The 230,686-nt window shown below is 55.1% G+C and carries 208 protein-coding genes, 4 tRNA genes, 1 other RNA gene and 1 pseudogene (2 of these 214 running past the window's edge); 72 read left to right on the plus strand and 142 right to left on the minus strand.

Going from position 1 to position 230,686, the window contains the following annotated elements:
* Positions 1–324, plus strand: the 3' end of a protein-coding gene (locus tag ACXAE6_RS15225) for a heparan-alpha-glucosaminide N-acetyltransferase (protein ID WP_475150322.1). 408 nt of this gene lie to the left of the window's left edge; only the last 324 of its 732 coding nucleotides appear in the window; the start codon falls outside the window, past its left edge; its stop codon occupies positions 322–324.
* A gap of 47 nt (positions 325–371) precedes the next feature.
* A complete protein-coding gene (locus ACXAE6_RS15230; RefSeq protein WP_475150327.1) occupies positions 372–2,603 on the plus strand; it encodes a patatin-like phospholipase family protein in 2,232 nt (743 codons plus the stop codon).
* A 40-nt stretch (positions 2,604–2,643) separates the two neighbouring features.
* On the opposite strand, the gene ACXAE6_RS15235 is transcribed toward ACXAE6_RS15230, so the two are convergent.
* Positions 2,644–4,290: an AMP-binding protein gene (locus ACXAE6_RS15235; RefSeq protein WP_475150331.1), complete on the minus strand. Its 1,647-nt coding sequence runs from the start codon at positions 4,288–4,290 to the stop codon at positions 2,644–2,646.
* Positions 4,291–4,475: 185 nt separating this feature from the next.
* On the opposite strand from ACXAE6_RS15235, the gene ACXAE6_RS15240 reads away from it, so the two are divergent.
* Complete coding sequence (locus ACXAE6_RS15240; RefSeq protein WP_475150336.1) at positions 4,476–4,964, plus strand: hypothetical protein; 489 nt, start codon at positions 4,476–4,478, stop codon at positions 4,962–4,964.
* Positions 4,965–4,970: 6 nt separating this feature from the next.
* On the opposite strand, the gene ACXAE6_RS15245 is transcribed toward ACXAE6_RS15240, so the two are convergent.
* The 8 genes from ACXAE6_RS15245 to ACXAE6_RS15280 form a co-directional block, all read right to left on the minus strand.
* Positions 4,971–6,623: an AMP-binding protein gene (locus tag ACXAE6_RS15245; protein ID WP_475150339.1), complete on the minus strand. Its 1,653-nt coding sequence runs from the start codon at positions 6,621–6,623 to the stop codon at positions 4,971–4,973.
* A gap of 451 nt (positions 6,624–7,074) precedes the next feature.
* The gene (locus tag ACXAE6_RS15250) at positions 7,075–7,632 is read right to left on the minus strand and encodes a CBS domain-containing protein (protein ID WP_475150344.1); all 558 of its coding nucleotides are present in this window, start codon (positions 7,630–7,632) and stop codon (positions 7,075–7,077) included.
* Positions 7,633–8,166: 534 nt separating this feature from the next.
* Positions 8,167–10,014, minus strand: a complete 1,848-nt coding sequence (locus ACXAE6_RS15255; RefSeq protein WP_475150347.1) for a dihydroxy-acid dehydratase domain-containing protein — start codon at positions 10,012–10,014, stop codon at positions 8,167–8,169.
* A gap of 791 nt (positions 10,015–10,805) precedes the next feature.
* A tRNA-Ala gene (locus ACXAE6_RS15260) sits at positions 10,806–10,881 on the minus strand.
* A 121-nt stretch (positions 10,882–11,002) separates the two neighbouring features.
* On the minus strand, positions 11,003–13,636 hold the full coding sequence (gene pepN / locus ACXAE6_RS15265) for an aminopeptidase N (RefSeq protein WP_475150351.1): 2,634 nt from the start codon (positions 13,634–13,636) through the stop codon (positions 11,003–11,005).
* 65 nt (positions 13,637–13,701) lie between these two features.
* On the minus strand, positions 13,702–14,556 hold the full coding sequence (locus tag ACXAE6_RS15270) for a DUF2797 domain-containing protein (protein WP_475150355.1): 855 nt from the start codon (positions 14,554–14,556) through the stop codon (positions 13,702–13,704).
* Positions 14,553–14,831 carry a YeaC family protein gene (locus ACXAE6_RS15275; RefSeq protein ID WP_392800807.1) on the minus strand — a complete coding sequence of 93 codons (279 nt, stop codon included), beginning with the start codon at positions 14,829–14,831 and terminating at the stop codon, positions 14,553–14,555. The genes ACXAE6_RS15270 and ACXAE6_RS15275 overlap by 4 nt, the downstream gene beginning before the upstream one ends.
* Before the next feature lie 30 nt (positions 14,832–14,861).
* Positions 14,862–15,764 (minus strand): NAD(+) kinase, encoded by a 903-nt coding sequence (locus ACXAE6_RS15280; RefSeq protein WP_392800804.1) that lies wholly within the window; start codon positions 15,762–15,764, stop codon positions 14,862–14,864.
* Between the two features lie 35 nt (positions 15,765–15,799).
* On the opposite strand from ACXAE6_RS15280, the gene ACXAE6_RS15285 reads away from it, so the two are divergent.
* The 3 genes from ACXAE6_RS15285 to ACXAE6_RS15295 are packed head-to-tail and all read left to right on the plus strand — an operon-like array spanning position 15,800 to position 18,174.
* Positions 15,800–16,693 (plus strand): DUF1853 family protein, encoded by an 894-nt coding sequence (locus ACXAE6_RS15285; RefSeq protein WP_475150361.1) that lies wholly within the window; start codon positions 15,800–15,802, stop codon positions 16,691–16,693.
* Between the two features lie 12 nt (positions 16,694–16,705).
* The gene (locus tag ACXAE6_RS15290) at positions 16,706–17,566 is read left to right on the plus strand and encodes a D-hexose-6-phosphate mutarotase (protein WP_475150364.1); all 861 of its coding nucleotides are present in this window, start codon (positions 16,706–16,708) and stop codon (positions 17,564–17,566) included.
* The gene (locus tag ACXAE6_RS15295) at positions 17,566–18,174 is read left to right on the plus strand and encodes a DNA-J related domain-containing protein (protein ID WP_475150367.1); all 609 of its coding nucleotides are present in this window, start codon (positions 17,566–17,568) and stop codon (positions 18,172–18,174) included. The genes ACXAE6_RS15290 and ACXAE6_RS15295 overlap by 1 nt, the downstream gene beginning before the upstream one ends.
* Before the next feature lie 15 nt (positions 18,175–18,189).
* Here ACXAE6_RS15295 and ACXAE6_RS15300 read toward each other — a convergent pair whose 3' ends face one another.
* The 4 genes from ACXAE6_RS15300 to nfuA all read right to left on the minus strand — a co-directional run bounded on the left by ACXAE6_RS15300 (position 18,190) and on the right by nfuA (position 21,544).
* A complete protein-coding gene (locus ACXAE6_RS15300) occupies positions 18,190–19,488 on the minus strand; it encodes a DUF2254 domain-containing protein (protein WP_475150371.1) in 1,299 nt (432 codons plus the stop codon).
* Positions 19,489–19,642: 154 nt separating this feature from the next.
* Complete coding sequence (locus ACXAE6_RS15305; RefSeq protein ID WP_475150376.1) at positions 19,643–20,104, minus strand: hypothetical protein; 462 nt, start codon at positions 20,102–20,104, stop codon at positions 19,643–19,645.
* Positions 20,105–20,134: 30 nt separating this feature from the next.
* The gene (locus tag ACXAE6_RS15310) at positions 20,135–20,413 is read right to left on the minus strand and encodes an ElaB/YgaM/YqjD family protein (RefSeq protein WP_475150379.1); all 279 of its coding nucleotides are present in this window, start codon (positions 20,411–20,413) and stop codon (positions 20,135–20,137) included.
* 537 nt (positions 20,414–20,950) lie between these two features.
* A complete protein-coding gene (gene nfuA / locus ACXAE6_RS15315) occupies positions 20,951–21,544 on the minus strand; it encodes a Fe-S biogenesis protein NfuA (RefSeq protein ID WP_475150382.1) in 594 nt (197 codons plus the stop codon).
* A gap of 389 nt (positions 21,545–21,933) precedes the next feature.
* Here nfuA and metH point away from each other — a divergent pair.
* Positions 21,934–25,666, plus strand: a pseudogene (metH, locus tag ACXAE6_RS15320) (methionine synthase).
* Between the two features lie 24 nt (positions 25,667–25,690).
* Here metH and ACXAE6_RS15325 read toward each other — a convergent pair.
* The gene (locus ACXAE6_RS15325; RefSeq protein ID WP_475150387.1) at positions 25,691–26,389 is read right to left on the minus strand and encodes a hypothetical protein; all 699 of its coding nucleotides are present in this window, start codon (positions 26,387–26,389) and stop codon (positions 25,691–25,693) included.
* A 250-nt stretch (positions 26,390–26,639) separates the two neighbouring features.
* Between ACXAE6_RS15325 and ACXAE6_RS15330 the strand changes: the two genes are divergently transcribed.
* From ACXAE6_RS15330 to ACXAE6_RS15355, 6 genes are all read left to right on the plus strand, one after another.
* A complete protein-coding gene (locus ACXAE6_RS15330; RefSeq protein WP_475150392.1) occupies positions 26,640–28,202 on the plus strand; it encodes a cytochrome ubiquinol oxidase subunit I in 1,563 nt (520 codons plus the stop codon).
* Positions 28,199–29,341 (plus strand): cytochrome d ubiquinol oxidase subunit II, encoded by a 1,143-nt coding sequence (gene cydB, locus ACXAE6_RS15335; protein WP_475150396.1) that lies wholly within the window; start codon positions 28,199–28,201, stop codon positions 29,339–29,341. The genes ACXAE6_RS15330 and cydB overlap by 4 nt, the downstream gene beginning before the upstream one ends.
* A gap of 11 nt (positions 29,342–29,352) precedes the next feature.
* Complete coding sequence (gene cydX / locus ACXAE6_RS15340) at positions 29,353–29,472, plus strand: cytochrome bd-I oxidase subunit CydX (protein WP_392800773.1); 120 nt, start codon at positions 29,353–29,355, stop codon at positions 29,470–29,472.
* A gap of 42 nt (positions 29,473–29,514) precedes the next feature.
* Positions 29,515–31,206 carry an ATP-binding cassette domain-containing protein gene (locus tag ACXAE6_RS15345; protein ID WP_475150403.1) on the plus strand — a complete coding sequence of 564 codons (1,692 nt, stop codon included), beginning with the start codon at positions 29,515–29,517 and terminating at the stop codon, positions 31,204–31,206.
* A complete protein-coding gene (locus ACXAE6_RS15350; RefSeq protein ID WP_475150409.1) occupies positions 31,193–32,782 on the plus strand; it encodes an ATP-binding cassette domain-containing protein in 1,590 nt (529 codons plus the stop codon). The genes ACXAE6_RS15345 and ACXAE6_RS15350 overlap by 14 nt, the downstream gene beginning before the upstream one ends.
* 68 nt (positions 32,783–32,850) lie before the next feature.
* Positions 32,851–34,170, plus strand: a complete 1,320-nt coding sequence (locus tag ACXAE6_RS15355; protein ID WP_475150415.1) for a YihY/virulence factor BrkB family protein — start codon at positions 32,851–32,853, stop codon at positions 34,168–34,170.
* Between the two features lie 4 nt (positions 34,171–34,174).
* Here the strand turns inward: ACXAE6_RS15355 and ACXAE6_RS15360 are convergent, their stop codons facing one another.
* The 4 genes from ACXAE6_RS15360 to ACXAE6_RS15375 all read right to left on the minus strand — a co-directional run bounded on the left by ACXAE6_RS15360 (position 34,175) and on the right by ACXAE6_RS15375 (position 36,744).
* Positions 34,175–35,317 (minus strand): trans-sulfuration enzyme family protein, encoded by a 1,143-nt coding sequence (locus ACXAE6_RS15360; protein ID WP_475150420.1) that lies wholly within the window; start codon positions 35,315–35,317, stop codon positions 34,175–34,177.
* Positions 35,318–35,362: 45 nt separating this feature from the next.
* Complete coding sequence (locus ACXAE6_RS15365) at positions 35,363–35,818, minus strand: FAD-binding oxidoreductase (protein ID WP_475150424.1); 456 nt, start codon at positions 35,816–35,818, stop codon at positions 35,363–35,365.
* The gene (locus ACXAE6_RS15370; protein WP_475150427.1) at positions 35,815–36,291 is read right to left on the minus strand and encodes an N-acetyltransferase family protein; all 477 of its coding nucleotides are present in this window, start codon (positions 36,289–36,291) and stop codon (positions 35,815–35,817) included. Before ACXAE6_RS15370 ends, ACXAE6_RS15365 begins: the two co-directional genes overlap by 4 nt.
* Before the next feature lie 81 nt (positions 36,292–36,372).
* Positions 36,373–36,744, minus strand: a complete 372-nt coding sequence (locus ACXAE6_RS15375) for a GNAT family N-acetyltransferase (RefSeq protein WP_475150431.1) — start codon at positions 36,742–36,744, stop codon at positions 36,373–36,375.
* A 376-nt stretch (positions 36,745–37,120) separates the two neighbouring features.
* Here ACXAE6_RS15375 and phnD point away from each other — a divergent pair, with 376 nt between their 5' ends.
* The 6 genes from phnD (at position 37,121) to ACXAE6_RS15405 (ending at position 42,327) form a co-directional block, all read left to right on the plus strand.
* Positions 37,121–38,131, plus strand: a complete 1,011-nt coding sequence (gene phnD / locus ACXAE6_RS15380; protein WP_475150436.1) for a phosphate/phosphite/phosphonate ABC transporter substrate-binding protein — start codon at positions 37,121–37,123, stop codon at positions 38,129–38,131.
* Between the two features lie 67 nt (positions 38,132–38,198).
* A complete protein-coding gene (gene phnC / locus ACXAE6_RS15385) occupies positions 38,199–39,002 on the plus strand; it encodes a phosphonate ABC transporter ATP-binding protein (protein WP_475150440.1) in 804 nt (267 codons plus the stop codon).
* Positions 38,999–39,817 carry a phosphonate ABC transporter, permease protein PhnE gene (gene phnE / locus ACXAE6_RS15390; RefSeq protein WP_475150444.1) on the plus strand — a complete coding sequence of 273 codons (819 nt, stop codon included), beginning with the start codon at positions 38,999–39,001 and terminating at the stop codon, positions 39,815–39,817. Before phnC ends, phnE (ACXAE6_RS15390) begins: the two co-directional genes overlap by 4 nt.
* The gene (gene phnE, locus ACXAE6_RS15395) at positions 39,811–40,620 is read left to right on the plus strand and encodes a phosphonate ABC transporter, permease protein PhnE (RefSeq protein WP_475150446.1); all 810 of its coding nucleotides are present in this window, start codon (positions 39,811–39,813) and stop codon (positions 40,618–40,620) included. Before phnE (ACXAE6_RS15390) ends, phnE (ACXAE6_RS15395) begins: the two co-directional genes overlap by 7 nt.
* A gap of 66 nt (positions 40,621–40,686) precedes the next feature.
* A complete protein-coding gene (locus ACXAE6_RS15400) occupies positions 40,687–41,481 on the plus strand; it encodes an HAD-IIB family hydrolase (protein ID WP_475150448.1) in 795 nt (264 codons plus the stop codon).
* Between the two features lie 36 nt (positions 41,482–41,517).
* The gene (locus ACXAE6_RS15405) at positions 41,518–42,327 is read left to right on the plus strand and encodes a DeoR/GlpR family DNA-binding transcription regulator (protein WP_475150451.1); all 810 of its coding nucleotides are present in this window, start codon (positions 41,518–41,520) and stop codon (positions 42,325–42,327) included.
* An 8-nt stretch (positions 42,328–42,335) separates the two neighbouring features.
* Here ACXAE6_RS15405 and ACXAE6_RS15410 read toward each other — a convergent pair whose 3' ends face one another.
* Together ACXAE6_RS15410 and ACXAE6_RS15415 are read right to left on the minus strand one after the other, a co-directional pair.
* Positions 42,336–43,007: a hypothetical protein gene (locus ACXAE6_RS15410; RefSeq protein WP_475150454.1), complete on the minus strand. Its 672-nt coding sequence runs from the start codon at positions 43,005–43,007 to the stop codon at positions 42,336–42,338.
* A 114-nt stretch (positions 43,008–43,121) separates the two neighbouring features.
* Positions 43,122–43,493: a VOC family protein gene (locus tag ACXAE6_RS15415; protein ID WP_475150456.1), complete on the minus strand. Its 372-nt coding sequence runs from the start codon at positions 43,491–43,493 to the stop codon at positions 43,122–43,124.
* A 282-nt stretch (positions 43,494–43,775) separates the two neighbouring features.
* Between ACXAE6_RS15415 and ACXAE6_RS15420 the strand changes: the two genes are divergently transcribed.
* The gene (locus tag ACXAE6_RS15420; RefSeq protein ID WP_475150460.1) at positions 43,776–44,450 is read left to right on the plus strand and encodes a DUF4396 domain-containing protein; all 675 of its coding nucleotides are present in this window, start codon (positions 43,776–43,778) and stop codon (positions 44,448–44,450) included.
* Between the two features lie 13 nt (positions 44,451–44,463).
* Here the strand turns inward: ACXAE6_RS15420 and ACXAE6_RS15425 are convergent, their stop codons facing one another.
* The 6 genes from ACXAE6_RS15425 to ACXAE6_RS15450 all read right to left on the minus strand — a co-directional run bounded on the left by ACXAE6_RS15425 (position 44,464) and on the right by ACXAE6_RS15450 (position 48,316).
* Positions 44,464–44,868 carry a GFA family protein gene (locus ACXAE6_RS15425; RefSeq protein ID WP_475150463.1) on the minus strand — a complete coding sequence of 135 codons (405 nt, stop codon included), beginning with the start codon at positions 44,866–44,868 and terminating at the stop codon, positions 44,464–44,466.
* Between the two features lie 93 nt (positions 44,869–44,961).
* Positions 44,962–45,327: a cupin domain-containing protein gene (locus tag ACXAE6_RS15430; protein ID WP_475150465.1), complete on the minus strand. Its 366-nt coding sequence runs from the start codon at positions 45,325–45,327 to the stop codon at positions 44,962–44,964.
* A gap of 27 nt (positions 45,328–45,354) precedes the next feature.
* Positions 45,355–45,789, minus strand: coding sequence for a hypothetical protein (locus ACXAE6_RS15435; protein WP_475150470.1), 435 nt, complete (start codon positions 45,787–45,789; stop codon positions 45,355–45,357).
* 176 nt (positions 45,790–45,965) lie between these two features.
* Positions 45,966–46,841 carry a hypothetical protein gene (locus ACXAE6_RS15440; RefSeq protein WP_475150475.1) on the minus strand — a complete coding sequence of 292 codons (876 nt, stop codon included), beginning with the start codon at positions 46,839–46,841 and terminating at the stop codon, positions 45,966–45,968.
* A 66-nt stretch (positions 46,842–46,907) separates the two neighbouring features.
* Positions 46,908–47,594 (minus strand): ankyrin repeat domain-containing protein, encoded by a 687-nt coding sequence (locus ACXAE6_RS15445; RefSeq protein ID WP_475150480.1) that lies wholly within the window; start codon positions 47,592–47,594, stop codon positions 46,908–46,910.
* A 104-nt stretch (positions 47,595–47,698) separates the two neighbouring features.
* On the minus strand, positions 47,699–48,316 hold the full coding sequence (locus tag ACXAE6_RS15450; RefSeq protein WP_475150486.1) for a hypothetical protein: 618 nt from the start codon (positions 48,314–48,316) through the stop codon (positions 47,699–47,701).
* 305 nt (positions 48,317–48,621) lie between these two features.
* On the opposite strand from ACXAE6_RS15450, the gene ACXAE6_RS15455 reads away from it, so the two are divergent.
* The gene (locus ACXAE6_RS15455) at positions 48,622–49,086 is read left to right on the plus strand and encodes a hypothetical protein (protein ID WP_475150490.1); all 465 of its coding nucleotides are present in this window, start codon (positions 48,622–48,624) and stop codon (positions 49,084–49,086) included.
* A gap of 79 nt (positions 49,087–49,165) precedes the next feature.
* Here ACXAE6_RS15455 and gltX read toward each other — a convergent pair whose 3' ends face one another.
* The 4 genes from gltX to ACXAE6_RS15475 form a co-directional block, all read right to left on the minus strand.
* On the minus strand, positions 49,166–50,659 hold the full coding sequence (gltX, locus tag ACXAE6_RS15460; RefSeq protein WP_475150494.1) for a glutamate--tRNA ligase: 1,494 nt from the start codon (positions 50,657–50,659) through the stop codon (positions 49,166–49,168).
* Positions 50,660–50,722: 63 nt separating this feature from the next.
* The gene (locus ACXAE6_RS15465) at positions 50,723–51,472 is read right to left on the minus strand and encodes an SDR family oxidoreductase (protein ID WP_475150504.1); all 750 of its coding nucleotides are present in this window, start codon (positions 51,470–51,472) and stop codon (positions 50,723–50,725) included.
* A 55-nt stretch (positions 51,473–51,527) separates the two neighbouring features.
* Positions 51,528–52,550: a GGDEF domain-containing protein gene (locus ACXAE6_RS15470; protein WP_475150507.1), complete on the minus strand. Its 1,023-nt coding sequence runs from the start codon at positions 52,548–52,550 to the stop codon at positions 51,528–51,530.
* A 61-nt stretch (positions 52,551–52,611) separates the two neighbouring features.
* The gene (locus tag ACXAE6_RS15475) at positions 52,612–53,163 is read right to left on the minus strand and encodes a cysteine hydrolase family protein (RefSeq protein ID WP_475150512.1); all 552 of its coding nucleotides are present in this window, start codon (positions 53,161–53,163) and stop codon (positions 52,612–52,614) included.
* A 250-nt stretch (positions 53,164–53,413) separates the two neighbouring features.
* On the opposite strand from ACXAE6_RS15475, the gene ACXAE6_RS15480 reads away from it, so the two are divergent.
* Entirely contained in the window at positions 53,414–53,908 is a 495-nt protein-coding gene (locus tag ACXAE6_RS15480) for a DoxX family protein (RefSeq protein WP_475150518.1), read from the plus strand.
* Positions 53,909–53,987: 79 nt separating this feature from the next.
* Here ACXAE6_RS15480 and ACXAE6_RS15485 read toward each other — a convergent pair whose 3' ends face one another.
* The 17 genes from ACXAE6_RS15485 to leuC all read right to left on the minus strand — a co-directional run bounded on the left by ACXAE6_RS15485 (position 53,988) and on the right by leuC (position 74,436).
* The gene (locus tag ACXAE6_RS15485) at positions 53,988–55,439 is read right to left on the minus strand and encodes a glyceraldehyde-3-phosphate dehydrogenase (RefSeq protein ID WP_475150522.1); all 1,452 of its coding nucleotides are present in this window, start codon (positions 55,437–55,439) and stop codon (positions 53,988–53,990) included.
* A 399-nt stretch (positions 55,440–55,838) separates the two neighbouring features.
* Positions 55,839–57,443, minus strand: a complete 1,605-nt coding sequence (locus ACXAE6_RS15490) for a GGDEF domain-containing response regulator (protein ID WP_475150527.1) — start codon at positions 57,441–57,443, stop codon at positions 55,839–55,841.
* Between the two features lie 79 nt (positions 57,444–57,522).
* Positions 57,523–58,719: an O-succinylhomoserine sulfhydrylase gene (locus ACXAE6_RS15495; RefSeq protein WP_475150532.1), complete on the minus strand. Its 1,197-nt coding sequence runs from the start codon at positions 58,717–58,719 to the stop codon at positions 57,523–57,525.
* A gap of 41 nt (positions 58,720–58,760) precedes the next feature.
* Positions 58,761–60,281 (minus strand): amidophosphoribosyltransferase, encoded by a 1,521-nt coding sequence (purF, locus tag ACXAE6_RS15500; RefSeq protein ID WP_475150535.1) that lies wholly within the window; start codon positions 60,279–60,281, stop codon positions 58,761–58,763.
* A gap of 3 nt (positions 60,282–60,284) precedes the next feature.
* Positions 60,285–60,776, minus strand: a complete 492-nt coding sequence (locus ACXAE6_RS15505) for a CvpA family protein (RefSeq protein WP_475150540.1) — start codon at positions 60,774–60,776, stop codon at positions 60,285–60,287.
* Between the two features lie 110 nt (positions 60,777–60,886).
* Positions 60,887–61,477 carry an SPOR domain-containing protein gene (locus ACXAE6_RS15510; RefSeq protein WP_475150544.1) on the minus strand — a complete coding sequence of 197 codons (591 nt, stop codon included), beginning with the start codon at positions 61,475–61,477 and terminating at the stop codon, positions 60,887–60,889.
* A gap of 11 nt (positions 61,478–61,488) precedes the next feature.
* Complete coding sequence (gene folC, locus ACXAE6_RS15515; RefSeq protein WP_475150551.1) at positions 61,489–62,739, minus strand: bifunctional tetrahydrofolate synthase/dihydrofolate synthase; 1,251 nt, start codon at positions 62,737–62,739, stop codon at positions 61,489–61,491.
* A complete protein-coding gene (gene accD / locus ACXAE6_RS15520) occupies positions 62,723–63,592 on the minus strand; it encodes an acetyl-CoA carboxylase, carboxyltransferase subunit beta (RefSeq protein ID WP_392800667.1) in 870 nt (289 codons plus the stop codon). The genes folC and accD overlap by 17 nt, the downstream gene beginning before the upstream one ends.
* Positions 63,593–63,625: 33 nt before the next feature.
* Positions 63,626–64,435, minus strand: a complete 810-nt coding sequence (gene trpA, locus ACXAE6_RS15525; RefSeq protein ID WP_475150557.1) for a tryptophan synthase subunit alpha — start codon at positions 64,433–64,435, stop codon at positions 63,626–63,628.
* A gap of 10 nt (positions 64,436–64,445) precedes the next feature.
* A complete protein-coding gene (trpB, locus tag ACXAE6_RS15530; protein ID WP_475150562.1) occupies positions 64,446–65,669 on the minus strand; it encodes a tryptophan synthase subunit beta in 1,224 nt (407 codons plus the stop codon).
* Complete coding sequence (locus ACXAE6_RS15535) at positions 65,666–66,304, minus strand: phosphoribosylanthranilate isomerase (protein WP_475150568.1); 639 nt, start codon at positions 66,302–66,304, stop codon at positions 65,666–65,668. The genes trpB and ACXAE6_RS15535 overlap by 4 nt, the downstream gene beginning before the upstream one ends.
* A gap of 79 nt (positions 66,305–66,383) precedes the next feature.
* Complete coding sequence (truA, locus tag ACXAE6_RS15540) at positions 66,384–67,229, minus strand: tRNA pseudouridine(38-40) synthase TruA (RefSeq protein WP_475150572.1); 846 nt, start codon at positions 67,227–67,229, stop codon at positions 66,384–66,386.
* Between the two features lie 92 nt (positions 67,230–67,321).
* A complete protein-coding gene (locus ACXAE6_RS15545; protein ID WP_475150574.1) occupies positions 67,322–69,700 on the minus strand; it encodes a motility hub landmark protein FimV in 2,379 nt (792 codons plus the stop codon).
* Positions 69,701–70,019: 319 nt separating this feature from the next.
* Positions 70,020–71,132, minus strand: a complete 1,113-nt coding sequence (gene asd / locus ACXAE6_RS15550) for an aspartate-semialdehyde dehydrogenase (protein ID WP_475150579.1) — start codon at positions 71,130–71,132, stop codon at positions 70,020–70,022.
* A gap of 115 nt (positions 71,133–71,247) precedes the next feature.
* Complete coding sequence (gene leuB / locus ACXAE6_RS15555) at positions 71,248–72,324, minus strand: 3-isopropylmalate dehydrogenase (RefSeq protein WP_475150582.1); 1,077 nt, start codon at positions 72,322–72,324, stop codon at positions 71,248–71,250.
* A 31-nt stretch (positions 72,325–72,355) separates the two neighbouring features.
* Positions 72,356–73,003, minus strand: a complete 648-nt coding sequence (leuD, locus tag ACXAE6_RS15560; protein ID WP_475150585.1) for a 3-isopropylmalate dehydratase small subunit — start codon at positions 73,001–73,003, stop codon at positions 72,356–72,358.
* The gene (gene leuC, locus ACXAE6_RS15565) at positions 73,000–74,436 is read right to left on the minus strand and encodes a 3-isopropylmalate dehydratase large subunit (RefSeq protein WP_475150588.1); all 1,437 of its coding nucleotides are present in this window, start codon (positions 74,434–74,436) and stop codon (positions 73,000–73,002) included. Before leuC ends, leuD begins: the two co-directional genes overlap by 4 nt.
* 174 nt (positions 74,437–74,610) lie before the next feature.
* Between leuC and ACXAE6_RS15570 the strand changes: the two genes are divergently transcribed.
* A complete protein-coding gene (locus tag ACXAE6_RS15570) occupies positions 74,611–75,492 on the plus strand; it encodes a LysR family transcriptional regulator (protein WP_475150593.1) in 882 nt (293 codons plus the stop codon).
* A gap of 61 nt (positions 75,493–75,553) precedes the next feature.
* Here the strand turns inward: ACXAE6_RS15570 and rrtA are convergent, their stop codons facing one another.
* Entirely contained in the window at positions 75,554–76,138 is a 585-nt protein-coding gene (gene rrtA / locus ACXAE6_RS15575; RefSeq protein WP_475150600.1) for a rhombosortase, read from the minus strand.
* Between the two features lie 104 nt (positions 76,139–76,242).
* On the opposite strand from rrtA, the gene ACXAE6_RS15580 reads away from it, so the two are divergent.
* A complete protein-coding gene (locus ACXAE6_RS15580) occupies positions 76,243–77,130 on the plus strand; it encodes a recombination-associated protein RdgC (protein WP_475150605.1) in 888 nt (295 codons plus the stop codon).
* Positions 77,131–77,142: 12 nt separating this feature from the next.
* On the opposite strand, the gene ACXAE6_RS15585 is transcribed toward ACXAE6_RS15580, so the two are convergent.
* The 15 genes from ACXAE6_RS15585 to ccmA form a co-directional block, all read right to left on the minus strand.
* Positions 77,143–77,619 (minus strand): DUF2489 domain-containing protein, encoded by a 477-nt coding sequence (locus ACXAE6_RS15585; RefSeq protein ID WP_475150611.1) that lies wholly within the window; start codon positions 77,617–77,619, stop codon positions 77,143–77,145.
* The gene (locus ACXAE6_RS15590; protein WP_475150616.1) at positions 77,612–77,869 is read right to left on the minus strand and encodes a YheU family protein; all 258 of its coding nucleotides are present in this window, start codon (positions 77,867–77,869) and stop codon (positions 77,612–77,614) included. The genes ACXAE6_RS15585 and ACXAE6_RS15590 overlap by 8 nt, the downstream gene beginning before the upstream one ends.
* Positions 77,866–78,306 carry a hypothetical protein gene (locus tag ACXAE6_RS15595; protein WP_392800627.1) on the minus strand — a complete coding sequence of 147 codons (441 nt, stop codon included), beginning with the start codon at positions 78,304–78,306 and terminating at the stop codon, positions 77,866–77,868. The genes ACXAE6_RS15590 and ACXAE6_RS15595 overlap by 4 nt, the downstream gene beginning before the upstream one ends.
* Positions 78,307–78,353: 47 nt before the next feature.
* Positions 78,354–80,387: an NAD-dependent DNA ligase LigA gene (gene ligA, locus ACXAE6_RS15600; protein WP_475150624.1), complete on the minus strand. Its 2,034-nt coding sequence runs from the start codon at positions 80,385–80,387 to the stop codon at positions 78,354–78,356.
* Positions 80,384–81,427, minus strand: a complete 1,044-nt coding sequence (gene zipA, locus ACXAE6_RS15605; RefSeq protein WP_475150627.1) for a cell division protein ZipA — start codon at positions 81,425–81,427, stop codon at positions 80,384–80,386. The genes ligA and zipA overlap by 4 nt, the downstream gene beginning before the upstream one ends.
* Positions 81,428–81,481: 54 nt before the next feature.
* The gene (gene smc, locus ACXAE6_RS15610; protein ID WP_475150633.1) at positions 81,482–84,979 is read right to left on the minus strand and encodes a chromosome segregation protein SMC; all 3,498 of its coding nucleotides are present in this window, start codon (positions 84,977–84,979) and stop codon (positions 81,482–81,484) included.
* A gap of 180 nt (positions 84,980–85,159) precedes the next feature.
* Positions 85,160–86,368 (minus strand): c-type cytochrome biogenesis protein CcmI, encoded by a 1,209-nt coding sequence (ccmI, locus tag ACXAE6_RS15615; protein ID WP_475150639.1) that lies wholly within the window; start codon positions 86,366–86,368, stop codon positions 85,160–85,162.
* Complete coding sequence (locus ACXAE6_RS15620; protein ID WP_392800611.1) at positions 86,365–86,847, minus strand: cytochrome c-type biogenesis protein; 483 nt, start codon at positions 86,845–86,847, stop codon at positions 86,365–86,367. The genes ccmI and ACXAE6_RS15620 overlap by 4 nt, the downstream gene beginning before the upstream one ends.
* Positions 86,831–87,364 (minus strand): DsbE family thiol:disulfide interchange protein, encoded by a 534-nt coding sequence (locus tag ACXAE6_RS15625; RefSeq protein ID WP_475150649.1) that lies wholly within the window; start codon positions 87,362–87,364, stop codon positions 86,831–86,833. The genes ACXAE6_RS15620 and ACXAE6_RS15625 overlap by 17 nt, the downstream gene beginning before the upstream one ends.
* On the minus strand, positions 87,361–89,313 hold the full coding sequence (locus ACXAE6_RS15630) for a heme lyase CcmF/NrfE family subunit (RefSeq protein ID WP_475150655.1): 1,953 nt from the start codon (positions 89,311–89,313) through the stop codon (positions 87,361–87,363). Before ACXAE6_RS15630 ends, ACXAE6_RS15625 begins: the two co-directional genes overlap by 4 nt.
* A 49-nt stretch (positions 89,314–89,362) precedes the next feature.
* Positions 89,363–89,803, minus strand: a complete 441-nt coding sequence (gene ccmE / locus ACXAE6_RS15635) for a cytochrome c maturation protein CcmE (protein ID WP_475150661.1) — start codon at positions 89,801–89,803, stop codon at positions 89,363–89,365.
* On the minus strand, positions 89,800–90,012 hold the full coding sequence (gene ccmD / locus ACXAE6_RS15640; RefSeq protein ID WP_392800600.1) for a heme exporter protein CcmD: 213 nt from the start codon (positions 90,010–90,012) through the stop codon (positions 89,800–89,802). The genes ccmE and ccmD overlap by 4 nt, the downstream gene beginning before the upstream one ends.
* Positions 90,012–90,803 carry a heme ABC transporter permease CcmC gene (ccmC, locus tag ACXAE6_RS15645; RefSeq protein ID WP_475150670.1) on the minus strand — a complete coding sequence of 264 codons (792 nt, stop codon included), beginning with the start codon at positions 90,801–90,803 and terminating at the stop codon, positions 90,012–90,014. Before ccmC ends, ccmD begins: the two co-directional genes overlap by 1 nt.
* Before the next feature lie 77 nt (positions 90,804–90,880).
* On the minus strand, positions 90,881–91,558 hold the full coding sequence (ccmB, locus tag ACXAE6_RS15650; protein WP_475150678.1) for a heme exporter protein CcmB: 678 nt from the start codon (positions 91,556–91,558) through the stop codon (positions 90,881–90,883).
* On the minus strand, positions 91,555–92,172 hold the full coding sequence (gene ccmA, locus ACXAE6_RS15655) for a cytochrome c biogenesis heme-transporting ATPase CcmA (RefSeq protein WP_475150684.1): 618 nt from the start codon (positions 92,170–92,172) through the stop codon (positions 91,555–91,557). The genes ccmB and ccmA overlap by 4 nt, the downstream gene beginning before the upstream one ends.
* A 117-nt stretch (positions 92,173–92,289) precedes the next feature.
* Here ccmA and ACXAE6_RS15660 point away from each other — a divergent pair, with 117 nt between their 5' ends.
* Positions 92,290–94,512 (plus strand): hypothetical protein, encoded by a 2,223-nt coding sequence (locus ACXAE6_RS15660; RefSeq protein ID WP_475150688.1) that lies wholly within the window; start codon positions 92,290–92,292, stop codon positions 94,510–94,512.
* Entirely contained in the window at positions 94,509–94,847 is a 339-nt protein-coding gene (locus ACXAE6_RS15665) for an EscU/YscU/HrcU family type III secretion system export apparatus switch protein (protein WP_475150691.1), read from the plus strand. Before ACXAE6_RS15660 ends, ACXAE6_RS15665 begins: the two co-directional genes overlap by 4 nt.
* Positions 94,848–94,874: 27 nt before the next feature.
* On the opposite strand, the gene ACXAE6_RS15670 is transcribed toward ACXAE6_RS15665, so the two are convergent.
* From ACXAE6_RS15670 to ffs, 13 genes are all read right to left on the minus strand, one after another.
* The gene (locus ACXAE6_RS15670; protein ID WP_475150695.1) at positions 94,875–95,825 is read right to left on the minus strand and encodes an alpha/beta fold hydrolase; all 951 of its coding nucleotides are present in this window, start codon (positions 95,823–95,825) and stop codon (positions 94,875–94,877) included.
* Complete coding sequence (gene hrpA / locus ACXAE6_RS15675) at positions 95,822–99,724, minus strand: ATP-dependent RNA helicase HrpA (protein WP_475150698.1); 3,903 nt, start codon at positions 99,722–99,724, stop codon at positions 95,822–95,824. Before hrpA ends, ACXAE6_RS15670 begins: the two co-directional genes overlap by 4 nt.
* A gap of 125 nt (positions 99,725–99,849) precedes the next feature.
* Positions 99,850–101,511 carry an AMP-binding protein gene (locus tag ACXAE6_RS15680; protein WP_475150703.1) on the minus strand — a complete coding sequence of 554 codons (1,662 nt, stop codon included), beginning with the start codon at positions 101,509–101,511 and terminating at the stop codon, positions 99,850–99,852.
* A 189-nt stretch (positions 101,512–101,700) separates the two neighbouring features.
* Positions 101,701–104,178, minus strand: a complete 2,478-nt coding sequence (locus ACXAE6_RS15685) for a VWA domain-containing protein (RefSeq protein ID WP_475150708.1) — start codon at positions 104,176–104,178, stop codon at positions 101,701–101,703.
* Positions 104,179–104,296: 118 nt separating this feature from the next.
* Positions 104,297–104,962: a YEATS-associated helix-containing protein gene (locus ACXAE6_RS15690; protein WP_392800570.1), complete on the minus strand. Its 666-nt coding sequence runs from the start codon at positions 104,960–104,962 to the stop codon at positions 104,297–104,299.
* 103 nt (positions 104,963–105,065) lie between these two features.
* The gene (locus ACXAE6_RS15695) at positions 105,066–105,443 is read right to left on the minus strand and encodes a hypothetical protein (RefSeq protein ID WP_475150714.1); all 378 of its coding nucleotides are present in this window, start codon (positions 105,441–105,443) and stop codon (positions 105,066–105,068) included.
* Positions 105,444–105,466: 23 nt separating this feature from the next.
* Positions 105,467–105,910: a YcgN family cysteine cluster protein gene (locus ACXAE6_RS15700; protein ID WP_475150719.1), complete on the minus strand. Its 444-nt coding sequence runs from the start codon at positions 105,908–105,910 to the stop codon at positions 105,467–105,469.
* On the minus strand, positions 105,910–106,194 hold the full coding sequence (locus ACXAE6_RS15705; protein ID WP_475150722.1) for a YcgL domain-containing protein: 285 nt from the start codon (positions 106,192–106,194) through the stop codon (positions 105,910–105,912). Before ACXAE6_RS15705 ends, ACXAE6_RS15700 begins: the two co-directional genes overlap by 1 nt.
* Complete coding sequence (rnd, locus tag ACXAE6_RS15710; protein WP_475150725.1) at positions 106,178–107,317, minus strand: ribonuclease D; 1,140 nt, start codon at positions 107,315–107,317, stop codon at positions 106,178–106,180. Before rnd ends, ACXAE6_RS15705 begins: the two co-directional genes overlap by 17 nt.
* Positions 107,310–107,921, minus strand: a complete 612-nt coding sequence (recR, locus tag ACXAE6_RS15715; RefSeq protein WP_475150731.1) for a recombination mediator RecR — start codon at positions 107,919–107,921, stop codon at positions 107,310–107,312. The genes rnd and recR overlap by 8 nt, the downstream gene beginning before the upstream one ends.
* An 11-nt stretch (positions 107,922–107,932) precedes the next feature.
* Entirely contained in the window at positions 107,933–108,256 is a 324-nt protein-coding gene (locus ACXAE6_RS15720; protein WP_392800552.1) for a YbaB/EbfC family nucleoid-associated protein, read from the minus strand.
* 4 nt (positions 108,257–108,260) lie between these two features.
* Positions 108,261–110,342 carry a DNA polymerase III subunit gamma/tau gene (gene dnaX / locus ACXAE6_RS15725; protein ID WP_475150739.1) on the minus strand — a complete coding sequence of 694 codons (2,082 nt, stop codon included), beginning with the start codon at positions 110,340–110,342 and terminating at the stop codon, positions 108,261–108,263.
* 115 nt (positions 110,343–110,457) lie between these two features.
* Positions 110,458–110,554: signal recognition particle sRNA small type (gene ffs, locus ACXAE6_RS15730), an RNA gene on the minus strand.
* Between the two features lie 137 nt (positions 110,555–110,691).
* On the opposite strand from ffs, the gene ACXAE6_RS15735 reads away from it, so the two are divergent.
* From ACXAE6_RS15735 to ACXAE6_RS15800, 14 genes are all read left to right on the plus strand, one after another.
* Positions 110,692–112,329 (plus strand): methyl-accepting chemotaxis protein, encoded by a 1,638-nt coding sequence (locus tag ACXAE6_RS15735; protein ID WP_475150743.1) that lies wholly within the window; start codon positions 110,692–110,694, stop codon positions 112,327–112,329.
* A gap of 57 nt (positions 112,330–112,386) precedes the next feature.
* Positions 112,387–113,337, plus strand: a complete 951-nt coding sequence (locus ACXAE6_RS15740) for a YbgA family protein (protein ID WP_475150745.1) — start codon at positions 112,387–112,389, stop codon at positions 113,335–113,337.
* A gap of 81 nt (positions 113,338–113,418) precedes the next feature.
* Positions 113,419–114,804, plus strand: a complete 1,386-nt coding sequence (locus tag ACXAE6_RS15745; protein ID WP_475150747.1) for a cryptochrome/photolyase family protein — start codon at positions 113,419–113,421, stop codon at positions 114,802–114,804.
* A gap of 26 nt (positions 114,805–114,830) precedes the next feature.
* On the plus strand, positions 114,831–115,256 hold the full coding sequence (locus ACXAE6_RS15750) for a nuclear transport factor 2 family protein (protein WP_475150749.1): 426 nt from the start codon (positions 114,831–114,833) through the stop codon (positions 115,254–115,256).
* A gap of 19 nt (positions 115,257–115,275) precedes the next feature.
* On the plus strand, positions 115,276–116,544 hold the full coding sequence (locus ACXAE6_RS15755; RefSeq protein WP_475150752.1) for an NAD(P)/FAD-dependent oxidoreductase: 1,269 nt from the start codon (positions 115,276–115,278) through the stop codon (positions 116,542–116,544).
* On the plus strand, positions 116,541–117,335 hold the full coding sequence (locus ACXAE6_RS15760; RefSeq protein ID WP_475150757.1) for a DUF1365 domain-containing protein: 795 nt from the start codon (positions 116,541–116,543) through the stop codon (positions 117,333–117,335). The genes ACXAE6_RS15755 and ACXAE6_RS15760 overlap by 4 nt, the downstream gene beginning before the upstream one ends.
* Positions 117,332–118,573: a class I SAM-dependent methyltransferase gene (locus ACXAE6_RS15765; RefSeq protein WP_475150760.1), complete on the plus strand. Its 1,242-nt coding sequence runs from the start codon at positions 117,332–117,334 to the stop codon at positions 118,571–118,573. Before ACXAE6_RS15760 ends, ACXAE6_RS15765 begins: the two co-directional genes overlap by 4 nt.
* Complete coding sequence (locus ACXAE6_RS15770) at positions 118,570–119,070, plus strand: DUF2878 domain-containing protein (protein ID WP_475150763.1); 501 nt, start codon at positions 118,570–118,572, stop codon at positions 119,068–119,070. The genes ACXAE6_RS15765 and ACXAE6_RS15770 overlap by 4 nt, the downstream gene beginning before the upstream one ends.
* The gene (locus ACXAE6_RS15775; protein WP_475150765.1) at positions 119,067–119,744 is read left to right on the plus strand and encodes a hypothetical protein; all 678 of its coding nucleotides are present in this window, start codon (positions 119,067–119,069) and stop codon (positions 119,742–119,744) included. Before ACXAE6_RS15770 ends, ACXAE6_RS15775 begins: the two co-directional genes overlap by 4 nt.
* Positions 119,741–120,079: a hypothetical protein gene (locus ACXAE6_RS15780; protein WP_475150766.1), complete on the plus strand. Its 339-nt coding sequence runs from the start codon at positions 119,741–119,743 to the stop codon at positions 120,077–120,079. The genes ACXAE6_RS15775 and ACXAE6_RS15780 overlap by 4 nt, the downstream gene beginning before the upstream one ends.
* A 53-nt stretch (positions 120,080–120,132) precedes the next feature.
* Entirely contained in the window at positions 120,133–122,601 is a 2,469-nt protein-coding gene (locus ACXAE6_RS15785; protein WP_475150768.1) for a putative bifunctional diguanylate cyclase/phosphodiesterase, read from the plus strand.
* Between the two features lie 51 nt (positions 122,602–122,652).
* Positions 122,653–123,309 carry a 7-carboxy-7-deazaguanine synthase gene (gene queE / locus ACXAE6_RS15790; protein WP_475150771.1) on the plus strand — a complete coding sequence of 219 codons (657 nt, stop codon included), beginning with the start codon at positions 122,653–122,655 and terminating at the stop codon, positions 123,307–123,309.
* 191 nt (positions 123,310–123,500) lie between these two features.
* The gene (gene acnB / locus ACXAE6_RS15795; protein ID WP_392800511.1) at positions 123,501–126,092 is read left to right on the plus strand and encodes a bifunctional aconitate hydratase 2/2-methylisocitrate dehydratase; all 2,592 of its coding nucleotides are present in this window, start codon (positions 123,501–123,503) and stop codon (positions 126,090–126,092) included.
* 44 nt (positions 126,093–126,136) lie between these two features.
* Positions 126,137–126,328 (plus strand): hypothetical protein, encoded by a 192-nt coding sequence (locus ACXAE6_RS15800; RefSeq protein ID WP_475150774.1) that lies wholly within the window; start codon positions 126,137–126,139, stop codon positions 126,326–126,328.
* A gap of 18 nt (positions 126,329–126,346) precedes the next feature.
* Here the strand turns inward: ACXAE6_RS15800 and ACXAE6_RS15805 are convergent, their stop codons facing one another.
* Entirely contained in the window at positions 126,347–127,111 is a 765-nt protein-coding gene (locus tag ACXAE6_RS15805) for a methyltransferase (protein WP_475150779.1), read from the minus strand.
* A 136-nt stretch (positions 127,112–127,247) separates the two neighbouring features.
* Here ACXAE6_RS15805 and ACXAE6_RS15810 point away from each other — a divergent pair, with 136 nt between their 5' ends.
* Both ACXAE6_RS15810 and ACXAE6_RS15815 read left to right on the plus strand, forming a co-directional pair.
* On the plus strand, positions 127,248–127,610 hold the full coding sequence (locus ACXAE6_RS15810) for a hypothetical protein (protein WP_475150782.1): 363 nt from the start codon (positions 127,248–127,250) through the stop codon (positions 127,608–127,610).
* A gap of 67 nt (positions 127,611–127,677) precedes the next feature.
* The gene (locus ACXAE6_RS15815) at positions 127,678–128,148 is read left to right on the plus strand and encodes a copper chaperone PCu(A)C (RefSeq protein WP_475150784.1); all 471 of its coding nucleotides are present in this window, start codon (positions 127,678–127,680) and stop codon (positions 128,146–128,148) included.
* Positions 128,149–128,202: 54 nt separating this feature from the next.
* Here the strand turns inward: ACXAE6_RS15815 and ACXAE6_RS15820 are convergent, their stop codons facing one another.
* Complete coding sequence (locus ACXAE6_RS15820; RefSeq protein ID WP_475150785.1) at positions 128,203–129,138, minus strand: DMT family transporter; 936 nt, start codon at positions 129,136–129,138, stop codon at positions 128,203–128,205.
* 194 nt (positions 129,139–129,332) lie between these two features.
* Between ACXAE6_RS15820 and ACXAE6_RS15825 the strand changes: the two genes are divergently transcribed.
* Positions 129,333–130,208 carry a helix-turn-helix domain-containing protein gene (locus tag ACXAE6_RS15825; protein WP_475150787.1) on the plus strand — a complete coding sequence of 292 codons (876 nt, stop codon included), beginning with the start codon at positions 129,333–129,335 and terminating at the stop codon, positions 130,206–130,208.
* 255 nt (positions 130,209–130,463) lie between these two features.
* Here ACXAE6_RS15825 and ACXAE6_RS15830 read toward each other — a convergent pair.
* From ACXAE6_RS15830 to pyrB, 7 genes are all read right to left on the minus strand, one after another.
* Positions 130,464–130,540 (minus strand) — tRNA-Pro (locus ACXAE6_RS15830).
* Positions 130,541–130,598: 58 nt separating this feature from the next.
* Positions 130,599–130,961 carry a MerR family transcriptional regulator gene (locus ACXAE6_RS15835; protein ID WP_475150791.1) on the minus strand — a complete coding sequence of 121 codons (363 nt, stop codon included), beginning with the start codon at positions 130,959–130,961 and terminating at the stop codon, positions 130,599–130,601.
* The gene (gene ihfA / locus ACXAE6_RS15840; protein WP_108165055.1) at positions 130,939–131,241 is read right to left on the minus strand and encodes an integration host factor subunit alpha; all 303 of its coding nucleotides are present in this window, start codon (positions 131,239–131,241) and stop codon (positions 130,939–130,941) included. Before ihfA ends, ACXAE6_RS15835 begins: the two co-directional genes overlap by 23 nt.
* A gap of 2 nt (positions 131,242–131,243) precedes the next feature.
* Complete coding sequence (gene pheT, locus ACXAE6_RS15845) at positions 131,244–133,619, minus strand: phenylalanine--tRNA ligase subunit beta (RefSeq protein ID WP_475150796.1); 2,376 nt, start codon at positions 133,617–133,619, stop codon at positions 131,244–131,246.
* 34 nt (positions 133,620–133,653) lie between these two features.
* A complete protein-coding gene (pheS, locus tag ACXAE6_RS15850; protein ID WP_475150799.1) occupies positions 133,654–134,670 on the minus strand; it encodes a phenylalanine--tRNA ligase subunit alpha in 1,017 nt (338 codons plus the stop codon).
* A 168-nt stretch (positions 134,671–134,838) separates the two neighbouring features.
* A complete protein-coding gene (pyrI, locus tag ACXAE6_RS15855) occupies positions 134,839–135,309 on the minus strand; it encodes an aspartate carbamoyltransferase regulatory subunit (RefSeq protein ID WP_392800469.1) in 471 nt (156 codons plus the stop codon).
* The gene (gene pyrB / locus ACXAE6_RS15860) at positions 135,306–136,250 is read right to left on the minus strand and encodes an aspartate carbamoyltransferase (protein ID WP_475150802.1); all 945 of its coding nucleotides are present in this window, start codon (positions 136,248–136,250) and stop codon (positions 135,306–135,308) included. Before pyrB ends, pyrI begins: the two co-directional genes overlap by 4 nt.
* A 239-nt stretch (positions 136,251–136,489) precedes the next feature.
* Between pyrB and ACXAE6_RS15865 the strand changes: the two genes are divergently transcribed.
* A complete protein-coding gene (locus ACXAE6_RS15865) occupies positions 136,490–136,801 on the plus strand; it encodes a ComEA family DNA-binding protein (protein ID WP_475150805.1) in 312 nt (103 codons plus the stop codon).
* Between the two features lie 381 nt (positions 136,802–137,182).
* On the opposite strand, the gene ACXAE6_RS15870 is transcribed toward ACXAE6_RS15865, so the two are convergent.
* The 11 genes from ACXAE6_RS15870 to gyrA all read right to left on the minus strand — a co-directional run bounded on the left by ACXAE6_RS15870 (position 137,183) and on the right by gyrA (position 150,421).
* Positions 137,183–137,257, minus strand: a tRNA-Gly gene (locus tag ACXAE6_RS15870).
* 229 nt (positions 137,258–137,486) lie between these two features.
* Positions 137,487–137,562 (minus strand) — tRNA-Glu (locus ACXAE6_RS15875).
* Positions 137,563–137,649: 87 nt separating this feature from the next.
* Entirely contained in the window at positions 137,650–138,786 is a 1,137-nt protein-coding gene (locus tag ACXAE6_RS15880; RefSeq protein WP_475150808.1) for a hypothetical protein, read from the minus strand.
* Positions 138,787–139,050: 264 nt separating this feature from the next.
* A complete protein-coding gene (gene ihfB, locus ACXAE6_RS15885; RefSeq protein WP_108165048.1) occupies positions 139,051–139,344 on the minus strand; it encodes an integration host factor subunit beta in 294 nt (97 codons plus the stop codon).
* 197 nt (positions 139,345–139,541) lie between these two features.
* A complete protein-coding gene (gene rpsA, locus ACXAE6_RS15890) occupies positions 139,542–141,227 on the minus strand; it encodes a 30S ribosomal protein S1 (protein WP_392803669.1) in 1,686 nt (561 codons plus the stop codon).
* 248 nt (positions 141,228–141,475) lie between these two features.
* Positions 141,476–142,159, minus strand: a complete 684-nt coding sequence (gene cmk, locus ACXAE6_RS15895; RefSeq protein WP_475150813.1) for a (d)CMP kinase — start codon at positions 142,157–142,159, stop codon at positions 141,476–141,478.
* A 31-nt stretch (positions 142,160–142,190) separates the two neighbouring features.
* Complete coding sequence (gene aroA, locus ACXAE6_RS15900) at positions 142,191–144,407, minus strand: 3-phosphoshikimate 1-carboxyvinyltransferase (RefSeq protein WP_475150817.1); 2,217 nt, start codon at positions 144,405–144,407, stop codon at positions 142,191–142,193.
* Positions 144,404–145,507 (minus strand): histidinol-phosphate transaminase, encoded by a 1,104-nt coding sequence (gene hisC, locus ACXAE6_RS15905; RefSeq protein ID WP_475150820.1) that lies wholly within the window; start codon positions 145,505–145,507, stop codon positions 144,404–144,406. Before hisC ends, aroA begins: the two co-directional genes overlap by 4 nt.
* A gap of 17 nt (positions 145,508–145,524) precedes the next feature.
* Complete coding sequence (gene pheA / locus ACXAE6_RS15910) at positions 145,525–146,640, minus strand: prephenate dehydratase (RefSeq protein ID WP_475150822.1); 1,116 nt, start codon at positions 146,638–146,640, stop codon at positions 145,525–145,527.
* Positions 146,633–147,715: a 3-phosphoserine/phosphohydroxythreonine transaminase gene (gene serC, locus ACXAE6_RS15915; RefSeq protein ID WP_475150824.1), complete on the minus strand. Its 1,083-nt coding sequence runs from the start codon at positions 147,713–147,715 to the stop codon at positions 146,633–146,635. Before serC ends, pheA begins: the two co-directional genes overlap by 8 nt.
* 36 nt (positions 147,716–147,751) lie before the next feature.
* A complete protein-coding gene (gyrA, locus tag ACXAE6_RS15920) occupies positions 147,752–150,421 on the minus strand; it encodes a DNA gyrase subunit A (RefSeq protein WP_475150827.1) in 2,670 nt (889 codons plus the stop codon).
* Positions 150,422–150,666: 245 nt separating this feature from the next.
* Between gyrA and ACXAE6_RS15925 the strand changes: the two genes are divergently transcribed.
* The 5 genes from ACXAE6_RS15925 to ACXAE6_RS15945 all read left to right on the plus strand — a co-directional run bounded on the left by ACXAE6_RS15925 (position 150,667) and on the right by ACXAE6_RS15945 (position 155,342).
* Positions 150,667–151,986 carry a TRZ/ATZ family hydrolase gene (locus tag ACXAE6_RS15925; RefSeq protein ID WP_475150829.1) on the plus strand — a complete coding sequence of 440 codons (1,320 nt, stop codon included), beginning with the start codon at positions 150,667–150,669 and terminating at the stop codon, positions 151,984–151,986.
* 60 nt (positions 151,987–152,046) lie between these two features.
* Positions 152,047–152,754: a bifunctional 2-polyprenyl-6-hydroxyphenol methylase/3-demethylubiquinol 3-O-methyltransferase UbiG gene (gene ubiG / locus ACXAE6_RS15930; RefSeq protein ID WP_475150832.1), complete on the plus strand. Its 708-nt coding sequence runs from the start codon at positions 152,047–152,049 to the stop codon at positions 152,752–152,754.
* Complete coding sequence (locus tag ACXAE6_RS15935; protein ID WP_475150840.1) at positions 152,751–153,422, plus strand: HAD family hydrolase; 672 nt, start codon at positions 152,751–152,753, stop codon at positions 153,420–153,422. Before ubiG ends, ACXAE6_RS15935 begins: the two co-directional genes overlap by 4 nt.
* The gene (locus ACXAE6_RS15940; RefSeq protein WP_475150843.1) at positions 153,398–154,186 is read left to right on the plus strand and encodes a YciK family oxidoreductase; all 789 of its coding nucleotides are present in this window, start codon (positions 153,398–153,400) and stop codon (positions 154,184–154,186) included. Before ACXAE6_RS15935 ends, ACXAE6_RS15940 begins: the two co-directional genes overlap by 25 nt.
* Before the next feature lie 331 nt (positions 154,187–154,517).
* The gene (locus ACXAE6_RS15945; protein WP_475150847.1) at positions 154,518–155,342 is read left to right on the plus strand and encodes a GGDEF domain-containing protein; all 825 of its coding nucleotides are present in this window, start codon (positions 154,518–154,520) and stop codon (positions 155,340–155,342) included.
* Here the strand turns inward: ACXAE6_RS15945 and rluB are convergent.
* The 5 genes from rluB to ACXAE6_RS15970 all read right to left on the minus strand — a co-directional run bounded on the left by rluB (position 155,339) and on the right by ACXAE6_RS15970 (position 160,163).
* Positions 155,339–156,247 carry a 23S rRNA pseudouridine(2605) synthase RluB gene (gene rluB, locus ACXAE6_RS15950; protein WP_475150849.1) on the minus strand — a complete coding sequence of 303 codons (909 nt, stop codon included), beginning with the start codon at positions 156,245–156,247 and terminating at the stop codon, positions 155,339–155,341. The two genes, ACXAE6_RS15945 and rluB, sit on opposite strands and share 4 nt — an antisense overlap.
* A complete protein-coding gene (scpB, locus tag ACXAE6_RS15955) occupies positions 156,237–157,523 on the minus strand; it encodes an SMC-Scp complex subunit ScpB (RefSeq protein ID WP_475150851.1) in 1,287 nt (428 codons plus the stop codon). The genes rluB and scpB overlap by 11 nt, the downstream gene beginning before the upstream one ends.
* A complete protein-coding gene (locus ACXAE6_RS15960; RefSeq protein ID WP_475150854.1) occupies positions 157,520–158,497 on the minus strand; it encodes a segregation and condensation protein A in 978 nt (325 codons plus the stop codon). Before ACXAE6_RS15960 ends, scpB begins: the two co-directional genes overlap by 4 nt.
* A gap of 17 nt (positions 158,498–158,514) precedes the next feature.
* Positions 158,515–159,138 carry an L-threonylcarbamoyladenylate synthase gene (locus ACXAE6_RS15965; RefSeq protein WP_392803638.1) on the minus strand — a complete coding sequence of 208 codons (624 nt, stop codon included), beginning with the start codon at positions 159,136–159,138 and terminating at the stop codon, positions 158,515–158,517.
* Positions 159,139–159,227: 89 nt separating this feature from the next.
* Positions 159,228–160,163: a hypothetical protein gene (locus ACXAE6_RS15970; protein ID WP_475150857.1), complete on the minus strand. Its 936-nt coding sequence runs from the start codon at positions 160,161–160,163 to the stop codon at positions 159,228–159,230.
* Between ACXAE6_RS15970 and ACXAE6_RS15975 the strand changes: the two genes are divergently transcribed.
* The 10 genes from ACXAE6_RS15975 (at position 160,162) to ACXAE6_RS16020 (ending at position 168,360) form a co-directional block, all read left to right on the plus strand.
* Positions 160,162–160,458 carry a YciI family protein gene (locus ACXAE6_RS15975; RefSeq protein ID WP_475150860.1) on the plus strand — a complete coding sequence of 99 codons (297 nt, stop codon included), beginning with the start codon at positions 160,162–160,164 and terminating at the stop codon, positions 160,456–160,458. The genes ACXAE6_RS15970 and ACXAE6_RS15975 overlap by 2 nt on opposite strands.
* Before the next feature lie 180 nt (positions 160,459–160,638).
* Positions 160,639–161,316, plus strand: coding sequence for a TIGR04211 family SH3 domain-containing protein (locus tag ACXAE6_RS15980; RefSeq protein ID WP_392803632.1), 678 nt, complete (start codon positions 160,639–160,641; stop codon positions 161,314–161,316).
* Positions 161,317–161,422: 106 nt separating this feature from the next.
* Positions 161,423–162,601, plus strand: coding sequence for a M24 family metallopeptidase (locus tag ACXAE6_RS15985; RefSeq protein WP_475150865.1), 1,179 nt, complete (start codon positions 161,423–161,425; stop codon positions 162,599–162,601).
* Positions 162,602–162,670: 69 nt separating this feature from the next.
* Positions 162,671–163,021 (plus strand): hypothetical protein, encoded by a 351-nt coding sequence (locus ACXAE6_RS15990; RefSeq protein WP_475150867.1) that lies wholly within the window; start codon positions 162,671–162,673, stop codon positions 163,019–163,021.
* Positions 163,021–164,985 (plus strand): bifunctional tRNA (5-methylaminomethyl-2-thiouridine)(34)-methyltransferase MnmC2/FAD-dependent 5-carboxymethylaminomethyl-2-thiouridine(34) oxidoreductase MnmC1, encoded by a 1,965-nt coding sequence (gene mnmC / locus ACXAE6_RS15995; protein WP_475150869.1) that lies wholly within the window; start codon positions 163,021–163,023, stop codon positions 164,983–164,985. The genes ACXAE6_RS15990 and mnmC overlap by 1 nt, the downstream gene beginning before the upstream one ends.
* Positions 164,982–165,494, plus strand: coding sequence for a transcription elongation factor GreB (gene greB / locus ACXAE6_RS16000; RefSeq protein ID WP_475150872.1), 513 nt, complete (start codon positions 164,982–164,984; stop codon positions 165,492–165,494). The genes mnmC and greB overlap by 4 nt, the downstream gene beginning before the upstream one ends.
* Positions 165,495–165,560: 66 nt before the next feature.
* Positions 165,561–166,418 carry a 6-carboxytetrahydropterin synthase gene (locus tag ACXAE6_RS16005; protein ID WP_475150875.1) on the plus strand — a complete coding sequence of 286 codons (858 nt, stop codon included), beginning with the start codon at positions 165,561–165,563 and terminating at the stop codon, positions 166,416–166,418.
* Between the two features lie 73 nt (positions 166,419–166,491).
* A complete protein-coding gene (gene cysS / locus ACXAE6_RS16010) occupies positions 166,492–167,895 on the plus strand; it encodes a cysteine--tRNA ligase (protein WP_475150879.1) in 1,404 nt (467 codons plus the stop codon).
* 2 nt (positions 167,896–167,897) lie between these two features.
* The gene (yidD, locus tag ACXAE6_RS16015; RefSeq protein ID WP_475150881.1) at positions 167,898–168,155 is read left to right on the plus strand and encodes a membrane protein insertion efficiency factor YidD; all 258 of its coding nucleotides are present in this window, start codon (positions 167,898–167,900) and stop codon (positions 168,153–168,155) included.
* Entirely contained in the window at positions 168,148–168,360 is a 213-nt protein-coding gene (locus ACXAE6_RS16020) for a Trm112 family protein (protein ID WP_199224318.1), read from the plus strand. The genes yidD and ACXAE6_RS16020 overlap by 8 nt, the downstream gene beginning before the upstream one ends.
* A 47-nt stretch (positions 168,361–168,407) precedes the next feature.
* On the opposite strand, the gene ACXAE6_RS16025 is transcribed toward ACXAE6_RS16020, so the two are convergent.
* Complete coding sequence (locus tag ACXAE6_RS16025) at positions 168,408–169,577, minus strand: mechanosensitive ion channel family protein (protein WP_475151769.1); 1,170 nt, start codon at positions 169,575–169,577, stop codon at positions 168,408–168,410.
* 109 nt (positions 169,578–169,686) lie between these two features.
* On the minus strand, positions 169,687–169,989 hold the full coding sequence (locus tag ACXAE6_RS16030) for a hypothetical protein (RefSeq protein WP_475150883.1): 303 nt from the start codon (positions 169,987–169,989) through the stop codon (positions 169,687–169,689).
* A gap of 207 nt (positions 169,990–170,196) precedes the next feature.
* Between ACXAE6_RS16030 and ACXAE6_RS16035 the strand changes: the two genes are divergently transcribed.
* From ACXAE6_RS16035 to ACXAE6_RS16045, 3 genes are all read left to right on the plus strand, one after another.
* Positions 170,197–171,522 (plus strand): adenylate/guanylate cyclase domain-containing protein, encoded by a 1,326-nt coding sequence (locus ACXAE6_RS16035; RefSeq protein WP_475150885.1) that lies wholly within the window; start codon positions 170,197–170,199, stop codon positions 171,520–171,522.
* A gap of 10 nt (positions 171,523–171,532) precedes the next feature.
* Positions 171,533–172,576 carry a tetratricopeptide repeat protein gene (locus ACXAE6_RS16040; protein ID WP_475150887.1) on the plus strand — a complete coding sequence of 348 codons (1,044 nt, stop codon included), beginning with the start codon at positions 171,533–171,535 and terminating at the stop codon, positions 172,574–172,576.
* Between the two features lie 61 nt (positions 172,577–172,637).
* Positions 172,638–174,542 carry a VacB/RNase II family 3'-5' exoribonuclease gene (locus tag ACXAE6_RS16045; protein WP_475150890.1) on the plus strand — a complete coding sequence of 635 codons (1,905 nt, stop codon included), beginning with the start codon at positions 172,638–172,640 and terminating at the stop codon, positions 174,540–174,542.
* Positions 174,543–174,571: 29 nt separating this feature from the next.
* Here the strand turns inward: ACXAE6_RS16045 and galE are convergent, their stop codons facing one another.
* Both galE and ACXAE6_RS16055 read right to left on the minus strand, forming a co-directional pair.
* Complete coding sequence (galE, locus tag ACXAE6_RS16050) at positions 174,572–175,585, minus strand: UDP-glucose 4-epimerase GalE (protein WP_475150892.1); 1,014 nt, start codon at positions 175,583–175,585, stop codon at positions 174,572–174,574.
* An 80-nt stretch (positions 175,586–175,665) separates the two neighbouring features.
* Positions 175,666–177,033: a phosphohexomutase domain-containing protein gene (locus ACXAE6_RS16055; RefSeq protein ID WP_475150896.1), complete on the minus strand. Its 1,368-nt coding sequence runs from the start codon at positions 177,031–177,033 to the stop codon at positions 175,666–175,668.
* Positions 177,034–177,184: 151 nt separating this feature from the next.
* On the opposite strand from ACXAE6_RS16055, the gene ACXAE6_RS16060 reads away from it, so the two are divergent.
* The 3 genes from ACXAE6_RS16060 to lptG all read left to right on the plus strand — a co-directional run bounded on the left by ACXAE6_RS16060 (position 177,185) and on the right by lptG (position 180,573).
* Entirely contained in the window at positions 177,185–178,384 is a 1,200-nt protein-coding gene (locus ACXAE6_RS16060; RefSeq protein WP_475150898.1) for an LPS O-antigen chain length determinant protein WzzB, read from the plus strand.
* 78 nt (positions 178,385–178,462) lie between these two features.
* Positions 178,463–179,509: an LPS export ABC transporter permease LptF gene (gene lptF / locus ACXAE6_RS16065; protein WP_475150901.1), complete on the plus strand. Its 1,047-nt coding sequence runs from the start codon at positions 178,463–178,465 to the stop codon at positions 179,507–179,509.
* Positions 179,509–180,573, plus strand: a complete 1,065-nt coding sequence (lptG, locus tag ACXAE6_RS16070) for an LPS export ABC transporter permease LptG (protein WP_475150903.1) — start codon at positions 179,509–179,511, stop codon at positions 180,571–180,573. Before lptF ends, lptG begins: the two co-directional genes overlap by 1 nt.
* 19 nt (positions 180,574–180,592) lie before the next feature.
* Here the strand turns inward: lptG and ACXAE6_RS16075 are convergent, their stop codons facing one another.
* The 3 genes from ACXAE6_RS16075 to ACXAE6_RS16085 are packed head-to-tail and all read right to left on the minus strand — an operon-like array spanning position 180,593 to position 183,714.
* Positions 180,593–182,359 carry an ABC transporter ATP-binding protein gene (locus ACXAE6_RS16075; protein ID WP_475150905.1) on the minus strand — a complete coding sequence of 589 codons (1,767 nt, stop codon included), beginning with the start codon at positions 182,357–182,359 and terminating at the stop codon, positions 180,593–180,595.
* Entirely contained in the window at positions 182,352–183,050 is a 699-nt protein-coding gene (locus ACXAE6_RS16080; protein WP_475150907.1) for a fused DSP-PTPase phosphatase/NAD kinase-like protein, read from the minus strand. The genes ACXAE6_RS16075 and ACXAE6_RS16080 overlap by 8 nt, the downstream gene beginning before the upstream one ends.
* Positions 183,043–183,714: a YrbL family protein gene (locus ACXAE6_RS16085; protein ID WP_475150909.1), complete on the minus strand. Its 672-nt coding sequence runs from the start codon at positions 183,712–183,714 to the stop codon at positions 183,043–183,045. The genes ACXAE6_RS16080 and ACXAE6_RS16085 overlap by 8 nt, the downstream gene beginning before the upstream one ends.
* A 314-nt stretch (positions 183,715–184,028) precedes the next feature.
* Between ACXAE6_RS16085 and ACXAE6_RS16090 the strand changes: the two genes are divergently transcribed.
* Positions 184,029–185,198: a glycosyltransferase gene (locus ACXAE6_RS16090; RefSeq protein ID WP_475150911.1), complete on the plus strand. Its 1,170-nt coding sequence runs from the start codon at positions 184,029–184,031 to the stop codon at positions 185,196–185,198.
* A 50-nt stretch (positions 185,199–185,248) separates the two neighbouring features.
* On the opposite strand, the gene ACXAE6_RS16095 is transcribed toward ACXAE6_RS16090, so the two are convergent.
* Complete coding sequence (locus ACXAE6_RS16095; protein ID WP_475150914.1) at positions 185,249–185,953, minus strand: protein tyrosine phosphatase family protein; 705 nt, start codon at positions 185,951–185,953, stop codon at positions 185,249–185,251.
* 140 nt (positions 185,954–186,093) lie between these two features.
* On the opposite strand from ACXAE6_RS16095, the gene ACXAE6_RS16100 reads away from it, so the two are divergent.
* Both ACXAE6_RS16100 and ACXAE6_RS16105 read left to right on the plus strand, forming a co-directional pair.
* Entirely contained in the window at positions 186,094–188,259 is a 2,166-nt protein-coding gene (locus ACXAE6_RS16100; protein WP_475150916.1) for a lipopolysaccharide kinase InaA family protein, read from the plus strand.
* Between the two features lie 56 nt (positions 188,260–188,315).
* On the plus strand, positions 188,316–189,437 hold the full coding sequence (locus ACXAE6_RS16105) for a glycosyltransferase (protein ID WP_475150920.1): 1,122 nt from the start codon (positions 188,316–188,318) through the stop codon (positions 189,435–189,437).
* Positions 189,438–189,634: 197 nt separating this feature from the next.
* On the opposite strand, the gene ACXAE6_RS16110 is transcribed toward ACXAE6_RS16105, so the two are convergent.
* The 5 genes from ACXAE6_RS16110 to ACXAE6_RS16130 form a co-directional block, all read right to left on the minus strand.
* The gene (locus ACXAE6_RS16110) at positions 189,635–190,897 is read right to left on the minus strand and encodes an O-antigen ligase family protein (RefSeq protein ID WP_475150922.1); all 1,263 of its coding nucleotides are present in this window, start codon (positions 190,895–190,897) and stop codon (positions 189,635–189,637) included.
* A gap of 448 nt (positions 190,898–191,345) precedes the next feature.
* Positions 191,346–192,614 carry a CDP-glycerol glycerophosphotransferase family protein gene (locus tag ACXAE6_RS16115; protein ID WP_475150925.1) on the minus strand — a complete coding sequence of 423 codons (1,269 nt, stop codon included), beginning with the start codon at positions 192,612–192,614 and terminating at the stop codon, positions 191,346–191,348.
* 12 nt (positions 192,615–192,626) lie between these two features.
* Positions 192,627–193,415: a phosphocholine cytidylyltransferase family protein gene (locus tag ACXAE6_RS16120; protein ID WP_475150927.1), complete on the minus strand. Its 789-nt coding sequence runs from the start codon at positions 193,413–193,415 to the stop codon at positions 192,627–192,629.
* Positions 193,412–194,050: a gamma-glutamyl-gamma-aminobutyrate hydrolase family protein gene (locus ACXAE6_RS16125; protein WP_475150929.1), complete on the minus strand. Its 639-nt coding sequence runs from the start codon at positions 194,048–194,050 to the stop codon at positions 193,412–193,414. Before ACXAE6_RS16125 ends, ACXAE6_RS16120 begins: the two co-directional genes overlap by 4 nt.
* Positions 194,050–197,106, minus strand: coding sequence for a PEP/pyruvate-binding domain-containing protein (locus ACXAE6_RS16130; protein ID WP_475150933.1), 3,057 nt, complete (start codon positions 197,104–197,106; stop codon positions 194,050–194,052). Before ACXAE6_RS16130 ends, ACXAE6_RS16125 begins: the two co-directional genes overlap by 1 nt.
* 295 nt (positions 197,107–197,401) lie before the next feature.
* Here ACXAE6_RS16130 and ACXAE6_RS16135 point away from each other — a divergent pair, with 295 nt between their 5' ends.
* Complete coding sequence (locus tag ACXAE6_RS16135; RefSeq protein ID WP_475150935.1) at positions 197,402–198,676, plus strand: sugar transferase; 1,275 nt, start codon at positions 197,402–197,404, stop codon at positions 198,674–198,676.
* 53 nt (positions 198,677–198,729) lie between these two features.
* Here the strand turns inward: ACXAE6_RS16135 and ACXAE6_RS16140 are convergent, their stop codons facing one another.
* From ACXAE6_RS16140 to ACXAE6_RS16275, 28 genes are all read right to left on the minus strand, one after another.
* Complete coding sequence (locus tag ACXAE6_RS16140) at positions 198,730–199,821, minus strand: glycosyltransferase family 4 protein (protein ID WP_475150937.1); 1,092 nt, start codon at positions 199,819–199,821, stop codon at positions 198,730–198,732.
* A 195-nt stretch (positions 199,822–200,016) separates the two neighbouring features.
* Positions 200,017–201,078 (minus strand): glycosyltransferase family 4 protein, encoded by a 1,062-nt coding sequence (locus tag ACXAE6_RS16145; protein WP_475150939.1) that lies wholly within the window; start codon positions 201,076–201,078, stop codon positions 200,017–200,019.
* Positions 201,075–202,010 (minus strand): glycosyltransferase family 2 protein, encoded by a 936-nt coding sequence (locus ACXAE6_RS16150; protein WP_475150941.1) that lies wholly within the window; start codon positions 202,008–202,010, stop codon positions 201,075–201,077. The genes ACXAE6_RS16145 and ACXAE6_RS16150 overlap by 4 nt, the downstream gene beginning before the upstream one ends.
* The gene (locus ACXAE6_RS16155; RefSeq protein WP_475150943.1) at positions 202,003–203,283 is read right to left on the minus strand and encodes an O-antigen ligase family protein; all 1,281 of its coding nucleotides are present in this window, start codon (positions 203,281–203,283) and stop codon (positions 202,003–202,005) included. Before ACXAE6_RS16155 ends, ACXAE6_RS16150 begins: the two co-directional genes overlap by 8 nt.
* A 132-nt stretch (positions 203,284–203,415) precedes the next feature.
* Positions 203,416–204,291, minus strand: coding sequence for a glycosyltransferase family 2 protein (locus ACXAE6_RS16160; RefSeq protein WP_475150945.1), 876 nt, complete (start codon positions 204,289–204,291; stop codon positions 203,416–203,418).
* A 1-nt stretch (position 204,292) separates the two neighbouring features.
* The gene (locus ACXAE6_RS16165; RefSeq protein ID WP_475150947.1) at positions 204,293–205,132 is read right to left on the minus strand and encodes a polysaccharide pyruvyl transferase family protein; all 840 of its coding nucleotides are present in this window, start codon (positions 205,130–205,132) and stop codon (positions 204,293–204,295) included.
* Positions 205,133–205,176: 44 nt separating this feature from the next.
* A complete protein-coding gene (locus ACXAE6_RS16170) occupies positions 205,177–206,142 on the minus strand; it encodes a glycosyltransferase family 2 protein (protein ID WP_475150950.1) in 966 nt (321 codons plus the stop codon).
* Positions 206,139–207,653: an O-antigen translocase gene (locus ACXAE6_RS16175; protein ID WP_475150953.1), complete on the minus strand. Its 1,515-nt coding sequence runs from the start codon at positions 207,651–207,653 to the stop codon at positions 206,139–206,141. The genes ACXAE6_RS16170 and ACXAE6_RS16175 overlap by 4 nt, the downstream gene beginning before the upstream one ends.
* 131 nt (positions 207,654–207,784) lie before the next feature.
* Positions 207,785–208,882: a DegT/DnrJ/EryC1/StrS family aminotransferase gene (locus ACXAE6_RS16180; protein WP_475150955.1), complete on the minus strand. Its 1,098-nt coding sequence runs from the start codon at positions 208,880–208,882 to the stop codon at positions 207,785–207,787.
* On the minus strand, positions 208,882–209,637 hold the full coding sequence (locus ACXAE6_RS16185; RefSeq protein WP_475150957.1) for an acyltransferase: 756 nt from the start codon (positions 209,635–209,637) through the stop codon (positions 208,882–208,884). The genes ACXAE6_RS16180 and ACXAE6_RS16185 overlap by 1 nt, the downstream gene beginning before the upstream one ends.
* Positions 209,637–210,371 carry an SDR family NAD(P)-dependent oxidoreductase gene (locus ACXAE6_RS16190; RefSeq protein ID WP_475150961.1) on the minus strand — a complete coding sequence of 245 codons (735 nt, stop codon included), beginning with the start codon at positions 210,369–210,371 and terminating at the stop codon, positions 209,637–209,639. The genes ACXAE6_RS16185 and ACXAE6_RS16190 overlap by 1 nt, the downstream gene beginning before the upstream one ends.
* A gap of 5 nt (positions 210,372–210,376) precedes the next feature.
* On the minus strand, positions 210,377–211,708 hold the full coding sequence (locus ACXAE6_RS16195; RefSeq protein ID WP_475150963.1) for an AMP-binding protein: 1,332 nt from the start codon (positions 211,706–211,708) through the stop codon (positions 210,377–210,379).
* Positions 211,709–211,713: 5 nt separating this feature from the next.
* Positions 211,714–211,974, minus strand: coding sequence for a hypothetical protein (locus ACXAE6_RS16200; protein ID WP_475150966.1), 261 nt, complete (start codon positions 211,972–211,974; stop codon positions 211,714–211,716).
* The gene (locus ACXAE6_RS16205) at positions 211,967–212,383 is read right to left on the minus strand and encodes a sugar 3,4-ketoisomerase (protein ID WP_475150972.1); all 417 of its coding nucleotides are present in this window, start codon (positions 212,381–212,383) and stop codon (positions 211,967–211,969) included. Before ACXAE6_RS16205 ends, ACXAE6_RS16200 begins: the two co-directional genes overlap by 8 nt.
* Positions 212,383–212,946: a dTDP-4-dehydrorhamnose 3,5-epimerase gene (gene rfbC / locus ACXAE6_RS16210; protein ID WP_475150978.1), complete on the minus strand. Its 564-nt coding sequence runs from the start codon at positions 212,944–212,946 to the stop codon at positions 212,383–212,385. The genes ACXAE6_RS16205 and rfbC overlap by 1 nt, the downstream gene beginning before the upstream one ends.
* Positions 212,947–212,958: 12 nt before the next feature.
* Positions 212,959–213,825 (minus strand): glucose-1-phosphate thymidylyltransferase RfbA, encoded by an 867-nt coding sequence (rfbA, locus tag ACXAE6_RS16215; RefSeq protein WP_475150984.1) that lies wholly within the window; start codon positions 213,823–213,825, stop codon positions 212,959–212,961.
* The gene (gene rfbD / locus ACXAE6_RS16220; RefSeq protein ID WP_475150989.1) at positions 213,822–214,697 is read right to left on the minus strand and encodes a dTDP-4-dehydrorhamnose reductase; all 876 of its coding nucleotides are present in this window, start codon (positions 214,695–214,697) and stop codon (positions 213,822–213,824) included. The genes rfbA and rfbD overlap by 4 nt, the downstream gene beginning before the upstream one ends.
* A complete protein-coding gene (rfbB, locus tag ACXAE6_RS16225) occupies positions 214,694–215,767 on the minus strand; it encodes a dTDP-glucose 4,6-dehydratase (protein ID WP_475150993.1) in 1,074 nt (357 codons plus the stop codon). Before rfbB ends, rfbD begins: the two co-directional genes overlap by 4 nt.
* Positions 215,768–215,813: 46 nt before the next feature.
* Entirely contained in the window at positions 215,814–216,161 is a 348-nt protein-coding gene (locus ACXAE6_RS16230; RefSeq protein WP_475150996.1) for a MarR family EPS-associated transcriptional regulator, read from the minus strand.
* Between the two features lie 186 nt (positions 216,162–216,347).
* Positions 216,348–216,887: a transcription/translation regulatory transformer protein RfaH gene (gene rfaH, locus ACXAE6_RS16235; protein ID WP_475150998.1), complete on the minus strand. Its 540-nt coding sequence runs from the start codon at positions 216,885–216,887 to the stop codon at positions 216,348–216,350.
* A gap of 121 nt (positions 216,888–217,008) precedes the next feature.
* Complete coding sequence (locus ACXAE6_RS16240; RefSeq protein ID WP_475151003.1) at positions 217,009–217,512, minus strand: hypothetical protein; 504 nt, start codon at positions 217,510–217,512, stop codon at positions 217,009–217,011.
* A 56-nt stretch (positions 217,513–217,568) separates the two neighbouring features.
* Positions 217,569–219,446, minus strand: a complete 1,878-nt coding sequence (locus ACXAE6_RS16245; RefSeq protein WP_475151015.1) for a lamin tail domain-containing protein — start codon at positions 219,444–219,446, stop codon at positions 217,569–217,571.
* Positions 219,447–219,583: 137 nt separating this feature from the next.
* Entirely contained in the window at positions 219,584–220,372 is a 789-nt protein-coding gene (gene cysQ, locus ACXAE6_RS16250; protein ID WP_475151020.1) for a 3'(2'),5'-bisphosphate nucleotidase CysQ, read from the minus strand.
* A gap of 60 nt (positions 220,373–220,432) precedes the next feature.
* Positions 220,433–222,166 (minus strand): SLC13 family permease, encoded by a 1,734-nt coding sequence (locus ACXAE6_RS16255; protein ID WP_475151025.1) that lies wholly within the window; start codon positions 222,164–222,166, stop codon positions 220,433–220,435.
* A gap of 91 nt (positions 222,167–222,257) precedes the next feature.
* Positions 222,258–222,881, minus strand: coding sequence for an adenylyl-sulfate kinase (gene cysC, locus ACXAE6_RS16260; RefSeq protein WP_475151028.1), 624 nt, complete (start codon positions 222,879–222,881; stop codon positions 222,258–222,260).
* A gap of 36 nt (positions 222,882–222,917) precedes the next feature.
* On the minus strand, positions 222,918–224,246 hold the full coding sequence (locus tag ACXAE6_RS16265) for a UDP-glucose dehydrogenase family protein (RefSeq protein WP_392803530.1): 1,329 nt from the start codon (positions 224,244–224,246) through the stop codon (positions 222,918–222,920).
* Positions 224,247–224,374: 128 nt separating this feature from the next.
* Complete coding sequence (apbC, locus tag ACXAE6_RS16270) at positions 224,375–225,442, minus strand: iron-sulfur cluster carrier protein ApbC (protein ID WP_475151037.1); 1,068 nt, start codon at positions 225,440–225,442, stop codon at positions 224,375–224,377.
* 81 nt (positions 225,443–225,523) lie between these two features.
* Entirely contained in the window at positions 225,524–226,927 is a 1,404-nt protein-coding gene (locus ACXAE6_RS16275) for a mannose-1-phosphate guanylyltransferase/mannose-6-phosphate isomerase (RefSeq protein ID WP_475151047.1), read from the minus strand.
* A 207-nt stretch (positions 226,928–227,134) separates the two neighbouring features.
* On the opposite strand from ACXAE6_RS16275, the gene metG reads away from it, so the two are divergent.
* The 3 genes from metG to rsxA form a co-directional block, all read left to right on the plus strand.
* Positions 227,135–229,195 carry a methionine--tRNA ligase gene (gene metG, locus ACXAE6_RS16280; protein ID WP_475151053.1) on the plus strand — a complete coding sequence of 687 codons (2,061 nt, stop codon included), beginning with the start codon at positions 227,135–227,137 and terminating at the stop codon, positions 229,193–229,195.
* Positions 229,196–229,200: 5 nt separating this feature from the next.
* Positions 229,201–230,061, plus strand: coding sequence for a DMT family transporter (locus ACXAE6_RS16285; protein WP_475151059.1), 861 nt, complete (start codon positions 229,201–229,203; stop codon positions 230,059–230,061).
* Positions 230,062–230,148: 87 nt separating this feature from the next.
* Positions 230,149–230,686 carry the 5' portion of an electron transport complex subunit RsxA gene (gene rsxA / locus ACXAE6_RS16290; RefSeq protein ID WP_475151064.1) on the plus strand. Its footprint extends 47 nt past the window's final position, so 538 of the gene's 585 nt are visible here — the first part of the coding sequence; its start codon is at positions 230,149–230,151; its stop codon lies beyond the right edge, outside the window.

Consider the following 230,686-nt stretch of genomic DNA (forward strand, 5'->3'; position numbering starts at 1 on the left):
AGTCTGGGTATCGCCATCCTGGTGCTGTTCAATATCACTGACTGGTTCAACCTTCAGCCCTTGCATCGCGCTCTGGCCGGACCCTTGCACCTGCCTACGGCGACCGTCGATCTGACACGCTTGATTCCCTGGCTGGGTATGGTCTATATCGGCATCTATCTTGGCCATCGCCGTCTGTTCGGAGTACACCACCTGCCTCTTGGACCTTTCACTCGACTGCTGGTGTGGTTGGGTCAACACAGCCTTGGCTTTTATCTGCTTCATCAGTTGCCACTCTTCGGTCTGGCCTGGTTAATACACTGGTTGATACAAAGCAGCGTCTGAGCCTGGCAAGTGATAAGCTGCCACATTCAATCTAATTTTTTATATCCATGCCCACCAAACTGAATCTTCTACTCGGCTGGTTGCTGTTAACTGTCGCGACAACGACGCTGACACAGGCAGAGCCCATCGACCAACAACGCCCTTCCATTGCGTTAGTGCTCGCCGGCGGTGGTGCCCGGGGTCTCTCCCATATCGGCGTGCTGCGGACACTGGAAGAACTCAGAGTGCCGGTCGACTGTGTGGTCGGCACCAGCATGGGCGCACTCGTGGGCGGCCTCTATTCAGTCGGTATGAATTCCACAGAAATTGCCGCCATTCTTGATGAACACAGCCTGGTGGAATTTTTCAATGAACGACCACCGCGCCAGTCAATCCAACAAAATTTACGCGCCTACAGCTATCGTTCGCTTTTTGGTTTTTCGATCGATACCCAGTATGGCTTGCCAGTGCCTTCCAGTGGTATTGCATCGGGTTATCGATTTGAGCTCTTTATGAAAGAATTGATCGGCACCGGCTACGCCGTTGTCGACCTCGATTTCGATACCCTGCCGACACCTTTTCGCGCCGTCGCCACCGATCTGGACAGCGGTGAAGAACGGATATTCAGCGCAGGTAACCTGCCCCAAGCCATGCGTGCCAGCATGTCGCTGCCCGCGTTAATTGCCCCTTTGACGATTGATGGCCGGCACTACGTCGATGGTGGTTTGGTGCAGAATTTCCCGGTCGCCGCCGGGCGTGAGCTGTGTGGCGATGTGGTGATTGGCGTCAGCTTACGCATCAAAGACCGCTGGAATGCGCAGTACGATTCATCCTTTGATGTCGCCAACCGTTCCGTTGAAATCCTGATGGATCAGAACGTCGTGCAGTCACAGCAACTGTTGTCTGAGAACGATATTTTGATCGAGCCGGATATGCAGAAATTCACCTCGGCGGATTTCGATCAATACACAGATATCATCAATCAGGGCGAAATTGCGGCCCGGCTGCGCCACGCTGACCTGGCCCAGTTATCACTGTCACCCGAGGACTATCAACAGTGGCAACAACGGCGACAGACCCGGCGGCGGGATAACATTCACATCACCCGCATCACCACGGCCGCAGATCTTGAGTTTAATGATCAGGTTATCATGAGAGACATCACCGCTCACGCCGGTGAAGATTTCGACCTGATTCGACTGCACAATGATATTTCCAACATCTACGGCCGTGGCGATTACACTTACGTCGGTTATCAGATACGTACCTACGATTCCGACGACTACGGCACCATCGAAATCTATGCCGATTCAAAACCCGAAGGTCACGGCTATTTGCGTTTCGGCCTGGATGTCGCCACCGACGACTCACGGCAAGCCGAGATCAATGTCAGCACCAGTTACCGTCAACCCTGGATCAATGATCGCAACGGCGAAGTTCGTCTTGATTTGCGCCTGGGCACCGACTTCCTTTTCCGCAGTGAATTTATTCAGCCGCTGTCGCTGACCGACGGCAGTTTTATTGCCGCACACCTGAGCAGCAGCCGCTACTTTAATGAAATTTATTACGGTAACACCCGGGCAGGAAATACCCGCCTGACCACCAGCGAGGTGGGCTTTGATCTGGGCATCACCGGTGCCCGCGGAGAGATTCGCCTCGGTACTTTCGCAACCGATGTGGCCGGCAAGCACGACCTGGGATTGTCGGCTGAAACCATCGAACCGTTCGAGCGTTTTCAGGCCGGTTACCGGCTAAACGCCATCTATGATCAACTCGATTCTTTCGGTTATCCAACACGCGGTTTGCTGTTCCGTCTGGACGCTTTTGAAACCACCGAAAAATGGGGCTCGGATGACGACTACACCAAAGTTTCCGCCAAGCTGATCAAGCCACTGTCCAGCGGCAGTCATCATTTAAAGATTCAGCTCGAAGCCGGTGATACCTTTGGTGATCACACCGAGCAATTGTATTTTTATGACGGTTATAAACTGGGTGGTCCGGGTCGTTTATCCGGCCTGAATCTAAACCAACTGACGGGTTTGGAATACCAGCTGGCAACGGCAGAATATTATTATCGTTTATCCGACATGCCGGATTTTTTCGGGCGGGGTCTGTTTTTAGGAACCGGACTGGAAACCGGCCGTATCGAGGATGAGCTCATGGTTAATCCCGGTGACTGGGTCGCTTCGGCCAGCCTGTTTGCCGGCATGGATACGGTATTGGGAAAAATGCAGCTCACCCTGGGCCATGCCAGCCTTGATAGAACCGCTTTCTATTTCACCCTGGGACATCGCTTTTGACGCAGTGGCGAGTAACACTGTACTCGCCACCTCGCCTTATTCAGCGTTCATCTTCCCAGATAACCACGCCACCGGTGACATCATTCAGGCGCTCGCTGTACACCTGTTCCAAATAACTGCGGCGTAATTTGAGCGTTGGCGTCAGTCGCTCGTTTTCAATACTCCAGGGCTCTTTCGCCACCAGAATGCCTTCGAGTTTCTGATGACTTTCCAAGGTGGCATTCAATTCTTCCAGAGTACGTCGCAGCGACCGACTTAAGCTGTCGCGATCAGCATTCCGACGATGTTCAGCCAGCACTACAACGGCTGCCGGCTGGGTACGGCCAGCACCAATCACACAGACTTGCTCGATATCCGGATTACCGGACAAGCGGCTTTCCAGCGGTACCGGCGCCACATATTTGCCCTTGGTGGTTTTGAATTCTTCTTTCAACCGACCAATGATGCGAAACGCCCCGTCGGCCGTTTGCTCAGCTTTATCGCCGGTACGAAACCAGCCATCCTGAAAGGCTTCAGCGGTCGCTTGGGGGTTGTTGTAATACTCCTCGAAAACGGCATCGCCGCGAATCAGCAATTCACCGTCATCAGCAATTTTGATGTCCACGCAGGCCAGCGGCACACCAATGGTGCCCATACGCTCAGCTTGGAACGGCATATTACAGGCTGATAATCCGGTGGTTTCACTCATGCCCCAGCCTTCACAGATATCGATACCAAGGCGGTGATACCACTGCAGCAGACTCGGTGCGATTGGCGCAGAACCTGAGCCAAAGGTGTGCACAGAATCGAGCCCAAGGCCAGCACGAATCTTCCGTGCCACCAACTTACCCAAGAGCGGAATCTTGAGCAGTTTCTGCAGTTTCTCGGCGGGCATTTTTTCGTGCACGCCCACCTGAAAACGCGTCCACAAACGTGGCACCGACAAGAAGGTCGTAGGTCGGGCAACTTTCAGATCGTCGACAAAGGTGTCCAATGACTCGACAAAATAAATCGGTCCGCCTGTATAAAGCGCCGTGCCTTCCACAACGCCACGCTCGGTGATGTGCGCCAAGGGCAGATAGGAGACACCTCTGTCTTCAGGGGTCATTCCCACCAACTCACGGTTGGTGGTTGAGGCGGCGGCATATTGCAGATATTTCAGCACCACGCCTTTGGGTTTGCCGGTACTGCCGGAGGTGTATACCAGCGTCATGACGTCGTTCAGGGTGATGTCCGCTATCGATGCCAACGGCTCGTGCTGAGAAATCCAATCTTCCCAGCGGTGATCATGATCGATGGTCTGATAAGGAAAGGCGATGCGCGGGATGCTGCCATCGAACACCGACTGGCCCGCAGCCAGGTCATCGAGTTTACCGACAAAAACCGCCTTGGCGCCGCTGTCTTCAAGGATGTGCCGAATGGTGTCGGCGCCGGCGGTGGCGTAAATCGGCACGCTGATCATACCGGCCATCATGATCGCCCAATCGGTAATAAACCATTCAGCGCTGTTTTTGGCGAAGATAGCGACGCGATCGCCAGGTTTCAGCCCTAAAGAAAGCAAGCCTTGGGCTATTCTGCGGGCATTGTCGTCGACTTGACGCCAGGTCCATACGATGAGCTTGCGATTAACGGGTTGATGCAAGAACGGCTTATCACCGCGCTCGGCAACGTGACGGGCCAGTTCAGCCAGCGGAGTTTGGTAGCTCATGGTGCCATCCATTGTTGTTGGTTTTTTTGGATACCCTCAGTATCGATCAAATCTGCTGCTTTCGCACCTTAACGTCTCTGTAAATTCATCATCTGTGAACCAAAAGCTAAAATCGACACAGGATGACCCTGAGCCTGCCAATTGGGTAAACTGCCGCTACCTAACTGCTGACTCGTTGTTACCTTATGGATAAACCTGCATCGTCGTTTGCCCTCGCCGTCTTTGCCGCTGCAGCCTTGGCACTGAGCACAGTGGTTTTACTGGTCATGGTGGTGACCAGCAGTCATCAAGTAACGAAGCTGCGCAGCGAAAATCAGCAGCTGAACCAACGCACTGAACTGCTGAGCAAGGCGCTGGCCCGTTTCAGTGAAGATCAGGACAGCGTGGTGACTGTCATCGAGGAAATGGAGGCGGAAATTGCCGGGCTGCGCAGCGATTACGCCCGGCTGGGAGAAACCGCCGATAACGCCCGGCAGCGGCTGGAAAACGCCAACGATCGATTAAACCGCCTGACGCAAATCGAGCGCGAACTGCAAGCAGCAATAAGCACTAATGAGGCGCTGCAACAGAACAACGCCATCCTGACAGAACGCCTGGCCGCCAGTCGCGCCGAAATAGAGCGATTACAGCAGGCGCTGGAAAATCGCTCAGCGCCCACCACACCGCTTTATTAAGTCTTATTAAGTCGGACTCTCATCTTCCCAGCGCACCTCACCGCCACTGAGCTGACCGAGGCGTTTATCATAGCTTTCTTCCAGATTGGCCCGGCGCAACTTCATCGTCGGTGTTAACTGACCGTTTTCGATACTCCAGGGTTCTGATGCCACCAGAATACCCTCCAGTTTTTCATGGCTTTCCAGGCTGGCATTGAGCTCTTTCAGAGTCTGTCGCAGAGAGGCACGCACCGTTTCACGTTGTTCAGATGCCAGATGTTCCGCCAGCACCACCACTGCCACCGGCTGAGTTCGTCCGGCACCAATCACACACACCTGCTCGATGGCTGAGTTGCCGGATAACCGGCTTTCCAGCGGCACCGGTGCAACGTATTTTCCTTTAGCAGTTTTAAACGCTTCTTTGAGTCGGCCGACAATACGAAAGGATCCGTCTGAGCGCTTCTCCGCCTTATCGCCGGTGCGGAACCAATCATCCTGAAAGGCTTGTTCTGTTGCCTCCGGGTTGTTGTAGTAGCTTTCAAATACCGCGTCACCACGAATCAATAACTCACCGTCGTCCGCAATTTTCATCTCGACACAATCCAGCGGCGGCCCAATGGTGCCCATACGGTCGGCTCGAAATGGCATATTGCACGCCGATAACCCGGTGGTTTCCGTCATGCCCCACCCTTCGCAGATATCAATGCCAAGCTGGTGATACCAATGCAATAAACTCGGCGCCAGCAATGCCGAACCGGAACCAAACATACGCACCGATCCCAGCCCCAATCCCGCTCGAATGTTGCGCGCAACCAGCTTGCCGACCAGCGGTATCTTCAACAAAAACCGCAGCGTTTTAGGTGGGATTTTTTCATGGATGCCAATCTGAAACCGTGTCCATAGGCGTGGCACGGATAAAAACGTCGTCGGTCGCGCCACTTTTAAATCGTCGACAAAGGTGTCCAGCGATTCAACAAAATAGACCGGTCCACCGGTATAAAGCGCCGTGCCCTGCACCACGGCCCGTTCGGTGACGTGAGCCAACGGCAGGTATGACACCGTGCGATCACGGTCGGTAATCTGTCCAATCACCCGGTTAGTGGCGGAGGCCGCTGCATACTGGCGGTATTTCAACACCACACCTTTGGGCTTGCCGGTACTGCCTGAGGTGTAGACCAGGGTCATCACATCGTTCAGGCTCAGCTCGGCCAGCTGTTGTAAGGGAGCATGCTGAGCAATCCAATCGTCCCAGCGGTGATCGTGAGCGATGGTCGGGTATGGAAAACCGATACGCACCAGACTGCCATCAAAGACGGCTTGGCCGGCCGTCAGATCGTCCAGCTTGCCAATAAAAACAGCCTTACTGCCACTGTCTTCAATAATATGGCGAACCGTTTCCTCGTTGGCCGTGGAATAAATCGGCACACTGATCATTCCGGCCATCATGATGGCCCAGTCAGCGATAAACCACTCAGCGCTGTTCTTAGCAAAAATAGCCACCCGGTCACCAGACTTCAGGCCCAGAGAAAGCAGCCCCTGGGCGATGCGACGGGAGTTATCGTCGACGTCAGCCCAGGTCCATATCTTGAGTTGGCGATTAACAGGTTGATGCAGAAAGGGTCGATTGCCACGTTCAGCGACGTGTCTGGCCAGTTCGGCCAGTGGCATAGGGTAAGTCATATAAACATCCTTGAGATTCATTGAGTGAGTCGGACATTCCTGGTCCGCTAATTTTGAAAGACAGGGTAAGGCTTTAGGGGGTATTACCAGCGGATTTAAAACAATGAATAAGCGCCGCTTTGGAGGCAACAAAATCAGTCGAAAAATCCTGATAAAAAATCTTGATTGTAGAGCCCCTAGTTATCACAGGGCTTACTCAGGTAACGACTGCCCCTTTCTTTCGCCAGCCAGTATAACGGGGCATCCAGCAAATGCCCCGTCCAATCACTGCTAGCGACTATGTCATCAACCAACAATGTTTTTGGTGACAACAGGGCTGCGGACAGACTTGCGCAGACAATAATAAAGCCGACCCTTTCGGATCGGCTTTTAAAGGCTGGTGGTGCTCAGGGGGGCCGAATCAGGCCTGCCTCTGGCATCACCTTCTGTAGCAACAGCGGCTGTTCAACTGTCAGGCACTCACTTCGAACACCTTATTGAAGTCGAAGCGATTGTCGGTATCGATGTACAGCTTGAGCTTCCGTGAAATCTCCGAGGCCGAAAAGATACCCCGAATCCGGCCATGTTCGCTGTCGATGACCAGACAATGCTGCTGATGCACATTTTTCAGCACCTGGATGACATTGCCGATCGTCGCTCTTTTTACTTCCGCTATGTCCAGGGCGGTAAGCTGTTTCTTCGGGGTCATCAGGTCCATCACGCCGATCTCATCACGACGATACCCCTCGGACACACGCTGTACGATCTTCCGCTCAATAACATCGTCGGCAGTAATCACACCGACAAAGTGGTTCTGGTGGTTAACTACCAGCAGCAGTCGCACATGGGTGGTCATCATCACTTTGCGGGCATCCAGAGCGGATGTAGCGACTTCGATAATCCGCGGTTGCACCGTCTCGAAGTCGGTAAAGAAATCAACAGCTGGGGAATTCTGCGACAGCGACTGGCTTTGTGCTGGCCAGGCCAGCTCATTGATGTCGCTCAGGGGATATAAGGTCATGTTTTTCATAGCACTGTCTCCTACCCGTTGCGGCCATGAAAGGCCCGTCAAGCGGGTACTAAAGGTGTTTATGCCAGTATTGAAAGTGTAACGTTTGGGTTAACTAGCACAGACAGACAGGAGGCGCCCGGATGAGCGCTGAGCCAGAGTGATCAGGTTCTGGGAGATTGGACGATAAAGAACGCCGGAGCGTCGCTTCAAGCAACCGGAATGGGTGGCGCTGGTAAGAGGTGACCAGCCCACTGTCATCGCTTTCAAAAGCATGGCCGGACCCACCAGTCGCGTCGACTGCCTCAGCCACATTGCCGATAAGCGAAGCGCTGTCCGCAGGCTCGTCGCAAGCAAAGGTAGCGCCCGCGTAAAGCAGCAATAGCGGTAACAGAAACAGCGATAATAAGATGCGATGCATAAACCGATCACCTCTGCCATCAGTATTGCTGAGCATTCGGGCATGCGCAAATTCATTCGCCAATTAAAGTGCAGCGCTGCCGGGCTGGACAAACATGGAACCACCACCTGAGAGACCGAGCCCCGGTTTAGCGGCTACCGATACTTGTTGGTCGGCTTGAACCCGCTTGGCTCCGGTTGACGGCGATCACGCACCCAGACCTCGCCATTGGGGTGCAGGCCCCCGCCCCGAATGGCCGGTACCGCAGAATGACGGGCGCGGTGCAGCAGACGGGTGTCGGCTTTGCCGACCTTGGGATGCAAACCGCCGTTATCGGCCACGGCTTTGTCCCAGACCGCTTTGCGCGCCTGATAGGTCGCCGGGTCGGCCAGTTCGGTGCAGTTGAGTTCGTTGGAGTTGAGATCGGCGATGACCTCGTCACCGTCTTCCACCAGGGCAATGGGACCACCCAGCGCCGCTTCCGGCCCGACATGGCCGATCACCAGGCCTACGGAACCACCGGAGAAGCGTGCGTCGGTCATCAGTGCCACAACGATGCCCTTTTCCCGGCACAGGGCGGTGATGCGTGAGGTGGGATCGAGCATTTCCGGCATGCCGGGGGCGCCGGTCGGGCCGCAATAGCGGACGATGATCATGTCGTTGTTACGGAAGCTGTCCGGGCGCTGGTCGAGTTCGGTCAGCAGATCGAATTCACCCTCAAAGACGCGGGCGCGGCCTTTGAACAGGTTGTCGTCGAGTCCGCCCTCGACACCGGCGAGTTTAAGAATGGCGGAAAAATCGGGCGATAAGTTGCCACCCAGCAGGCGCAGCCCGCCAGTGGGCTTATAGGGCGCACTGACCGGCAGAATGACTTCGCCGTCCGGCGCCGGCGGATCAAGCGCCTCGATTTGCTCGGCCAGGGTCTGACCGGTGCAAGTCATGGTAGCGCCGTTCAGCAGGCCGGCATCGAGCAGTTCCTTGACGATAACCGGCACGCCACCAACGCGATCGATGTCGAGCATGGAATACTTGCCGTAAGGACGGGCGTTGGTCAGCACCGGGACGATGTCGCGCGACAGCTGGTTGAATTCTTCCGGGGTCATGATGTCGCGCCAGAAATGCTCGTAACCGGCGGCGCGGGCAATTTCCGGGGTGTGCAGCACCACATTGGTGGACCCGCCCACGGCCATTGACACGATCAGGGCGTTGCGTAACGAATCCGGGCTGACGATGTCGCGCGGCTTCAGGCCGCTGTCGATCATCCGCGCCAGGTACTCAACCAGTTGCCCAGCGAATTCGTTTTCACGACGCGGATCGTCCGAGGCAGCCGCCACCATATGCAACGGCTGCAGGCCAAGCACACCGATAAAGGTCTGCATGGTGTTGTAGGTGAACATACCGCCACAACTGCCGATGCCCGGACAGGCATGAGCCGACACCCGCTCGCGCACGGCGGCATCCGGATTCCCGGCCGCCTGATAGGCGCTGACGATGTCCAACGCCTCACCGGTTTGCGGGTCACACCCCGGCCGGATGGTGCCGTCCGACATGATAATGGCCGGCTCGTTGTGTTCGAGCACGGCCGCAAGCGTGCCCACCGGCGGCTTGTCACAGGCGACCACAGCAATCACACCGGCCAGGCCGGTGGCTTCCAAGTGCTCGCACAGGCTGTCCTGCGTCACTTCGCGTCCGATCAGCGAATAGCGCATCTCCGCCGTGCCGTTACGGATACCGTCCGAGGTGGCGATGGTGAATTCGGGCTGCACCAGTCGATAGGGAAGCTGCCCCGGCGCACGACCAATACGGGATTTCAGGTGCGCATGAATGGCCTCCACCTTGCCTTGCACGCCCAGGTAACACTGGCTGTCACCCTTGGTGCCGACCACCCCGACCGAGGGCTCGTGAATCAGCTCAGGGTCTGTGCCCAGTTCTTTGGCCATACCGATGCTCTGCGCCGAGCGGCCGGGGTGACGGTCGATAAGGACGATTCGTTGTTTGGACATTGGCTACCTCTGACATGCGAACCATAGATGAGGGTTTATACAGCAATAGCCGCCATTGTCAGACTTGACCTGTGCTTGCGCAATTGAAGTAAACGGACGGCAGCATTGCGTTAATTACCACACAGTCAGGCTTCACAACGCCTTTATAGGCAGTCTTGTTATTTGGCGGGGCTCTGGAGCCGAAGCATGCTTAGGCAGACCAGAGCGCCGGCACACGGATGTGCTGGCCGTAAGCCCCCGCAAGGATGCCCTAATGCCTGTAGCACCCCAGAAATAAAAAAAGCCGACCCCTCGGATCGGCTTCTTAGAATTTGGTGGAGCTAAGCGGGATCGAAGTCGTGCGCGACCCCGGCGTGACCTCCTGCATGCCATGCAGGGCTCTCCAAGCTGAGCTCGCTGCCACAATAAAAAAAGCCGACCCCTCGGATCGGCTTTTTAGAATTTGGTGGAGCTAAGCGGGGCTCTGGCCGGTCGCACAGCGAGCCGAAGCATGCTTCGGCAGGCCAGAGCGCCGGCACACGGATGTGCCGGCCGGAAGCCTCCGCAGGGAAGCCCTTACACCTGTGGCACCCCATAAACAAAAAAAGCCGACCCTCTCGGATCGACTTTTTAGAATTTGGTGGAGCTAAGCGGGGCTCTGGCAGGTCGCACAGCGAGCCGAAGCATGCTTCGGCAGGCCAGAGCGCCGGCACACGGATGTGCCGGCCGGAAGCCCCCGCAGGGAAGCCCTTACACCTGTGGCACCCCATAAACAAAAAAAGCCGACCCTCTCGGATCGACTTTTCAAAATTTGGTGGAGCTAAGCGGGATCGAACCGCTGACCTCCTGCATGCCATGCAGGCGCTCTCCCAGCTGAGCTATAGCCCCGAAAACTTCGGGCTTCAAGACGACGTTGCCTCAAAGCGACGCGAATATTAAGGGGGCTAAGCTAGAGTGTCAAGCCGTTTTTTATAGAAATTTCAACGACTTGGCACCCTACTCTTGCAGATCACCCTTTCAGGGCTCGTTCCGCCATTTCGAACACATCGCGCGACAGGTCCGGTGTGCTCAGAATGCTCTTCAGCGCGTTTTGCATCAGTGTACGGCGCTGGGGTTCGTAACGCTTCCAGTCCGCAAACAGAGTAACTAAGCGCGCCGCTATCTGCGGGTTCAGGGCATTCAGTTTGGAGATCATGTCGGCCACCAACTGGTAGCCCGCACCCTCGGCGTCGTGGAAGCATTCGGTGTTGCCAGCAAAACCACCGATAACAGAACGCACCTTGTTCGGGTTTTTCACATCGAAGGCTTCATGCTGCATCAGCGCTTCGATGTCGGCGGTGGTCACGCCCGGCGCAGCGGCCTGCAACGACAACCACTGCTCGACCATCTGGTTATCGCCTTTCCAGCGCTCGAAGAAGCTGCTCAGCATCTCGTCCTGCAAGGCCTGATCATCGCCAGCCAATACCGCCCGCAAAGCGTTGCTACGATCGGTTTGGTTGCCAGCCTGGCGGTATAGATCAGCAGAGAAATCAAACGCGGCCTGATCGCCGGCTTTCAACCAGTACCACAGCGCAACGCCTTGCAGGTCGCGGCGTCCGGCCTCTTCGGCGGTAAACACATAATCGGCACTAGAGGCCAGGCTTTCGGTCAGCGAACGCCACAGATCGCGGTTGCCGCTGGCAATGCGATCGACCACCTTACGACGCGCGGCGATCAGCGCTTCGATATGAATTTCATCGACGGCGTCTTTCAAAATAGCGTAACTCGGCAGGCTGAGCATGCGCGCCCGAATCGCCTGCGACAGATCGGCATCGCCTGCCACTTGAGAGACGGTGTCCAGCAAAATGCCAGGAACCGCCAGTTCGCGACCGACGCGGTGATCCTCCGCCAGACGCATGATGGTACGCAGATATAACTGCTGCAACGCATCCCAACGATTAAAACCATTGACGTCGTTACGCGCCAGGAAAGCGAGTTGGTCGTCAGCATAGCCGAAGCTCAGCCGCACCGGTGCGGAGAAATCACGCAGCAGACTCGGTACGGGTTTTTCGCTCAAGCCTTTAAAGGTAACGGTGGTTTCGGCTTCGGTCAGCGTCAGTACCTGGGTTTCAGGGTTGTAGTCGGCATCCGTTTGGATGGGCAGATCCTGGCCGTCGGAACCCAACAAGCCCAGTTTCACGGGAATGACAAAAGGTTCTTTTTCATCCTGACCCGGAGTTGGCGGACAGCTTTGCGCGAAGCTCAGGCGGTATTCCCCGGCATCCGCATCGAAGCTGTCTTTGACCGCCAGTCGCGGCGTTCCAGACTGGCTGTACCAACGCTTGAACTGACTCAGATCGCGGCCGCTGACTTCGGCCATGCAGGCGACAAAATCGTCGGTGGTGACCGCCTGTCCATCGAAGCGTTCGAAGTACAGATCGCTGCCCTTACGGAAAGCATCTTCACCGATCAAGGTCTGAATCATGCGCACCACTTCGGCGCCTTTTTCATAGACGGTGGCAGTATAGAAGTTGTTGATCTCGATGTACGACGACGGCCGTACCGGATGCGCCATGGGACCATTGTCTTCCGGGAACTGACGAGCGCGCAGCTCGGTGGCGTCTTCGATGCGCTTCACCGCCCGGTCGTGCATATCAGCGGTGAATTCGCTGTCGCGGAAAACGGTAAAGCCTTCTTTGAGCGACAGCTGGAACCAGTCACGGCAGGTAACGCGGTTGCCCGACCAGTTGTGGAAGTATTCGTGCGCGATGATCGCCTCGATCCGCTCGAAGCTCATATCTTTGGAAGTATCAGCCGTTGCCAGTACTGCAGCGCTGTTAAAGATATTCAGGCCTTTGTTTTCCATGGCGCCCATATTGAAGAAGTCAGACGCGACGATCATAAACAGGTCCAGATCGTACTCGCGGCCAAAGCGCTGTTCGTCCCAGAGCATGGCTTTTTTCAACGATTCCAGCGCGAAATCGACCTTGTGGGCGTTTTGCGGTTCGACAAAGATTCGCAGGCTGACCTCACGACCGCTGGCAGTGGTAAAGCTATCGTCCTGGCGCGCCAACTGACCGGCGACCATCGCAAACAGATAGCTCGGCTTGGGGTGCGGGTCATCCCAGACGGCGAAATGACGACCGTCATCCAAGTCACCGTCACCGACCGGGTTGCCGTTCGCCAGCAACACCGGAAAACGCTCTTTATCGGCTTCGATACGAGTCGTGAACGTTGCCATGACATCCGGGCGGTCCGGGTAAAAGGTGATCTTGCGGAAACCTTCGGCTTCGCACTGAGTGCAGAACATTGAGCCAGACTGATAAAGACCTTCCAGCGAGGTATTGTGCTGGGGGTAGATGCGGGTACGGGCACTGAAAACGGCTTCGTCGGCAGCGCAGGTCAGCGTCAGGCTCTCACCTTCCAGACGATAATCGGCGTCACTCAGCGCTTTGCCGTCTAAGGTCAGTTCAATGATTTCCTGATCGACACCGTTCAATACCAGATCGCGGCCGCCGGTGTTGGTGTTTTTGTTCAACTGCAGTTGCGAAGTGACCTCGGTGTGGTCATCGAAAATGCGTACCGTCAGGTCGGTGTGCTTCACCCAAAAGTCCGGTTCCCGGTAGTCTTTCAGGTAGATGGTTTTCGGATCCTGGGTGCGCATATTGGTCTCGCTCTGTAAAAAAATGCATCGGTAATAAAAACACAGGTCGCCAAGATGAGGTCAAATCAACTCAGCACAACCTCATAACCGGTGTGACGACGGATATTGATCACGCCGGTGTCGAGAATCCAATACTGGCCTTTAATGCCCAGCAAAGTCCCTTCCACGATCGCCTGCTTATCGAGATTAAAACTGCTGACTTTTTCCGGGTATTGCTGCACCGGATAGTCCAGCGACTGGATATCGCCATGGCCGATCAGCTGCACCGCCTGAATGCCAAATTCACGCTGAACCGACTCCAGTTCAGAGCGGCACTCGGTAAACAATTGATCCCGAACAGCGGGCAGATCCAGCGGCTCGGCCGTGCCTTTGAGCATGGTGCGCCAGTTGGTTTTGTCATCGACATGCTGCTTGAAAATCACTTCGAGCAGACCGGCCAGACGGCGCGTGCTGACACGGGCAATGACCATGCCCTGAGTGGCGCCCTGGTCGATCCAGCGGGTGGGAATCTGGTTACCACGGGTAATGCCAACCTTGATGCCACTGGCATTGGCCAGATAGACGTAATGCGCCTGCATGCAGTGCTCTTCGCCCCACTCCGGCTCGCGGCAGGTGCCTTCGTGGAAGTGACATTTTTCCGGGCTCATGATGCAGCTGTCACACTGCGCCAGAGACATAAAATGCTCATAACAAAAGCCCTGACCAAAACTCTTGTTGGTCACCTTGCCGCAATGAATACAGTTGATGGTGCCGGTAAATTCCAGCCGCACCGGCTGGCCCAGGCGGTCATTCATATCGACTTCAGCGCCACCCAGATGCAGGGTATAACGCACCGGGCTGCCTGCCCGGGTAACCATTTTTTGCAGATTGCCGCGGCCGAGTTCTTCGCCGGGCGTGGGGGCAAACAAATCCTGATTCATTGCAGGGTGTCTCCGTCGCCCATCATGCGAATGGGTTGAACGTCGTTATCGGCCAGCGGATTTGCCTGGGTGCCGTCAGGCCGTTCGATATAACCGATGCGTTGGTCTTGCGGAATACCGTTGCGCGCTTCATAAGTCATCAGGGCTTCCAGGCATAACGCCTTTTGCTCGCGGCTTAGCAGATCGCCATTCGGCCACTTGCCCAGCTCCACGGCTTCTCTGAGACGTTGGTAAACTTCCGGCGTCAAATTGGCCGCCACCTCTTGAAAGTTCATAGCGAACACTCCGAATGCTTGAATTGGAATCTAACGACCATCGAGCGGGTTGCCCCAGCCGAGCTTGGTCCGGCAGATTTCATAATAGTTGTGACCCGAAGGGTGCAGCAGGTGCAACTTGTGCGGGTAACGGTGTAAGTGCAGTTCATCGCCGGCCTCGATGGCCAGATGATGCTGGGCATCGCAGCTGACCTGAGGCGATTCCCCCGTCGCCGGGCCCACATGAATGCGCAACTGAGCATCGGCACCAACAACGATCGGTCGATTGCTCAGGCTGTGCGGGAACATCGGCACCAGAATCATGGCATCGAGGCTGGGATGCACCAGCGGGCCACCGGCGGACATGGCATAGGCAGTTGAACCGGTCGGCGTCGAGACAATCAAGCCATCCGAGCGCTGGCTGTAGACAAACTGATCATCAATATAGAGTTCAAATTCGATCATGCGGATCGACTGACCTGAGTGCAGTACCACGTCGTTCAGGGCGCAGCCGGAATCCAGAGCCTTGCCGTCGCGCACCACCTGCGCCTGAAGCAGGAAGCGATCTTCAGCGACATAATCGCCACCAAGCACCGCCAGCACACCGGCTTCCATTTCAAACGGCATGATATCGGTCAGAAAGCCAAGACGCCCGCGGTTAATACCCAGCAGTGGCACATCGAATTTGGCCAGATCACGCGCTGCGCCCAGCAGGGTGCCATCACCACCGACGACGATGATCAGATCGGCCCATTGGCCCAGTTCATCACGACTTTTAACAGCGGCGTTCAAACCACCGACCGCTTCGGCCAGGGGCTGATCAACCGCATAAGTCTTGCCTTCCCGACTGAGCAATTGAGTCAGACGTTGCACAGTATGCGCCACGTTGTCACTGCCCAGGCGGCCTACTATGCCGATGGAGTTGAAAGCAGACGGCGCGGTCGGTTTGGTCATCTAGGCGGCTTCAGTTATCGTCAAAAAGGACGGCAATGATAGCAGACGGAGACCTGGTGAACGAAGCCGCTGAGTACATCTACAGCACAACCACCCTGGCCGACCTGAACTGGGTGCAGCAGGTTCCGGCGCTGTTATCGGCTGACGAACTCGCCTGGCGCCCTACTTTGCCGGAGCAGGCCTTGTCTGCGTCACTGCCCGCTGCGGTGCTGCATCAGTTGGAACAGCTGCGTCAGGGTCGCCTCGGCGCCTACTTCGAAGCCTTGGCCGCAGCGCTGTTAACCGCCAGCGGTCGGTACCGTCTGCTGGCCAGCAATCGCACCATTCAAGCCAAACAACGCACTCTGGGCGAATTGGACCTTTTGCTCGAAGACCGCTCCAGCCGCGCAATTGTGCATCTGGAACTGGCGCTGAAATTTTATCTGGCAGCGCCGACCTGCACTGGCATCGATCCGGCTTGTCATTGGATTGGCGCTGGCTTGCGTGATTTTCTGGCGCTAAAAATGCAGCGACTGCATCAACACCAGCGCCGGCTGCCGCAGTTGGCGCAAGAAGCCGACGCCTGGCCGACCGAACTGCCCTTTCCCGATCGCAGCGAGGTCTGGGTCGTCGGCCGTGGCTTTACGCCTTTCGATCAGCCGCCAGCGACATTAACGCCGCTTTCTCAGCAAGCCCCTTTGGGACAATGGCTCAGGTTCAGCGAATTCCAGCGCCAGCCATTTCGCGGACAGTGGATCAACAAAGCGAACTGGCTCGCCGATACCGCCCGGGAAGCCAACGCCCCGCCCCGCCATCCGCTGCCCAACCAGTTTTTCGGCTGCCTGGGCGATGGCCCGCCACAACACTGGTTTGTGGTTCCCGACGACTGGCCAGCGGCGGCCCAAGCCCGTATTCTTCAGCGTTTTTCAGCTGACAACAGCGCGCCTTAAGGAGGTAACCGCTTGGGCACGACCCTGACTGCAACGAAACTGGAATCTGGACTGGTACGGCTGAGCATCGAAAATCAGGCTGCCCGCGCCGAGCTGTACACTCAGGGAGCGCATTTAACGGCCTACCAACCTCAAGGCCAGCCGGACCTGCTCTGGGTATCGGACGCCGAAGCTTATCAAGCTGGCCGCGCCATTCGCGGTGGTATTCCCATTTGCTGGCCCTGGTTTGGCGACCATCCAAGTGAGCCGACTGCGCCAGCTCACGGCCTGGCACGCACCCGCACCTGGGAATGGGAGTTGCTCGCGGAAAACGATAACCGCACCGACCTGCGTCTGTGGCTCGACACCGATGGCTCTGACCCAGAGTTTCCCCTCCAGGCCCGAGCCGAACTGCTGGTCAGCGTCGGTGACAGCCTGATCCTGGCGCTGACCACCCAGAACCTCAGTAATAAACCATTTCAGTTAAGTCAGGCGCTGCACAGCTATTTTCCCATCACCGATCTGTCCAAAGCCGCGATCGCCGGCTTGGATGGCCAGTTCTACCATGACAAGCTGACCGGCCAGAGCGCCACCTGGCCGACGAGCTTTAGAGTTGAGCAGGAAATCGATCGCATCGTGCTCGATCGCGGCGAGCCACTGCGACTGAATCGGGGCGACGGCCATATAACCCGCATCAAGCGTCAAGGCAGTCGTTCGGTGGTGGTGTGGAACCCTTGGGTTGAGAAAAGCAAAACACTGTCGAATTTCAACGACAACGACTACCAACAGATGCTCTGTCTGGAAGCGGCCAACGCCGCCGAGGATGCTCGTTTGCTCAAAGCCGGCCACAGTCATACGCTGATCTGTGAGATCAGCAGCGAACAGAGTCACTGATGCAAAAGCTGGATGTGCCTGCCGGGCTGATGGATGCGGTCGCCAACATCCTGGCCGCCACACCAGCCGGCTTAAGCGAGTTCGAACTGATCCAGCAGCTGGATCAGGAATACGGCAGCCTCTTCCCCAAACCCAACCTGGGCGACCCGCTGTTGCTGTTCCAACACCACTTTATCCTGATGCATGTGCTCTACCGACTGCAGGAGCAATGGTGGCGAGCCAAGCGTTGTCTGCTCGACATCGGACCGCTGCGCATCGCTATCCGCCCCATTGGCGAAGGCGCCAGCCAACAACTGAGCAGCACTGCCTCACTGCGCGATTACTATCTAAATGGCAATAACCTGAGCCGCGAAACCAGTGCCAGCGTGCAGGATTTATTAGCTGGTTTCTGGAAACGCCTGCTCGGAGAAGAACAACGCCCGCAAGCGCTGGCAGAGCTGGGACTGGATGAAACGGCTGATCGCAACACCATTCGCAGCCGCTATCGCCAATTGGCTAACGAGCACCATCCGGATAAAGGCGGAGATCCGAAAAAGTTTCGGCGTATCCGCGAAGCCTATGAACAGCTTTTGCCTAAGGCCGGTAAAACTCTTTCCCAAGACCGATAAACGGTCGCGCCACGCTCAAGACTTATTCTTTCCATCCATGGTCGGTCCAACCACCGCCTCAAAATCAGCCAGATCATCCTCGTCTTCCATATGAGTTCGGGCACAGCGGCGCAGTTTCTGAAGATGCGCCAGTACACTGGCCTGTTGCTCATGACCATCCGTGACCGCCGCCAGCGCACAAAGGATACGTCCCATCTGAATCAACACCGCAGGCGAACGCGTCGCCGATTGGCGAATCTGATTAAAGGCGGTATCGACCAACCCGCTGAAATTCTGGGTAGATGCCAGCAACCGCAACTGGCCATCGTCATCGGCGTACTGCGACGGTGGCTGCACGTTCTGGCAGGCTTTTTCCAGCGCCGCACCGAGGCGGTTGACCACAGCAATAGCGGTGAAGGTATCGTTGATGCCCGGTGACAGCGCTCGAATGGCAATTTCGACCAGTTGGCGAATGGAATATTCCAGGTCGAGTGTGGGTGTGCGCTCCTCCCCTACCACAAAACAAGCGCGCAGCCTGGCAATGTCTTCTTCCGTCGGTGACGGACCACTGAGCACACTTAAGTGTTGGCCGCCGCGCAACAGAAAGTGACCCGGATGACAGTGCAGACGTAATAACCAATCACGGTCACAGGCCAGCGCGACCAGCTTGGGATATTCAATAACCTGAACGTAACCGCGTTGCTGAAGAGAGATGCTTGCCACCGGCTCACCCATCCTCGGTTCTGGCCGTTTTTCAGTCTGGTTATTATGACGTTCTCCGGCTCGAGCAATAGCCGCTTCCAGATCGTTAGCCACCTCGGTCACCAAGGTATCGGCGATGATCGATCGCGCCACCTTATGCACATAAAACAACAGCGCAAACAAACACAATACACTGAGCACCGAGGCAATATTGATCGCCATGTGCGGTAAATCTTCTCCGCTGAGTTCGTCGCTGACGCTGCGCAAGGTAATCAGACAAAACACGATGGTGGCGGCAAACAGTCCGATTATCATTTGAATCTGCCGGTCGATCAGAAAATTGCGAATCAGTCGCGGCCCCATCTGGCCCGCCGCCAAAGACAACACCACCACGGTGATCGACACTACCAGCGACGTCATGGTGATAATGCCCGACAACAGCGTTGACAGCAGATCGCGCGCCGAGCCTGAATCGCCGGAAAACAGCCACCAAGCGTGGTGGCTAATGCCCAGACTGAAATCCCATACCTGCATCGCCATGGCCAGGGCACCGGACAGCAGTGACATCAAAGCAGGTAATGCCCATAAACTGGCGCGGATTCGAACAATCAGGTTTTGAATAAAATCCGGCATAGCGCCCTCTACGCTGTGACATCCACTATCGCCAAAGTATCACCAGCGATCACCATTTGGCTCGAACAAGGAGACATCAAAACCACAAAAAAAGGACGCCAATAAGCGTCCTTTTACTCAAACTCAATTTTTATCACGGAAAACCCAGCCTGGACTAACCTTTATCAGCCGGGTCATCCGACTGCTCCGTTGCTTGTAACGCAGCGACCATGCCTTTCAATACTGACAGCATTGTCTCACGACTTTTCTGGCTATAGCCGGCAACGCCGCCAAGCACCAGCGCAATCAGCGTCGCCCGATCGGAATGTTGCTTGATAAACTGAGTAGAGGTACCACCCAGAACACCACTCAGGATGGTTTCAATGCCGGGCAATGCAATATCATTCATTGCAGCGGCGCGTCTGCGTTTTTGTCGGTTATGCCTGGCGCGTAAAAATGCCATCACCAACAAAATAACCACACAGAAAATACCACCGGTTGCCGCAGCTGCCCAAGCAGGATGCAATACTTCTTGCAGCCCCAGAAATACCGCCACGCCGAACCAGATTCCGACCAACGCAATACCGACGAAAGAAAGGCCCAAACCTGTGGCTTGGACCTTTAACTGTTCTAGCATGGTTCCCTCACCTCTCGTGCTCAGATTGGTTTACTTGCTCAGCAACTTGCCCAGCATCATACCAACTCCGAACGACAAAGCGACTGAAGACAAGGGGTGTTGACTGATTTCAGATTCAGCACTGTTAATCGCCTTATTGGCCGGTTCCCAGGCTTCATTAGCTGCCCGCTTCACTCGGTCACGACCTTCACTTGCCTTACGTTCCGTCAGGTCTCTAAGTGAGCCGGTGATATCTGACAAATCCGCCTTTAATTTGGAAATTTCTGCTTTCAGTTGTTCCAACTCGTCTGCTGATTTTTCAGTTGCCATGATTCATTTCCCTTTTTTCAATTTAGCCGTTGCTCAAAATAAGCGTGTTAATAAGAGCGATGAATATAAAGTCGTTACTTCTTGGCGACTTACCAATAGAGATGAGACTGACGAAGTACATTTCAAGCCAACGCAGAAAATTAGACAAGCTGGCTTTACATTGGATGTTAGGAAGTTGATAAGCAGTTCAATAAATGTCGTTATCTTTTACCAATATGCGGCCGAACAGAGTAATTTTTTGGTACTCCTTAACCAAAAAAAACAAACAGTCTTTACATAAAAAATTTTTAATTGGGCTCAATTGCATAGCGATTGTTTTATTTGAAGTTCAAAAAGATCAGAGCACAAGAACCGGCAGACCACTGCCGTTTATGCAAAAGAAAATCCGTCAGTAACCCACGGGCGCGAACCAGAAGTTCAAGTAACGCATCGGAGGCCAGGTCATACCGACTATAGGTTTTTGGTACAGGAGCAGGACAGCGTGGCACACCAGCTATTGCTGGCTGCCACGTTCAACAAGGCAGGCTTGGGTTCTGATTAGGCCTGGTAGTAGGCGTTTTCAGTAACCGTATGGTCGGTTACATCGCGAATACCAGCAAGACCCGGTACTTTTTCCAGCAAGGTCGCTTCTACACCGTTTTTTAGCGTGATATCAACCGCCGAGCAACCCTGGCAACCACCGCCAAAGCGCAGCACGGCGACATTCTGGTCGGTCAGTTCTTCCAGACTGACTTCACCACCGTGCGATGCCAGACCCGGGTTGATCTCGGTGAACAGGATGTAATTCACCTGATCCTGCAGCGGGCTGTCGCTGGTCACTTTGGGCATCTTGGCGTTCGGCGCCTTGATGGTCAGCTGGCCACCCATCTGGTCTTTGGCAAAATCAACAACAGCTTCATCCAAATACGGCAAGCTGTTCTGCTCCAGGTAAACCCGAAACTGGCTCAGTTCGATGATCTCGTCGTTGTCTTTTTCCTCACCCGGCCGGCAATAGGCCAGACAGGTTTCGGCGTATTTGGTGCCCGGCTGAGTCACGAACATGCGTACGGCGACGCCATCGCTGCTCTGCTTTGACAGCAAACCGGCCAGGTACTCCTGGGCCGATTCGGTAATGTTCATTTGAATATCCATGCCACTGACTCCGTGGGAAGGTCGAATTCGAGTCGGCGTGCATTCTACCCAATTAAACGCCAACCCTGAATACCTGAGTGTTTTGGTCGGGTTTGTAGATGGGACTGTTGGGCGCCTTTTCAAGGCGCTTATGCATAACGCTGGACCGGAAACGGAAGACGCTCATGAGAAAGCACCTGCCAGGCTGGCTACATCACCGGCTAATATTGGTCACCACACAGAAGATAACGGTATAATTTCTATATCAAAGTTTTTTGATATAGATTGAAAGTTACGCTCTTATGGTGTTTCATTGGCAACCCTCAGCAGCCGCAGAGCTGCCCTGCTACCGTCCTAACATTAGGACGACGGCTCATAACACAACGATCCAACACAACAGCGGACCTTCGATGAACGCAGCTAACCAAGCTTCCACCACCGCACGCCTGCAACAGATTCTGCGCCAGCGCGTTATGGTGCTCGACGGTGCCATGGGCACCTCCATTCAGGGTTATCCGCTGGACGAAGCTGATTTCCGCCGTGGCCATTTCGAAGATCACCCGAGCCCGCTCAAAGGCAACAACGACCTGCTGTCGTTGACCCGGCCGGAAATCATCGAAGAAATCCACGATTCGTTTTTTGCCGTCGGTTGCGACTTCGCCTGCACCAACGCCTTCAGCGCCACCACCATCGCCCAGGCGGATTACGGCCTGGAATACGCGGTGCGCGATATCAACATCGCCGCCGCCCAGTGCGCCCGCCGCAGCGCCGATCGCTGGACGGAAAAAACGCCGGATCAACCGCGCTTTGTGGTCGGCTGCTTAGGCCCGACCAACCGCACCGCCTCCATTTCGCCGGATGTGAACGACCCTGGCAAACGTCTGGTCAGTTTCGACGACCTGGTCACCGCCTATCGTCAAGCGGCCGAAGCGCTGGTTGATGGCGGCGTCGATATCATCATGGTGGAAACGGTGTTCGATACGCTCAATGCCAAAGCCGCTGTGTTTGCGGTGTTGCAATTGAAAGAAGAACGCGGCATCGACTTGCCGTTAATGGTCTCCGGCACCATCACCGATGCCAGCGGCCGTACTCTGTCGGGCCAGACGCCGGAAGCCTTCTGGGTGTCGCTACAGCACGGCGAGTTATTCAGTATCGGTTTGAACTGTGCGCTCGGTGCCGACGACATGCTGCCGCACATCATCGCGCTCGATAAACACGCTGATTGTCTGGTCTCCGCTCATCCCAACGCCGGCCTGCCCAACGAATTCGGCGAATACGATCAGGACCCAGAGCAGATGGCAGCGCTGGTTGAACCTTATTTATCGGAAGGTCACGTCAATATCATCGGCGGTTGCTGCGGCACCACGCCTGCGCATTTGGCGCAGCTAAAAGCACTGGCCGATCGTTATTCACCTCGCCAACCGAAGACGGAGGTTGTCGATGCCGATTAATCGCATCCCCGCTATGGTGCTCAGCGGTCTCGAACCGCTGGTCGTCAATGCCACCACGGGTTTCGTTAATGTCGGCGAGCGATCCAACGTGACCGGTTCGCGCAAGTTTGCCCGACTGATACAGGAAGAGAACTACGAAGAAGCCGTCGACATCGCCCGCGTCCAGGTGGAAGACGGCGCTCAGATTATCGACGTCAATATGGACGACGCCATGCTCGACGGCGAAGCCGCCATGGTGCGTTATCTGAACCTGCTGGCATCGGAACCGGATGTTGCCAAAGTGCCCTTTATGATCGACTCATCCAAATGGTCGATCATCGAAGCCGGCCTGAAGTGCGTGCAAGGCAAGGCCATCGTCAACTCCATTTCGTTAAAGGAAGGCGAAGAGCCGTTTCTGCGCCAGGCAAGGCGCATTAAGTTATATGGCGCAGCCGTGGTGGTGATGGCCTTCGACACCGATGGCCAGGCCGACACCTATCAACGCCGTATCGAAATCTGCGAACGTTCTTATCGTTTGCTGGTCGACAAAGTCGGCTTTCCGCCTCAGGATATTGTCTTCGATCCGAACATCTTTCCAGTCGCCACTGGCATCCCCGAACATAATAATTACTGCGTCGATTTCTTCGCGGCGACGCGCTGGATTAAAGAGAACTTACCGGGTGCCAAAGTCTCTGGCGGCGTGTCCAATGTATCCTTCTCATTCCGCGGCAACGACACCGTGCGCGAAGCCATGCACTCGGTGTTTTTGTACCACGCCGTCAAGGCCGGTATGGACATGGGCATCGTCAACGCTGGTATGCTCACCATCTACGACGACATCCCGGCCGACCTGCTCGAACACGTCGAGGACGTCGTACTCAACCGCCGCGACGATGCCGCAGAGCGGCTGGTCGAATTCGCCGAATCCGTTAAAGAAAATGCCTCTGCCAATAAAGAAACCGACAAACTCAAATGGCGCGAATGGGGCTTGCAGGAACGCCTGACTCATGCGTTGGTGAAAGGCATCACCGAATACATCGAAGTCGATACCGAAGAGGCACGCCAGGCAGCCAACAAGCCGATCGAAGTGATTGAAGGTCCGCTGATGGACGGCATGAACGTGGTCGGCGATCTGTTCGGCGCCGGTAAAATGTTTCTGCCTCAGGTGGTCAAAAGCGCCCGGGTGATGAAAAAAGCCGTCGCCTATTTGCTGCCCTATATTGAAGAAGAAAAACGCCTGTCCGGCACCGAAGGTGAAAGCAACGGCGTCATCATTATGGCGACGGTCAAAGGCGATGTGCACGACATTGGCAAAAACATCGTTGGTGTCGTGCTGTCGTGCAACAACTACGAAGTCATCGATTTGGGCGTCATGGTTCCAGCCGAAGACATTCTCGAAGCCGCCGAAAAACACAACGCCGATATTATTGGTCTGTCCGGCCTGATCACACCCTCGCTCGACGAGATGGTCAACGTTGCTCAGCTGATGCAAAAGCGCGGCATGGACACGCCACTGCTGATCGGCGGTGCCACTACGTCGAAAGTGCATACCGCCGTGAAGATCGAACCGCAGTACAACGAGCCGGTGGTACACGTACTGGACGCGTCCAAATCGGTACCGGTCGTCAGTCAGTTGTTGTCGGCGAATAAAGCTACTTTTGTGGCCAACTTGCAGGACGAGTACCAGGGTGTGCGCGAAGCCAATGCGCGCAAACGCGGCAGCAAGGTTTTCACGCCGCTGGCCGAGGCTCGGGCTCGTGCCTTCCAAACCGACTGGAAAAATTACCAGCCGACGCAACCGCAATTTATCGGCAACCGCACCTTCAAAGATTATCCGCTGGCGGACATTCGTGAACGTTTCGACTGGACGCCCTTCTTTAAGACCTGGGAACTGCACGGCAAATATCCGCGTATTCTGGAAGACGAGGTGGTTGGTGAAGAAGCGACCAAACTCTATCGCGATGCCCAGGCCATGCTCGATCAGTTGGTTGCCGAAAAAACACTGCAATGCGACGCGGTGATCGGCTTTTATCCGGCCGAAGCGCTCGAAGGTGACGTGACTCGCCTTTACCGCGACCAGGCCCGCACTGAAACCGCGACCCACCTTAATCACCTGCGTCAGCAAGCCGACCGCCCTGAAGGTCGTGCCTACCGCTCACTGGCGGATTTTGTGGCGCCAGCCAACAGCGGCGTTAAGGATTATATGGGCGCTTTTGTCGTCAGCTGCCACGGTGCTGACGAACTCGCCAAACAGTTTGAAGCCGACCATGACGACTACAACGCCATCATGGTCAAAGCCCTGGCTGATCGCTTTGCCGAAGCGTTCGCTGAATTGATGCACGAAAAAGTGCGCAAAGAACTCTGGGGTTATGCCAGCGATGAAAGGCTCGATAACGAAGCCTTGATCGCCGAAAAATATCAGGGCATTCGCCCCGCTCCTGGCTACCCGGCCTGCCCCGAACACAGCGAAAAAGCCACGCTGTTTGCATTGTTGGACGCCACTTCAGCCACCGGCACCGAATTGACCGACAGCTACGCCATGCTGCCCGCATCCTCGGTCAGCGGCTGGTATTTTGCGCACCCTGAAGCGCGCTATTTTGGGCTTGGGAAAATTGACCGCGATCAGGTCGAAGACTACGCCGCGCGCAAAGGCTGGGACCTGGAAACCGCCGAACGCTGGTTGCGTCCGACGCTGGGTTACGACGAACTCTAAATCCTTTCAGCGAAACCAGACGCTTTATACGTAGGTCGACAAAGCGGTCTTGGGCACCAGGCTGGCGCGTTCTGACATTTGCTTCTGTAACGCACCTAGGGTGTTCATATAGGTCCCGTCTAAGCTCCTCTGATAACGGTACACAGGTGGCACTGCGTCTTCGACAAATTGGCGGAACCGGAAAATCTCGCTGAAATTATCCTTGGTCAGGTCCCAGGTGCCGGCCGGGCCGAGGACGCTGCGGCTGATGTCGAGCATCTCCATGACGCCGTCACGGTAAGTGGCCATGGCGTCGTCCAGACCCAGAGCCGAGGCCATGCTTTTAATAAAGCTTTTATCTTCGTCGCTCAGCAGGTCACCCAGTACGACCGTCTCACCCCGCTCATCCACACTGATGTCCCAGGAGCCCCGCCTGAGCTCTGGTACAAATTCGGCCACCAGTTCTTCCAATTGCTCGGTTTTGGCCAAGGCTGCAGACGCCGGAAAACGCAGGGGTCCAAGACCATAAACCATGGCATCCAGTTTGGCCCTGCCATCAGCTGCCTTCTGTTCCAGCGTCGGATCGGGTGAGGCGGCTTCAATGGTAATTTCCGCCGTGGCGAAGTCGACCAAATCGACTTCCGGTACTGGCGAACCTGTAATGATTTTATGGCGCGATGTGGTTGTTGCCGCCTGGTCTCCCTGAGCCGGAGCAATAACCACATTATTGATAATCAGTGTCATACCCATCCCTCAGTTACACACCTGCTTTTAGAGTTATCGGCGTCAGCGCCTTGAGGTTAAATGTGCAGGAGTCGCATCTGTCCGCCTGCTGCTCTGATCCCACTTGGTTTGCTCACAGCCACGGCCTTTACCGCTTGTTGACTCAGGTCAACATCCTCTGGTGTCGGTTGCGCGATAGTTGCCATCGCAAAATCCAAACCGACCGGTCACCGTGCCGGCCACTCCATTCCCGGTCTCTGAGGATGTGACCATGAATGAAACCCTGATCGAGCTCTCCAGGCTGCAGTTCGCCCTGACAGCCATGTATCACTTTATCTTCGTGCCGCTGACCCTGGGCATGACCTTTATGTTGGCGATTATGGAGTCCGTCTATGTGATGACGGGCAAAACCATCTATCGCGACATGACCCAATTCTGGGGCAAGCTGTTTGGTATCAACTTTGCGCTGGGTGTTGCCACCGGCATCACCATGGAATTCCAGTTCGGTATGAACTGGTCGTATTACTCGCACTACGTGGGTGATATTTTCGGCGCACCACTGGCGATTGAAGGTTTAATGGCCTTCTTCCTCGAATCCACCTTCGTCGGTCTGTTCTTCTTCGGCTGGGATCGGCTGAGCAAGGTACAGCATCTGGCTGTCACCTGGCTGGTTGCGCTGGGCTCCAACCTCTCAGCGCTGTGGATTCTGATCGCTAACGGCTGGATGCAATACCCGATCGGCAGTGCGTTGAACATCGATACCATGCGCATGGAAATGCAGAGCTTTGCCGAAGTGCTGCTGAACCCGGTCGCTCAGGTGAAATTTGTGCACACCGTCTCTGCCGGTTACGTCACCGCTGCCATCTTTGTGCTGGCGATTTCCGCCTACTATCTGCTGCGCAACCGCCACATTGCCTTTGCGCGGCGCTCGTTCGCCATTGCTGCAAGCTTCGGTCTGGCGTCGACCCTGTCGGTCATCATTCTCGGTGACGAAAGCGGTTATGAGCTGGGCGACGTGCAGCAAGTGAAATTGGCGGCGGTCGAAGCCGAATGGGAAACCGAACCGGCTCCGGCTGGCTTTACGCTGATCGGCTTCCCCAATGACGAAACCGAATCCACCGATCTGGCGATCAAGATTCCCTGGGTCATGGGCATCATCGCGACGCGTTCACTGGATGAGGAAGTGGTTGGCCTGAAGGATCTCAAAGAGATTCACCGCGAACGCATCATCAGTGGTGTTGACGCCTACGCCCTGCTCGATGAAGTCCGCGCCGGTACCGCAACGGACGAACAGCAAGCGGTGTTCGATGCCAACAAAGACGACCTCGGCTACGCCATGCTGCTGCAGCCGTTTACCGACGACATTACCAACCCGTCGCAAGCAGCCATCGATAACGCCGTTGAATACAGCATCCCGAAAGTGGCACCGCTGTTCTGGAGCTTCCGCATCATGGTCGCCTGTGGCTTCCTGATGCTGGCGGTCTTCCTCTATGCCTTCTGGCTGAGCACGCGTCACCGCATTGCCAAGCCGCGCTGGTTCCTGAAAGTGGCGCTGTTCTCACTGCCACTGCCGTGGATTGCCTGCGAAGCCGGTTGGTTTGTCGCCGAATACGGTCGTCAGCCCTGGGCCATTGCCGAAGTGCTGCCGGTGCATACGGCGGTATCCAACCTGGCGGTCAGCGATGTGGTACTGACGCTGGTCGGCATCACCCTGTTCTATACCGTCATGTTTATCCTCGGTTTCTATCTGATGCAGAAATTCGCCCGCAAAGGCCCGAGCGATGACAGCGCCGAAACCGACACTGATTACGTTTTGAAAGGAGTGCAGTCATGATCGATTACGAACTGCTGCGAGTCATCTGGTGGTTGCTGGTTGGCGTGCTGCTGATCGGTTTCGCCATCGCCGATGGTTTCGATCTGGGTGTCGGCTCCTTGCTGACGCTGGTCGGTCGTAGCGACGAAGAACGTCGCGTGATGATCAACACCATTGGTCCACACTGGGACGGCAACCAAGTTTGGTTTATCACCGCCGGTGGTGCCATCTTTGCTGCCTTCCCGTTCATCTACGCCACCGCCTTTTCCGGCTTCTACCTGGCGCTGTTCGTTACCCTGGCAGCGCTGTGGATGCGTCCGATCGGTTTCGATTACCGCTCCAAGCTGGACAACCCGACCTGGCGCAAAGCTTGGGACTGGGCGCTGTTCGCCGGTGGTTTCGTACCGGCGCTGATCTTCGGTGTCGCCTTTGGCAACGTCATTCAGGGCGTGCCCTTCACCTTTGATGATGTACTGAAAGTCACCTATCACGGTTCTTTCTTTGGCTTGCTGAATCCGTTTGCCATCCTCACCGGTCTGGTCAGTGTGGCCATGCTGTTGATGCACGGCGCCGTCTGGCTGCAACTGAAAACCGACGGTGTCTTGCTGACGCGTGCTCGTTTCGTTGCCTACATTCTGGGTATTGCCACCGCCGTGCTGTTCGCTCTGGCTGGTGTCTGGGTGGCCTTCGGTATCGATGGTTATGTGATGACCGGTGCGGTGGTGACAAACGGCCCGTCCAACCCGCTGAACAGCACGGCCGTACGCGAAGCCGGTGCCTGGATGACTAACTACGGTCGCTTCCCGCAGTTGATTCTGGCTCCCGTAGTCGGCATCGCTGCCGCCCTGGCAACCGCCTGGTTAAGCCGCATCAGCCGCAGTGGCTGGGCTTTTGTCACCAGCAGTCTGTCCATGGCCGGCATCATCTTCACCGCCGGTGGCTCACTGTTCCCGTTTATGTTGCCCAGCTCCGCTGATCCGAGCATGTCGCTGACGGTTTGGGATGCGTCTTCCAGTGAGATGACTCTGATGATCATGCTGGTCGTCGCGCTGATTTTCGTGCCCATTATCCTGGCCTATACCGCCTGGTGTTTCTGGAAAATGCGCGGCCGTGTCCGCGAACAAGACGTTGCATCTGGTCAGGCTCATACTCTGTATTAAGGAGATCGACTATGTGGTATTTCACTTGGATTCTCGGCGTCTTGCTGGCCTGCAGTTTCGGCATCATTAACGCCATGTGGCTGGAAGCCACCGAGAACCTGGACCGGCCGCTGGATCAGGACGACGCCTGAACTCAGGCATAGCAGTTTGAAACTCAGCAGTAAGGGTTACGCATGAGCAAGCCCCGTCAGGGTGACAATGCCGGTGAGAATGCCGTCGAGTTGAACTGGCTCGACGCCCAAGGCCGCTCCATCCGGGCGGCCATGACCGGACTGAAAAGCCTGGCGCTGGCCGGTCTGGTTATCACTCTGGGGCTTTATGCGCTGCTGGCACGGATGGTTCAGGATCTGTTGGTTAACGGTCAGTGGCCTGCCCTGTCCATGATGAGCGGTTTGATCGCCCTGATCGCCGCTCAATGGTTATTTTCCGAAGCTCGCTTGCGCGCACGCAGCCGGTTGGCGAAACGCCTGACGGGTCGCCTGGCCAGCGAGCTTTTTACTCAGGGCTATGACAAAGGTTGGGTGTTACTGCGCCGTCATTCGCTGTCGGCCTGGCACGACCTACTCACCAAACGGCTCAAAGCCGTCGAACATTTTCTCATCGACTATGGATTGCAACGCTGGCTGGCGAGCGTCATGCCGCTGTTGGTGTTGTTACTGGTATGGCCGATCAGTTGGGTGGCGGGTTTAATCCTGCTGCTTACTCTGCCGCTGATGCCGCTCTTTATGTGGATCGTCGGCGTCGGTGCGGCCCAGGCACAGCGCCGCCATTTCACCGCTCTGGATCGCCTCGGCGCCTTCTTTATGGATCGCCTGCAAGGCGCCACAACCTTGTGGACGCTGAACCAGTCGGATGCCCAGTTGCAGCGTTTTAAGCAAGCGCACGGTGAACTGGAACAGCGCACCGCTGAAGTCGTCAGGCTGGCGTTTTTATCCGCTTCGGTGCTCGATTTTCTGGCGACCCTGTCGGTCGCTCTGGTCGCCGTTTATATCGGTTTTTCACTACTGGGCGAACTGAATTTTGGTTTCTGGGGTCGTCCATTCAATTTGGGCACGGCCCTGTTTTTATTACTGCTGACGCCGGCTTTTTTTGCCGAACTCAAAGCCATGGGCAAGCTGTACCACGCCCGTGCCGACGCCATCGCCGCGGCCGAAGAACTGGCGCCAGTGCTCAACCAGGCGCTGGTCAGCGATGCCGATAACGCCCGCACGCGCTTCGAACAACTCAGCGCACATCAATGGCAGGTTTTGGGTTACGAAGGCGACGTCATTATCGATGGTGATCAGTTGCAGTTTGCCCGCGGCGACCGTGTCTGGCTGCAGGGTCCGTCCGGCTCCGGCAAATCCACCTTGATTGATGCCTTGATGGGGCTGCGGCCCATCGCTGGCGACTGGCAACTCAATGGCGAGGACGTCAGCCATCTAAAAGGCTTAAGCGGTTCCGTGGCGCTGTTGACGCAACGCCCGGTGCTGTTGCCCGGCTCGGTGCTGGAAAATATCACTCTGCATCAAGCCAGCCGCGAAACCGCCGAGCAGGCCATCAATGCCGTCGGCCTGACCTCTTGGCTGGCACAATTAGCGCACGGCCTGGATACCGAACTGGGCGAACACCCGCCGCTGTCCGGCGGGCAGGCACAACGTCTGGCGTTGGCACGGTTGTGGGCGCTGCAACCGGAACTGGTGCTGCTTGATGAACCCACCGCCCACCTTTCCGAACACGAACATCGTGAACTGGTGGCACTGCTGGAAGCTCGGCTGGCAGACACGACGCTGGTCTGGGTGTCGCACCGCACCCTGAATCCGAGCTTCTTTAACCGCATCTGGCACGCCGATGGCGACGGGAGGTTGCAACTTGTTGCCGCTTGATCGCCGTACCCGCCAATGGCAGTGGGCCGGTTTCGGTTTAGCCCTGGTCTATCTGGCCATGGTGCTGGGATTACTGGCGCTGTCCGGTTGGTTTATTGCCGCCTCGGCCATCGCTGGCGCCTGGGGCTTGGCCGCCCAATTCAATTATGTAGTGCCCTCAACATTGATCCGCATGATCGCCTTCCTGCGCGTTTTAGGGGGTTATGGCGAGCGTTATGTTGGCCATCTGGGCTTGCTCAGACGGCTGGGTGCCATTCGGGCTCGGTTGTTTGCCAAGCTGGTCCATGAACCGGAAACGGCGCCTTCAGCCGAAGCACTGGAACGTGTTGATGCCGACGCCGATGCCTTTGCCAGTCTTTGGGTACAGGTGTGGCATCCGCTGGGCAGCTCGGCGGCTATGCTGATTGGTCTGTCGTTGTTGTTTGCCTGGCTGGTGCCTTTAGCAATCGGCGTTTGGTTAGGCTTTGCAGCGGCCGCTATCGTCTTGCTGACGCTGTCTTTCGTGCAGCACCGCCGTCAGGTTCAGTTGAGCCTGGCCAGCCACGCCGAGGTGCGCTCAGCCTGGCTTGACTGGTCGCGAGCCGCGCCCATCTGGCGTTTGCTGCCCGATCAGGGTGAACCCAACGCCGTCCAAGCTGCCTGGCAAGATTGGCAGCAAGCCGATTTAGCGGAAGAAGCTTCGGTCCAGCGACTGGAGTTCAGTCTGCAGATTTTGGGTTGGCTGGCCGTCTTGGCATTGGGCTGGTTGCTCTATCAAAGCGGCGCAGACAGCCGTGGTCAGGCATTGCTGCTGGTACCAGTGTTGATCTGGGTCGCGGCACGCGACTGGTTGTCCAACGCTGCCCGCGCTTTACCGGAATTGAGCCGACGCCGCGAACGCGCCCAGCGCTTAGATCCGTTGCTGCAAGCCGTTGCCAGCCCAGCAGTGAGTATCCCTGCCTGGCCCGGTGACACTGCTATTCAACTGCAGCTCAAGGACTACCGCTGGCAGCGCAACGACCGTCAGGGTACGCCGCTCGACCTGAAACTCAATCAACCGACGCTGGTGTTGCTGGATGCTGGTTCCGGTCAGGGCAAAAGCAGTCTGTTTCAGGCCTTGCTGGGGCAACTGCCTGAGCAAGGCGAGCTCTATCTAAACGGTATCGCCGGCGCCGAACTCAGCGCTGAGCAGCGCCGTGCCTGCTTTCACCTCAGCGAGCAATTCGGTCATGTCTTCAGCGATACGCTGGCGGCCAACCTGAGGCTGGCGAAAACGGATGCCAGCGACGAGGATTGTTGCGCCGCCCTGCGCTGGGCCGGCCTGGATAATTGGGCCAATAGCGAAAGCCTGAGTATGTGGGTCGGAGAACCCGGCCGGCCGCTGTCCGGCGGCGAACAAAAACGTCTGAATCTGGCGCGCGCCTGGCTGCGCGATGCGCCCGTCTGGCTGCTCGATGAACCCTTTGAAGGCCTGGATGACGCGCGCCAACAACAGCTGGCTCAGCGCCTGCAGCAAAAGGCGGCCGAGCGTATTCTGATTCTGGCATCACACCAAAGACCGGCCGCGTTGAAACCGCACCTATTGGCACGCTGGTAACCGAACGCTCTTGGCGCCCTGCCCTTAATCCTGTGATACTCAGGCTTTGTTCTGTCGACGAGCTTACCGTGCCACTATCCATACTCAAACCCTGGTACCAACGCTTCAACGCCTGGCTGTGGCTGACGCCCAGCCAGGATCTCACCGTACCGATGCGCTACCTGCGCCGGTTTTGCCGCATCCTCTATGCGGTGATCCGCGATCTCACCCAGGGGCCGACCAATCTACACGCCATGGGGCTGGTCTACGGCACTCTGTTGGCCGTTGTGCCTTTTCTGGCGTTGACCTTTTCGGTACTGAAAAGCTTCGGCGTGCACAATCAGCTCGAACCGGTATTACAGAATTTGCTGCTGGCACCACTGGGTGTTCGCAGCCAGGAAATCATCGACAACGTCATCGGCTTCGTCGACAACATTCAGGTGCGAGTGCTCGGTGCGGTCGGCTTAGGCTTGCTGGTGTTTACCGTCCTATCGCTGGTGCAGAAAGTCGATCACGCCTTTAACCAGACCTGGCGCGTGCACCAGCCCCGACCACTGACGCAAAAACTCAGCAATTACCTAAGCGTGATGCTGATTGGTCCGCTGTTGGCATTTTCTGCTCTGGGTGCAACGGCCACCATCGTCAGCTCCGACACCGTCCACAACTTACTCGAGGTGGCGCCACTGAGTTGGTTGTTCACCTTGATCACCCGGCTGGCGCCCTACGTCTTTATCATCGTGTTGTTCACCTTTATGTATGTGTTGATTCCCAACACCAAGGTGCGGCTGAGGCCGGCGCTGATCGGTGGCACGGTGGCCGGTATTACCTGGCAGTCGGTGGGCTATCTGTTTACCGTCTTTGTCGCCGGCTCCGGTCGTTTTGCGGCGATTTATTCCGGTTTCGCGGTCGGCGTTCTGCTGTTGGTGTGGATCTATCTGGCCTGGCTGATCTTGCTGACCGGCGCCACCGTGGCTTATTACAGCCAGCACTCGCATCAGATTACCCCGCGCCGCCAGACCCGACCCAGCGCTCAGGGGGATGAACAGTTGGGTTTATCGTTGATGTACCGCGTCGCGCATCGGTTTGATCAGGGCCTGTCGGCGCCAACACTGATGCACCTGGTAACCAGCAGCAATGCCGATCCGGAAACCACTGACCGACTGGTGCGCAAACTCTTGTCGCATCACCTGCTGGTGCGCACCGAAGACATGGGATTGGTACCCGCTAAACCGCTGGATCAGATCTCGCTGACGCAGTTATTGGCGGCGTTGCGCGCCAACGATCATATGCCGCTGACCGGGCCGGGTCAGAATGCCCAGGTGCGGGCGACCATCGAAGAATTGGAAGCGGCACTGGCCGAGCATTTCGACCAGCGCAGTCTGGAAGCTTGGGTACGGCAGACCGACTGACGCTTTAAACGCCAGCCAATGCCTGATTAAGGTCGTCGATCAAATCATCGACGGCCTCAATACCGACCGACAAACGCAGCAGATCGTCCGGCACCGGCGTGCCCTCGCCTTCGATACTGGCGCGATGCTCCACCAGGCTCTCCACGCCGCCCAACGACGTCGCACGCTTAAACACCTTCAAGCGTGCTGCTACCGCGATCGCGGCTTGTTCACCGCCTTGCACACGAATCGACAGCATGCCAGTAAAGCCACCCTTCAACTGCTGACTCGCCAATTTATGGTAAGGACTGTCCGGTAAACCCGGATACAACACATCAACCAAAGTGGGATGCTTTTGCATGGCTTGCGCAATGGTCAAAGCGCTGTGGCTGGCCGCTTTCACACGCAGATCCAGCGTGCGCATGCCGCGCAGCAACAGAGCCGCTTCAAAGGGCCCGAGGATACCGCCTTGCTGACCACGCACCGCAGCCAGTTGCTCCCACCACTCATCTTGGCGTGGGGTGACCAAGGCACCCGCCATGACATCGGAATGGCCGTTCAGATATTTGGTGGCCGAATGCATCACCAGGTCGGCACCCAATTCCAGCGGCCGACACAGAATCGGCGTGGCGACGGTGGAATCGACCGCCACCTTGGCGCCGGCGGCGTGCGCCAATTTGCACACGGCGGCTATGTCGGTCACCGACCACAACGGATTGGCCGGGCTCTCCAGCCACACCAGCTTGGTCTGACCGGGTTTTAACGCCTGTTCAACCTGGACCAGATCTTCCGTCTCGACAAACTCAACGGTCACCTGCCAGCGCTGGGCATACTGCTTCAACCAGTTACGCAGCGACCAGTACATCACCTTGGGGGCAATCACATGATCACCGGTCCGCAAAGTCTGAAACACTGCCGTCGCGGCTGCCATGCCCGAGGCAAAAAGCATCGAATCGGCGCCGTTTTCCAATGCGGTCAATAAGGCTTCGGCGGGTTGGTAGGTCGGGTTATTGGGGCGCGAGTAAACATTGCCGGTGGGATAGCTGTTATCCGGCGCCCGTTGATAGGTGGTGGCGGTATAGATCGGCGGCACCAGTGATTGAGTGGTGTCGTCGATCAAGCCCATTGCCTGAGCGGCAAGTGTGGCGGGTTGTTTTTGCTGAGACATAATTTATACATCAGGTAGCGATTAACGCCGCGATAATAGCATGCCCTAGTCTTCCACCACTGGAACGGCGAGTTGCTCATCCAGCTTATCGAGCAGACGACGCATCTCATCAAGACGCCGATGCACCTGCACAAGTTCGTCATCGGTGACGGCTTCGTAGCCGCGCCAAAAACCCCAGCCGTAACCCCAGCGATAACCGGTCGGCCAATAAGGTGAGCCGCCAACACGAACACCGGCAAGCATGATTTCACCGATTTCTTCTGCACCAATGTCGGCCACACACTGACGTAATTCTTCATCGGCCTGACGCCGTTCATCGCGCGTGCCACCCATCCAGTAAGCCAGGTCATGCGCGATACAGCAGTCGAGCCATAGCGATTGCTGGCGCGGCGTGCCGTTGGGAAAAACGCTGCATCCATCGGTGGTGAAGGGTTTCAATTCATCGGCGCTGGTACTGACTGATGCCAACAACAAACTGCCCAGAAGCCACCAGCGTTTCATGCGTTCAATCTCAGTCGCAACACATGCTGGGGTCCGGCGGCGCCACCGAGATACAACTCGCCGTCATCTTCAAAACCGGCCAGACGATACAGATGATAAGCCGCCGGGTTGCGCTGATTGACCGTCAGGACAATCGCCGGGTGCTGGTAATAATGTTGTTTCAGATAAGGCACCAAGGCCGCGCCGGTTGCCTTACCCAGACCCTGGCCCTGAAAGCGCTGATCAATCAAGAAGGAGCGCAACCCCAACTCGCCCGGTTCGGCGAAGTCGTAAAACTGACTGTAGGCGGTATCGATATTACAGAAACCGACCGGCTGGTTATCGCGTTCAATAAAATGAAAATGGTCGGTGGGTTGGGCGGCGTCCAGAATGTCATCCAGAGTGCCAACAAACTCGCGTTGCGCTTCGGCCACGCTCAGCGTGCGAGCGTCGTCCCAATCGGCGGGGGTTAATCTGCGTAGAGTGATCATCATGATGTACTGCAAAAGATTCGCTTCTGTTTTACCACAGAACGGTCCTTTGGCGCCAAGGGACGGCCTGAGCCAGAAGCCAGATCAGCACCAAAGCCCCATCCGAAAATAAGCAATGTCACCTTTATAAAACCGTTCGCCTTCGGGTTGCATGCCAAATCGCTGGTAAAAACCGATGGCAGATTCGCGGGCATCACACCAGAAGTAGCGCACCGAACGCGACGGTAATTCATCGAGAATTCGTTGCAGCACAGCGCTGCCAATGCCCTGTTTTTGATAGCCAGCCAAGGTCGCAAACTTACGCAAGCGCGCGGTATTACCCTCAAAGAAAACGGACGCCACCGAGACCAATTGATCGTCTATTGACGCGCCCAGATGCCAGGCCGATTCGTCACCCTCGACCCGACAATAGGATTCCGGTTGGTCAGGCCAGAGTACCTGATGTCGAATTACCAAGGTTTGCTGCCACTGAACAGACCTAAGTAAGAGAGCGGTTTTTCGATTCACGCTAAACAATCCGGCTAAGCAGGGCGTCGTACGATCGACGCGAATCATAGAGTCCGCAGAGCGTAAAACAACGCCCGGCAAAGATCAGCCTGGCAGCGCGATTCCAGCGGCAGAAACCGGTTACATTGAACCTTATTAAACATTTCAATTGAAAATAAAAACATCACTTATTGCACCATTAGTGTTGCCAGAAACCACTTTGCTGTTAGTATCGATGTTCAATTGAACATCACATAATAACAACTGACCGGGCGAGTCCTGCCAAGATGTTCAATGCCCAGCATGGCTTTGCCATGTCGTGTGGGCCGCCCGACGGAGAACAATAATGACTCTGCGTAACAAACTGCTCACTGGCCAGATCCTGCCAAGATTAGCGCCGTCTGCTCCGGTTTTAGCCTCTGCCCTCTTGCTGGGGCTGATCAGCAGCCAGGCTCACGCTGACTGTGAACGTGGCGCGCTCGATACCCTGTACTGCGATACCAACGGCGATATGGTCGCCGATGTGCCGACCGATGAATCTCAGTGGGTTAATCCTGACACCCTGATCTTTGCCTACACCCCGGTTGAAGACCCGGCCATTTATTCTGATATCTGGCAGCCGTTTATCGAGCATCTGTCCGAGGTAACCGGCAAGGACGTGCGCTTTTTTGCGGTCCAGTCCAACGCCGCTCAGGTCGAAGCCATGCGCAGCGGTCGTTTGCACATCGCTGGTTTTTCCACTGGCCCGACGCCCTTTGCCGTGAACCTCGCCGGCGCGGTTCCGTTCGCGCTGATGGGCTCCGACTCCGGTCAGTTCGGTTACACCCTCCAGGTTTATACCCACGTCGATTCCGACATCCACGAAATTACCGATCTGAAAGGCAAGCGCGTGGCGCACACCTCGCCGACCTCCAACTCCGGCAACCAGGCACCGCGTGCGCTGTTCCCGGAAATGGGCGTGGTGCCGGGTGAAGATTATGAAATCCTGTTCTCGGGCAGCCACGATCAATCCATGCTGGGCGTAGTCGCCAAAGACTACGATGCTGCTCCGGTCGCCTCGGAAGTGGTTGAACGTATGGCCGCTCGCGGTCTGTACGATGAGTCTGATGTGCGTCTGGTATGGGAGTCCGATCGCTTCCCGACTACCTCCTACAACTACGCCTACAACCTGCATCCCGACCTGGTCGAAAAAATCCGCGAAGCCTTCTACAGCTTCGAGTTTGCCGGCACCGAACTGGGTGAAGAATTTGAAGGCGTGGAAACCTTTATCCCGATCAACTACCAGCAACACTGGCGTGTCATCCGCACCATTCAGGCGTCCAACGGTGTGCAGTACACCCGCGACAACCTGCAATAAGAGACCGGCTTCAATAAGCAAACGGGCGCTTCCGGCAATGTCGGAAGCGCCCTCGGGAGTGAATCAGATGTTAGAAATTAGCAACCTCGTCAAGCGCTACGGGCACAACGACCCTGTGCTGAAAGGTCTCGATTTGAAGGTCGACGGCAGCAGCGTGGTGTCCATCGTTGGCGCCTCGGGCGCGGGTAAAAGCACCTTGCTGCGCTGCATCAATCGATTGGTCGAACCGACCTCGGGTTCAATCAAACTCAACGGCAAGGAGTTGGTCAATCTGCGCGGCAGCGAATTACGTCACTCGCGCCGGCGCATCGGCATGGTGTTTCAGGGCTTCAACCTGATTGATCGTTTAACAGTAATGGAAAACGTGCTGTCCGGTCGTCTCGGTTATGTGTCGTTTTTTCAGGCGCTGACGCGGCGTTTTCCGCAAGCCGATATCAACCGCGCTTTTCACCTGATGGAGCGTGTTGGTATTGCCCATTACGCCGATAAACGCGCCGATCAATTGTCCGGTGGGGAACGTCAGCGGGTTGCAGTAGTACGCGCCTTGATGCAAGAGCCAGAGATTCTATTGGCCGACGAACCAACCGCTTCACTCGACCCGAAAACCTCGCAACAAATTATGAGTCTGCTGCAACGTCTGGCCAGTGAAATGTCACTGCCGGTGTTGATCAATATTCATAACGTAACGCAGGCGCGGATGTACACCGACCGCATTGTCGGTATGCGTCATGGCCAGATGATTTTTGATGGTGCGCCCAAAGATTTTAATCAGGACGCTTTGGATGCCATCTACGGCGGCATTGAATCGCCTGATGAAGACAACAGCGAGTCCGATTCCGCCGACGATCAGACCGAGGGAGCCTTGGTATGACTGACCTGAAAACGGCAGCCCGCGGCGCGCCCAATCGGGTCTGGAAAAAGCCACCCTTTATCGCCAATCCCTGGGTGCGCTATGGCTTGATTGCCGTTACTTTCTGCTATCTGTACTGGGCTTTTGCCACCTTGCCGTTCGACTGGGAACGCATTGCCGAAGGTCTGCCTCGTGCCGGTCGAATTTTTGGTGGCGCTTTCCCGCCAAGTTTTGAACGCGGTGGATTGCTCTGGACCGGCTTTAAAGAAAGTTTCCAGATCGCCTTTTTAGCAACGCTGCTGGGCGTCTCTTTATCGTTGCCGATCGCGGTGATGGCCGCGCGCAATGTGGCGCCCCTGCCGGTCTATTTAATCGGCCGCACGCTGATCATCGTGTCGCGCAGTTTCCATCCGGTCATCGTCGCCATCTTGTTTGTTGCCGCTGTCGGCTTTGGTCCTTTGGCGGGCATTCTGACGCTAACGCTCTATTCGATTGGTTTTGTCGCCAAGTTACTGGCCGAAGAAATCGAAGAGATCGACTGGGGCCAGGTGGAAGCCATGCGCTCGGTCGGCGCTGGTTATTTAAAGATGCTGATCTACGGAATTTTCCCGCAAATCATGCCGCGTCAAATCGGCCTGGCCATGTATCAGCTCGACAGTAATCTGCGCGCTTCGGCGGTGGTTGGCATTGTCGGCGCCGGTGGCATCGGCGGCACCCTGATGAATGCCTTCGGCCGTTACGATTACGATTTCGCGTTTGCCATCTTGCTGATGATCATCGGCATCATTTTGATCAGTGAAGCCATCAGCGGCTGGGTGAGGAAAAAAGTATGGTAGATCAAGCTGCAACGCTGGCGGATCGCGTCTGGTCACGCTACAGCCGCAAACAACAATTCACCCGCTACGCCGTTTATCTCGCCACCTTGATTGCGGTGGTCTGGGCACTCCAGGACATCGATATTTTCTGGCCCTGGGTGTGGGACGCGCCGAACCAGATTCAGAGTCTGGCGGTGCGCATGTGGCCGCCGGCCTTCAACACCTGGAACGAGATCTTCCGCGCCATGCTGGAGACTGTTCATATCGCCACGCTGTCCACGGCGTTAACCATCTTTATTGCCTTGCCGGTGTCTTATATTGCCGCGCAAAACACCACACCGAACAAAGCCACGCTCTGGTTGGGTCGTTTTATTCTGGTGTCGAGCCGGTCAGTTAACACCATTATCTGGGCGCTGCTGTTTGTGGCCATTTTTGGTCCGGGCGTGCTGGCCGGTATTCTGGCGGTGATGTTCCGCTCCATCGGTTTTATCGGCAAATTGATGGGTGAAGCCATTGAGGAAATTGACCGTCGCCCGGTGGAAGCCATGGAAGCGACCGGTGCCAGCAAGATGAAGGTGGTGCTCTACGCCATTGTGCCTCAGGTAATGCCGGCATTTTTCGCCATCATTATTTTGCGCTGGGACATCAACATCCGTGAATCCACGGTGCTCGGTCTGGTCGGCGCTGGCGGCATCGGCGTGTTGCTGCAAGGTTCGATCGATCTGTTCGCCTGGCAGACCGTCGCCACCATTTTGCTGGCCATTGTGGTGCTGGTTGTCTTGGGCGAATCGATCACCAGCGCGCTGCGCAAGAAGGTGATTTGACCCTGGCGCTGATCACTCGTGGTAACGAGTGATCAGCGCCAAATCATAAATTGGAAAGCCGTAACGATGTTGAATACTATCAATCTCGCCGACGCCGACATTTTGTTTACCGATGTCGACGATACCCTGACCACCCAGGGCCGACTGTTACCAGAAACCTATGTAGCGATTTGCCGTCTGGCCGAGGCTGGCATTCAGGTAATTCCGGTCACCGGTGGTTGCGCCGGTTGGTGTGATCAGATTATCCGCACCTGGCCGGTTACGGCGGTGATTGGCGAAGGCGGCGCTTTTTATGCGTCGCGCTCTGGGGCCCAGACCGTTGTCTGGCAGTTCTGGGATAAAGCGTCATCACACCGACATGATCAATCTGCCATTCTGGCCGAAATAGCGGCGTTGGACTTAGGCTTTGAAGTGAAGCTCGCCAGCGATCAGGCGTTTCGTTACGTCGATGTGGCGCTGGACTACAACCAGCAGCAATCACTGAGTCCGGAACAGGTGACACGGGTGCGCGACGCGCTGCTGGCGTGTGGCTTTAATGTCCGGCAAAGTTCGATTCATCTGAACGTTTGGCGCGGCGATTTCGACAAGGCGACGATGGCGATGCGAGTCGGTCGTGAATTGCTTGGTCTGGATAGACAAACACTGCAACAGCGTGCTGTCTTTATTGGCGACGCACCCAACGATGAATGCATGTTCCGCGATTTTCCACTGAGCATCGGCGTGGCCAATATTCGCAAACATCTGCCGACGATGACGCATCAACCAACGGCTATTGCCGACCAGCCTTCGGGCCTGGGTTTCGCTGAAATGGTGGACGTCTGGTTGCAACAGCGTGCCGCCGTACCCAGCCAACTCGCTTAATACCAGGATGGACCAACTGATCGTGTACCGGATTCAATGAGCGCCAAAGAACGACAGCACAGCATTCTGCAATGGGTGCATGAGCAAAAGCATGTCGAAGTTGAAGACATCGCCCAGCGTTTTGGCGTGACCACCCAAACCGTTCGTCGTGATATCAACAAGCTGTGCGAACAGGGTTTATTGCGTCGCCGCTATGGCGGAGTCAGCTTACCGACGACTGCGGTTAATCCGGCACCGGGCGATGGTCTGGTTCGCAACGAGCAAACCAAACGCTTAATGGCAGCGCGGCTGGCGGCCGACATTCCCGAAGGTTCCACCGTCAGCCTCGGTGTTGGCAGCACCATCGAATGGGTGGCCCAGGCGCTGACGCATCATCAATCGCTGCGTATTCTCACCAATAACCTCAGTGTAGCGTCGGCGTTATCGAGTAATTCCGGCATCGAAGTCATCGTCTCCGGCGGCCAATACCGACACAAGGATCACGATGTGGTCGGCCCCGAAGTCACCAACTTTTTCAGCTCCTTTATTACCGACTTCGGCATCATCAGCACCGGCAGCATGGACTTGAAAAACGGCCTGATGGATTACGACATTCGCGAAGCCGAAGTCAGCCGTGCCATCATCGCTAACACGCGCTCGCGAATACTGGTAGCCGACAATAGCAAGTGGACCCTGAACTCACACTGCAAAGTGGCTTCATTCAAATACGTCGATCGTTTTTACACCGATGTTCTGCCCGAACAAAAACGCATCGCCCTGCCCGACTCCATCGAAATCATTGAATCGGGTCAGGCCAGCGACGACGTTGATCAGGACGATTCGGTTTCCGCTACCAGCCTGTCATAACAGCACGACTACTTCATCATCGCCGTCAGCTTCAGCCGCTCGTTGCGATGGGTAATAACCGGGATAATTCGACTGGCAACCAGCCAAGCAATACCAAAAGCCAGCAAACCCAACCATTCGAAGAAGAAGATATAACGCGGAAAGTGCTCGTCCAGGTAATCCTCAAACCCCAGATAAGCGAGCATGAAAACAATAGCTAGGCAGATACCAACCAGACAGACACGATAAATCAGGCTGCGAAAACCGGCCTCACGGTAGGTGCCACCTTTATTTTTTGCACTGCAGCTGAACGACCAGCAAAAATACGCCAGAACCGCGAACAACACCGCAGCGGCGAGGTAATGCACGACCCCAACCCAGGTCGCTAAAGTGTCGGGGGCGCTGACACCCGCCGTCGGAAATAACGCAATGCATACGGCACTGACTGCAGCTAGCTTACTAAGAATGGATTGCCTGGCATGGTCACCATTATAAGCAAATAAAAACGCCGCCATGGCAAAGAGTGAACCGACAAACACATCTCTGGCCGCGCCATCGTCATGGTAGGAAGCGCTAATGGAGCCGAGCGGATTGCCGGTGGTCAGTAAGATAACCAATAGCGGCAGCAGCAAGGCGATCAAACCGACAATCAGTCGCAACACATGGTGGTCAATTTCTTTCTGGTGATTTTCCCTGTTCATAACGCCTCCTGGCTGCAATCGATAATCGACAACTGTATTAGACAGTATTCAGCTTTATACACCTCAGCGTCCCTGCCGAAATGCCCGGCTCGCTAGAGGAGCCGGGAATATTATTTAAAAACGGATGTGATGGAAATTAAATTTATTGCCGTCCAGATCACGGAAATAGCCGCCGTAGAACTGCTTACCTCGGTAGCCTGGCATTCCTTCATCGGTCGCGCCCAGTGACAAAGCTAAGGCATGCATCCGATCAACCATCTCCGGGCTGTCCGTCTGCAAGGCCACCATACTGCCGTTGCCCACGGTGGCCGGCGCCTCATCGAAGGGTTCGTTGACAATCAATAACGGCGCTTTATCGCCAAACTGCCAGGCCACCAGTCGATCCGTTTGGTAAGCCCGTTTTGCCGACAGGGCGGCAAAGAGTTGATCAAAAAAAGCTGTGGCTTTCGCCAAGTCGTTGGTGCCAATAGTCAGGTAAGTGATCATCTTGGATCTCTCTTTCAGATTTATGCGAATTGGTATTCCAAAGCTGAGTCGCCAACCCCTGGGTTGCTGCCACCTGGGTCGACGCCTGATCAACAATCGGCTTAACAATGCGCATAAACACCTCCTTCTATTGGTCTATTGGAACGCAGGTGATTGCTACCTGCTCCGCCATACTGCCACCTGGCGCTCAGAAATGCCATGTCAGGGTTGAAAAACCTCTTGCCGAGTCAACCTCTACCAGCACTTATTGATATTGCCACCCAACGACAAGGGTAATGTTCTATGGACCTCGAACAGATTCAATCGGTATTGGATAACTGGACTGGGCTCAGCCTTTGGTTAGTGCTGGTCGCCGCCTGCCTGGGCTGGGTGCTCTATGATCTTCGCCACAGCAACCGCCATATCCCTTCAATGATGCAATGGGTCTGGGCGCTGACCGTGCTCTATTCCGGCCCCATCGGTCTACTGTGTTATCGCTATTCCGGACGCAAACAAATCGCTACCGACAGTCTTGCCCGCAAGGGTCTGCGCTCGGTGGCGCACTGTTATTCCGGCTGTGGCATCGGCGAGATTGTTGGTGTGATTATTTCGGTCGGCCTGTTTGCATTAGGTAACATCCCTGCCGCCATCATCACCTTTGCACTGGCTTACATTTTTGGCTTCGCGCTTAACATCGGACCGATGATGCAAAGCGGTATGGCATTCCGAGAAGCCCTCAAAGGCGCTTTCTTTGCCGAAACCATCAGCATCACCGTGATGGAGGCCGTGGCAATCACGACAGATATTTACCTGGGTGGACAAGCCGGCATGAGCGACGCCCAGTTCTGGAGTTCACTCTATATCTCGCTCAGCCTCGGCCTGTTTGCAGCCTGGCCAGCGAACATTCTACTGATTCATTACGGCATCAAGGGTGGCATGGGCGACCCAAGAGAAGAGCACGCCCAACACGCTCATTGAGTATTGGCGCTGCTTATTTCTCAGGATAACCGTCGAGCTTGGGCGCGACGGTTATGCCATCTTCCCAATTAGCCCGGCTGGCCATAAACAGATGGGCAGTCGGCGCCGTATCGACTGAGTCATCCAGACAACCAGCAGGAACGAGCACCATCCGCCCTTCCTTCATCACCGTCGGTACCGGCGAACCACAATGGCTGCAAAAGGAGCGCGTATGGCGCGTATCCGGCAGATTATAGGTTTTTATCAGTTGTTCACCGGACAACCAGGTCACCGAGGCCGGACTGGCAAAGAGGTTGGACGCATGCGCCGAGCCCGTGCCTTTCTGGCAGTAATGACAATGGCAAAAGAAGAAGTGTTTGAATTCGCCTTCCAGCGTAAAGCGAACTTGATTGCACAGGCAGGAGCCTTGGGTGTTCATCAGCGGGACCCTTTATTATCGCTATTTAACAATAGTGACCCCTATTTACAGCAGGCTCAACAAGATGATGTTATGAAAAGTCGTATTGAGCCGTTAAATCCAAACATCACCCTCTGCAGTCTTATCCGATTGTTCCTCGCCGGTATTCACAACGCCAGTCGGCTCGATAATTAATATCTTGGCTTCACGCTCTGCATAGGGTTTGTGCTCAACGCCTTTGGAGATCACATACATCTCGCCTTCTTTCAGGACAACATACCCATCGCGAAAATCAATGCGCAGCTCACCTTCCAACACAATAAAAGTTTCATCCGTCTCTTTATGATCGTGCCAGACAAAGTCACCTGCGACTTTGACCACTTTGAACTGGTAATCGTTCATCTGAGCAATCACTTTGGGTGACCAATGCTCGCTGAACAGCTTAAGCTTTTGTTGAAAGTTAATGGCTTGATAGGTCATCTCAGCTCCTATTACGAAAATATCGCTTTATTCCGTCGGCTCAGCATTCAAGACAAAGGCACGCCAGTGCTCCATTTCCGGTTGTGTACGATTCACGTAGTGCGCGTATTGCAGACTAAGGAAACCACTGCCGGCGTAGACGTATTTAACCACCACACGCTGCGCCGGCCAGCCGCCACAGCCATCATCCCACCATTCGATGGTGATGTTGTAATCGGCTTTCTCGAGCAACTCAGCACCAAAGGACGGACAGTCTTGTTGCAGGCCCGCCAATATCTCGTTAACGACTCCGTTGTACATCGACTGAGGTATTTGCTGATACATAAAGGTGATCAATTCACTCCAGTCTTCAACGCTTTCATCATCACGAACCCACTCGATAATATACTGATCGGCTTGCTCGCGTTCATAGCCAACATGCCAGTTGTGGGCCGGGGGGAAGATGACATCCCAGCTTGGCATGTCGTCAGCTGAGACAAGCGGAGAGAACAATATAAAAAGAACCATAAACGGTTTTTTCATAAGGACATTAACCTTGGTTTTGTAGCGAATACCTGTCCAATACCCTAACAGACAGCCTTCATTGTTGATCATTGTAGAATGCCAACTTGATTTTACAGCGCTGATAAAGCGCACCATCAAAATGCTTTGGCATCACTCACTCTGGCTCGTAATGTTTCAATGAAGGCACGATCACCTTTCTGCTCGGTTGATAGAGCAATCTGTATCCATTGCCCATTTCTGCCTTCAATTCGATAAAGACTGTCTTTAATACTGCTCCCCGCCTCGACCAGCTCAATCTTGGTAATGTCGATATAACGAATCGAGTAGACCTGAAAACTTTGCTGATTGTCATCGGGTAGGTAGAGTGCTACCCGAGATTGAGAAAGAAAGGTACCGCCTTGCAGAATGGATGCGACCCCGAAGGAATAGAAGTACTCCATGTTTTCGCCAGCTTGCAGAATATTATTAGCCACTAATACAGATTCATCCTTGGCTGAAATATCCCGCTCCGCTTGCACCCTCGTCGATGGCAACACGCCCGTGACCGTCATCATTACAAAAGTCATAGCCGCAATAATAATCACCGTACCGGGAATGATCGTGAAGTAGAACCATTTGGCAGTTTTCTTGTAATCTGGATTTACTTCTTTCTCGATCCTTTTAAAAACAAAACTGCCTCGGATCGCATTGCCAAAGTAATAAAGAAAAATCAGAGTGAATAAACTGGCCACGGCATTGAAGTTATTTGTCTCAAATCCTAAATAAAACTTTGCAGATATAAAATAAATGAACATAAAGACAGCGGCGTATCTTGATTTTTTATAGATGCCAAAGGCAACAAAAAAGACAAGTACGACATCAATCAGATTAAGCGCATTGTTCCATACTGAAAACTGGCCTCCGGCATCGGTCGCTAGCGCGATTAAAACAATGAAGAGCGATATCGTTCCTGATATGACGGCAGCAATAGCACCACGTCTGGTGGCTCGTACGGCTTCTTCTCTGTTCATACTGCATCCTTATGCTTCTACAACTTAACAACGCCCAGTTGGCGCTGAGCCAGGTCTCAGCAGCTATCAGTATTGGCGGCCCAGGTAGGCACTGATGTCGTCGTGCCCCTGACTGTTTGCTATCTCCAACAAGGTTTCGTTATCTCTGGAGATAACGTTGAGGTCAGCACCATGCTCCACCAGAAACTGAACACACTCCATATTGCCTTCGCGAACCGCCCATTGAATGGGGTTGTAGGCCAACACGCCATAGGCATTGGAAACCGTCATCACATGGGCCTTATCGATGTCGCCACCGTATTCCAGCGCCATAGCCAGCATCTGCGTATTACATGTCGCCGAATAACCCACGACTGCAGAAAAACCAAAGGCGTTGGCTGCATTCACATCCGCACCCGAGCGAATCAGAAACTCAGCCATGTCGTAATGACCCATTTCGGAGGCGCGCAACAACGCCGTTCCGTAATAGGACACACGTCCATCAATTTCCACGCCCTGAGCAAGGATATATTGAACAATCTCCAGATTGCCAAAGATGGTCGCATAGGCGAGTGCCTTGTTGATCTGGTTGGGCTGGTATGGCGGGTCCAAATCTACATCGCCCGCTTCAACAATGGTTTTTACCGCGGCTAAGTCGTGATTTCTGATAGCGGTGAAAAGCTCTTGTCTATGTTCCATTTGGCGGGTGGGTGACATAGCGCAACCGAGTAAAAGACCGGATAGCACTATGACAGCGATAAGCGATTTATACATCGAAGGTTCCCTTTACTTCAGGCCAGCAACTAGGGCCGTGCCTACAACACTGGGTGGGTAAAGTGTTCCAGCACAGAGAAGCTGGAACACACTGCACATACTGCTTAAAAATTACTGTTTGTAAGCGGCGGATCAAACGGATAGTACGGTGGTTTAAACCATGGGAAATCGATACGCGGGCTGGATACTTCTTCTATCGTGAGCCGCTCAGCACTTAGTGGAATGGAATAGCTCGTCCCATCAAGTACAAATTCCGCAGTCACAGGAATTTGAGTTCGGTAGTTCATAATAGTAAAGGTGCCGGGCAACACTCGGGTGACGGTATGGGGGTTGAGCTCAATCACAGCTTCTTCTGCTTCCAAGGTAGCAAGGCCCCTGCCGTAAATGACTTTAAAATCGGTCACCTGCCGTGGCGTATCAGTCAAATTCACCAGATAACCCGTGACCAGCGCCTTCGCTTCCAAGTCACTTGGGCCTAACCAGCCCATCGACTGCTGCAACGAGTAAAACGCGCTGACTTTCTTATCGTGATCCAGCCAGACTTCCACCCCAACTTCCCCTTCAATCACCCAACTGACCGAACCGTAGTATTTGGAGTAGTGGGTGGTTTCACGCACGCCATCTTTGAAGGTGGTGGTGGTCATATTATTCGCGGAGCGAGTGGCACAGCCAGCCGCAAATACAATAACAAACAGGGAAAGCGCTAATTTCGAGATGTTCATGAGTCCCTCATACAGCATGGTTCTTGGGGAAATAACGGGCCGGGAACGGCGCTTAGCGGGCCAAGCTTACCTCGGTAACGATGGTGTGCCAGTAAATCCAGTGACATAAATATAGCAGGAAACGCATTCTGGCCAGCGAAAAGCGGACAGATATGCACCTATCAAGTTGCACTCTTATTGAAGACAGGGAATTCTCTTCCAAGCCTTCAGTATGCTGCACGGCATAATCAGGTTGGCAAACAGGATTTAAGTCTGCTGTAGAAGCTCAAACTGGATTTTCTTTACCTAGAACTGGAGTAACAATAATGAAGCTCATGCAAAGAGCCGAGAATGTCTTTGCGGTTATATTAGTGATCGCCTTTTTTCTTCCCTGGATCAATATCGGCGGTTTTCTTTCGTTCTCCGGATACGAAATTGTGGAACTGTCTCAGGGGCTGAATCAATTCGCTGCATTAGGTAACCAACCTGGCAGCCCAGATCCATCACTGTACTTCTTCTATTTGGTCTATCTGATTCCCATTTTTGCTGTACTCACGGTCATCTTAAATGCTTATCAGAAGAACAGTCGTGTGGCTGCGATTGTGGCCGGTGTTGTGCCATTCCTTTTCCTTGTTTATGGTTTTACTCAGGGCGGTAGCAACATTATCCAAGGTATGGCCATTGGTTCTTGGCTGACATTACTAGCTGCGACGGCTTTACTGCTCGCTGTTTTTGATGTCATTAAATTACCTGCAGACAAGCAGGAAGAAAGCAGCGTCAAAGCAGACTAACCACCTATCATTGACCAACAAAAAAAAACCGACCACTATGGTCGGTTTTTTATCTAACCTGAAAACTTCAGCGGTGCTGTTAATCCAAAAACGCCGCGATCTGCTGAAATTCCTTTTCCAGGCTCTTCAGCTTTTTCTTACCCAGGCCACCCAGTACTTCGATGGCATGGCGCAGGCGGCCTCGAGTTAAGTCCGGGCCTAGGATGGACATGGCGTCGAGCACTGAAACCGAAGCTGGGGAACCGGTGATGGCGATAAACAGCGGTGCCATCAGGTCGCGCATTTTCAGGCCCTGGTGTTCGGCGACGGCTTTGACGTCGGCCATGATGTTGTCTTTTTCCCAGTGGCGTTGGGTTTCCAGTTTCCACAGCACCAGTTGCAGGGTTTTCTTCAGTTCTTCTTCGTCGAGTTTGACGCTTTCGAAACTCTCGCCGGTAAGGTTGGGAACACCCTGGAAGAAGAACATGGCCAGCGGTGCGGCGTCGCTTAGGCGTTCGATGCGTTGCTGTACCAACGGCAGGAAACTTTCCACAAAGCTGCGGTTAAATTTCCAATCCAGCAGGCGCTGCATCAGTTGTTCGGCGCTTAAATCTTCACGGATGTAACGACCATTGAGCCAGTCGAGTTTTTCCGGGTCGAATACCGGGCCGCCGAGGCTGATGCGTTTGTGATCGAAGTTGTCGATCATCTCGCTCTGGGTGAATTTTTCTTCGCCATTGGGCATGGTCCAACCCATCATACCGAGGAAGTTGATCAGTGCTTCGGGCAGGATGCCGACCGAGTGGTAGTAGTCGATCGAGGTCGGGTTTTTGCGTTTGCTGAGTTTCGATTTATCGGCGTTACGCAGCAGCGGCAGATGGCAAAACAACGGCGGTTGCCAGCCGAAATATTGATACAACAAAATTTGTTTCGGCGTGGAGGAAATCCATTCTTCACCGCGCAGTACGTGGCTGATTTCCATCAGGTGGTCGTCGACTACGCAGGCCAGGTGGTAGGTCGGCATGCCGTCACTTTTCAGCAGCACTTGCATGTCGATCTGTTTCCAGTCGATTTCGATTTGGCCACGCAGTTCGTCTTCCACCACGCACACGCCCTCTTCCGGCACTTTCATGCGGATGACGGATTTCTCGCCGGCGTGCAATCGGCTTTTTACGTCGGTCGGGTCCAGGTGCATACAGTGGCCGTCGTAACCGGCCAGGCCTTCGGCCTGACGTTCGAGGCGCATGGCGTCGAGGCGTTCGGCGGAGCAGAAACAATGGAAGGCGTAGCCTTCATCGACCAGCTGTTTGGCGTAATCGCCGTAGATGGCTTTGCGTTCGCTTTGGCGGTAGGGGCCGTATTCGCCGCCTTTGTCCGGGCCTTCGTCCCAGTCGAGGCCGAGCCAGGCCAGGGATTTCAGGATGGCGGCTTCACTTTCCGGGGTGGAACGCGTCTGGTCGGTGTCTTCGATGCGCAGAATAAACTCGCCGCCCTGGCTTTTGGCGAAGGCGCGGTTAAAGAGTGCAATGTAGGCGGTGCCGACGTGCGGGTCGCCGGTGGGGGATGGCGCGATGCGGGTACGAATCTTGGTCATGCCGGGCGGTCTCTTGGCTGGGCAAAGGCGGCGATTATAGCCGCTCAGCCTGGCACTAAAAAGTCAGCGACCGCCTGCAGCATCAATAAAACTGCCAGTAATGTAGGAAGCTTCGTCACTGAGCAACCAGGCGATGGCCGTGGCCACTTCCAGGGCGCTGCCACCACGCTGCATCGGCAGGGCCGGTGCCATGCGCGCAACCCGGTCGGGCTCGCCGCCGCTGGCGTGGATCTCGGTTTCGATCAAGCCCGGACGCACGGCATTCACGCGAATACCCTGGGCGGCCACTTCCAGGCTGAGGCCTTTGGTGAGTGCATCCACGGCGGCTTTGCTGGCGGCGTAATCGACATATTCATTGGGCGCGCCCAAACGTGCTGCGGCCGAAGAGACATTAACAATGGCGCCGCCCTGCCCGCCTTTGTCGGTCGCCATCCGCGTGACGGCTTCGCGGCAACACAAAAAGGCGCTGTTGACGTTGGTGCGAAACATTAAGTCGAGTCGGTCTTCGGTGATCCACTCCACCCGGGTTTGCGGCTGGACGATGCCAGCATTGTTAACCAGGGCGGTGAGCGTACCCAGCTCGTCATCAATGCGCTTGAACAGCTGCACGACGTCACTTTCCTGGCTGACATCGGCCTGGATAGCCACGGCACGTACGCCATGACCGTGCGCCTGGGCGACGACTTCGTTAGCTGCAATGGCGTTGTGCTGGTAGTTAATGGCCAGGTCATAGCCGCGTTGGGCAAGCAGTTGCGCCGTAGCTGCGCCGATGCCACGACTGGCACCGGTGATCAAAGCGATGGGTTGGCTCACGCTGGCTATCCTTTAAAGTGTTTCGGACGCATTAAAAAAATGCCTTAGGCGGCGTTCAATGGTTGGCTTTACGACGCGCGGTTTTTTGCTGATACATAGCTGCATCGGCACGGGCAACAAAGGCATCGATGTCGAGTTCGTCGTCTTGTGCTGTAACCACACCCACGCTGGCACCGGCGTAGTCGATGGTCAGGTCACCAAGGTCGAAATGTCCCTGGGTGAGTCGGCTCAGGCGTTCGGCAATCATCTTGCGTACCTGGCTGGCATCAACATCGTGCGGCGCGGTACCGAAAACGACAAACTCGTCGCCGCCGTAGCGGGCCACAAAGTCACCATCCCGCAGCCCTTCTTTTAACTTGCTGGCCAGTGCAATCAAAAACCGGTCGCCGGCATCGTGGCCGTGTTTGTCGTTAATCACCTTAAAACCGTCGAGGTCGATAAAGCCCAGATGCACCTGATCATCGTTGCGTTGTGCGCCCGCTAAGGTTCGTTTCAATTCACGGTCGAACGCACGACGGTTGGGAATGCCGGTTAAGGGGTCGGTCAGCGCAAAATGACTGTACTCGCGGTTTTCATGTTGCAGACGGGCTATCAACCGGTCGTGTTCGAGCTGACGGCCAATCAGATGGCTAAATAGCGCCAGCATCCGCTGCGCCTGTTCAGACACTGGCTGGCTGTTAGGACCCGCCGCACAGAGTGTGCCGTAGAATTCGCCATCACCGATATGTACTGCCTGACTGACAAAAGTTTCGATGCCAAGCTCCGCAGCCACTTTCGAATCACTCCAGTGCTGACTAACGTGCTCACTAGCAGGGCGTACTTCTTCCAGCGCCCGCTTGCACAGCGAATCCTCCCAGAGCACAACCAAGCCCTGAGGAATAGCGATTTGCCGCTCATCGGTATTATTGGAAAACAGCACAGTTTGAGTGTTATGCGCTTCATCGACCCGGGTCAGGTAGGTAGACTCCAGGCCGGTGATGGAATGCAGCAACTCCAGCAAGGCAGGCACCAGGCTATCGATATGATCGGCCTCCGGCACCACATCGGCCAGGCGATCCAACAGGGCAACATCATTCATAGCGTAATCTGCAGCAAAGTCGTGAACTCAGACTAGCAAAGACACCCGCCATCGGACAGTATCAAGCCATTTCAGCCAAAACCGCCTCAGTGGTTAACACTTGGCAAAACTCCCCATTCAAACTGGCCAGGTTGACGCCGTGCATTTGTTCGGCGCTGAAATGAGTGCCGTCGGGCGCCGTACGTTCAAAAGTCGCGGTGCCGTCGCTGACCAAAGTGACGTTGAAACCCAGATTGGCAGCCATCCGCACCGAGGTGGATACGCAGTGGTCGGTGGTCAAACCAACAATCACCAATTGCGCAATGCCCTGCTCACGCAAATGCGTTTCCAGTTTTGTGCCAATAAAGGCGGAATTCACGCTCTTGGTGAACAGTGGCTCGCCTTCGTTCGGCAGCACCTCTGGCTTAATCGCATTGCCAGGTAGTTCCGGGCGCAGCGGCGAGTTGGGTTCCACCGAATCGTGGCGCACGTGTATGACCGGCCAGGCACGTTCACGCCAGGCGCTCAGCAAACGCGCCATCTGGGACTCAGCCTGAGGATTGTTGCGCTCACCATAGGCCGGATTATCCAAACCTTGTTGAACGTCGATGATTAGCAGTGCCGTTGACGACATAACGCAGTTACCTATCGATAAGACAGCGGCCAGTGTACCCACAGACAACCGCCAACTGAATCAAGCTTTAGCGTGGCCGGTCGGATCGATGTTTGCTCACAGTTGGGTTGCAATAATTTTGCGCTAAGTTGCACTCGATTGACGCAGGTCAGGAAGTCTTAGCAGACCTGTTGCTAATCTACTGTTGAAAGGGTTTCAGACGCGGTGGGAGTGCAACCACCGAACCACGAATACAAAGGAGGACATCACTATGATTGGTCAATGGCTTAGAGAAGACCGCAATGCCTCTTACCTCTTGGCCGTGCTGCGCATCTGGCTCGGTTATGAATGGCTGATGGCTGGCTGGCACAAACTTTTTGGCTTCGATGCTGCGGGCTTTTTGCGCGGCGCTGTCGCCAAAGCCGGTGGCGAGCACCCCATGGTGCAGGACTGGTGGGCGTCCTTCCTGGATGCATTCGCCATTCCCAACGCTGGCTTGTTTAACTTCATGATCCCCTGGGGCGAAGTCGCTGTCGGCCTGGGTTTGATTTTCGGTTGTTTCACTGTGCTGGCCGTGTTCTTCGGACTGGTGATGAACTTCGCCTTCCTGTTCAGCGGCTCTATCAGCAGCAACCCGAACATGATCATCGTTGAGTTCATCGTACTCTACGGCGCTGCCAACGCTGGCCGCATTGGCCTGGACCACTGGGTACAGCCCTACATCGCCAACTGGATCGAAAAACGACGCCACAAAGCGGCGGCCTGAATACGCTCAACGAGCTAACTGCCTCACCTCTGTTTGCCGGCCGTTAAGGGCCGGCTTTTTTGTGTCTTCGATCCAGGACTCAGACTTCGCTCGGATACACCCTGTAGCGAATGCCGGCCATGTCCTGCACGGTGCGAATCACCTGGGCGCTGTAACCGGCTTCGTTGTCGTACCAGACATAAACAATGGCACGGTTAGCGGTGACGATGGTGGCGCCGCTGTCGACGATGCCGGTTTTCCGATTGCCGATAAAATCGGACGATACCGCTTCCGGTGAATGGGTGTAATCAACCTGTTTGTGCAACTCGGAATAGAGCGAAGTTTCGCGCAGGAAGTTGTTGAGCTCTTCCTTGCTGGTGTCGCTTTGCAGGTTCAGGTTCAAAATCGCCATCGATACGTTGGGCGTCGGTACCCGAATGGCGTTGCCGGTCAGCTTACCGTCCAGTTCCGGCAGCGCTTTGGCCACCGCTTTGGCCGCGCCAGTTTCGGTCAGCACCATGTTCAGCGGTGCGCTGCGACCACGGCGTTCGCCCTTGTGATAATTATCGATCAGGTTCTGGTCGTTGGTGTAAGAATGCACCGTTTCGACGTGGCCATTTTCGATGCCGAAGCGATCGTGCAGCGCTTTCAAAACCGGGGTGATGGCGTTGGTGGTGCAGGAGGCGGCGGAGACGATGGTGTCGTCTTCAGTGATGCTTAGATGGTTGATGCCATGGACGATGTTTTTGATGTCGCCCTTGCCCGGCGCGGTCAGCAAGACGCGACTGATACCGTCGCATTTCAGGTGCTGGCCAAGGCCTTCGCGGTCGCGCCATTTACCGGTGTTGTCGACCAGAATCGCATCGCGAATGCCATAACGCTGGTAATCAACCTCGGCCGGGTTGTTGGCGTAAATCACCTGAATCGTGGTGCCGTTGGCGACCAGACAATTGTTTTCAGCATCGACACTGATGGTGCCCTCGAAACTGCCGTGAATGGAATCGCGACGCAGCAGGCTGGCGCGCTTAACCAGGTCGTTTTCCGCGCCACCCGGACGAACCACGATGGCGCGCAGTCGCAGCGGTGAGCCGCCGGCTTTTTCAATCAGAATGCGCGCCAGCAAGCGACCGATGCGACCAAAGCCATAGAGCACCACATCGCGTGATGAATTCTCATCGTTGATGGCGCTGCCCTGCAGATCAGCCAGTTCGCTATTGAGAAAATCACGCAGTGGCACATCTTTGCCGTGACGACGATGTTTGAGCGCCAACTTGCCGACATCAATATGCGCCGGCGCCAGTGGCATTTCGTTCAGCAGTTCGAGCACGCCCAGGGTTTCATTAACCGACAGTTCGTGGCCTTCCACCTGACGCACAAAGCGGTGGGTTTTCAATAACTGAATCACCGACTGATTGATGATCTGGCGACCATAGATGGACGTGATCACCCGCTTCTGGCGGTAAAGACGACCGATGATGGGAATCATGGCTTCGGCGAGCGCTTCTTTTTCCTGCCAGCGCAGCAGGGTCTGGTCGATCACGGCTTGGTTCACGCGAGGAGTCCTCTAAGGTGTCCGGTTGATAGGCAGTCGTTATTGCCGGTTCTGGCGACCGGTTTAAGCGCCATTCTAACGACGCCAGCGAATGCCTATCGAGCACCTTTGTCAGACATTTATTGCCATTTTACTGGCCTTATTAGCGGGCAGGATTGGTTTTGAAAACTTATTACACCAAAGCCGGGTTAATCCGGTTTGCCGCTTTCAGCCGGTTATTTCATGCTGGTGTTAATTTAGCCAGAAAGCCCGATAAAACGGCGTTTTTCTGGAATCCGCCATTAGTCTTAGCTGAAAGGAAGTTACGTAACTTTCAAACTGAATAATAAAAAAAATTTTTCAAAAAATATTGCAGAAAGTTGTTTGCAAGCAGCGAACAACAACAATAAAGACGGTTTGTCAGCGTGGATCAGCCAAACAGACGGTATTACGGCCGGCTTTTTTGGCTTCGTAGAGGGCGCTGTCGGCGGCTTTGCTGAGCTCATTGGCGGCCTCACCAAAACCCAATTGCGCAACGCCGCAACTGAAGGTGACCTGGATGCGTTCGCCTTGAGCATCGTGCTGAATTTGCGCAAAACCCTGACTGACGTCTTCGAGTAATTCGCCGGCTTTGTCCAGCTCGATGTCGTGCAGCACGATAGCGAATTCCTCGCCGCCGTAACGACCGATGCGGTCGGTCAGCCGGAAACGCTGACGCAGAAACAGCGCCAGGCTGCGAATGACGCTGTCGCCGACGGCGTGACCGTAGCGATCGTTGACGTCTTTGAAGTGATCGATGTCGATCATCGCGAAACAAAGGTTGCGCTGTTCGGCTTGGGCTTGCGCAATACTGCGCTTGAGTACATCGAGTGTATTGATGTGATCAAGCAGGCCGGTCAGGCTGTCGCGGATCATCTGTTCTTTCAAACCACGATTGCGCTGGCAGCGGTTGCGCACCGTAGCGACCAACATGTCGGGTTCCACCGGCTTGGTCAGAAAGTCGTCACCGCCCTGCGCCATGGCTTCGAGTTGTTTGCTGGTGTCCTGCTCGGCCGACAAATACAGAATCGGAACGACGTCGTAACGCCACTGCTGACGGATGACCTGGGCCAGTTCGATGCCACTGCAATGCGGCATATACATGTCCATCAGGATGGCGTCGGGCTGAAAAGACTCCAGCGCATCAAGAATGGTCAGCGGTTCGTTGACTACTTGGGTCAACATGCCGGCCTGATTCAACGAGCGCTCAGCAAAGAACGCCTGGGCCGGTGAGTCTTCAACGATCAAAACGCGGTAAGGCGGCTCGGAGCGGAAGGCGTAGAGGGTGCTCAGTTGCTTGACCAGCAGGCCAGCATCAAGGGTGCCTTCCTGAAAGGCGACGCCCTGAGCCCGGGCGGCGGCGAGGCGCATCTCTATATCCGGCGGCTGTTGCGAATAAAAATAAACCGGTAATGCCGGAGAGGACGCTTCTTGCACCTCGTTGGCGGCGGCGAGACCGTGGCCATCGAAATCAACATCCATCAATAAGGCTGCAGGACGACGATGGCCAATTGCCAGCATCAAGGCAGCACGGTCGGCGATAATCTGGGAAGGAATGCCAAAAAATTCCAGATGGCGACTGAGGCTCTGCGCCTGCTCTAATTCATGACAACACAGATAGACCGGTTTGCGGCTATCGATACTCAAGGCGGCAGCGTTGTCGTCACGGCGCGAACACCGCTCAGCCAGACGATGAATGTGTTCGCTTAAGGCTTCCAGAACGTGACTGGCCGGAGCCTGCTTGGGACCGGTACCGGCCAGCAAGGCAAGCAGATGCCCCGCCTCGACGAGCATTTCCTGCGACTGGTAACGAATCGCCAACTGCTGCAATTTATCGCAGCGACGCAGAAAATCCTGGTGCCAGTCGGGGTTCCACAGCACTTCATCCAGATTGCGCCAGGCATTGACCACCAGCCGCGCCTGGTCGTGCACTCGACGACTGAAATGCTGCCGCAGTTCATCACGTTGCTGGGATTTGTCGGTCATTTGGGTCATGCCGGACCGTTGCCTTTCCAAGAGCACCGATCGGCCGAGACCTACGGGCTGAACGTCAAAAGCAGGTTGACTAGAGCTGTTGCAACCCGCGCATCAGATCGTCTTGTATATCGAGCACATCTTCCAACCCGACGGCGACACGAATCAGCCCCGGAACAATACCAGCGGCCATTTTTTCGTCATCGCTGACCCGTCCATGAGTGGTGGTATAAGGATGAGTGATGGTGGTTTTGGTATCACCCAGGTTGGCGGTGATCGACACAATGCGAGTGGCATCAATCACCTTCCAGGCAGCTTCCTGACCGCCTTTAACGACAAAGCTGACCACGCCACCGAAGCCACTTTGTTGTTCCCGCGCCAGCTCATGTTGCGGATGGCTGGGCAAACCTAAAAAATGCACCCGCTCAATTTGTGGCTGGGCTTCAAGCCATTCAGCCAGCGCTTGAGCGTTGGCGCAGTGCTGCGCCATGCGGATGCTGAGGGTTTCCAGACCTTTGAGGAAAACCCAGGCGTTGAACGGGCTCATACTGGGGCCGGCGCTGCGCAGAAAACCGACGATCTCATCGATTTCCACCTTGCGACCGACAACGGCGCCACCGAGTGCGCGGCCCTGACCGTCGATAAACTTGGTGGCCGAATGCACCACCAAATCAGCACCCAGCGCCAACGGCTGTTGCAACGCCGGGGTGCAGAAGCAGTTATCGACCACCAGCAAGGCGCCAACGCTGTGTGCCAGTTCCGCCAAGGCACGAATGTCAGCAACTTCCGATAGCGGATTCGACGGAGTTTCGACAAACAACAGCTTGGTCTTGTCGGTGATGGCATCGCGCCAGGCGCTCAGATCTTTGGGATCAACATAGGTGGTACTGACACCGAACTTGCCCAGATATTTATTAAACACCACATTGGTCGAGCCAAAGATGGAACGCGACGACACCACGGCATCGCCGCTTTGCAAAAACGCCATGCAGGTCGAAAAAATAGCCGCCATGCCGGAACTGGTACCGACCGCCGCTTCGCCGCCTTCGAGCAAAGCCAGACGCTCTTCAAAGGTGCGCACCGTGGGGTTGGTGTAGCGGCTGTAGACATTGCCTTCGCGCTCACCAGAGAAGGTGTCGGCCATGCTGGCGGCATCGTCGAAGACGTAGGACGAGGTCATGTACAGGGCTTCGGCGTGCTCCATTTCATCGCTGCGTCGCTGACCACCGCGTACCGCGCGGGTCGCCGGTCGTGCCTGTTGCAATGCCTGGGTGCGTTCGTCGTTCATGCCCTGCCCTCGGTTCGTAGCGTCAATAATAACGCCGCTGCTCAGTCGTCATTATGCAGATCGACGAGCGCGGATTCATCGTCTTTCTCACGCTTTTTAGTCTGACTCAGATCGTTACGCGCCGCTTCCAGATCGCTCAGGTATGCCGCGTCAATATCGCCGGTGATGTATTCGCCGTTGAACACTGAGCAATCAAAACGACGCACACTGGCTTTATGGGTTTGTACCGCTGCGCGCAAATCGTCGAGATCCTGATAGATCAGTTTGTCAGCGCCAATCAACTCACGGATTTCTTCGTTGCTGCGGCCGTGCGCTATCAGTTCTTTCGCCGCCGGCATATCGATACCGTAGACATTGGGGTAACGCACTTCCGGCGCTGCAGAGGCGAAATAAACCTTGTTGGCGCCCGCGTCACGCGCCATCTCGATGATTTCGTTACAGGTGGTGCCGCGGACAATGGAGTCGTCGACCAGCAGCACATTTTTGTCTTTAAATTCCAGACCGATAGCGTTCAGCTTCTGGCGCACCGATTTCCGCCGCTGCTGCTGACCGGGCATGATGAAGGTACGACCGATGTAGCGGTTTTTCATAAAGCCTTCGCGGAAATCGACACCCAGTCGATTCGCCAGCTGCAGCGCCGAGGTACGGCTGGTATCGGGAATCGGAATCACCACGTCAATGTCATTGTTGGGCCATTCGCGTTCGATTTTATCGGCCAGCGCATCGCCCATGCGCATGCGCGCTTTATAGACCGAAATACCATCGATGATGGAATCCGGCCGGGCGAAATACACATACTCGAACATGCACGGCACCAGTGACGGATTCTCCGCGCACTGGCGCAGATGCAACTGACCAGCCGCATCGATATAAACCGCTTCACCCGGTTCGACGTCGCGAATCAGTTTAAAACCGAGAACATCCAAAGCGACGCTTTCTGAGGCGACCATATATTCGGTGTTACCGGCTTCGCTGGTGCGCTCACCGATGACCAGCGGGCGAATGCCATAAGGATCGCGGAAGGCGACCATGCCGTAGCCGGAAATCATCGAGACCGCCGCATAGGCACCCCGGCAGCGACGATGTACTGCTGACACGGCGTTGAAGATATCGTCCGCTTCCGGTTGCAGTTTGCCCTGCAGTTGCAGCTCGTGGGCGAAAACGTTGAGCAGCACTTCGGAATCGGAAGTGGTGTTCACATGACGCAGATCGGAGCGGTACAGCGCCGAGTTCAGTTCCGCCGAATTGGTCAGGTTGCCGTTGTGCGCCAGCACGATGCCGTACGGCGAGTTCACATAAAACGGCTGACTTTCGGAGGTGCTGGAGGAGCCGGCAGTCGGGTAACGCACATGACCAATGCCAGTCGTGCCGCTGAGGCGTTGCATATGGCTGGAGCGGAACACGTCGCGCACCAGGCCATTGCTTTTGCGCAGATAAAAACGACCGGCATCTTCGGTGACAATGCCGGCGGCATCCTGGCCACGGTGCTGCAGGACGGTCAAGGCGTCGTAGAGGCGCTGATTGACCGCGGTATCACTAACTATCCCAACAATGCCACACATGGATTAGGCTCCTCCGACGGAGAGAATGGCGTCCGATGCCTTGTTGATGTACTCGCCGGTCCACTTGATAACCGGCTCGAAATAGGGAACCAGTGCTGAGTCCTGCCAGAACTGATCCAAGGCAAACAAACGACCCAGGGCCAGGATTGCGACGACGATCACCAGACCACGCAACAAGCCAAAGACGACGCCCAGAGCACGATCAGTTCCGGTCAGGCCGGTGAGGCGAACAAACTCGCCCAGCAGATGATTTATCAGCGCGCCGACCACCAAGGTTGCAATAAAGAGCATCACGAAGGCGACGGTGTAACGCCAGGCGGGTGATTCGATCAGCCCACCGAGCAGCACCGCCAGGTTATCGCTGAACAAACGCGCAATAACCAAAGCAATAATCCAGGTGGCCAGCGACAAAGCTTCACGGGTAAACCCGCGCTTGATGCTGATCAGTGAAGAGACGAGCAGAATGAGAAGAATGATCCAATCGATGGCGATCATAGATGACGATACTGTGACCCGGTTGAAGAAGCGCGCATTCTAACAGAGCCCGGACGGCCTTGTCCCGGTCACTGTCGGCATACTGTCGGCATTATCAGTGGACCAAACGGTCAGGGTTCGTAGCGAACCACCAAGCCTTGCAGCTCGACTTTTTGCTTGATCTCGGCCTTGAGCGCCTGGACGCTGTCGATATCAGTTTCCGGACCGACCAATACCTGAGTAAAGAGCGTACCGTCCGACAGGATGACTTCGTTGACGTAGGTCTGGAAACCCTGGTCACGCAGTTGATCCCGCAAGGCAGCCGCTTTAGCGCTGTCGCGGAAGCTGGCCACCTGAACACTCCAGGCCCGTTCGCCTGGCGCAACAGCCACACTGGGTTGTTCGGGTTGGGACCCAGGCTCATCGGCCGGTGCCGTGCTTTGCGGTTCAGCGGGCGCTTCGACGGCTGCCGGCTGCTGAGTTTCGACAACAGCAATCGCAGGCTCCGGCACCTCGTCCGGCAAGGCAGTGACCTCGACGGTCGTATCCGTTACCGGTTCAATTTGCAGATGAGACAGATCAGGACGTTTGGGCTTGGGTGGAATCTGGGTGATTTTTTCCGGCAAACGACCTTCGCCATCGAGCACAACCGGCGCGATCAAAAAGATCAAAGCCAGGATCACTAAACCACCTACCAGGCGTTGCTGAATGCGAACGTCCAAGCCCAACTCCACTAAGGATCAAAGGTGACCAAGGCTTCCAGAGCTTCGGCCACCGTATAAAAGGAACCACAGACCAGAACCGGCCGACCGGACGGTTCTTCCAGAGCTGCCTCGATTGCGGCAGCGACCGAATGATAGCACTGCCCCACCCCGGCTGTCGCCCGCACCGCCAGGCTCTCGGCGGACAAGCCGCGCGGCACCGCCAGCCCCGCCAGATACCAGCGACCGACAATGGGTTCAAGCGCCTGGGACACACTTTCAACGTCTTTGTCGGCCAGCATTCCCAGCACCACCGACCAGGATTCACCGGCCAATTGCCGCGCCAGATAACGCGCTGCGTGCGGGTTATGACCAACGTCCAGCACCAGACGGCGGCCTTCAATGGTGAGGCTTTGCAAGCGACCCGGTAACACCACGGCATTAATCGCCGATTCAATCTGGTTCAGTGACAATTCAAAAGGCGACAACGCAAAGGCCTGCAGCGCCGACGCCTGATTGGCACGCGGCACGCTCGCCAGCAAACGGTTCTCGGCCAAGCGACCACCGCGCCACCAGATACCGGCGTCATTAGCGCCATGCTCAGTGCCGAACGGATAGAGCCGCGCGCCGACACTCAAGGCAGTTTCCTGTACCGAAATTGGCAGTTCGTCCGAACCCAGAACAGCGGGCTGATTGGCGCGGAATACGCCAGACTTTTCACGGCCGATCTGTTCGATGTCATCGCCTAAAAAGGCCTGATGATCACGATCGACGGTGGTCAGAATACTGATGTCGGCATCGACCAGATTGACCGCGTCCAAGCGACCGCCCAGACCAATTTCCAACACCCAGACATCCAGATCAGCGGCGTTAAACAATACAAACGCCGCCAGAGTGGTGAATTCAAAATAGGTCAGGCTGACATCGCCACGGGCCGCTTCAACCTGCTCGAACGCCTCGATAAGCTCGGCATCGTCGACGGGATTCTGATCAATGACCACGCGTTCATTGAAGCGATGCAAATGCGGAGAGGTATAGAGGCCGACGCTCAGATCGGCGGCCAGGGCCAACTGATGCAAGGTCGCACAGGTGGAGCCCTTGCCATTGGTGCCGGCGACGGTAAACACGAAGGGACGTTGGCGCTCGCCACTGATCAGCGGCAGGTTCAGTCGGTCTGCGACCTGACGAACACGGTCCAGACCAAGGTCGATGGTCTGGCCGTGCAAATGCTCAAGATAGTCGAGCCAGAGACTGAGGCTGGCTCCCTCAGGCGGCTTTGGCATGGGTCAGCATACGCAACAAACGGGCGATGCGTTCGCGCATTTCGTGACGATGCAGAATCAGGTCGATGGCGCCTTTTTCCATCAGGAATTCAGAACGCTGGAAGCCTTCCGGCAACTGCTCACGAACGGTTTGTTCAATCACACGCGGGCCGGCAAAACCGATCAACGCATTGGGTTCGGCGATATTGACGTCACCCAACAGCGCCAGCGACGCAGACACACCGCCAAAGCAAGGGTCCAGCATTACCGAGACGTAAGGAACGCCCGCTTCGTGCAATTTTTCGATGGCCGCAGAGGTTTTCGCCATCTGCATCAAAGAGAACAAAGCTTCCTGCATGCGCGCGCCGCCCGAGGTGGCGAAACAGATGAAAGGAATCTTTTCTTCCAGCGCGGCTTTGGCGGCCTGAGCGAATTTCTCGCCGACCACCGAGCCCATGGAGCCGCCCATAAAGTTGAAGTCGAAGGCAGCGACAACAATCGGCAGACCTTCGACAGTACCTTTAACAGTAACCAGCGCATCGTTCTCACCGGTGCTCTTCTGAGCGCCGGCCAGACGATCTTTATAACGCTTGCCGTCTTTGAACTTCAGACGATCGACCGGTTTCACATCGCTGGCCAGTTCCATTTGACCATTTTCGTCCAGGAACAAGTCGATGCGGCGACGGGCGCTGATGCGCATATGGTGTTCGCACTTGGGACAGACGTCCTGATTGCGTTCCAGTTCGGGCCGGTACAGTACAGCCGCACACTTCGGACACTTCTTCCACAGCCCTTCCGGGATGTTGGATTTCGCGTTCGGACCAGATGATGAACGAATCAAAGACGGAACGATTTTGTCCAGCCAGCTACTCATGCTTGCCTCTTCCTCAAATGCCAGATGGCCTCATTATGGGCGATCCATTGCAGAACGCATATCGCCCAGTAACTGAGACACTTGTGAAGAAATTTCATCGGCGCTCTGTGATTGCTGTGCTTCGACGATACGAACCAGCGCCGAACCGACAATCACACCGCTCGATACCTTAGCCACCCGCGCTGCAATCTCACCATTGCTGATGCCGAAACCGACACAGATGGGCAGGTCGGTGTGCTCGCGCATCCAGTCGAGCTTTTGTTCCACTTCGTCGACGTTCAGCGTATTGGCGCCGGTGATGCCTTTCAGTGATACATAGTAGATCCAGCCGCTGGCGCGCTCGACGATGGCGTTAAAGCGGTCATGAGTGGTGGTTGGTGTGACCAGATAAATCAGATCTAAACCTGCGGCCTTGGCATAAGGCACCAGACCACCGCCCTCTTCCGGCGGCATATCGACCATCAACAGACCGTCGACGCCGGCTTCAGCGGCGCGACCGACAAAGGTTTCATAACCCATCCACTCGACCGGGTTGAGGTAGCCCATCAACACCACCGGGGTGTCGGCGTTGGTCTGGCGAAACTTAGCAACAATATCCAGCGTTTTGCGCAGCGTCATGCCGCTGGCCAGCGCGCGTTCATTGGCCAATTGAATAGCCGGCCCATCGGCCATGGGATCGGAAAATGGCATGCCCAATTCAATGATGTCTGCGCCGGCAGCGACCAGCGCATGCATCAATGGCAGGGTTACTTCCGGGCGCGGATCGCCGGCGGTGACAAAGGGAATCAGGGCCTTGCGGCCCTCACTGTTAAGACGATCAAAGGTAGCAGCAATACGACTCATATCAGTGTCCTCAGATCGTCAGGCCGTCAATGCCGGCGACGGTGTGAATGTCTTTGTCACCGCGACCGGACAGGTTAACGATGATGCGTTTGCCCTTGCCCAGTTGTGGCGCCAGCTTCTTGGCGTAGGCAACAGCGTGCGATGATTCCAGCGCGGGCATAATGCCTTCGACACGCGTCAGTTCGCGGAACGCCTCGAGCGCTTCGTCGTCGCTGGCGGTGACGTACTGAGCACGGCCGGAATCTTTCAACCAGGCGTGTTCAGGACCTACACCCGGATAATCCAGACCGGCCGAGACCGAATGGGTGCCAATGATCTGACCATCATCATCGGCCATGATGTAGGTGCGGTTGCCATGCAATACACCGGGGCGACCTTTGGTCAAAGGCGCTGCGTGCTCGTTACCGGACAAACCACGACCGCCGGCTTCGACACCGTAGATATCAACGCCTTCATCGTTAAGAAACTCCCAGAACAGACCAATGGCGTTGGAGCCGCCGCCGACACAGGCAACCAGGGCATCGGGCAAAGCACCGGTCTGCTCCTGAATCTGGCGACGCGCTTCGCGGCCGATAACCGAGTTGAAATCACGTACCAGCGTCGGATAAGGATGCGGGCCGGCGACGGTGCCGATGATGTAGTAAGTATTGTCGACATTGGTGACCCAGTCGCGCATGGCTTCGTTCATGGCATCTTTCAGCGTCTGAGTGCCGGAGGTGACCGGAACGACCGTCGCGCCCAGCATGCGCATGCGGTAGACATTGAGCTTTTGCCGCTCGACATCTTCGGCGCCCATATAGACGACACATTCCAACCCCAAACGGGCGGCGACGGTGGCCGTCGCCACGCCATGCTGGCCGGCACCAGTCTCGGCGATAACGCGCGGCTTGCCGCTGTATTTGGCGAGCAGCGCCTGGCCGATGGTGTTGTTCACCTTATGCGCGCCGGTGTGGTTCAAATCTTCGCGCTTCAAATAGATATCCGCCCCACCCCATTTCTGCGTCAAACGCTCGGCAAAATAGAGCGGTGATGGACGGCCGACATAGTGCGCCAGGTCGTTATCGAATTCGGCGCGGAAGTCCGGATCGTCCTTCAGTTTGGTGTACATGGCGGACAGTTCGTCCAGGGCGTCCATCAAGGTCTCAGACGCGAAACGGCCACCGAAAGGGCCAAAGTGGCCGGTGGCATCCGGGAAGCTGTGAAAATCAGTTGGCTTATCTTGTTGCTTGCTCATGCGATGTCTCTCTGCGAGTCGGCCAGGCGAACCTGACGGACAAATTCGGTCATTTTTTCGGCGGACTTGATGCCTTTGCTGGCTTCGATGCCACCACTGACATCGACCCCCAGCGGCTGCACCTGTTGCACCGCCTGCGCCACATTAGCCGGGGTTAGACCACCGGCCAGAATAATACGGCTTCGCCATCGCTCAGGGATCAGATTCCAGTTAAAGGTTTCACCAGTGCCACCCGGTTCGCCGGCTTTATAGGCGTCGAGCAATAAGGAGTTGGCAGCGCTGTAGCTTTCCAGATCGGCCGCCAGTTGCTGAGCATCGCGCACGCGCAAGGCTTTCATCCAGGCACGGCCAAAGGAGGCACAGAAGTCCGGCGTTTCATCGCCGTGAAATTGCAACACATCGAGCGGCACCCGAGCCAGAACGGCTTCGACGTCTGCAACACTGGGGTTTACAAAGAGGCCGACACGGGTGCAGAAGGCACCGGCGGCAGTGGCCAGTGGCGCGGCTTCGGCGGCGGAAACAGCACGCGGACTGGGCGGATAAAACACCAGACCAATGGCGTCGGCACCCAGGCTGTCGGCCAGTTCAACCTCGGCAATCTGTTTCAGGCCACAAAGTTTGATACGGGTGCGCATAGAGAGTTCCGCCTTCAGGACCACAGAGTGTATCAAAGCGCCCCAGACGGCCCAAGCCGCAATCGCAGCAATATCACGCTTAGACGGAATCCAGGCCAGGAAAACCATCGAGAAAAGCCGGGCCTGCTTCGGGCCTGGGTAAATCATCACGGTCGTAATTGGCGCGTACAAAATACAGACCCGCACCCGGCGCGGTGACACCCCCTTGATTGCGGTCGCGCGTTTCCAGCACCTGCTGCGCCCACTCGACCGGCTGATCGCCACGGCCGATCGCCAGCAGGACGCCCATGATGTTGCGCACCATATGATGCAAAAACCCATTGGCCCGAGCCTGCAACACAATCAATCGACCTTGCTGCACCAGCGTTAATTCACGCACCTCTTTAACCGGCGATTTGGCCTGGCATTCGGATGCCCGAAAGGCCGAAAAGTCGTGTTCGCCGATCAGTAATTGCGCCGCCTGACGCATGCGTTCGATATCCAGCGGCTGCCGTTCCCAGGTCATGCCGTCGCGCAAAATACCGCTGGGAATGGGGGCGTTATAAACGACAAAACGATAGGCGCGTTCGCGCGCGGCAAAGCGCGCATGAAAAGCAGTGTCGACAATTTTGGCCCACTGCACGCTGATGTCACGTGGCAGTCGGGTATTGGTACCGACAGTCCAGCCGTACTCTTTGCGTAGGCTGGATGTGTCGAAATGAATCACCTGATTACTGGCGTGCACACCGGCATCGGTCCGGCCGGCGACGATTAAGTCGACCGGGTGATTGGCGACGCTGGAAATGGCCTCGGTCAGGGCTCCCTGCACCGTGGGCACGCCGGATTTCTGAATCTGCCAGCCGTAATAATCGGTGCCACGATATTCCACACCCATGGCGACACGGTAGCGGTGGTCTGCATTCAGAAAGGGAAAAATTTCACTCATCGGAACTCCGGTCCGGCTGGCAAAGGAGCGGCTCACCAATAAAAACGCCGCTCCAAAGAGCGGCGCATTCTAACGGAAACAGACGGTCAGGTTTAGAGTCGCTCAATCAATTCCTGAGCCTGACGTTTTTGCTCGTCGTTGCCTTCGGTCAGGACTTCTTCGAGGATGTCACGGGCGCCGTCGGCATCCTCCATTTCCATATAGGCGCGTGCCAGATCGAGCTTGGTGCTGGCTTCGTCCGCGCCGGACAGGAAGTCGTACTCGTCTTCTTCCAGTTCAGCGCCGGCCGGAAGAGCGACTTCGTCGTCGTCATCCCAATCTGGCAGTGAAGAGTCCGCCGGGCCGCTGAGGTCAACAGAGTCCAGGTCGAAATCGGTCTCGTCGTCATCCAGCATCGGCGGTTCATCGCTGTCCAACTCGTCCTGAATCGACTCGACATTCTCATCCAGGTTATCGTCGAGATCGTTGTCAATCGATTCGGATGCTGACTCTGGCGATATCAAGTCGTCTTCTTCTTCGGCTTCCAAACCCAGATCGCTCAGTTCGAAATCCAGACCGGTACCGGCTTCTTCTTCCAGCTCATCGACGCCGTCCAGTTCATCCAGGCCGAGTTCGAAATCGGACGTTTCTTCGGCATCGAGCTCTGCCTCATCGGCTGAGCGGGTCGGGACAGCATCCAGATCCTCGACCGGCAAATCGGCCGACAGCTCGTTCAGATCGTCATCGTCGTCGGTGTCGGCGACTTGTGGTTCGGACTCCAGCACCTCGAAGTCACTGTCGGTCACCGGTATTTCGTCCACGGAGTCGGGCGAAATATCAAAGTCATCATCAAAATCGGTGCTGGTCATGCGCTCACGCAACGACTCGGCCAGCTCGCGTTCATCGGCCGTCAGCGGCAGACGCTCGGACAGATCGTCGAAGGCGTCAATGTCGTCACTGGCGGCGTAAACTTCCAACAGTTTCAGGCCCAGATCGCTACGCTCGGGGGCGTCATATAACCAAGGCTGCAGCACTTCTTCGGCGCGTTCGTAGTTGTGATACGCCATGTACATTTCGGCTTCGCGAATGGCTTCGCTGACGGCATCTTCGTCGTCATCCGCCAACAAATCATCGCCGTCATCGAGATCGTCATCCGGGAAGTCGACGCTGTCGTCACCGGAACGACGCACCAGGCCAAGGATAAAAAATGGCAAGGACAACAAGACTGCCGCCGCGACGCCAGCAATGATCATATTGCGCTGGCTGTCCATGACCCAGTCGACGGCACTGTCGATAAAGTCGAGGAATTCCTGCCACAGAATGCCGTATTGCTCTTTGATGGTGGCCCAATCCAGCCAGCCGGATTGCTCCTCGTCGGCTTCTGCCTCGGTCTCGGCTTCGTCCAGCTCCGCCAATTCAGATTGCAAGGCTGCGGCATCGCCATCCTGCAGGTTCAGCATGCGCTGCATGATGGCCAGTTGCTCTTCCAACTCAGCCAGGCGCGCTTCCATGGCCTGGTTTTCACGCTCGAACTGATCGTTCAATTCGCCGGCGATGGCCAGTTCATTCTCCAGACGTTCGACTTCGCTGTCGCTGGAGATATCGCCACCGGCACTGCTGCCCTCGGTATCGTCTTCGTTGGTGACTTCCAGATAACCATCCGGGTCACGCTCACCGTCACCCTGAGGTAAGGCAGAGCTGGTCGATTCGGTTGCCGACAACTGCACCTGCGCCGGCTGCCGGCCGTTCTCACTCAGACCGATCTGGACGTTCTGCTGGCCAACCTGATTGATGGCCAGTTGCGTCGAGCGAGCCGCAATCTGTGCTTCGTTCGGCAGCGTCAGAACTTCTCCAGCCTTAATGCGGTTAATGTTGTTGTTGATAAAGGCGTTCGGGTTGAGGTCCTGAATCGCCAACATAATTTGCTGCGGCATATAGCCACGGCCGGCCTCAATACGCAGCGCAATTTCCCACAGCGTATCGTCACGCTGGACCTGATACTGACGCGGCGCTGGCGGTGTGGCCGGTGCCGCCGGCTGTGGCTGACTGGCCGTCGTCGCAGGTGCAACGCTGCGCGGCTGATCTTGCGCCTCGGTATCGAACAACGGCGGGTCGAGCAGCAAGGTATATTCCTTGAGCAGGCGACCGCCCGGCCAATTCACTTCAACCAGAAAATTCAGAAAGGGTTCGCGTACCGCCTGAGTGGTACTCAGCTGGATAACTAGGCCACCATCGGAAGCAGGCTGTACATCAAAACGGATATTGGACAGAAAGAAATCGCGCTCAACACCGGCTTGCTCAAAGGCAAGTCGGCTGGCCAGAGTCGGAAGGATTTCGTTGGCACTGAGGTCGCTCGGTTCGAGCAACTCGATACGGGCATCCAGCGGTTCGTTCAGATTGGAGTTCAGTTCAATGTCACCCAATCCTAAAGCCTGGGCGCCACCCACCAAAGCCAGCGCTGCCACAAACGCGAGCGCCTGTTTCTTGAACATCATCCTTCCTCTATCCCTTAGCCCTGAAATCAATGCTCGACCGGTACCGATTATTTGAACAAGTCTGGGCTCAAAGAGTCATCGGGTACTTAAATCGACAACGGGATTTTTGCGATTCGATTATCGCAATTGAATCCGTATTTAGAACGCGTCTAAAACCGCGCCAAGTATTATGGATAAACGACTTTTTCGCAACAGACGCCCCGGCTGGCGCGGGTTGCGGCCCGGTTTAATCAAACCCAGCAAAAAGGGCGACCGCAGTGGCCGCCCTTTTCTTCTTTAAATGATTAATTTATAAATAAAATCAATCAGTTAGCGATCACAGCCGGCCATTAAGAATGGCCAGTACGCGACGCAATGGCTCGGCCGCACCCCAGAGTAGCTGATCGCCAACGGTAAAGGCGTTGAGGTATTCACCACCCATGGCCATTTTACGCAGCCGACCGACTGGAACATTCATGGTGCCGGTAACTTTGGCCGGGGTCAGTTCCGCCATACTCAACTCACGTTCGTTGGGAATGACTTTAACCCAGTCGTTGGAGCTGGCGATGATAGATTCGATTTCATCGAGTGGCACATCACGGTTCAGCTTGATGGTCATCGCCTGGCTGTGCGAACGCATAGAGCCGACGCGTACGCAGGTGCCATCGATGGGTACCGGGTTATCGCCACGGCCAAGAATCTTGTTGGCCTCGACCTGGGCTTTCCACTCTTCTTTGCTCTGACCCGACGGCAGCGCCTTGTCGATCCAGGGGATCAGGCTGCCGGCCAAAGGCGCACCAAACTGTTCCGACGGATAAGCATCGCTGCGAATAAAGTCGGCAACGGTTCGGTCGAGTTCCAGAATCGCCGAGGCCGGGTCATCGAGGTACTGGCTGGCAACGCCGTGCACCGCGCCCATCTGCGCCAGCAGTTCACGCATATGACGCGCACCGGAACCGGAAGCCGCCTGATAGGTGTGTGGCGAGGCCCACTCGACCAGGTTCTCGCGGAATAGACCGCCGAGACCCATCAGCATCAGGCTGACGGTGCAGTTGCCACCGACGTAGGTTTTAACACCGCTGTCGATGCCCTTGTCGATGACATTACGGTTGACTGGGTCGAGCACGATGATGGAGTCATCGGCCATGCGCAGCGTGGACGCAGCATCGATCCAGTAACCGCTCCAGCCGGTGTCCCGCAGCGGCTGGTAAACGGCTTCGGTGTAGTCGCCGCCTTGGCAGGTAACGATGGCATCGCAGGATGCCAGCGCGTCAAGATTATTGGCATCCTGCAATTCGGACGGGCCTTGGCCAACGTCCGGGGCCGCTTGTCCGGCCTGGCTGGTGCTGAAAAAAACCGGTTCGATGCCGCTGAAATCACCCTCGTCCTGCATGCGTTGCATCAGCACGGAGCCAACCATTCCTCGCCATCCGACGATACCGACTTTCATATTCACCTCTTCTTCTGTGGTCAGTCACCCCGTCTTGCTGCGGGGAGCTGGCGTTCGTTGCGGGTGTGCATTTTTTGCAGTACCCGTGGCCCGGCTCATCCGGGCCTTGGCCGACTTAGAGCGCGGCGACGACAGCGTCGCCCATCGCCCGGGTAGAAACAGAGTTGTCGGACTCACCAGCAATATCGGCGGTGCGCAACCCCTGATCCAGTACCCGGCTGACCGCTGCCTCAACACGCTCGGCCGCAGCCGGTGCATTGAGCGAATAGCGCAGCATCATGGCAACCGACAGAATGGTCGCCAGCGGGTTCGCCTTGCCGCTGCCGGCGATGTCCGGCGCGCTGCCGTGAATCGGCTCGTACATACCCTGACCAGCTTCGTTCAGTGAAGCCGAGGGCAGCATGCCGATGGAACCGGTCAGCATGGCGGCGCAGTCGGACAGGATGTCGCCGAACATGTTGCCGGTCACCATCACATCGAACTGCTTGGGCGCCCGCACCAACTGCATGGCGGCGTTGTCGACGTACATATGCGACAACTCGACGTCCGGGTACTCCTTGGCCAGATCGTTCATGATATTGCGCCACAGCACGGTCACTTCAAGGACGTTGGCCTTGTCGACCGAGCACAGCCGCTTATCACGCTTGCGCGCGGCTTCAAACGCAACGCGGCCGATGCGGCGGATTTCCGACTCGGCGTAGCGGTAGGTGTTGAAGCCTTCACGTTCGCCATTGGCGTTGATGTGCTCACCGCGTGGCTCGCCGAAATAAATGCCGCCAGTCAACTCACGCACGATCAGCAGATCGAGACCGGACACCACTTCCGGCTTCAGCGTCGAGGCGCTGGCCAGCTGCGGATACAGAATCGCCGGGCGCAGGTTGCCGAACAGACCCAGCTCGGAACGCAAACCCAGCAAACCTTTTTCCGGGCGTTTGGCCATTTCCAGGCCGTCCCATTTCGGGCCACCGACGGCGCCGAGCAGAACCGCATCGGCGGCTTTGGCCTTGCTCAGTGTGTCTTCCGGCAGCGGACCACCGGTGGCGTCGATGGCGCTGCCGCCGACCAGGGCGTGATCCAGCTCGATCGCCAGACCTTCTTTGTCAGCCACAGTGGTCAGTACGCGCTCGGCCTGTTCGATGATTTCCGGACCGATGCCGTCACCCGGCAGGATCAAAACGTTCTGTACTGTCATCTTGCTCTCTCTGATTTTTTATCAAACCGTCTTAGCGGATTTGCCCGAATACCCAGGGCGCTTCGTTGGCGCGGCGTTGTTCGTAAGCGCGAATGGCGTCAGCGTCTTCCAGCGTCAGGCCGATGTCGTCCAGACCGTTAAGCAGGCAATGCTTACGGAAACCGTCTACTTCGAAACTGAAGCTGTCGCCGTCCGGCGTGATGACCGTCTGGGCTTCCAGATCGATGGTCAGACGATAGCCTTCGTTGGCGTCCAGCTCTTTGAACAGACGATCGACGATGGCTTCATCAAGCACGATCGGCAGCACGCCGTTCTTAAAGCAGTTGTTGTAGAAGATATCGGCGAAGCTCGGCGCGATAACCGCACGGAAACCGAAGTCTTCCAGCGCCCAGGGCGCATGTTCACGACTCGAACCACAACCGAAGTTGCGTCGTGCCAACAGCACTTCTGCACCCTGATAGCGCGGCTGATTCAGCGCAAAGTCCGGGTTCAGCGGGCGCTTGGAATTATCCATGCCCGGCTGACCTTCATCCAGATAACGCAGTGCATCGAAAAGGTTGGGGCCGAAGCCAGAGCGTTTTATCGATTTCAGAAACTGCTTGGGAATGATCAAGTCAGTATCGACATTGGCGCGGTCCATCGGTGCGACCAAGCCATCCAAACGAGTGAAAGCTTTCATGCGGCTTGACCCTCCTGCCAGGTGCGAATATCGACAAAGTGACCCGCAATGGCAGCCGCAGCCGCCATGGCCGGACTGACCAGATGAGTACGTCCACCAAAGCCCTGGCGACCTTCAAAGTTGCGGTTTGAGGTCGAGGCGCAATGTTCGCCCTGGCCCAACTTATCGGCGTTCATCGCCAGACACATAGAACAACCCGGCTCGCGCCATTCAAAACCGGCTGCTTTAAAGATGGTGTGCAAACCTTCGGCTTCGGCCTGGCGTTTTACCAGCCCTGAACCCGGCACCACCATCGCCTGCTTCAGGCTGGACGCTACCTTTTTGCCTTTAACGACCGCCGCCGCAGCACGCAGATCTTCGATGCGTGAATTGGTGCAGGAACCGATAAAGACACGGTCGAGCTTAATGCTTGCAATCGGCTGATCGGCTTCCAGACCCATGTATTCCAGCGCGCGCTCGATACCTTTACGGCTGGCTTCATCGCTCTGCTGGGCCGGGTTGGGCACCTTGTCGTTAATGCCGACGACCATTTCCGGCGAAGTGCCCCAGGAAACCTGCGGCTCAATGTCAGAGGCTTGCAGTTCGATATCGGCATCGAACACCGCATCGTCGTCACTGACCAGATCACGCCAGGAAGCGACCGCCTGATCCCAAAGCTCACCCTTGGGCGCGAATGGCCGGTCGTAGAAGTAATCGATGGTGGTGTCATCGACCGCCACCATGCCCGCGCGGGCACCGGCTTCGATGGCCATATTACAGATGGTCATGCGACCTTCCATGGACAGCTTACGAATGGCGCTGCCGCCAAATTCGATGGCGTAGCCGGTGCCACCGGCGGTGCCAATCTGGCCGATGATGTAGAGCACCACATCTTTAGCGGTAACGCCCTCACCGAGTTCGCCTTCGACGCGGATGCGCATGTTTTTCATCTTGCGCTGAATCAGGCATTGAGTGGCCAAAACGTGCTCGACTTCCGAAGTACCAATACCGAACGCCAGCGAACCCATGGCGCCGTGAGTGGAGGTGTGCGAATCGCCGCAGACGATGGTCATACCCGGTAAGGTCGCGCCCTGCTCCGGACCGACCACATGAACGATGCCCTGTTCGACATCGTTCATGCTGAATTCGCGCACGCCGAAATCGGTGCAGTTGGTGTCGAGCGTCTGCACCTGAATGCGGGAAATCTCGTCTTTGATACCAGCCACGCCTTCGGAGCGCTCACCGGCTTCGGTGGAGACGTTGTGATCCGGCGTCGCCAGGTTGGTGTCCAGGCGCCAGGGTTTACGGCCCGCCAGGCGCAGGCCTTCGAACGCTTGCGGCGAGGTGACTTCGTGCAGCAGCTGACGGTCGATGTAGATCAAGGCAGTGCCGTCGTCGCGCTGGGAGACAAGGTGCGCGTCCCAGAGTTTGTCGTAAAGCGTTTTACCGGCCATGGGAAATCCTCTTATCGCACGGTGAATGGCTTGCAGGCCGCGATGGGCGGAGCGGCAACAAGCTTTGAAACCATGACACGCATTTTATTTGGACAGCCGGATAATACAAATTTATTATTTTTATGTTTTCAATTCCAAACTGGAATACATCACACCATCAACGGACTTTTAAACATGGATCATCAAAGCCTGGAAGCCTTCCTCGCCGTCGCCGAAAACGGCTCCTTCAGCCGCGCGGCCGAGCAGCTGTTTCTCACCCAGCCGGCGGTATCCAAGCGCATTGCCAATCTGGAAAGCAGCCTGGACACCCGGCTGTTCGACCGCATCGGCCGGGAAGTCTATCTGACCGAAAGCGGACGGCTGTTGGTCGACCGCGCGGAACGGATTCTCGAAGACATCCGCGATGCGCGCCAGGCGATTCATCAGTCCAGTGGTGGCCAGGTGGGTCAGGTGGCGATTGCCTCCAGCCACCATATCGGTCTGCATTACCTGGGGCCGATTCTGCGCACCCTGGTCGAACGCCACCCACAGGCCCAGCTCGATTTGCGGTTTCTGGAATCGGAACAGACCATTCAGGCGATTCTCAAGCGCGATCTGGAACTGGCCTTTATCACCCTGCCCACCACCCTGCCGCGCGATCTGATTCAGGAACGCCTATGGACCGATGAACTGCGTTTTGTGGTCGCGCACGACCATCCACTGGCCGCCAAACGCGGCTCGATTCGGCTGAATGAACTGGTGCACTTCCGCGCCATTCTGCCGGAAGAAGCAACCACCACCTTCCGCCTGATTCAAACCGCCTTTGAGCGCCATCATCTGCCGCTCAAGCGGCGTCTGGCGGTGAACTATCTGGAAACCATCGGCGCCTTGGTGAGCAGTGGTTTGGGCTGGAGTCTGTTGCCGGATCGATTGATCAACGAGTCGATGACGATATTGAAGGTGGAACAGGTCAGCCTGGTGCGGCATTTAGGTGTGATTCGCCACAGCCGGCGCACGCCCAGTCAGGGCGCGCTGGAACTACTGACCATAGCGCGTGATGTTGCCTCAGTGAGTTAAAAAGTGCCTCGGTGAGTTAAAAAGCGCCTCGGTGAGTTAAAAAGTGGCCTCAGTGAGTAAATCAAGCTCGACCAAAGCGCAGCCACAACCAAGTGATGGCCAGCGCAACCCAACCGGCGATCAAGCCCCAGGCGTGGGATTCCACCGCTATGTTGGCCGATATCCACTGACCGACTAGCTCACTGCCGTGATCGCCCGGCAGGTTTTCCTGCACCACCTTGGCGGTCAGCACCAGGGCCACCAGCCAGCGCAACCAAGCTTGATAGTAAGGCGAACGAAGCACCGCCCACACCAGCCAGCCATAGAGCAAACCCGACAAGCCGGCGTATTGCCGATAATCGCTGAACACCAGCATGGCACTGGCAAACAGCCAGACCCAGATAAAAGCCAGCGTATCGGTCCGGCTCGGCCGCGGCGGCATCACCAGGGCCAGCAATATCAAACCCCATTGATTCACCAGCCAGTGAGTCAGATTTAACTGCGCCATCCAGGCGGTCAGCGGCCGCCAAAGTTGACCTTCTAACCAGGGCGCGCGACGAAATTCCAGCCAGTCATTGATCGGCGCCAGCGCACCGATCAGCGTCAATAACGACAAACTCAACAACAGCAACCAAAGCGGGCGGGAACGAAAGGCAGCAGGGATCACGATTTTCTCGACAACAACGACCAGCGCCCATCTTAGAGGTTTTGCCGGACGACGCGAACCAGTACACTGCGCGCCCTTCCCTTTACTGCACAGGACGCGAGCGCATGTGGTTTAAAAATCTTCGACTGTACCGGCTGACCGACAACTGGACCGCCAACGAAGATCAACTCAATGAGGCCCTCGCGCAATTTCCGTTCAGTGGCCTGAGCGCGTTGCAGGAAAGCAGCTTCGGCTGGGTACCGCCCTTTGGCGATAGCACGATGTTGTGCGAAAACGTCGGTGGTCGATTGTTTATGGCGGCCCAGATTCAGGAAAAACTGTTGCCGGCGAGCGTGCTCAAAGAACATCTGGATGAGAAGGTGCTGGCGGTTGAAGAAGCCGAAGGTCGCCGTCCGGGCCGCAAGGAAAAGGAAGCGTTAAAAGAAGCCATCCGCGCCGAACTGCTGCCGCGTGCCTTCCACAAAACACGTCGCGTCAGTTTGTGGATTGATCCGTCACGTCAGTGGCTGGTATTGAACGCCGCCAGCGAAAAAACCGCCGACGAAGTCACCGCCCAGTTACGCGATGCGGTGGGCAGTCTGCCGATCGTACCCCTGGGTAAATTGATTGCCGGTGGCGATTTACTGACCGCCTGGTACCACGACCCGGAACGTCGCCCGGAAGGCACAGAATTATCGGCCGATCTGGAACTGGTGATGGCGCAGGACCCAACGGTGAAAGCGCGCTATCGCAACCTCGATCTGGACGCACCAGAAATCCGCCATTCACTGGAAAGTGGCATGCGCATTCGTCAGTTGGGGATTGTCATCAACGATCAATGCCAGGCAGTGATCGACGATGCCTTTGCGATAAAGCGACTGAAATACAGCGATACGCTGGTGGAAACCAACGGTGATTCCGACGATCCGCGCACCGATACACTGCTGATGTCCGATACGCTGACCACCTGGCTTACGGCACTGGAACCGCAGATCACCGAACCCGGCGTCTGACTCCAACGCGCCCTATTGAGTGGCTAAACCAATATGGCGCAGCCGCTCAAAACAGGCTTTTAATTCCGCCTCGTATTCCTGCTCAATCGCCTCACGCGCTGCGTCCTGACGCTTGCGCTCTTCACGCGACAGCGCTTTGCGCGCGCCATGCGTATCAAAGTGCTGCACCTGCTCAAAAACGGTTTCCAACACCTGATATGGCTGACGTTCGCTTTCAGGTAAATTCAAAGCATCAACCAATACCTTGCAGCGGATGGTCGCTTCAGACAGGTTGAGGTTTTCGTCAATGACATTCGCCGAGAGAATGCGCAGGCTGTCGAGCACATAGGCGGTACGTTCGGCATCGCGTTCCTGCGCTGCTGCCTGTTGCTCTTCCTGCTGGCGCTGTTGCTGTCGAACCTGAGCTTGCAAGCGCCAGGCGATCACGGCCAATACCGCAATAATAACGACCGCTGCTACGGCCAACACACTGAGCGTTAGATTATTCATAGGATTCCTGTTCGTCGTCGCTGGGCATTGTTTTTGGGTCGACCAGTTTGGGATCGAGCAGCGTCAGATACTCTTCGTTAGCATCCCAGTAAAGCACCAGACGGCCATCACTGAGTGCCTGCCGAGCGCGCTTGATTGCCGATTCCAGCAAACCCTCTTCCATGCCCCAATCTTCACCCTGACGCATCAACCATTCGCGGATCACCTGCTCCAGAGTCTCGCTTTCCAAACGCTCAAACGGGATGATCATGAAGGTTTCTGTCCAATGGCCAGGGCATGTTCCCACTCACAGTGCACACTGAATTCATCGCTGGGTGCGTGGTAGGCACCCGGGCTGTCCCACTGGAAGGTATGGCTGCCTGACAGCCCAGTTTCAAGGTGTACCGTCGCTGACAGCCAATACATCCGCGCCAGCAGGGCCTCGAACTTAGCGAGCCATTGCTCCCAGTGATATTCAACAGCGTGGTAGGAACCGGCAAAATGGATCACCTGAGTGCGATAGGTGCCCTGCTCCAGCTCTTCAACCGGAATGGCGAACATACTGGTGGTCAGATGCGGAAAATCATCGACATCGCCCAGGTTGAGAATGGCTTCGCTGTTAACCCTGCGGCTGCGCAACAAGAATTCGCTGCCTTCGCTCGCCACATCACGAATCACACCGTAAACGATGCTCTCCTGTTCCAGCATGAGATCTCCTGCCTGATGCTTTGAATTGCTGACTTGCAGATGTCGGCTCAGGCGTCGTCGCGCCATAGGCCGTGGTGACGTAACTGATCCAGAAAGGCCGCTTCATCGATCACGTCGATATTGAGCTCGGTGGCTTTTTTCAGCTTGGAGCCAGCGCCCGGACCGGCGACGACACAAGCCGTTTTCGCCGATACCGAACCTGCGACCTTGGCGCCGAGGCGCTGCAGATAATCCTTAGCCTCATCGCGGCTCATCACTTCTAGCTTGCCGGTGACCACCCAGGTCTGGCCTTCCAGAGGGCGATCGCCGCCAACCGGTCTGGGATCCGGCCAATCCAAACCATGACTGACCAGGCGCTTAATTTCTTCGACGTTATTTTCTTCAGCCATAAAGTGAGCAACATGAGCAGCCACCTTGGGGCCGACGTCATCGACTTCGAGCAAAGCTTCTTCGCCGGCCACCATCAAGGCTTCCAAAGAACCAAAATGCTGGGCCAGATTTTCCGCCGTGGTGACACCCACTTCGCGAATGCCCAAGGCGTATAAAAACCGACCCAGGGTGGTTTGCTTGGCCGCTTCGATCGCGGCTATCACATTGGCGGAAGATTTTTCGCCCATCCGCTCCAGGTTCATCAGCGTCTCGGCTTTAAGCTCAAAAATATCGCTCGGTGCGTGTAACTGGCCGGCTTCGAGCAAGGCATCAATCAGCTTTTCACCCAGACCTTCGATATCCAGCGCACGCCGCGAAACAAAATGCTTCAAGGCTTCACGACGCTGAGCGCTACAATTCAAGCCGCCGGTGCAACGCGCCACGGCTTCGCCTTCAACACGTTCGACGTTAGAGCCGCATACCGGGCATTCGGTTGGCATCAATATCGGCTGCGCATCCGCCGGGCGTTTGCTTTCAATTACCCGCGCCACCTGAGGAATCACATCACCGGCGCGGCGAATAATCACCGTATCGCCGATGCGCACATCGAGCCGTTCAATTTCGTCCATATTGTGCAGCGTCGCATTACTGACGGTGACACCACCGACAAAAACCGGCTGCAAGCGCGCAACCGGCGTTAAGGCACCGGTACGACCGACCTGAAAATCGACGCCTTCGAGAATGGTCGTTTCTTCCTGAGCCGGAAATTTGCGCGCAATGGCCCAGCGCGGCGCCCGTGACACAAAGCCCAGACGCTGCTGCAAATTCAGCGAATCGATTTTGTAGACGATGCCGTCAATTTCGTAATCCAGTTGATCACGACGTTCGAGCATGCGCTGATAATAGGCCTGGCATCCAGCCAACCCACTCACCACCTGACTTTCTTCGTTGATCTTCAAACCCCAGTCAGCCAGACGTGCCAGTGTGTCGCTCTGGGTCGCCGCAAGCTCGCCGCCCTCAACACGACCCACCGAGTAACAACACATGCGCAGCGGGCGTTTGGCGGTCAAACTGGAATCGAGTTGGCGCAGACTGCCAGAGGCGGCATTACGTGGATTGACGAAGACTTTTTCGCCGTTTTTTTCCGCCTCAGCGTTCATCTTTTCGAAGCCGGCGCGGGTCATATAAATCTCGCCGCGCACTTCTAATACCGACGGCCAATCACTGCCGCGTAACTCCAGTGGAATGGAACGGATGGTGCGGACGTTGGCGGTGATGTCTTCGCCGGTGGTGCCGTCGCCGCGAGTGGCGCCACGAACCAGGCGGCCGTTTTCATAAAGCAGACTGACAGCGATACCGTCGAGTTTGGGTTCGCAGGCGAAGCGCAATTCATCGGTGCTGTTCAGACGGTTTTGCAGACGTTGATAAAAATCGGCCAGGTCGTCATCGCTGAAGGCGTTATCGAGCGACAACATTGGCACTTCGTGTCGCACCGTTGCAAAGCCTTCCGCCGGTGCGCCGGCGACGCGCTGTGAAGGCGACTGTGCAGTGACCCAGGTCGGCTGCTCGGCTTCGATTTCGCGCAGACGCAACATCAAACGATCGTATTCGGCGTCGGGAATATCCGACTGATTAAGAACGTAATACTGATGGTCGTAATCACGAATCTGGGCAATCAAAGATTCGTATTCGGCGCGCAAATCGGCTGTCATTCGTGGGCCTGAATCAATTGTGAACGGGCAAAATTACGCAGTCTTTCACGATAATGTTCAACACGCTGCGGCGTGACCGTAGAGTGGTTTTCATCGAGCATGTCGGCGCCCAGGTGCTGAGCTAAAAACTGTCCCATCTCGACCATATGATCGAAAGAAGTCAGCAGGTCAGCACGCTGCGGCAACTGCATAAAGAGGGTCACGCCTGGAGTGGTCATTTCGGCCATGCCATCCGGGTCCAAGGTGCCCGGCTGTACACAATTGGCCAAACTGAATTCCAGCTGACCTTTGCTGTTGCGGTAGTGAAAAATATCCATGGGACCAAAACGCAGGCCAGCTCGCAGTAACAACTCCAGCAGCTCACTGCCGGCCAGTTGAGCGCCATCCGGCGCCATAATATGAATAATGACCAGCTCTTCTACAGGCCGATCATCGACCTGCTCATCACTGGTGGATGCCTGGAATTCAGCTTGGTCGTCAGCCTGCCAATCAGACTGCGCAGAATATGGCTCAGCCGGGTTATCGATTGGCTCGTGCGCCCCAAATTCATCAATATCATCGTCTGGCTCAGCCGCCGAATCGGCGCGGTAATCTTCGCTTGAAGAGTCGTCAAATTCATCCTCTTCAACCGGCCCGACCTCAGACTGTTCAGTATCAGCTTGCGGTTTTGCCGCATAGCGCAACGTTTCGGATTCTGATAAATCGTCAACGGGCGCATCAAAATCGAGATGATGTTGATCGACATGCATGACCGACCCGGTGTCGTCGTCCGGCGTTTCTTCATCGACCGGGTCCATCAGCATCGGCACCCGTTCGCGCAAATTCAGCCGGGTATTCAGATCGGTTTGATCACGGTTATCCATCGGCCGGGTCCGGGCGCCACCATTGGGTAACTCGCGGGCAATTTCAGCTTGCTTACGCAGCTCGTCCGGGTCCTGATAGTCGTCACTGTAACGACCTTTTTTTTGCATGCGGCGCATGCCGTCCCAAAGAATCAGGGCGATCAGCACCACGCCGATAATGACCAATAATTCGCGCATCGCCGTCTACCCTCCTGCTAAGCAAACACTCTAATCGTTGACGAAAAAACCATCTCAGATCGCTGCCAGTTCGGCAGCCTCTTCGACGTTGACCGATACCAACCGGGATACGCCCGGCTCGTTCATGGTGACACCCATCAATTGATGCGCCATCTCCATGGCAATTTTGTTGTGCGTAATGTAGATAAACTGCACGTGCTCCGACATGGCTTGCACCAAGCGCGCATAGCGACCCACATTGGCATCATCGAGCGGCGCATCAACCTCATCCAGCATACAAAAGGGTGACGGATTCAGACGGAAAATGGAAAACACCAAAGCAATTGCCGTCAGCGCTTTTTCACCACCGGACAACAAATGAATGGTGGAATTTCGCTTGCCCGGCGGGCGGGCCATAATGGCCACACCGGTATCAAGCAGATCATCGCCGGTCAGTTCCAAATAGGCATGACCACCACCGAACACCTTGGGGAAAAGATCCTGTAAACCCTGATTCACCCGATCAAAGGTATCTTTAAAACGGGTTCGGGTTTCGCGATCAATTTTACGAATCGCGTTCTCCAAGGTTTCCAGGGCGCGCTGCAAATCATCATCCTGCTCATCGAGATAACGCTTGCGCTCGCTTTGCGTCTGGTATTCCTCAATCGCCGCCAGGTTGATCGGGCCAAGGCGTTGAATGCGCGCCGCCAGGCGTTCCAGTGCTTCTTCCCAAGCGGTTTCAGTGGCGTCATCCGGCAGGTTGGCGAGCACCGTATCCAGATCGAATTGCTGCTCAGCCAGTTGTTCAGCCAAGGTAGCGCGACGGGTAATTTGCGTCTGCGCATTCATCTTTTGCTGTTCCATTTCCGACCGCACAGCCATCGCCTGCTGCTCGGTCGCTGCGCGTGCCTGTTCCAGCTCACGCATCTTAGTGTCGGCGGCTTCCATAACAGCGCGCTTGTCGTTCAAAGCACCTTCCAGCTCCATCTGAGCTTCGAGTTTTTGTTCGAGCTCTTCTTTCAATTCATCGGATGGATCTTCGCGTTCACTGAGCTGTTCTTTCAGTCGTGTCAGACGTTCCTGCGCGCGCGTTTTTTGCTGACTGGCACGTTCCAGTGATGCCTGCAAAGAACGCACTTCGGTCTGCAAAGTTTGTTGTTTCAATTGCAGCTGATGTTCGGCATCACGCAGTGCACGAACTTCGTCGCGTTTTTCATCGACGCTGATACGGAATTCTTCACGCTCACCCAACAAGGCTTCGCGTTCATCGACATCCTCTTCCATCGAATCCAGCGACTGCTGCAATTCCTCGCGCGTCATGGACAGACTTTCGCGCTCTTCGGCCATCTGGTTTTCGACTTCCTGAATGTCGACGGCCAGACGTTCGCGCCGCTCACGCAATTGTTCAACCTGAACCTGACGGCCGCTCAACTCAGATTTTGCTTCGGCCAGTTGGCGACTCAATTGCTGATTGTCGCGCTGCAGTTGTTCACGCTCTTCTTCGATCGATTTTTGTTGCATCAAGGCAACGTTGAGGCTGACTTCGAGGTCTTCCTCGACTGCTTCAAGCTCATCGATGGCATCGATCAGATCGTCGCGTTCCTGCTGCTGGCTGAGCAGTCCATCGGCCGCGCCTTCGCCACGACGCACGCGCAACCAGGTTGGTCCAACCCAAATACCATCACGGGTAATCAGGCTTTGATGCGGCTGCAACCCTGAACGGCGTGCCAAGGCATCATCGAGTGAATCGGCCAGTTGTACCGGTGCCAGCCAGTTAGAGAGATCACGATCAGAACGCACTTTGGATAGCAGATTGTCGCTGCTCGCTGCGCTGCTTGCCGGACCACTGACCAGCGTCAGGGTGCCGTCTTTGAAGCGACTGATGGCGTCACCCAGTCCATCGACGGATTCAACGCAGACCGCCTGGAGCCGATCACCCAGCACCGCTTCAACCGCCGCTTCCCAGCCCGGCTCGACCTCAACATTCTGCGCCAGGCGCACCGCTTCGCGCAGCTGATGGCTGGCAAGCCAATCCTGAACGCCCTGGCTTTCATCACCCAGAGCCGCTTTGATCAAGGCATCCAATGTCGCCTTGCGCGCCTGCTTTTGTTGCAGTTGCTGCTTGGTCTCATCGTAACGCGCGCGTTTTTGTTCGGCGTCTTCGCGACCTCGTTGCAAACGTTCGCTCAGATCATCCAGTTGGGTCTGAAAAGCTTCGGCGCGTTGCTCTAATTCTTCGGTTTGCTCCAGCAAGGCTGCGAGGTTTTCCGCTTCCGGATCGGCGCTGAGTTGGTCGCGTTCGCGGTAGAGATTTTCCTGACGACGATGCAGTTGTTCGACCACCCGTTCCAGATGCTGGATGCGCGACTGAGCAACTTCGGCCTGACGTTTTGGTCCCTGGGCATTCTGGTTAAACGCATCCCACCGTGTTTGCCATTCCTGCTGGCGCTGCTCGATGCCAGTCAGTTCTTCGCTGGCGCGACTGACTTTCTCAGCCGCTGCTTCCAGTTCGGGTTCCAGCAGTTGCAAGGCTTCCTGGCTTTCTTCCACCCGGTCGGCATCGGCCTGACTTTCCTGGCCGGCTTCATGCAGTTGACGTTCGGCATCCTGGATGTCGGTCAGCAATTGCTGGCTCTGTTCCTGGCGGTGCTGCATGGTTTGCTCGAAGCGGGCGACTTCATTACCCAGCTGGTAATAGCGCGCCTGCACTTCATTAAAGGCTTCGGTGGCGTCGTGATGGGTTTCGCGCAGCGCTTCGATTTCCGCATCGATACGACGCTGCTCAGCGACAAAACCTTCGTAGCGCGTTTCCAGTTCGGAAATTTTCAGTTCCTGCTCGCCGACTTCGTCATCCAGCCGCTTCCAGCGCAAGGCGGATAATTGCGCGCGCGAGGAGCGCTCTTCGGCTTTGTATTCTTTGTACTTCTCGGCCGACTGGGCTTGGCGATGCAGATGCTGCAGCTGACGCTCCAGCTCTTCACGGATGTCGGTCAGGCGTTCCAGGTTTTCGCGCGTGCGACGCATGCGGTTTTCAGTTTCGCGGCGGCGCTCTTTGTAGCGTGAAATACCGGCGGCTTCTTCGATGGTGGTGCGCAGCTCTTCCGGCTTGGCTTCGATCAGCCGGGAAATCATGCCCTGCTCGATAATGGCGTAAGAGCGCGCGCCCAAACCGGTGCCGAGGAACAGATCGGTGACGTCTTTGCGGCGGCACTTGGTGCCGTTGAGGAAATAGCTGGACTGACCATCGCGGGTGACGCGGCGGCGAATGGAGATTTCGTTAAAGCCGGCGTACTGGCCCTGCAGCGTGTGATCGGAATTATCGAACACCAGCTCGACCGAACACTGACCCACCGGCTTACGCGCGTTGGAGCCATTGAAGATGACGTCCGTCATCGATTCGCCGCGCAGATGTTTGGCGGACGATTCACCCATCACCCAGCGTACGGCATCGATAGTGTTCGACTTGCCGCAGCCATTGGGACCAACGATGGCCGACAGATTGGTCGGAAAAGGGATGGTGGTCGGATCGACGAAGGATTTGAATCCGGCCACCTTGATGCTTTTCAGTCGCATAGCGTCCTGCCAGTTCCGGCGTGGGCCGACCTGGATGAACCCGGGCCGGCTAAAGACTTGGTTGCCACGATTCTAGCGTTAATCGGCGGCCGTTGAAACCGCCGTGTCAGCCCATTTTCGGAACCAGATCAACAACTTAGAGAACCCTTAAAGAAACCCTCAAAGCCATTCAAAAATAGCTTATGGCTGGCGTATCTGCAGGCTCAGCTGCTGTTGTGAGTTCTCGGTTAAATCCACGGTTTTCGGCTCTGCCGTCCAGTCGCCTGGCGCGCTCTCAGCCTGGCCGGAAAAGGACACTCGGGCGGTGACTTCCACTTCACTCTGTCCATCCAGACCACCCATCGGCCCCATGGCATCGGCGTCACTGAGAGACACTTTTATTTCGCCTGCGGTTACCGGAATGCGTTTAACCACCAAGGGCATGCGCTCACCGGGCTGGCGGGCGTAGACAAACAAGGCGGCGCCGTCGGGCAAGCCTTCCCAGGCCGATGGCAGTTGGATAGTCAGATTCAAACGCGGCTGTAACTGTGGCTGGTAATCGATGCCCTGCTCCGCCAGCGCGGCCTGGGCCCGGCGGATAAACTCATCGATCAGACGAGTATCGGCGCTCTCACTGGCCAGGCTTTTCAAGCGTAACCAGTAGTCGATGGAGTCGCGATAGTCGCCGCTTTCAAAGGTTAAGCGACCGGCAAATCCCAGCGCCAGATTGTTCTGCGCATTGAACTGCAACGCTTCTTCAAAGCGCGCTAAGGCCGCTTGCGGCTGTTCCTGGGCCCAGAGCGCTTGCCCCAGATAGGCCAGGATAGTGGCTTCATCTTCGGCGTTGCGATCACCCTCGCGCAGCAACCGCAGCACCCGTTCCAGATTCGGTTGCGCATCGGCGTAGCGGCCCAGCTCCATCTGCATATTGGCCAGACGGAACCAGCCTTGCAGATCGTCCGGGTGACGCTCGAGCATGGCCTGGTAACCATCGAGCGTGGTATCCAGCTGTTGCTGGGTGGGCTGCTCGCTGGTGGCCAATTCGATAAAGCCGCGACGAACCTCGACCGCATCAGCGGCACCCCAGTGCAGATACAGTAGCCAGGCGGCGACGGTGATCGCTACCAGCACTACCAGCGCCAACGGCCAGGGCAAGGTTCGCAGATCGGTGCCGCGTGCCGCCTTGCGGCTGTCTTCGAGCAACGCGCGCTCGGTTTCAGTCTTGAACTGCTGGTAGTCCGCCAGCTCCAGCGTGCCGTCGCGAAAATCGGCTTCAAGCTGCGCCAGTCGGTCGCGATGAATGGCGACCGACTCAGTGACCGAGTCGCGCGCCCGGCTGGAGCGGCCAGTGCGCACCGCCAGCAGCACAAAGAGCCAGGCGGTGAGAGTCATCAGCAGGAATATCATCATGAGGCGTCACTGTCCTTTTCCAGCAGTTCAGCCAGGCGTTGCCGCTCGGCGTCGCTGATGGGTTCAACCGCTTGCTGGCCGGAACGTCGCGCCAATACAAAGACCGCCACAGCACCGATCAACAGACCCAGGCCGGGAATCAGCCAAAGCCAGACGGTGCCGGCAGTAACGCGCGGCTTGTAGGTGACGAACTCGGAATAGCGGTCGATCATATAGTCGATAATCTGCTGATCGCTGTAGCCCTGATGCAGCAGTTCGTAGGTCTTTTCGCGCATATCAGCGGCGATGGGTGCGTTGGAACCGGCGATGTTCTGGTTCTGACATTTAGGGCAGCGCAATTCCCAGATCAATTGTTCGTAACGATCGCGCAGCCTGTCGTTATCGAAGTAACGCTGCTCGCGCTCAGCCAGGGCCGTTGCGGCCAGACACAAGAGCAACAATGCAACGATGATCAGACTCGGATTAATCCAGGTTTTCATAAACGGCCTTTAGTTCATCCTGCCACAGCGCGCTGTCGATCGGCCCTTGGTAGCGATACTGAATCACGCCCTGGGAGTCGATAAAAAAGGTTTCCGGTGCGCCGGTTACACCCAGCTCAAAGCCCAGGTCGCCGTTGGGGTCGTAAAGATCAACTTCGTAGGGGTTGGCGTAGTCTCTCAGCCAGGCCTGCGCCAGATCGCGCTCGTCTTTGTAATTGACCCCAATGATGCGCACGCCTTCCTGAGACAGACTGTTTAAATAGGGATGTTCCCATTTGCACGACGGACACCAGGTGGCCCAGATATTTAACAAAAACGGTTCGCCCGTCAGGTCGTCGACCGTTTTCATATCCAGACTGTCCTGGACAGTGCTGAGCCGAAAAGCCGGCATTTCTTCGCCTTCCAGTGCCGAGGGCATCTCACTGGGATCAACACCCGACAACAAGGCATAAGAGAACAGCGCGGCCAAAATCACAATCAAAACCAGCGGTAAAAACAAGACCCATCTGCGTGTCACGCCCGTCCTCCTGTCGCTTTGCGATAGCGACGATCAAACAATGCCAAAACTCCCCCGGCGGCCATCAAAATCGCGCCGAGCCAGATCCAGCGTACGAAGGGTTTTACCTGCAGCCGAACCGCCCAGACCTGATGGTCATCATCCAGGGGTTCGGCCAGTGAAGCGTAGAGATCACGGAACAAGCCGGCATCGATGCCCGCTTCGGTCATGGTGTTACGCTGCACGGTGTAGAAGCGTTTTTCCGGATGCAAATCGGCAATCAATTGGTCATTACGCAAGACACTGATCACGCCCTGGTCGGACTGATAATTCGGCCCTTCAACGATGTTCATGCCATCAAACCGGAAGCTGTAATCACCCATGGTGACGGTGTCGCCTGGTGCCATCCGGAAATCGCGCGCCAGGTCATAGTTCGACACCAGTACCACGCCAACGACACTGACGGCCACGCCCAGATGCGCCAGCCACATACCCCAGAAAGAACCGCCGGCACGGCGCAAGGCGCGCCAGGGTTGAGAGGCGTTGCGGGTGCGATCGAGCAGCATGCGCACCAAGCCAGCCAATAACCAGAACACCAGTGCCAGACCCAACCAGACACGCCAGTTAAAACTTGAGGTCACCAACGGCGGCAACACCAACCCTAAAATCAGGGCGAACGGAATGCCGACTTTAAACTGAGCACGCAGCTCAGACAGCGGATGCCGCTTCCAACGCAGCAACTGGCCAACCCCGAGCAGCGACAACAAAAACACCATAAAGAAATTAAACATGGCATTAAAGTAAGGCGCGCCGACCGACAGTTTGCGCCAGTTAAAGGCGTCAAAAAGTAACGGAAACAGCGTACCCAACAGCACCATAAAAGCGATAACCACCAAAATGATGTTGTTGAACAGCAAGAAGGATTCGCGCGATACCAAACGGTGCTCACCGGCGATGCGAATCTGCCCGGCACGGAGCGCATAAAGCAGCAACGAACTGCCGATGGTGACCAACAGAATCACCAGAATAAAGAGACCGCGTTCCGGGTCGGTAGCAAAGGCATGCACCGAGGTCAGTACACCGGAGCGAACCAAAAAGGTACCGAGCAGACTGAAGGAAAAGGCCAGGATTGCCAGCAATAAGGTCCAGGATTTAAACAGATTACGCTTCTCGCTGACCGCCTGGGAATGAATTAAGGCGGTGCCGATTAACCAGGGCATAAAGGACGCATTTTCGACCGGGTCCCAGAACCACCAGCCGCCCCAGCCGAGTTCGTAATAAGCCCACCAACTGCCCAGGGCGATACCGAGAGTAAGAAACGCCCAGGCCATATTGGTCCAGGGCCGCGCCCAGCGTGACCAGCCGGCATCGAAACGACCGGTAATCAAAGCCGCTATGGCAAAGGCAAAGGCGACTGAAAAACCCACATAACCCATATAGAGCGTCGGCGGATGCACGATCAGACCAAAATCCTGCAACAGTGGATTGAGGTCACCGCCGTCGCTGGGCGGAATTGGCAGCAGTCGATCGAACGGATTGGAGGTCACCAGCAGGAACAACAAGAAGGCCAGTGAAATCATGCCCATCACCGCCAGCACAGCGCTTTTCAATTCTTGCGATAACGAACCGGAAAACAGACTGACCGCCGTCGCCCAGCCGCCGAGCATCAGCACCCACATCAACATGGAGCCTTCGTGATTGCCCCAGGTCGCGGAAAATTTATAGAACCAGGGTAACTGGCTGTTGGAATTCTCGACGACAATGCGCACCGAGAAATCGTCCACCAAAAAACAGGTCACCAAAATGGCAAAGGCAGTCGTCAGAAAGAAGGTCATGCCCCAGGTCAGGGCCGTAGCAGAGCGTTGGAAACCGCCATGTCCGCTAAGCACACCGTAAAGTGGCAAGGTCGACAGGCCCGTGGCCAACAGCAGCGCCAGGATCAGCGCAAAATGTCCGTACTCCGGTAACATAGCGACTCTTATTTATTGTGCGTATCGTGCGTGAATGATCGCCCAGGCATTAATAAATGCTGGCGCTTTCAGCCCGTTCCAAGGCGTCGGTCACCTCAGGCGGCATATAGGTTTCATCGTGTTTGGCCAGGACTTCAGAAGCCTCGACCTCGCCATTTTCCAACAACCGGCCAATAGCAACCACACCGTCCCCTTCACGAAACAGGTCGGGCAGAATGCCTTCGTAATTGACCTGAACCTCGGATACGAAATCGGTCACCACAAAGCTTACGCGCAGCGAATCGCTGTCGCGCTGCACCGAGCCTTCCTTGACCATGCCACCGGCGCGAATGTCTCTATCCAAAGGTGCATCGCCCTTGGCAATATCAGACGGAGAATAGAAAAAATTCATGTTCTGACCGAGCGCGAACAACACCAGCAATACCGCAACGGCCACGCCCGATGTCCCCAGTAAAATCAGGATCAATCGTTGTTTGCGTTTTGGATTCATGAAGAAGTGACTCCACCGGATGATTGAGCTTGAGCGCCCTGCTCGCGACGTTGACGACGGCGATGTTCAGCCACCAGCCGGCGCTGCATCAGATACGGACTGAGCTGGTTATAGATCACCACCAGGGCAGCAAAACCATAGGCTGTCCAGACGTAGAAACCGTGGCGACCCATGGCGAAAAAATCGGCCAGGCTGTCGAAAGCAAACATCAGGATTTTCCTCCCAATCGATCCAGCTCATCACGCGCCCATTGAGTGCGACGTTCGCGCTGCAGAATTTCCAGACGGGTACGCTTCAGCGCCCAGGCAACCGCCGCCAGATAAAACCCCAGGATGGCTAACAAAAAGGGAATCAACATGCTGATGTGCATCGGCGGTGCTTCGGTAAATTTCAGCGTTGCCGGCTGATGTAGAGTATTCCACCAGTCCACCGAGAATTTAATGATGGGCAGGTTGACCACCCCTACCAACGCCAGGATGGCCGCAGCCTTGTCACCACTTTCCGGGCGTTCCATGGCGTTGTGCAACGCCCATAAACCCAGATACAAAAACAGCAGCACCAGCATGGAGGTCAGGCGCGCATCCCAAACCCACCAGGCACCCCAGGTCGGCTTACCCCAAATAGCACCGGTTACCAGGGCGAGAAACGCCATACTGGCACCGATCGGAACACTTTGTTTGGCCAGATAAAAAGCCAGCTTGATACGCCACACCAGACCAATCAGGCCCAGCGCAGCAACGGCGGCGTAGATCGCCTGCGACAGAAAAGCAGCGGGAACGTGTATAAAGATGATGCGATAGCTATTGCCCTGGAGCCGTTCAATGGGTGCGAAAGCCAGCCCCCAGACCAGTGACACCACCAGAATCAACAGCGCCAGCCAGCCAATCCAGGCGCCCAGTGGACGACTCAGGCTGTAAAACCATTTTGGCGAGGTCCATTTATGGAACCAGCGCACCAGGCCTTGCCAAAAAGAGCTTTGCCAAACAGTGCTTTGCCACATCGTGCGTACTACTCCGGCCAGGCACGGCTACCCGGCTGTATTTTATTTTCCAGCGCTGCCCAAGACAGCGCTGGTCGTTATTCTTCGACCGCTATGCGCAACGCGGCGACCGTCGCCAGCGGCGCCAGTACCAGCGCCAACAGAGCCATGGCTGCCAACAGTGCCAACTGGCCAATCCACGGCAACCCCGCGGCAGCGGCCTGAACCACCGCCGTACCGAAAATAAGCACCGGTACAAACAACGGCATGATCAACAACGTCAGCAGTAAACCGCCCTGTCGCAAGCCGACAGTCAGCGCCGCACCAATGCCGCCAACCAGACTCAGCGTCAAAGTGCCCAAAGCCAGGCTCAGCATCAGCAGCGGCATGGCCGAAGGCGACAACGCCAGCATTAAACCCAGCAACGGCGACATCAAGGTCAGCGGCAAGCCAGTCACCAACCAGTGCGCCAGTGCTTTGCCCAGGACCAGAAGTGTCGGTGGCGCAGCTGCCAGTAATAACTGCTCCAGCGAACCATCGTCGTGATCACTGCGAAACAGCAAATCCAGCGACAATAAATTGGCCAGCAAGGCTGCCACCCAAAGCACACCTGCCGCCATCGTCGCCAGACGTTCCAGATCCGGCGTAACGCCCAATGGGAACAGCGCAACGACGATTAAAAAGAACAAGGGCGGATTAGCCAGGTCAGCGCGGCGGCGATACGCCATTTGCAGTTCACGCTGCAACACACGAGTGAAGAGTCGACTCAGCCTCACTCAGTGCCTCCTAGTGCCAGTGTCCGCACTGCATCGCCACTCATACCATGATGGCTGGTCATCAAAACGCTGCCACCTGAAGCCGCAAATTGCTGAATGCGTGTTTTAAGCAGTTCAACCGCGCGGTCATCCAATGCCGTGAGTGGCTCATCCAAAACCCAGGCAGAAATGGATGGAGTATCGAGAAACAACCGAGCCAGGGCCACACGCCGCTGCTGACCGGCTGACAATTGCCGGCTGGGAAGGTCTTCGTAACCGCGCAGACCAACCTGCTCCAGAGCTTGAAAAAGCTCCTGCTCATTTCGCTCCAGACCGCGCAGCGCAAGGCCGTAGCGCAAATTTTCAAGCGGCGATTGTAGCAATGTGACCCCTGGCCTATGGCCGATATACCAAATCTTTTCATTGCTTCGAAACTGGCCGCCAAACCACTGAATCTGACCTTCAACAGCCTGCCCCAAACCGACCAGAGCACGCAGCAAGGTGGTTTTGCCACTGCCGTTGGGGCCTGTCAGATGCAGAATATCTCCGGGCATCAAGGACAGTTCCAATTGGTCAAATAACAGCCGGTCATCACGCTCGCAACGCAGCCCTTGCGCGCTCAACACTGGGGTCATGGTGATCCCACCCAAAAATGTGGCGCGATTATAGCGGTTTGACCGCTGCGTCTGAACCTTTAGCCGACACCCTTCTGGCCGCTACACTAGGCATAGAACTCCAAGAGGACAGACCCCATGGCGGGGATTGATCGCAGCGACAGCATTCGCCGCCCGGTCGACAGCACCTTGTCGACCCGGACCGCGCATCGAGGTGGCGAAGGCCTGCTGCAACCACAGCGTGAGGCCCTGGCACAATTGCGTCAGTCAGCACCGGCTATTGCTGTGGTGATCGAACAACAGGATTTGGGAACACCGCGTAAGCCGTTGTTTGAACTGTTGTTGTCGATGAATGATCAATGGGTGCGCGTACAATCCACCAAACCCTTCCAACCGGGCACGGTGCTGCTGATTGAAGCGACCCGGGATGATCAGATCAGAGTACTGCCCAACCCGGAACCGGCGCAGCTCAATCGCATGATGCAAGCGTCGCTGCAGTTCTGGCAGGCGCATACCCTGCCGAAAGTTCATGCCACCGCCTTACCGCCGCTGCCAACCACCTCAGTACAGCAGCAATTGATCATCGAGCAACCTGAGCTGAAACCACTGCTCGACTGGTTAAACCAAAAGCCCGCTTTGAACGCCCGCACCGTGGCCAGCTGGATCAGGGAATTTATGCCGTTGGCGACAGCTGTTCAGGCAGGCAACGTCAACGCACCACAAAGCCGGAACACGACATTACTCCTACCGCCCTGGCCTTTGGCAACCCTCCAGCAGAGCAATAATGCCCGGGCAACCGTCAGTAACAGTGCGCCCATTACCCATTCCAGTGGTGACAAGCCGGCAGCAGCAAACAACAACTCAGTACCAGCCGGTCCGGTGCCAGCAACAACATCGAGCGCAACAACAACAGTGTCCACGCCACTGCGTGTCTTGGTGGACGTGATACGCGCCAGCCTGCCGTTACTGCAACAACAACCCCTGCGCTGGCTACCCTTGCAGCAACAGCCAACGGGACAGTGGCAACCGATTCAGCAAACCGGCACCAGCCAACCATTAACCCTGGTTGCCAGTAGCGAAGGCTTTGCCAAAATCGCCGCGACGGTCGCACCCGCCGCTCCAGTGCCCGCAAAAATAACCGCAGCACAGCCAACAGCGGTGACACCCGCCGCTGCCATGGCCGTTCAAGCGGCGGCCACTCCAACACGCCAAGCCGCCGCTACTATCCCAGCGGAAATTCAAGCACTGCTCAGGATTCAACCGATCGATGCGTTAGTGCTGCAACAACCGCAACGCCTGCCAACCTTAGTGAATCAAAGCCTGACACCGCCGCTGTCGGCAGCGCTGTCAGCCCTGCAAAATATTCCGGCCGACCAGTTGAGAATGACCGTCACGCCCGTCTTATCCTCGTCGTCGATCAATGCGACCACGACTGCGGTCACTCCCAACCTGCCCGCAGCGGGAGCTAACTCCAGCGACAGTGGCGTCAGGTTTTCGATCAGTGTTACAACAACGACAACAACTCCTACCGCCACAGAATTTGCGCCACCGGCTGCAACGACGCCACTTGGCTCGGTGGCCGAAAACCCCGCAGCGAGTTGGCGCCCGTTGCCATCGCGTCCTGGCACGACTGACCAGCCACCGCTGGAAATACGGCTGGCACAATGGTTATTGATGCTCGACAACCGCATTCGTCAACATCCTGCCAGCCTGCAACAAAGCCTGGCACAGCGCGCCCAGCAATTATTGCGCACCAACGATCTCAATTACGGTCTCGACAAACCCCTGCCACCGCCCCCACTTCCGCAGGTTCACAACAGCGGTGCGGGCAACCCCACCAACCAACAATCCGCAGCTGAGCTGCAACCTTTACTGCAACTGCGCAATTGGCTCGAGGCGGTTCAGGGCAAAACCCAGAACAATGCGATTCAACAAACGCTCAGCGCTCTGGCTCAGGGTGGCGATGGCCCCAATCAACCGGTACAGCAGTTGAGTATCCCCCTGATCTGGATGGGTCCATCTTCCTGGGCCAACCTGGAATGGTGGCAGGAACAGGCATCGGATGCAGAGCAAGACAGTGGCGCTGGCGGTAAACGGCTGTGGCGATTCCGGCTGTTTTTCGAACTGGAACCGCTGGCTCCGTTATGCGCCGACCTGGTCTGGGAGCCGCAACAAACCGACCTGACTTTCTGGTCGGAAGATCGCAATACCCTGGCTTTTCTGAACAGCCATCTGGGCACGCTCGAGCAATGGACTGAAGGGCTCGGGGAGCGTCAACTCCATACCCGTCACGGCATGCCACGCAAAAAAAGCACGCCGGAAGTGAATGATTTCAAACCGTTAGTGGATGTACACACATGAGTGATGACCAGCAGCCATCGGCAACCGCAGCCGCCGCTCTCACTTACAGCGGCAAGCGCACGCCCATTGTTTCGGCGCTGGGCATCGACGAGCAAGCCGAAGAGATTCTGCGCCTGGCGCGCGAATACGATGTACCGGTCTATCAGGATGAAGATCTGGTGCATATTCTGCAGCAGATGAACGTCGGCCAGGCCATCCCACCGGATCTGTATGAATGGGTAGCGCGCGTCCTGGCTTTTGCGTTTTTTCTTAAAGACAAAGTACCGGAAGGATTTTCGCCGACGGCGACCCGCTCCGCTTATCAGCGGGTACGGGACGCTTACGGCAAGGAGTAGGCTCGGCAAGAGCCTGGAAGGCTGAGCTTAAACAGATGCCAAATGACGTGCCGGCTTGTCGTCTGAATCGATCTGCCGCAGGCGCTCATTGAGCCAGTCCAGAATCACCGGGAAGTGATCCACCCAGGCATCATCATGCTGCAACATCGACAGCGGTCCGTAATTACGCAGATTACCATCGCGCTTACCGAGCACCAGCAGACGACCGTTGTGAGTCCCCAGCTCGCGCATAAACTCACGCACATCGGCCAGATGATCGCCATAGCCGCCTTGGCGACGGGCTAAATACAAACTGGCCGGCCAATCCAGCTGTGTGGCGGCAGCAGCGTAATCAAAGCTGTCAGAGCCCGGACCGTGCCAATCGCCGTCATTCCAGGCTTTGGCATCGTGAAATAACTGCAGCGATTCGGCATTCATCGACTTGCGGAACCAATGCAGCGGCACTTCACCTTTTAAACGACCTAATAACGGCAGCAGTCGCTGCCAGACAAAGGCATCCCAGCCGCCATGTGCCACACCGCCCAAACGAGTGCTGCGACGCGTCCCCAGGTGCACCATGCCAGCGACCTGAGGTCGCATCGCCGAAATACGCGCGTAGGCCGATGCCAGCAAGACACCACCAAAGCCCTCGCCAATCAGAAAGACGGGCTTGCCATTGGCAATGCGACGTGCCTCCGCGGCCAGGCGAGGCAAGTCTTCGCGGATCATCACACCGGCGCCATGGTTCAGCTGACGGCTGCGATGCGGCCAACTTTGCCCTTGGCCGATCATGTCCGGAACGAGACAGGTATAACCCATTTCAGAGAGGTAATTGGCCAGACCATGGCCATCTTGCAAGAACACATCACCCTGGTTACCCAGGCCGTGCACCATCAACACCACAGCGGTGGATTGCTCCGGCGCCAGTTGCCGAACAAACAGATGCCCACCGCCAACCGTGGGGACTTTTAACCTTTCTTCATGAACGCTTTGTTTCATGCTGCTAGCACCTGCTGCCATTGCTTGTTCAGACGCTTGGCCGAGACGGGGTGTCTGGTGCCTAAGGTCTGAGCAAAGAGTGAAACCCGATATTCTTCCAACATCCAGCGGAACTCAGTAAGGGCTTCGCTCGGAATTTGCTGTTGCTGCAAGGCATCTGCCTTGGCCTGGTAAAGTTGCCAGAAGCTCGCCAACTCCTCTACCAACAGGTTCTCATTTCCCGCTATACCGCCCGACCGATTCAGACGTCGGTCCGCTGCGTCCAGGTAACGGGTCAATTCCGTGCGCCACTGCGCCGGGGTCTGGCTGATAAAGCCCGGATACACCAGTCGGTCCAGTTGCGCCGCTATATCGGAATAGATAAAGGCGGTGGCAAAGGACACCTTACCCTTCAGTTGTTTACGCACCTGATGATGTCGCTGCAAAACCTCGTGAGCCAGCTTGGCCAGCCGCTCACCCGCTTCAACCAAATCACCGCGCCCACCTTCCAGCCAGGTTTCGAAAGCAGCCCGGTCGCGCGGTAAATCATCGCTCAGGGCATCGTCCAAAGCCGCCCAGAGTATATCTGCTTTCAGTCGTTCTGCCTGACCGTAAGGCGCAAACAGCAAGGCGCTTTGCTGGAACTGCGGCAGATGCTTGCCCAGATAATCCAGTGTTGACGCCAGGCGGAAACTCGCCAGCCGCAACAATCCCTGACGATGCTGATGCCGGGCCCAATCCGGGTGAGTAAAACGCTCTACCGCTACTGCATTTACTTTATCGACCAGAGCCGGATAAACCTCAACCTGAATGCCCGCCTGGATGGAGTGTTCCACATCCGCTAATTCGCCTAGGTCCCAATCGGTCATATGGCTGGGTTGCTGCTGACGGGATTGGCTGGCTTTCGGCTTGGCCGTATCGCGCGCCGAGCCGGCATTAGCCGGCTCGATCAAGGCCTGATAATCACGCCCTTCAGCAACCGTCTTGCCGGCTTCATCGACCACGCGATAATGCAACCTCAGATGCGGCTCTAACTGATCGAGTCGCCACTCATTTTCCGGCACTCGAATCCCCGTCATCCGAAACAGCCGTTCGCCGATGGCTTTGTGCAATGGCGTGTCGCTGACTTCCAGGCTCTCCAGCAGGGCGTCGGCAAAGTCTGGAACCGGCACAAAGTTACGTCGATAGGCTTTGGGCAGGGCTTTTAACAGCGCAATGATTTTTTCTCGCCGCAACCCTGGCACCAGCCAATCGAGCCGTGCCGCAGGCAATTGCGCCATAGCACCGGCGGGTACCGTCAAGGTCACACCGTCGGCCTCATGGCCCGGTTCGAAGCGATAGCTGAGCGGCAGTTTCATGCGCTCGACCAGCAAATGATCGGGATACTGCGCTTCGGTGATCTGGTCCGCCTGGTGCTGCATCAACTTGTCGGGTGTCAGTTCCAGATCCACATCCGGATGCTTTTTCAGCCAGGCGTGGAAACCAGCGCTGTTGACGACGTCAGCCGGAATGCGTTCGTCGTAGAAAGCGACCAGGGTTTCGTCGTCGACCAGAATATCGCGGCGTCGGGCCTTATCTTCCAACGCCACCACCTCACCCATACGAGCTCGATTGTTATGGAAGAATTTGGCTTTGGTCTGAAATTCACCTTCCACCAACGCCGAACGGATAAAGATCGCCCTCGCCTGCGCCGGATCAATGCGACCGAAATGCACGCTGCGCTGACTGACAATGGGCAGCCCATAGAGCGTCAAGGTCTCCTTGGCGATCACTTCACCGCGTTTTTTCTCCCAGTGCGGATCGCTGTACTGACGCTTCACCAGATGCTCGGCCAGAGGTTCCAGCCAGCGCGGCTCAATGCGCGCCACGGTGCGCGCGAACAGTTGAGTGGTTTCCACCAGCTCGGCGGCCACCAGCCATTTCGGGCCGCGCCGCGACAAGGCGCTCGAGGGATGAATCCGGCACTGGCGACCGCGCGCTGCGGTGTACTGTCGATCTTCTTTAAAGGCCGCAATCTGGCTCAGCAAACCAGCGGCCAGCGACTTATGAATGGACTCATAACCGGCCGGTTCAGCATTGGCTTTATAACCCAAATCGCGACACAACAAGGTCAACTGGCGATGAATATCGCGCCATTCGCGCATGCGCAGATAATTCAGAAACTGTTGTTTGCAGTACTTGCGCAACTGCCCCTGACTGAGTGCTTGGCGCTGTTCTTCGTAGCGCTGCCAGAGGTTCCAGAAGGCCACGAAATCGGAATCTTTATCTTTGTCCTGAGCGTGTTTTTCGGCGGCAGCCTGCTGTTTTTCCTGTGGCCGTTCACGCGGATCGGGCAACGACAGCGCACTGGCAATCACCAGCACTTCGGCCAGGGCTTTCTGACGGTTGGCTTCGATCACCATCCGGCCCAGACGCGGGTCCACCGGCAAGCGCGCCAGTTCTTTACCCAGCGGCGTCAGTCGGCCTTTCTCGTTCACCGCCGCCAATTCGCTGAGCAGGGTGTAGCCATCGCGAATCTGGCGTTGGTCCGGCGCTTCCAGAAACGGGAAATCTTCCACCAGCCCCAGACGCATTTGCAGCATCTGCAATATCACCGAAGCGAGATTGGTGCGCAGAATTTCCGGGTCGGTAAACTCCGGTCGCTGCTGAAAATCCTCTTCGTCATAAAGCCGGATACACATACCTGGTGCAATACGACCACAACGACCAGCGCGCTGGTTGGCGGACGCTTGCGACACCGGCTCGATTGGCAAGCGCTGCACCTTGGAGCGCGTCGAATAACGGCTGATGCGCACCAGGCCCGAATCGACCACATAGTGAATACCCGGCACCGTCAGCGAGGTTTCCGCCACGTTGGTCGAGAGCACAATGCGCCGGCCGCTGTGGTCGCTGAAAATGCGCTGCTGCTCGCTGGCACTGAGCCGGGCATAGAGCGGCATCAACTCGGTATCGCGCAGTTGGGCACGCTTGAGCGTCTGTACTGTTTCACGGATTTCGCGCTCGCCGGGCATAAACACCAAGACATCACCGCCGCGACTGTGGGTCTCGCCGGCCCGTTCCAAGCGCTCAATTTCCTCGATCGCATTAAGAACGGCACCGGGCAGATCGGCGGCGTAATCGTCTTCATCCGGACTCATCGGTCGATACAGCACATCCACCGGGAAGGTCCGACCCGAGACTTCAATGACCGGCGCGCCATCAAAATGTTCGGCAAAACGCGCTACATCGATGGTGGCCGAGGTAATGATCAGCTTCAGATCCGGTCGTTTAGGTAACAGGCGCTTCAGGTAACCCAGCAGGAAATCGATGTTCAGACTGCGCTCGTGCGCTTCATCAATGATCAGGGTGTCGTAACGATTCAGGTAAGGGTCGTGCTGAACCTCATTGAGCAGGATACCGTCAGTCATCAGCTTGATCAGCGTATTGTCAGCAGTGGCATCGGTGAAGCGCACCTGATACCCCACCGCCTGACCGAGGCTGACATTCAATTCTTCGGCAATGCGGCCGGCGACCGACCGAGCTGCCAGCCGCCGCGGCTGACTGTGGCCAATCTGTCCTGCCAGGCCACGACCGGCCTGTAAGCACAGCTTAGGTAATTGAGTGGTTTTACCCGACCCTGTTTCACCGGCAACGATCACCACCTGATGCTGCTCAATGGCGCTGCGAATATCATCCGCCCGCTCGCTGACCGGCAAGTCCTCGTTCAACTTGATGTCAGGCACACTGGCCACGCGCTGATCAAAAGCCGCGCGCGAGCGCTCAAACACCTCGGTCACGGCGCGCTCCAGCTTGTCTACAGGTTGATCAGCCTGCAGTTGTTGCTGCCATTTGGCACAACGACCTTGCAGATAGTGACGGTCGCGCACCAGGCAGCGATCCAACTGTTGCAAAATGGTGGTGGGTGTGACGGTTTGACTCATGCAGTCCGGTTACGGCTCAAAGGCGTGGATTATAGGGGCGCTGCGGATGGATCAAAACCCGCTTATCGTCAGTACAAACAAAAATCCCGGCACCAGGCCGGGATTGTCAGAGCCACAGCTGCGAATCACTCGGAATCGCGCAGCTCCCGGCGCAATACTTTGCCGACGTTGGTTTTCGGCAGTTCATCGCGGAATTCAAACAGACGCGGGACCTTATAACCGGTCAGGCTTTCACGGCAGAAATCGATCAGTTCCTGCTCTTCGACCGGCTCGCGGGCGACCACAAAGACTTTGACCGCTTCGCCGGTCTTTTCGTGAGGAACACCGACAGCCGCACATTCCACCACTTTCGGATGCGCCGACAAGACGTCCTCGACTTCGTTCGGATAGACGTTGAAACCAGAGACCACAATCATGTCTTTCTTGCGATCGACGATCTTCATATAGCCGTCTTCCTGAAGTACGGCGATATCGCCGGTTTTCAGCCAGCCATCCGCATCGATCGTCTTGGCGGTATCGTCCGGGCGGTTCCAGTAGCCTTTCATCACCTGAGGGCCGCGCACCTGCAATTCACCAGGTTCATTAAAGCCCTGCAGCTTGCCGTCGTCGTCACAGATACGCACTTCGGTGCTCGGTGTCGGAATACCGATGGTACCAAGCTGCTGAAAACCGGTCGGGTTGAACGACAGCACCGGAGACGATTCGGTCATACCGTAGCCTTCAGACACCGGGCAACCGGTCATGGCTTCCCAACGCTCAGCGGTCGAGCGGTTCAACGCCATGCCGCCGGAAATCACCAGCTTAAGAGCGCTGCAATCGACGTTCTTAAACTCGTCATTGTTCATCAAGGCGACAAACAAAGTATTCAAACCCGCAAAACCGGTAAAGCGATGTTTCTTCAGCTCACCAATAAAGCCGGGGATATCACGCGGGTTGGGGATCAGAATATTGTGGTTACCGGTCAGCATGATGGTCATGCAGTTCACGGTAAAAGCGTAAATATGGTACAGCGGCAAAGGTGCGATAAAGGTTTCTTCACCGTCATTCAGTGCCAGTTTAAAGAACTGGTAGCACTGCAACATATTGGCGATGAGGTTGCGGTTGGTCAGCTCGGCGCCTTTGGCAACACCCGTGGTGCCGCCGGTGTATTGCAGGATGATGGTGTCTTCGTGCGCCGCTGCCGTCCGCTTGAATGACTGGCCAGCACCCTTTTTCAGCGCCTGACGGAAAGAGCCGACACGGCTGGCATCGTAGGCCGGAATCATCTTTTTGACACGCTTGACCACAGTGTTGATCAGCACGCGCTTGAAGCCCGGGTGCAGATCGGCGATTTCCGTGACCAGAATCCTCTCTAGCGGGGTTTTCGGCTGCACGCGGATGGCCTGAGCCGCCATGCCGGCATAAACCACCAGCGCCTTGGCACCCGAGTCGTTCATCTGATGCTCCAACTCGCGATCGGTATAGAGCGGATTGGTATTAACCACGGTCAGGCCGGCGCGCAACGCACCGAAGACAGCGATGGGGTATTGCAGAATATTGGGCAACTGGACGGCGATGCGGTCGCCTGGCTGTAAATCGGTTTCGTTTTGCAGGTAGGCAGCGAAGGCCGCTGAGAGACGATCAAGGTCCGCGTAGGTCAGCGTTTTGCCCATGCAGGTATAAGCCGGTTTGTCGGCAAATTCCCGGGTTTTTTCGTCAAACATGTCCAGGACACTGTCATACAGCTCCGGGTCGATGCTGGCCTGCATCCCGGCCGGATAAGCATTATGTGTATAAGCTTCAGTCATGGGCACTCCTGACATTCTTGTTGTATGCACGCTGGTTGAACCAAAAATACCGCTGATTCAAACGCTCGTTTAAACGTATCGGGCGGCGATTGTCCCCTGATTAGCAAGGCAAATTCAACTCTTTAATGCCAAAAGCGCACAGAGACACAGATCAGGAAGCTGGCCCGAGCGGGCCAGCGGAAGGAGCTATCAACGGTTGGCCTGGGCGTCGTCCTCGTCGTCATCGCCATCTTCTTCGGCAAACGGATCGTCATCGTCCAGCGACAGACCTTCCAGTTCAGACATGTCCTCTTCGATATTGCTGATATCAAACAGATCATCTTCGTCATCACCGGCCTGGGTTCTCGGCATTTCAGCATCCTCGGCCCTGCCTTCATCCAGCTCCCCCAGATAATCCTGCGGCGAACGTTCTGGTTCCGGCTCTTCAAGATCCATCGGATCTCCCAGATCCAACTCGCTGGGTTCCAACTCCAGCTCCGGATCGACCTGATCGCTCACCAGCGGCGCTTCGCCATCCCAGTCAGCCAGTTCAGGCACATCGTCCTCGCCAAAGCCAGCAGCCAGATCCAGCTCATCGACATCGTTACTGCGGATATCCGGCGCCGGATCTTCTTTGAGTTCGTCGTCATTGCCCCGCAATTTGCCGCGATGCTCCAGGCGCCTGAAGAAGGCAAAGAAGGCGAGCAATATCAACAAACCTGGAGCGGCATACAGCAGATAGCGCAGCCAGGGAATATTGCGTTCCGGACCGGCAGCAGAGCTGCCTTCCCATTCGGCCTCTTCATCGACAAGAGCGTCATCCGGGTCCATGGCGGTGCCGGTTTCCGGCCGGGTTATCGACGCTTGAGCACTGCCCTGCTGTTGCCCCGGCGCTGTCATATCTGAAGTGATTTCAGCAAACCGCGGCATTGGCTCTTTGACGTAAGGAATCGCCAGTTCCGCCTCATCGCCGGATGCATCCATCGCCATCTCAGCATCGTCGGCTGCCATGTCATCGGCCATCGATTCATCCATGTCACCGGCCATGGCCTGTTCATCGCTCGCCGCGTCGGCCTGTTGCGCCGCCTGCTCTGCTGCTGCCATGGCCTGGGCTTCCGCCTCAGCACGTGCCTGAGCCGCTGCTGCAGCGGCCGCCTGAGGGTCCCAGACGCGCGGCTGTGCCGGGTCGATGGGCAATGTCAGAGTCAGTGGATCAACGCCCAGATCGTTGACCGCCCGACCATCAAAACGCATATCACCGAGCACCGTCAGTTGGTAATCACCGGGCTCGGCGTCACCGTCCAGCGTCATGCTGTAGTAACCACCGCTGTGCATTGCAAACGGAATCTCGCGTTGCCAGCCTTGCGGACTGGTAACCTGGGCGCGTAAATCCTCATCGCCAGGCAGCAATTCCGAATGCGCCGGATAGAGCCGCCACTGGTAATCGCCATCGACCACCAGCACTTCGGACATAAAGGGCGGGCGATTCTGGAAAGTCCGGCGCAACAAGCGTTGGAAAGTACCGCCGTCAACTCGCACAGCGACGGTCAAAGGACCTTCGTCATAGACGTTGAGCAGGTTGCCCGCGAGCATGCCACTGCGCCAGCGCACACCGCTGCGAACCTCATCGTTGACGGTAACCGTCGGTTCCATCACCTGGGTCAGTTCGTCTGGGACCGGCTGACCCTTTTGGTCCACCGCTTCCAGCTCCATATGGATAGGCTGCCCCATCAAGGTCACCGATCCACCCGGCTGACGCCAGCGCAGGTTCATATCGGAGACCACAGATATGCGCGAACCTTCACTGATCTGGCCGGTGATCGACCAGCGACCGGTCTGCGGCTGACGCTGGGTTACCAGAGTGTAACCTGGTCCGACACGCCACTGCTGACCCAAGGCCGGCGACAATGCCGTCGTGGTTTCCCCGCTGGGGCTGACCAGACCCATCTCACCGCGCTCGTGCAGCACCAAAGCCGTCACTTCGGATATCTGGGAGTCGACTTCGAAGCCGGCGTTGTCGATCGGAATTTCGTTGCCGGTGTCGACAGCCTGCAACACCTCAAGGATAAAAGACTGAATATCGTCCGCAGAATTCACCTGCGAAAACACGCCACCGGACTGGCTGGCCATTTGTTCGAGCAAACCCGTATCGGCCGCCTCGGTCAGCGCCAGGCTGTGGATGCGAGCACCGGCATTGGCGTAACGCGGTAACACGGAATTAAGAATGCGATCACGCTCAACTTGGTTGACCTGAGCGTTGGGAGCGATGTCCACCTGACCGTCGGTGATCAAAACCACATCGGTCGGTGCCTGATAATTGGAATAACCAAAGTCGTAACTGGCCTGATCCATAACCGCGCCAAGATTGGTGCGTTGGGCGATGGGTTCGAGGGCCGCTACAGCCGAGCGCGCCTGCTCACGCCATTCATCATCAACGGTATCGTGTTCCACCAACAGATTGACGTATTGGCCGAAGGTCCAGATGCCCGCCTCACTGCCATCCGCCAGCGAATCAATCAGCAGGTTAATGGCCGGGGTTCGCTGGTTCTGCGGATCGGTCTGGACCATGGATCCGGAAATATCGATCAGCACACGGACGTCTGTCGGTGTCTGGGTGGTTTCTTCAGCGGCCAGGCTCGTCCAGGCAAGGACCAGCGAGGTCGATAACAGGCGGAAAAACAGTCGCACGGAATTCGCACACTCAGTCGTTTGGAATCGGTTTTCTATAGATCGGCCGAGACTGCGTGGCCTTGAGGCGGGAGCGAGGACCTCCTTGTCCCCAATCACTAAATATCGGTTGGCAGGATCAACTCATCCGCGCCAACAGACGGCGTCCGCCGTCGGTCAGGTGCCAGCGAACACCCTGCTTACCGGTGATGCGACCCGCCAGATTGCGCGCCACCATGATCTCCAATGTTTTGATCATAGTCGGTTCGTCTACATCCACTTCTTTGCACAGGCCACCCAGTGACCGGAAAATATAGCGCCCATTGCCCAGCGTCTTAAGGACATTGGCGGTGGTGACATCCGGTTCTTCTTCCGGTGTGATCGGTTCGGGCTCTACTTTGAGATCTTCTTCGGTTTCCGTTTCGATCAACGGACGCAATTCGTTCTGTACCAAATACAGTTCATGCATGACCCGATCGGATTGTTCACGCGCTCGACGCGCTTCCGACAAAATCCGATCAGACACGCTGGTGACCAGAAAACGACTGGCGATAGCGGCAATCAAACAGAAACCGGTGAAAATCAGAAACCGGGTGGAATCCTGGCTGCTTTCAGTAATCAGGTCGCTGTTAACCAGCGCCAGAATCACCGGTACCAGGAAGGATGCGCCAATGCCCACCACCAGACTGCGCGGCAGACTGGTGGTGTCCGGGTCGTATTGGGACTGCATGTAGTAATTTACCAGTCCGCCAAAAACGCCGGCCATGAGCATAACGGCAACTAGAACGAAAATATGGTTGGCCATGCCTACTCCTTGAGTGCCCCTAGGGGAAAAACGGGCGGTAATCCGCCTCTTTCGTAACAACTAAACGGTCTAAGGTATAGCAGAATGCGTACCGGAATAAAATTCAGCCGGTTTCGCCATCGCCGCTGGCTTCTTTCTCGTAGGCCTTCATCGCTCGCATGCGTAAGCCGATAGCAACCAAAACAATCACCAGCGTGCCGACCAGTATGGCTTGAATCATTGGCATCAGCACCTGCAGCGAACCGCCGACTCCGACATCAAGAAAGTCAAAAGCACCCACAATAATGGCCGGCGCATAATAAGGCTCTGGCTCAGTCGCTTGCCAGGGTGTGAGCACGACACACAGATAGAGCCAGGTCAGCCACCAGCGCAGCGGTCGCCACGGCAGCAGCCGGCCGAACCGCCAAATCACCACCCAGAACCCGACCACACCCAAACCGTAGATGGTGGCTGCTGTCCAGTACAGATCTTCGTAGATCATCCGTTCACCTTTACCGACACCTCTTAGAGGTTATCAATGATGTATTCTTCCCAATCCTGTTCCGGCACGCTGTCATCGGCGACCAGATCCCAGTGGGCAATGGATTGCTGCGTCTGATGAATGCGCTGGGCGTCACCGGCAACCAGCGGATGCCAGTCCGGCAGGTCCTGCCCTTCAGCAACCAGCCGATAAGCACAGGTCGACGGCAACCAAAAGAAGTCGTCAACATCGTCAGGCGTCAGCCAGACGCAATTCGGCACCAGTTGCTGGCGTTTGTCGTAAACGCTGCAGCGACAGTCCGGGGTCATATAATGACAGACCAGACGGGTGGCGTAGACCTCGCCGCTGTCTTCATCCTGCAACTTCTGCAAACAGCATTTGCCGCAACCATCGCACAGCGATTCCCACTCGCTGCGGCTCATCTGCGCCAGCGTTTTGGTTCGCCAGAAAGGTTGCTGCATCGCCATCAGTTGTCTCCCTGCCAGTTGGCCAGGGTTTCCGCCGAGGGCGGCATCTGCAGATAGAAGCCCTTTTCGGTAATGGCGTCGAGCACCCGAACCACATCCACCCGGGCCAGACGCCGCTCGGGCGTCAATAACAGATCCATAACGTGTTCGGGTTCGCCAAATTGTGTCTGCAGCGCTTCGGGTAATTCATCGAACTGTGCCGGGCGCGGCAGATAGAGATACATTTCGGCCCGACGTGGCGAACGAAAGATACTCACCAGAGCGCGTTCAGTCGTTGGCTGCATCACGCTGCTCCTCCAAATACTGCACCAGGGGTTCGGCGACCAGTCGTTGCCGCCAGCCCTGCAAGGGCGCCGGCGCCTGATAAGCACCTTGCGGATAGCCGCTGCGCACCAGTGCTTCCAGCTGTTTGCGACGTGCCAGCACTTCGACCGGCACCGCTAAGTGCTCTGCCAACTGACTCAGACGTTCTTTCAAATCACGCATCAGGTCCGCTTGCGCGACCGGCAACGGACCCGGCACACGCTCTGGCCACTGTTCACGAGGCGTGGCTTTCGCCTGCTCCAGAATATCGAGCACCGCCTGACCAAAGAGCCGCACTTTACGCGGATGCATGCCTTTAAGGTTACCGAGCGCATTGTGGCTGGTCGGCATGCTGTCGGCGATTTGAATGATCTCGGCATCCGACAAAATACGTGAACGATTGACGTCCTGTTCGCGCGCCTGCAGCTCTCGCCATTGCGCCAGCTGCTGCAACGCCATCAGACGCTCACCCTTCAGTTTCCAGGCACCGCGCAAACGCAGGTAATAGAGCGCAGGATCGCTAGGCAGGCTATCGGCGGCGGCGCGGTTGCTGTCTTCAATTACCCAATCGAATCGATGCTGTTCACGCAATCCAGGCGCCAATTGATTGAAGAGTTTTTCCAGCCAGTAGACGTCGGCCGCTGCGTATTCGCACTGCACAGTGTCCAGCGGACGCTTCAGCCAATCGCTGCGCGTGGCTTCTTTAGGCAACTGCACATCAAATACAGCGTCCACCAGGCGCGCAAAGCCCATTTGCAGATCGTAATTGGCCAGGGCCGCCGCAATCTGGGTATCGAAGACGGGAGCGACTTTAGCGCCGGTGCTGTGCAACAGAACTTCGGCGTCTTCCGATAACGAATGGAAGACCTTGATGATGGCGGGATTTTCCAGAATATCGACCAGCGGCGTCCAGTCGGTAATCGTCAGCGGGTCAATCAGACTGCACTGGCCATCGAGCGCCACCTGAATCAAACCCAGGCGCGCAAAGTAGGTTTCGGTGCGCACAAATTCGGTATCCAGCGCCAGTACCTCGGCGGCCGACCAACGCTGGCACGCCTCGGCCAGGGCCAAATCCCCGGAAATCCAGATCGGTCTATCAGTCATGCTCGAAGCCAAGCTTCCTCCGATCGCTGAGCGCATGAGACAAGGTGCTGCTATCGATCCGACCCAGCTCGCGTCCGGACGGTACACCCTGAGCCAGACGGGAAATCTCCACGCCCAGTGGCCGCAACTGCTCAATCAGATAGTGCGCCGTCGCTTCACCTTCCATATTGGCATTGGTGGCCAGAACCACCTCGCGCACCTGCGCATCGCGGACTCGCGATACCAGCATGGGCACACCCAATTGTTCCGGGCCGATGCCGTCAATTGGTGATAACTGGCCCTGCAAAATAAAGTAGTGCCCCTGATAGCTGCCGGACATCTCGATGGCTTCGCGATCGGCTGGCGTTTCCACCACGCACAGCAGTGTCGCATCGCGGTCAGTGTCGCTGCACACTTCGCACAGGGACTGTTCACTGAGCGCACGACAACGCTCACAGTGGCGGACGCCGTCAAGCGCCGCGGACAACGCCTGAGCCAGCACAGCAGCGCCATCGCGATCACGCTCCAGCAGTTGCAACGCCATGCGTTGTGCCGAACGCGTGCCGACTCCAGGCAGTACCTGGAGCGCATCCATCAATTGTTCGGTCAGCGGGGTGTAACTCATCTGCGGCCGTCTTAGAAGGGCATTTTGAAGCCAGGTGGCAGTTGCATGCCGGCAGTCACCGACGACATTTTCTCCTGGCTGTAGGCTTCAACCTTGCGCACCGCATCGTTCACCGCAGCGGCGAGCAGATCTTCCAGCAGTTCTTTATCTTCCTGCATCACAGAGTCATCGAGCGTGACCTGTTTAACGTCGTGGCGACCATTCATCACCACCTTAACCAGACCCGCACCGGATTCACCGGTCACCTGTGCATTGGCGACCTCCTCCTGCATGCGCTGCATATCTTCCTGCATCTTCTGGGCCTGTTTCATCAGATTACCCATGCCACCTTTCATCGTTTCAGGCTCCTGTCGGTAAAGGGTTAAAACGGGGTTGGACGGTATCGGTGCGCAGCTCGGCGGAAAAATCGCTGACCAGCGACTGAATAAACCGATCCTCTTGCAAATCTGTGACCGCCTGTTCCCAGGCGGCGCGGTTCAATTGATCAAGCCAGGCCTGAGGCGTTTGCTCAGCGGCACCAAACTCATAGTCGAAGCCTTGAAAATCAGGCAACACGCCGGCCAGTGCTTCACGCAGACGCTGACAGTGAGTGTCGTTCATCAACTTGCGATAGTTGGTGGCGATCAACAGTTGAGCGCGGCCCTGAGCGTAGCCCTGCCATTGCGAATGGGCAAAGAGCGTCCGGGTCATACCGCTTAAACCCAACTTATATAAAGTCACCTGCCACCAGCGACGCGGGTCGGCCTGAAAATCCACTTCCGGCCAGCGCGCCGGATTAACGGCTTCATCGGAGGTTGCCTGGGTCGCAGCAGCTTGGACCGATGAGGGCTGAACCGAGGCTGGCTCAGAGCTGGCTTCAGGCGCATGACTCTCTGGCTCAATCGCCGATACTGCTGCCTCGGGTTCGGGCGTCGGTGCCGCCGGCTCAGACTGAACGTCAGCGTCTTCCCAAGGCGGTGTTGCTTCAGGCTGGGCGCTATCGCTGGCTGAATCTGGCTCAGTAACGGTTGCCGGCGCAATGTCCGCTGCAGACATCGTCGCTGGCTCAGGCTCTGTTACGGGTTCAGTAACGGCTTCAACTGGCTCTGCTGCCAGTGGTGCGGGTTCTTCTTCTGGGCTTACTGGCTGAGAGTTAAGGCTCTCAGACTCAACCGTTTCAGTTTTTTTTTCGCTCGATTCAAACGAGTTGGAGGCAGCAGTAGAGCTATCTTCCGGCGTCGCAGCTTGCGCCGGCGGTGTCGGCTCTTCAGACGGTGCTTGCTCTGATTGCGTTTGGGGTTGCCTATCGGCAATGGTCTGCCCAGCCAAAGGCGGCAGGTCCGACACCGACCGCGCCGGACTCGGACTGAACGCCAACATACGCAGCAACGCCATTTCAAAGCCGGCGCGTTCGCTCGGAGCCAGCGCCAGATCTTTTACCGAGGCCGTGCCCAACTGATAGAACAGATGGACGTCTTCCGGTTGAGCCACCTGGGCTAAAGCCGCCAGGGCATCGCGGTCGCCTTTGGAATTATCCAAGGCATCGGGCGCGGCCTGGGCAATCGCCACCCGGTGTAGGGTCGATAACAGCTCATTCATCAGCGCCCGGAAATCCGGGGTATGTTCAGCCAGCTCAGCGACTTGAGACATCAGGCCAGCAGCGTCTTTCTCCACCAGGCTGCGCACCAGGTTCAGCACCCGCTTGAGATCGACGGTGCCGAGCATGGCAGCCACTTCGGTCTCACGCAGTTGGCCTTCGCCAAAGGCGATGGCCTGATCGGTCAGGCTGAGCGCATCGCGCATACTGCCTGCGGCTGCTTCAGCCAAGAGCCACAAAGAAGGATCGTCATAAGCCACCTGCTCTTGCACCAGAATATGCTGCAGATAACCGACGATGCCTTCACGCGTCATGCTCTTCAGGTTGAACTGCAAACACCGCGACAGCACCGTTACCGGCAGTTTTTGCGGATCGGTGGTGGCGAGCAGGAATTTGACGTGCGGAGGTGGTTCTTCGAGCGTTTTCAGCAAGGCATTGAAGCTGTGCGTCGACAGCATATGCACTTCGTCGATCAGATAGATCTTGTAGCGACCACGCGTCGGTGCGTACTGGACGTTGTCGAGCAGCTCACGAGTGTCTTCCACCCGGGTGCGCGAAGCGGCGTCGATTTCCAGCAAATCGACAAAACGCCCCTCGGCAATCTCGCGACAGGCCGAACAAACACCACAGGGGCGCGAACTGACGCCCTCCTCACAGTTCAGACTTTTAGCCAGCAAACGCGCCAGCGTGGTCTTACCGACACCACGGGTACCGGTAAACAGATAGGCATGATGCAGCCGCTGCTGGTCCAGGGCGTTGACCAGGGCTTTAAGGACGTGGGCCTGGCCCACCATGTCAGCGAAGGTGGCCGGGCGCCACTTGCGTGCCAGTACCTGATAGGACATGACGGCTCGGGGTTGCGAATTCGACGGACGCCTATCCTAACCGGGATGAGCTGGCGCTACCAGATGGTTAGGAAAAAACGAAGTAAAACAGAGGCTTAGAAAGACTGGGTGGCGGCTCCATCAGCCACACCCCGGCACCCGATACAGCCGCTACCGTTGCTCCCTTCCGGGCCTGGCGGGATTCACGACTTCTCGTTGCGGGGGGACCGACAGAGCCACCCTAACAGAGCGCGGCATTATGCCTGCCTAAATAAAAATCTCAAGCGTTGCAGAGCTTCTATACTCGGCAGAGACGACAACCCGAATGAATCGTTGATTTGGCTCCCAACCTATCAAGAGAGATTGATTAATGAAGCGCCTCGAACCCACTTTGCAATTTCGACTACTGCTGGCGATTTTGGTCAGCATTCTGGCCATGGCGGTTATCGCCTTTGCCGGAATTTTCTCCATGCAGCGCTCGGTGGACAATCTGGAAACCGTTCTAACCGAGCTGAAAACCCTGGAGAAGGATGCCGATCTGGCCAACCTGGATTTCAAGCGTCAGGTACAGGAATGGAAAAATGTGCTGTTGCGCGGCCAGGACCCGGAACGCATGGAGCGCTACTGGAGCAGCTTCCAGACGCTGGAGCAAGACGTTCAGAGCAGAGTTCAGCTATTGGTCGACGGTCTGTCCGATAACCCGGAACTGCGTGCCATCGCCGAACAGTTTCTGATTGATCACCGCAATATGGGCATTGCCTACGAAGAAGGTCGGCAAGCCTTTATCCGCAGCGGCTTTGATCATACCGTGGGTGATGCAGCGGTTTCCGGCATCGACCGGGCGCCCTCGGCAGCGATGGAAGACTTGGGCCTGCAACTGGCCGAGCGCGCTAACACGGCCTCCGCTCAGGCCAGCCAGAATGCCGATACCACTTTAACCATTTCGTTGAGTTTTGCCGTGGCCTGCAGCCTGATCATCCTGGGCGCCATCCTGGTTTTTGTTCGTTCCTCCATCATCAAGCCGATCCACCAGCTAAAGGCTGGTGTGCAGCACATTCAGCACGGCCAATACGATCAGCCCATCAAACTGAAACGGCGCGATGAATTGGGTGATCTGGCCCGCACTATCGATTTTCTGCGCAGCTTTCTGCACGAGATGATTACCGACCTGGAACGCAACGCCACCGCTTTGCAAAATGCCATCGGCAGGCTCGATACCATGTCCGGAGGCATCGCTCGAACCACCGCCGAACAAAGCGACCTCAGTCATCAGGTGGCTACCGCCATCGAGCAAATGGAAGCGGCATCGCGCGAAGTCGCCAGCAATGCGTCGGAAACCGCCGAAGCCACCAACCACACCGAAAAACTGGCTCGCAGCGGCGGCGACTCCATGCAGCGTGCCCAACACACCATGCAAAAGCTGGTCAGCGATACCGAATCGACCGCCGAATCCATTACCCGCCTGGCGCAGGAATCGGAAAACGTCGGCTCGGTGCTGACCGTTATCAAAGGCATCGCCGAGCAAACCAACCTGTTAGCGCTGAACGCAGCCATTGAAGCGGCCAGGGCCGGTGAACAGGGACGCGGCTTTGCCGTCGTCGCCGATGAAGTGCGCTCACTGGCAGAAAAAACCCAGCAATCGACCGTCGAAATTCAAAATATTCTTGAATCCATTCGCGGCGGTGCCGAAGAGTCGGTTCGCGCCATGGAAACCGGGCGAGGCCAGACCGAATCCACCGCCAGCCAGGTGGTCGAGGTCGGCACTCATCTGGACGAAATTCTGGTGGCCATTACTCAGATCAATGAGAAAAACCAGCAGATCGCCACGGCCGCCGAAGAGCAAACCAGCGTTGCCGGCTCACTCAGCGAATTGATCATGCAGATTCGCAATCTGGCCGAAGACACCTCCGGCGAAAGCCGCGACGCCCATGCCTTGAGTGAAGAATTGTCGCAGCTGGCAACGGATTTCAATCGCCATCTGACGCGCTTGCGCAGCGGCGGACAGTAATCCACAACGGCGACGGCGGCGTAATTTATTTTTTGATTGCACGGTGAGTTATAAAAAATGTCGAAACTGACCCTGGCCGTCAGCAGCTGTTTACTGGGTGAAGAGGTGCGCTTTAACGGCGGCCATAAACTGCATCGCTGGTTAACCGATTCTCTCGGTCAGTTCGCTGACTTTCGTCCTTACTGCCCCGAAGTCGGTATCGGCCTGGGCATACCGCGCGAAACCATTCGACTGATCCAGACCGATGCGGGCACCCGCGCCGTCAACAGCAGCGATGCCAGTGTCGATCACACCGATGCCCTGCGGCGTTACGCCGAAGGCATCCTGCCGGAACTAGAAGACATCGACGGCTATGTCGTCATGCAGGGCTCACCGTCGTGCGGCATGGAAAGAGTCAAGCTCTACACCGAAAAACCGGTTCCCGAAAAAAGCGCCGTCGGCATTCACACCCAAGTCATCCTGGACCGTTACCCCTGGTTACCCGTCGAGGAAAGTGGCCGCTTAAGCGATCCTGGCCTTGCGGAAAACTTTGTGCAGCGGCTTTATGTTTATCATCAATGGCGTACCGAACAACCCTGGCAATCGGCCAAAGGTTTGATCAATTTTCACGCCCGACAAAAATATCTGCTGATGATGCACGACTACAATCGCTATAAGTCTCTGGGGCAATTACTGTCGGATTTAAGCGATCGCAATCAGTTGGCTGAACTCGGTCATCGCTATTTAACTGAGCTGATGAGCGCCTTGAAAAAAGTGCCCAGCCGGGGCCAGCGCGTCAACGTCTTGCAGCACCTGATGGGCTACTTCAAACAACAGTTAAGCGATAAGGAAAAAGCCTCGCTGCGGCACAGCATCGATCAATACCAACAGGCCATCGTGCCCTTTATCGTACCGGTTGCGATGATCAAACATTATGTGTTTCTGCATGGTGACGACTTTCCTTATCTGCGCCAACAAACCGTACTCGACCCTTATCCGGAATCACTCGGCCTGCGCAATCCGATTTAACGAACAGTGAACCAAAGTCGTCTCGCGATGCGTATAAGGAGGTCAGCATCATTCACTGTATCAGCCACCTAAGGGATCGCTGTGAGCGCTACGCATCTGGTTTGGTTTCGCAACGATTTGCGCACCCACGATAACGCTGCCTTAACCCAGGCGTGCACCCTCGCTGGGCAAGGTGGCCGTGTTCAGGCGGTATTTTTGTGGACACCCCAGCAGTGGGATCGACACGACTACGGCCAGCCGCGACGCTTTGCCTGGCTCGACGCTTTAACGACTCTGGAACAACGCCTCGCCCGCCTGGGCATTGGCTTATCGCTGATCGAATCGAGCGACTGGGAACAGGGCGTGGACGATTTATTGCAACTCGCCAAGCAACTCAAGGCCCGCTCAATCAGTTTTCATCGCGAGTTCGGTTGGGACGAAGTTAACCGCGACCAACGGGCGCTGAACCTGGCTCGTCAAGCCGGCCTGGATACGCACCTGTTTGAAGACCGCGTCACTCGCGAACCCAGTCAATTGCTGACCGGCCAGGGTGAGATGTATCGCGTCTTCACACCCTACAAAAAAAACTGGCTGCAACAGGAAGCCGGCACGCCCTTAGCACCGCCCTTGCCTGAACCGGAACCAGTGGGGCCGACTCTTGAACCGAGCTGCCAGTTGCCCCGTGCGCCAGCGCCCAGTGAGGTCGAACTGTCGTTAAATGAGACCGCAGCGCTCAATCAACTCGAACGCTTTTTAAATAGTGCAGCAGGCGACTATCAACAACAGCGAGATTTTCCAGCGATTGAAGGCACTTCGCGATTATCGGCAGCGCTGGCCAATGGTGCCATCAGTTTACGCCAGTGTTTGCATGCCAGTCTGAATCACCCGGGTCGCGATCGGCCGGGTTTGCAGACCTGGATATCAGAACTGATCTGGCGTGAGTTCTATCACTACTTATTGTACTGGCGACCAGAACTGGCCAAACACCAACCTTTTTATCCGCGCTGGGATGCTTTTCCCTGGCGTGATGATGCAACCTTACTAACCGCCTGGCAGCAAGGTCAGACTGGCGTGCCAATCGTCGATGCCGGCATGCGCCAACTGGCCCACTCCGGCTGGATGCACAATCGAGTGCGGATGATTGTCGCCATGTATCTGGTGAAAATCATGCAGCTTAATTGGCGTGATGGTGAGCGCTGGTTCGCCCGGTCCCTGCTTGATATCGACTTCGCCAGCAACAACGGCGGCTGGCAATGGTGTGCGGCCACTGGCGTCGATGCTGCGCCCTATTTCCGCATCTTCAACCCGACCACTCAATCGCAACGCTTTGATCCGAACGGCGACTACATTCGTCGCTGGGTGCCTGAACTGGCATCACTGAACAGCAAACAAATTCATGAGCCACCAAAGATGTCCGATTACCCGGCACCCTTGGTGGACTACGCCAGTGCCCGCGCGCAAACGCTGACGCTGTTCAAACAACTTTAACCAGACCACAAACCGAGCAGACAACCATGTCTATGATCGAACGTATTAAAACGCTTTACGCTGAGTTGGGACCCGACAACGTCACACGCGAACGTCTGGCGCAGGTCTATGGTGAACAGGTGGTCTTTATCGACCCCATGCATCGCATCGAGGGGCTCGATCAATTGGAGCGTTATTTTGTCAACCTTTACCGCAACCTGGATGAAATCAAGTTTCACTACTTGAGCCATTGGGAAAGCGACAATGAAGCCATGCTGCGCTGGGAAATGACCTACGCTCATCCCAAGGTGGCCGGCGGTCGCCCCATTACCATACCCGGTGTTACCTATCTGCAGTTCGACGACCGCATTCAACTGCACCAGGATTATTTCGACAGCAATCAGATGCTGTTTGACCACCTGCCGGTGCTCGGCTCCATTCTTGGCTGGCTGAAAGGCCGACTGAACAACTGACATTTTTGGGAATCGTTTTATGAGCAGTCAACGCATTGCCATCATCGGCAGCGGCATCGCCGGCCTCACCACCGCCCGTTTATTGCACCCGCATTATGACATTGAAGTCTATGAGCAAAACGAAGTGCTCGGCGGTCACACCCACACTCAGGACATAGAAATTGATGGCACCGTCTATCCGGTTAACACCGGCTTTATCGTTTACAACGACTGGGTGTATCACAATTTTAATCGGCTGATGGCGCCGTTGGACGTGCAGCGTGAAGCCACCGAAATGAGTTTCAGCGTGCACGACGATGCCAGTGGTCTGGAGTACAACGGCCACAATCTGGACACCCTCTTTGCCCAGCGCCGCAATTTTTTCCGTCCGTCATTCTGGCGCATGATCCGCGACATCCTGCGCTTTAATAAACGCAGCCAGGCCGACCTGGAAGCCGGTCGTCTTACGCCCGAACTGACGCTGGGTGACTACCTGCGTCAAGGTGGTTACGGGCGAGCCTTTATCAATCACTACATCATTCCGATGGGCGCGGCGATCTGGTCGTCAGGTGAAGCGGATATGGACGCTTTTCCGGCGCTTTTTTTCGTGCGTTTTTTCAAAAACCACGGTTTGCTGTCGGTGACAAACCGACCGCAATGGTACGTCATCAAAGGCGGTTCACGCGCCTATATCGATCCGTTAATCGAACCCTTCCGCGACAGGGTACATACCCTGCATCGCATTGAGCGGGTCGAACGCGATGCCGACGGCGTAACGCTGCATTTTTATAACGGCCATCAGGAACGCTTTGACCAGGTTGTGTTCGCCTGCCACAGCGACCAGGCATTAGCACTACTGGCTGATCCGAGTGACGCCGAGCGGCAGATTCTCAGCGCCATTCCCTACAGCCAGAACGAAGTGGTGCTGCACACCGACGACAGCCTGTTACCCAAGCGTCGCAAAGCCTGGGCCGCCTGGAATTACCATCTGCCCAAGCAAGCGGATGAAGCTGTGGGTCTAACCTACAATATGAATATCCTGCAGAACTTTAAGGATGCACCGGTAACGTTTTGCGTCACCCTAAATCGCACCCGCGAGATCGCGCCGGACAAAATCATCAATCGGTTTAACTATGCTCACCCGGTGTTTTCCAAAGCCGGGATCGAAGCGCAGCAAGACTATCACCGCATCGGCAATCAAAACCGCAGCCATTTTTGTGGCGCTTACTGGTTCAATGGATTTCACGAAGATGGCGTCAACAGTGCCTTGCGTGTGGTACGCGATCTGGGCGTGGAGCCATGGCAATGAACAGTCGCATTTACCAGGGTTGGGTTCGGCATCGTCGCTACGCGCCGCGCGACCATCGGTTGAATTACCCACTCTTTATGCTGTATCTGGATTTGGACGAAATTGACGAAGTTTTCGCCCAGTCGAGATTCTGGTCGCGCGAACGATTTAACTGGGCCAGCTTCCGGCGGGCCGATTATTTCGCACCGAAAAAAGACGATCTAAAAGGCGCCGTGATCGAGCGCATGGTTGAACTCAGCGACATCGAACCAGCGCGGTTTCACTCGGTGCGTATGCTCACGCATCTGCGTTATCTGGGCATTTCCTTTAACCCGGTGACCGTTTATTACGCCTTTGATGCGCAGGGCAAGCTGCTCGCCATCATGCCTGAAGTCACCAACACGCCCTGGGGCGAGCGGCATCAATACGTGCTGACTGTACAGCCGGGCGACGGCGGCCACGAGCCCAGTCGGCAGCACCGTCACTACCACGAATATCGCCTGGCCAAGGCATTTCATGTATCGCCTTTTCTACCCATGGATATGAACTACCGTTGGGTATTCGGTGCACCGGAACAAACACTGAGAGTGCACTTGGAAAATTACCAGGACGGCGAACGTCGCTTCGATGCCACCCTGGTCATGGAAGCCAGTGCGGTTAATCGCCGCACTATGAATCGAGCGCTCATCCGTTTTCCATGGATGACCGTAAAAGTCGTGACCGGCATTTACTGGCACGCCTTAAGGCTCTGGTTGAAAGGCATTCCCTTTTACCCTCATCCGCACAAGGACAAGAAGGAAACATCGGCATGACCATCGCTTCAACGCAATCGACCCCGCGCTCGGCAACGCTGAGCCGACGACTGCTGTGCAAAGCTCTCAGTCGATTCACCCAAGGTTCACTGACTCTGGAAGACGCTGACGGCCGTGAGGTTTTCGGCAAGCTGGACAGCCCTGGCCCACACGCCAGCGTGCGCATTCACAACACGCGCGTCTATCGCGAAATGCTCACCGGCGGCGATTTGGCCGCGGCCGAATGTTATGTCGCAGGCTTCTGGGACACTCCAGACTTGACCGCCGTGGTGCGCGTCTTTGCGGCCAATCTCGATACCACCGGCGGACTCAATAAAACCCTGGGTCGTCTCACCAAACCGCTGCTGCGTTTTGCGCATTGGCTGAACCGCAACGACAAAGCTGGATCACGGCGCAACATCCGTGCGCACTACGACCTGGGTAACGATCTGTTCGAAACCTTTCTCGATCCGTCGATGATGTATTCCAGCGCGTTTTATCCAGACGAAAACACCTCACTGGAAGAAGCCCAGCGTTTTCGATTGGATCGCATCTGCCAGAAACTGGCGCTCAACGCCGATGATCACCTGCTGGAAATCGGCACCGGCTGGGGCGGTCTGGCGATCCACGCAGCGCAGCATTACGGTTGCCGCGTCACCACAACGACCATCTCTGATGAGCAATACGACTACGCCGCCAAACGCATCGAGGCAGCCGGATTGAGCGATCGTATTCGTCTGCTCAAACAGGATTACCGTGACCTGGAAGGTCAGTATTCCAAGCTGGTCTCGATCGAAATGATCGAAGCGGTCGGCCACAATTATCTGCCCAGTTATTTCCGCGTACTGTCCGAGCGACTCGACGACCAGGGCGTTGCCTTGCTGCAGTGCATTACACTGCCCGACCAACGCTATGATCGTTATCGCAAGAGCGTCGACTTTATTCGCAAATACATCTTCCCCGGTGGTCATCTGCCATCGCTTTCCGTCTTGCAAGACAACCTGAAGCGCTACACCGATCTGCAGACGCTGCACCTGGAAGACATGACCGAACATTACGCGCTGACGTTAAAAGAATGGCATCGCCGTTTTATTCAGGCGCGCGATCAACTGACCGCCTTGGGTTATGACGATCGCTTTCAGCGCCTGTGGCGTTACTATTTTTCTTACTGTGAAGGCGGTTTTGCCGAACGCGCCATCAACACTCACCAGGTGGTATTCGCCAAAGCCGGGCATCGCCGTTTGTGGGTCACACCGTGAACACCGCAGTTGCATTACGACTCTTTAATTACGCCGGCTTTCAGGCCGGCTGGTTTTTACTGGTATTAACACGCTCGCCCTGGGCATTGCTCTGGGTCGCCGTTTTTTTGCTGTGTCATTACCGCTGGCTGGCACAGCCTGGAGAATGGCGCCAGGTGCTCCCCATCATGATAATCGGCGCTGCCATCGACCTGCTCTGGCATCTGTCACCCTGGGTTGAATTCGCCGGTACCGGCTGGCCCATGCCGTTGTGGTTAATGGGGCTATGGCTGATGTTCCCACTGACGCTAAACCATTCGCTGGCCTGGCTTGCTGATCGCCCACTGTTGCAAATCTTTGGCGGCATTTTCGGCGCTGGTGGCAGCTATCTCGGCGGCGCTGCATTGGGAGCGGCAGACATTTCCGGCCCCGCCTGGTGGCTCATTCCGCTGGGTTGGGGACTGTGGCTGCCGCTGTTTTATTACGGCAATCGTAGCTTGACAACGGCATCAACATGATTCGAAAAACACTGGCGACTTTTTTGCTGTGCGGATCGGTCTGCGCACAAACCCAAAATTTCACCGGCACTGCTTTTGCGCTCGACAGTGAGCGTGAGTTGTATCGCGAACAACACCAACTAACGCTCAACAATGGCGAGCCAGTATCCGAACAAGTGCGTTACCTCACCCCGGACGGTCAGTTGCTGGGTGAGAAAAACATGAGCTACAACGAACCGGAACGGCCGGGCTACGAGTTGGTATTACCTGCACTGGATCGGACCGAAAGCGTTGCACCCGATAGCGACGGCGTAGCCATCGTCAGCCGCAAAGAAGGTCGCCTCGACTGGCCGCAACAGACCGCCGTTATCGACGCCGGTTTTCACTACTTCATTCTGGATCACTTCGACGCACTCGAGCGAGGTCAATCACTCGATATACAGTTTCTGACGCCCAGCCGGCTGAGCTGGATAGCGCTATCGATCGAACCGGAAACACCCCAAGACGATCAACTGGTGCTGCAACTGCGCCCGCAAAACCAAGTGCTACGCTGGCTGATCGATCCCATCGAGCTGACCTACAGCCTCAGCCAGCAACGCCTGTTGCAGTATCGCGGTCTGACCAATCTGCCCAATGGTGACGAGGGAAATTTTAAAGCGCGCATCGTCTATCAATATTCGGAGCCCGACCAATGACCAGCCGCACTCTGATCAGTCGACTCAGCTTTATTATCGGCCTGCTGTTATCCGCCTTGTTGGTTGGCTGGATGCTGGTCACCTCACCCTGGGATCGTTTTGGCAGCGAAGGCAACTGGTTGCTCAGCCACAACTGGGGACAGATTGCCCTGCTGGATCTATACGCTGGTTTTTTTCTGGCCCTGGCATTGGTGTGGCGCTTGGAAAAGCAGCGCTGGCTGTGCTGGTTAATGACCATCGCCCTGCCGTTACTGGGCAATCCGGTACTGGCGATCTGGTTGCTCTGGCGCTGGCGAACACTGTTGAGAATGGCGCCAAATCGGGAAATTGGCTAAGCTGTCACAATACGTAAAGATCTCGCCCTCCCGGGCCCTGGCGGCTGGTCAGCATGTCTTCAGCGGTATTTAAATCGACATTACTACAGCATTTGTCATTTCGCTTGGCACGTACTGGCGTCATTCTGGCCTTGGTTGTCAGTCTGGTAACTTCTGGTTTCCAGGTATTTCTTGATTATCAGGACGAACAAAGCTCGCTGAATGATTCCATTGAGCGAGTCATGAATGCCTCGCGCTTTGCCGCCTCCCGTGCCGTTCATACGCTCGATTACAATCTGGCCAATGAAGTCGTTGACGGTATGTTCGTCTATGACTTCGTCAACTCCGTTGCCATTGTCGATGAACTGGGCAATCCGCTGTCGCAACGCCGCGCCGATGTTTCCAATCGACGCACTCACTGGTACGAACCCTTTATCGGTAATCCGACGCGGCAATTGGAAACCCGCTTGGAAACCGACGCCATGGGCAGCGATGTCTATGGCGTGTTGCGTATGGAACTCGATATGGTGCTGGCCTATGAGAGTTTCGTCGATCGGGCAGTGTCGACGCTGATTCTGGGTGTGGCCAAAAATTTTGTGCTCATTCTGCTGTTTCTGGCGCTGTTTTATCGCCTGGTTACCCACCCGGTTAATCAGTTGTCCACCTCGCTCGACGCCATTGATCCGAAGAACCCGGCAGGAAGGCGGCTGCCGGTTCCCAAGGGCCACGAAGAGGACGAAATTGGTCAGTTGACCACCAACATCAACCTGCATCTGAACAGCGTCGAACAACTGATTCGCGACAACAGTGTCGCCCGCCATGAAGTGGAAGAGTCGTACGACAATATGCGCCGGTTAATCGATAACCTGCCGCATATGATTTACGTCAAAGACGCCAGCGGTCATCTGGTTCTGGTCAACAAAGCCTATGCCCGCGCCTTCCAGCAAAGCGTCGAACAACTGACCGGCCAACATCAGTCGGCGCTGTTAAATATGTATGAAGAAAAATCACGGGAACTGTTGCAGGAGGCCGACGCCAAAGTGCTGACCGAGCAGCACAGTTTGTTTATTCCGGAATTTGAATGGGTCGATCCGGCGGGTAATTACACGGCGTTGGAGCTGCGGATTCTGCCATTGGAATTTCGTGGTGAACCGGCCATTTTGTCGGTCGGCGTCGACATCTCCGAGCGCAAGCGCAACCAGGCGCGCATGCAACACATGGCCTATCACGATCCGCTGACCGATCTGCCCAATCGGCATCTGTTTCTTGACCGACTCGATCAGTCGCTGCGCCGCGCCAGTCGCTCAAATCAGTTGGGCGCCTTGATCTTTATCGATCTGGATAACTTTAAAGACATCAATGATTCACTCGGCCATGGCGCCGGCGATAGCGTGTTGCGTCAGGCGGCAATGCGTTTGTCCGAAGTGGTTCGTGGCGAAGACACCGTCGCCCGTCTCGGTGGTGACGAATTTGTGGTCTGCCTGGCCGACCTTGGCACCAACGCCGCCGAAGTCAGTCAATTGGCCGGGCACCGTGCTGAGGCTTTGCGTGCCGTCCTGGCGACACCCTTTGTCATCAATGGCAACCGTCTGACGGTCACTGCCAGCCTGGGTATTGCCTTGTTCCCGGACGGCGATGTCACCGCTTCCGATCTGCTGCGCAATGCCGATACCGCCATGTATCAGGCGAAGTCGCGCGGCAAAGACACCGCCATTTTGTTCGAGCAAGCCATGGCTGAGGCCACCGCTTTCCGGCTGAGCATGGAAAACGACTTGCGCCGGGCATTGAACAACGAAGAGTTTTTCTTAACCTTCCAACCCCAGGTGGATTCCAGCAACGACCGCATTATTGGCGCCGAAGTATTAATGCGCTGGCAACACCCGGAACGCGGCATTGTCTCGCCGGTGGAATTTATTCCCGTGCTGGAAAGCATGGGTTTAATCGTTCGGGTTGGGGAATGGACTTTGCGCACCGCCTGCGGCATTTTGCGCGACTGGATGGATCGTGGTTTGTGGACGCGCGATCAAGTCATGGGTATCAACATCAGTCCGCAACAGTTCAGCCAACCGGAATTTTTCGATCAGGTTCGCAAAGCCATCGATGACAGCGGCATACCCCCGCAATGCATCGACCTGGAAATTACCGAAGGCATGGTGATCCACGAAGTTGAAGAAACCATCGTGCGCATGCATCAGATTCGCGACTATGGTGTGACCTTCTCAATTGATGATTTTGGCACCGGCTATTCCAGCCTGTCGTATCTGAAGCGATTGCCATTGGACGTCCTGAAAGTGGATCAATCCTTTGTGCGCGACATCAATACCGACACCAACGATGCCGCCATTGTCGAAACCATTCTGGCCATGGCGCGTCACCTGAACTTGCAGACTATTGCCGAAGGCGTTGAAACCAGCGATCAGTTAAACTTCCTCGAATCCAAAGGCTGCTCGCGTTATCAGGGCTACCTGTTCGCGCCTCCGCTGCGGCAGGAGGAGTTCGAACAGCTACTGAACCGCCAACACAGCCTCAATGAAATCCTCTAATTCTGCGACCGATTCAGCCGAACCGGCCCACTCTCAAAACGAGCCACTATTGTGACCTTCAGTGTTAAGGAAATGTTTTACACCCTTCAGGGCGAAGGCGCTCAAGCCGGGCGTCCGGCGGTCTTCTGCCGCTTTACCGGCTGCAATCTCTGGAGCGGCCGCGACCAGGACAGAGCCAGCGCCGTCTGCACTTTTTGCGATACCGACTTTTTAGGCACCGATGGTCCCGGCGGCGGGCGTTTTGCCGATGCCCAGGCACTGAGTCAGGCCATCGTCGGCTTGTGGCCGGAACAAGGCGGCGGCAAACCCTATGTGGTCTTTACCGGTGGCGAACCCAGTTTGCAGCTAACCGAAGAACTGATTGAGCTACTGCATCAAGCGGACTTCGAATGCGCCATCGAAACCAATGGCACCCGACCGCTACCGGCCAATCTCGATTGGATTTGTGTCAGCCCCAAAGGCAACAGCGAGGTGATCATCGAGCGCTGCGACGAACTGAAACTGGTCTACCCCCAGCGCGAAGCACCACCGGAACGCTTTGCTGATATCGAAGCGCACTTTCGGTTTCTCAGCCCGCTGAACCCTTTTGATGCCGCGATGATCGCCCCAGCACAGCAATCCTCAACCCGGGCGGCTATCGACTATTGTCTAGCCCACCCGCAATGGCGCTTAACAGTACAGATGCACAAGGTCGTCAATATCGCCTGATATCGAGGCTTCAGACGGTTTCCGGGCCAACCATCATTCACCGCGTGAATACTGTTCATAAAAGCCCTTTACTTAACTTTTGTACTAGAATTCACTAAACTTCCGCGCCATTCAGCCAGTCCCGGTTGCGTAATGCCCACCCAACTGACGACACCTTTGGCGTAGCCACCCACCGTTTGGAGAGAGTTATCGTGTTAGAAGCTTACCGACAAGACGCGCAAGCGCGTGAGGCCCAGGGAATCCCTGCCAAGCCGCTCAATGCCGAGCAAGTGACCGAACTGGTGGAGTTGCTGAAAAACCCACCGGCCGGTGAAGAAGCCTTTGTTAAAGACCTGCTGGTCAACCGGGTGCCGCCGGGTGTGGACGAAGCGGCTTATGTAAAAGCGGCTTTCCTGTCGGCTGTCGCCAAAGGCGAAGCTCAGTCTCCGCTGATCGATAAAAAAGAAGCCACTCAACTGCTCGGTACCATGCAAGGTGGTTACAACATCGAAACCCTGGTTGGTTTGCTCAAAGACAGCGAACTGGCTGATGTGGCCGCCGAAGAACTCAAGCACACTCTGCTGGTGTTCGATGCGTTTCACGATGTCGACGAACTGGCCAAAGCCGGTAACAGCGCTGCCAAGGCAGTGATGCAATCCTGGGCCGATGCCGAGTGGTTCCTGAACAAAAAAGAAGTGCCGGAAAAAATCACCCTGACCGTTTTCAAAGTGACCGGTGAAACCAACACCGATGACTTGTCTCCGGCCCAGGATGCCTGGTCGCGTCCGGACATTCCGCTGCACGCTCTGGCCATGTACAAGATGAAGCGCGATGGTCTGAACCCGGATAAAGACGGCGAAATCGGCCCGATCCAACAGATCGAAAAACTGAAAGAAAAAGGCCACCCAGTGGCGCTGGTGGGCGACGTTGTCGGTACCGGTTCTTCACGTAAGTCCGCGACCAACTCCGTGCTGTGGCACACCGGTGACGACATGCCGTTCGTGCCGAACAAGCGCACCGGCGGCTATGTGTTGGGCAGCAAAATTGCTCCGATCTTCTTCAACACCATGGAAGATGCGGGCGCACTGCCGATCGAAGTCGACGTCGATAAGCTGGAAATGGGCGATGTCATCGACCTCTATCCGTTCGCAGGCAAGGTTGAGCGCAACGGCGAAGTGGTTGCCGAATTCGAATTGAAAACTCAGGTACTGCTCGACGAAGTTCGCGCCGGCGGTCGTATCCCGCTGATCATTGGCCGTGGCCTGACCGATCGCGCCCGCGAGGCCATGGGCCTGGAACCGAGCACTGTGTTCCGTCGTCCTGGCGATGTTGCCGCCAGCGACAAAGGTTTCACCCTGGCGCAGAAAATGGTTGGCAAAGCCTGTGGCGTTGCCGGTGTTCGCCCGAACCAATACTGCGAACCGAAGATGACCACCGTCGGCTCTCAGGACACCACCGGTCCGATGACTCGTGACGAACTGAAAGACCTGGCCTGCCTGGGCTTCTCATCCGATCTGGTGATGCAGTCCTTCTGTCACACCGCGGCCTATCCGAAGCCGGTCGATATCGAAACTCAGCACACCCTGCCCGACTTCATCAAAAACCGTGGCGGTGTTTCCCTGCGTCCGGGTGACGGCATCATCCACTCCTGGCTGAACCGCATGTTGCTGCCCGATACCGTAGGTACCGGTGGCGACTCCCACACCCGTTTCCCGATGGGCATTTCCTTCCCGGCCGGTTCCGGTCTGGTGGCCTTCGCTGCGGCCACTGGCGTGATGCCATTGGATATGCCGGAATCGGTTCTGGTGCGCTTCAAAGGTAAGCGTCAACCGGGCATCACCCTGCGTGACCTGGTGCATGCGATTCCTTACTACGCCATCCAGCAAGGTGAGCTGACCGTTGAGAAGAAAGGCAAAAAGAACGTCTTCTCTGGTCGCATCCTGGAAATCGAAGGTCTGGAAGACCTGACCGTGGAGCAAGCTTTCGAACTGTCAGACGCTTCTGCCGAACGTTCTGCGGCGGGTTGCACCATCACCCTGTCGGAAGACTCGGTCGGTGAATACCTGCGCTCCAACATCGTCATGCTGCGCTGGATGATCGCTAACGGTTACGGCGATGCCCGTACCCTGGAACGCCGCGCCAAAGCGATGGAAGAGTGGCTGGAAAGCCCGAACCTGATGCGCGCCGATGCCGATGCGGAATACCACACCATCATCGAAATCGACCTGGAAGACATCAAAGAGCCGATCCTGTGCGCCCCGAACGATCCGGACGATGCGCGCAAACTGTCTGAAGTTGCTGGCAGCAAAATCGACGAAGTGTTCATCGGTTCGTGCATGACCAACATCGGTCACTTCCGCGCTGCTGGTAAACTGCTGGATGCGCACAAGGCGCCGATCGCGACGCGTCTGTGGGTATCTCCGCCGACCAAGATGGACCAGGCGCAGTTGATGGAAGAAGGCTACTACAACATTTTTGGCCGTGCCGGTGCTCGTACCGAAATGCCAGGCTGCTCACTGTGCATGGGTAACCAGGCGCGTGTGGCTGCCAAGTCGACTGTGGTCTCCACCTCCACCCGGAACTTCCCGAACCGCCTGGGTGACGGCGCCGATGTCTACCTGGCCTCGGCTGAACTGGCTGCGGTCTCTGCGCTGTATGGCAAACTGCCGACGCCGGAGGAGTACCTGAAGATCGCCGCTGAAATCGACAGCATGGCCAGCGATGTCTATCGCTACCTGAACTTCGACCGCATGGACGAATTCGTCAAAGCGGCCGATTCAGTGATCGCCACCTCCGCCGCTTAATCAAGCTGGCCGGAACCAAAAAACCCGCTTCGGCGGGTTTTTTTATGGCTGATGAAAAGCGTCGAGCAGAACAACAGGGAATGGAAAAACAAGACAGAGGACGTGCGATAAACGGATACCAACAGCAAGGATTGATAGCAGAGCTCAGCGCTGGCATCTGCTCCAAAGCAAAGGCTGTCACTCCTGACCGCGGCAACGGTTGTCGGTTGCTCGCCGACGTTATTCTTAGCGGCTGATAAGACGACTCAAACCAATTAACCCTGCCGCCGCGCCAGGAACAACACATAACGCCCCAGATCGCGATACGGCGCTTGCTCACACAAACTCCGCTCCATCGCCAAGACATCCTCTTCGCTATACCAGGACAACACTGTCGGCTCGGTCAGATCGCTAAAAGTACGAATACCCGCCTGAGAGATAACGGTATAACCACCCTTTTCCAACTGCTCGCGTACCGCCGTCGGGTCCAGCGGCGAAATCGGCGTCAAACCTTGGCCATCGCCACCAAGTTGATCGTCACGCACCTTCGCCAGAGTGCCACGCATCAGGTTACGCAGCGCCAACATATGGCGGTTATAGACCATCACGCCGAGCACCCCGCCTGGCGTCACCCAGCGCATGACCCGCTGCAACGCATCTGCGGGTTCTTCCAGCCACTCCAGCACAGCGTGCAGCGTTACCAGGTCGTAGCTTTGAGCAGGTTCAAAATCCAGCACCGACGCCTGCTCAACCTGGCAATGACCAGCGTCGATGGCATCAGAAAACTCCGCCTGTACCCGAGCCACCATCTCAGCCGACACATCGAAATAATCAACCCGGTGCCTGCCTGCTAAAAACCAGGCGGTCATCTGCCCCAAGCCGCCACCAGCATCGAGCACTTGCAATGGCTTTTGTAAGTCAGCCGGCAAATGCTGCGCATAGAGTTCAGTCAACAAGGCCTGACGCAAGCGACCTTTCATACCGCCGTATATTTGCTCGGCAAAACGCTCGACCAAACCATCAAAGTTGACATAAGACATAGCGCGGTTTCCTGGCTCGGTAGTTCGGGCCGGCATTCTACTCTGCCGCTTCACTGCGCCCAACACCTGGGCTGTATTGACAGCTAGCGGAGCCAACGCCGACACTAGCGTTCTGCCCCATATTTTGGATGTTGAATTGAGCCGACGCCTGCGCCGACTAGCCTTCAAACTCAGCCTGATCGCCTGGCTGGGATTGATTGCCGTGCCCGCGGTTAACGCTCAGGGTGGTGGCGACAACGGCATCTGGATACGCGTCTGCCTGGGTACGGGTTCGTCCTGGGTGCAACTGTCGCTCGACGATAACGACCACCGCAGTAGCCAAAACAACCACTGCCCCTGCACCCAGAATACCCTCGACACCGCCTGGCAACCGGCCATTTCAACCAGGCCTCCGCTGCTCACCAGCGCCGTCCAGGTTGCTTTGGTCGCCGATCCAAAACCGGCGCTCAGGCTGCCATATTTCAGCCGCGCACCGCCTGCCTTAACTGCTGACGTCTAATAAAAAAACGAATCAATCGGCTTCAACCTCATGAAGTCGGGTTCAACGTTTATTGTCAGGAGTTGATATGAACCGCTTTATTTTTGCGCTGATCACAGCCGCCGCCGTTATCGCCAGCCCCATGACCTGGGCGCACGGTTACCATCTGGGCTCGCTCAATATTGAGCATCCCTGGTCACGCGCCACACCGCCAGGCACGCCAACTGGCGGCGGTTTTTTGACCATCCACAATGAAGGCGACGAAGCCGATGTATTGCTCGGCGGCCATTCCGATTTCACCCAGAGCATCAGCGTGCATCAAACCAAGATGGAAGACGGCACCATGAGAATGATGCCGCAACACGATGGCCTGGAAATTCCCGCTGGCGGCTCAGTCACTTTGGAGCCGGGCAGTTACCACCTGATGCTAATGGGCTTGCAAGCGCCTTTGGTTGAGGGTGAACGCCGCACCATCACGCTGGAATTCGAGAAGGCGGGTTCTATTGAGGTTGAGTTGGCCGTCGATGCGATTGGTGCAATGCCGGAGCACAATCACTGAGTCTTCCGGCCCGTCTGAAGTCATCCGAATGCCGACCTCTGTGGTCGGCATTTTTTATCTCGGCAGACTCAATGAAACAGGTGCTGCATCATCGGCCAAATCGCTGTCCAGGCGAGCTTTCGGCTTGGGCTTATAAAACATCACCAGGTTGCCGGTCAGAATTAACGCCACGCCCAAGGCTGCTGACAGCGTCCATTGATAGCCCTCCAACAGGGTCGACAGCGTCATCGCCACCAATGGAGCCATAACAGTAACGTAAGCCGCCGAACCCGCCCCAACACGACCAATCAACAAAAAGTAAGTCGCAAAACCCAGGATCGAACCAAAGACGGCCAAATACACTAATGCCAGCCCATAAACTGGACGCGGATCCCAGCCAAAACCGGTTCCGGTCACAACCATCGCCAGCAACAGTAGCAATGCGCCATAACTCATCGCATAAGCATTGGTGGACAACACGTCCAGCCCCTGGCGCTGGTGACGCGCACTGATCATATTGCCCAGAGAGAACCCGTAGGTGCCGATCAAGGTCAAACCAGTACCGAGCATCACGCCGGTCGATAGCGTCTGCGACAGCAAGTCCTGCCAAAACAAAGCCACCATTCCCAGCAGGCCGCAGACATTGGCCAGCATTAGGCGCCGGGTAATGCGATGACCAAAAAACACCACCCCGTTCAGCGCATTAAAAAGTGTCGCCATCGAAAACAACACCGACTCCAAACCACTGCTGATCCAGCGGCTGGCGGTGTAGAAACAGAGGAAGTTCACACAGAACACGCAGGCGCCCTGCAACACGCAAAACAGATGATCTTTCATGGCAATGGCGCGCAGGCGTCGCGTTAACCCCAGAAACACCAGCAACATCGCAGCTGCCAACGCAAACCGGTAAAACACTGAAACCACCACCGGCACTGGCCCCGACTGCATCGAAATCGCCAGCCAGGTCGACCCCCAAATAAGCACCGATGCAACGAATAACAACGCGTTCATTAACAAGCTCCGCTAAACCCTGGAGCGTCAGTATCGGTCTGGCGGGCAAGCAAGGCTGTCATATCTTAGTGCTGGTTTTGCATATTCTTGCGCTTTTTTGCGGGCCGCTATGATGGAGTGCTTGGCGGCTAGCGCAGCCAGCGCCTATCATAGGACATCAGGACAGAAGCCACGCAGAGTACGGAGGTAGGCAGATGTCGTCCCCCTACCAAATGCTGCAACGGCTACAGCAACACAAGAACCAACTGCTCGACCTTCTCGACCTCGACAACGGCGTTAGCCTGGCATCCTGGGCCAATAACAACGATCTGGTTGTGATCCAGCCTACCGGCCACCACACCCTCAGCCTGTACCTGAACCACGGCGAGCGAACTTACCTCAAAACCCCGCATGGCTGGCGCGATGGCGGCGGACCCGATCGACTCTGTCTGATGCCCAAAGACTACAGCAGCACCTGGAATGTGCTCGATTCGTTCGAATTTATGCACTGCTATTTCAGCGATGCACATCTGCGCCGCCAAGCCGAACAGACCTGGGATAAATGCCCGACCGGTTTGAGCATTGATGAACGCATCTTCGCCGACGACGCCAAAATCAGCAGCATCTACCGTCACTATTTGGCCAGCCTGGACTGGCACGATAACGCCAATCACCTGCTGCTCAGCAGCGCCACCAGCTTGTTGCTCAACCACCTGGTGCGCCACTACACCCAGTTCCGCTGGCAGCCTGTCACTGTAAAGGGTGGACTGGCGCCTCATCAGCTCAGCCGGGTCAAGGCGTACATCGACAGTCATCTGGACCAGGCGCTGACCATTAACGAACTGGCCAACCAGGCTCAGCTAAGCGACTACCATTTCGCCCGGATGTTCAAACACAGCACCGGCCAAAGCCCACATCAATATGTGCTGCAACAACGCCTGCTACGCGCGCAACACCTGCTGAAGCACAGCTCAGTATCGCTCACTTATATCGCACAACAATGCGGATTCAGTTCATCCAGCCACTTTACTCATCGCTTCCGACAAGCTTTGGGAGTCACACCATCCAAGTATCGAGAACGAATGCACTAAGTCATCGGCCAATATCGATCATATTAAAAACAAGACGCAACGCTCATCTGACCGAGAAAAGAGACCATAACCAGCCAATCAATAGAAAAGAAAAATAAAAATCACCCAGATATTTAAACAGGGAAAACCACCGGCGATTCGACGTTGATCCCTCGTGATAACTAACGAAGTGCGAAGGCTGACTTGCAACATTAATCTATTTTTAGAAGCACCATAAACGCAAAAAGCCGACCCGAAGGTCGGCTTTTCTATATTTGGTCGGGCATGCAGGATTTGAACCTGCGACCCTCGCCACCCCATGACGATGCGCTACCAGACTGCGCTAATGCCCGAAAACGAAGCGAATCATACGCTAAGCGATTGAAATATCAAGCGTTTTAAGAGTGAGGATCAACCGTCGGAAAGCAGCCTCAACACAGCTTCCAGTTCGCGAATCATGTCTTGAATCAACTCCTGGTGCTGCTTGACCAGAACGCTGTCCCCTTCCGGTGCGGTAAGCTTCTGCCGAGCGCCACCGATGGTATAACCATCTTCATAAAGGAGATTGCGGATCTGACGGATCAGGACAACGTCATCACGTTGGTAGTAACGACGGTTACCACGCCGTTTTACCGGACTGAGTTGCGGGAATTCCTGCTCCCAGTAGCGCAGTACGTGGGGCTTGACTGCGCACAGTTCGCTTACTTCGCCAATGGTAAAGTAACGCTTTCCTGGGATGGTTGGCAGTTCATTATTCTGGCTCGGTTCCAGCATAGGCCTCGACTTTCACCTTTAACTTCTGGCCGGGGCGAAAAGTGACGACCCTGCGTGCCGAAATGGGGATTTCCTCCCCGGTTTTCGGATTGCGGCCTGGACGTTGCCGCTTGTCCCTGAGATCAAAATTACCAAAGCCGGACAGCTTGACCTGTTCGTTATTGACCAGACTGTCGCGGATTTCTTCAAAGAAGACTTCCACCATGTCCTTGGCTTCGCGCTTGTTCAAGCCTAATTCTTCGTACAGCCGTTCAGCCATTTCCGCTTTGGTCAGGGCCATACTTAGCTCCTCAAGGTGGCATCGTACCTAGTCTGCAAAGTGGTAATGATGGAATCCATCAAACTGTTTATTTCTTCGTCAGTTAGAGTGCGCGAAGGATTCTGCCAGGTCAAGCCTAAGGCAACGCTTTTCCGTTGCGAATCAATACCTTTGCCACGATAGATGTCGAATAAAGTCAGGCTTTCAAGGTCGTCACCGGCTTTTTCACGAACACTGTTCATCAGCTCGGCCACCGGGGTTTCTTCGTCTACAACCACGGCCAGATCGCGAGTTGATGACGGGAACCGCGACAGCGATTCAAACACAGGCAACTCAGCCGGCAGGACCCGGTCCAGCCGCAGTTCGAACATAAAGGTCGGCTGCTTCAGGCCCAGTTCACGCCCCAGGTTTGGATGCACGGCGCCGATATAACCAACCAGTTTGCCATCGCGCTCAATACGCGCGCATTGCCCCGGATGCAGTGCAGAATTCTGGCCGGAAAGGAACTCAAAGTTCGCCCCCTTGATCAAGCCCAGAACCTGCTCCAAGTCACCTTTGATATCGAAGAAATCGAGCGCTTCGTTATCGCTGTACCAGCCTTTAGGCCAACGGCTGCCTGTTGCCACACCGGCGAGCATGTTCAGCTGTTCAGTGCCATCCTTCGTGGCACGGAAGCGCAGTCCGGTTTCAAACAAACGCACCCGTTCCTGCTGACGATTAAGGTTATGGCTCAGCGCCTTCAACAACCCCGGCCACAAAGACACCCGCATAACCGCCATATCGGCAGAAATCGGGTTGGCCAATTCGATGCCGCCCTCTTTGGGGAACATCTTCGCTTGCAGCTCTGGCTCAACGAAGCTGTAGGTAATGGCTTCCTGATAGCCCAAACTCGCCAGGCGATCGACCAATAGATCGATATCCGTTTGTTGCTCGACGCGCCCACGTGGTGCCAGAGCCGCTTTTGGCACGGTAACCGGGAAGCGGTTGTAGCCATAGATGCGGGCAATTTCTTCGACCAAATCGGCATCGATGGCCATATCGAAACGCCAGGTCGGCGCTTTGACCGTCCATCGACCACTCGACGGAGATGTCACGTCAAAACCAAGACCACGCAAAATACGTTCGATCTCAGCCGCTTCAATCTGCATGCCCAAGGCGGTGGCGACGCGTTCTGCTGACAGTTCAATCGTTGCCGGTGCTGGGATTTTCTCTGGCGCTTCTTTGACGACGACCGGGCCGGGCTTGGCACCGCAGATATCCATCAACAAGGCGGTTGCGCGTTCTACGGCGGCTTCCTGCAAACTCGGATCGACACCGCGTTCAAAGCGATGGCTGGCATCGGTATGCAAGCCATAATTACGCGCCCGACCGGCAATTTCGATCGGAGCGAAGAAGGCGCTTTCCAGGAAAACGCGGCGTGTCTGGGTCGATACCCCACTCTGCTCGCCGCCCATCACACCGGCCATCGCCAGCGGGCCGTTGCCATCGGCAATCAACAGCACGTCTTCGGCCAGATCAATGGTTTGGCCGTCGAGCAATTCAAGCTTTTCGCCAGCTTTGGCGCGACGCACATCAATACCGTCTTGCAGGCGATCCAGGTCAAAGCCATGCATGGGCTGACCCAGTTCCAGCATGACGTAGTTGGTAACATCGACCACCGGATCAATAGAGCGAACGCCACCACGGCGCAGGCGTTCAACCATCCACACCGGAGTTGCAGCGGCGACATTAACGTCGTTCAGGACACGACCGACATAACGCGGGCAGCCAGTGGTATCACTCAAGGTGACAGGGAAGGTATCGTCGTGAACCGCAGCGATCGGCTGGATGTTGGGTGCGCTGACAGCGGTGTCGTTTAATACACCCACTTCACGCGCCAAGCCGGCAATGCTCAGGCAGTCGGCGCGATTCGGAGTCAGATCCACTTCGATGGCCAGATCGTCCAAGCCGAGATAAACACGTAAGTCTTTACCCACTTCGGCCGCTTCGGGCAGTTCCAGAATGCCATCATGGCTTTCAGATAAGCCCAGCTCTTTTTCGCTGCACAGCATGCCCTGGCTTTCTACCTGGCGCAGTTTGGCTTTTTTGATTTTGAAGTCGCCCGGTAGGACCGCGCCGACCTGAGCCAGTGCTACTTTGATGCCGGCGCGTGCATTGGGTGCGCCACAAACAACCGTAACGGTTTCATTTCCGGCGTTAACCTGGCAAACCTGCAGTTTGTCGGCGTTAGGATGCGGCTCACAGCTGACGATTTCGGCAACCACGACGCCTTCAAAAGCTTCGGCAACCGGCTCGGCACCATCGACTTCCAAACCGGCCATGGTGATCTGATCCATCAGGGTCTGAGCGTCGATCGCCGGGTTAACCCATTCGCGCAGCCACTGTTCGCTGAATTTCATATGCAGTTAAATCCTATCAATTGTCGTTGCCGGACTAGTTAAACTGGCGCAGGAATTTGAGATCGTTTTCGAAGAAGAGGCGCAGGTCATTGACGCCGTAGCGCAGCATGGCCAGACGCTCCACCCCCATACCAAAGGCAAAACCACTGTATTTCTTGGCATCGACGCCGGACGCTTCCAGCACTTTGGGATGCACCATGCCGCAGCCCATGATCTCGATCCAGCCAGTGCGACTGCACACCCGGCAACCTTCGCCGCCGCAGATGACACACTCGATGTCGACTTCGGCCGAAGGCTCAGTAAAGGGGAAATACGAAGGGCGGAAACGCACCGCCAGTTCTTTTTCGAAGAAGACGCGCAAAAACTCTTCCACCGTGCCTTTAAGGTCGGCAAAACTGACGTCGGTATCGACCAACAATCCTTCCATCTGATGGAACATCGGCGTATGCGTTAAATCGGAGTCGCAGCGATAAACCCGGCCCGGGCAAACGATACGAAACGGTGGCTCGCCATTTTCCATGGTGCGCACCTGAACCGGTGAGGTGTGAGTCCGCAGCAGGGTGCCAGCATCGAAATAGAAGGTATCGTGCATCGCCCGCGCCGGATGGTGCGACGGAATATTCAGCGCTTCAAAGTTGTGATAATCGTCTTCAATCTCCGGACCTACGGCGACATCGTAGCCAATATTGACGAAGAAAGACTCCATACGACGCAGTGTCTGAGTCACCGGATGCAAGCCACCCACGGCCTGACGACGGCCCGGCTGCGTCACATCGATTTTCTCTTCAGCCAAACGGGCACTCAGCGCCTGCTCATCCAGATGCGCTTTACGTGCACTGATGGCATCGGCAACGGCCGTTTTGACTTCGTTGATCTTGGCGCCAGCGGCCGGGCGATCTTCAGGTGCCAGGGCGCCCAAGGATTTGAGCTGAGCAGTTACCTCACCTTTCTTGCCCAAAAAGCGCACACGCAGCTCATCCAACTCTTGTGGATTGGTGGCCTGTTGAACCGCTTCAAGTGCACGGTCGTGCAGTTGGGTCAGGGTATCCATGAACAGCTAAACTCCCGTCGAGACGCGCTGGAAAAAGCCCTCACTATAAGGATGGGGCTGAAATAAGCAACTGATTGATAAGGCAAAATTCGCCATTTGCCCGGTTTTTATACTGCCCTGAACAGCCTGCCCCAAAGGCTCTTTGGCCATCGCTGCCCGGCAGGAAATTCAAATCTTGGTTTCAGTGAACAGAGTGTCGGCAAAGGCACGTTCACAGTAGTGACAACGCAGCTGCAAAGTATCGCCTGCGAGCACCGCAAAACGACTCTCAACCGGCTCTACATGAGTGATGCAGTTAGCGTTCGGGCAGGCAAAGACGCCAACGAATGCCTCGGGCAGACCAATCGGGAACTTGCGCACTACGCGATAGTCTTCAATGATGTTGACCGTGGCCTTGGGAGCAAACAGCGCCAGCTCAGCCGCATCCTGTTCGGTAAAGCGCCAGTCATCGACCTTGATCAGATCTTTCATGCCGCCGCCATGACTGGGCAGGTTCAACCCCACCGTCAGGCGCGCTTCTGCATTCTTAAGCTGTAACCGGCCCAGAATCGTCAATCCTTTACCCGCTGGAATGTGATCGATCACCGTGCCATTTTGAATGGCTTCGACCAGCATCTTTTCACGACGTTGCTCACTCATACCGCACCTCCTGCTGGCTCCAGGACCTTTTCATTCATCACCAGCGACAACAATGCCTGACGTGCATAGACGCCATTTTCAGCCTGTTGGAAGTAATAAGCGTGGTCGGTACGGTCAACCGCCGGATGGATTTCATCCACCCGCGGTAAAGGATGCATCACCCTCATTCCCGGCTGTGCCGATTTCAGCATGTCCGGACGCAATACAAACTGAGACGCCAGATGCATGTATTCGGTGGGGTCGAAACGTTCTTTCTGGACTCGCGTCATGTAGAGAATATCGACCAGCGGGATAACCTGATCGAGACTGTCGGCATACTCAAAATCAATATTGGCCGCGCGCAGGCTGTCTTCGATATAAGTCGGCATCGCCAGCGCCTTAGGCGCAACAAAGTAAAAACGCGGCTTGAAATGGCCCAGCGCTTGCGCCAGGGAATGCACCGTTCGTCCGTATTTGAGATCGCCTACTAAGGCGACTGACAAGCCCGTCAGACGACCCTGGCACTCGGCGATGGAGAACAGATCCAGCAGCGTTTGGGTTGGATGCTGATTGGCACCATCACCGCCATTGATGACCGGCACATCGGCAACCTCAGCCGCCAAGCGGGCAGACCCTTCTCGCGGGTGCCGCATAATGATGGCATCGGCATAACCGGCAATCATGCGAATACTGTCTGACAGGGTTTCGCCCTTCTTCGTCGAGGTATTACCGCTGTCGGAAAAACCAATCAGGGTGCCGCCTAACCGCTGGACAGCCGTTTCGAAAGACAGACGGGTTCGGGTGGAGGCTTCAAAGAAGCAACTGGCAATCAGTCGATCCTGCAGTAGAGGTTGCGGACCGGATTGCTTCAAAGCAGCTGCGCGTTCGACGATGAATTCGATATCGGCTTTTGATAGATCACCGATGGATACCACATCACGACCGAACAAAGGGTTGTTCATAGCGTAGCTCGGACAAGATTTGCGGCATTCTACCAGAATTGACGGGCGCGAATAGCGGCGCACAGCAATAGCACTACGGCCTACTCTTTTTTTAGCGAAACGACCAGCCAAAAAATTCCTTGTGATGAGAGCCAGTTCAAAACGTCAAACTTTTGACTTTGGGCTGAGCTTGATAGATTGGGTGGTGATCGCCGTTGCGATCAAGGATCGTCACAACGATAACCAGAAGGAAACTGACCATGATCAAAACTATCCTCCTCTCACTGGGACTGACGCTGGCCGCACTGAACATCAATGCTCTCGCCGAAGAAAGCGGTTCGGCTGCTGGCACCGAAAGCGCTGTTATCTATGTCGACATCAACAACGATGGCGCCGTTAAAATGGCCGACTTGCTGGAAGGAGTCGGCCAATCGAAGGCTCAGGCCATTGTTGACTACCGCGATGAGAACGGGCCTTTTATCGCCGCTGAAGACTTGCTGAACGTTAAGGGTATTGGGCCGGCCACACTGGAAAAGAATCGCAGTAAGATTCGAATCGGCACGACGGAGTAATATTGTCAGGCACAAAAAGCAGCCTTGGGCTGCTTTTTTTGTGGAGCGGGACAAAAGTGCCGCAGGCGCTTTTGCGTGAGCGCAGCGAGCCCGAAGGGCAAGGCCATGAAGTGGCCGCAGCAAACGAGATTCGTCTGGCCGGCATCCCGGTGGCCGGCATCCCGGTGGCCGGCATCCCGGTGGCCGGCGTACCGGCACACCGGCTCGCGAGGCTGCGCCCCAGCCCCAACCTCGGCCAAGGTTGCGCTCTACTACTGAGCTATTCCCCAAAAGCACAAAACCCGGAACAAGTCCGGGTTTCTTTAAATTTGGAGCGGGAAACGAGATTCGACCGGGCTGGCGTTCCAGCTCGCGACCCAATTTTCCACTTCAATCAAATTTTGGAGCGGGAAACGAGATTCGAACTCGCGACCCCAACCTTGGCAAGGTTGTGCTCTACCACTGAGCTATTCCCGCAAAACTGGTTGTGATTGAGTTCGACTCTGTCGAACCGAACTCGCGAGACTGCCCGTCCGGCCCCAACCTCGGTCAAGGTTGTGCTCTACCACTGAGCTATTCCCGCAAAAACTGGTTGTGATTGAGTTCGACTCTATCGAACCGAACTCGCGAGACTGCCCGTCCGGCCCCAACCTCGGTCAAGGTTGTGCTCTACCACTAAGCTATTCCCGCAAATTCTATTCTGAAGTGGCGTCCCGTAGGGGACTCGAACCCCTGTTACCGCCGTGAAAGGGCGGTGTCCTAGGCCACTAGACGAACGGGACAAACCAAGCTTTGACGCAGAAACTCAAAGCGGAGCGCATCATACCAATTTTCAGAATCAGTTCAATAACTTTATGAAAATCAACAGACTAGCCGCGATTTAGACTCGCTCGACGACGATCGTCATGAACCCGCTGTTCATGCTTGGAAAAAGCCGTCTCCCAGCGCTCACATTGCGGGCAAAACCAAATCATCGTGCCGGTTTCGTAGCCGCAATGATTACACTGGTAGCCATCGGGTAGGCGTAGCTTTAAGCGCTGTATGGATTCCAGCAAAACCGCCCTCGGTGTCGGCCCTACATCCCGACGCTGCTCCAGCCAGCGCTGCATCAAGCCGAAAGATGCGCCACTGTTTACCACGCGTTCCAGCTCAGAGTGCCAATAATGACTGCGCGGATCACTGTCGCCTACCAGGTCCAAGATGGCTTCTAGAACGCGATGGCTGGGGTGGAAGTCATAGAGCTTTTCAAGATAACGACGCAACGATGCCTCACCACCCACCAGACGTGATAGACGCTTCAGTCCAGGCAGGATGACGTCCACTCGGCGCACATCTCGCACCAACGCTTCTTTCAACAGACGCAAGGCTTTATGGTAGTGACCTAGAGAAGTTTCCAGTTCAGAAGATGCTATAAAGGTTCGGGCGCTGTCTGATAACTTGCGGGCTTCTTTTAGCGCAATACGGGCCTGAACCAGCTGTCCCTGACCCTTTAACTGACCAACATATTCACAATACAAATTAGCCAGGCGCATATTGCCCGATCCAGGCTGGCCGTATTCACGCACCAGCTTGATAGCACGCTCCCACTCCTGTTCGCGTTCAAGCACCACTAACCAAAGGCGAAAAGCCTGGGCGGAAAAACGCTCACCCTGACCCAGAATTAACGCCTCAAGTTCGGTTTCAGCGCGCCCTAAAAAGCCGGCGGAAAAGAAATCCTGGGCCAGTTCCACTCGCACCCGGTTGGATTGCTCTCTATCCAGGTCCGCCTCCAGCAGGGTTTCGTGAATCCGAATGGCGCGGTCGATCTGGCCTCTTTTGCGAAACAACTCGGCCAAGGCCAGATGGGTTTCCAGCGTATCGGCGGTAATGGGTAAGCGCTCGAGCAGTACGTCGAGCTCGCGATCCGGCTCGGAAGACAAGGCCTCAAAAGGCTCTATTCGATACTTTGACGGCACTGACCAGGGCGTCGTCAAGCGGCGCCAGAGAGATTTGACCGTGGTGAGCATTTTATCGACCTGTGCGCCTACGGCCGAAGAGACGGCCCAGAATCAGACCGATAAGGACCCCGATAAAGAGTGTTGCCAATAGCCAGACAAACAATGGCAATGCCGGCGTTCGCCAAGCCATAAAACTCAAAACAGTGCTTTGGTTGTTTCCAAAAGCCAGCAACCAAGCCAACACTGCGAGCAGGATGGCACAGAAGATTTTGGCTGATCGGATGAGCATGAGTGTGTTCAGCCTCCCGGCTGCGAGAACGAGGGTCGGGGCGATTATTCGTCGTCGATACTCAGGTTAACCGACTCGCGCAGTTCCTTGCCCGGTTTAAAATGAGGTACGTACTTGCCTTCCAGGCTGACGGATTCACCCGTCTTGGGATTACGACCCACACGTGGTGATCGATAATGCAGCGAAAAGCTGCCGAAGCCACGTATTTCGATGCGCTCGCCATCGGCCAGACTTTCGGCCATATGATCCAACATCGTCTTGATGGCCAACTCGACATCTTTAACGGACAGCTGCCCCTGGCGGTCGACTATCCGTTCGATTAACTCGGATTTGGTCATCCGAACCTCCCCGATCGGGTGTTCCTAAGCGATCAATATTTAGACTAAATCAGCCCCCAAGATAACACAAGTATTTATTTTTTAACGTTTTTTTGCAGTTCAACTGTTTTAAATAACGCTTCGGCTCAGCAGCCGAACAAGATAGCAGGCACAAAAAAGCCGGCTCAATGGCCGGCTTTTGGGAACAGTGCTAACGATTATTCGTCGTCGCCCTGCTCCATTTTTTGCTTGATCAGATCACCAATGGTGGTTGGGCCTGATGCTTCCGCGCTCTTCTCTTTCAGCTCGCGAACTGCAACTTTCTCATCTTCCACGTCCTTAGACTTGATGGACAGGCTGATGACGCGGTTCTTACGGTCGATGCTGACGATCTTGGCTTCAACTTCGTCGCCTTCTTTCAGGGCGTTACGAGCGTCTTCAACCTTGTCACGAGAGATTTCGGAAGCTTTCAGAATGCCTTCGATATCGTCGCTCAGCAAAATGGTCGCCGCTTTAGCGTCCACTTCCTTAACAGTACCGGTAACGATGGAACCCTTGTCGTTCACAGAGACGAACTCAGAGAACGGATCGCTGTCGAGCTGCTTGATGCCCAGAGAAATGCGCTCACGCTCCGGATCGATCGACAGGATGGTGGTTTCCAGCTCATCGCCTTTCTTGTACTTGCGTACGGCTTCTTCACCGGATTCGTTCCAGCTGATATCAGACAGGTGAACCAGGCCGTCGATGCCGCCTTCCAGGCCGATGAAGATACCGAAGTCGGTGATCGACTTGATCTTGCCGACAACCTTGTCGCCCTTGTTGAAGTTGTTGGAGAAGTCTTCCCAAGGATTAACAACGGTCTGCTTGATACCCAGAGAAATACGACGACGCTCTTCGTCGATGTCCAGAATCATCACTTCGATCTCGTCGCCAACAGAAACGACTTTAGACGGATGGATGTTCTTGTTGGTCCAGTCCATTTCGGAAACGTGAACCAGACCTTCGACGCCCTCTTCCAGCTCGGCAAAGCAGCCGTAGTCGGTGAGGTTGGTAACGCGGGCCTTGACCACCTGCTCTTCCGGGTAACGCGCCTTGATGTCGACCCAAGGATCTTCACCCAGCTGCTTCAGACCCAGAGAAACGCGGTTACGCTCACGGTCGAATTTCAATACTTTAACTTCGATCTCATCACCAACCTGAACGATTTCGCTCGGGTGCTTGATGCGTTTCCAAGCCATGTCGGTGATGTGCAGCAGGCCATCAACACCGCCCAGATCAACGAAAGCACCGTAGTCGGTCAGGTTCTTAACGATACCCTTGATGACCTGGCCTTCTTGCAGGCTGGCCAGCAGCTCTTCGCGCTCGGCGCTGTTGGACGCTTCCAGAACGGCGCGGCGAGAAACCACGACGTTGTTACGGCGGCGATCCAGCTTGATCACTTTGAAGTCCAGCTCTTTGCCTTCCAGGTGAGTGGTATCGCGTACCGGACGGATATCCACCAAAGAACCTGGCAGGAAGGCGCGTACAGAGCTGATGTCGACGGTAAAGCCACCTTTGACCTTGCCGTTGATAACACCCTTGACCACTTCTTCCGCTTCGTAAGCTTCTTCCAATTCGGTCCAGGCTTCAGCACGCTTGGCTTTTTCGCGTGACAGACGAGTATCACCGAAACCGTCTTCAACGGCTTCCAGTGCAACCTTGACTTCGTCACCGACGGCGATTTCCAGCTCACCTTCTTCGCTCAGGAACTGCGAACGCGGGATGATGCCTTCAGATTTCAAACCGGCGTGGACGGTAACCCAGTCAGCGTCAATAGCGACGACCAAGCCGGTCACGATGGAGCCCGGCTCCATCTCGATGGTTTTTAAGCTTTCTTCAAATAACTCAGCGAAAGATTCAGTCATTTAATTTGGTATCCCAATAATTAACAGCCCGTCACCTGCGATCTCTTTGGTTAGCGGTGACCAGCGGCTTTGCCATACGCCAGCTCGTATGGGTCAATCCAACAAACCCGGAACGCCACCTTGCTGGGTGGTGATCAGACCGGGACCGGACGGTGTATTCGACTCGCGTACGAACGGAACACACAGCCAATTCGGAGCGCGTATTATACGGATTAAGACTCAACAACCAAGGGCTTGGCTCGACTTTTTCACCATTCGATGCCGCGATCGGTCACCAGCGCCAGAACTCTATCCATCACCTCATCGATGCTCTGCACAGTGGTATCGATCACTACGGCGTCAGACGCCGGTTTCAGCGGCGCAACAGAACGGTTCGAATCGCGCTCATCGCGCTCGACGATGTCCGCCAGCACGCGGTTGTAGTCGGCACTGGCGCCGCTGTCACGCAATTGCTTAAAGCGACGCTTGGCGCGTTCTTCGGCCGAAGCGGTCATAAAGATTTTCAGATTGGCTTCGGGAAACACCACCGTGCCCATATCCCGGCCATCGGCAATCAGGCCCGGCTCGGTGCGGAAGGCGCGCTGACGCTTGAGCAGCGCTTCGCGCACCCGACCAAAAGCCGCCACCCTTGAGGCATTGGAACCAACCTCTTCGGTGCGGATCTGGCGAGTGACGTCATCGCCTTCGAGCAACACGACGACAGCGTCGCCTTCCTGCTGGAAGCGAATGTCCAGATGTTCGGCGATTACCGCCAGTGCCGATTCATTATCAAAATCAACGCCGTGATTCATCGCCGCCAGCGCCGCTAAACGATAGAGCGCACCGGAATCGAGGTAGTGCCAACCGAAGCGACGGGCCAAGAGGCCACTGACGGTGCCTTTTCCGACGCCGCCGGGTCCGTCGAGCGTAATGACGGGAGCCTTGGAATTCATGATATCTGTCCTGGTTGTCGTGGGTTTGCCATCAGTCTTCCAAAGTGACGGCATAACCAAGTTGTCCGACCGCCGCGCTAAAACCGGGATAAGCCCCGAGCACACGGCCGGCATTCCGAATAATGACCGGTCGCCGGGCCACCTGAGCGGCCACCATAAAGGCCAGCGCCACACGCGGGTCTCCGGCACAATCGACGATGCCGCCATCAAGCGGCTGTCCGGCCCGACCGCGGACTCTAACGTCCTCATCGGTCACTTCGATGTCAGCGCCCAATACACGCAGACCATCCAGCATCCGCGTCAGTCGATCGGTCTCTTTGAAGCGCAATTCACCCAAACCGGCAAAACGACTTTCGCCTTCTGCCAGGGCCGCCAACACAAACAACAACGGAAACTCATCAATGGTGCGGCCACTGAAGTGGGTGCCATAGCTGCCCCCTCTGAGCGGCGCGCATCTTACCCGAAGATCGGCGACAGGTTCACCCCCCTGGTCACGAATATTACTCAGCGTGACCAAACCGCCCATGTCATTGAGGATATCGAGGAAACCGAGGCGACTGGGGTTAACGCCTACAGCGGTCAGGGTCACATCAGAACCTGGGACCAAGGTCGCGGCCGCCAAATGCACCGCCGCCAGGGAAAAATCGCCTGGAATACTGAGGTTTAACGGTGGCAGTTGCGATGCCGGAGCAAACACCAGAGCGCCATTTCTGCTTTCCAGCCGGCACCCCAACTCCGCCAGCAGGCGTTCGGTATGATCACGGCTCGGTGCTGGTTCGGTCAGCCGTACTGGCATGCCCGCACAGAGCGCCGCCAGCAGAATGGCCGATTTGACCTGAGCACTGGCAATGGGCAAGTCATAGTCCAATGGCTGCCATTGCCGGGCGGGCTGAATCACAATGGGTGCGGTGCCATTGGCGGTCAGTTCAAGATGCGCCCCTAATTCAGCTAACGGCAGTTGCAGCCGCTCCATGGGTCGCTGACTCAAAGAAGCATCACCGATCAGTTCACTGGCAAAAGGCTGGGCCGACAAAACACCGGCCAGTAAGCGCATCGAGGTGGCTGACTGCCCCAGGTAAAGTGGGCTGTCCGGCGCTTGCAGCCCAGTCAAACCACGCCCTTTGATACTCAGACTGCCGTCACCGCCCTCATCGATGACCACGCCTAACTTACGCAGGGCTTCCAGCGTCGTGCGGTTATCATCATTTTCACCAAAACCGCGAATCTCACTGTCGCCTTCCGCCAGCGCCGCCAGAATTACGGCGCGATGGGAAATGGACCGATCACCCGGCACGCCAATACTGCCACTGAGCCCTTCCGGTGCCGGCGCGACGATCAAATTACGGCGCGTGTCGTCACTGTGCCGCTGGCGGCTTTGCAGAATCTGAGTGAAATAATCGCGCGCTGATTTGGCACGACCAAAGACATCCAACAACGTCCGACCCTCGCCCTGCTCGATCGCTTGAGCAAGATGTTCCAAATCACCCTGAAACCGGCGCAGTATCCCTAAGGTGGCATCTTTATTGGCGAGGAAGACGTCATGCCACATGGTCGGATCGGAAGCGGCAATACGGGTAAAGTCGCGGAAACCGCCAGCGGCGTAGCGAAATATCTCGCGGTTGTCGGACTCCCGCGCCAGAGTATCGACCAGCGAAAACGCCAGCAGATGTGGTAAATGACTGGTTGCTGCCAACACCTCGTCGTGGCGCGCCACCGACATGGTGACCACTTCAGCCCCGACCGCCTGCCAAAGCTCGGTTAATAACGCGACCGCCGAAGACGACGATGAGGCCAGGGGCGTCAGGATCAACAGATGGCGGTCAAACAGATCGGCTTTGGCAGCCTCGACACCGGACCGCTCCGCCCCAGCAATGGGGTGACCCGGCACAAAACCAGACGGCAGATCATCCCCCAAGGCTTTGCGCGCGGCGACGACGACCTGGCCTTTCACACTGCCAACATCGGAAATAACGGTTTGTTCAGTCAGATAAGGCTTCAACGACGCCAGTACCGACTCCATGGCCAGCACTGGCACCGCCAGCAGCAGCACATCGAACGCCGGAACCGATTCAGCAGAAGGCACGCTTTCATCAATGATGCCCAACTCCAGCGCCCGATCAGCCACGCCTGACTGCGCGTCCATCCCCAGCACATAGGCCGCTCGCGACAAGCGCAGCGCCTTGGCAAAGGACGCGCCAATCATGCCAAGCCCGACGATCAAAACCCTGGGTGACGCCGAGGCAATCATGACGCCAATTCGGCTTCCAGCGCCGTCAGAAAGCGTTGGTTTTCAGCCTCCAAACCGATGGAGATGCGCAAATGTTCAGCCATGTCGTAACTGGCCAGAGGACGCACGATAACGCCCGACCGCAGCAACGACTGCTGGATGGCACCGGCACGCGGGCCCAAATGAACGGTAACAAAGTTAGTGACTGAGGGAATAAAGGTCAGCCCCAGACGATCGAAGGCCGTGGTTAACTGGTCGTAGCCAGCCGCATTCACAGCCAGGCTTTCCCGCACACGAGCAACATCGGTAAGCGACGCTTCGGCGGCCACCAGTGCCAGGGAATTCAAATTGAACGGCTGGCGAACCCGGTTCAGTAAATCGGTAATCTGTGCATTAGCAACACCGAAGCCGACCCGCAAACCGGCCAGACCATAGGCCTTGGAAAAGGTTCGGGTGACAATCAGGTTGGCAAAGCGGCGCTGCAGCTTAAAACCATTCGGGTAGTTTTCCTGATCAACGTACTCAGCGTAGGCTTCATCCAACACCACCAGAACCTCTTCCGGCACCACCTTCATAAAGGCTTTTAATTCGCCTTTGCTCAACCAGGTACCGGTTGGATTATTGGGGTTAGCGATAAATACCAGACGGGTACGCTCGGTGATGGCATCCGCCATGGCATCCAGGTCGTGGCCCCAGTCACGCGATGGCACCACAACAGACTCAGCCCCCGCCGCCTGCACCACCAGCGGATAAACCGCAAAGGCATGCTGACTCATCACCGCTTCGTCACCGGGGCCTAAAAAGGTTTTCGCGAGCAGTTCAAACAGCTCGTTGGAACCACAACCCAGGGTAATCTGATTCTGTTCCAGACCATGGCGTTCAGCCAGCGCCTGCTTAAGACGGAACCCATTGCCATCAGGATAACGAGCGATATCTGGCAAAGCCCGTTGCATCACTTCCTGAACCCGCGCGGACAAACCCAGCGGGCTTTCGTTGCTGGCCAGCTTAATAACGTCGCTGACACCCAGCTCACGCTTAAGCTCGTCAATCGGCTTACCCGGCTCGTAGGGTTTGAGGGTCTGAATACCGGCAGCCGCCAGGGCCATGTAATCGCAACTCATCTTGCCAACCTGGGCTCTTAGAGCACGGCTTTGGGATAGGAACCAAGCAGTTTCACTTCCACTGCCTTGGTGCGAATGTCCGCCAACGCCTGCTGGACGTTGTCATCGTGCAGATGACCGGCAAAGTCGATAAAGAAGACATAAGTCCAATTGCCAGATGGCGAAGGCCGCGTTTCCAAACGGGTCATATCGACATTGTGATCGTTGAACGGCTGCAACAGATGATAGAGCGCACCCGGCTCGTTGCGCATGGACACAACGATGGAGGTTTTATCATCGCCGGAGGTACCGACTTCTTCATTACCGATGATCAAAAAGCGCGTCGAATTATCCGGTGAATCTTCGATCTTGGTTTCGAGAATTTCCAGATCATAGAGTTCCGCCGCCATCTCGCCGGCAATGGCCGCCGAATTCCATTCACCATGGACGCGCCGCGCCGCCTCGGCATTGGAATTCACCGCCACGCGCTCGGCCATAGGCAGATGCGCATCCAGCCATTTACGACATTGCGCCAGCGATTGCTGATGGCTGTAGATGCGGGAAATTTTGCCACTTTGAGTATTGGGACCGACCATCAAATGATGGTGGATGCGCAACTCCACTTCACCACAAATACGCAAACTGGAATTTATAAAAGTATCGAGGGTGTGATTGACCACGCCTTCGGTGGAATTTTCCACCGGCACCACACCGTATTTGCAGGCGCCCGCTTCGACTTCACGGAACACCTCATCGATCGCCGGCATTGGTTTGGACTTAACCCACTGACCAAAATGCTTAACCGCGGCCTGCTGGGTAAAGGTACCTTCTGGACCGAGATAAGCCACTTCCAGCGGTTTTTCCAGCGCCAGACAGGCCGACATGATTTCGCGGAACAAGCGCGCCATGTCTTCGTTGCCGAGCGGACCGGTGTTGCGTTCCATCACCCGGGTAAGCACCTGAGCTTCGCGTTCAGGGCGATAAAAGACCGCGTCCGGGGATTCCTTGAGCTTGACCTCAGCAACTTTCAGCGCGCACTTTGCGCGCGCCGAAATGCGCTCAAGAATTTCCATATCCAATTGGTCGATCTGTTCGCGCAGCGCGTTCAGATCGAGCCCATCGAGAGCGTCGTTTGAGGAGTCCTGATCAGCCATGGCGTTGTTCAAAATCCTTCATAAAGTCCACCAGCGCCTGCACGCCCGCCAGTGGCATGGCGTTATAAATGCTGGCACGCATGCCACCCACACTGCGGTGGCCCTGAAGATTGTAGAGACCGGCGCCTGCCGCTTCGCTGAGGAAGCGATCATTCAACGATTCGTCCGCCAGAATAAAGGGAATATTCATGCGCGAACGATGTGCCAGATCAATCGGATTGCGATAAAACGCACTGTCGTCGATGGTTTTATACAACAGCATCGACTTCTGCGAATTAAGCTCAGCCATCGCCGCGGCGCCCCCTTGCTGCTCCAGCCAGTCAAACACCAGACCGGCAAGATAAACGGCAAAGGTCGGTGGGGTATTGACCATGGAACCGGCTTCCGCCTGGTTCGCGTAGTTGAGCAAGGAAGGAGTGCTGTCCAAAGCGCGACCGAGCAGCGATTTACGCACGATGACCAGCGTCAAACCGGCCGGACCGATGTTCTTTTGCGCACCTGCGTAAATCAGATCGAAATCGGTCACATTGATCGGCTTGGACAAAATGCAGGACGACATATCCGCCACCAAGGGCACATCACCGCTGTCCGGGACGTAATCGAACTCGACGCCGCCTATGGTCTCGTTGGGGGTGTAATGCAGGTAAGCTGCGCTCGGGTCGAGCTCGAATTCATCGGCACGCACGGCGCGCCGATAGTTCTCGGATTCGGTGGACGCCAGCACCCGGACGTCGCCATAACGCGCCGCTTCTTTTACCGCCTTGGACGACCAGGTGCCAGTATCGAGAAAGGTTGCTGCACCACCAGCGCCGAGCAGATTCATGGGAATAGCGGAAAACTGCAGAGTGGCACCGCCTTGCAAAAACAAGACGGCGTAGTCGTCAGAAACACCCAACAAGCGACGCAATTTGGATTCGGCCTGTTCGGCAACGCCAACAAACTCATCGGAGCGATGCGACAACTCCATGACCGACATACCCAGCCCATGCCAATCAGGCAACTCTGCCTGAGCCTGTTCGATCACGGCAGTCGGCAACATGGCCGGGCCGGAGCAGAAATTGTATCCGCGCGTCATCGGCGCTGCTCTCCTCAAGCGGTGCTAATTACAACCTCAGTCTTCGTCATCCTGGGGTTCGTCGTCGTCAAGCGGCTCATCGTCGGCACTGGCGTCGGCATCCGGTTGGCCCGGGGCTGCCGGTGCGGGACGTTCAGCATCCGGTGTTTCAGCCACATCCAACACCGATTCATCTTCGTCCGGCTCTTCGATCCGTTCGATGCTCACCAGACGTTCATCGTCTGCCAGGCGAATCAGTTTAACGCCCTGGGTGTTCCGCGACAGCACCGAAATGCCTTCCACAGCGGTACGCACCAGGGTGCCCTGATCGCTGATCAGCATGACCTCATCGCCCTCGAAGACCTGCTTGGCGCCAACCAACGGACCGTTACGATCGTTAGTCACCATGGCAATCACACCCTGAGTGCCACGACCTTTGGTCGGGAATTCATCGACCGCGGTGCGTTTGCCGAAGCCGCGTTCGGAAGCCGTCAGAATGGTGCCGTTTTCCTGCGGGATAATCAGTGAGATCACCACCTGACCATCCGGCATCTTGATGCCGCGAACACCACGTGCCGTCCGACCCATGGGGCGCACGTGATTTTCATCAAAACGCACGACCTTACCGGCATTGGACAACAACATGACTTCACGCTGGCTATCGGTCAGTGCAACGCCCACCAGCCAGTCATCGTCATCCAGCGACAGAGCGATCAGACCCGCCGAACGCGGCCGCGAGAAGGCTTCCAGTGAGGTCTTCTTAACGGTGCCGTTGGCAGTCGCCATAAAGATAAACAACTCAGGGTCGTATTCTCGAATCGGCAGAATAGCAGTCACCCGCTCTTCCGGCTCCAAGGGCAACAAATTCACCATGGGTCGGCCACGAGCGTTACGGCTGGCCTGCGGAATTTCGAAAACACGCAACCAATAGACCTTGCCTCTGTTACTGAAGCACAGGACCGTATCGTGACTGCTGGCGACCAGCAGATGTTCAATAAAATCGTCGTCTTTCAACGAGGATGCCGAACGACCTTTACCACCGCGACGCTGCGCTTCGTAATCGGTCAACGGTTGAGTTTTGGCGTAACCGCCATGGGAGATGGTGACCACCATATCTTCTTCGGTGATCAGATCTTCCATCGACAGGTCGAGACGGCTGGCAATGATTTCGGTTTTACGTGCATCGCCGTATTGATCTTTAACAGCCAGCAACTCTTCGCGGATCACTTCCATCAAGCGCTCATAGCTGCCCAGAATGCGCAGGTATTCACCGATATCATCAATGATCTGTTTGTACTCACCGATCAGTTTGTCATGCTCTAAACCGGTCAGTTTTTGCAGACGCATGTCGAGAATCTGTTGCGCTTGTTCCGGCGACAGGAAGTAGCGCTCATCGCGCACGCCATAAGCGTCGTCGAGATCTTCCGGACGGGAAATATCGGAACCGGCACGCTCCAGCATAGCGGCCACATCACCCAGCTCCCAGCTCTGTGCCAGCATGCGCTCTTTGGCTTCGGCGCCCGTGGCAGAACCACGGATCAGCTCGATCATTTTATCGATGTTGGCCAGAGCGATCGCCAAACCTTCGAGAATATGACCACGCTGACGTGCCTTGCGCAGTTCAAAAACAGTCCGGCGCGTGACCACTTCGCGACGGTGGCGAATAAAGGCGTCGAGCAACTCTTTCAGGTTCAGTACGCGTGGCTGGCCATCAACCAGCGCCACAGTATTGATGCCGAACACCTGTTCCAACTGTGTCTGGGAATAAAGGTTGTTCAACACCACATCACCGGACTCGCCACGCTTCATTTCGATGGCGATGCGCAAACCGTCTTTATCGGATTCGTCGCGCAGTTCGGAGATGCCTTCAATTTTCTTCTCTTTAACCAGCTCGGCGATCTTTTCGATCAGGCGCGCCTTGTTCACCTGGTAAGGAATTTCATGAACGATGATGGATTCACGACCGGTTTTGTCGTCGACCAGCACTTCCGCCTTGGCGCGGGTATAGATCCGACCACGACCAGTGCGATAGGCCTCAACAATGCCTTTGCGGCCGTTGATGATGCCGCCGGTCGGGAAGTCCGGCCCGGGGATATATTCCATCAGGTCATCGATGGTCAGGTCCGGGTTTTCCATCAGCGCCAGACAGCCGTCGATCACTTCGCTCATGTTGTGCGGCGGAATGTTGGTCGCCATACCAACGGCGATACCGGAGGCGCCATTGACCAGCAAGTTAGGTACACGAGTGGGCAGAACATCGGGAATCAGTTCGTTGCCGTCGTAGTTTTCTACGTAGTCGACGGTTTCTTTGTCCAGATCGGCCAGCAGCTCGTGCGCGAGCCGCTGCATACGGATTTCGGTGTAACGCATCGCCGCAGCGGAATCGCCGTCGATGGAACCGAAGTTACCCTGACCGTCGACCAGGGTGTAGCGCATGTTAAAAGGCTGCGCCAAACGGACAATGGTGTCGTAGACCGCAGAATCGCCGTGCGGGTGATATTTACCGATGACGTCACCCACCACACGGGCGGATTTTTTATAAGGTTTGTTCCAGTCATTGCCGAGCACGTTCATGGCAAAGAGGACGCGCCGGTGAACCGGCTTTAACCCATCGCGCACATCCGGCAGCGCTCGTCCGACAATGACGCTCATGGCGTAGTCCAGATAGGACTGTTTGAGCTCCTCTTCGATGTTGATCTGGAGGATTTCTTTGGCTAGCTCACCCATGCGGTACGGTATCCTTAGCGGTTCAATGAGACGCTGCTGAAGAACGGAAATTGGCGCCTTAATCGGCTGCCGGCTCCACCTTTGGACGCAACGTACAATGGCGCGAAATCATACCACAAATCAATGAGATAGATATAACCGATCGGCTCGTCAATGGGTCGATGCGCTGGTGATCCCGGCGTTGAATCACTAGACTATGCGCACCTGGCCGACCGGCCATTCACCCATTGCTCAAAAGGGACACCATGGAACGCATCGACAGCCTGATCCAGGCGCACTGGATCATCCCCGTCAACCCTCAACGCGACGTCCTGGTGGACCACAGCCTGGCCATCAAAGACGGCGTCATCGTTGCCATCCTGCCGACCGATCAGGCCAACGCCAAGTACCAGGCCGACGACACCGTCGATCTGGGCGAAAGCGCGCTGATCCCCGGTTTCGTTAACACCCACGGCCACGCCGCCATGGCGTTGTTTCGCGGCATGGGCGACGACCTGGAACTGATGACCTGGCTCAACGATCACATCTGGCCGGCCGAAGGCGCCTGGGTCGGTGACGAATTCGTTGCCGACGGCACGGAACTGGCCATCGCCGAAATGCTGCGCTCCGGCACCACCACCTTTGCCGACAACTACTTCTTCCCAGCGGCGGCCGCGAAGATCACCGAAAAGGCTGGCGTCCGTGCTCAGTTCTCCTTCTCGGTCATCGACTTCCCGACCAACTGGGCCAAGACCGCCGACGAGCACATCGACCTGGGCATGGAACTGGTCGAACGTTATAAAGGCCACAGCCACATCAAGATGATGTTCGGCCCGCACGCCCCCTACACCGTTTCCGACGAGCCGATGATTCGCATTCGCGATCTGGCCAAGAAAAACGATCTGATGATTCAGATGCACGTGCACGAAACCCAGACCGAAGTCGACGGCGAAATTGAAAAACGCGGCAACCGCCCGATTCGCCGTTTAAAAGAACTCGGTTTGCTGGGCCCTCAATTCCAGGCCGTGCATATGACCGCGCTGAACGACGACGACATCGCCGACATCGCCGAAACCAAAACTCACGTCGTGCACTGCCCCGAATCCAACCTGAAACTGGCCAGCGGCTTCTGCCCAGTCGATAAGCTGCAAAAACTCGGTGTTAACGTCGCCCTGGGCACTGATGGAGCCGCCAGTAACAACGACCTGGATATGATGGGTGAGATGCGCACCGCCGCCATTCTGGCTAAGGCCGTGGGCCAAAGCGCCACCGCCCTGCCGGCGATGGAAGCACTGGCGATGGCGACGCTGAACGGTGCCAAAGCCATGGGTTGGGACAGTGAGATTGGCAGCCTGGAAGTCGGCAAACGCGCTGACATCACCGCCGTGCGTCTCGATGACCTTGAAAGCCAGCCGCTCTACGACCCGGTATCGCACCTGGTTTATGCCTCCACCCGCGATCAGGTCAGCGATGTCTGGGTTGACGGCAAACGCCTGCTGAAGCAACGCCAGCTGACCACCCTCGACCGCGACGCCATCATGACCAAGGCGCGCAACTGGCAGGCGCGCATCAGCAAAACACAATAAGTCGAAGGCGGTGACGCCCCGCGTCACCGCTCGCTCACTCCTAACGCTTGAGGCATCACCGTGACCGCTAATATCGACCCGGCCGAACTGGAAAAATTTGGCGCCCTGGCCAGCCGCTGGTGGGATCCGGATTCCGAATTCAAACCCCTGCACGACATTAATCCGGCCCGTGCCGGCTATATCGATGAGCACCTCAATGTCGCCGGCCTCAAGGTCGTCGATATCGGCTGCGGCGGTGGCATTCTGACCGAAGCGCTGGCACAGCGCGGCGCCATCACCACCGGCATCGATATGAGCGAAGCGCCGTTGAAGGTCGCCAAGCTGCATGCGCTTGAAGGCGAGCTGAACATCGATTACCGACAAATCACCGCCGAAGCCCTGGCCGAGGAAGCCGCCGGCAGCTACGACGTCGTCACCTGCCTGGAAATGCTCGAACACGTACCCGATCCGTTTTCGGTGATTCAGGCGGTGCAAAAACTGCTCAAGCCTGGCGGTCGCGCCTTTTTCTCGACCATCAACCGCAACCCCAAAGCCTGGGCCATGGCCATTGTCGGCGCCGAATATGTGATGCGTTTGCTCCCACGCGGCACCCACGAATATCGCAAGCTGATCCGCCCGGCCGAACTCAACCGCTGGGCCAGCGAAGCCGGCCTGAAGGTCACCGGGATGCGCGGCATGCACTACAATCCGTTCACGCGTCGCACACGCCTGAACCACGATGTTTCGGTGAACTACCTGCTGACCGCCATCAAGCCAGAAAGCGCATGAGCCAACGCGCCCTGCTGTTTGATCTCGATGGCACCCTGCTCGATTCCGCGCCGGCCTTTATGACCGCCATGGATGCCTACGCCGACTCCGTCAGCCTGCCGCGGCTGACTGAACATCGCGAGCATTATGCTTCGGCCGGAGCCCGCGCTGCGGTGGCGGCCATCCACAACATCGATCGCACCCATCCGAAATTTCAGGACTATCGCGAGGCTTTTCTGGCGATCTTTCTGGACACGCCGGTTGAGCTGAATCACTGGTATCCCGGTGTCGAATCCTTGCTCGCTACCCTGACCGACCAAGACACGCCCTGGGGCATCGTCACCAACAAACCACGCCCCCATACACTGGCCGTGCTGGACGCCCTCTTGCCGCAAACGCCACCGGCGTTGGTGTGTCAGGGCGACCTACCGACCATCAAACCCGATCCAGCCATGCTCTGGGCCGCCAGCGACGCGCTCAAGGTTCAAGCGGCCGACTGTCTCTATGCCGGCGACCACGAGCGCGACATCCAGGCCGCCCAGGCAGCCGGTATGCGTTCGCTGGCCTGCAGTTACGGCTACCTGCACGCCGACGACGACCCACAACAATGGCAGGCTGATGATCTGGCCGAATCCACGCACCAACTGACCGAAAAGGCGCTGCAATGGCTGACACCTCTCCCCAACTGACCCAAGACGATCTGGCACTCGCTTCAGGCGATGCGGCACTTAAAGACAAAGTCATCGTCGTGACCGGCGCGGGTGCCGGCATCGGTCAGACCATGGCGCTCGACTTTGCACGCGCCGGTGCGCATCTGGTGTTGATCGGCCGCACTCAGGAAAAACTGGAAGCGGTCTACGACCAGATCGAGGCGGAAACCGACACCCAGCCGATCATCTTGCCGGTCGATCTGGCCGATATCACAGCGGACAACGCCCGCGAGCTGGCGCATGGTATCGAGCAGACTTACGGCCGGCTCGATGGCGTCCTGCTCAATGCATCGCTGCTGGGCGACAAGATGAGCATTCAACAATATTCGCCAACCGTCTGGCGCAAGGTCATGCAGGTCAACCTGGACAGCAGTTTCTACCTCAGCCAGGCGCTGTTGCCCCTGTTGCAAGCCAGCTCACACGGCCGACTGATCTTCACCACTTCCAGCGTCGGCCGCAAAGGGCGCGGCTACTGGGGTGCTTACGCGGTGTCAAAATTCGCCACCGAAGGCCTGATGCAGACCCTGGCTGATGAAGTCGGGACGGTATCGCCGCTGCGCGTGCACTGCATCAATCCCGGCGGTACCCGCACGGCAATGAGAGCCACCGCCTATCCAGCGGAAGATCCGTCGGAAGTGCCGGCACCAGAAGCTCACACAGCCTTTTATCGCTACCTGATGAGCGATCACAGCCAGGCCTTTAATGGTGTTTCCTGGGACGCCCGCGATTACCTGGCTGACTGAATATTCCTCAACAACCAAGACCTTGCTTAACGACTGCCGGCGGCGACAATTTTCCGGCAGTCACTTTGCCGCCGGCAACGGCAAACCCTGGCCGATTCGTCATTTTTTTGCCGTCTCTATCCTTAACCTATTGTTTTATAAGGCTTTATAAGATTGGCACACAAATCGCTTAGTGGTGCTGCAAACAGCAACGGCGGTTATCAGGATGGTTACCAGTTTTACACAACGACGCCCAACACAGCAGACCGGTGCAAACCGTTCCCGGTCCGCCCAGGCCGTTCCAGAGAGCAGCCCAACGCTGGATCAGCTCAAAGAATTCCGGCTGAATTTGATGAAGCAACTGCAGGCGACGCTCGACCTCGAACAGATTCTGCGCACCTTCTTCAATGAACTGCAGCATCTGGTGCCGCTGGATGGCTGTCACTATGTGGCCGACAGCGTCGGTCTGGTGCTGGACTTCGGTGAAACCGGGCGGCATCGCTGCAACTACGAACTGAGCCTGAACGACGAACAGTTCGGCCGGCTCGGTTTTTCGCGCAATAAACGCCTGCAGGAAAAAGAAATGCAGTTGCTGGAATCGGTGATGGACGTACTGGTCTATCCGATGCGCAACGCCCTGCTCTATCGCAAAGCGCTGGCGACGGCGATGATTGATCCGCTCACCGGCCTGAACAATCGCGGCGCCATGGCGGTGACCCTGAATCGCGAGATGGACCGCATGCGTCGCCACGATCAGGACATGAGCATCCTGATGGTGGACATCGATAACTTCAAAGACATCAATGACCGCTACGGTCATCTGGCCGGTGACGATGTCCTGCGCCAGGTCGCGCAATTGATCGACACCACCATTCGCGGTTGCGATGCCTGCTTCCGTTTTGGCGGGGAAGAATTCCTCATTATGCTGACCGATTCCAACCTGCCACTGGCGCGGATGGTCGCCGAACGCCTGCGTCAGACCATCAGCGAACAGACGCGTTCACCGGCACCCAACACGCCGGTGACGATCAGTGTCGGCGTCGCCCATTTCGATGATGAATCAGACTGGCCGGAACTGGTCGACCGCGCCGACCGCGCGCTTTACCAGGCGAAACAAGCCGGGCGTAACCGGGTGGCGACGGACCATCCGCAGACCACCACCGCCCAAGCGCTTTAATCGCGATCGCGGCGCGTTCGCCCTTTGGGTTTGGGCGCGTCGGCCTTAGCTTTTTCACGGCTAGACTTAGCCGCGCCTGCCTTGGGTTTCACCGAACGACGCGTCTTCTGGTTTTCCATACGGCGCTTGTTCGGGTCGTGCTTATTGGTAACCACCGACTTCCAGGGCGCCGACGGCAGATCCACGCGCTTGGCAAGCTTATCGATTTCCGCCTTGGGCATTTCTTTCCAGGTGCCGGCGCGCACATCGGCATCGAGAAACACCGAGCCATAACGCACCCGTTTCAGGCGTGAAACCTTCAAACCCTGGCTTTCCCACAAGCGACGCACTTCGCGGTTACGGCCTTCCATAATCACCACGTGATACCAGACATTGGCACCGCGACCGCCGAACTCCTGGATGTCGGTAAAACGCGCCGGGCCGTCTTCCAGCTCGACACCGGCGTGCATGGTTTCGACCTGCTCCTGAGTCACCTCACCCAGGACGCGCACCGCATATTCTCGGTCGATCAAACCCGATGGATGCATCAGACGATTGGCCAGTTCGCCGTCGTTGGTGAACAGCAACAGACCCGACGTATTCAAATCCAGACGACCGACAACAATCCAGCGTTCACCAGGCAGATGCGGCAGCCGATCGAAGACGGTTGGCCGGCCTTCCGGGTCGCGCCGGGTGCAGACTTCACCTTCCGGCTTGTTGTAGATCAGTACCCGACGGACGCGTTGCTCTTCGATTTTGACGACCTTACCGTCCAGCTCAAGCTTGTCTTCTGAGTCAACCTTGTCACCCAGCTTGACCAACTCGCCGTTGACGCGCACCCGGCCTTCTTCGATGGCGCGCTCCATATCACGACGCGAGCCTTTACCGGCTTTGGCCAGGACTTTCTGTATTCGTTCACTGCTCATTGTCTTCCTCTCCGCCCTGCTGGTCGTTCTCCCGAGCGTCCAACAGCGCTTGTTGTTGCGCCAATTTTTCTTCAATGATGCGCAGGTGGTCGGCTTCGCTTAAAGGTTCGGAGCCGTCGTCGGTGGTTGCTGTATTGTCACTTGCTGCTGTCTTGTCGTCTGCTTCAAAAGCGTTCTGAGCTTCGCCAGACGACATCGATTCATCTTCGTCGTCGCTGTCGGTTAAATCCAAATCCGGATGTTCATGGCCAGCGCGCTGTGCTTCAAAAGCCTGCTCAATGGCATCGTTGACCGCGTCCATTTCCGACAGCTCGTCGTCGAGCCGTTCATCTATGTAGTCGTTACCGGTCTTGCCGCTACGCTCATCTTCACGCAGCCGATCGACCATCGAACTGAAGCTGATCTCGGCCTGGCTGTCGACCGAACCCGCGTTATCGGAGTCGTCATTCAATGCCAGCTCCGGCGCCAGATCATCCAGGTCGCGGATTTCACCGAGGCTCGGCAATTGGTCGAGACTGGTCAGGCCAAAATGGTCGAGAAACTGACGCGTGGTGGCGTACATCGCCGGCCGACCCGGCACATCGCGATGACCAACCACGCGCACCCATTCGCGTTCCTGTAACGTCTTGATAATGCTGGAGCTGACCGAAACGCCGCGCACATCTTCGATTTCACCCCGGGTAATCGGCTGGCGATAGGCGATCAACGCCAGGGTTTCCAGTAAGGCACGCGAATAACGCTGCGGTTTTTCTTCCCACAACCGGCTGACCCAGACGCCCAGGTCAGACCGGGTCTGGAAACGCCAGCCGCTGGCGACCTCGACCAGCTCCAGGCCGCCGCCGCTGTATTTGGCGATCAACTCGGCCACCAGGCTACGAATGATGCGCCGGTGTGGCCGCTCATGATCAACAAAGAGCGCGCCCAACTGGGCGACCGACAACGCAGTGCCCGCCGCAAACAAACCGGCTTCGAGAATGTGTTTAACATCGTCCGGGGCGTGACCGCCGTAGGGATCACCCACTTCTTCAGCCGGCGGATCGGCGTCTTCTTCGTCCGCTTCGCGGCCGTCCCCCAGATCCGGATCGTCGTGCGCGGCCGGATCGGCTTCCGGCACGGCATCGTCATCGGCGGCTGCGCTGGAAACCTCGGCTGTTTCAGCGCTCGCTTCGGCTTCATCCTCGGCCGAGGTCGATTGCGCATCGGGCGTTGTTTCAGCTTCGCCCGGCACGGAGTCGTCGTCGAGTTTTTTATCTTCGGGGTTATTAGGTTCCGTCATTCACCACGAGCCTTTACATGAATGGGCGCGAACGCCTCGTTCTGAATCAGATCGATCAAGGATTCCTTGCACAATTCCATCACCGCCAGGAAGGTCACCACCACACCGAGGCGACCTTCGTTGGCGTCAAAAAGCGTAATAAAAGGCACGAAAGCACCGCCGGATAAACGCTCCAAAACTTCGCCCATGCGCTGGCGTGTCGACAGTGTTTCACGTTGAATTTCGTGTTCTTCAAACATATCAGCGCGCGCCATCACATCTTTCAGCGCCAGCAGGATTTCGCGCATATCGACATCCGGATGCAGCTTGGGTCGTTGATAATCCGGCTGGTGTTCGGCCGTGGTGTAGATATCGCGACCGACGCGCGGCTGCTCATCCATATTTTCGGCTGCGGTTTTAAACTGTTCGTATTCCTGCAGCCGACGAATCAACTCAGCGCGCGGATCTTCTTCCTCGTCCTCGTCGTCGACAGACACCCGCGGCAGCAGCATCCGGCTTTTGATTTCCGCCAGCATCGACGCCATCACCAGATATTCGGCGGCCAGCTCCAGTTGCAGGGCATGCATCAGTTCAACGTACTGCATGTACTGCTCGGTGATCTGGAAGACGTTGATGTTAAGAATGTCGAGGTTCTGCTTTTTGATCAGATAGAGCAGTAAGTCGAGCGGACCTTCGAAGGCATCGAGAAAAACTTCCAGCGCATCGGGCGGAATGTACAGATCCATGGGAATCTGCGTCATCGCCTCGCCTTCAATCACCGCGAACGGCATTTCCGTCTGTTCCAGACGAGCACGCTCGCGCAGCCGCTCCAACGCTCTTTCTTTGGCGCTGACGGCATCGGTCATCACCGGCGTCTCACTGGGCTCAAACAAAGGCTGAACGGTGTTTTCGGTGACCGCTGCTTCAGCTCCGGTGTTTTCCGAAGCCGCGTCGGTCGTCTGATCAACCGGCTGATCGTCAGGCGTTTCGCTCACTGCGCTCTCCGTGCTCGTTATTGCGCAAAGGGTGTGACATCGCCAGCGCCTTCGCGCAAGACTTCCGGCACTTCATCCAACAGACTGACTATGGATGATTCTTCCAGACCGCAGAAGCCGCCATCAATCACCAGATCCAGGTCATGCTGCAAGCGGTCACGGATGTCTTCCGGGTCGCTTTGTGGCGCGTCATCACCTGGCAAAATCAACGAGGTGCTGATCATCGCCTCACCCAATTCAGCCAGCAAAGCCTGAGCAATGGGGTTGGCCAGCACACGCAAACCGATGGTGCGTCGCTTGGGGTGCATCAAACGCCGTGGCACCTCACGCGTCGCCGATAAAATAAAGGTCAGCGGACCGGGGGTATTATTCTTGATCAGCCGATAGGCGACGTTGTCGACCTTGGCAAAATTAGACAGTTCCGAGAGGTCGCGACACACCAGGGTAAAGCGATGGTTGTCATCCACCTGACGAATACGGCGGATACGATCAATGGCCTGTTTGTTTTCCAGGCAGCAACCCAAGGCGTAGGCACTGTCGGTCGGATAAGCAATGACACCGCCATTGCGTAAAATCTCGACGGCTTGCTTGATCAAACGAGGTTGGGGTGTTTCCGGGTGAATCGAGAAAAACTGGCTCATACTGTATTGGCTCCCGCCAAGGACCTGAGTAAGTGGCGCCACTTTAGCACTGCGGCACCTGCTTGGAAAAGCATTGCAGCGGCGCGGGTTTAGCCCAGCAAAGCATCCACCAGCCGCTTACCCTGAGACGGCCACTGCGGATACCAACCGAGCCGCGCCCAGGGCGTATCAGGCTGATGAAAATCGCTGCCGCCGCCGATCAGCAAATCGCGCTCACAGCAGCTATTGACCAGACGCTCGCGCATCTGCGCTGGCATCGCCGGACAGCAGACTTCCACGGCTTCGCCGCCGGCTTGCTGAAAATCTTCCAGCAGTTGATCCAGCTTGCGCCAGGTGAGCTTGTAACGATGAGGATGCGCCAGCACTGCCTTGCCGCCACTGTTACGAATATCCGCTATGGCTTGTTCCAGTGGCGGCCAACCCTGTTTGACATCGCCGACCTTGCCGGTGCCCAGCCAGCGTTTGAATGCCTGAGCGCTGTCTTTGGCCTGACCACTGCTGACCAGATAGCGCGCCACATGCGGACGACCGGGCAAGGCACCCGCCGCTTCCAGGCGAATGGCGTCTTCATCCATCGTTAAACCAGCGCGCTGCAACACAAACATCAGCCGCTCAAAACGCTGTTCGCGCGCCTGCACATAACGTTGTTCCACCGCCAGCCAGGCATCGCTGTAGACATCCATGCCGATACCGACAATATGGATATTACGCCCCAACCACAGCGACGACAGCTCGGCACCGGGCCACAAACGCAGCTCATCGCACAGCTCGCCGTCGGCGCGCAGGGCGCGATAGCCAGCAGCGGTATCGTGATCGGTTAATACCAGGTGCGACAGGCCGGCATCCTTGGCGCGGTCGTACACAGCCTGCGGCGGCAGCACGCCATCCGAAGCCTGACTATGGCAATGCATTTCCCAAGGGTGACTGATATTGGTATTCAAACGGACGCCTGTTGCTGTCGCTTCAAAGAGTCCCGTATTATGCCTGCCTTGTTGTTCCGCATCACCCAGGGAGTTGATCGTCATGTGGTATGCCATTGTCAGTGAAGACGTCAGCGACAGTCTGCGCTTGCGTCAAAGTGTCCGCCCCGCCCATCTGGCACGACTGGGAGCCTTGCAGGCCGAAGGCCGTTTGCTGGTTGCCGGCCCCACACCCGCCATTGAAAGTGACGACCCGGGCGAGGCTGGCTTCACCGGTTCGGTGGTGATTGCCGATTTCGAATCGCTGGCCGCCGCCAAGGCCTGGGCCGATGCCGACCCCTATGTTGATGCCGGTGTCTATGCCCAGGTCAGCGTGAAACCGTTCAAACGGGTTTTCTAACCCAGACACCGCCATCGCTCCGGCTTGATCTATACCTTGCGTGCGGTGTTGGATTGCTTACACTCTGGAACCTCTGTGGACCCCGACACCTGGGAAGCTCTGCCGGCGATAACCTCAACATAAACGCCCAGAGTTTCCATCTGACTTAAATAACGACAGCTAACAAACGGAAGCCGTAACATGACCCGATTCTCCACCGCCAAAGTTCTTCTCGGTCTGATCACCACTGCAGCGATCAGCGCTGGAACCCTGGCCGAAACCCGCTGGCTTAGCGATGAACTGTGGGTAAACCTGCGCGCCTCTGCCAGCGATAGCGCTCAGGTCCTGCAAACCATTGGTTCTGGCACGCGCATGGAAACCCTCAGCGACACCGCTGAAAACGGTTATCTGAATGTCCGTACCGAACAAGGCACCGAAGGCTGGATTCCGCGTCGCTATACTCAGACCACGCCGACAGCCTCGCTGCGCCTGAGCAATCTCGCAGCTGAGCGTGACCAGTTGCAACAGCAATTGAGCGAGTTGGAAGAGCGCCATCGTCAACTGCTCGCCAACCGTGGCGATGTCAGTGGTGAGCTGGAAATCCTGCGCGAAGAAAACGAACGCCTGGCCACTGAGCTGAACGAAATCACCGCCATCAGCGGCGACGCCATCGCCCTGGATGAGCGCAACAAAGAACTGACGGAAAACAACGCCCGCCTGAAAAACGATCTGGACCTGGCGCAATCCCAGCTGTCCGAGATTCGTGAAAGCAACGACAGCAGCATGTTGCTGGCCGGTGGTGCACTGATCTTTGTCGGTCTGGTGCTCGGCATTGTTCTGCCACGTATCCGCGCCAAGCGTCGCGACAGCTGGGCCTGACACCCGCTTTTATCCGGCGCCGCTTCATGGCGGTGTCCGGATCATTCTAAAATCCCATCCCTGAGGCCACGCTGCCAAGACCACTGCGCCAGACACCGGAGGTCATGTGAAACTCGCCTTTACCAAGAAAGAGTATCTGCAACGGGTTAAGAAAGTGCGCCGCGAAATGCGCACACGCAAAGTCGATCTCCTCATCGTTACCGATCCAGGCAATATGAACTGGCTCACCGGCTACGACGGCTGGTCGTTCTATGTGCACCAGGGTGTGGTGGTCCATGTCGATCAGGAAGAACCCATCTGGTTCGGTCGTCGCATGGATGAAAGCGCTGCCCTGTTGCGCTGTTTTATGAAACGCGAAAACCTCACCAGCTACCCCGAAGAATACGTCCAGAACCTCGACAAACACCCGATGAGCTGGCTGGCGGAGCATCTGTTTATCGCCAACGACTGGCATGGCGCCACCATCGCTACCGAGATGGACAACTACTATTACACCGCCGATGCGCACCGTAATTTGCGCCTGGCGATGCCCGAAGCGCGCTTTGTCGACAGCCACAATCTGGTTAACTGGTGCCGGGCCATCAAGTCGGCCAAGGAAATCGAGTACATGCGCATTGCCGGGCGCATTACCGCCAAGATTCACCAGCGCATTTTAGATGTGGCCCGGGTCGGCATTCCCAAAAGTCACGTGGTCTCGCAAATCTACGAAACCGCCATTGCCGGCATCGACGGCTACAGTGGTGACTATCCGTCCATTGTGCCGCTGCTGCCATCAGGCGAAGAGGCATCGGCCTCGCACATCACCTGGGACGAAAAGCCCTTCCGCGCCAACGAAGGCACCTTTTTTGAGATATCAGGTTGCTACAAGCGGTACCACGCGCCGATGTCACGCACCCTCTATATGGGTCGTCCCAGCGCCCGCTTTCTCAACGCCGAAAAAGCCCTGCTCGAAGCCATCGATGCCGGTCTGGAACAGGCCAAGCCGGGCAATCGCACCTGCGATATCGCCAACGCCCTGGATGCCACCATGGCGCACTATGGCATCGACCGTCAGGGCGCACGTTGCGGTTACCCGGTGGGCGTCAGCTATCCGCCGGACTGGGGCGAGCGCACCTCCAGCCTGCGCGCCACCGACACCACCGTGTTGCAGCCGGGCATGACCTTCCACTTTATGCCGGGTATCTGGCAGGACGACTGGGGCATCGAAATTACCGAGAGCATTTTGATCACCGAAACCGGGGTGGAAATGCTGGTCGATTTCCCACGTCAGCTGTTCGTTAAATAGCATCTCACGCTGCCGGGGTGACGCCCGGCTGTGTTAGACTCGGCGCCAAATCTCTGCCAAGAAATCACCATGGCCTGGTCCGACACTCCTATCGATAAAGCTTTCAGTCTGGGTAACCTGGCCGACCTGCTGAGCCAGGGTTTACTCGGTTCGATGTCGCGCTTCAGTCACTTCCAGATCGTTGAATGGTGTGCGCGTTTTGTCGATGAATTCGATCGCGAAACCGACCCTCAACTGCCCACCACACCCGCAACCGCCCTCGATATCGCCGACGACGTTGTGGTGCAGTGGGAACTGCATATCGCCACCCAATATACGCTGGAAGATCTGAACCGCTTTACGCTCAGCGATATCGTGCTACCCAAAGCCTATTTCGAAAGCTGGCTTAATCAATTGCTGGACCTGCCACAAGCACACTGATGGAAACGCCTCTACTGGAAACCACGGCCGATGGCACACCGCGTTCGGCCCGCTTTGGTGATGTTTATTTCTCGGCCGCTGGTGGCCTGGATGAAAGTCGCCATGTTTTCCTCAACCACAACCGACTCGCCGAGCGCTTTGCCGCCCTGCCCGATCATGGCCATTTCTGTATCTGCGAAACCGGTTTTGGCACTGGGCTGAATTGCCTGGCCGCCTGGCAGTTGTTTCAGCAAGTCGCTCCGGCAACCGCCCGACTGACCTTTATCAGCACCGAACGCTACCCCCTGAATGCCGAACAAATTGACGCTGCCTTAGCGCCATGGCCAGAGCTGTCAGCCTTGCGCTCGGCTCTGGTTGACCGCTATCCCAGCTGTTTCGAAGGCTTCCACAGTGTAGAGCTGGCCGACAATGTCGAGTTGCTGCTGTTGCTCGGTGACGCCAACGACACCCTGACCGATCTCAATGCCAGCGTGGACGCCTGGTTTCTCGACGGTTTCGCGCCGGCCAAGAATCCTGATCTGTGGCAGCCAGCGTTGTTCGAAGCGATGAACCGCTTGTCCAAAGCCGGCGCCACCGCAGCGACCTTCACCGCCGCCCGGCTGGTGCGTGACGGCTTAAGCGGCGCTGGTTTTCAGGTTGAACGCGTCGCCGGCTTTGGCCGCAAACGCGATATGGTGCGGGCAGACTTTATCGGCCGCTGCGGTCCGCCACGACCTGGCTTATGGCCTGCTAACGAATGGGCCTGGCCGGCGACAACACGCCAGGCGCGACAGGCAATCGTCATTGGTGCCGGTTTAGCTGGCGCGCACAGCGCCTGGGAACTGGCGCAACGCGGCTGGCAGGTAACCGTCCTGGAACAGGCCGAGGGCGTTGCCGCCGGTGCTTCCGGTAATGCTCAGGGTGCGGTTTATGCGCGCCTGTCAGCCCAGGATGCCGTCGCCAACCGCTTTCACAACCAGGCGCTGGAGTTGGCGCAGCAGCGCTTGCGGCATTTTCCCGAAACGGTGCCTCACGCCGCCTGCGGTTTGCTGCAGCTTAATCAGGGCGCCAAAGAAACCGCCCGCTTCGAGCAGTTTCAACAGTCCCAGCCTTTCCCGGCTGATTTCGTCGAATGGATCGATGCACCAACGGCCAGTAACCAGGCCGGCGTTCCGCTGGATCAGGATGCGCTGCTGTTTCGTAACGGCGGCTGGGTGAATCCGGCGGAACTGGTTAAACACCGCCTGAATCATCCGAATATCCAGCTAAAAACCAGCTGTCAGGTGGTAAGCGTCGAATACCAAGACGGTTATTGGTCAGTTGGATGCGAAACAGCACAAGGCGAGATGCATTACCAGGCAGCGCAGTTAATTCTGACAACCGCCTGGGAAACCTCGAAATTTACGCCCACCGCTCACTTGCCGGTGAAACCGATCGCCGGCCAGGTCAGCCGCATTGCCAGCACGAAAGCCTTATCAGCACTGAAAATGGTGTTGTGCAGCGATCGTTATCTAGTACCAGCCGATCAAGGCATTCACAGTCTGGGCGCAACCTTTCGCCTGCGCGACAATCGCGCCGAACTGCGCAGCGAAGACGATGCCGATAACCTGACAGCGCTGCACCAGCGCTTACCACTATTGATCCAGGGCGACGAAGCCATCGTCTCAGCGCGTGCTGGTGTGCGCTGCGCGGCGCCCGATTATTTGCCGTTACTGGGTCCGGTGGCCGCGCCGGAAAAACTCGCCACCGACTACGGCGAGGCGCTGCGCAAAAGACGCACCGACCGTCAGCCGCCGGTGCCTTACTACCCCGGACTCTGGGTCAATATCGCTCACGGCTCCAAAGGATTAACCAGCATTCCGTTAGCGGCCAAGGCGCTGGCCTGCTGGTTGAACGACGAGCCGATGCCCATATCCCAGAGCGTGCTGAACCATCTGAACCCCAACCGCTTTGTCATTCGCCAACTGATCCGTGGAGATCGATGAGCCGCTATAGACCACCTCGCCCCCGCTCGACCGCCGTCATCACGCCCGAAGGCGAAGCCCGGTTGCGCGCTGAACTACAGCAACTGTGGAAGGTAGAGCGACCGCAAGTGACGCGTGAAGTGTCGGACGCGGCCAAGCTCGGCGACCGCTCGGAAAACGCCGAATACATCTACGGCAAGAAACGGCTGCGCGAGATCGACAGCCGGGTGCGTTTTCTCAGCAAACGGCTGGAAAGCCTCAAGGTGGTCACTGCCCGCCCGGACAACCCCGAGCGCATCTTTTTCGGCGCCTGGGTCAAGCTGCTCGATGGCGATGACCAGCCGCGAGTGATGCGCATCGTCGGGCCGGACGAATTTGATGTCGATCCGCGCTATATCAGCATCGACTCACCACTGGCACGCGCCCTGCTGAACAAAGCCGTCGATGATGAGGTAATCGTCCAGACACCCGCAGGTGAAGCCGAATACTGGGTCGAAGCGCTCAGTTACGATGGCCCTATTGAAGATTGAGCGATCGCGCTGCGATAGTGCTAGAATTCGCGCCCCGCTATTCACTGCCACTGTTCCGGAAGCCCCATGACCCGTCTGTTTGTCGACAATCTCACCGTCCTTGATTTCAGCTACCTGCACCCGAACCGGGGTGTGGTCGGAGAAAGCTGGATTGTCGATGTCGAGCTGGAAGGCGAACTGAACGACGAAGGCATGCTGTTCGACTTCGGGCATGTCAAAAAACTGCTCAAGCAGGCGCTCGACAGCGGTATGGATCACACCCTGGTCGTTCCCCTGGCTTTGCCGGGTCTGACTCTTACCGAGGAAGCCGATGGCGAGCGACTGAACATTGAATACCGCGCTACCGACGGTCAACTGAAGTTCCGCTATCAGGCACCGCGCGAAGCGGTGTTCCAGCTCGACAGCAGCAGTGTCAGCATCGAAGCGGCGCGGCCGGCGCTGGAAGCTCACCTCAATACGCTGGTGCCGGCGAACGTGCGTAAGGTGCACTTGCATCTGCACACCGAACAGATCGACGGCGCTTTTTATCACTACGCCCACGGTCTGAAAAAACACCAGGGCGATTGCCAACGACTCTGTCATGGCCACCGCTCACGCCTGGAAATCTGGCGCGATGGCCAGCGTGATACCGAGGTCGAACGCGACTGGGCGCAACGCTTCGCCGACATCTATCTGGTAACGGCCGAAGACCAGCTCGACAGCGCTGAACCCAACCTGACCCACGTCGGCTACGATGCCGAACAAGGCCGCTTCGACGTCTGGCTGAGCAGCCAACAATGTTATGCGATGCACAGCGACACCACCGTGGAATTGATCGCCACGCACCTGGCCCATGAACTCGGCCGCGAGCATCCGCAATCTCAGTGGCGCGTTAAAGCCTTTGAAGGCGTGCGCAAGGGCGCCATCGCCGAACACCGACCATGACGCTCTGAGTACGCGATGGTAAACTGCGGCCTCGATTCCCAGCCCGACATTTTCACAAGGTCCCAACGCTCGCATGACGCTTTATCTGTACAACACCCTGTCCGGTCAAAAAGAAGCTTTCCAACCGCTCGATCCGAACCGGGTAACCTTCTATGCCTGCGGACCCACCGTCTATAACTACGTGCACGTTGGCAACGGCCGTTCGGCGACCGTTTTCGATCTGCTCTATCGCTTGCTCAGCCGGCTGTATCCAACCGTGGTTTTCGCGCGCAACCTGACCGACGTCGATGACAAGATCAACGCCGCGGCCAAAGCCGAAGGCGTCGATATTGGTCAGTACGCCCAGCGTTTTATCGATGCTTATCAGCAAGACATGGACGCGCTCGGTAATTTAACGCCGACCATCCAGCCACGCGCGACCGAAACCATCGACGAAATCATCAATATCATCGAACGGCTGATCGCCAGCGATAACGCCTATGTGAGCGACGGCCATGTGCTGTTCGCGGTCGACAGCGCCGACGATTACGGCCGCTTGTCGCATCGCAAACTGGACGACATGCAGGCCGGCGCCCGGGTCGAAGTGGCCGATTACAAACGCCATCCGTTGGACTTCGTGTTGTGGAAACCGTCCACCGACGACCTGCCCGGCTGGGACAGTCCCTGGGGCCGGGGTCGGCCGGGCTGGCACACCGAATGTACGGCGATGATTTTTAAGCACCTGGGCGAGACCATCGACATTCATGGCGGTGGCAGCGACCTGGTATTTCCGCATCACGAAAACGAACGTGCCCAGGGTTTATGCTGCGTTGCCGATCATCCTGCCGACGGCACCGGCTATGCGCGTTATTGGGTTCACAACGCCATGCTCGACGTCGACGGCGAGAAGATGTCCAAGTCGCTCGGCAACTTCACTGTGCTGCGCGATTTAATGGCCAATCAGCCCGGCGAACTGGTGCGTTTAGCCTTGCTGTCAGCGCACTATCGCTCCAACCTGAATTGGTCCGAGCAATTGCTGCATCAGACCCGCCAGACACTGGACCGTCTCTATACGGTGCTGCGTGACAGCGAAGGAATTGAAGCCATAGCACCCGAAGATCCGCTCCAGCTGGATGCGTTCCAGGCATTGCTCGATGACCTGAACACACCACGTGCCCTGGCCGCCTTGCACGAAACCAGCAATCGCTTTTTCAAAACCAGCGATGCCGATGAACGCGCCCGATTAAAAGGCGAAATTCTTGCCGTGGCCGAAACCCTGGGCATTTTGCAACAGACACCGGAACAATGGTTCCAAGGTGGCGGCGACAACGCCGGCGGCCTCAGCAATGACGCCATCGATGCTTTGGTCGCCGAACGCCAAAGCGCCAAAAAGAACCGCGACTTTGCCCGCGCCGATGCCATCCGCGATGAACTGGCCGCTGCCGGTATCGTCATTCAGGACACGCGTGACGGCGCACGCTGGTCACGCGAAGGCTGAGCATGTTGAAGTGGCCGCTGATCGCCCTGGTGTACCTGTATCGCTGGTTGATCAGTCCGCTACTCGGTCCGCGCTGTCGGTTTTACCCGACTTGCTCGGAATACGCGCTGATCGCACTGAAACATCACGGCGCCGTTAAAGGCAGCTGGCTGGCGGCCAAACGCATTGCACGTTGCCATCCGGGACATCCCGGTGGTATTGATCCGGTACCGGGCGTACCGCTGCACGACCGCAACGAGGATTCAAACCATGATGATTGATAAACAACTGCTGAATATTCTGGTGTGCCCGGTGACCAAAGCGCCCTTGCAGGTCGACCGGGAAAAGAGTGAGCTGATTTCCACCGCCGCCAAACTGGCCTACCCCATCCGCGATGGCATTCCGGTCATGCTCGAAGACGAAGCCCGAGCGCTGGGTCAGGAAGAATACGAATACTGGCTCTCCAAAAAAAGCAGCCACCGCTAAGGGTGGCTGTTTTGTTTCAGTATCCCATCTTCTGACCGGTCCAGTTATCAGGACTCCTCACCAACATCGGGTCCCGCTGTCGTCCTGCCCGAATCCGGCGTATCTACCCGCTTAGCGGCAGCCCGACCTCCGTCGTCTTCCGGTGACGCAAAATGCACCGTCTGCGTCGGGAAGGCGATCTCCGCTTCGTGCTCATCAATGATATCGATAATGCGCAACATGACGTTCTGCTTAACTGCGTGATAGGTCACCCAGTCGGTGGTCTTGGTAAACGCATAAATAAAGAAATCGATCGATGAAGCGGCAAACTTATTAACGTTGACGATCAGGGTTGAGTTGGTATCGATGTCCTCATGCGATTCGAGCATGTCACGAACGGCTTTTACAATATCGCCAACCTTGTTGGCATCGGCATAACGCACGCCGATGGTCTCAAAAATGCGCCGATTCAACATCCGCGATGGGTTCTCCACCGAAATACTGACGAAGGTCGCATTGGGCACATAGAGCGGACGCTTATCAAAGGTTCGAATGCGGGTCAGCCGCCAACCAATATGCTCTACCGTGCCTTCAATTTCCTGATCGGGAGAGCGAATCCAGTCACCCACCTTAAACGGCTGATCGAGGTAGACCATCAAGCCACCAAAGAAATTCGCCAGCAGATCTTTGGCGGCAAAACCGACGGCAATACCGCCGATACCACCAAAGGCCAACACACCGGACACGCTAAAACCCAAGGCCTGCAATACCACCAGAGCGGTGGTGATCAGCACCGACAAACGCAGCAATTTGCCCAAGGCCGAAGCCGTGGTGGCGTCAAGCGGCTTGCGCACATGGTTCGGATCCTGAGCGGTGACTTCGCCGCGCTGGATAAAGGACGTCATAAACCAGGCGAAGATGACGATAAAGGAAACTTCGCGTACCGGATCGACAATATCGAAAATCGGTTCATCGGAAATACTGCGTACGATCGACGTCGCCAACAACAAACCATTGACCCAGATAAACAGACGCACCGGTTTGCGCGCTGAATTGACCAGCAAATCGTCCCAGAAAGTCTTGGTTTTGGCAGCGCCCTGTTCGAGGCGATCAAAGACTTTCTTTGCGATATAACTGGCCACAAGCGTTGCCAGCACAATCGCAAATACCTGAACAATCCAGGCGTTCTCGCGCCCCAGGTTGAGCAAATCGACAACCGTATTGAGGCTCTCGTTCAGAGTTTCTTCCACGCCGGACTCCTTAACACCATGACTTTATAAACAGGCCGCATAACTTAACCGCCCATGATAACCATAGACGCAGCGACACTGCAGAAAAAATCGGCAATTACTGGGCTGAATCCTGTTGGCGCGCCAGCCCAGACTGTCGTTTTAACCAGCCGGTCAATAAACGAATCCAGGCATAGGCGGCGATTGAACCGATCAGAATGATGGCCTGCTGGGAGAAACCGCTGCCGATCAGGCAGGCGATCAGGCCGTACTGCACCAGATAACCACTGAGCAAGGCACTCCAGCGACACACCACAGTGGACCGGGCCGCTTCCAGAAAGCACACCAGCGGTACGAACAATAAGGCTGCAAACCACTGGGCGTGGAGCAGTAAGGACTGAAAAAAAGAGGCGTCTGTCATGGCGGCGCATTCTAACGACACGACAGCAAAGGCCACAGCCCGCCAATGAATTATTTGCGATAACCAGCGCACATTTTCATCGTTCTGACACGAGAATCGGCCGATTGAGCGCTTCGACAAAGTCGGTGTTATGCTGAGCCGATACGTCCACCACTTTCAGACTGCACAACAATGAGATGGCATTTCGGCCACAAGCTGGCACTGATCATGACACTGCTGGTTCTGTTCGCGTCCAGCATCCTCGGTTACACCCTGGTCTATCGCCAGTTTTCCATGATGGAAACCCAGTTCAATGACACCGGCGATGCCCTGGCCGCTCAGCTCGGTGCTGCTTCGGTGGAAATGGTTTTTACCGAAGATGCGCTGAGTTTAAGAAGCCTGGTGCATTCGCTGAACGAGCAGTCCGTTGTTGCCTCAGTGGCGGTATTCAATCGACAAGGCAATATGCTGGCCGATGCCGGGCGTTATCGTCCCTACCTTGGTGGCGCAGATAACATCACCGACAACGGCAGCCAACTGGGTGAAAACGACATCACCTGGTTTTATTCACCCATCGTCTTTCGCGACGTCAATGGCGGTACCGCCTGGGTCGGGCTGGATAAATCCGCCCTGGATGCCAGCCAAACCGCCGTCGTTCGTTCGGGCATTCTGGTGGTGCTACTGCTGGTGCTGGCGATTACCCTGGTGGCAATCCGGCTGGGCCGTTCGCTCGGTAAACCGGTTAACGATTTGATTGAGGGCACGCACGCCATCGAATCCGGACACTATGGTTTCCGCATCCGCCAACAGCACAGCGGTGAGTTCAAGGCGTTAACCGAATCGTTCAACACCATGGCACAGGGACTGCAGCAAAAAGACCGCGTCGAGCGGCTGTTTTCACGTTTTGTCAGCAACCCGGTTGCGGCGCGCTATATGGCTCAGGATGACGTCGAACCCAATCAGGAAGGCCGCCGGGTGGAAGCCTCGGTCATCTTTGTCGACCTGGTGGGTTATACCGCTTTCAGTGAAGGCCGTAATCCGGAAGAAGTAGCTGAGATTCTCAATTTATATTTCACCGAATTCGCCAACATCTGCCACCAATACCAGGGCAATGTCGACAAATACATTGGCGACTGCGCCATGCTGCTGTTTGGTTGCCCGCAGCCGGACAGCGACCATCGTTACCACGCCATGCAATGCGCCATCGCCATTCGTGAACGCATTGTCGAGATGAACCGTGAGCGCGATCGCCAAAACCTGCCGTGCCTGAACATTCGCATTGGTCTGAGTGGCGGCACCTTGTTGGCGGGTTTGCTCGGCTCGCATGAGCGCCTGCAATACACGGTTATCGGCGAACCGGCCAACCTGGCCTCACGACTGTGCGACCGCGCCGAACACGGCCGGATCATGACCGACAAAAGCTTCTATGACGCCGTCCATGCCAGCCACCCACTGGGCACCGAAAACACCGTCAGCATTCAGGTAAAAGGCTTCCAGGCCAAGGTGGATGCACTGACCATTACCGACTGGCTGCCTACGCCAGTCACGCACTGAGCCGTTGCCGATGCCCTTGTTACGTCCAGTTTTTTCGCTATTCATGCTGCTGATGATCAGCGGCTGCAGCACCCTGCTGAGCCAGAAAGGTGACCTCAATACTCAGGTCGATGGCTGGGTTGCCGAGCATCGCTATGACCGTGCCCTGGAAGCCTTAGGCGCAGTACCGCCCGACCACCCCGGCTTTAATGCGCTGGCACCACGCATCGAAGAGATCGAAGTCCTGCGCAGCGACTACATCGAACAGCAGTTGGCCAAGGCGGCTCAATTCGAGCCGGAAGGTGACTGGCCCAGTGCCATCGCCGTGCTCGACGAAGCGCTAGAGAACCTACCGGACGCGCCGGAACTGACCAGCCAACGCCAAGCTTACGAACAACGCCGGCTGCGCAGTATTCAACTGAGCCAGCGCGCCATCGCCATGGAGTATGGTCGCTATTTGCTGGCCACCCGGCCCAGCGAAGAGCAACTGTTGCTGGCCAGCCCCGATGGTTTCTTCGCCCAGCAACGCTACCGCGCCTACCAGCAGGAATTGAGCCAGGCATCACGCGGCCTTTATGCGGTGGGCCGTCAGTCGCTGTACGAAAATGACAGCGAAACGGCGATCGAAGCGCTGACCTTATCCAACCAACTGGCACCGAACGACCTCAGTGAGGACTTACTGAACAACATCCGTCAGGCACAGCGCGATGAGCGCCAACAACAGCGTCAGCAGGAAACCGCCGCGGCACAACGGCAATTGCCCCAGCTGAAGACACAGTTCGAACAGTCGCTGCGCTTTAACGACCTGATCGGCGCCAAACGCCTGCTCGGTGAAATCCAGGATATTGATGCTGAGGCGGGCGCAGCCTTGCAACCACGCCTGCAGCGACGCATCGATGCCCAGGCCGCTGCCCTGCTCGAGCGTGGCCGGCTATTGTACGGCCAGGGTTTACTGCAGGAAGCGCTCGCCGTCTGGCGCGAAGCGTTGCAGTTGAAACCGGGCGATCCAGAATTGCTGGCCGCCATCGAACGCACCGAAACCTTTCTGCAAAACCTGAAGAACTGGGGGGAGTAAAAACCGCCGCGATTCCGTTATACTGCCGCGCCGGTTAATTCGAACAGGCAAGCTCTCCACTATGCTCGACGCCAACGCTCTTGCGCAGCTGCAATCGCTGAAATCCGATATCCAGTCCACCCAGCCGCGGCTGACCGGCCGCATCAAAGGCACCGGCCGCAGCTTCGGCTTTGTGGTCGGAGACGATGGCCTGGAATATTTCCTGCCACCGGAAGAGATGGCACGGGTCTTCCCCGGTGACCAGGTCACCTTTGTGGTTGAAGAACAAAGCGATGGCAAGCTGCGCGCCAGCCTGGAAGCACTGGAAAGCAGCGAGCTCGCCAGCTTTGTCGGCCGCTACGTTGAGCGCGGCAAGGCCCAGGGCGTTGAACCAGAAGCTGCAGGCCACGGTAAATGGCTGTTTGTTCCCCCCAAGAAAACCGCCGAGGCGCAGTCCGGCCAATGGGTAAAAGCGCTCGTTACACGTCATCCCTGGGAAACGGGTAAGGCCCAGGCGGAAATCGAAGCGGTACTCGGCGCCGAAGACGAAGCCGGCACCTGGCACCGTCTGGCGATTGAGAAATACGACCTGACGGCCGATTTCAGCGCAGAGCAACTGGCCGCCGCCGATGCCCTGGATGAACAACTGATCGAGCAACTCGACGATCGCGAAGATCTCACCGACCTGCCCTTCGTCACCATCGATGCCACCAGTACCCGCGATATGGACGACGCCCTGTTCGCCGAAGAAACCGACGATGGCTGGTTATTGCACGTCGCCATTGCCGATCCTTCTGCCTGGTTCAGTTCAGACTCCACCTTGGAATCGGCAGCGCTGGAACGACTCACCACCACCTATCTGCCGGGCATGCCGCTGGACATGCTGCCCAAGCGGCTGGCCGAAGAGTTGTGCTCACTGGTGCCAGACGCCACTCGACTGGCGCTGGTGTTTCATCTGCGGGTCGCGCGCGATGGCAATCTCTCCAAGCTCGCCATCACACCGGCGCGCATCCGCTCTAGCGCCAAGCTCAGCTACACCGACGTCAGTCGCTGGCTCGATGGCGAAGAGCCCATTCCGGCTCAACATTGGCATCTGGAAACGTTGCGCGCCTGCTGTCAGGCGCTGCGTAACTGGCGCGAAAACCATGCTCTGGTGATGGCTGACCGACCGGATTACCGCGTTCGGGTGGACGACGCCCTGAACGTCACCGATGTTGTGCGCGAAGAACGCACCACTGCGCACAGCCTGGTGGAGGAAAGCATGTTGGCCACCAACCGCATTACGGCGGCCTGGCTGGCTGAGGATAATGCCCTCTTTATGACCCATCCGGGCTTTCGCAGTGAACGCGAAGAAGAGCTGAAAGGTTTACTGCGCGACTACGCTCCGGCTGTGGCCGACTGTGATGGCAGCACCTTGGAAGGCTATCGCACCATCATGCGCGCTGCGCGCGACTGCACCGACTTCCCGCTGCAGAAAGTGCTGCAAAAACGGCTCGAACGTGGTTTGTGGAGTGGCCAGGCAGCGCCGCATTTTGGGCTCGGTTTCGAGCAATACACCACCGTGACCAGCCCGATTCGCAAATTCAGCGATCTGCAATTGCATCGTTTGATCAAAGCCAAGCTAGGTAACCAGCCGCTGACACCCAGCACCGCTGTGGTCGAGTTGTTGAATGACAAGCTGGGCGCCAGTCGCAAGGCCGCCAATGAGGTGGAAAACCACTTGCGCCTGCAATGGCTGGCACGCCAGGAAGAGCAGGATTGGGCGGCGACGATCGTGCACATCAATGCCGGCGGTTTGATCGTCCAGCTGGATGACAATGGCGCCAGCGGCTTTGTTGATCTGCGCGGTGGCGACGAAAAATTCAGTTACGATGCTTTGCGCATGCAGATGAAGAGCGAGACCACCAGCTACTACCTGGAACAACAAGTCAGGGTGCGCATCAAAGAAAATACCGGTTCTAAGCTGGAGTTCACTCTGGTTAAGTAACCGCCACCGGCCACAAAAAAGGGGCTGCTTCAGCCCCCGTATCCCTGCGGATTTTGCCGCTGCCAGCGCCAGGTATCGGCCATCATCACATCCAGACCTTTCTCCGCAACCCAGCCTAATTCACGTTCGGCAAAAGCCGGATCGGCGTAACAGCAAGCGATATCGCCCGGGCGACGCGGTGATATTTTATAAGGCACAGCTTTGCCCGAGGCCGCCTCAAAGGCCTTCACCATCTCCAAAACGCTGTAACCGCGGCCGGTGCCCAGGTTATAGGCAACACAACCGCTTTGCGTATTGAGCTTATCCAGCGCGCGCAGATGACCTCGCGCCAGATCGACCACGTGGATGTAGTCGCGCACGCCAGTACCGTCGGGGGTGTTGTAGTCATCGCCGAACACTGCCAGCTGCTCGCGCCGGCCGACGGCAACCTGAGCAATGTAAGGTAAGAGGTTATTGGGGATACCGTTCGGATCTTCACCGATGGTGCCGGATTCATGCGCACCAACCGGATTAAAGTAACGCAACACGGCAATACGCCAGCGCTCATCGGAACGTGCCAAATCCTGCAGCATGTGCTCAATCATCAGCTTGGACTGGCCATAAGGATTGGTCGCGCTGAGCGGGAAGTCTTCGCGAATCGGCACCGATGCCGGATCGCCATAAACGGTGGCCGAAGAACTGAACACCAGCCGGGTGACGTCGTGCCGACGCATGGCCTGCAATAAAGCGATGGTGCCGGCGACGTTGTTCTCGTAGTAGTCGATGGGAATCTCGGTACTCTCACCAACCGCCTTAAGCCCGGCGAAATGCACCACGGCACTGATCGACTGCTCACTGAACAGCCGTTCCAGCAAGGCCGCATCGCGGATATCGCCTTTGATAAAAGGCACCTTACGCCCAACGATCGCCTCAACCCGGTGCAAGGCCTCCAGCGAGCTGTTAGCCAGGTTGTCGAGTACCAGCACGTCTTGGCCGGCTTCGATCAATTCGATGCAGGTATGGCTGCCGATATAACCCGCGCCACCGGTTACCAGAATGGTCATGGACTTACCCTCGTCCGCTTATGTTTCAGAGCCGTCACTCTATATTTGAAAACGTTTTCAAGCAAGGCATCCCAAGCGGGTTACTGACGGATCAGCGCCAGCAGTTCCTGAGTTTTTTCGTCCATCAACGCTTTATCGGCGCGGGTTTCGACGTTAAGGCGAATCACCGGCTCGGTGTTCGATTTGCGCAGGTTAAAGCGCCAGTCATCGAACTCCAGCGACAGGCCGTCGATGCGATCTTCGGCAATGGCCTTGGCTTTGTAGGCCTCGTAGACCCGGGTCATGGCTTCGTCGGCGTCGGCCACTTGGCTGTTGATCTCGCCCGGCGATGGGAAGTTGCCCATCTGTTTGCCAACCAGGGATTTCAACGAGGTCTGCTTCTTGCTCAGCAGATCAATCACCAGAAGCCAGGGCAGCATGCCGGAATCGCAGTAGGAGAAATCGCGGAAGTAATGGTGTGCACTCATTTCGCCACCATAGATGGCGTCTTCCTTGCGCATTTTCTCTTTGATAAAGGCGTGGCCGGACTTACACATCACCGCCGTACCACCTTTTCCTTCGACGATCTCGACGGTATTCCAGGTCAGGCGCGGGTCATACACAATTTTCGAACCGGGCTGTTTAACCAGAAAAGCTTCGGCCAGCAACCCGACAATGTAATAGCCTTCAATAAAGTTGCCGTCTTCGTCCCATAAAAAACAGCGGTCGAAATCGCCATCCCAGGCAATACCCATATCGGCATTATTTTCCCGCACCGCTTTGGAAGTCACCGGCTGTTGCTCATGCAGCAACGGATTAGGAATGCCATTGGGGAAGGTGCCATCCGGCTCGTTATGCACCTTGATAAATTCCAGTGGCGCACCGGCAGACAACAAGGCTTTCTCCAGCCGATCCAGTGAGGGACCCGCAGCGCCATTGCCTGCATTGGTTACCAACTTCATAGGCTTGAGGTTAGGAATATCGACAAAGCTGATCAGGTGATCGACATAGGCCTGGCTGTTGTCGAGCTCAGTCAGGGTGCCGGGTTTGGCCGCTGCCGGGCCGAAGTCTTCGGTCTCGGCCATTTTCTTAATGTCGTCCAGTCCGGTATCGCGAGAGATCGGTTTGGACAGCTCGCGTACCATCTTCATACCGTTGTAATTGATGGGGTTATGGCTGGCCGTGACCATACAACCGCCATCGGCCTTAAGATAATCGGTGGCGAAATAGACCTCTTCCGTGCCGCATAAGCCGATGTCGATCACATCGGCGCCGAAATCCATCACCCCTTGCGCAAAGGCTGCCTTCAGCTCCGGCGAGGTTTCACGGACATCGCCGCCAACCACCACGGTTTTCGGCTTTAAGAAGGCGGCAAAGGCACGGCCGATGCGATAAGCAATATCCCTGTTCAGCTCGGTACCCAACTGTCCGCGGATGTCATAGGCGCCAAAGCAGGTCAACTCGGTCATTCGTCACTCCATTTTGGAAACTAGCAGCGTTAGCAGAAGGCAACTGTACCCTGTTTCAAACCAGCTGCGCTACCGGTTGGCCCACCCGCAACGCTCTCGTATACTGACGCGCAAATTCAAATCATCAGAATGATAGGGAGTATCCTCGCCGATGGCATCCAACGACAATCCTCAGCCGGCCAAGCAACCGTCTGTTCCGTACCAGGATGATGACACCATTGACCTTGGCGCCTTGCTTCGAGGGCTGTTCGAACAGTGGTTGCTGATTGTTGCAATTACTGTGACTGCCACTGTAGCTGCGGGTCTTTTTACGCTGGTGCTGCCAAATAAATATCGGGTGGAAGCCACCTTTACTCAGCCGTCGCTGCAGACTGTTCGACCCTTACTGGAGCAGTCAATTAGACCCATCTCTCTGGACGATCTGAGTCGAGATTTCATCAGTAACCTAAGCTCTTATTCACTGATGGAAGCCGCCTACGATGCAGCAGTGCAAGACAGTGAAACTCAGTCAAGCGATGCGACTCGAGTAAGCACTGTTCAAGGTTTACTAAACAGTCTGACCATCACACCGGCAAATCCGGATGCGCTCGAAAATAAAAACATTCCTTTGGAAACCGTAAAGCTGAGCTTCCTGTCTGAAAACCCGGGAACAGCTCAGGTCGTTTTAAACGAACTGATTCAGCTGGCCGCGCAACGTACTGCGGAAAATTTCAAAGGTGGTATTGAAGCGGCAAGGGATATCCGCATTGCTCAGCTGCAGTCTCAAGTCACTCAGGTTGAGCTGGCAGCGGAAACGTCGTTGCAGCAACGTGTCTATGAATTGGAACAAGCACTCAACCTTGCCAATACACTGAACATTGTTGAGCCTACAGATTGGACAGCGCTGGTTCATGGTACGGAAAACACTCAGTTGCTGACTCAGCGCGAAGGCTACCGTAAAGATGATCTCTTCTTACAAGGAACCCGCATCCTTCGCGCTCAACTGGAAGCACTGAGGGGTGATGACGCAGCAGAACTCTTTATCAGCAGCTTTAACGAAACCAAAGTGATTGACCTGTCAAGCCTCAGCAACTTTGATGCCGCTTTTACTGGAAATATTTTTGTAACCACTCCACCAATTACTAAACGCAGTGTCACTCGTTCAGAGCTTTTAGGTGAAATGGCCAGCCTGCAGAGTATCCAGATCGAACTCGACCGAGTGTCGTTAATCGACGAGGATACTCAGGCTCGCATACCGGCCAGCCCTGCCTCACCAAACCGTAAACTGATTGTGTTGGCTGCTTTCGTTCTCGGTGGCTTCCTGGGTCTATTTGTGGCCTTGATCCGTATGGCCATTCGAGATAACGACTGACCCTGTGCCGCAGACGGCTTGGGTCGTCTGCGGCTGACCGCTATACTGCGCCCTTCTTCTTTCAAACAGGATTCCGCCTTGTTCACCTGGTATCTCTGCCGTGAAATCCTGAAGCCCTTTATTCTGATCACGGCGATTCTGTCGGCCTTGCTGATCGCCGGCGAAATGAGTGAGATCCTGGGGCGGGTTGTCTCCGGGCAATATTCCGACTGGGCAATTCTGGCCATTGTCGGTTATCAGTTGCCTATCTTGATTCCAGAACTGCTGCCAGCGGCCTTTTTTCTGGCGGCGCTGACCAGCCTTAACCGGATGAGCGAAGAATCCGAGCGCATCATTCTGCATGCTGTTGGTCAGTCAGACAGCGGCATCCTGAAAAATGTTCTGCTGTTTACGGCTATGCCGGCCATGATCGTTATGCTGGCATTTACACACTGGCTGACGCCCCTATCCGAAAGCAGTTTGACGCGCTATTTGATCGAACAACAAAACCGTCCGTTAACCGACATTGTCACCCCCGGTGAATTTTTCACACTGAACCAGCGCAATGCCACCCTATACGCACAACGCTCCAACCCATCCGAAGGCACCTTGTTATCGGTTTTTATAGCCAGAGTGGACGATGATCGTATCGCCGTTAATACCGCGCCTTCGGCGCGCATCGAGACACAAGAGCAGCGTCAATATTTAACCCTTTTTAATGGTGTACAACGGGTTTTTGCATTAACGCCAGGTGATACTGAAAAAATCGACTACAAGCAGTTTGCGCTCTACATCCCCAGCGTCGACAACAACAGCGCCAGCGCTTCACGCGATGCCAGCAACACCCTGGCACTGTGGCGCAGTGGCAGTCAGGCCAGCCGCAGCGATGCCATTGAGCGCACCTTGCTGGCCTGCCTGATACCGGTGTTGGCTGTCTGGGCCGTCGCCCTGACCCGGGTAAAACCCCGCAAAGGTAAGGTTGGCGCTGTTGCCATGGGCATCGTGCTCTATATCGTGTTCACTTTTGGCCAGCAAACCCTGCAAACCGGCGTCGAAAAAGGTCAGTTGCCCTTGATCGTCAGCCCCTGGTGGTACCTCATCGTGCTGGCATTAGTGGGGCTGGTCTGGGTACGGAGGCGCAACTGATGGTGTCGATTCTCAACCGCTATATCATTCGTCGTACTGCGGTCTTTATCGCCATCGTGGTGCTGGCGATTGGTGGCTTATTGATGGTCATGGGGGTCGCCGACGAACTCAGCCGCCGCGCCAGTGACAGCTACGGTCCCTGGGAGGCGACCCTTTATCAGTTGCTCAGCATGCCACTGGAGGTCTACCAGTATATTGGCCCTATGGTGCTGCTCGGCACGCTGATCTCCGTTGCCGGCATGGCCAAGAACAACGAGCTGGTTATTATTCAATTGGCATCGAGCAGCGCTTACGGCCTGGTATTGCGCTTGCTGCTGCCCGGCCTACTGCTAATGCCGATTATCTATTTTGTTGGCGAGTGGGTGGCTCCGCAAATGCGCCAGCAAGCTGAAGTGTCGCGCGCCATTAACCTCAATCGTTCACTGCCCACTTTGAGCGGGGAATGGTTCCAGGACAATCAATGGATTATTAACGTCGACTTCGTTTCACCCGAACGAGACATCCGTGGCTTGACCGTCTTTGAACTCAGCGCAGACAACAACTTGACCAGCATGATCTACGCGCCCGAAGCGTCACCGATCGATCGCGGCTGGCAGTTATTGAACGGTCGACGTATCGAATTTGAAAACGATCAAGTCATTCACAGCGAGTTTGCAACGCTGAACTGGCAACCGGATAACTTCAATGCCGACCTGCTGGCGCTGCTGGCACAACGCACCCGAGAGTTAACGCTGCCTCAGGTTTGGCGTCAGGTGACTTTCTCGAATCAGCAGCGCCATGCCGATCCAGAATTAGCACTGACCTTCTGGAACCGGCTGTGGTTTCCGATCACCTACCTGGGCATGCTGTTTTTGGCACTGGTATTTTCGTTTGGCTCGTTTCGTCAGAAAACGCTGGGAGATGCAGCCTTCAAAGGCGTTGCTTTGGCGATCGCTGTGCAGCTGGCAACCGAGACCGGCGCCAGCTTATTGCTGGTAGCAGGATTGAGCGCGCCTTACGCTGCACTGTTGCCCCCGCTGATTTTTCTGGTCATCGCCGTCTTGCTGGTCAGGCAACGGTTATAAACGCCGCGGCATCCAACCCTCAATGCTCGAAGGTGGAATGCAAACGGGAATAAGCGCCGCCTTTGGCCAGCAATTCCTGATGAGTACCGCTTTCCACCACTTGCCCCTGATCCAAAACATGAATCAAATCAGCATTCATAACCGTCGATAGACGATGCGCAATCACCAAAGTGGTTTTGCGCTTGGCGAGATCTTCCAAGGTTTGCTGAATCAGTTTTTCAGTCCGGGTATCGAGTGCTGAAGTAGCCTCATCCAACAACAGAATAGGTGCATCGCGCAGTAAAGCTCTGGCAATGGCCACCCGCTGTCGCTGACCGCCAGAAAGATTAGAACCACGGGGGCCGGCCAAAGTATCCAGACCGGCTTCCAGATGTTGGGTATATTCCTCGACCAAGGCTTCGCGTGCCGCCTGAGTCAAGCGCTCATCCGTGGCCTGCAGATCACCGAGCAAAATATTCTGACGGATGGTTTCGTCAAACAGAGCAGAATCCTGACTGACCACCGAATAAAGCCCACGCAACTCAATCAAATCCAGCTGATCAATCGGCTGATCACCCAGGCGTATTTGTCCTGACTGTGGATCAACCAAACGCGTCAACAAATTAAAAATGGTCGACTTACCCGCACCCGAAGCACCTACCAGCGCCGTCATTTTCCCGGCTGGCGCCGTTAAACTCAGGTCACGTAACACAGGCTGATCACCATAAGCGAAACGCACCTTATCCAGCACAACATCACGCTGGGCAACATTTTGAGGCGCAGGAAGCGGTTGTGCCGGACTTTGAATTCTAGGCTTAAGATCCAACACAGAAAAAATGCGTTCCAAGCTGGCACTGGCCGACTGGAAAGCACCACTGATATTGGACAAGCGCCGCAACGGATCGAAAATCAGCGCCATGGCAGTGAAGAAACTCATAAACTCACCGATGGTCTTCTCACCATCGATAATCTGGTAACCGCCGTAAATCACCACAAATACGAAACCGAAGCCGGCCACCAAATCGATCATCGCCGGCATGGCGGCATTACCCACTTCCGATCGACGCTGGTATTTGAAAAAACGCCCCGTCTCTTTAGCAAACCGGCCATCTTCATGACGCTCAAGGTTATTTTGTTTGATGGCATTGATACCGTGAAAAATCTCATCCAACCGCGTTGACATAACCGATGAAATTTCGCGTGAACTGCGCGTCGTTCTCAAAATGAGTCGCCGCAACGCAGCAATCGGAACCGACAACAATGGCAAACCTACCAAAGCAAAAATTGTCCATCGCCAATCGGCCATCATCGCGACTGTCAGCAAGGCAACCAATGAGATAGAATCCCGCCCTAAATTTATTAATGCTGTGCTGGCAAAATTCTTCAGCGCTTGCGTATCACCACGCACTCGCTCAATTAGCGCACCCGGAGAGTGCTGACCAAAAAATGCAGAGTCCAGTCGAATCAAGTGCGACAACATATCTTTCTGCATATTGGTAATAACACGCAAACCCACACTAAGCGTAATGGTTCGCTGCCCAAAGCCACCCAAGGCACGAGCTGTAAACACAATAAAAATGGCCAGTGCAATCCAGATGACATCATCGGATTTACCCTGCACAAAAATATTGTCGAACATGGGCTGCACCAGATAACTGAGCAAGCCCAAGGCACTGCCTTCGATAACCACCAGCACAGCCGCCACCAGCAACCAAGGCCAGTGACCTTTTAAGTAGCTGCGCCAAAGGCGATAAATCAAAGCCCGCCGTGGCGTGTCCTGATGGATGTCCAGTTTGTATTCACTCACGTCGTAATACCTTGTCTACAAGCCAGGCACTGGCTTTACGCGGCTGGAATGATTGCTCCAACTGCTTGGGATCATAAATCTCAGCGACCCAATCTAAAAACGAATGATCGGTTTCGTTGTTCTGCTGATAACGTTCATAAGCGCAAAAAAATTCATGCAGCATGCCGGTTTTTGCGCCTTTAAAATGTAAGTACCGCCACGACAACTGCGCCTTGGCATCAGCCACAGAACCCTGACCGGTGAGTAAGAGGTAAAGCCCGGCGGCAAAACCAGAACGATCGGCGCCCGACTTGCAGTGGAACAGAACCGGCGTTTCAAGCCGCTTAATCAGATCGGCAAAAGCGAGCACGCGCTGCTTCGACGGCGCCCCCCGTGATGACATCCGAAAATGCACTAATTGCATCCCGAAACGTTCACAGGCTTTTTCTTCCAGCAGGATAGCCCCGCCACCACCCTGACCCCGTAAATTGACCAGGGTACGCACGCCTTTATTGGACAAACGCCGAATACCGATCGGGCCAGGTTGATTGGCGCGCCAGGCATCGGCAGCAAACTGCTGGGGGTTGTTCCACAGGGGCCGCACAATACCGTGATCGACGAACAGTGCATCCAACCAGACGGCCAGACGAACCTGCGGTTGTTGCCATCGCGCTCGCCACTGGCGACGCCACCGAGGTCTGCGATCAGTCATATCCGAGACTGCTCAAGCGACGCTCAACACGCTGTTGAAACTCTCGTTTCTTACTGCGACGAACGCTACGAAACCAGCGTTGCGTCGGTATCCAGGTACGATCGCCCAGGCCATCGATAATAACGAAACGCTCTGAGTCATCTCCGGCGTGCTCCAGTACCAGGTTTTCGTAATTCATATCGGCAAAAGTCAAAGTCGAGTCCACCATGCTGTTTAACAGCGCACGAAGATCAGCCACCTGGCTGGCGGTTAACAGTCGGTTATCCATCAAGGTCTGTAACGTCGGTGCCAGACTGCCGTCGGCAGACCGTGCGGCAGACACCAATAACCCCAGCCCCAAGTCCGTTTCCACTACGCCATGAATGGGGCAGATGCGACTGCATGCCAACCCCTGGTCACGATAACGACTTTCAACAAAATGACGCAGTTCACGCACCATGCCTGAACTGTATAAAAAATAATCCTTGGCTGCGGCAAACCATGCCTGGATTCCCGACTGCTGGGCCCCAGGCCCCCGTGGGATATGGACTTTTACCAGTAAGCTGGGGTCATGAGGGTGTTCATACACCCAACGGGTTTTGCTGCTCAGCAAAGGAGGGCCGGATTTCAGGCTCAATGGCCCCAATATAGCCGCCTTGCAGGACTGTTGTTCAAGTCCAGTCACACCCTACCCTCATTTGATCAGTAGCCTTCACAGACAACCCTGGATGAAAAGCGCGCTATGGTACTGAAACCGCCAGGACAGATAAAGCCGAGACACTGGCAACCCAGACCTCATACCAGGATGATTATTCAGAAAACGGAGGTTCCAGGGAGCCTCTAAATATCTCCCCCAGAGCTCTATGCGAGCTAAAACGTTCTGCCACAAGTGATGTGGCACTCCGAAGCACTTACGGCCGTAACTCTTGTCAAGAAGCGCTCCCTAGCCTGGAGGAATTAGCTCAGTTAGACTGCCAGAATTTACCAGGATGCCTTTATATGCCGACCTTTAAAGTTCTGGGCCGACATTTGGACAAAACTTGGCGCCGCTACCGCCCCTTTCTGACACCTAGGTTCAGAACAGCCTATGCGAGGTTGATCGCCAGCCAACAACCGATCCCGGAACAAGGCAAGAAAGTGCTGTTTAACCTGGGTAGTACTCGGGTCGATGGCCCGCAGGGACGACGTATTCACAACCTCCACACCTACTTTACCCGGGCAGGCTACCACCCGGTGTTCGTCAATCACTATGGCTTCCTGGCCAACCCCAAAAAGAACTTTAAAGCCAGTTGTTTTGAGCAACCTTTTAGTCTCATCGGAGCGAACGAAACGCTTCCTGGGGACCCGATGGATTGGATCATCGTCAGCGAACAGTCCCTGCCAGCTTTTAAGGTAACCAAGTCCAAGGCACCACATTTCACGCTCAGCCTAGAGATCAACGAGCGTCTTGCCGACAATGAATTCCCCTGGCCTTTCCCTTTATTTCCAGGAATCTACCAACGCCAACAAGACCTTGAACTTGCCCCGCTAAGAACACAGCCACGGCTTTGGTCCTGCTTTTTTGGCGGACAGACGGCCGCCAGCAAATACGACAAAGACTGGGTTCGTAGCGTCTACGGCAGAGTGACCCGAAAACGCTACCTGGAAGTGGTGCGCGAATCATTAACAGCCAAGCAACTCCAACTGGTTGAACCTGAATCTACCCGGCAAATGCATCAATGGGAACGGCAGAAAGTCATGGGTGCAGTGTTAATCTGCAATGAAGTTTGCAAAATCAAAGTCGAACAGTGGTTACCAACGCTCGCCCGGGCAAAATTCTTTTTCGCCTGCCCGGGCGTACGTTACCCCATGTCACACAACGCGGTTGAAGCCTTAGCCGTGGGTACGGTTCCAATCATTGAGTACGGAGATGATTTTTTCCCGGCCCTCGAAGACGGCGTCAACTGCATGGCATTCCAGGGCGAAGCTGGACTGCACAACGCTATTGAACGCGCGATGGCTATGCCAGAAGAAGAATGGCAGCGCTTGTCCAATAACGCGGTGCAATATTATGAGCGTTTTATCAAGCCTGAGGCTGTTATCCAAAACTTGCTCGACGCGCAACGTGAAAACAAGGTCGATACCATCAAGATGGTACCCTTCCTAAAACGTGGTGGCGGGCATATTTAAGCGCATACATCAGCCATCAACCGCTCATTGAGTTACCAGAAAGGAGCAACTTATTCGCGCCGCAGCAACCGATCTGTCAACCAGCTCCAACGACCGCTGCGGCGAAAACTGAGCCGCGTCTGTTCCCGGTCGTAAGACTGCGAAACCCAATCACGATACCCCACTCCCTGAGCGTAACCACTGGCGGCATAACACTTAACAAAATGGTCCATCATGCCGGTCGAAGCATTACGGATATGCAGGTAACGCCAAGACAGCTGCCGGGCTGCCACCTTTGGAGTCGAGCCTTGCAACAACAGACTGATAGCAGCAGCCAGGCCGGCCCGGTCAGCCCCCGACTTACAGTGCAATAGCAACGGCCTGGGAGCGTTGTCGAGCCAATCATGCAAGATAGCCAACTGTTCTGGCGTTGGTGCTCGTCGCGAACTCATGCGCAGACTGTAAAGCTGCAACCCCAAACGCTCAGCGTGATACTGCTCCAGATAAAAAGCACCGCTACGCCCTTCTCCGCGCAGGTTGATCACCGATCGAAAACCGCGTTTTGCCAAGGCTGTTAGACGCCAAGGCGTTGGTTGGTTAGAGCGCCAGATGCCCGGCACAACCTCCACCGGACGATTGACCGGCAAACGCAACAGCCCCAGGTCAACAACCAGCAAATCCAGCCACGCACAGCACCGCGCCCAAGCCTTATCCATACGTTCTGGCCACAGGCCACGCCAGCCCTTAGGCTGCTTGTCTCTAGAAGAATCGGTCATGATCTTAAGGCGAAATCCACAGCTGTTTTCGAGGCCGACTAGGATACGTGATGACCAGCCAGGGCGCTATCTGAGCGGCTGTCTGGTCGCCATTGGTAGCCTCCGGTATGATGGCCGCCCACTAAAAAAGTCTGTCTGCGATGTCACCGATAAGCACCTATACAGCCCTGGAATCTCTGCTCCCCGGATATGAGGGTGAGTTTCATCATCGCTATACCGACAGTGCTGGCCTGGCCTGGCTGGCAAGCCTGAATGATGAACAGAATCAGGGCGAATTACTGTTCCGCCAACGTAATCGGGTTTATCGCCTGCCAGATCCTATCGCGGGTGGTAACGACATCTGCATCAAAGTATTCAAACAACCTGGCAATTTACGCAGTGCCTGGTATCGACGCACCGGAAGCAAGGCTCAGCGTGCCCACGCTTTTGCTCGACACCTTTACGAACAAGGCGCCGCCGTTGCTGAACCTTTGGGTTACTTTGAGCGCTGGAATGGCAACCAGTTGGTAGAAAGCCTGCTGATCAGCCGATACCTGACCGATTCGACCGACCTGTATTCCGAGATGACCTATTTATTGCGTCAGCGACCTTACGCAGGCGATTTTATCCGTCTGTTACGCGTCTGCGCAGAAGCCATCCGTACCATGCACGACAGCGGCTTTGTGCATAATGATCTGGGCCCACAAAACATCCTGTTGCAGCGGACCGGACCAGCCAGTTGGGCCAACCCCACTTTTATTGACCTTAACCGCGGCCAACTGGTTGCCAATCCCAGCTACAAGCAGCGCGCGCGGGATCTGGACCGGATGAAATTGCCCTCGCACTTTCTGCGCATCTTCCGTCATATTTACTGGAACGACGGGCCGATTCCGAAGGAGTTCGAACGCTGGGCCGATCGTTACCGCGCCCGTTTCCGTCGCCATCAACGCTCACGCAAATGGCGCCATCCGATCCGCACTATCCGTCAGTGGTTGCATCCAGCGGCTGATGAAAAGAAGCAGGTATCCACCGGCCAACCGAGTGAAAGGGATGCCTGGCTGTGGGATGAATACTCCGGCCAACCTTCGGTGATGCTGCGCAGTCCGGAACGTCGACGCGAGCGCCGCGGTGCTGATATCTGGCCGACCTTGTTCAGCAATCTGCGTAAGGGATGGTCGATTTGGCGTAGCTATCGACAACTGAAATCGGACAGCTTTCAAACCGAAGTGAAGATGAGCGGACGCTTTGGTGTCTGCGTTGAAGTCGATGAAAGCTTCGAGCAACAACTGCAACAACTGAAGCAAACACCTGGGTTAAGCGTTTTCGTGCGGCTGTATTTTCACCTGGACCAGGCGCACCTGGATGCTGCAGCAGAGGCCATCAAGCAACTGGCCGAAGCAGGCCACCCGGTTGGCATTGGCCTGGTTCAATCTCGCCAGGCCGTGCTCGACCCCGCCGCCTGGCAGTCATTTATGGCTAAAGCACTGGCACGGGTTCATACCCATATTCACTGCGTTGAAATCGGCCATGCGGTGAACCGCGTTAAATGGGGTTTATGGAATCTCGAAGAAATGTCCAGCCTGTGGCAGGGTGCGGCACAGTTGAAAGCGCAATATCCAGAAATCCAGTTTATCGGGCCTGCCATTAATGATTTCGAGTTTCAGTACTATCCGCCGCTACTGGATGCCGGCGGTGAAGCCATCGACGCCCTTTCCTGCCACCTTTATGTCGATCGACGCGGCGCACCAGAGAACGCTCAAAACGGCTTTACCACCCTGGAAAAAGCCCTGCTCGGCAAAGCCATTGCCAAGAGCTACAACAAAACCGGCTTTTACATAACCGAAGTCAACTGGCCGCTTCAAGGCACCGGTCTATACAGCCCACTTGCCGGCGCCTATCAATACAACAATCAAAGCGAAAGTCGACTGCACATCAGCGAACTTGATAGCGCCGCCTATATGATTCGCTATGCTCTGATTACCTTGTGCAGTGGGGCTACAGAACGGCTTTGGTGGTGGCGCTTGGCGCACCCTGGGTTTGGTCTAATTGATGATAAAGAAGGCTGGCGCGAAAGACCTGGCTGGAAAGCCCTGCTACAGTTTCATCGCACAGTAGGCCAAGCATACTTCGAGAAGCGGGAAATTAAAGACGGCATCACTTGGTGGTACTTTGATAACTGCATTGTAGCTTGCAGCCTGAACACCGGCACCGCTATTTTGCCGCCGACCGATCATATTCCCTATACTCTGTTGGGTGAACCAATCAAGCATGAAACAGGTCAATCCCTAGCACTGGACGATTCACTCATTTATTTTATTCATCGCTGAGAATCTAAAAACATCAGCGGCACCTCTTATACAACCGCAAGCACGAGAGTTAATCTATGTCACGCGCTTTGATATTTAGAAAAGACTTACTTCCCTACTCAGAGACTTTTATCGCTGAACAGGCACACCACCTTCCAAGCTGGGAACCGATTTTTTGTGGCTTCAAGAGAAACATGGCTGGATATAATTTAATTGAGCAAAAATCTGTTCCAGGAAAAGACTATCATGTATGCATTGAAAGTGATTTTAGCTCGTTCCCCAAACTGACTGCAGGGCTTCACAAGAAACTCAATATTCTCAACAAACGCTGGTTGCACCAGTTAACAGAGCTGTCGCCACAAATCATACACGCTCATTTTGGTTCAAATGCTTTAAATTGCCTCGCACTCAGCAAGGCGTTAAATATTCCGCTTTTAACCACTTTCCATGGCCGCGACATCACCATCAATAAACACAAGAAAAAGCAAAATGACAACCTTCAAAAGGTCTTTAATGGCTCACAGAAGATCATTGCTGTTTCCGAGTTTATTAAAAGCAAGCTATTAGAGCGTGGGTGTCCGGAAAACAAAATTATTCAGCATTATATTGGTGTTAACACTCAAAAGTTTAAACCATCAGCTAATGACGCCATCGAAGGAAGGATTGTATTTGTTGGAAGATTAGTTGAGAAAAAGGGCTGTGAATATTTGATCAAAGCCTTACAAAAAATCGGCATCAAAGACAATATACAACTTAATATTATTGGTGATGGGCCACTGATGAATAGCTTAAAAGAGCTGTCTAATAGAGCTCCATGCAATATCAATTTTATGGGCCGGCTTTCGCCAGACCAGATTGTAGAAGAAGTTCAGTCAGCGCAATTATTATGTGCACCGTCGATCACAGCGTCCACTGGCGATCAGGAAGGCTTGCCAATTAGCATTCTTGAAGCCTTATCTTGTGGAACGCCAGTTATAGGCACCTACAGTGCTGGTATTGCTGAAGCAGTCATAGATGGTACTAATGGTTTTCTAGTTCAGGAAAAAGACATCGACGCTATTGCCAGCCGAATTCACCAAGTACTAAATGACAAAAACCTTAGGACTGAACTTTCGACTAACGCCCGACAAACAGCAACGACAAAGTTTGACCTCGATAAGCAGTCTTCTTTGTTAGAGGAAATATACCGCAGCCTATAAACCATCCTTTGAATAGTTGCTCTCCAGTAGTGACTAAAACTGCTATCGCCTAGGCTAATCAGTCAACTTCAAGCTTGGTATGCCGATAGGAACCTTGGCCGAACTGATGATCTGCTTGATTGTCAGCACGTTCGGCCAAACAATCCAGGCATCAAACACAAAGTGAAATCATCGCAATGGCAAGCCATAACGAACAACTATTCAGAGTTCGATGTTGGACCTGTTGCTGGCAAATAAACAAAACTCAACATAAGAAACACCAGGCTCAGGCTCGCATGGCGAACGTCATAAAAACTGTAATGCATATTGATCGGCATCATAGCGACTGCAACGCCTGCAGCCATCGCAAAAGCCATGGTGTTAGGATGTCTGGCTGCCTGCCAAGCACGTTTAACCAACCAAGCAAACGCCAGCAAATACCCTACTAAGCCAATTACGCCAGTTTGCAAGGGCACATCCAATAAATGGAAATGAGCGTGGCGCAACCTTTTATTGTCGCCACGAACATCGCGCGAATCGATACCCAGCGGTTTGACCGCTTCATCAAAACCACTTTCACCCACACCCAGCCAAGGATGGGCGGAAATAACAGCAAACGCCGCGCGAAAAACTTCCACACGATGTGAACCAGCGGCATTAATGTCTTCAATATCGCCGGAAAACGCCATCAGTGTTTTATCAACCTGTCGCTCAATCGAAGAGGATGTCTGTATAGCCACGAACACAGCGACCAGCGTAAGAGTAGTCACCATTAAGAATGTTTTAAGCGGAAACTCACGTCGATACAACAGGTAGGCCATATAGAGCACACTGACAACAAACAACACCAACCAACCCGACCGGTTACCACCAAGAAAAATGGCGAAGGCTAGGGGCACAATCATCAGCCAGGCCAGAGAACGCCAGCCACCTGGCTTGGCGTAGCGACGAATGGCTTCAAACACAAAGGGCGATAAATGAGCCAGATCGACACTTAACTTCAAGTGAGGGTAAAAAACGCCGACAACGCGACCGCTTACCAGAGGATTACCCAGTACATTATAACCCACGAAAAACTGCATCAGCCCATCCAGGGCCGCAAACATCACCAAAACCGCTATGCCATAGAGCAACAAATTTTCATTAAAGCGGTGACGAAGCATAGAGATCAACGCCAGCCCTAGCGCTACATAGGAAACCCATTGAAAAATAATTTCCAGATGACGTTTCAACACCCAGGCGGTGAATGCCGACAGCAGCAATGGAATTAAAAACAGCGCTGCTAAAGCAAGGTAGGGCTTAACCCAGGGTTCATCAGGTACGCCCTTACGGATCACATAATAAATCAACGGCAGTAAGGCGATGTGCATGATCTCGCCAAAGGGGTAGAGCACAATAAAAAACAGTAGACAGAATTCAGGCCAGTTATTCGCGAGGTAATTTCCGGCGTTGTAGAAGGTATTTTTATAGTCTTTCAGCACGGTTTATTCTCAAATAATTCAGTATATTATTGGTCGATACACAGCGTGAGCGAAGACGGGCTCAGGATCTGTCCTATATATAGCGACGCCTAGATTTCTAATTACCGTCGTCCCTACCAGGCTTACCCTCTACTGCCGCTCAGGCAGGCATCAGACTTATGTCTTAGTGCGTTGTTTAACACATCATCGCCTAGCCCCGAAATGCGATCAGCCTGGCTGTATTGGCTGATCAGCGGGCAACAAATAACACGAACTTCAGACAGCATGGTGATAAATTTTGATCACCATTGGAGTCGGCTTGCACCTCACTAGGAGCCTGCTTGCGACCTCGCTATGGGCTGGGCAAGACCATTAAATAATGTATAGGAAAGCATCACTAAGCTACTTCCGCCTTGCCTGCTATACCGTCAACACTAACATTCCTTTGACTAACCCCTAGCCACTACAGCTACCTAACAGTACCCAAGTCAGGCTGCGCGCCTAGGTTATTACTACTGATTACCGGCGCCGCCAAAATAGCTTCGCGTGCCACTGCACGTCGATGAGTACCTGCTACCAGATGATCAACTAGCCGACTGGCCCGCTCGCATGATGCAGCATCAAGATGCGCGAAGAACATCTTCGTCACCATATCGCGCCGGTCACGCCAAGCTTCTGCGCCTAGTATAGCTTCCGTTAATGCGCTAATTAGGTCGGCTTGAGTGTAGACTTTAGGGCCTGGCGTTATCAAATCATAGTAATAAGCTAAGCCTCGGTACGCCGAATACTCTTCGATATCGAACGGTAAAAACACACAGGGGATATCGAATGGCAACAAATCCAGATAGATTGAAGAATAGTCGGTAACCAATACCTGAATCTGCGGAAGCAACTCGGCTACATCCATTACTTCCCGCGGAGTTGCGGGCACGTAAACATCGGGGTATCGCTCCGCTAGTTCATAAACATGAGTCCGCGATGCCTTGTCGTTTGGATGAGGCCGCATTAGAAGCTGAATTTTATGAGCCTGGCAAAACGCAGCAAACTCCGCTTCATCTTTATCGGTAAACGGAAAAAACAATGACCGCTGACGCGCACTGGGAGTATCTCGGTGCGTTGGTGCGTAGAGAATTTTTATCTGACCACTGGCCGTCGCTGTTCGCGCCTGCATCGTCCTAAATACCGCATCCTGTCGCGGTAAGCCAGTAACAAAAACACGCTCTGCCGGTACACCCATATAGGCAACGGTGTGATAACGGTCAATGTCGGAACTGGCAATAACAGCGTCTAGATGTCGAGCTTCACGACGCCGGTAGCGACGTTTGCGAGAAGCCGATAAAGAGCCGTCAGTCAAAAATGCACTCTTTACCATAATGGCGTGCCAAAGCATCAAGCTACGAGCGCGTTGCACCGCGTGACGCCATAAACCGAAATCGTTATGACCGTGCGATATCACCACAACCCGAGCCCGGAGCGCCAACCAACCCGCATACACCGACTCTCGCTTTACCATCCGGACCTGGGAGGCGATGGCTTCTGGTACTGTCGGCGGTTTTTCAGAACTGTACAACCAAATCACTTGATGACTGGAGTGTTGTGTCATCCATTCAAACAACGCCCGGGAATTGTCTGCGTAACGGCCACCCCACTGACCGAACAACACCAGGTCGCGCCGCTTCGGAATTATCCAACCTAATAGCCATAGAAAGGGTTTAACTAAGTTGCGCAAAAACTTCATCAGATATTCCCGTTATCTTGTCTTATGAAGCTGACAGTACTGATCCAAAGACCCATCCTGAGCCATGGCTTCATAGGCTTCCAATTCACTGGCGGTGTCCACTTCTAACCAACCGTTATCCACCAGACAAGCCTGCACGGGCCAGCCCAGATCAATCAGGTGTTGGACGAAGCTGGTCATATACATATTGTCGAGATCTTTACCGTCGTAAAGTGCCTTGGGATCCAGCGCATCAAAGGCAGCCATCATGCGCTCAACATAATCGGCACGGATGCGGAACAAACCCATATACTGGGCCTGAACCTCATCATAGGATTTTGGCTTTTTACCCAGCGATATCACTCGCTGCTGGTTATCCATAATAAAGGTTTCGGCATCATCCAGCGGTTCGTCCATACGCAACTTCCACAGACGCTGCCATTGCTGGTCGGCCGCCAACGCAACCGGCGCATCGCAATCCAACACCGCCTGCAAAACGCGGGGCTCATATACGATGTCGCCATAACTGATCAACAAATCCTCGCCTGGCACCATGGCATGGCGAGCGCAAAACAACGTCTGCACCATGTTGGTTTCGGCATAACGCGGGTTGATGACCACTTCAGCATTGCGGCCGTCCAGGCGATCACTCAAATAGCCGCCAACCAAGGTAATGCCTTGCTGCACACCACAAGCCTCCATTACATCCAATTGATGATGCAACAGCGGCTGGCCGGCCAAACTGACCATGCACTTGGGTTTGTCATTGGTATAGGGCCGCAGGCGAGTACCCTGACCCGCCGCTAAGATGATGGTTCTCATAATGATTTCCCAAACAGATGACGCAAGACGGCGAGGTCTTGCGGAATATAAGGTGATGCCTCGCGCTCTGGGTGCCACAGCAACCCGACCCAAGGCAAGCGGGTATGATAGAAAGCCTCGATGCTTCTGTCTTCTGCATAAGCAGCGGGCTGACTTGCGGTATTTAGTTCGTTGGAACCAATGGCCCAGGCGTGAAAGCTGTTAACTTCTTTCAGGCCCGCCAACGGCGCCAGGGTTTCGCTGAGCTCAATGGCGTGACGGCAGGCGACGTGCCCATCCACGGCAGACACCGCACCGCCTAAAAAGACGTTCATCATCTGCGCACCGCGGCAAACCGCCAGCACCGGCAAATGGTGTTGCTGAGCGTACACCAGCAAGCCATGTTCGGTGGCATCGCGTTCTGGCGCCGGATTAGACGCATCCGGCAAATGCGCCAGGTCGTTGCCACCGGTCAACACCACACCCTCGGGTTGCAATTGATCCAACCAGTCGGCCAGGGTTTCAGGGACGTTTGGCACGGGCATGACAACGGCACCCACTTGCGCCAACAAAGAGTGCCAGGCTTGATCTAAGGCATCGCGGCGCTCACCGTAGGCAGCGACCACCTCAACTCTTTGGCTAATGGCCAGACGCATCAACGAATCACCTGCACACGCTGATTACCCGCATCCAGCTCCAGTACCTGGGCAAGGCTCCAGCTCGCATAACGGGATTCACCAACACCAATGGCCGCCGGTAAACCAAATTCTGCCGCTCGTATAGCCATGTGCGAATTGGCGCCCCCATAGAGTGTAATCAGGCCAGCAATACCACGACCGAATAACCAATCGTAACCAGGGTCAGCCTGCGGGATCAGCGCAATCTTACCTTCCAGGTCGATATTGTCATCGCCCTTCAGTTGCGCCAAGTCGATACAATCAGCGACTGCCCGACCTGAGCCGACAAAGTTTGGCTGATTTGAACTGTATTCAAACTGCGTAAAGTCCAAGGTTCGGCATAACAAAGGAGGAAGCTCAACACGCTGCGCAACAGCAACGGACGCTCGGCCTTCCTCTGCCGCCGCCTTCAGCCAGCGTTTTGTATCATAAGCATCGGGTTGATTGGCCAAAATTCGAAAAACGGACAGTGGGATCAGGGCCAGCTGTTCACGCTCAACTTCATACTCAGCACCATAGGCCACCAGCGCATCCAGAGCAGCCGACAAGTGACGGGTGAATACGAACTTGGCGTATTCCCTGCCTTCAATAGACTGCCGTAAAAAGTCTTCAATCTGCGGTCCCGTTGTCTCAATACCGTGCGCCACCAAAGCAGCAACAAAGCCCTCTCTTTCCGCTACCCAGGTCGATGGCGTTGCAGTCTCTGAAGGCGCAGGATGTAGACGTGCCTGCTCAACAGTGGGCGCCAGATAATGCTCCGGGTCTTCGGCATAGCTCTTAGAGGTGATGTCGTAAGTTCCGGGACGTAGATGCCCGTAGTCGGCGACAAAACTCGCCCAGCTCTTCGAGCCGGCGGCAACTTCCGCAGCGTCACCCGCGAAACGATGCGAGACTGTTTCAATGGACTGCATGAATTCGTTGTACGCCTGTTCGGACAGTACACCTTCTGACTTAGCTGAACGCAGCAGTGTCATGGCCACAAAAGCACTGCGAGCAAGGTGTGCAAAGACCAAGGTGCCATGACGGTGCGCCTCTTCCAGTAACACCCAGGCACGCTGCAAAGGTGGCATGGTCGCGGAAGCTATTTGCTCAAAGCGTTGTTCCAGTTTGCGCACGGAAGCCCAGTCCGCATCAGTGCGTGCTAACGCATGCTGCGTAACCTGACGCAGGCCTTGCTCCAACTGCGCAATGTCATCATTACTGAAGCCGCCTGAGCCCGATAACCGCTGGCGCCAGTGCTCAAAATCGAGGCTGTAACAGGTCGGGACGACGTCAAACTCAACTTTGTCGTGCAAGTGCGGGTGCTGTTCCAGCCAGGACTGATAGAAGTCGACCAAGCGGCCGGCCAATTCATCATTCAGTTGTGCCGGCACTAAAGAGTTAAAGCTGGCGCGGACATCGACATAGGGATGGCCGGCGAATTCATGCAGCAATGGCTGTGGCCGAACATCACGATAGCCATACTCGGCGCGCTGCGTCGCCCAGACATCGTCCATAATGAGATAACGGTATAAGGAAGTCGCCAAGGCACCAGGACGCGTACCGATGATCTCCGCCGGGTTCCAATCCGGCATCACACCAAACAAAGCACGTTTCCCGGCTATAAATGGGCCGGGACGTTGAGCCGCTTCAAACTGTTCGCGCGCTGTTGCTAATGCCGCAGCGACGGCCGACTCGTCATAATCGTCATGCTGCACCGCTATCGGTCGTACCTGAAGAATATGAACCTGCCCGGTTTCGCTAATGGCAAACTCAATGTCCAGCGAATCGAAATCGAGCAGTTGTTCAATTTCCATCAGCGCCGGCATCAAACCGCGCAATGGACCCGCCAAAGCATCAATATCTGGCGCTTCACCCCGGTAGACCAGCGTCGTTTTATGCTCCGCACTGGCACCGCTGGTAATAGACTCGGTACTGCGGGTAACATCGTCGTAGTTAATGACGTAATAAGGTGCGCCCTGCGCCAAGGTTCGCGTGAAAGCCACGCCGCTTGCCATCACGCCCTGGACCATGGGCTGGACCAATACCTGGTTAGCCGGGTTGGCATCAGGATATGAATTCACCACCTGTACAACAGCAGTGGCTACCGCCGACCGAGAAGCACCGTCAACATTCAAAACGCTGTCGTAGGCGCCGGCGTTAGCCGAGGCGAAACCATCCTCAGACAAAGCGCTGCTACGCACCACCAACTTCTGGCCAGCAAAAGATTGCTCAATTTCAGCCAGTAATTCGTCGGCGCTGTCTTGCCACTGAGCCACTGTAAAACTGATCTGATCTTCAATACGGCTTCTTTTAACCAGGCGCTGCAACCGATGTAAGGTCTGTGCTTTAGTGCCGAGGATAAAGTGAGTCAGGTCTTCCGGGACATTGAGCTCTGCCCAGTCACCTTCAACATCAACAGCATTAATCGTAAAGCCGCGAATTCGCATGAACTCGAGCAACTGGGGCAAATTACCGGAACGAATAGCAACTGGAAGATCACTGCCCTGATCGGCCAAAAACTGAGCAGCCGCAGGCGTAAAACGAACCAGGCCAGCAAACTCTGCATCGGCCAGCTCTGCCAAAATGTCGCGCCCCAAGCGGGTAACGGTGTTTTGATGAAGATTGATTTTCTCACAGCGTTCAAGATCGTTTTCAGAACGGTTCTCAAACCGCCGGCGCCAGTGAGAGTCGACCAGTACGACAATGTCACCCTGAGCCACCATCAATGCTTTGACGGCACTTTCGCGATACAACACATCGGCATAGGAGATCAGATAATCACGTGAGTCAGTCAGGTCAGCGCACATTAACGAAGACGCAGCACCAGCCGTTTCCCAATCTGGACTGTCCAGGTAACTCAGCCCAGGATACTGAGCCACAATCTGCTCTTTTTGATACCCGGCGATAAAGGTCACGTCAGGATTGACCGGCGCGGTAGCCCGCAAAAGCCAATCCAGCACCCTGCTATGCCCGGTAGCGCTGCGCAAAACACTGTGCGTTTCACCCTGAAAAGGCTTACCTGCACCCAGAATGTAGAGGGAACACCGACTCAAGCTCACAACTCCTGTGAAAAGAAACGCCCTTTATGTAGGCAAACAACTTTAAGCTATGAAAGCCGGGCAGTTTAGGGAAGGAGCGGCATTGGCGCAACGCGATCCAGTCCAAGAGCCTAGGCACTGGATATCAGGAGACAAAGGCAACTTCCCTGTTCTCCTACTTACTGATCCATGGCGGACCGCAATCACAACAATTGGCATCGAGCTTTACCCTAGGCACAGAAAACCGCAAAATTGCGGATCTATGGAACAGAAGACCCACTCTCAGAAACAATAATGCAGGCAAGGATTCATGGTTTCAGAGCACAATAAACGCCATTCCCGCTGGTACGAAAAAGTAGCATTTAGTGTGTTTTTTCAACTAATTGCTGGCTGGCTGGTGGTCGTATACCTGCCTACAATCGCACTCTGGGACAGCTATCTTTGGGATCATCTAAGCACAACACAACGCAACTCACTTCTCGGTGTCAGTGCTGTTTTTGTATTCAGCGTCATCACGCTTCGTAAAATTTTTCGCTACCCCGGCACCATTACAGCTTCCTACATTCTGCCAACGCTACTGAGCTTTTATGCCCTGCTGTTTTTCATTCTGATTATCGGACGGGTGGAATACGCTCGCTCATTATTATTGACCAGCGGAACACTATTGTTAGCCCTCTGTTTCCTAGGGCAACGTTTAGCGAATAAACATGCCCGGCCTAAACTGGCGGTTGTGCCTTTTGGTAAGGCTAAAAACCTGCCAGAACTAACCAACGCAGATTTTCACGAACTCACTGACACATCACTCGGCAACACACGCTATAACGGAGTCGTGGCCGACCTCCGCTCTGAACTACCTGCTGAGTGGCAGCAATTCCTTGCCCAATGCACTCTGGCACGCATTCCCGTATACCACTACAAACAAATCATGGAGTCGCTGACCGGTCGCGTAAAGCTAGATCACCTATCTGAAAATCAGTATGGCATGCTGACGCCAAGCCCTTACTATGAAGGCATTAAGCGTATAATTGATTTAGCAGCAACCATTCTCACCGCCCCCATTGTAATTCCAATTGTTGTAATTACTGCCATTGCAATCCGAATTGAATCAACAGGCCCCGCTTTGTTTTCACAAGAACGCGTAGGCCAAGGAGGAAAAACGTTTCGGATTTATAAACTGCGCAGCATGGTGAAGGATTCTGAGAAAGACGGTGCTCAATTTGCTCAGGAAGGCGACATGCGTGTTACACGGATCGGAGCCATCATCCGAAAATTACGCATTGATGAATTGCCGCAGTTTTGGAATATTTTAAAAGGCGATATGAGTCTTATTGGCCCTAGGCCAGAACAACAAGCTTTCGTAACGGAGTTTGAAAAAAGCATTCCTTTCTATTCGTATCGTCATGTTGTCAAACCAGGTATCACCGGCTGGGCACAGGTTCGACACGGCTATGCAGCAAATGCCGATGATACGCAGGAAAAAATCGAACATGATTTTTATTATATTAAGAACTACTCATTATGGATTGATATTCAAATTACAGTCGATACCATCCGAACCATTATTACAGGGTTTGGAGCCCGATAGACTTATATGGTGTGCTTAACCAAATTTTGCGTTGCGAGAAATCGAAGAATACCTTAAGTGAATTTTTGCGCCAACCTATCATATTCGTTTATCACTTTTTTTTCATCAAACTTAGCCTCAGCCATTTCACGAGATTTCACTCTCATGCTGGACTTTTCTTTCTCATCAAGAAAAAAAACTTTCCGCATAGCCGAAATTAAAGAAACGACGTCCTCAGGCGGAACCAAATAACCATTTTCACCGTCAATAACCACCTCCCGACAACCTGGCATGTCAGTTGTAATAATAATTTTCCCACAGCTAATCGCTTCTAACAGAATTCTTGGGGTGCCTTCTGGATAATAACTTGGCAAAACGACACAGTCACAACTAGCCAATAATGACGGCATATTATCCACATGCCCCAAGTATTGAATAACACCGTCATCATTCAACAGGCTAAGCTCTTCAGGGGACAGTGACCTGCGAGTGGAGTCGGTTGACCCGGCGAGTAAATACTCGCAATCTAGATCGTCTTTAGAGAGGGCTCTGCAAGAATCAATATACTCTTGAACCCCTTTTGGGCGAATCATTCTGGAAGCCATCAAAAACTTAAAAGACTCCCCTGCCCCTCTTATTGTAGGGAGGAACGCCTCTATATCAACGCCAGAGCCTGGCAAGATACTTGACCTGCTTGGGCTTACCCAGCCTTCATCTATAAAAGCTTTCTGATCATCTGGGTTCTGGAAGAACACATGTACTGCAGTACTGTAAAAATAACGACAAAAGACACGGTAGATCCAGCCTGTCAGCCCACCCATAGCAGATGCTACCCCCACTCCGGAAACATTAGGTACACAGGGAGTATTGGTAATTTTACAAACAATCAAACTATATAAATTTGTCTTAGGATTAAATGAAAAAACCAAGCCTGGCTTTATCTTCTTTATCCTGAAGTAGAGCGATATAAGAGATCGAATTTCTTTAACAGGATTGGTACTGGTTGCATCCAAATAGAATGGAGATACTGGAAGGGCCGTCAATAATTCCTTACCACTGCTAGGACAAACAGCATACACATCATATTTTTTTTTAAAATGCCGTATTGTATTAATTCGAAAGTTACTTATATACCACTCACTATTTGCAACAAATGCCAGCTTCATCAGAACTCTCACAGCCTAATTTACAATGTTTCAAAATATTATCGAACGAACTTCCGAAACCGATCCTTTAGAGGCCAACCTCAACCCATTCGTTGAGGCAAAAAATATTTCTATAGCTAATATAGCGAACATAAACATCACAATATGCTTAAGAGTCCTATCTAGAGAAAATGGAAACGGAAACTTACTTCTCAATCATGACCCAACTTCTTTTATAATTTTTAACAACCGAGGGCCTTGTATTTCTAAAGAGTAACTTTTCCTAGATATCGAAAAACCAGCCATTCCCATATTATGACGATACTCTTCATCCTGACTTAATATTAACTTTAGATACTTTTCCCACTCACCAAGACTATTAGCTAGAAAGCCGTTTTCGCCAGTACAGACCAATGCTTTATTAACACCAATTGGCGAAGCAATCACGGGAACACCACAAGCCATATACTGAATCAATTTATAGCCGCATTTGCCTCGCTCCCACGGGGAGTCAGTCAAGGGCATAATTCCAACATCAAAAGCCTGTATGGATGCAACCTCAGTTTCCGCGCTCCAGGGCCACACCTCAACTGGAGTTCCTTCGAAATCTTCTTCATTTGCTCCTACTGCGACAAAACGAACACCATTGTTCTGCTGGATAGCCGTAAACACAGGAATCAAGGCTTGCAAATATTTACTAGTTTTAGGGGTGCCTATCCAACCAACGATAAGTTCTCCACTATTCACTTTAGGTTTTGGGTAGTAATGCTTCACATCCACTACAGTTGGAATGATTTCTACTCGCTTTGCACCCGCATGGGAGGCTCGATCAGCCAGATACTGGTTCCCAGCGATGACAACAGTTGAAAGACGCATCACCATATCAATTTTGCCACCGAGTAACCAACGCACCAAAGGATTGGAGTGGCAGTCGTAACGATGGAACAGTGCGTCGTCATAATCCACAATTATAAAAACACGCAAGAAATGTAAAATACGTTCTGCAAGCGCTGGCATAAAAGGGAAAAGCTCTTTTTCGATAATAACCACATCATAACTGCGGGCACCGAATAAAACTTTTAATCGCTGGCCAAACCCTTTTATCACTTCGCGCCACGTCGAACCACCACTGTATAACGCCCTCAGATAAACGTCGGACAACAATGGAGAAACTGTGACCTGTAATCCCTGAGACTGAAAATAAGGCATATATTGCAAAAAGCGTACGCGGGAACTGGCACCGAGAACACCATAACGGGAGAGAAGCAGTACTTTCATGGGTTATGCCGCCCTTCTCCGCGAAGAATGTACCCCAAACTACCCCAAAGCATGAAAAAGGCAGCCCATGTATGGCGCAAGCCAGAAAAGTCACCTCGCGCCAAGCACCAAACCGAACGGGTGAATGGTTCTACAGTGTTCGTCACTAGTAAAAGCACCCACCCCTGCCACCGAGGAAAATGCTTGAACCCGTATAATAAGCGACTACGAAGAGAATAAAATAACCGACGGGTTTTGACCTGTCTGGATGTACCGCCCCCGGCATGAAAAGCACGTGCCTCAGATAAATACCAAGCGCACCAACCAAGCATTCTGCAGCGATTAGCTAAATCTACCTCCTCAAAGTACATAAAAAAACGCTCATCAAAACCACCACAGGCACTAAATGCTGATCTGCGGATCAAAAAGAAGGCACCGATAACCTGATCGACTTTTTGGTCGTTATTATGCTCCCAATCCACCATGCGCATGCCCAGACCCTTAAAACGAGCCAACTTATCTAAACCAAGAGCTAAAAAAATAAGACGGCCCAATGTTGGAAACCTTGCACAGGTGCGACTCACTTGACCTAGTTCATCAACCATTTGTATACCGCAAATACCTACGTCGCTGTGCTCTGGCCGCTCCATGAATTCTAGTGGCACCGAAAACGAGTTTGTCTCGACTCGGGTATCAGGATTTAAAAACAATAGATAAGGCGCTTCGGTCAAAGCTGCCCCCTTATTACAAGCAGCAGCAAATCCTAAGTTCACGTTTGCGTGGATTACCTCAACACTTGGGATATTTTCAACCAAATGCGCGGAACCATCAGTTGATCCATTATCAATCACAATAATTTTTGAAACAACATTGTTGGAATATTTAAGTACGGCGTCTATGCACTCTTTGAGCTGGGAACCAGAGTTCCAATTTACAGTAACAATATCAATCATTCTTAGTCCGTTGAGTAAGCTGGGCGTTTATTAAAGCTACTGGCAAAAATATCACCCATAGATAATCAAACTTTGCGAGGTAGGGGTTAGTGGCATTTATAATAAGAAATATACATAATGCTGAGACTATAGGTACAGCGAGCTTAGCAAACTCGACATTTTTATGAGATAGTTCAACTCCTTTTAAAATCACCCAAATTACAGCAGATAAATAAACCAAAAAACCAAAAATACCCACGTTCATCAAAAGGGCCAAGTACGACAATTCATAGGACCAAGGCATTTCATGAGAACGTAGTACATCAACGGTACTACCCATCCCACGCCCAGCCAATGGGGCCTCTGAAAATGCTTCCCACAGTGAAATGGCTTGGAGAAAGCGAGCACCACTAGAGGCCTCTTGGCCTTGAAACGCAGCGACAAAATTCACTACCATTGCAACTAGGTCCAAGCCTACTAACATAGTGACACCCGCTATAGCCAAAATTGCAAGAAAAGAGGACTTCAAAACTAATAGCAAGAATGGGACTGGCTTTAGTCGACACGAAGATAGTTGTAATAATGGTAGTACAATAAATGGTGATACCAATATCGCGAGCCAAAAAGCGCGACGCCCCGACCCCAAAACAGCCAGCACGATAGCAAATAACAGCAAATAAATACCAATCTTCTGGAAACCACGAAGTTCATGACGCCGCACCAGAATTAGGCAGAGGACAAAGGGGAAACCATATATCACAGTGGCAAGTCCATGAGTTCGGAACTCAATGAAACCGCCATGCGCACCAAATGCAGCCCCCTGGAACTGCAAATGCGGATAAATAATAGCGCCATAGCCAAGCAGGCCTGCCGACATAACAGTAAGCGCCATAAGAGTAGCCAAAGTTATTCCTATTAATAAAGCAGCCTCTATTGATTTAATGGTTCTCGGATCATGAGCCAAACCGATAAATAATAAATATAGCACAGGCCATATCAAATAAACCGATGTCACTCTTAGAGCTCCAGGGGCTGAATTAATGCCTCCCCAAAACACACCGAATAACCCTACCGCTGTTGTTGCGAACCAAAGAAGGAGGATATCCCGATGAATGCGCCATTTTTTCAGCGCTATAACTCCAGAAATACCTGTGAGTAGTATAAGAAATACTCCACGAGAGGTTTGAAATGCGGTCGGGAAAAGCAGCATCAAAACAAAAAAAGACTGCAGGAGAAAGATCCATAATTTCGACCATAGGCTTTGTTTTTCACCATTATAAAAAACGTTATCCAAACTTAAGGCTCCAAGACCTTATAGGTCAAAATTAGTCAACCAAAACATAAAATTGAACCACTAATATATGCTCAATGTACCACATCAAGGCTTTAGCATTAACGGGCTTAGCGGGGATACCGTCAACTATTATTATCGTAGCCCCATAAGATTTTTAGTAATTCGAATCATATATGGAAAGCGCGCAGACAAATAGAATCTGATAGGAAGGAGCGATATTGAACAAAAACCATACAAAATAGCAGTTTTTAAAGAAAGTCGGCCTGCCAATTTTAAACCCTTCGACCTCGGAATAAAGGCCCACTTACTTCCAAACTCTTCTGAGTACTTATCCGCAATGTCGAAATATCCGGATTTTTCACGTTCAGAAACTCGATCTCGACCATTTGTTCGGTTTACAGCGTAATCAAACCGCCTTATTTTATACCCATCTTTCACCTTCAGCGCTCGGATGAATAGATCCCAGTCCTCGAGAGAAGAAAGCTTTTCATCGAAACCACCAATTTTTTCAAAAAAGCTCTTCTTCATTAATACACCGATATCAATGTTGTTCTCATATTTAATCTGCTCTAGCCTAATCACCCCAAAGTTTTGACCTGGGATTGACTGAATCTCTGAAAACCCTCCCACTTCAGCGAATCGACCAGATGAAATAAATGCATATTTATCTACTGAGCTCTCATAAAACTCAACAAGTGCACGCAACCGACCAAACATAAAACAATCATCATCATCCAGAAAGGTGACCATATCTCCTAAAGCATTCATAACTCCAAAATTCCTAGCCTGCGAAGGTCCATGGCTACCACTGTTACGTATAACCCTTATTCTAGGGTCAAAATTTAAGACACTTGACAAATCAGCTGAAAGATCTGTTTTATTATCATCAACAACAATGATTTCAAAATAGTCATAATCTTGATATACAACTGACGACACCGCACGAACAACGCTACTTCGACTATTACAAGTCGGAATAATAACACTAACCTTAGGGTGTAAATTCATTCTAAAATACCGGAAATGATTTTATCAACTCTTCTCTACTATATATGTATTTTTTTACTGAAGCGTATTTTTCAATATTAGAAACCAGATCCTTGAGCTTACCCTCTTCTGAACAAAGGAAGCAGCTCTCTCCTGAATTATCTGTTGTTGAATAGTAATCACGAAATTTGAAATTTCCGCCAGTAATCTTATCTGAAAAAACGGCCCATTTATTAGGTATCTTATAAGAGTCTGCCAAAATTAAACCATGTAAAGATGATGAAACTATATACTCGCACCTTACCAATTGATCAACAAATGGCTCTGGCTGTTGCCGAACATCAATTACTACAAGATCATCCATGCCTTCGAACAAATCCAGACCTATATCAACATAATGCGGAATAACACCAACTCTGTATTGTTTCTTGTATTTCGGCTGGTAGTGAGCAGGCATGAGGAGGCCCGGATCTCCAAGTGGCAAATTAAAATCTTCTATTACGGAATTTTCGATAAGAATATTTTTAGTCAAATGCCCTCGTACAGCCTTCACCGAAAGACAACTTGTCTTATTTTTATATTTTGGGCTATCCGAAATTATACCCGTCCCCCAGATAACGCTATTTTTGTTTGCCATATGAAACATGCTGCCTAATGCAACCACATGCTTTATTGACCTAGATTTCACCTGATAAGTTTTTTTCCCTGAAAACTTACTTATGATATACGGATTTATCAAGTCGCCAACATTGTCAACATTGTCAAAATAAAACACCGGATATCGCTTTAAAAAATTAACAACAATGAAATCAACAGGAATAAATATTATTTTTTTTATTTTACCAAACAACCTGCTAAGCATAAAAGCAATCTCCAAATCTTCGAGATGTACGGAAGGACGTCGAATTACTCTCTCTCAACTCTTGGCCTAGAAAAAAAATTACCAACAAGCAGAGAGAGTTTTTGTTTTAAGCTAAATGCATGATGATAAATGATAAATAGCAATTCTTTCGAAGTGTACTTAAGTCCCAAGCTTTTCTTTAGATTAACACCCCTTACCCATTCATCTTCTAGGACCCATCTGCACAGTTGATCTATTTTTCTAGAATCAATTAAGTTGCATTCGTCTGCAACATTTATGTCGCAAGTATATTGTCGATATATCTCATCTTTTTTCATTTCTTGAAGAGACTCGGGACTGCTAATATTCCGCTCATGTACTCGGTACCGCACTGATTTTTTGGAAGAAAGTACATTATCCCCCAAAATCAAAGAGCGAACCAACAAAGGAGTATCTTCAGTCGGGCACCCGTCATTAAAATTGCCGAATTTCTCAAATACACTTTTTTTAATTGCGCGTGTAGCGCCAAAGGTTACGTGGTTCCATTTCAACAAGTCTTCAATCGACTGCGTGCTGTCTTTCGAAATCTCAGGGGCAACCATCAATTCCCCAATGATTTTACCCTGCTGATTTATCGTATCAGCTGAAAGAAGCACAGCACTTGCCGCTGGATTAGCTTCAAGACAGGCAACGGAAACTGCTGCTCGATCAGCGAGAGAAATATCATCACCAGCTGCCAACAACAAAATGTCCCCTCGCGCCACGGAAAATACGGCATTTACATGGCTTCCTACCCCTAAATTGCTTTTATTCCGTCGCAGTCGCACTTCGTGGGGCCCAGTGTAGGCAGCAGCTAACTCCTGCATCAATTCGAATGTTCGGTCACTGGAGCAGTCGTCAGACAAAATAATTTCAAGCGGCTCATAGGTCTGGGAAAATGCCCCCTCAATGGCCTCCCGTATATAGTTTTCCTGGTTATAAGCAAACAAGGCGAAGGTAACGAGTGGGCGGTTGGTACTTGTGTCAGTCATGTGTCACTCCGAATAGGCCAGCCGAGCACGGCATAGGCGTGCGCCAGTGGGGCAGCAATACGGCCGGTCGGGCCGATCTTTGTGAGAACAATACGCAGGCCCAGCAGTCCTGTTATCAGTGCCAGCACAGGCGAAGCAATAATAGCGGCGATCGGAGCCTGTAGCGCCAGAACCAACAGGCCAATGGAAAGACTCACATGCAGACTCAACAAGCCGAGCGACAGTGCCTGCCAACGGAAAGCGTGGATGCGACGAGCCAGGATGTTCACGGTTAAAAAATAAGCCACGTAGCCCAGCAGAAACGCTACGGCGGTAACGATCAACCCGTAGGTTGGCAGCAATAGCCAGATCAGCGCGAGAAATACAATGTTGAAGCTAAGTTCCATGAAGAGGTAAGTCTTTGCTCGAGCGCCAGCAACGATGGAAAAGCTAAGTGCCCAACTCGCCAACTTGAAAACATTACCTACCGACTGCCACTGCAGAAGAGTAGCGGCAGGTTCGAATCCAGATGAATATAGCAAAGTAATCACCCAGGATGCCCAACCAATCAGCAGCAATAAAACCGGCCCCCCGATCGCCAAGCTTAACTGCGCCTGATCATTCATCAGGCGAATAGCTGCAACGCGGTCGTGAATAACTTCTGTCAGACGTGGGAAATAATCGGCACCCATGGCCCCCAGCAGGAAACCCACATAAGTCATAGTGATACCCCAGGAAGCTGAAAACTGCCCGGCTGCATCCAAACCAAGTTCTTGTGTAATGCGTCCACGGACCAGCAATAGTGCTCCCGCAGTCGCCAATCCCCCCAGCATAAATGCTGAACCTAGCCTCGCCATGGGTTTCCATATCTCCCAGGTCTCGACGATGCTGAGGCGCGGGGCGGAAGGTTTTGAGAGGCGACGAGTAAAGTAAAGCGCTGCGGCCAAACCCATCAGCGGCTGCGCTAACACGAACCAGACTAGCCCCGTCTGCCCATAAACCCAGACCGCGAAAAGACCAACTACCGTGCCACCCAGAGCACCCAGCACTGTTACCTTCCCGAGGTCTCCTATGCGGCGTAGCCCCTGAAGCAAAGCTGTTTGTGCGCCCATCATCAAGGTCAGCAAAATGGCGATGCCGAGAAAAGCGATCTCAAGGGAATAGGACGAATCCCCCAGTAGCCAGACCGATATCTTCGCGCGCAACAGCCAGATACCCAGCATCGCTAGCACACCTTGAAAAAGGTGCGCGACCAGCAGAACACGCCGCACCCGGCTGAGCGCCTGCTCATCGCCCTTTGCGTTGGCAATCTGGCGGACCCCGCTGGATCCCATACCAAGCCCTGCGGCTTTACTCATCATGGTCTGCAGGTTGTTATAAATGCCGAGCAGGCCCACACCACTCGGCCCCAGAAGAATCGCGAGCACCTTCATGCGGAGGATCGATAAAAAGATGTTCGCAACCTGGGCAGAGCCGATCACCAGCATCGAGCGAATAAGGCCGCGTGAATTGGAAGATACCGGAGAACTCATGCTACTCGCCTTGCACGCTTACAGGAGATCAGTCTCGCTACGCTCGGGAGTAGCTCAGCAAAGTAGCTGCCAAATAGATTACGCATTAGCAGGATACTCCAATAAAATTCCCTGACCAGTCAGGCCAACACTCACCATCGAAGACATGCTCTAACAACTTGTTCGCAATCTTCCGATGACAATGTTGACCCAATCGGTAGACTCAACACAGCGTTATGAATGTGTTCTGTCAACGGGTAATTAACTGCCGCCCATGCGCTGTAGGCTTTCTGCTGGTGCGGCGGCACCGGATAATGAATCAATGTCTGAACGCCCCCCTCTGCTAAATGCTTTTGTAACTCATCCCGATGGTCTACGCGAACAACAAACAAGTGCCAAACGTGGCTTTCTCGATTGCCCACTGACGGTAACTGAATGTTCGAGTTATTAATGTGTTCGAGGTAAAATTCAGCCACTTCCCGCCGGCTTTGGATTTCTTCATCCAGGTGACGCAGCTTTACTCTGAGCATAGCGGCTTGAATCTCGTCCAGACGGCTGTTGACCCCCTGATACAAATTCTCATACTTCTTGTGGCTTCCGTAATTACCCAACGCCCGAATGGTTTTGGCTAGGACTTCATCATTGGTGGTTACGGCACCCGCATCCCCCAGAGCACCCAGGTTTTTGCCTGGGTAGAAGCTAAACCCAGCCGCATGGCCCCAACTGCCGGCTTTACGGCCATCGATGCTTGCTCCATGTGACTGAGCGGCATCTTCCAGAACCAGCAGTCCGTGTTTATCTGCCAGCTGCATCAGTTCTGGCATCGGGGATATCTGTCCATAAAGGTGCACCGCTAAAATAGCTTTGGTGTCCAGGGTTATGGCTGCGGCGGTTTTTTTGGGGCACAGGTTAAAGGTGGCTTCGTCTGGCTCTACCAATATTGGTTTCAATCGGTTTTCGGTAATGGCCAAGATGCTGGCGATGTAGGTGTTGGCTGGCACAATCACTTCATCACCCTCTTTCAACCTGCCCATTTCTTTCCAAGCTCTAAGGGTGAGGGTAAGCGCATCCAGGCCGTTGGCGACACCAACACAGTGTTGGCTGCCACAGTATTCGGCGAACTCTTGTTCGAAGGCTTTTACTTCGGCACCTTGGATGTACCAGCCGGAGTCAATTACTCGGGTGGCGGCGGATATTAGTTCGTCTCTATATTGGGAGTTGATGGCTTTCAGGTCCAGAAAACTGATCACTAACTTTTCCCCATAATTTGGGCCTGCTCGATCCAGGCCTGTACAATGTCTTGCGGATATCCCCGGTGAAAACGATGCCTCCAGGGATAGGCTTTTTCTTTTGGATTACTGGGCATACGTAACATGCGAACATCGCAAACAGACTTGGCCGGGTTGCCAGTGGCCAGTTTCCACTCTGGAACATCAACCTTCACAATAGAACCTGCCGCCACCACCGCATTACTCGATATTGTCACCCCGGGGAAAATCAAAACTTTGGAGGCCACCACACAATAGTCTTCTATGACCGGGCCGTTCAGCGTTTCGCTCGGGGGCATGGGATCATTTGTCAGCAGTACCTCAGGGAACAACCATACAAATGAACCGATCTTTGATTGCTTGCCAACATGCACATCCGCATGCAACTTGGCGTGCGAGCCTATATGGCAGTCGCCCTGCACGTCGGTCCTCGAGCCCAACTGTACTCCCTCCGCAATATTTGAGTTTTCTCTTATACAAACATGGTGCCCGGTGTAAAGCCCAGCTCCGATTTTTGAACCTGCGTAGATTACAGAGTGACTTCTAATAACAGAGTTTTCTCCGATTTCAAGTTGCCCTGCATTCGCAAGCGGCGTTGGCAAGCCCAATTCACAGTAGGCACCAATTTTGGTGTTTCGCTTTACCCATACGTTTTCGTGAACGATAGAATAAGGACCAATCTCTACACCTTCATCAATCTGCGCGGAAGAAGATACCAATGCGGTCATATGAATCATCAGGCGGTGTTTCCTGCGTCGATTGTCAGTATAGTACCGGTAATGGCGGCAGCTTCGTCAGACAGCAAGTATCTGACTGTTGACGCAACCTCTGATGTTCTAGCCAGACGCTTTAATGCTGACCGCCTACGTATCTGATCAAGCTGAGCTTCGTTAATACCGGCAGACATGTTCGTTTCCATGTACCCGGGCGCAACCGAATTGACGGTGATATTTACCTTACCCAACTCCCGGGAAAGGCTTTTGGTAAACCCGTTCAGCGCGGCTTTGCTTGCTGCATATACCGATAACCCGTTAAAGCCTGTGGAGGCAATAATTGAGGATATGTTAACGATACGACCGATGCGGTTGCGTAACATTGATCGTGAAATATATTTAGTCAGCAGGAGTGTTGCGGTAACGTTAACTGCTATTACTTCCTCTATCTGCGATTCATGCATGGTACCCAACACTCCATCGTGGGCAATCGCAGCATTATTAATCAATGCATAGGGAGCTCCGTGCTTCTCTACAAAGCTTTTTGACCACGAGTGAAGTGCCTTCCTATCCGAAAGATCGAGCATTTCATAGGCAATATTAGTGTTTTTCTCCATCAACTCTGTCAGCTCGGGCGTACAAGAGCGAGCAGCGGCAACAACCGAATAACCAGCTTGCATTAGGCTTTCCACTATCACGAAACCGAGGCCCCGGCTACCGCCAGTTACGAGAACGACTCTTTGCTCTAGGTTATCCATATTTTTTACCTTTTAATTTTTCCAGCTGCACCTACCGGCAGTTCGTCAACCAATAGAACAAACGCCGGTACTTTGAACGAGGGCAGTCTCTGCTTGCAATGTTGTTTCACTTTCTTGACGAGACCGGAAGAATCCTCCAGCTCAGGGGCGGGAACGACCAACGCCTCCACCAAAGCTCCGGCAATTGAGCTTAGTTTTGCTCGTACTGCGACCTGATACACTCCCGGAACTTCAAGTATGCTTGCTTCAACTTCTTCTGGAATTACCTTGTTGCCGCCAATATTGATGGCACCGTTCAGCCTACCTTTGAAATGAACCCTATCACCGACTACCTCAACTAAATCACCAGTGTCAATCCAACCGCTTGGATCGGCAATGGTTTCTCCCTCACCATGGTAACTTTGATTTAGGTGTGTGTTTTTAAGACAAAGGGTGCCCTGATTTGACACTTTCATCTCAACACCACGTACACCATTCTCCAACCATATTAACGGGAATCCAGCCTTTTTATCTTTTACCGAGAAACCCACTCCCGCTTCTGTAGAAGCAAATATGTGGGTAATGGCGGCCGACGGAAACTGTTTAGCTAGAGAGTTTATTATTCGTTGATCAGCGATTTCGCCACCTAGAGTGATTTGGCTCAGGTTGAGTCGTTTCGCTGCCTTAGCCATCAGTATTTTCCGCCAAAGAGATGGAGTCGCAGAGAGCGCATCACAGCCATTATCCACCAACAAATCTATCTTAGTTTCAAAGTCCTGATCTGGAGAGGGCACTATCAGTTTGGCGTTAGCCATTATAGCTTGCAGTACAACCTGAAAGCCGGCAAACCGGGCAGGATCATAGAGAAGGCCCCATGTTAATTGCCCACCAGCTTTCTCTCTTGCAGTTGTGCGCGTGAGCGATTCCATGCTGTGCGTGACAATTTTTGGCGTACCGGTTGTACCCGAGGTTGTCAGTAGCCATTGAGTTTCATGCTCAAATGGCGGCGCGCTAACCCTCGTTTGCTTACTCACGGCGGTGGTGTCGATGACGTTTGTTGTCCAGTGCTCAACGTTGGGTACTCCATCGGTGAGAACGAAGTCCAATGGCAGCTCTTGCTCGACACGCTTCGAGAAAGCCTCGCATGCATCATACGGCACGAGCAAGACTGAGTTGGCGATGCCATCAAGTTCGATAACCAACCTGATCAAATTTAGCGGATGGCAATGCAGCGCTAAATTTTTTCCGCTATGCTGCTGTAAACCTGATACTCCTAACGCCTTATCAGTACCAACTTTTTTTATCGAATCGATATCAGAAATCACACTGAATTTTTCGCTGATTTTATTTCTCAGCATTAAATCTAGACCTCTTTCCGGACAAACTTTTCGTAGATGGCCACAAAATCTCCCAATGTATTCGGATATACAGGTTCGTCCATCATTACGAACGGATCGAATCCCAAAGATCCTTCAAGATCTGCTACGAGTATTGCGAATCCCAACGAATCAAGGCCGCTTTCCAGCAGCACACTGTCATCGTTTAAGGAGGAAGCAATTTCTAGGTCGTTCTCTTCCGCGATGCGGTGGATAGATTCAACGATAATTCTTCGAACATCAGTCATTAATTTTTCCTGCTATTCTTTTAAAACGTTCATAATCACGGATGTAATCCGACTCATCAAAGTGCTCACTGGCAAGCACTAATAATACGCAGTTTTTACTAAAGTCATGCATTTCCCGCCACACCAGATCTTCAATCACAAGCCCCTTCGTTGGACAATTCAGCCAAACTTCTTCCCGATTTTCGCCGTCATCCAACACCATGCGACATTTTCCTGCGACGCAAATGGCTACCTGCTTCAGATTTTTGTGGGCGTGGTAACCGCGGCTTACGCCTTGCTCGGTATGGTAGATGTAATACACCCGTTTAATGTCAAACGGGACGGCTTTGTCCATCCCGATTTCTACGGCCACTAAACTACCGCGCTGATCACCAAGACTTTGAAAGTCGATCCACTTCACCAGGCTCATTAGCTTGTACCTTCCTGGCTGTATTTTTCTGCCTGGGCGAAAGAGGTGGCTTGCCTGTCTTTTAGGGACACAATCGTCTCTGCTTTATTGCTAACCGGCCATTCTATCGCGAGATCTTCATCAGCCCAATGGATGGCACGTTCGTTCGCCGGTGCGTACAAATTCGTGCATTTGTATTGAAAGTCCGCCGTCTCACTGGTGACAAGAAACCCATGCGCAAAACCTGGCGGTACCCACAACATCCGAATGTTGTCTTCCGAGAGGACTTCCCCTACCCATTGGCCAAACGTGGGTGAACTGGTACGCAGGTCTACCGCCACATCGAACACTTCACCCCTGGTAACACGCACCAGTTTTCCTTGGGGTTGTTTGATCTGGTAGTGCAACCCACGCAAGGTGTTTTTAACCGACCGGCTGTGGTTGTCCTGCACGAATGTAGCGTTGATTCCTGCTTTTCGGAATGCGTTTTCGTTCCAGGTTTCCATGAAGAAACCGCGCTCGTCACCGAATATTTTGGGTTCGATGATTTTTACATCTGGGATTTTAGTTTCGATAATTTTCATAATTTCTGCTTATTAGTTCCTGACTAGCTTTTTAAGATAAGCCCCATAGCTGTTCTTATTTAGATTCTCCGCTTCTGCCAACAATTGCTTCTTGCCAATAAAGCCCATGCGGTAGGCAACTTCCTCTAAACATGCAATTTTAAGGCCCTGACGTTTTTCCAGGGTTTCAATGAAGCCTGCAGCCTCGTGCAATGAGTCAAACGTTCCTGTATCCAACCAGGCAAAACCACGCCCCAGCAGTTCCACGCTTAGATCACCCCTTTCCATATAAGCTTGGTTTACGCTTGTAATTTCCAGTTCGCCACGCTTGCTGGGTTTTACCTCTTTCGCGATATTGATTACGTCATTGTCGTAAAAGTAGAGACCAGTGACCGCGTAGTCAGATTTAGGGCTTGTCGGTTTTTCTTCGATGGATATGGCACGCTGGTTCACATCAAATTCAACCACACCAAACCGCTCCGGATCGGTAACCTGGTAACCAAAGACAGTGGCGCCTTTGTCTCGAGCGGCTGCCTTTTGAAGCATTTTGCTCAGTCCCTGGCCGTAATAGATGTTGTCACCCAGCACCAAACAAACACTATCATCGCCGATAAAATCCTCTCCAATGATAAAAGCCTGGGCAAGCCCATCCGGACTTGGCTGAACAGCATAGCTGATGCTTATGCCCCATTGGTTGCCGTCGTTTAGAAGCCGTTTAAAACCAGCTTGGTCTTCTGGAGTGGTGATAACAAGCACTTCCCGTATTCCGGCCAACATAAGAACCGAGAGGGGATAGTAGATCATGGGTTTGTCGTACACTGGGAGTAGTTGCTTGGAAATACCTCTGGTGATGGGGTATAGACGGCTGCCGGAGCCACCCGCAAGGACAATACCTTTCATTTTATCTCCAGATACTCGTTCAGTGTTTGCTCTAACTGGCTTTGCCAATCGGGCAGTTGGATATTTAGAGTTTTTTCGAGATTTTTTACATCCATCCTCGAATTTAATGGCCGCGCCGCTGGCGTCGGGTAGTCGCTGGTTGGGATGGGATGTACGCTTTCCGCGCCTACAGTTAACGATTTGCCACTGGCTTCAGCCAGACGAAAAATTTCTCGTGCAAAACCATGCCAGCTTGTTTCGCCTTTGGGTGCAAGAAGATAGATACCGCTTTCAATTTTGCTATAAATTGCCAAGGTTGTTATCTGAGCAATCAGCCTCGCGGGTGTTGGTGCGCCAATCTGGTCTGCCACGACATTTAGTTCGGTTTTACTTTCAGCGAGGCGCAGCATAGTTTTCATAAAATTGCTGCCACGGGCGCTATATACCCAGCTGGTACGGAAGATGAGGTAATCCGAACCACTTTGCTTAATAGCCTGGTCGCCCTGTAATTTAGTTTTGCCGTAATGGCTTAGAGGACCAGTTGGACTATATTCCTGCCAGGGTTGGTCACCATCGCCTGGGTAAACATAGTCACTACTGTAATGCACTATCCGGGCACTGTTGGCGGCTGCATATTGTGCCAACTGCATGGGCAGGCCAGCATTTAGGCGTTCGGCTTCTGTTTGATGCTGTTCGGCAGCATCCACAGCAGTCCAAGCCGCTGCGTTTACAATTAAATGTGGTTTGGTATTACAGAGACACTTGGCAACTGACTGCTCACTGGATAGATCTACTTCCGCCCTGCTCGGAGCGACAATATTGCCCAATGGTGACAGGGTCCGGTTAAGCTCGAAGCCTACCTGACCGGTCTTGCCCAACAACAGGATATTCATAATCCAGCACCCAGCCGTTCGCGCTGGTAACTTCCATCCTGCACTCTCTCACACCAATCGAGATTATCCAGATACCACTGAATGGTTTTGCGGAGTCCAGTCTCGAAAGTTTCCTCTGGTGCCCACTCAAGCTGTTTCTGAATCTTACTGGCATCAATGGCGTAGCGCCTGTCATGGCCCGGTCGATCCTGAACGAAACTTATCAGCCCTCGGTAGCTTTTATTCGTAGGGCAGAGCTCCTGCAGAATGTCGCAGATGGTATGAACTACTTCAATGTTCTGCTTTTCGTTGTGGCCACCAATATTGTATGTCTCCCCAGGTTTACCTTCAGTTACAACCTTGTGGAGGGCACGAGCGTGATCTTCCACATAAAGCCAATCGCGAATCTGATCACCATTCCCATAAACTGGGATGGGCTTACCTTCCAGCGCATTGAGAATGACTAAGGGTATTAATTTTTCAGGAAAGTGATAAGGGCCATAGTTGTTACTGCAATTGGTAACCAGTACTGGCAAGCCGTATGTTCGCATCCAAGCTCTTACCAGGTGATCAGAACTGGCCTTACTTGCGCTATAAGGACTGCTGGGAGCGTAAGCTGTATTCTCGGTAAACAGATGTTCAGCTGCGGTTTCATCTTCATTAGGGTGTGGTAGGTCGCCATACACTTCGTCAGTCGAAATATGATGAAATCGAAACGATTCTCGGCGGCTTGACTCCATGCCCTGCCAATAGTGACGCACTGCTTCAAGCAATGTATAGGTACCGACGATGTTGGTTTGAATAAACTCAGCCGGGCCATCTATGGAACGATCTACGTGGCTTTCGGCAGCTAAATGCATAACGGCATCTGGTTGGTGCTGGTCAAGCACACGCTGCACTTCACTCTTGTCGCATATATCGACTTGTTCAAACTGGTAGCGTTGACTGTTGCTTACCGATGCCAAGCTTTCAAGGTTACCCGCATAGGTCAACTTATCCAGGTTTACGACGGAATCGGACGTATTCTGAATGATGTGGCGAACAACGGCAGAGCCAATAAAACCAGCACCACCTGTAATCAATATTTTCATGTTCAGTTCTAATCTTTTAGATGTAGGAAATAAGTAAAATGTAGAATCAGCTTGTCTGCTTACTATTGACTGAAAGCTGAGAAACCTCTTCACGCAGCTCGTCAATATCGCGTTGAATCTGCTGATGTTCTTCCAGCTTATACTTTAAGAATCGCATAGTGACATTCAATTTTTCTTCAACACCTGATGGCGTAAGGATATAGGCATAGCCAAGCTTGTTTGGATTTTTCGTAAAGTTCCCTGCTTTGATCCAGCCCTTTTCAACTAAAGCTTTCAAACAATAATTGACTTTCCCCAGGCTGATACCCAGCTCCTGGGCTAACTCTCGTTGGCTGGCACCTGGATTAGCCTCTAGAGCTTTGAGCAGCTTGTAACGCGATTCTTCAGACAGCATGAGGTTACTCAACGGTGGTTGATGTTCTGGCTAAGATGAGTCTGTGATCTGGATATTTAGATGTTGTACCGGCTGTCAGTAGCTTCTTTACACGCTACCGCCCGGCCGGTTACAGGGCACACCAAAGGATTAGGTTGGACGTACACTTAGCAGTACGGGGTCTGCAACCCACCACCGCATTTTTAACTATGCGAACTGCACTGCTTTAATCGGCAGTTCAAGCCGTTGTTCTTTGCTGAGTAGTTGCAACAACAGCACTACCCTATCCTCACCGCGTGTCATTTGGACGATGGCCTGGAGGTGTTTGAAGCAGCCTTCGGTAATGGTCACTAAGGTGCCAGCTTTGAGTTCCGGTTCCGGTGTTTCGCTATTCAGTGCCTGGCACTGTTTTATCACGCTGGCGACGATGGCATCGGAAACGACCAAGGGGCGGCCGTGGCAGTTGACTAACCGCGCTACGCCTCGGGTGCTGTTGATCTTGGCGAAGCTTTGATCGGTGCTTAATCGTACGAACAGGTAATGCGGAAACAGGCTTTCGGTTTGCCAGTATTGGCGCCCCGCTCGGCGGCGGCTGACCGAGTGTGTCGGATGGAAGGTTTCTATATGCTGGTTGGCCAGGTGCTCGGCGGCGCGGAAACCTTCGCGCGGCTTGCATTGGACGAGGTACCAGGCCGCTTGTTTGTTAGTACTTACCGCTTCCATCGGCTTATTCGACACTGCGTTCATTCATTGAACACTGAGACTAATGCACCTAGCGTACAAGTACAATCCTTGTCATCACGAATGTGATTGGCTTTGCAACTGAAGCCCAGTCATTGCATTTATTGAGCGGCTTAATGGTGGGTGGTTAAGGCGACGGGCAGGTTGTTGTCAGTTGCAGTCGGGTGGTGCTGGACTCTGGGAGGGTGCCTTGGGGAGACTCTAAGGGTGGTGTTGCCAGCCAGTTAAGGCTTTGCCGGCAGCCAAGCCAGTCCAGGCTCTGGCCTTCGGTCATTTCGATGGTTTCGTCGCCCACACGCCAGCGCATAAAGTCGCCTTGATGTTGAATCAGGCTGCCGTCGGCCAGGCGCAGCTGCGGTTGCCGGCTGTCAATTAAACGCCAACGCAGTTTCTCTTGCTGATAGAGACTGAGAATCAGGTCGGGGCCAACCGGGCTGTGGCGGCGTTCAATTCGTAACTCACAGGCGGTGCAGTCTGGTGCTGGTTCCAACCAGGGCCAAATCTCAGTCTGGCCAAGGATTAAAACATCATCCATCACAAGGGGCGTGACTGGTTCGTTACTGGCTTGAACGCTGATCGACCATTCGGCGGCTTCACTGACAGTATTAACGGATGAGCAGGCAGCCAACATCAAGATTCCGTAGATCGTCAATGCTGCTTTTGCCGAAGTCCTATTCTGACTGCGCTTCATGGCTGGCTCGGACGTTGTTGTTGACGAAGAAAGTAAGCACTGGGCACGGTATCGAACAAGCGCGGGGTTTCTTCGGCAATTGGGCTGCGATCATCCCCCACCGGGTCTGGCAAACGCAGCAGGCTTTCGCTGCGTTGCTGCTGAAAGCTGCGCAGATAGATGCCCTGGTTACTCAGCTGATCATAACCACCAAAATCCAGTTGCAGGTTGCCCCAGTCATCGTGATCGCTCCAGGTGCCACTGCTGGCCTTACTTACGCTGGTTTCGGAGTCAGTGCCATTGCAGTTGAAGTCGACCTTGCCCGAGCCAACTTCCCCCAAGCCGAGATTTTCGTTCAGCGCAGCGATGTCTAAATCGATGGCAGAGCCATCAGAATAATCCAGGCGGAAGCCGGTGTAACTTTGGTCAGGGCCTTGGTTCAACCCGCTGTAACAGGTCGGATCAGCTTCGTAGTAGCTCGATGAATAATAATAGCGATCCCCTTCATCACTGCCGATCAGTGGCAAACCATTGAGCTGGTAGAGGTAATTCATCACGCTCAGATAGTTGGGTTTGTCGTTGGTGTTTTCATCACCGCCGTGACGCAAGCCCAGGTTGTGCCCCAGTTCATGCATGACAGTACCGGCCTGAAAGTTGATCAACAAATTACGATCGGCGGTGCTGCCACTGTTCAAACCTACCGCTCCCAAGGTGATGAGGATGTCATTGCCGACCAGTTCGGCCAAACCAGAGGACCCTGCATTGCCGTCTTTATCCTGAGTGTAGGCAAACACCATATAGTGGAACACTGGCAAACGGTTATAGGCCATATAGTCGCGTTTGTAGTGGTAGAGATTGGCCATGTCAGCGACATCACCAAAGGTCATCCCCAGTGCAAAAGGCACCTGGCCGCCGCCACCTAAATCCATCTTCGCTGGGTTCAGTCCTGCCGCGCCGTCGAACAAATCTCCGACGTCAAAATGTACGCTAATGCCTCGGGCAGCAAAGGCATTGACCACACTCTGTAAAGCTTCCTGACGCGGGATAACGCCTTCATCGGCGCTGTTCATATAGTCGACTTCAATAAAGATGTCCGGCTGGCCGCTGCGGGCGCCCCAGTCGTACAAGGGCATGCCAGCAAAGGTGGTGCCGCTTTGTTCGTTACAGTCTGGGATGAGGTCGCCATCGGCGTCGGTGTTACAAAGCACATCGTTGGGGCCACCAATCGTTGCCCAGCCGGAATGGGACCAGTCATTGCCAGTGTTGGTGTCCACACTGGTGCCGTTACGGCCGATGCTTTGACCAAAGCTGCTCTCTGAAGATACTAAAGCGAGCGCGGCACCGCCGCTCCAGGCAGAAGCATCGGTTGGGCTGAATGACGTATTAAAGGTGACAAAATCAACACTGGCACCCGTCGCAGCGTCCAATAGCTCCAGATACCCCTGGCTGTTCCAATACGGATACCAGCCACCCTGTTCCAGGTGCACTACCCGGCTGGTATCGACCGCTGGTGACGACAATGACTGAGCACGAACAATCAAATACTGGCCAGAGTTCACTGTCGTTGAGGGCAAGTTAAAGGTAAGACTGTTGGCGACGCTTGAATCGCCATCGTAGGCTGGGCTGCGCAGTTGATAGTCGCTTAAATCCACCGCAGTGCCGCCCGGGTTATACAACTCGAACCAACGCATGGTGTTATCGTAATACGATGACCCTACTTCGTTGATTAGCAGTGTGCCCGCAGCAACAGCATTCTGAGAACTGGGACTGGGAGTAACCGGATTATTGTCTATCACTGTTTCAGACTGGACCGGATCGCAACCGGTCAAAAAAACAGCGGCAACGACAAGAACCAAGCTGTACTTGGTAGCTAAGTAACGGCAGAACAACATCATAAGCCGGTGGTTTCTACTGCGGTTTAGTTATCCATTATTAAAGCAGCACCACCTCAATTTCGCCGTTTTGTTTTGGTAAGAAATTGCAGCCCGACAGCCGGTTTTTTGACGGCTATTTCAACGGATGCGAATGCCTATCAACCCAGTGAATAGTCTGCGGGTGCGGCAATAAAATAGGGATTTAACAAACTTTCGCGCTGGTTGTAACGCAGCGGGTAACCGGTTACTGCATCCAGCATTTCGCCGTTGGCACCGCGTAACACAGCATGCGCCGCAGCGGTGTCCCATTCGCTGGTCGGACCAAGACGCGGATAGAGATGTGCTGTCCCTTCCGCCACCAGACATATTTTCAGCGAGCTTCCCAGGCTCTGTATTTCCGGCTCATCAAAAGCAGCCACAAAGGACTGAAAGGCCTCACTTTGATGCGAACGACTGCCCACCAGCCGCCAACCCGATCGACCTTTCGGCAAGGTTGCAACTGAAATCCCCTGCGCTTTGCCCTGCAACCATTTGCGACTGCCATAAACAACCGGACCACCCTCATAGGTACAGTTCAACGCAGGCGCATGCACGACGCCCCAAATAGGTTCGCCATTTTCTATCAAAGCGATATTGACGGTGAACTCGCCGTTTTTCTTGATGAATTCTTTGGTACCGTCCAGTGGATCGACCAGCCAGTAGCGCGTCCATTGGCGGCGCTCACTCCAGGGAACAGCGGCGCTTTCTTCTGACAGCACAGGCACTTCCGGCGTCAATTCGGCCAGGCCTCGAGTAATAATTATATGAGCTGCCAGATCCGCTTCGGTCAAAGGGCTGGCATCGGCTTTTTGTTCGATGTCGAAATCACGCTGATAGATGCGCAAGATGGCGTCACCGGCTTCAATCGCCAACTGAGTGACCGAGTCTGCAGGGAAGTTCAGGTTCATCTGATAGTTCCAAAAAAGTTAACCAAAATGAAGGCGGCTTTCGATAATAAAAAACTCACGTCAGCCCACCCAGACGGTCACCATCACCACCGTAACCAAGCCACTTAACACCACCAAAGGTGCTCCGAAGCGCAAATAATCGAGAGGTTTATAGTTGCCCGGCGAAAGCACCATCAGGTTGGTCTGATAACCAAAGGGAGTAACAAAACTGGTCGAGGCCGCGACCATAACCGTAATGGCGACCTGCTCAACACTCAGTCCGATCAGTTGGCCAAACGGTAAAGCAAAAGGCAGCATCAAGGCTGCTGCCGAGTTATTGGTCAACAACTCAGTGACCAGCCAGGTCATTGCGAATATCAATAAGACTGCCAACCAGGCGGGCAACAACAGGTCGGCGAACTGCGCCATCAAACCATCGGCAAGACCGGTTTTCTCAACAGCCTGAGCCAGTGCCAGGGCGCCGACCAATAAACCAAAGAGTTGCGCATCCAGGCCCTTTCCCAAATCGCCCGGCCGAGCCAACCCGATTAACAAACACAGGCCCAAATAAACCAGCGCAATCTGCAATAGTGCAACACCGAGCAAGCTGCCGCCAATGACCATAACCGGAAAAGCAAGCAGCAGCGCGTAGGCTTTTTTCTGCTCACTCGGTGATCGTGCCGAGTGATACCGGTTAAGCACCATCAAATCAGCCATCGATGGTGTACTGCTGCTGGACAGGCTTTCCAATAACAACAAGTCACCTGCCTGAAAACGGTATTCGCCCAGCTTGCCGAATAACTGGTCGGTCTGGTGCGCCACGCTGACAATGACACCCCCATAGCGCTTGCGAAAACCAAGCTCTTTGGGCGTACGACCGATCAACTTGGAACCCATCGGTACGACCGCTTCCAATAAGTGCGTTGTGGCCGCAGAAGGTCGATGCGCTTGCTGAGAAAAATCGATACCGGCTAATAGAGAAAGTTCTTTTATCAACAACGGTGAACCCAAAAAGACCAGACGATCGCCTCGTTTCAAGCGAGTATCGGCACCCACTTCCTGCCAGTCATCATCACGATACAGACGATACAAATAGCCATGTTTTAGATGCCGCAACCCGGCTTCGCCGACCGTCAAATTGTGCACTGCTTCACCGGCACGAGCCGGTATTTGAAATTCGGTCAGGCTTTGTGGGCGAGTGTCGCTGGGTGTGCGATTGGGCAGCCAACGCTGGGCAAGCGCGACATAGAGAAAAAAGACCAACAACAAGGGCACACCGACAACGGCCGGGCTGAACAACGTCAGTTCGTGGCTGTCAGTCAGGTCATTAAGCAGACCGAATACCACCAGGTTGGTGCTGGTACCAATCAGCGTCAGCGTGCCTCCAATAATAGCCGCATAACTGAGCGGTAACAGATATCGACTGGGTGCAACATTCTGACGTAATGCCCATTCGCGCACTGGATGGACCAGCATGGCAACAATGGGCGTATTGTTTAAAAAACCACTGAGCAGCGCCACCGGAGCCAATACATTTAAATAGCCACCTCGACGCTGCTGAGCCCGGTTCAGCAAGGCTTCCATGGGACGGTCGAGTAAGCCACTGTCCTGTATCCGGGCGGCAATCATCATCAATATAGCCAGAGTTACCACGCCCTCATTGACCAGGCCGCCCAAGGCCTCGGATAACGTCAGAACGCCGCTGAGATATAAACCGATTGCCGCTGCCACAAACCAATAGGCTGGCCGGCCGCGACCACTGTAGAGGCCGCCGAGCGCGACAATAAGAAAAGTGAGGGTTATTAGCGCAGGCATGAGCGAAGATTAGAGTGCTGCGGTAATAACAGCAAGCAGACAAACCGCGTGGTCATGGTTTTGAAAATTCAGCATAGCGATGAAAAAACCATTAACTCATGGCTTTTAAAATTGCTTTCACGCCTTTTTCAACATTGCTTTGGCTGGTATCAATTTCCACTTCGGCACTGACCGGTTTTTCATACGGATCATCGATACCGGTAAAATTTTTAATCACACCTTCGCGTGCTTTTTTGTATAGACCTTTAGGGTCGCGTTCTTCGCAAACTTCCAAAGGCGTATTCAAGTAAACCTCGATAAATTGCCCGGGAGCAAATATCGAACGAACAATCTGACGATCGCGCTGATACGGTGAAATAAAAGCACAGACCACAATCAGCCCGGCATCCACCATCAGTTTTGCCACTTCACCAACGCGACGAATGTTTTCAGTTCGATCACTTTCAGTCATGCCCAAGTCTTTATTCAGACCATGGCGAACGTTATCACCATCAAGCAGAAACGTTTTGGCACCACTGGCGTGTAAGGTGGCATCCAACGCATTGGCCAGGGTTGATTTGCCGGAGCCAGACAATCCAGTGAGCCAGATACACCGTGGCTGTTGTTCCATAAGCTGGGCACGATCGGCCGGCGATACGGCCTGATTGTGCCAGACCGCCTCTGAGGCTAAATCCAATCCTTTAAAAACATAGGGCGTTTGGCTGTTATCACTCATCGGCGGCTCACTGCTGTTCTCAGCTATTAATTAACACTACACCGGCTGACGGCCAACGGCATAGTAACGAATGCCCTTCTTCTTCATTCGCGACGGTTCATAAAGATTACGACCATCGAACACCAGCGGCTCGCTGAGCTGCTGTTTGATCACATCAAAATCGGGGGCGCGGAAAGTTTGCCATTCGGTCACGATAATCAGGGCGTCGGCGCCTTTCAGTGCGCTTTCTTTGGTACCGCTGAGCACCAGGTCATCACGGTCGCCATAGATGCGCTGCGTCTCTTCCATGGCTTCCGGGTCGAACGCCTGCACCTTGGCACCAGCGTCCCATAGAGCTTCCATCAAAACGCGACTGGGTGCTTCGCGCATATCGTCGGTGTTGGGTTTAAAACTCAGGCCCCAAACCGCGAAGGTTTTACCGGCCAGATCACCCTGATAATAATTCGAGATTTTTTTGAACAGGGTGGTTTTCTGTTCATAATTTCGAGCTTCAACCGCCTTCAGAATACCGGCGTCAAAATCGATGCCCTCGGCGGTACGAATCAACGCCTGAACGTCTTTCGGGAAGCAGGAACCGCCATAACCAACGCCGGGATAAATAAAGTGATAGCCAATGCGTGGATCGCTGCCGATGCCCTGACGCACCGCTTCCACATCGGCACCCAAACGCTCGGCCAGGTTGGCGATTTCGTTCATAAAACTGATCTTGGTGGCCAGCATGCAGTTGGCGGCATACTTGGTCAGTTCGGCGCTGCGCACATCCATAACAATCATCTTGTCGTGGTTGCGGTTAAAGGGTGAATAGAGTTCACGCAGCATTTCTTCGGCACGCTCGCTATCGGTACCGATAACAATACGATCCGGACGCAGACAATCGTTAACCGCCGCGCCTTCTTTCAAAAATTCCGGGTTAGAAACCACGTCGAAACTGACGTCACTACCGCGTTTTTGTAACACTTCGGCGATGGCGGCAGTCACTTTATCGGCGGTACCAACCGGCACCGTGGATTTGTTGATAACCACCTTATAGTCATCCATGGTTTCGGCAATGGTACGCGCAACCGTCAAGACGTATTTCAGGTCGGCACTGCCATCTTCATCCGGCGGTGTGCCCACAGCAATAAAGAGGATGTCTCCATGACGCACCGCCTCGGCGGCATCGGTGGTGAAGTTCAGCCGACCTTCCTGGTAATTTTCTTTAACCAGTGGTTCCAGACCCGGCTCGTAGATCGGGATGCGACCCTGCTTGAGGTTTTCAACGCGATTGGCGTCAACATCCACACAGACCACGTCGTGGCCCGCTTCTGCCAGGCAAGTGCCTTGAACCAGACCAACATAGCCGATACCAAAAACGGTTACTTTCATGAAAATCCCTGTGATTAATAAGTCGTTAACCGCAGCCTGCAACTGCGTCTTTAAGCAGAGGATGCTGTCTGGCCCGGTTCAGGACGCGCCCAGACTATGACACCCGAGTGACAATTCGATGACAGCCACTATTGCATCGAGATACTAGGTCCACTATCGGCGCCGCGCAATGCCAAAGCCGCGGCGGTGCGACGCGCCAGCAACTGATAGTGAGCGGTAATTTCGCCATCCGGCTCAGCGACAACCGTCGGTTCACCAGCATCGGTCTGAGTGCGAATGGCCAGATCCAACGGCAAGCTTTCCAACAGGTTGACGTCGTAGTCAGTCGCCAACTGAGCACCGCCGCCCTCGCCAAAAATATGCTCGACATGGCCGCAGTTGGAGCAGATATGCATGGCCATATTTTCAACAATGCCCAACACTGGAATGTCGACCTTGCGGAACATCTCAATGCCTTTTCGCGCGTCGAGTAAGGCAATGTCTTGCGGTGTGGTGACGATCACCGCACCGGATACCGGCACCTTCTGCGCCAGCGTCAATTGGATATCGCCAGTGCCCGGTGGCATATCGATAACCAGGTAATCCAGGTCATCCCACAGTGTTTGCGTCAGCAACTGCTGCAAGGCGCCAGAAACCATCGGGCCACGCCAGACCATGGGCGTTTTTTCGGTAACCAGATAAGCCATCGACATACTTTGCAGACCGTGCGCAGCTACCGGAATAAAGAACTTCTCATCGCGCGTTTGTGGTCGGGTGCCTTCGGCCACACCGAGCATGGCAGCGACACTCGGGCCATAAATATCGGCGTCCAGAATGCCGACGCGCGCACCTTCAGCCTGCAACGCCAGCGCCAGGTTAACTGCTGTGGTGCTCTTGCCGACACCGCCTTTGCCGGATGCCACGGCGACAATATTTTTAACGCCGTTCAGGCCGGGCAGATTATCGCGCACGTTCACCGCTGCGGCCGACCAGTCAACGCTGACTTCAGCACTGACATCATCCAACTGCGCTTCAATATGGCTTTGCACCAGCATGCTCAGGCCGCGCGCGTATTGGCCGGCGGCATAGTGCAGATGGATATGAACCTGGACGGGATCATCGCCGTCGATGCGAATATCGGCGGTCTCCGCCAAGGGGCGGTCGGTGTGTGGATCTTTTAGAGTGCCAAGCAGCGTTTGGATGCGTTCGTGAGACATAAGAACTCAATTTGGAAAATGGGCGCGGTAGCAAGATGGGGATGCGGGCGGGTCTTCTAAAGTCGCCCGCCCGACGGTTCATTAACTGCGTCCGTAGCGATCGGTAAAGCGCACGATGTCGTCTTCACCCAGGTAGCTGCCGGTCTGAACCTCGATCAATTCCAGCGGAATCTTGCCGGGGTTTTCCAGCGCATGAACGGTGCCAATGGGAATATAAACCGACTCGTTCTCGCTCAGCATGCGAGTGTCTTCACCGATGGTGACATTGGCCGTGCCGCTGACCACCACCCAGTGTTCGGCGCGATGATGATGCATCTGCACCGACAGTTTCTCACCCGGCTTAACGGTGATGCGTTTCACCTGATGGCGCTCACCCATATTAATGGTCTTATAAGCGCCCCAGGGCCGATGCACGCGAGCGTGCAGTTGATGCTCGCTGCGGCCGCCGGCTTTGATCTGAGTGACAATCTCTTTGACGTCCTGAGCGCGCTCACGCGGAATCACCAGCACGGCGTCGTCAGTTTCGATGATGGCCAGATCGTTAACGCCAACGGCAGCGACCAAACGGCTTTCAGCGCGAATCAGATTGCCATGGGCGTCATGAGTCAACACATCGCCCTGGATGGCGTTGCCGTCGGCGTCTTTATCATTCAGATCATAGAGTGCCGACCAGGCACCGATGTCGTTCCAGTCGCCGCTGTAAGGCACCACCACGGCGCGATCAGTGTGTTCCATAATGGCGTAATCAATGGAATCGGACGGGCTCTTGGCGAAGGCTTCGGCATCGACGCGAATAAAATCCAGGTCGCTGTATTCACCGGCCATGGCCGCTTCGGTCGCGGCATAAATCGCCGGCTGATGACGTTTCAGTTCGTCCAGATAGACACGGGCTTTAAAGACGAACATACCCGAATTCCAGTAGTGACGACCGCTTTGCAAATAGCTGGCAGCGGTCTCGGCATCGGGTTTTTCGCGGAAAGCAGCGACGGCACTGACCTGGCCCGGTTGCGCCGCTTCGATATAGCCATAGCCAGTCTCGGCATAGCTTGGCGTCACCCCGAAGGTGACCAGCTTATCTTCTGCCGCCTGCTCCAGGGCCTGCTGCAAGGCGGCGCTAAAAGCAGCCTGATCCTGAATCACATGGTCGGCAGGCAACACCACCAGAGTGGCATCCGGGTCGCGCTGCACAGCTTGGAAGGCTGCCAAAGCAATGGCAGGGGCCGTATTACGACCTTCAGGTTCGAGAATCAAATCACTGCTGACTTCCAGATCGGCCATTTGCTGGGCAATCAAAAAACGGTGCTCATCGTTACAGACAATAATAGGGGCCTCGGTCATACCGGCCGTCTGAGCGCGCTCGACGGTTTGCTGGATCAGGCTGTGCTCGGTGCTAGTCAGGCTGATGCATTGCTTGGGAAACAATTCACGCGATACCGGCCACAGTCGTGAACCGACGCCGCCAGCGAGCAAAACAGGAATAATCAACCCGCAATCTCCATGTTCAACAGTGTCAGAATGCGCGGATGATAGCATTGGCGAGCCGCCAAAGCCCACGACCAAAGAGCGCACCCGATCACAGCACAGGATGACGCTCTAATCGCCTTCGGGTACACTGTGCGGCCTTTTTCGGCCGCTGCGTCTGGCCGATATCGTCGAACCTTTTGCTGTCCAATCACGAGGAAGCGCGAAGCAATGAGCGAACCCCGCAAGATTCTGGTTACCAGTGCCCTGCCCTACGCCAACGGCCCCATTCACCTGGGCCATATGCTGGAACATATCCAAACCGATATCTGGGTGCGCTTCCAAAACAGTATGGGTAACCATTGCACCTACGTTTGCGCCGACGACACCCACGGCACCGCCGTTATGCTGCGGGCCGAAAAAGAAGGCAAGACACCGGAAGATCATATCGACACCATGCGCCGCGAACACATGCGCGATTTCGCCGGCTTTTTGATCGACCACCACAACTATTACAGCACTCACTCCGAGGAAAACCGTTTCTTCGCCGAACAGATCTACGGTCGTTTAAAAGCCAATGGCCATATCACCACCAAGACCATTCGCCAGCTGTACGATCCGGAAAAGGAAATTTTTCTGGCCGACCGTTTCGTCAAAGGCACCTGTCCGAAATGCGGCAGCGAAGATCAGTATGGCGACGCCTGCGAAGTGTGCAGCGCAACCTATGAACCGAACGAATTGATCAACCCGCGTTCGGTCTACAGCGGCGCCACTCCGGTCGAGAAAGAATCCGAGCACTACTTCTTCGACCTGCCACAATTCCAGACCATGCTGCGCGGCTGGACCCGCTCCGGAACCTTGCAAGAGAGCGTTGCCAACAAGCTGGCTGAGTGGGTTGATGCCGAACTGCAGCCGTGGGATGTCAGCCGCGATGCGCCTTATTTCGGTTTCGAAATTCCCGATGCACCGGGCAAGTATTTCTATGTTTGGCTGGATGCGCCCATCGGCTATATGGCCAGCTTTAAGAACCTCTGCGACCGTCGCGACGATCTGGATTTCGATGATTACTGGAAGAAGGAATCCAACGCCGAGCTGTATCACTTTATCGGCAAGGACATTATCAATTTCCACGCCCTGTTCTGGCCGGCCATGCTCGACAGCGCCAACTACCGCAAGCCGAACGGCGTTTATGCGCACGGCTATGTGACGGTTAATGGCGAGAAGATGTCCAAGTCACGTGGCACCTTCATCATGGCCAAAACCTATCTGGAACATCTGAGCCCTGAATACCTGCGCTATTACTACGCGGCCAAACTCGGTGATGGTGTGGAAGACATCGATCTGTCACTGACCGACTTCGCCCAGCGGGTGAATTCCGATCTGGTCGGCAAGGTCGTCAACATCGCCAGCCGCTGCGCCGGCTTTATCAAAAAAGGCGGTGGCAAGCTGTCGGATAACATTGCTGAACCGGCCATGCTCGCCGACTTCCAGGCCGCCGGCGAACGCATTGCTGCCCATTTTGAAGCGCGCGAATACAGCCGCGCTATTCGCGAGATTATGACACTCGCCGACCGCGCCAATGAATACATTCAGTCCAAAGCACCCTGGAGTCTGGCAAAGGAAGACGGCCGCGATCAGGAAGTCCAGGACATCTGCTCGATGGGTATTCACCTGTTCCGTTTGCTGGCGATTTATCTGGGCCCGGTACTGCCGGCGATGAGTGAAAAAATTGCCGCCTTCCTGAACGTCGATAGCCTGAACTTTACCGACCGTCATGCCGTGCTGACCGGCCACGCCATCAACAAATTCAAGCCGTTGCTGACGCGCATTGAGATGGACCAAATTGATGCGCTGATCGAAGCCAGTAAAGAAGACGTTGCCGCTGAAAGCAAGCCCGCAGCGCCAGCAGACAAAGCAGAGAAAGTCCCGGCAAAAGCCAATGCTAAACCCGCCGAAGAAGGCCCGGCAGAAATCGAATTTGGCGATTTCGCCAAGGTCGACCTGCGCGTTGCCAAGGTACTGAACGCCGACTACGTCGACGGCGCCGACAAACTGCTGCAACTGCAACTCGATGCTGGCAACGGTGAAACCCGTCAGGTGTTCTCGGGCATTCGCAGCCACTATGAACCGGCGGATCTGGTCGGCAAGTCAGTGGTGCTGGTGTACAACCTCAAGCCGCGCAAAATGCGTTTTGGCATGTCCGAAGGCATGGTGTTGGCCGCCAGTGGTGGTGACGATCTTTGGGTTCTGGAAGGTCCAGCCGCGGCCGCTCCTGGCACCAAAATCAGCTAGCCGGAATGGGCGAACTCTATGCGCTGTTGGCGGCCTTGTCGTGGACAACCGCCGCTTACGGCTTTCGGCATCTGGGCGGTACCCTAACCCCGCTGCAGCTCAACCTCTGGAAAGGCATTCTCGCCTGCCTGGGTCTGGCGGCTTTTATTGCCGTCTCGGGTCAGTGGATCGGCCTGCCATCGACAATATGGCTGCCACTGTTACTGAGCGGCCTGATCGGCATCACTCTGGGCGATACCTTGCTGTTCTCGGCGCTGAATCGCATTGGTGAACGCACCACTCTGACTATCGCCGAATCCGCGGCGCCGCTCTTTACCATCAGCCTGGGCATGTTGTGGCTGGGTGAGTTTCTGACGCTGTGGCAATGGCTCGGCGCAGCGCTCATTTTGCCGGCGCTGTTCTGGGTACTCGAACCGGGCAATCCGGCGCATCGCAGTCATCCTTTATTAGGTTTGAGTTTTGCGCTGGGCGCGGCGCTGTGCCAGGCCTTGGGCATGGTGTTAATGCGTCAGGTGTTTCTGGCGGTGGATATGCCCGCCAGTCAGGGCGCATTGTTGCGTTTGTTAGCGGGCATCGCCGCCCTGCCGGTTTTGCTGAGTCTGCGCCGTCAGTCCTGGCTGCCTCGTTTGACGCTGCGCCAGTGGATGATTCTGGCGTTGAGTACCTTTGTCGGTACCTTATTAGCGATCTGGTTCCAACAACTGGCGGTTAAACGTGCTGAGGCCGGGGTGGTACAAACGCTGATCGCCACCTGCGCTATCATGGCGTTTGCCATCGACCGCTTGCGCGGCAATAAAGCTTCACGCAAAGCGTGGCTGGGTTTGGTCGTTGCATTCGCCGGTGTAGCCTTGATTGCTTTGAGCTAAATCAAACGCCTGACTTTGCTACCTTGAGTGGCACCGCCTGTTTCCCGATAATGACGCCCGCTTCAAGCGCCGCGCCAAGGACCGTTCATGACCGACTACATTCTGCTGTTGGTAGCCACCATCCTGGTGAACAACTTTGTGCTGGTTCAGTTTCTGGGCCTGTGCCCCTTTATGGGCGTATCCAACAAGCTGGAAACGGCCGTCGGTATGTCACTGGCGACCACCTTTGTGCTGACGCTGTCGTCGGTCGCCAGCTACATCGTTTATTCCTGGCTGCTGGAACCGCTCGGCCTGAGTTATTTGAAAACCATCAGCTTTATTCTGGTGATCGCCTTTATGGTGCAGTTCACCGAAATGCTGGTGCGCAAAACCAGCCCGCTGTTGTATCGGGTGCTGGGTATTTTCCTGCCGTTGATCACCACGAACTGCGCCGTCCTCGGTGTCGCGCTGCTTAATATCAGTCGGCAGAATTCGCTGGTCGAAAGCTTCCTCTATGGCTTTGGCGCTGCCGTGGGTTTTTCGCTGGTGCTGGTGTTATTTGCTGCTTTACGCGAGCGCCTGGCGGTGGCCGATGTACCGCAGCCGTTTCAAGGCCCGGCGATTGGCATGATCACCGCCGGCATTA

The sequence above is a fragment of the Saccharospirillum sp. ABV4_185 genome, assembly GCF_056159245.1.

Bases quoted from the DNA above. Each gene is read 5' to 3' on its own strand.
- ACXAE6_RS15980 (WP_392803632.1), top strand. From the start codon at position 160,639: ATGACCCGATTCTCCACCGCCAAAGTTCTTCTCGGTCTGATCACCACT.
- ACXAE6_RS15300 (WP_475150371.1), bottom strand. From the start codon at position 19,488: ATGCCGGATTTTATTCAAAACCTGATTGTTCGAATCCGCGCCAGTTTA.
- ACXAE6_RS15545 (WP_475150574.1), bottom strand. From the start codon at position 69,700: ATGTTCAAGAAACAGGCGCTCGCGTTTGTGGCAGCGCTGGCTTTGGTG.
- ACXAE6_RS15435 (WP_475150470.1), bottom strand. From the start codon at position 45,789: ATGCCAAGCTGGGATGTCATCTTCCCCCCGGCCCACAACTGGCATGTT.
- ACXAE6_RS15780 (WP_475150766.1), top strand. From the start codon at position 119,741: ATGACCAGCCGCACTCTGATCAGTCGACTCAGCTTTATTATCGGCCTG.
- ACXAE6_RS15535 (WP_475150568.1), bottom strand. From the start codon at position 66,304: ATGCGCACCCGTATCAAACTTTGTGGCCTGAAACAGATTGCCGAGGTT.
- apbC (WP_475151037.1), bottom strand. From the start codon at position 225,442: ATGTCTCACGAACGCATCCAAACGCTGCTTGGCACTCTAAAAGATCCA.
- ACXAE6_RS15595 (WP_392800627.1), bottom strand. From the start codon at position 78,306: ATGCTGGAACAGGAGAGCATCGTTTACGGTGTGATTCGTGATGTGGCG.
- trpB (WP_475150562.1), bottom strand. From the start codon at position 65,669: ATGAGCAAGCAACAAGATAAGCCAACTGATTTTCACAGCTTCCCGGAT.
- ACXAE6_RS15765 (WP_475150760.1), top strand. From the start codon at position 117,332: ATGACCATCGCTTCAACGCAATCGACCCCGCGCTCGGCAACGCTGAGC.
- trpA (WP_475150557.1), bottom strand. From the start codon at position 64,435: ATGAGTCGTATTGCTGCTACCTTTGATCGTCTTAACAGTGAGGGCCGC.
- ACXAE6_RS16165 (WP_475150947.1), bottom strand. From the start codon at position 205,132: ATGCTTAGCAGGTTGTTTGGTAAAATAAAAAAAATAATATTTATTCCT.
- ACXAE6_RS15785 (WP_475150768.1), top strand. From the start codon at position 120,133: ATGTCTTCAGCGGTATTTAAATCGACATTACTACAGCATTTGTCATTT.
- ACXAE6_RS15630 (WP_475150655.1), bottom strand. From the start codon at position 89,313: ATGTTACCGGAGTACGGACATTTTGCGCTGATCCTGGCGCTGCTGTTG.
- ACXAE6_RS15270 (WP_475150355.1), bottom strand. From the start codon at position 14,556: ATGAATCAGGATTTGTTTGCCCCCACGCCCGGCGAAGAACTCGGCCGC.
- ACXAE6_RS15425 (WP_475150463.1), bottom strand. From the start codon at position 44,868: ATGAACACCCAAGGCTCCTGCCTGTGCAATCAAGTTCGCTTTACGCTG.
- ACXAE6_RS16045 (WP_475150890.1), top strand. From the start codon at position 172,638: ATGCTCGACGCCAACGCTCTTGCGCAGCTGCAATCGCTGAAATCCGAT.
- rpsA (WP_392803669.1), bottom strand. From the start codon at position 141,227: ATGACTGAATCTTTCGCTGAGTTATTTGAAGAAAGCTTAAAAACCATC.
- phnC (WP_475150440.1), top strand. From the start codon at position 38,199: ATGTTAGAAATTAGCAACCTCGTCAAGCGCTACGGGCACAACGACCCT.
- ACXAE6_RS15415 (WP_475150456.1), bottom strand. From the start codon at position 43,493: ATGATCACTTACCTGACTATTGGCACCAACGACTTGGCGAAAGCCACA.
- dnaX (WP_475150739.1), bottom strand. From the start codon at position 110,342: ATGTCCTATCAGGTACTGGCACGCAAGTGGCGCCCGGCCACCTTCGCT.
- ACXAE6_RS16265 (WP_392803530.1), bottom strand. From the start codon at position 224,246: ATGAAAGTAACCGTTTTTGGTATCGGCTATGTTGGTCTGGTTCAAGGC.
- ACXAE6_RS16100 (WP_475150916.1), top strand. From the start codon at position 186,094: ATGTCACCGATAAGCACCTATACAGCCCTGGAATCTCTGCTCCCCGGA.
- aroA (WP_475150817.1), bottom strand. From the start codon at position 144,407: ATGATTGCCTCGGCGTCACCCAGGGTTTTGATCGTCGGGCTTGGCATG.
- ACXAE6_RS16080 (WP_475150907.1), bottom strand. From the start codon at position 183,050: ATGACTGATCGCAGACCTCGGTGGCGTCGCCAGTGGCGAGCGCGATGG.
- ACXAE6_RS15720 (WP_392800552.1), bottom strand. From the start codon at position 108,256: ATGAAAGGTGGCATGGGTAATCTGATGAAACAGGCCCAGAAGATGCAG.
- rfbD (WP_475150989.1), bottom strand. From the start codon at position 214,697: ATGAATATCCTGTTGTTGGGCAAGACCGGTCAGGTAGGCTTCGAGCTT.
- ACXAE6_RS16115 (WP_475150925.1), bottom strand. From the start codon at position 192,614: ATGAAGTTTTTGCGCAACTTAGTTAAACCCTTTCTATGGCTATTAGGT.
- ACXAE6_RS16095 (WP_475150914.1), bottom strand. From the start codon at position 185,953: ATGACCGATTCTTCTAGAGACAAGCAGCCTAAGGGCTGGCGTGGCCTG.
- rluB (WP_475150849.1), bottom strand. From the start codon at position 156,247: ATGAGCAGTGAACGAATACAGAAAGTCCTGGCCAAAGCCGGTAAAGGC.
- phnD (WP_475150436.1), top strand. From the start codon at position 37,121: ATGACTCTGCGTAACAAACTGCTCACTGGCCAGATCCTGCCAAGATTA.
- cmk (WP_475150813.1), bottom strand. From the start codon at position 142,159: ATGAATTCCAAGGCTCCCGTCATTACGCTCGACGGACCCGGCGGCGTC.
- ACXAE6_RS15680 (WP_475150703.1), bottom strand. From the start codon at position 101,511: ATGACTGAAGCTTATACACATAATGCTTATCCGGCCGGGATGCAGGCC.
- ACXAE6_RS15235 (WP_475150331.1), bottom strand. From the start codon at position 4,290: ATGAGCTACCAAACTCCGCTGGCTGAACTGGCCCGTCACGTTGCCGAG.
- purF (WP_475150535.1), bottom strand. From the start codon at position 60,281: ATGTGTGGCATTGTTGGGATAGTTAGTGATACCGCGGTCAATCAGCGC.
- ACXAE6_RS15255 (WP_475150347.1), bottom strand. From the start codon at position 10,014: ATGTCCAAACAACGAATCGTCCTTATCGACCGTCACCCCGGCCGCTCG.
- ACXAE6_RS16170 (WP_475150950.1), bottom strand. From the start codon at position 206,142: ATGACTGACACAAGTACCAACCGCCCACTCGTTACCTTCGCCTTGTTT.
- ccmC (WP_475150670.1), bottom strand. From the start codon at position 90,803: ATGTGGCAAAGCACTGTTTGGCAAAGCTCTTTTTGGCAAGGCCTGGTG.
- ACXAE6_RS15230 (WP_475150327.1), top strand. From the start codon at position 372: ATGCCCACCAAACTGAATCTTCTACTCGGCTGGTTGCTGTTAACTGTC.
- hisC (WP_475150820.1), bottom strand. From the start codon at position 145,507: ATGAGTTGCGATTACATGGCCCTGGCGGCTGCCGGTATTCAGACCCTC.
- ACXAE6_RS16090 (WP_475150911.1), top strand. From the start codon at position 184,029: ATGCCGACCTTTAAAGTTCTGGGCCGACATTTGGACAAAACTTGGCGC.
- ACXAE6_RS15325 (WP_475150387.1), bottom strand. From the start codon at position 26,389: ATGACACTGATTATCAATAATGTGGTTATTGCTCCGGCTCAGGGAGAC.
- ACXAE6_RS15495 (WP_475150532.1), bottom strand. From the start codon at position 58,719: ATGAACGACGAACGCACCCAGGCATTGCAACAGGCACGACCGGCGACC.
- ACXAE6_RS15450 (WP_475150486.1), bottom strand. From the start codon at position 48,316: ATGAACATCTCGAAATTAGCGCTTTCCCTGTTTGTTATTGTATTTGCG.
- cydX (WP_392800773.1), top strand. From the start codon at position 29,353: ATGTGGTATTTCACTTGGATTCTCGGCGTCTTGCTGGCCTGCAGTTTC.
- ACXAE6_RS15925 (WP_475150829.1), top strand. From the start codon at position 150,667: ATGGAACGCATCGACAGCCTGATCCAGGCGCACTGGATCATCCCCGTC.
- ACXAE6_RS15250 (WP_475150344.1), bottom strand. From the start codon at position 7,632: ATGAAAAACATGACCTTATATCCCCTGAGCGACATCAATGAGCTGGCC.
- ACXAE6_RS15705 (WP_475150722.1), bottom strand. From the start codon at position 106,194: ATGCAGCCAACGACTGAACGCGCTCTGGTGAGTATCTTTCGTTCGCCA.
- ACXAE6_RS15420 (WP_475150460.1), top strand. From the start codon at position 43,776: ATGGACCTCGAACAGATTCAATCGGTATTGGATAACTGGACTGGGCTC.
- ACXAE6_RS16245 (WP_475151015.1), bottom strand. From the start codon at position 219,446: ATGATGTTGTTCTGCCGTTACTTAGCTACCAAGTACAGCTTGGTTCTT.
- ccmI (WP_475150639.1), bottom strand. From the start codon at position 86,368: ATGATGATATTCCTGCTGATGACTCTCACCGCCTGGCTCTTTGTGCTG.
- ACXAE6_RS15755 (WP_475150752.1), top strand. From the start codon at position 115,276: ATGAGCAGTCAACGCATTGCCATCATCGGCAGCGGCATCGCCGGCCTC.
- leuD (WP_475150585.1), bottom strand. From the start codon at position 73,003: ATGAAAGCTTTCACTCGTTTGGATGGCTTGGTCGCACCGATGGACCGC.
- ACXAE6_RS15825 (WP_475150787.1), top strand. From the start codon at position 129,333: ATGTCGTCCCCCTACCAAATGCTGCAACGGCTACAGCAACACAAGAAC.
- ligA (WP_475150624.1), bottom strand. From the start codon at position 80,387: ATGACAGCCGATTTGCGCGCCGAATACGAATCTTTGATTGCCCAGATT.
- lptG (WP_475150903.1), top strand. From the start codon at position 179,509: ATGGTGTCGATTCTCAACCGCTATATCATTCGTCGTACTGCGGTCTTT.
- rfbB (WP_475150993.1), bottom strand. From the start codon at position 215,767: ATGAAAATATTGATTACAGGTGGTGCTGGTTTTATTGGCTCTGCCGTT.
- ACXAE6_RS16255 (WP_475151025.1), bottom strand. From the start codon at position 222,166: ATGCCTGCGCTAATAACCCTCACTTTTCTTATTGTCGCGCTCGGCGGC.
- ACXAE6_RS16005 (WP_475150875.1), top strand. From the start codon at position 165,561: ATGACCCGTCTGTTTGTCGACAATCTCACCGTCCTTGATTTCAGCTAC.
- zipA (WP_475150627.1), bottom strand. From the start codon at position 81,427: ATGCGCGAATTATTGGTCATTATCGGCGTGGTGCTGATCGCCCTGATT.
- pepN (WP_475150351.1), bottom strand. From the start codon at position 13,636: ATGCGCACCCAGGATCCGAAAACCATCTACCTGAAAGACTACCGGGAA.
- truA (WP_475150572.1), bottom strand. From the start codon at position 67,229: ATGAGTGAAATTTTTCCCTTTCTGAATGCAGACCACCGCTACCGTGTC.
- ACXAE6_RS16150 (WP_475150941.1), bottom strand. From the start codon at position 202,010: ATGATTGATATTGTTACTGTAAATTGGAACTCTGGTTCCCAGCTCAAA.
- phnE (WP_475150446.1), top strand. From the start codon at position 39,811: ATGGTAGATCAAGCTGCAACGCTGGCGGATCGCGTCTGGTCACGCTAC.
- ACXAE6_RS15990 (WP_475150867.1), top strand. From the start codon at position 162,671: ATGGCCTGGTCCGACACTCCTATCGATAAAGCTTTCAGTCTGGGTAAC.
- ACXAE6_RS15490 (WP_475150527.1), bottom strand. From the start codon at position 57,443: ATGACCGACAAATCCCAGCAACGTGATGAACTGCGGCAGCATTTCAGT.
- ccmE (WP_475150661.1), bottom strand. From the start codon at position 89,803: ATGAATCCAAAACGCAAACAACGATTGATCCTGATTTTACTGGGGACA.
- yidD (WP_475150881.1), top strand. From the start codon at position 167,898: ATGTTGAAGTGGCCGCTGATCGCCCTGGTGTACCTGTATCGCTGGTTG.
- ACXAE6_RS15740 (WP_475150745.1), top strand. From the start codon at position 112,387: ATGTCGAAACTGACCCTGGCCGTCAGCAGCTGTTTACTGGGTGAAGAG.
- ACXAE6_RS16145 (WP_475150939.1), bottom strand. From the start codon at position 201,078: ATGAAAGTACTGCTTCTCTCCCGTTATGGTGTTCTCGGTGCCAGTTCC.
- ACXAE6_RS15975 (WP_475150860.1), top strand. From the start codon at position 160,162: ATGTGGTATGCCATTGTCAGTGAAGACGTCAGCGACAGTCTGCGCTTG.
- ACXAE6_RS16040 (WP_475150887.1), top strand. From the start codon at position 171,533: ATGCCCTTGTTACGTCCAGTTTTTTCGCTATTCATGCTGCTGATGATC.
- recR (WP_475150731.1), bottom strand. From the start codon at position 107,921: ATGAGTTACACCCCGCTGACCGAACAATTGATGGATGCGCTCCAGGTA.
- ACXAE6_RS16035 (WP_475150885.1), top strand. From the start codon at position 170,197: ATGACACTGCTGGTTCTGTTCGCGTCCAGCATCCTCGGTTACACCCTG.
- smc (WP_475150633.1), bottom strand. From the start codon at position 84,979: ATGCGACTGAAAAGCATCAAGGTGGCCGGATTCAAATCCTTCGTCGAT.
- rfaH (WP_475150998.1), bottom strand. From the start codon at position 216,887: ATGAACGCAGTGTCGAATAAGCCGATGGAAGCGGTAAGTACTAACAAA.
- ACXAE6_RS15245 (WP_475150339.1), bottom strand. From the start codon at position 6,623: ATGACTTACCCTATGCCACTGGCCGAACTGGCCAGACACGTCGCTGAA.
- ACXAE6_RS16120 (WP_475150927.1), bottom strand. From the start codon at position 193,415: ATGAGAACCATCATCTTAGCGGCGGGTCAGGGTACTCGCCTGCGGCCC.
- ACXAE6_RS15345 (WP_475150403.1), top strand. From the start codon at position 29,515: ATGAGCAAGCCCCGTCAGGGTGACAATGCCGGTGAGAATGCCGTCGAG.
- ACXAE6_RS16230 (WP_475150996.1), bottom strand. From the start codon at position 216,161: ATGCTGTCTGAAGAATCGCGTTACAAGCTGCTCAAAGCTCTAGAGGCT.
- hrpA (WP_475150698.1), bottom strand. From the start codon at position 99,724: ATGAGTCAAACCGTCACACCCACCACCATTTTGCAACAGTTGGATCGC.
- ACXAE6_RS16030 (WP_475150883.1), bottom strand. From the start codon at position 169,989: ATGACAGACGCCTCTTTTTTTCAGTCCTTACTGCTCCACGCCCAGTGG.
- ACXAE6_RS15410 (WP_475150454.1), bottom strand. From the start codon at position 43,007: ATGAACAGGGAAAATCACCAGAAAGAAATTGACCACCATGTGTTGCGA.
- ACXAE6_RS15445 (WP_475150480.1), bottom strand. From the start codon at position 47,594: ATGTATAAATCGCTTATCGCTGTCATAGTGCTATCCGGTCTTTTACTC.
- ACXAE6_RS15700 (WP_475150719.1), bottom strand. From the start codon at position 105,910: ATGGCGATGCAGCAACCTTTCTGGCGAACCAAAACGCTGGCGCAGATG.
- ihfA (WP_108165055.1), bottom strand. From the start codon at position 131,241: ATGGCCCTGACCAAAGCGGAAATGGCTGAACGGCTGTACGAAGAATTA.
- ACXAE6_RS16125 (WP_475150929.1), bottom strand. From the start codon at position 194,050: ATGCGTCTGGCCATTAGCCAAAGAGTTGAGGTGGTCGCTGCCTACGGT.
- ACXAE6_RS15590 (WP_475150616.1), bottom strand. From the start codon at position 77,869: ATGATCATCCCGTTTGAGCGTTTGGAAAGCGAGACTCTGGAGCAGGTG.
- ccmD (WP_392800600.1), bottom strand. From the start codon at position 90,012: ATGTTTGCTTTCGACAGCCTGGCCGATTTTTTCGCCATGGGTCGCCAC.
- ACXAE6_RS15310 (WP_475150379.1), bottom strand. From the start codon at position 20,413: ATGGCAACTGAAAAATCAGCAGACGAGTTGGAACAACTGAAAGCAGAA.
- rfbA (WP_475150984.1), bottom strand. From the start codon at position 213,825: ATGAAAGGTATTGTCCTTGCGGGTGGCTCCGGCAGCCGTCTATACCCC.
- ACXAE6_RS15695 (WP_475150714.1), bottom strand. From the start codon at position 105,443: ATGATCTACGAAGATCTGTACTGGACAGCAGCCACCATCTACGGTTTG.
- ACXAE6_RS15365 (WP_475150424.1), bottom strand. From the start codon at position 35,818: ATGAAACGCTGGTGGCTTCTGGGCAGTTTGTTGTTGGCATCAGTCAGT.
- ACXAE6_RS15295 (WP_475150367.1), top strand. From the start codon at position 17,566: ATGCAAAAGCTGGATGTGCCTGCCGGGCTGATGGATGCGGTCGCCAAC.
- ACXAE6_RS15305 (WP_475150376.1), bottom strand. From the start codon at position 20,104: ATGCTAGAACAGTTAAAGGTCCAAGCCACAGGTTTGGGCCTTTCTTTC.
- ACXAE6_RS16190 (WP_475150961.1), bottom strand. From the start codon at position 210,371: ATGGATAACCTAGAGCAAAGAGTCGTTCTCGTAACTGGCGGTAGCCGG.
- leuC (WP_475150588.1), bottom strand. From the start codon at position 74,436: ATGGCCGGTAAAACGCTTTACGACAAACTCTGGGACGCGCACCTTGTC.
- ACXAE6_RS15735 (WP_475150743.1), top strand. From the start codon at position 110,692: ATGAAGCGCCTCGAACCCACTTTGCAATTTCGACTACTGCTGGCGATT.
- ACXAE6_RS16140 (WP_475150937.1), bottom strand. From the start codon at position 199,821: ATGAAGCTGGCATTTGTTGCAAATAGTGAGTGGTATATAAGTAACTTT.
- pyrI (WP_392800469.1), bottom strand. From the start codon at position 135,309: ATGAGTGAGCAACGTCGTGAAAAGATGCTGGTCGAAGCCATTCAAAAT.
- ACXAE6_RS16185 (WP_475150957.1), bottom strand. From the start codon at position 209,637: ATGATTCATATGACCGCATTGGTATCTTCTTCCGCGCAGATTGATGAA.
- ACXAE6_RS16285 (WP_475151059.1), top strand. From the start codon at position 229,201: ATGGGCGAACTCTATGCGCTGTTGGCGGCCTTGTCGTGGACAACCGCC.
- ACXAE6_RS15275 (WP_392800807.1), bottom strand. From the start codon at position 14,831: ATGAACTTTCAAGAGGTGGCGGCCAATTTGACGCCGGAAGTTTACCAA.
- ACXAE6_RS16205 (WP_475150972.1), bottom strand. From the start codon at position 212,383: ATGAGCCTGGTGAAGTGGATCGACTTTCAAAGTCTTGGTGATCAGCGC.
- asd (WP_475150579.1), bottom strand. From the start codon at position 71,132: ATGAAAGTCGGTATCGTCGGATGGCGAGGAATGGTTGGCTCCGTGCTG.
- ACXAE6_RS15330 (WP_475150392.1), top strand. From the start codon at position 26,640: ATGAATGAAACCCTGATCGAGCTCTCCAGGCTGCAGTTCGCCCTGACA.
- ACXAE6_RS15405 (WP_475150451.1), top strand. From the start codon at position 41,518: ATGAGCGCCAAAGAACGACAGCACAGCATTCTGCAATGGGTGCATGAG.
- ACXAE6_RS15660 (WP_475150688.1), top strand. From the start codon at position 92,290: ATGGCGGGGATTGATCGCAGCGACAGCATTCGCCGCCCGGTCGACAGC.
- ACXAE6_RS16135 (WP_475150935.1), top strand. From the start codon at position 197,402: ATGGTTTCAGAGCACAATAAACGCCATTCCCGCTGGTACGAAAAAGTA.
- ACXAE6_RS15880 (WP_475150808.1), bottom strand. From the start codon at position 138,786: ATGCTCACCACGGTCAAATCTCTCTGGCGCCGCTTGACGACGCCCTGG.
- phnE (WP_475150444.1), top strand. From the start codon at position 38,999: ATGACTGACCTGAAAACGGCAGCCCGCGGCGCGCCCAATCGGGTCTGG.
- accD (WP_392800667.1), bottom strand. From the start codon at position 63,592: ATGAGTAGCTGGCTGGACAAAATCGTTCCGTCTTTGATTCGTTCATCA.
- ACXAE6_RS15670 (WP_475150695.1), bottom strand. From the start codon at position 95,825: ATGAAACAAAGCGTTCATGAAGAAAGGTTAAAAGTCCCCACGGTTGGC.
- ACXAE6_RS15970 (WP_475150857.1), bottom strand. From the start codon at position 160,163: ATGACGATCAACTCCCTGGGTGATGCGGAACAACAAGGCAGGCATAAT.
- ACXAE6_RS15665 (WP_475150691.1), top strand. From the start codon at position 94,509: ATGAGTGATGACCAGCAGCCATCGGCAACCGCAGCCGCCGCTCTCACT.
- ACXAE6_RS15760 (WP_475150757.1), top strand. From the start codon at position 116,541: ATGAACAGTCGCATTTACCAGGGTTGGGTTCGGCATCGTCGCTACGCG.
- ACXAE6_RS16060 (WP_475150898.1), top strand. From the start codon at position 177,185: ATGGCATCCAACGACAATCCTCAGCCGGCCAAGCAACCGTCTGTTCCG.
- ACXAE6_RS15580 (WP_475150605.1), top strand. From the start codon at position 76,243: ATGTGGTTTAAAAATCTTCGACTGTACCGGCTGACCGACAACTGGACC.
- cysQ (WP_475151020.1), bottom strand. From the start codon at position 220,372: ATGAACCTGAACTTCCCTGCAGACTCGGTCACTCAGTTGGCGATTGAA.
- ACXAE6_RS15800 (WP_475150774.1), top strand. From the start codon at position 126,137: ATGGCTGATGAAAAGCGTCGAGCAGAACAACAGGGAATGGAAAAACAA.
- ACXAE6_RS15430 (WP_475150465.1), bottom strand. From the start codon at position 45,327: ATGACCTATCAAGCCATTAACTTTCAACAAAAGCTTAAGCTGTTCAGC.
- ACXAE6_RS15775 (WP_475150765.1), top strand. From the start codon at position 119,067: ATGATTCGAAAAACACTGGCGACTTTTTTGCTGTGCGGATCGGTCTGC.
- rnd (WP_475150725.1), bottom strand. From the start codon at position 107,317: ATGACTGATAGACCGATCTGGATTTCCGGGGATTTGGCCCTGGCCGAG.
- ACXAE6_RS15455 (WP_475150490.1), top strand. From the start codon at position 48,622: ATGAAGCTCATGCAAAGAGCCGAGAATGTCTTTGCGGTTATATTAGTG.
- ACXAE6_RS15620 (WP_392800611.1), bottom strand. From the start codon at position 86,847: ATGAAAACCTGGATTAATCCGAGTCTGATCATCGTTGCATTGTTGCTC.
- ACXAE6_RS15805 (WP_475150779.1), bottom strand. From the start codon at position 127,111: ATGTCTTATGTCAACTTTGATGGTTTGGTCGAGCGTTTTGCCGAGCAA.
- ACXAE6_RS16160 (WP_475150945.1), bottom strand. From the start codon at position 204,291: ATGAATTTACACCCTAAGGTTAGTGTTATTATTCCGACTTGTAATAGT.
- leuB (WP_475150582.1), bottom strand. From the start codon at position 72,324: ATGACAGTACAGAACGTTTTGATCCTGCCGGGTGACGGCATCGGTCCG.
- ccmA (WP_475150684.1), bottom strand. From the start codon at position 92,172: ATGACCCCAGTGTTGAGCGCGCAAGGGCTGCGTTGCGAGCGTGATGAC.
- pyrB (WP_475150802.1), bottom strand. From the start codon at position 136,250: ATGAACAACCCTTTGTTCGGTCGTGATGTGGTATCCATCGGTGATCTA.
- cydB (WP_475150396.1), top strand. From the start codon at position 28,199: ATGATCGATTACGAACTGCTGCGAGTCATCTGGTGGTTGCTGGTTGGC.
- ihfB (WP_108165048.1), bottom strand. From the start codon at position 139,344: ATGACCAAATCCGAGTTAATCGAACGGATAGTCGACCGCCAGGGGCAG.
- ACXAE6_RS15945 (WP_475150847.1), top strand. From the start codon at position 154,518: ATGAAGCAACTGCAGGCGACGCTCGACCTCGAACAGATTCTGCGCACC.
- ACXAE6_RS15475 (WP_475150512.1), bottom strand. From the start codon at position 53,163: ATGTCGTCAACGGCACTGCTAATCATCGACGTTCAACAAGGTTTGGAT.
- ACXAE6_RS15940 (WP_475150843.1), top strand. From the start codon at position 153,398: ATGGCTGACACCTCTCCCCAACTGACCCAAGACGATCTGGCACTCGCT.
- ACXAE6_RS15815 (WP_475150784.1), top strand. From the start codon at position 127,678: ATGAACCGCTTTATTTTTGCGCTGATCACAGCCGCCGCCGTTATCGCC.
- ACXAE6_RS15965 (WP_392803638.1), bottom strand. From the start codon at position 159,138: ATGAGCCAGTTTTTCTCGATTCACCCGGAAACACCCCAACCTCGTTTG.
- ACXAE6_RS15400 (WP_475150448.1), top strand. From the start codon at position 40,687: ATGTTGAATACTATCAATCTCGCCGACGCCGACATTTTGTTTACCGAT.
- ACXAE6_RS16020 (WP_199224318.1), top strand. From the start codon at position 168,148: ATGATTGATAAACAACTGCTGAATATTCTGGTGTGCCCGGTGACCAAA.
- ACXAE6_RS15285 (WP_475150361.1), top strand. From the start codon at position 15,800: ATGATAGCAGACGGAGACCTGGTGAACGAAGCCGCTGAGTACATCTAC.
- gltX (WP_475150494.1), bottom strand. From the start codon at position 50,659: ATGACCAAGATTCGTACCCGCATCGCGCCATCCCCCACCGGCGACCCG.
- ACXAE6_RS15370 (WP_475150427.1), bottom strand. From the start codon at position 36,291: ATGATGATCACTCTACGCAGATTAACCCCCGCCGATTGGGACGACGCT.
- ACXAE6_RS16055 (WP_475150896.1), bottom strand. From the start codon at position 177,033: ATGACCGAGTTGACCTGCTTTGGCGCCTATGACATCCGCGGACAGTTG.
- ACXAE6_RS15865 (WP_475150805.1), top strand. From the start codon at position 136,490: ATGATCAAAACTATCCTCCTCTCACTGGGACTGACGCTGGCCGCACTG.
- pheA (WP_475150822.1), bottom strand. From the start codon at position 146,640: ATGGCTGATCAGGACTCCTCAAACGACGCTCTCGATGGGCTCGATCTG.
- pheT (WP_475150796.1), bottom strand. From the start codon at position 133,619: ATGAAATTCAGCGAACAGTGGCTGCGCGAATGGGTTAACCCGGCGATC.
- ACXAE6_RS15480 (WP_475150518.1), top strand. From the start codon at position 53,414: ATGATTGGTCAATGGCTTAGAGAAGACCGCAATGCCTCTTACCTCTTG.
- mnmC (WP_475150869.1), top strand. From the start codon at position 163,021: ATGGAAACGCCTCTACTGGAAACCACGGCCGATGGCACACCGCGTTCG.
- ACXAE6_RS15470 (WP_475150507.1), bottom strand. From the start codon at position 52,550: ATGAATGATGTTGCCCTGTTGGATCGCCTGGCCGATGTGGTGCCGGAG.
- ACXAE6_RS15280 (WP_392800804.1), bottom strand. From the start codon at position 15,764: ATGACCAAACCGACCGCGCCGTCTGCTTTCAACTCCATCGGCATAGTA.
- gyrA (WP_475150827.1), bottom strand. From the start codon at position 150,421: ATGGGTGAGCTAGCCAAAGAAATCCTCCAGATCAACATCGAAGAGGAG.
- scpB (WP_475150851.1), bottom strand. From the start codon at position 157,523: ATGACGGAACCTAATAACCCCGAAGATAAAAAACTCGACGACGACTCC.
- ACXAE6_RS15690 (WP_392800570.1), bottom strand. From the start codon at position 104,962: ATGGCCAACCATATTTTCGTTCTAGTTGCCGTTATGCTCATGGCCGGC.
- ACXAE6_RS15240 (WP_475150336.1), top strand. From the start codon at position 4,476: ATGGATAAACCTGCATCGTCGTTTGCCCTCGCCGTCTTTGCCGCTGCA.
- ACXAE6_RS15820 (WP_475150785.1), bottom strand. From the start codon at position 129,138: ATGAACGCGTTGTTATTCGTTGCATCGGTGCTTATTTGGGGGTCGACC.
- ACXAE6_RS15360 (WP_475150420.1), bottom strand. From the start codon at position 35,317: ATGTCTCAGCAAAAACAACCCGCCACACTTGCCGCTCAGGCAATGGGC.
- pheS (WP_475150799.1), bottom strand. From the start codon at position 134,670: ATGGATACCCTGACCCAACTGCACGACCGTGCACTTGAAGCGGTTCAA.
- ACXAE6_RS15935 (WP_475150840.1), top strand. From the start codon at position 152,751: ATGAGCCAACGCGCCCTGCTGTTTGATCTCGATGGCACCCTGCTCGAT.
- ACXAE6_RS16175 (WP_475150953.1), bottom strand. From the start codon at position 207,653: ATGAGTTCTCCGGTATCTTCCAATTCACGCGGCCTTATTCGCTCGATG.
- ACXAE6_RS16195 (WP_475150963.1), bottom strand. From the start codon at position 211,708: ATGCTGAGAAATAAAATCAGCGAAAAATTCAGTGTGATTTCTGATATC.
- ACXAE6_RS16105 (WP_475150920.1), top strand. From the start codon at position 188,316: ATGTCACGCGCTTTGATATTTAGAAAAGACTTACTTCCCTACTCAGAG.
- ACXAE6_RS15585 (WP_475150611.1), bottom strand. From the start codon at position 77,619: ATGAATAATCTAACGCTCAGTGTGTTGGCCGTAGCAGCGGTCGTTATT.
- ACXAE6_RS16200 (WP_475150966.1), bottom strand. From the start codon at position 211,974: ATGACTGATGTTCGAAGAATTATCGTTGAATCTATCCACCGCATCGCG.
- ACXAE6_RS15505 (WP_475150540.1), bottom strand. From the start codon at position 60,776: ATGATCGCCATCGATTGGATCATTCTTCTCATTCTGCTCGTCTCTTCA.
- ACXAE6_RS16240 (WP_475151003.1), bottom strand. From the start codon at position 217,512: ATGTTGGCTGCCTGCTCATCCGTTAATACTGTCAGTGAAGCCGCCGAA.
- greB (WP_475150872.1), top strand. From the start codon at position 164,982: ATGAGCCGCTATAGACCACCTCGCCCCCGCTCGACCGCCGTCATCACG.
- cysC (WP_475151028.1), bottom strand. From the start codon at position 222,881: ATGAGTGATAACAGCCAAACGCCCTATGTTTTTAAAGGATTGGATTTA.
- galE (WP_475150892.1), bottom strand. From the start codon at position 175,585: ATGACCATTCTGGTAACCGGTGGCGCGGGTTATATCGGCAGCCATACC.
- cysS (WP_475150879.1), top strand. From the start codon at position 166,492: ATGACGCTTTATCTGTACAACACCCTGTCCGGTCAAAAAGAAGCTTTC.
- folC (WP_475150551.1), bottom strand. From the start codon at position 62,739: ATGCCAAAGCCGCCTGAGGGAGCCAGCCTCAGTCTCTGGCTCGACTAT.
- nfuA (WP_475150382.1), bottom strand. From the start codon at position 21,544: ATGGATATTCAAATGAACATTACCGAATCGGCCCAGGAGTACCTGGCC.
- metG (WP_475151053.1), top strand. From the start codon at position 227,135: ATGAGCGAACCCCGCAAGATTCTGGTTACCAGTGCCCTGCCCTACGCC.
- ACXAE6_RS15750 (WP_475150749.1), top strand. From the start codon at position 114,831: ATGTCTATGATCGAACGTATTAAAACGCTTTACGCTGAGTTGGGACCC.
- ACXAE6_RS15570 (WP_475150593.1), top strand. From the start codon at position 74,611: ATGGATCATCAAAGCCTGGAAGCCTTCCTCGCCGTCGCCGAAAACGGC.
- ACXAE6_RS15835 (WP_475150791.1), bottom strand. From the start codon at position 130,961: ATGCTGGAACCGAGCCAGAATAATGAACTGCCAACCATCCCAGGAAAG.
- rfbC (WP_475150978.1), bottom strand. From the start codon at position 212,946: ATGAAAATTATCGAAACTAAAATCCCAGATGTAAAAATCATCGAACCC.
- serC (WP_475150824.1), bottom strand. From the start codon at position 147,715: ATGACGCGCGGATACAATTTCTGCTCCGGCCCGGCCATGTTGCCGACT.
- ACXAE6_RS15440 (WP_475150475.1), bottom strand. From the start codon at position 46,841: ATGAACAGAGAAGAAGCCGTACGAGCCACCAGACGTGGTGCTATTGCT.